Annotated in this window: 186 protein-coding genes and 4 pseudogenes (1 of these 190 running past the window's edge); 113 read left to right on the top strand and 77 right to left on the bottom strand. The window is 70.2% G+C overall.

Going from position 1 to position 218,160, the window contains the following annotated elements; translation table 11 throughout:
* From Aco04nite_RS24420 to Aco04nite_RS24435, 4 genes are all read right to left on the bottom strand, one after another.
* Nucleotides 1-1,232, bottom strand: partial view of a sensor domain-containing phosphodiesterase gene (locus tag Aco04nite_RS24420; protein ID WP_244876253.1) — the 5' portion only. Its footprint begins 7 nt before the window's first position; 1,232 of the gene's 1,239 nt are visible here — the first part of the coding sequence; the start codon lies at nt 1,230-1,232; the stop codon falls past the left edge of the window.
* 122 nt (nt 1,233-1,354) lie between these two features.
* Entirely contained in the window at nt 1,355-1,930 is a 576-nt protein-coding gene (locus Aco04nite_RS24425; RefSeq protein WP_212999589.1) for a DUF305 domain-containing protein, read from the bottom strand.
* 71 nt (nt 1,931-2,001) lie between these two features.
* On the bottom strand, nt 2,002-3,330 hold the full coding sequence (locus Aco04nite_RS24430; protein WP_244876254.1) for a copper amine oxidase: 1,329 nt from the start codon (nt 3,328-3,330) through the stop codon (nt 2,002-2,004).
* 17 nt (nt 3,331-3,347) lie between these two features.
* A complete protein-coding gene (locus tag Aco04nite_RS24435; protein ID WP_438874937.1) occupies nt 3,348-4,061 on the bottom strand; it encodes a hypothetical protein in 714 nt (237 codons plus the stop codon).
* Nucleotides 4,062-4,599: 538 nt separating this feature from the next.
* Between Aco04nite_RS24435 and Aco04nite_RS24440 the strand changes: the two genes are divergently transcribed.
* Nucleotides 4,600-4,836, top strand: a complete 237-nt coding sequence (locus tag Aco04nite_RS24440) for a hypothetical protein (RefSeq protein WP_212999591.1) — start codon at nt 4,600-4,602, stop codon at nt 4,834-4,836.
* 779 nt (nt 4,837-5,615) lie between these two features.
* On the opposite strand, the gene Aco04nite_RS24445 is transcribed toward Aco04nite_RS24440, so the two are convergent.
* The 4 genes from Aco04nite_RS24445 to Aco04nite_RS24460 all read right to left on the bottom strand — a co-directional run bounded on the left by Aco04nite_RS24445 (nt 5,616) and on the right by Aco04nite_RS24460 (nt 7,938).
* A complete protein-coding gene (locus tag Aco04nite_RS24445; RefSeq protein WP_203840069.1) occupies nt 5,616-5,888 on the bottom strand; it encodes a hypothetical protein in 273 nt (90 codons plus the stop codon).
* A 117-nt stretch (nt 5,889-6,005) separates the two neighbouring features.
* The gene (locus tag Aco04nite_RS24450) at nt 6,006-6,746 is read right to left on the bottom strand and encodes a GNAT family N-acetyltransferase (protein WP_212999592.1); all 741 of its coding nucleotides are present in this window, start codon (nt 6,744-6,746) and stop codon (nt 6,006-6,008) included.
* Nucleotides 6,743-7,480, bottom strand: a complete 738-nt coding sequence (locus Aco04nite_RS24455; RefSeq protein WP_244876255.1) for an isocitrate lyase/PEP mutase family protein — start codon at nt 7,478-7,480, stop codon at nt 6,743-6,745. The genes Aco04nite_RS24450 and Aco04nite_RS24455 overlap by 4 nt, the downstream gene beginning before the upstream one ends.
* Complete coding sequence (locus tag Aco04nite_RS24460; RefSeq protein ID WP_212999593.1) at nt 7,477-7,938, bottom strand: carboxymuconolactone decarboxylase family protein; 462 nt, start codon at nt 7,936-7,938, stop codon at nt 7,477-7,479. Before Aco04nite_RS24460 ends, Aco04nite_RS24455 begins: the two co-directional genes overlap by 4 nt.
* A gap of 68 nt (nt 7,939-8,006) precedes the next feature.
* Between Aco04nite_RS24460 and pdxR the strand changes: the two genes are divergently transcribed.
* From pdxR to Aco04nite_RS24475, 3 genes are all read left to right on the top strand, one after another.
* Entirely contained in the window at nt 8,007-9,389 is a 1,383-nt protein-coding gene (gene pdxR, locus Aco04nite_RS24465; protein ID WP_244876256.1) for a MocR-like pyridoxine biosynthesis transcription factor PdxR, read from the top strand.
* Nucleotides 9,390-9,419: 30 nt separating this feature from the next.
* Nucleotides 9,420-9,767 carry a hypothetical protein gene (locus tag Aco04nite_RS24470; RefSeq protein WP_203840073.1) on the top strand — a complete coding sequence of 116 codons (348 nt, stop codon included), beginning with the start codon at nt 9,420-9,422 and terminating at the stop codon, nt 9,765-9,767.
* Between the two features lie 110 nt (nt 9,768-9,877).
* The gene (locus Aco04nite_RS24475) at nt 9,878-10,339 is read left to right on the top strand and encodes a DUF8821 family protein (protein WP_212999595.1); all 462 of its coding nucleotides are present in this window, start codon (nt 9,878-9,880) and stop codon (nt 10,337-10,339) included.
* On the opposite strand, the gene Aco04nite_RS24480 is transcribed toward Aco04nite_RS24475, so the two are convergent.
* Nucleotides 10,323-10,712, bottom strand: a complete 390-nt coding sequence (locus Aco04nite_RS24480; protein ID WP_212999596.1) for an ATP-binding protein — start codon at nt 10,710-10,712, stop codon at nt 10,323-10,325. The two genes, Aco04nite_RS24475 and Aco04nite_RS24480, sit on opposite strands and share 17 nt — an antisense overlap.
* A 102-nt stretch (nt 10,713-10,814) precedes the next feature.
* Here Aco04nite_RS24480 and Aco04nite_RS24485 point away from each other — a divergent pair, with 102 nt between their 5' ends.
* The gene (locus tag Aco04nite_RS24485; RefSeq protein ID WP_212999597.1) at nt 10,815-11,387 is read left to right on the top strand and encodes a DUF4760 domain-containing protein; all 573 of its coding nucleotides are present in this window, start codon (nt 10,815-10,817) and stop codon (nt 11,385-11,387) included.
* A 37-nt stretch (nt 11,388-11,424) separates the two neighbouring features.
* Here the strand turns inward: Aco04nite_RS24485 and Aco04nite_RS24490 are convergent, their stop codons facing one another.
* Genes Aco04nite_RS24490 through Aco04nite_RS24520 form a run of 7 tightly spaced genes read right to left on the bottom strand, consistent with a single transcriptional unit; the run spans nt 11,425 to nt 16,878 of the window.
* Complete coding sequence (locus Aco04nite_RS24490; protein ID WP_212999598.1) at nt 11,425-12,054, bottom strand: hypothetical protein; 630 nt, start codon at nt 12,052-12,054, stop codon at nt 11,425-11,427.
* A gap of 6 nt (nt 12,055-12,060) precedes the next feature.
* A complete protein-coding gene (locus tag Aco04nite_RS24495) occupies nt 12,061-12,873 on the bottom strand; it encodes a hypothetical protein (RefSeq protein WP_212999599.1) in 813 nt (270 codons plus the stop codon).
* Nucleotides 12,870-13,730 carry an ATP-binding cassette domain-containing protein gene (locus tag Aco04nite_RS24500; protein WP_212999600.1) on the bottom strand — a complete coding sequence of 287 codons (861 nt, stop codon included), beginning with the start codon at nt 13,728-13,730 and terminating at the stop codon, nt 12,870-12,872. Before Aco04nite_RS24500 ends, Aco04nite_RS24495 begins: the two co-directional genes overlap by 4 nt.
* Entirely contained in the window at nt 13,727-14,551 is an 825-nt protein-coding gene (locus Aco04nite_RS24505; protein WP_212999601.1) for a zf-HC2 domain-containing protein, read from the bottom strand. Before Aco04nite_RS24505 ends, Aco04nite_RS24500 begins: the two co-directional genes overlap by 4 nt.
* A gap of 17 nt (nt 14,552-14,568) precedes the next feature.
* On the bottom strand, nt 14,569-15,138 hold the full coding sequence (locus Aco04nite_RS24510; RefSeq protein WP_244876257.1) for an RNA polymerase sigma factor: 570 nt from the start codon (nt 15,136-15,138) through the stop codon (nt 14,569-14,571).
* Between the two features lie 46 nt (nt 15,139-15,184).
* A complete protein-coding gene (locus tag Aco04nite_RS24515) occupies nt 15,185-15,883 on the bottom strand; it encodes a response regulator (protein ID WP_212999602.1) in 699 nt (232 codons plus the stop codon).
* Nucleotides 15,880-16,878, bottom strand: coding sequence for a sensor histidine kinase (locus Aco04nite_RS24520; protein ID WP_212999603.1), 999 nt, complete (start codon nt 16,876-16,878; stop codon nt 15,880-15,882). Before Aco04nite_RS24520 ends, Aco04nite_RS24515 begins: the two co-directional genes overlap by 4 nt.
* 188 nt (nt 16,879-17,066) lie before the next feature.
* Here Aco04nite_RS24520 and mptB point away from each other — a divergent pair, with 188 nt between their 5' ends.
* Nucleotides 17,067-18,581, top strand: coding sequence for a polyprenol phosphomannose-dependent alpha 1,6 mannosyltransferase MptB (gene mptB, locus Aco04nite_RS24525; RefSeq protein WP_212999604.1), 1,515 nt, complete (start codon nt 17,067-17,069; stop codon nt 18,579-18,581).
* A complete protein-coding gene (locus Aco04nite_RS24530; RefSeq protein ID WP_212999605.1) occupies nt 18,578-19,219 on the top strand; it encodes a DedA family protein in 642 nt (213 codons plus the stop codon). The genes mptB and Aco04nite_RS24530 overlap by 4 nt, the downstream gene beginning before the upstream one ends.
* A 62-nt stretch (nt 19,220-19,281) precedes the next feature.
* Here the strand turns inward: Aco04nite_RS24530 and Aco04nite_RS24535 are convergent, their stop codons facing one another.
* A complete protein-coding gene (locus Aco04nite_RS24535; protein ID WP_244876258.1) occupies nt 19,282-21,600 on the bottom strand; it encodes a DUF4153 domain-containing protein in 2,319 nt (772 codons plus the stop codon).
* Between the two features lie 141 nt (nt 21,601-21,741).
* Between Aco04nite_RS24535 and Aco04nite_RS24540 the strand changes: the two genes are divergently transcribed.
* A complete protein-coding gene (locus tag Aco04nite_RS24540) occupies nt 21,742-22,722 on the top strand; it encodes an MsnO8 family LLM class oxidoreductase (protein WP_244876259.1) in 981 nt (326 codons plus the stop codon).
* A gap of 9 nt (nt 22,723-22,731) precedes the next feature.
* On the opposite strand, the gene Aco04nite_RS24545 is transcribed toward Aco04nite_RS24540, so the two are convergent.
* Nucleotides 22,732-23,583, bottom strand: coding sequence for a helix-turn-helix transcriptional regulator (locus Aco04nite_RS24545; protein ID WP_212999607.1), 852 nt, complete (start codon nt 23,581-23,583; stop codon nt 22,732-22,734).
* 126 nt (nt 23,584-23,709) lie between these two features.
* On the opposite strand from Aco04nite_RS24545, the gene Aco04nite_RS24550 reads away from it, so the two are divergent.
* Nucleotides 23,710-24,597 (top strand): SDR family NAD(P)-dependent oxidoreductase, encoded by an 888-nt coding sequence (locus tag Aco04nite_RS24550; RefSeq protein ID WP_244876260.1) that lies wholly within the window; start codon nt 23,710-23,712, stop codon nt 24,595-24,597.
* A gap of 674 nt (nt 24,598-25,271) precedes the next feature.
* Nucleotides 25,272-25,424 (top strand): hypothetical protein, encoded by a 153-nt coding sequence (locus tag Aco04nite_RS24555; protein ID WP_212999608.1) that lies wholly within the window; start codon nt 25,272-25,274, stop codon nt 25,422-25,424.
* Nucleotides 25,425-25,726: 302 nt separating this feature from the next.
* On the opposite strand, the gene Aco04nite_RS24560 is transcribed toward Aco04nite_RS24555, so the two are convergent.
* Nucleotides 25,727-26,089, bottom strand: coding sequence for a hypothetical protein (locus Aco04nite_RS24560; RefSeq protein WP_212999609.1), 363 nt, complete (start codon nt 26,087-26,089; stop codon nt 25,727-25,729).
* A 393-nt stretch (nt 26,090-26,482) separates the two neighbouring features.
* Here Aco04nite_RS24560 and Aco04nite_RS50030 point away from each other — a divergent pair.
* Nucleotides 26,483-26,974 (top strand): annotated as a pseudogene (locus tag Aco04nite_RS50030) (transposase); the annotation flags it as partial.
* Nucleotides 26,975-27,242: 268 nt separating this feature from the next.
* Here Aco04nite_RS50030 and Aco04nite_RS24570 read toward each other — a convergent pair.
* Entirely contained in the window at nt 27,243-28,259 is a 1,017-nt protein-coding gene (locus Aco04nite_RS24570) for a LacI family DNA-binding transcriptional regulator (RefSeq protein ID WP_244876261.1), read from the bottom strand.
* A 240-nt stretch (nt 28,260-28,499) separates the two neighbouring features.
* Here Aco04nite_RS24570 and Aco04nite_RS24575 point away from each other — a divergent pair, with 240 nt between their 5' ends.
* From Aco04nite_RS24575 to Aco04nite_RS24595, 5 genes are all read left to right on the top strand, one after another.
* Nucleotides 28,500-30,368, top strand: a complete 1,869-nt coding sequence (locus tag Aco04nite_RS24575; protein ID WP_212999611.1) for a glycoside hydrolase family 127 protein — start codon at nt 28,500-28,502, stop codon at nt 30,366-30,368.
* 29 nt (nt 30,369-30,397) lie between these two features.
* Nucleotides 30,398-31,684 carry an ABC transporter substrate-binding protein gene (locus Aco04nite_RS24580; RefSeq protein ID WP_212999612.1) on the top strand — a complete coding sequence of 429 codons (1,287 nt, stop codon included), beginning with the start codon at nt 30,398-30,400 and terminating at the stop codon, nt 31,682-31,684.
* A 64-nt stretch (nt 31,685-31,748) separates the two neighbouring features.
* Nucleotides 31,749-32,699 carry a carbohydrate ABC transporter permease gene (locus Aco04nite_RS24585; RefSeq protein WP_212999613.1) on the top strand — a complete coding sequence of 317 codons (951 nt, stop codon included), beginning with the start codon at nt 31,749-31,751 and terminating at the stop codon, nt 32,697-32,699.
* A complete protein-coding gene (locus Aco04nite_RS24590) occupies nt 32,699-33,553 on the top strand; it encodes a carbohydrate ABC transporter permease (protein ID WP_203840095.1) in 855 nt (284 codons plus the stop codon). The genes Aco04nite_RS24585 and Aco04nite_RS24590 overlap by 1 nt, the downstream gene beginning before the upstream one ends.
* A gap of 72 nt (nt 33,554-33,625) precedes the next feature.
* Nucleotides 33,626-35,884: a putative bifunctional diguanylate cyclase/phosphodiesterase gene (locus Aco04nite_RS24595; protein ID WP_244876262.1), complete on the top strand. Its 2,259-nt coding sequence runs from the start codon at nt 33,626-33,628 to the stop codon at nt 35,882-35,884.
* Here Aco04nite_RS24595 and Aco04nite_RS24600 read toward each other — a convergent pair.
* From Aco04nite_RS24600 to Aco04nite_RS24635, 8 genes are all read right to left on the bottom strand, one after another.
* Nucleotides 35,865-36,299, bottom strand: coding sequence for a DUF1801 domain-containing protein (locus Aco04nite_RS24600; protein WP_212999614.1), 435 nt, complete (start codon nt 36,297-36,299; stop codon nt 35,865-35,867). The two genes, Aco04nite_RS24595 and Aco04nite_RS24600, sit on opposite strands and share 20 nt — an antisense overlap.
* 463 nt (nt 36,300-36,762) lie before the next feature.
* Nucleotides 36,763-37,011 carry a hypothetical protein gene (locus Aco04nite_RS24605; protein ID WP_212999615.1) on the bottom strand — a complete coding sequence of 83 codons (249 nt, stop codon included), beginning with the start codon at nt 37,009-37,011 and terminating at the stop codon, nt 36,763-36,765.
* A gap of 19 nt (nt 37,012-37,030) precedes the next feature.
* Nucleotides 37,031-37,177 carry a hypothetical protein gene (locus Aco04nite_RS24610; RefSeq protein ID WP_212999761.1) on the bottom strand — a complete coding sequence of 49 codons (147 nt, stop codon included), beginning with the start codon at nt 37,175-37,177 and terminating at the stop codon, nt 37,031-37,033.
* A 312-nt stretch (nt 37,178-37,489) separates the two neighbouring features.
* Nucleotides 37,490-37,906, bottom strand: coding sequence for a RidA family protein (locus Aco04nite_RS24615; RefSeq protein ID WP_212999616.1), 417 nt, complete (start codon nt 37,904-37,906; stop codon nt 37,490-37,492).
* The gene (locus Aco04nite_RS24620) at nt 37,903-38,742 is read right to left on the bottom strand and encodes a fumarylacetoacetate hydrolase family protein (protein ID WP_212999617.1); all 840 of its coding nucleotides are present in this window, start codon (nt 38,740-38,742) and stop codon (nt 37,903-37,905) included. The genes Aco04nite_RS24615 and Aco04nite_RS24620 overlap by 4 nt, the downstream gene beginning before the upstream one ends.
* Nucleotides 38,739-39,161 carry a nuclear transport factor 2 family protein gene (locus tag Aco04nite_RS24625; RefSeq protein WP_212999618.1) on the bottom strand — a complete coding sequence of 141 codons (423 nt, stop codon included), beginning with the start codon at nt 39,159-39,161 and terminating at the stop codon, nt 38,739-38,741. The genes Aco04nite_RS24620 and Aco04nite_RS24625 overlap by 4 nt, the downstream gene beginning before the upstream one ends.
* Nucleotides 39,158-40,360 carry a DUF3500 domain-containing protein gene (locus tag Aco04nite_RS24630; RefSeq protein ID WP_212999619.1) on the bottom strand — a complete coding sequence of 401 codons (1,203 nt, stop codon included), beginning with the start codon at nt 40,358-40,360 and terminating at the stop codon, nt 39,158-39,160. The genes Aco04nite_RS24625 and Aco04nite_RS24630 overlap by 4 nt, the downstream gene beginning before the upstream one ends.
* Nucleotides 40,357-41,613, bottom strand: a complete 1,257-nt coding sequence (locus tag Aco04nite_RS24635) for an FAD-dependent monooxygenase (protein ID WP_212999620.1) — start codon at nt 41,611-41,613, stop codon at nt 40,357-40,359. The genes Aco04nite_RS24630 and Aco04nite_RS24635 overlap by 4 nt, the downstream gene beginning before the upstream one ends.
* 176 nt (nt 41,614-41,789) lie before the next feature.
* Between Aco04nite_RS24635 and Aco04nite_RS24640 the strand changes: the two genes are divergently transcribed.
* From Aco04nite_RS24640 to Aco04nite_RS24680, 9 genes are read left to right on the top strand one after another with little or no spacing between them, the layout of a single operon-like run.
* Nucleotides 41,790-42,773, top strand: coding sequence for an ABC transporter permease (locus Aco04nite_RS24640; RefSeq protein ID WP_212999621.1), 984 nt, complete (start codon nt 41,790-41,792; stop codon nt 42,771-42,773).
* Nucleotides 42,774-42,804: 31 nt separating this feature from the next.
* Nucleotides 42,805-43,965, top strand: coding sequence for a sugar ABC transporter substrate-binding protein (locus Aco04nite_RS24645; protein WP_212999622.1), 1,161 nt, complete (start codon nt 42,805-42,807; stop codon nt 43,963-43,965).
* The gene (locus tag Aco04nite_RS24650) at nt 43,962-45,533 is read left to right on the top strand and encodes a sugar ABC transporter ATP-binding protein (protein ID WP_212999623.1); all 1,572 of its coding nucleotides are present in this window, start codon (nt 43,962-43,964) and stop codon (nt 45,531-45,533) included. Before Aco04nite_RS24645 ends, Aco04nite_RS24650 begins: the two co-directional genes overlap by 4 nt.
* Nucleotides 45,530-46,585 (top strand): amidohydrolase family protein, encoded by a 1,056-nt coding sequence (locus Aco04nite_RS24655; RefSeq protein WP_212999624.1) that lies wholly within the window; start codon nt 45,530-45,532, stop codon nt 46,583-46,585. The genes Aco04nite_RS24650 and Aco04nite_RS24655 overlap by 4 nt, the downstream gene beginning before the upstream one ends.
* Before the next feature lie 11 nt (nt 46,586-46,596).
* Nucleotides 46,597-47,382 (top strand): fumarylacetoacetate hydrolase family protein, encoded by a 786-nt coding sequence (locus Aco04nite_RS24660; RefSeq protein ID WP_212999625.1) that lies wholly within the window; start codon nt 46,597-46,599, stop codon nt 47,380-47,382.
* Nucleotides 47,367-48,143 carry an HpcH/HpaI aldolase family protein gene (locus Aco04nite_RS24665; protein ID WP_212999626.1) on the top strand — a complete coding sequence of 259 codons (777 nt, stop codon included), beginning with the start codon at nt 47,367-47,369 and terminating at the stop codon, nt 48,141-48,143. The genes Aco04nite_RS24660 and Aco04nite_RS24665 overlap by 16 nt, the downstream gene beginning before the upstream one ends.
* Complete coding sequence (locus Aco04nite_RS24670; RefSeq protein ID WP_212999627.1) at nt 48,140-48,823, top strand: RraA family protein; 684 nt, start codon at nt 48,140-48,142, stop codon at nt 48,821-48,823. The genes Aco04nite_RS24665 and Aco04nite_RS24670 overlap by 4 nt, the downstream gene beginning before the upstream one ends.
* Before the next feature lie 52 nt (nt 48,824-48,875).
* Nucleotides 48,876-49,535, top strand: a complete 660-nt coding sequence (locus Aco04nite_RS24675) for a GntR family transcriptional regulator (RefSeq protein ID WP_212999628.1) — start codon at nt 48,876-48,878, stop codon at nt 49,533-49,535.
* An 18-nt stretch (nt 49,536-49,553) separates the two neighbouring features.
* Nucleotides 49,554-50,702 (top strand): DUF3500 domain-containing protein, encoded by a 1,149-nt coding sequence (locus Aco04nite_RS24680; protein ID WP_212999629.1) that lies wholly within the window; start codon nt 49,554-49,556, stop codon nt 50,700-50,702.
* An 11-nt stretch (nt 50,703-50,713) separates the two neighbouring features.
* On the opposite strand, the gene Aco04nite_RS24685 is transcribed toward Aco04nite_RS24680, so the two are convergent.
* On the bottom strand, nt 50,714-52,141 hold the full coding sequence (locus Aco04nite_RS24685) for an NAD-dependent succinate-semialdehyde dehydrogenase (protein ID WP_212999630.1): 1,428 nt from the start codon (nt 52,139-52,141) through the stop codon (nt 50,714-50,716).
* Between the two features lie 77 nt (nt 52,142-52,218).
* Here Aco04nite_RS24685 and Aco04nite_RS24690 point away from each other — a divergent pair, with 77 nt between their 5' ends.
* The 7 genes from Aco04nite_RS24690 (at nt 52,219) to Aco04nite_RS24720 (ending at nt 59,020) form a co-directional block, all read left to right on the top strand.
* Nucleotides 52,219-53,202: a LysR family transcriptional regulator gene (locus Aco04nite_RS24690; protein WP_212999631.1), complete on the top strand. Its 984-nt coding sequence runs from the start codon at nt 52,219-52,221 to the stop codon at nt 53,200-53,202.
* Entirely contained in the window at nt 53,117-54,049 is a 933-nt protein-coding gene (locus tag Aco04nite_RS24695) for a LacI family DNA-binding transcriptional regulator (RefSeq protein ID WP_244876263.1), read from the top strand. The genes Aco04nite_RS24690 and Aco04nite_RS24695 overlap by 86 nt, the downstream gene beginning before the upstream one ends.
* 128 nt (nt 54,050-54,177) lie before the next feature.
* Nucleotides 54,178-55,518 carry an aminomethyltransferase family protein gene (locus Aco04nite_RS24700; RefSeq protein ID WP_212999632.1) on the top strand — a complete coding sequence of 447 codons (1,341 nt, stop codon included), beginning with the start codon at nt 54,178-54,180 and terminating at the stop codon, nt 55,516-55,518.
* Nucleotide 55,519: 1 nt separating this feature from the next.
* Nucleotides 55,520-56,386, top strand: coding sequence for a methylenetetrahydrofolate reductase (locus Aco04nite_RS24705; protein ID WP_212999633.1), 867 nt, complete (start codon nt 55,520-55,522; stop codon nt 56,384-56,386).
* 1 nt (nt 56,387) lies between these two features.
* Nucleotides 56,388-57,299: a formyltetrahydrofolate deformylase gene (gene purU, locus Aco04nite_RS24710; RefSeq protein ID WP_212999634.1), complete on the top strand. Its 912-nt coding sequence runs from the start codon at nt 56,388-56,390 to the stop codon at nt 57,297-57,299.
* Nucleotides 57,296-58,162, top strand: coding sequence for a bifunctional 5,10-methylenetetrahydrofolate dehydrogenase/5,10-methenyltetrahydrofolate cyclohydrolase (locus Aco04nite_RS24715; protein WP_212999635.1), 867 nt, complete (start codon nt 57,296-57,298; stop codon nt 58,160-58,162). The genes purU and Aco04nite_RS24715 overlap by 4 nt, the downstream gene beginning before the upstream one ends.
* Before the next feature lie 402 nt (nt 58,163-58,564).
* Nucleotides 58,565-59,020 carry a hypothetical protein gene (locus Aco04nite_RS24720; RefSeq protein ID WP_212999636.1) on the top strand — a complete coding sequence of 152 codons (456 nt, stop codon included), beginning with the start codon at nt 58,565-58,567 and terminating at the stop codon, nt 59,018-59,020.
* 54 nt (nt 59,021-59,074) lie between these two features.
* On the opposite strand, the gene Aco04nite_RS24725 is transcribed toward Aco04nite_RS24720, so the two are convergent.
* Together Aco04nite_RS24725 and Aco04nite_RS24730 are read right to left on the bottom strand one after the other, a co-directional pair.
* On the bottom strand, nt 59,075-62,293 hold the full coding sequence (locus Aco04nite_RS24725) for a S8 family serine peptidase (RefSeq protein ID WP_212999637.1): 3,219 nt from the start codon (nt 62,291-62,293) through the stop codon (nt 59,075-59,077).
* 101 nt (nt 62,294-62,394) lie between these two features.
* Complete coding sequence (locus Aco04nite_RS24730) at nt 62,395-63,597, bottom strand: pectate lyase (protein WP_212999638.1); 1,203 nt, start codon at nt 63,595-63,597, stop codon at nt 62,395-62,397.
* Nucleotides 63,598-63,802: 205 nt separating this feature from the next.
* Here Aco04nite_RS24730 and Aco04nite_RS24735 point away from each other — a divergent pair, with 205 nt between their 5' ends.
* From Aco04nite_RS24735 to Aco04nite_RS24745, 3 genes are all read left to right on the top strand, one after another.
* Entirely contained in the window at nt 63,803-66,124 is a 2,322-nt protein-coding gene (locus Aco04nite_RS24735; protein WP_212999750.1) for a glycoside hydrolase family 9 protein, read from the top strand.
* 20 nt (nt 66,125-66,144) lie between these two features.
* Nucleotides 66,145-67,758, top strand: coding sequence for a cellulase family glycosylhydrolase (locus tag Aco04nite_RS24740; RefSeq protein ID WP_212999639.1), 1,614 nt, complete (start codon nt 66,145-66,147; stop codon nt 67,756-67,758).
* Between the two features lie 111 nt (nt 67,759-67,869).
* Nucleotides 67,870-68,652: an alpha/beta fold hydrolase gene (locus Aco04nite_RS24745; protein ID WP_212999640.1), complete on the top strand. Its 783-nt coding sequence runs from the start codon at nt 67,870-67,872 to the stop codon at nt 68,650-68,652.
* 27 nt (nt 68,653-68,679) lie between these two features.
* On the opposite strand, the gene Aco04nite_RS24750 is transcribed toward Aco04nite_RS24745, so the two are convergent.
* A complete protein-coding gene (locus tag Aco04nite_RS24750) occupies nt 68,680-69,660 on the bottom strand; it encodes a LacI family DNA-binding transcriptional regulator (RefSeq protein WP_244876264.1) in 981 nt (326 codons plus the stop codon).
* Between the two features lie 181 nt (nt 69,661-69,841).
* Between Aco04nite_RS24750 and arfA the strand changes: the two genes are divergently transcribed.
* From arfA to Aco04nite_RS24780, 6 genes are all read left to right on the top strand, one after another.
* Nucleotides 69,842-71,350 (top strand): arabinosylfuranosidase ArfA, encoded by a 1,509-nt coding sequence (gene arfA / locus Aco04nite_RS24755; RefSeq protein ID WP_212999642.1) that lies wholly within the window; start codon nt 69,842-69,844, stop codon nt 71,348-71,350.
* A 22-nt stretch (nt 71,351-71,372) separates the two neighbouring features.
* Nucleotides 71,373-72,698 carry an ABC transporter substrate-binding protein gene (locus Aco04nite_RS24760; protein WP_212999643.1) on the top strand — a complete coding sequence of 442 codons (1,326 nt, stop codon included), beginning with the start codon at nt 71,373-71,375 and terminating at the stop codon, nt 72,696-72,698.
* 2 nt (nt 72,699-72,700) lie between these two features.
* On the top strand, nt 72,701-73,645 hold the full coding sequence (locus Aco04nite_RS24765) for a carbohydrate ABC transporter permease (protein WP_212999644.1): 945 nt from the start codon (nt 72,701-72,703) through the stop codon (nt 73,643-73,645).
* The gene (locus Aco04nite_RS24770; RefSeq protein ID WP_244876265.1) at nt 73,642-74,502 is read left to right on the top strand and encodes a carbohydrate ABC transporter permease; all 861 of its coding nucleotides are present in this window, start codon (nt 73,642-73,644) and stop codon (nt 74,500-74,502) included. The genes Aco04nite_RS24765 and Aco04nite_RS24770 overlap by 4 nt, the downstream gene beginning before the upstream one ends.
* A 3-nt stretch (nt 74,503-74,505) precedes the next feature.
* Entirely contained in the window at nt 74,506-76,620 is a 2,115-nt protein-coding gene (locus Aco04nite_RS24775; RefSeq protein WP_212999645.1) for a glycoside hydrolase family 43 protein, read from the top strand.
* An 89-nt stretch (nt 76,621-76,709) separates the two neighbouring features.
* Nucleotides 76,710-77,624, top strand: coding sequence for a glycoside hydrolase family 43 protein (locus tag Aco04nite_RS24780; RefSeq protein ID WP_212999646.1), 915 nt, complete (start codon nt 76,710-76,712; stop codon nt 77,622-77,624).
* Here the strand turns inward: Aco04nite_RS24780 and Aco04nite_RS24785 are convergent.
* The 3 genes from Aco04nite_RS24785 to Aco04nite_RS24795 form a co-directional block, all read right to left on the bottom strand.
* On the bottom strand, nt 77,613-79,265 hold the full coding sequence (locus Aco04nite_RS24785) for an ATP-binding protein (protein ID WP_212999647.1): 1,653 nt from the start codon (nt 79,263-79,265) through the stop codon (nt 77,613-77,615). The two genes, Aco04nite_RS24780 and Aco04nite_RS24785, sit on opposite strands and share 12 nt — an antisense overlap.
* A 160-nt stretch (nt 79,266-79,425) precedes the next feature.
* Nucleotides 79,426-80,082 carry a response regulator gene (locus tag Aco04nite_RS24790; protein WP_212999648.1) on the bottom strand — a complete coding sequence of 219 codons (657 nt, stop codon included), beginning with the start codon at nt 80,080-80,082 and terminating at the stop codon, nt 79,426-79,428.
* A complete protein-coding gene (locus tag Aco04nite_RS24795) occupies nt 80,079-81,239 on the bottom strand; it encodes a sensor histidine kinase (protein WP_212999649.1) in 1,161 nt (386 codons plus the stop codon). The genes Aco04nite_RS24790 and Aco04nite_RS24795 overlap by 4 nt, the downstream gene beginning before the upstream one ends.
* 86 nt (nt 81,240-81,325) lie before the next feature.
* Between Aco04nite_RS24795 and Aco04nite_RS24800 the strand changes: the two genes are divergently transcribed.
* Together Aco04nite_RS24800 and Aco04nite_RS24805 are read left to right on the top strand one after the other, a co-directional pair.
* Nucleotides 81,326-83,326: an alpha/beta fold hydrolase gene (locus tag Aco04nite_RS24800; protein ID WP_212999650.1), complete on the top strand. Its 2,001-nt coding sequence runs from the start codon at nt 81,326-81,328 to the stop codon at nt 83,324-83,326.
* Nucleotides 83,327-83,762: 436 nt separating this feature from the next.
* Nucleotides 83,763-86,177 carry a non-reducing end alpha-L-arabinofuranosidase family hydrolase gene (locus tag Aco04nite_RS24805; RefSeq protein WP_212999651.1) on the top strand — a complete coding sequence of 805 codons (2,415 nt, stop codon included), beginning with the start codon at nt 83,763-83,765 and terminating at the stop codon, nt 86,175-86,177.
* 120 nt (nt 86,178-86,297) lie between these two features.
* On the opposite strand, the gene Aco04nite_RS24810 is transcribed toward Aco04nite_RS24805, so the two are convergent.
* Nucleotides 86,298-86,657, bottom strand: coding sequence for a hypothetical protein (locus tag Aco04nite_RS24810; RefSeq protein ID WP_212999652.1), 360 nt, complete (start codon nt 86,655-86,657; stop codon nt 86,298-86,300).
* 307 nt (nt 86,658-86,964) lie between these two features.
* Here Aco04nite_RS24810 and Aco04nite_RS24815 point away from each other — a divergent pair, with 307 nt between their 5' ends.
* Nucleotides 86,965-87,513 (top strand): DM13 domain-containing protein, encoded by a 549-nt coding sequence (locus Aco04nite_RS24815; RefSeq protein WP_212999751.1) that lies wholly within the window; start codon nt 86,965-86,967, stop codon nt 87,511-87,513.
* A gap of 47 nt (nt 87,514-87,560) precedes the next feature.
* Here the strand turns inward: Aco04nite_RS24815 and Aco04nite_RS24820 are convergent.
* Nucleotides 87,561-88,298: pseudogene (locus tag Aco04nite_RS24820) on the bottom strand (GH12 family glycosyl hydrolase domain-containing protein); the annotation flags it as partial.
* 155 nt (nt 88,299-88,453) lie between these two features.
* Entirely contained in the window at nt 88,454-89,845 is a 1,392-nt protein-coding gene (locus Aco04nite_RS24825; RefSeq protein ID WP_212999653.1) for a sugar porter family MFS transporter, read from the bottom strand.
* Nucleotides 89,846-89,869: 24 nt separating this feature from the next.
* On the opposite strand from Aco04nite_RS24825, the pseudogene Aco04nite_RS50035 reads away from it, so the two are divergent.
* The 3 genes and pseudogenes from Aco04nite_RS50035 to Aco04nite_RS24835 all read left to right on the top strand — a co-directional run.
* A pseudogene (locus tag Aco04nite_RS50035) lies at nt 89,870-90,196 on the top strand (DICT sensory domain-containing protein); the annotation flags it as partial.
* 125 nt (nt 90,197-90,321) lie between these two features.
* Nucleotides 90,322-90,519, top strand: coding sequence for a hypothetical protein (locus tag Aco04nite_RS49035; RefSeq protein ID WP_244876267.1), 198 nt, complete (start codon nt 90,322-90,324; stop codon nt 90,517-90,519).
* A complete protein-coding gene (locus Aco04nite_RS24835) occupies nt 90,516-90,818 on the top strand; it encodes a hypothetical protein (RefSeq protein ID WP_212999655.1) in 303 nt (100 codons plus the stop codon). The genes Aco04nite_RS49035 and Aco04nite_RS24835 overlap by 4 nt, the downstream gene beginning before the upstream one ends.
* A 74-nt stretch (nt 90,819-90,892) precedes the next feature.
* On the opposite strand, the gene Aco04nite_RS24840 is transcribed toward Aco04nite_RS24835, so the two are convergent.
* Together Aco04nite_RS24840 and Aco04nite_RS24845 are read right to left on the bottom strand one after the other, a co-directional pair.
* Entirely contained in the window at nt 90,893-91,669 is a 777-nt protein-coding gene (locus Aco04nite_RS24840) for an SAM-dependent methyltransferase (RefSeq protein ID WP_212999656.1), read from the bottom strand.
* 49 nt (nt 91,670-91,718) lie between these two features.
* On the bottom strand, nt 91,719-92,858 hold the full coding sequence (locus Aco04nite_RS24845; protein WP_244876268.1) for a Fic family protein: 1,140 nt from the start codon (nt 92,856-92,858) through the stop codon (nt 91,719-91,721).
* Nucleotides 92,859-93,121: 263 nt separating this feature from the next.
* Here Aco04nite_RS24845 and Aco04nite_RS24850 point away from each other — a divergent pair, with 263 nt between their 5' ends.
* The gene (locus tag Aco04nite_RS24850) at nt 93,122-94,786 is read left to right on the top strand and encodes a ricin-type beta-trefoil lectin domain protein (RefSeq protein ID WP_244876269.1); all 1,665 of its coding nucleotides are present in this window, start codon (nt 93,122-93,124) and stop codon (nt 94,784-94,786) included.
* Nucleotides 94,787-94,931: 145 nt separating this feature from the next.
* Nucleotides 94,932-97,073: a hypothetical protein gene (locus tag Aco04nite_RS24855; protein WP_212999658.1), complete on the top strand. Its 2,142-nt coding sequence runs from the start codon at nt 94,932-94,934 to the stop codon at nt 97,071-97,073.
* Nucleotides 97,074-97,081: 8 nt separating this feature from the next.
* Here the strand turns inward: Aco04nite_RS24855 and Aco04nite_RS24860 are convergent, their stop codons facing one another.
* The 3 genes from Aco04nite_RS24860 to Aco04nite_RS24870 all read right to left on the bottom strand — a co-directional run bounded on the left by Aco04nite_RS24860 (nt 97,082) and on the right by Aco04nite_RS24870 (nt 105,922).
* Entirely contained in the window at nt 97,082-99,895 is a 2,814-nt protein-coding gene (locus Aco04nite_RS24860) for an AfsR/SARP family transcriptional regulator (RefSeq protein ID WP_212999659.1), read from the bottom strand.
* A gap of 51 nt (nt 99,896-99,946) precedes the next feature.
* Nucleotides 99,947-104,977 (bottom strand): fibronectin type III domain-containing protein, encoded by a 5,031-nt coding sequence (locus tag Aco04nite_RS24865; RefSeq protein WP_212999660.1) that lies wholly within the window; start codon nt 104,975-104,977, stop codon nt 99,947-99,949.
* 72 nt (nt 104,978-105,049) lie between these two features.
* On the bottom strand, nt 105,050-105,922 hold the full coding sequence (locus Aco04nite_RS24870) for a hypothetical protein (RefSeq protein WP_212999661.1): 873 nt from the start codon (nt 105,920-105,922) through the stop codon (nt 105,050-105,052).
* A gap of 214 nt (nt 105,923-106,136) precedes the next feature.
* Here Aco04nite_RS24870 and Aco04nite_RS24875 point away from each other — a divergent pair, with 214 nt between their 5' ends.
* The 5 genes from Aco04nite_RS24875 (at nt 106,137) to Aco04nite_RS24895 (ending at nt 112,562) form a co-directional block, all read left to right on the top strand.
* Nucleotides 106,137-107,315 (top strand): DUF3500 domain-containing protein, encoded by a 1,179-nt coding sequence (locus Aco04nite_RS24875; RefSeq protein WP_212999662.1) that lies wholly within the window; start codon nt 106,137-106,139, stop codon nt 107,313-107,315.
* Between the two features lie 4 nt (nt 107,316-107,319).
* The gene (locus Aco04nite_RS24880) at nt 107,320-108,669 is read left to right on the top strand and encodes a HupE/UreJ family protein (protein WP_212999663.1); all 1,350 of its coding nucleotides are present in this window, start codon (nt 107,320-107,322) and stop codon (nt 108,667-108,669) included.
* A gap of 7 nt (nt 108,670-108,676) precedes the next feature.
* A complete protein-coding gene (locus tag Aco04nite_RS24885; protein WP_212999664.1) occupies nt 108,677-109,903 on the top strand; it encodes a DUF3500 domain-containing protein in 1,227 nt (408 codons plus the stop codon).
* The gene (locus tag Aco04nite_RS24890) at nt 109,904-111,154 is read left to right on the top strand and encodes a HupE/UreJ family protein (protein ID WP_212999665.1); all 1,251 of its coding nucleotides are present in this window, start codon (nt 109,904-109,906) and stop codon (nt 111,152-111,154) included. It abuts the gene before it with no gap.
* A gap of 172 nt (nt 111,155-111,326) precedes the next feature.
* The gene (locus tag Aco04nite_RS24895) at nt 111,327-112,562 is read left to right on the top strand and encodes a DUF3500 domain-containing protein (protein ID WP_212999666.1); all 1,236 of its coding nucleotides are present in this window, start codon (nt 111,327-111,329) and stop codon (nt 112,560-112,562) included.
* Nucleotides 112,563-112,659: 97 nt separating this feature from the next.
* On the opposite strand, the gene Aco04nite_RS24900 is transcribed toward Aco04nite_RS24895, so the two are convergent.
* Nucleotides 112,660-113,679, bottom strand: a complete 1,020-nt coding sequence (locus Aco04nite_RS24900) for a glycoside hydrolase family 11 protein (protein WP_212999667.1) — start codon at nt 113,677-113,679, stop codon at nt 112,660-112,662.
* Nucleotides 113,680-113,940: 261 nt separating this feature from the next.
* Between Aco04nite_RS24900 and Aco04nite_RS24905 the strand changes: the two genes are divergently transcribed.
* The 3 genes from Aco04nite_RS24905 to Aco04nite_RS24915 are packed head-to-tail and all read left to right on the top strand — an operon-like array spanning nt 113,941 to nt 117,871.
* A complete protein-coding gene (locus Aco04nite_RS24905; protein WP_212999668.1) occupies nt 113,941-115,779 on the top strand; it encodes a sensor histidine kinase in 1,839 nt (612 codons plus the stop codon).
* A gap of 44 nt (nt 115,780-115,823) precedes the next feature.
* The gene (locus tag Aco04nite_RS24910) at nt 115,824-116,261 is read left to right on the top strand and encodes an ATP-binding protein (RefSeq protein WP_212999669.1); all 438 of its coding nucleotides are present in this window, start codon (nt 115,824-115,826) and stop codon (nt 116,259-116,261) included.
* Nucleotides 116,258-117,871, top strand: a complete 1,614-nt coding sequence (locus Aco04nite_RS24915) for a sensor histidine kinase (RefSeq protein WP_244876270.1) — start codon at nt 116,258-116,260, stop codon at nt 117,869-117,871. Before Aco04nite_RS24910 ends, Aco04nite_RS24915 begins: the two co-directional genes overlap by 4 nt.
* Nucleotides 117,872-117,878: 7 nt before the next feature.
* Here the strand turns inward: Aco04nite_RS24915 and Aco04nite_RS24920 are convergent, their stop codons facing one another.
* A complete protein-coding gene (locus Aco04nite_RS24920) occupies nt 117,879-119,123 on the bottom strand; it encodes a DUF1501 domain-containing protein (RefSeq protein ID WP_212999670.1) in 1,245 nt (414 codons plus the stop codon).
* A gap of 13 nt (nt 119,124-119,136) precedes the next feature.
* Nucleotides 119,137-120,420: a DUF1800 domain-containing protein gene (locus Aco04nite_RS24925; RefSeq protein ID WP_212999671.1), complete on the bottom strand. Its 1,284-nt coding sequence runs from the start codon at nt 120,418-120,420 to the stop codon at nt 119,137-119,139.
* A 208-nt stretch (nt 120,421-120,628) separates the two neighbouring features.
* Between Aco04nite_RS24925 and Aco04nite_RS24930 the strand changes: the two genes are divergently transcribed.
* The 6 genes from Aco04nite_RS24930 (at nt 120,629) to Aco04nite_RS24955 (ending at nt 126,742) form a co-directional block, all read left to right on the top strand.
* The gene (locus Aco04nite_RS24930) at nt 120,629-122,716 is read left to right on the top strand and encodes a glycosyltransferase (RefSeq protein ID WP_212999672.1); all 2,088 of its coding nucleotides are present in this window, start codon (nt 120,629-120,631) and stop codon (nt 122,714-122,716) included.
* Nucleotides 122,713-124,020 (top strand): glycosyltransferase, encoded by a 1,308-nt coding sequence (locus tag Aco04nite_RS24935; protein WP_212999673.1) that lies wholly within the window; start codon nt 122,713-122,715, stop codon nt 124,018-124,020. Before Aco04nite_RS24930 ends, Aco04nite_RS24935 begins: the two co-directional genes overlap by 4 nt.
* Nucleotides 124,021-124,108: 88 nt before the next feature.
* A complete protein-coding gene (locus Aco04nite_RS24940) occupies nt 124,109-124,687 on the top strand; it encodes an RNA polymerase sigma factor (protein WP_212999674.1) in 579 nt (192 codons plus the stop codon).
* Nucleotides 124,641-125,369, top strand: coding sequence for an anti-sigma factor (locus Aco04nite_RS24945; protein ID WP_244876271.1), 729 nt, complete (start codon nt 124,641-124,643; stop codon nt 125,367-125,369). The genes Aco04nite_RS24940 and Aco04nite_RS24945 overlap by 47 nt, the downstream gene beginning before the upstream one ends.
* A 78-nt stretch (nt 125,370-125,447) precedes the next feature.
* Nucleotides 125,448-126,089, top strand: coding sequence for a fasciclin domain-containing protein (locus Aco04nite_RS24950; protein ID WP_212999675.1), 642 nt, complete (start codon nt 125,448-125,450; stop codon nt 126,087-126,089).
* 134 nt (nt 126,090-126,223) lie between these two features.
* Nucleotides 126,224-126,742 carry a peptidase M23 gene (locus Aco04nite_RS24955; RefSeq protein WP_212999676.1) on the top strand — a complete coding sequence of 173 codons (519 nt, stop codon included), beginning with the start codon at nt 126,224-126,226 and terminating at the stop codon, nt 126,740-126,742.
* A gap of 3 nt (nt 126,743-126,745) precedes the next feature.
* Here the strand turns inward: Aco04nite_RS24955 and Aco04nite_RS24960 are convergent, their stop codons facing one another.
* Both Aco04nite_RS24960 and Aco04nite_RS24965 read right to left on the bottom strand, forming a co-directional pair.
* A complete protein-coding gene (locus Aco04nite_RS24960) occupies nt 126,746-128,035 on the bottom strand; it encodes a ferredoxin reductase family protein (protein WP_244876272.1) in 1,290 nt (429 codons plus the stop codon).
* Between the two features lie 80 nt (nt 128,036-128,115).
* A complete protein-coding gene (locus Aco04nite_RS24965; RefSeq protein ID WP_212999678.1) occupies nt 128,116-129,246 on the bottom strand; it encodes a DUF1996 domain-containing protein in 1,131 nt (376 codons plus the stop codon).
* Nucleotides 129,247-129,500: 254 nt separating this feature from the next.
* Here Aco04nite_RS24965 and Aco04nite_RS24970 point away from each other — a divergent pair, with 254 nt between their 5' ends.
* A complete protein-coding gene (locus tag Aco04nite_RS24970) occupies nt 129,501-130,493 on the top strand; it encodes a Dyp-type peroxidase (protein ID WP_280519377.1) in 993 nt (330 codons plus the stop codon).
* On the top strand, nt 130,490-130,993 hold the full coding sequence (locus Aco04nite_RS24975) for a hypothetical protein (protein WP_212999680.1): 504 nt from the start codon (nt 130,490-130,492) through the stop codon (nt 130,991-130,993). The genes Aco04nite_RS24970 and Aco04nite_RS24975 overlap by 4 nt, the downstream gene beginning before the upstream one ends.
* Here Aco04nite_RS24975 and Aco04nite_RS24980 read toward each other — a convergent pair.
* Nucleotides 130,934-131,464: a SigE family RNA polymerase sigma factor gene (locus Aco04nite_RS24980; RefSeq protein ID WP_212999681.1), complete on the bottom strand. Its 531-nt coding sequence runs from the start codon at nt 131,462-131,464 to the stop codon at nt 130,934-130,936. The two genes, Aco04nite_RS24975 and Aco04nite_RS24980, sit on opposite strands and share 60 nt — an antisense overlap.
* A gap of 76 nt (nt 131,465-131,540) precedes the next feature.
* Entirely contained in the window at nt 131,541-131,795 is a 255-nt protein-coding gene (locus Aco04nite_RS24985) for a hypothetical protein (protein WP_212999682.1), read from the bottom strand.
* Between the two features lie 15 nt (nt 131,796-131,810).
* Between Aco04nite_RS24985 and Aco04nite_RS49700 the strand changes: the two genes are divergently transcribed.
* From Aco04nite_RS49700 to Aco04nite_RS49040, 3 genes and pseudogenes are all read left to right on the top strand, one after another.
* Entirely contained in the window at nt 131,811-131,942 is a 132-nt protein-coding gene (locus tag Aco04nite_RS49700) for a hypothetical protein (protein ID WP_280519376.1), read from the top strand.
* A 336-nt stretch (nt 131,943-132,278) separates the two neighbouring features.
* Nucleotides 132,279-132,407, top strand: a pseudogene (locus Aco04nite_RS50040) (helix-turn-helix domain-containing protein); the annotation flags it as partial.
* Between the two features lie 81 nt (nt 132,408-132,488).
* Complete coding sequence (locus tag Aco04nite_RS49040; protein ID WP_244876273.1) at nt 132,489-132,815, top strand: TetR family transcriptional regulator C-terminal domain-containing protein; 327 nt, start codon at nt 132,489-132,491, stop codon at nt 132,813-132,815.
* On the opposite strand, the gene Aco04nite_RS24995 is transcribed toward Aco04nite_RS49040, so the two are convergent.
* Nucleotides 132,790-133,638, bottom strand: coding sequence for an SDR family NAD(P)-dependent oxidoreductase (locus Aco04nite_RS24995; protein WP_212999683.1), 849 nt, complete (start codon nt 133,636-133,638; stop codon nt 132,790-132,792). The two genes, Aco04nite_RS49040 and Aco04nite_RS24995, sit on opposite strands and share 26 nt — an antisense overlap.
* A 116-nt stretch (nt 133,639-133,754) precedes the next feature.
* A complete protein-coding gene (locus Aco04nite_RS25000) occupies nt 133,755-134,456 on the bottom strand; it encodes an SDR family NAD(P)-dependent oxidoreductase (RefSeq protein WP_212999684.1) in 702 nt (233 codons plus the stop codon).
* 102 nt (nt 134,457-134,558) lie between these two features.
* Between Aco04nite_RS25000 and Aco04nite_RS25005 the strand changes: the two genes are divergently transcribed.
* Together Aco04nite_RS25005 and Aco04nite_RS25010 are read left to right on the top strand one after the other, a co-directional pair.
* On the top strand, nt 134,559-135,431 hold the full coding sequence (locus Aco04nite_RS25005; protein WP_212999685.1) for a helix-turn-helix transcriptional regulator: 873 nt from the start codon (nt 134,559-134,561) through the stop codon (nt 135,429-135,431).
* Nucleotides 135,432-135,492: 61 nt separating this feature from the next.
* On the top strand, nt 135,493-135,870 hold the full coding sequence (locus tag Aco04nite_RS25010) for a VOC family protein (RefSeq protein WP_212999686.1): 378 nt from the start codon (nt 135,493-135,495) through the stop codon (nt 135,868-135,870).
* A 79-nt stretch (nt 135,871-135,949) separates the two neighbouring features.
* On the opposite strand, the gene Aco04nite_RS25015 is transcribed toward Aco04nite_RS25010, so the two are convergent.
* Nucleotides 135,950-136,669 carry an SDR family oxidoreductase gene (locus tag Aco04nite_RS25015; RefSeq protein WP_212999687.1) on the bottom strand — a complete coding sequence of 240 codons (720 nt, stop codon included), beginning with the start codon at nt 136,667-136,669 and terminating at the stop codon, nt 135,950-135,952.
* Between the two features lie 80 nt (nt 136,670-136,749).
* Nucleotides 136,750-138,387 carry an FAD-dependent oxidoreductase gene (locus tag Aco04nite_RS25020; protein ID WP_212999688.1) on the bottom strand — a complete coding sequence of 546 codons (1,638 nt, stop codon included), beginning with the start codon at nt 138,385-138,387 and terminating at the stop codon, nt 136,750-136,752.
* Between the two features lie 146 nt (nt 138,388-138,533).
* Here Aco04nite_RS25020 and Aco04nite_RS25025 point away from each other — a divergent pair, with 146 nt between their 5' ends.
* Nucleotides 138,534-138,998 (top strand): winged helix-turn-helix transcriptional regulator, encoded by a 465-nt coding sequence (locus Aco04nite_RS25025; protein ID WP_212999689.1) that lies wholly within the window; start codon nt 138,534-138,536, stop codon nt 138,996-138,998.
* Between the two features lie 3 nt (nt 138,999-139,001).
* Here the strand turns inward: Aco04nite_RS25025 and Aco04nite_RS25030 are convergent, their stop codons facing one another.
* The gene (locus Aco04nite_RS25030; RefSeq protein ID WP_203840176.1) at nt 139,002-139,460 is read right to left on the bottom strand and encodes a winged helix-turn-helix transcriptional regulator; all 459 of its coding nucleotides are present in this window, start codon (nt 139,458-139,460) and stop codon (nt 139,002-139,004) included.
* Nucleotides 139,461-139,601: 141 nt separating this feature from the next.
* Here Aco04nite_RS25030 and Aco04nite_RS25035 point away from each other — a divergent pair, with 141 nt between their 5' ends.
* From Aco04nite_RS25035 to Aco04nite_RS25055, 5 genes are read left to right on the top strand one after another with little or no spacing between them, the layout of a single operon-like run.
* The gene (locus Aco04nite_RS25035) at nt 139,602-140,408 is read left to right on the top strand and encodes an alpha/beta hydrolase (protein WP_212999690.1); all 807 of its coding nucleotides are present in this window, start codon (nt 139,602-139,604) and stop codon (nt 140,406-140,408) included.
* Complete coding sequence (locus tag Aco04nite_RS25040; protein ID WP_212999691.1) at nt 140,405-141,250, top strand: enoyl-CoA hydratase/isomerase family protein; 846 nt, start codon at nt 140,405-140,407, stop codon at nt 141,248-141,250. Before Aco04nite_RS25035 ends, Aco04nite_RS25040 begins: the two co-directional genes overlap by 4 nt.
* Nucleotides 141,251-141,262: 12 nt before the next feature.
* Nucleotides 141,263-141,961, top strand: coding sequence for an alpha/beta fold hydrolase (locus Aco04nite_RS25045; protein WP_212999692.1), 699 nt, complete (start codon nt 141,263-141,265; stop codon nt 141,959-141,961).
* Between the two features lie 19 nt (nt 141,962-141,980).
* Complete coding sequence (locus Aco04nite_RS25050) at nt 141,981-143,165, top strand: MFS transporter (RefSeq protein ID WP_212999693.1); 1,185 nt, start codon at nt 141,981-141,983, stop codon at nt 143,163-143,165.
* The gene (locus Aco04nite_RS25055; protein ID WP_212999694.1) at nt 143,162-144,202 is read left to right on the top strand and encodes an aldo/keto reductase; all 1,041 of its coding nucleotides are present in this window, start codon (nt 143,162-143,164) and stop codon (nt 144,200-144,202) included. Before Aco04nite_RS25050 ends, Aco04nite_RS25055 begins: the two co-directional genes overlap by 4 nt.
* Nucleotides 144,203-144,225: 23 nt before the next feature.
* On the opposite strand, the gene Aco04nite_RS25060 is transcribed toward Aco04nite_RS25055, so the two are convergent.
* On the bottom strand, nt 144,226-145,809 hold the full coding sequence (locus Aco04nite_RS25060) for an amidohydrolase family protein (protein ID WP_212999755.1): 1,584 nt from the start codon (nt 145,807-145,809) through the stop codon (nt 144,226-144,228).
* 158 nt (nt 145,810-145,967) lie between these two features.
* On the opposite strand from Aco04nite_RS25060, the gene Aco04nite_RS25065 reads away from it, so the two are divergent.
* Complete coding sequence (locus tag Aco04nite_RS25065; RefSeq protein ID WP_212999695.1) at nt 145,968-146,615, top strand: TetR/AcrR family transcriptional regulator; 648 nt, start codon at nt 145,968-145,970, stop codon at nt 146,613-146,615.
* A gap of 36 nt (nt 146,616-146,651) precedes the next feature.
* Here the strand turns inward: Aco04nite_RS25065 and Aco04nite_RS25070 are convergent, their stop codons facing one another.
* Entirely contained in the window at nt 146,652-148,220 is a 1,569-nt protein-coding gene (locus Aco04nite_RS25070; protein ID WP_212999696.1) for a cellulase family glycosylhydrolase, read from the bottom strand.
* Nucleotides 148,221-148,425: 205 nt separating this feature from the next.
* On the opposite strand from Aco04nite_RS25070, the gene Aco04nite_RS25075 reads away from it, so the two are divergent.
* Together Aco04nite_RS25075 and Aco04nite_RS25080 are read left to right on the top strand one after the other, a co-directional pair.
* Nucleotides 148,426-149,205, top strand: coding sequence for an RNA polymerase sigma factor SigF (locus tag Aco04nite_RS25075; protein WP_212999697.1), 780 nt, complete (start codon nt 148,426-148,428; stop codon nt 149,203-149,205).
* A 132-nt stretch (nt 149,206-149,337) separates the two neighbouring features.
* Nucleotides 149,338-150,267, top strand: a complete 930-nt coding sequence (locus Aco04nite_RS25080) for a class I SAM-dependent methyltransferase (RefSeq protein ID WP_212999698.1) — start codon at nt 149,338-149,340, stop codon at nt 150,265-150,267.
* A gap of 25 nt (nt 150,268-150,292) precedes the next feature.
* Here the strand turns inward: Aco04nite_RS25080 and Aco04nite_RS25085 are convergent, their stop codons facing one another.
* Entirely contained in the window at nt 150,293-151,219 is a 927-nt protein-coding gene (locus Aco04nite_RS25085; protein ID WP_212999699.1) for a DUF808 domain-containing protein, read from the bottom strand.
* Between the two features lie 112 nt (nt 151,220-151,331).
* On the opposite strand from Aco04nite_RS25085, the gene Aco04nite_RS25090 reads away from it, so the two are divergent.
* Together Aco04nite_RS25090 and Aco04nite_RS25095 are read left to right on the top strand one after the other, a co-directional pair.
* Nucleotides 151,332-153,200 carry an AfsR/SARP family transcriptional regulator gene (locus tag Aco04nite_RS25090; protein ID WP_212999700.1) on the top strand — a complete coding sequence of 623 codons (1,869 nt, stop codon included), beginning with the start codon at nt 151,332-151,334 and terminating at the stop codon, nt 153,198-153,200.
* Nucleotides 153,201-153,300: 100 nt separating this feature from the next.
* Nucleotides 153,301-153,603 carry a 2TM domain-containing protein gene (locus Aco04nite_RS25095; RefSeq protein ID WP_212999701.1) on the top strand — a complete coding sequence of 101 codons (303 nt, stop codon included), beginning with the start codon at nt 153,301-153,303 and terminating at the stop codon, nt 153,601-153,603.
* 14 nt (nt 153,604-153,617) lie between these two features.
* Here the strand turns inward: Aco04nite_RS25095 and Aco04nite_RS25100 are convergent, their stop codons facing one another.
* Nucleotides 153,618-155,237, bottom strand: coding sequence for an FAD-dependent oxidoreductase (locus Aco04nite_RS25100; RefSeq protein WP_244876274.1), 1,620 nt, complete (start codon nt 155,235-155,237; stop codon nt 153,618-153,620).
* A gap of 179 nt (nt 155,238-155,416) precedes the next feature.
* On the opposite strand from Aco04nite_RS25100, the gene Aco04nite_RS25105 reads away from it, so the two are divergent.
* The gene (locus Aco04nite_RS25105; protein ID WP_212999703.1) at nt 155,417-158,095 is read left to right on the top strand and encodes a 2Fe-2S iron-sulfur cluster-binding protein; all 2,679 of its coding nucleotides are present in this window, start codon (nt 155,417-155,419) and stop codon (nt 158,093-158,095) included.
* Here Aco04nite_RS25105 and Aco04nite_RS25110 read toward each other — a convergent pair.
* On the bottom strand, nt 158,006-160,798 hold the full coding sequence (locus Aco04nite_RS25110; RefSeq protein WP_212999704.1) for a helix-turn-helix transcriptional regulator: 2,793 nt from the start codon (nt 160,796-160,798) through the stop codon (nt 158,006-158,008). The two genes, Aco04nite_RS25105 and Aco04nite_RS25110, sit on opposite strands and share 90 nt — an antisense overlap.
* A 159-nt stretch (nt 160,799-160,957) precedes the next feature.
* On the opposite strand from Aco04nite_RS25110, the gene Aco04nite_RS25115 reads away from it, so the two are divergent.
* Genes Aco04nite_RS25115 through Aco04nite_RS25125 form a run of 3 tightly spaced genes read left to right on the top strand, consistent with a single transcriptional unit; the run spans nt 160,958 to nt 164,012 of the window.
* Entirely contained in the window at nt 160,958-162,466 is a 1,509-nt protein-coding gene (locus Aco04nite_RS25115; RefSeq protein ID WP_212999705.1) for an AfsR/SARP family transcriptional regulator, read from the top strand.
* Nucleotides 162,463-162,969 carry a hypothetical protein gene (locus Aco04nite_RS25120; protein ID WP_212999706.1) on the top strand — a complete coding sequence of 169 codons (507 nt, stop codon included), beginning with the start codon at nt 162,463-162,465 and terminating at the stop codon, nt 162,967-162,969. The genes Aco04nite_RS25115 and Aco04nite_RS25120 overlap by 4 nt, the downstream gene beginning before the upstream one ends.
* Complete coding sequence (locus Aco04nite_RS25125; protein ID WP_280519378.1) at nt 162,969-164,012, top strand: NAD-dependent epimerase/dehydratase family protein; 1,044 nt, start codon at nt 162,969-162,971, stop codon at nt 164,010-164,012. The genes Aco04nite_RS25120 and Aco04nite_RS25125 overlap by 1 nt, the downstream gene beginning before the upstream one ends.
* 93 nt (nt 164,013-164,105) lie before the next feature.
* On the opposite strand, the gene Aco04nite_RS25130 is transcribed toward Aco04nite_RS25125, so the two are convergent.
* Complete coding sequence (locus tag Aco04nite_RS25130; RefSeq protein WP_212999708.1) at nt 164,106-164,546, bottom strand: hypothetical protein; 441 nt, start codon at nt 164,544-164,546, stop codon at nt 164,106-164,108.
* Between the two features lie 116 nt (nt 164,547-164,662).
* Between Aco04nite_RS25130 and Aco04nite_RS25135 the strand changes: the two genes are divergently transcribed.
* Together Aco04nite_RS25135 and Aco04nite_RS25140 are read left to right on the top strand one after the other, a co-directional pair.
* Nucleotides 164,663-165,550, top strand: coding sequence for an NADP-dependent oxidoreductase (locus Aco04nite_RS25135; RefSeq protein ID WP_212999709.1), 888 nt, complete (start codon nt 164,663-164,665; stop codon nt 165,548-165,550).
* A gap of 29 nt (nt 165,551-165,579) precedes the next feature.
* On the top strand, nt 165,580-166,080 hold the full coding sequence (locus tag Aco04nite_RS25140; RefSeq protein WP_212999710.1) for a cupin domain-containing protein: 501 nt from the start codon (nt 165,580-165,582) through the stop codon (nt 166,078-166,080).
* 29 nt (nt 166,081-166,109) lie between these two features.
* Here Aco04nite_RS25140 and Aco04nite_RS25145 read toward each other — a convergent pair whose 3' ends face one another.
* From Aco04nite_RS25145 to Aco04nite_RS25155, 3 genes are all read right to left on the bottom strand, one after another.
* Nucleotides 166,110-169,712, bottom strand: a complete 3,603-nt coding sequence (locus tag Aco04nite_RS25145; RefSeq protein WP_212999711.1) for a S8 family peptidase — start codon at nt 169,710-169,712, stop codon at nt 166,110-166,112.
* A gap of 78 nt (nt 169,713-169,790) precedes the next feature.
* Nucleotides 169,791-171,026, bottom strand: a complete 1,236-nt coding sequence (locus tag Aco04nite_RS25150) for an alpha/beta hydrolase (protein ID WP_212999712.1) — start codon at nt 171,024-171,026, stop codon at nt 169,791-169,793.
* Between the two features lie 127 nt (nt 171,027-171,153).
* Nucleotides 171,154-172,026 carry a LysR family transcriptional regulator gene (locus Aco04nite_RS25155; RefSeq protein ID WP_212999713.1) on the bottom strand — a complete coding sequence of 291 codons (873 nt, stop codon included), beginning with the start codon at nt 172,024-172,026 and terminating at the stop codon, nt 171,154-171,156.
* Nucleotides 172,027-172,184: 158 nt separating this feature from the next.
* Here Aco04nite_RS25155 and Aco04nite_RS25160 point away from each other — a divergent pair, with 158 nt between their 5' ends.
* The 8 genes from Aco04nite_RS25160 to Aco04nite_RS25195 all read left to right on the top strand — a co-directional run bounded on the left by Aco04nite_RS25160 (nt 172,185) and on the right by Aco04nite_RS25195 (nt 185,577).
* Complete coding sequence (locus Aco04nite_RS25160) at nt 172,185-173,591, top strand: MFS transporter (protein ID WP_244876276.1); 1,407 nt, start codon at nt 172,185-172,187, stop codon at nt 173,589-173,591.
* Between the two features lie 50 nt (nt 173,592-173,641).
* Nucleotides 173,642-174,763: a flavin-containing monooxygenase gene (locus tag Aco04nite_RS25165; RefSeq protein WP_244876277.1), complete on the top strand. Its 1,122-nt coding sequence runs from the start codon at nt 173,642-173,644 to the stop codon at nt 174,761-174,763.
* A gap of 97 nt (nt 174,764-174,860) precedes the next feature.
* A complete protein-coding gene (locus Aco04nite_RS25170) occupies nt 174,861-175,835 on the top strand; it encodes a hypothetical protein (RefSeq protein ID WP_212999714.1) in 975 nt (324 codons plus the stop codon).
* 105 nt (nt 175,836-175,940) lie between these two features.
* Nucleotides 175,941-178,157 carry a TOMM precursor leader peptide-binding protein gene (locus Aco04nite_RS25175; protein ID WP_212999715.1) on the top strand — a complete coding sequence of 739 codons (2,217 nt, stop codon included), beginning with the start codon at nt 175,941-175,943 and terminating at the stop codon, nt 178,155-178,157.
* 11 nt (nt 178,158-178,168) lie between these two features.
* On the top strand, nt 178,169-179,623 hold the full coding sequence (locus Aco04nite_RS25180; protein WP_212999716.1) for a SagB/ThcOx family dehydrogenase: 1,455 nt from the start codon (nt 178,169-178,171) through the stop codon (nt 179,621-179,623).
* On the top strand, nt 179,620-180,426 hold the full coding sequence (locus tag Aco04nite_RS25185) for an HlyD family efflux transporter periplasmic adaptor subunit (protein ID WP_212999717.1): 807 nt from the start codon (nt 179,620-179,622) through the stop codon (nt 180,424-180,426). The genes Aco04nite_RS25180 and Aco04nite_RS25185 overlap by 4 nt, the downstream gene beginning before the upstream one ends.
* Nucleotides 180,423-182,582 carry an NHLP family bacteriocin export ABC transporter peptidase/permease/ATPase subunit gene (locus Aco04nite_RS25190; RefSeq protein WP_212999718.1) on the top strand — a complete coding sequence of 720 codons (2,160 nt, stop codon included), beginning with the start codon at nt 180,423-180,425 and terminating at the stop codon, nt 182,580-182,582. The genes Aco04nite_RS25185 and Aco04nite_RS25190 overlap by 4 nt, the downstream gene beginning before the upstream one ends.
* A 10-nt stretch (nt 182,583-182,592) precedes the next feature.
* Entirely contained in the window at nt 182,593-185,577 is a 2,985-nt protein-coding gene (locus Aco04nite_RS25195) for an ATP-binding cassette domain-containing protein (protein ID WP_212999719.1), read from the top strand.
* A gap of 4 nt (nt 185,578-185,581) precedes the next feature.
* Here the strand turns inward: Aco04nite_RS25195 and Aco04nite_RS25200 are convergent, their stop codons facing one another.
* Complete coding sequence (locus Aco04nite_RS25200) at nt 185,582-186,304, bottom strand: MerR family transcriptional regulator (protein ID WP_212999720.1); 723 nt, start codon at nt 186,302-186,304, stop codon at nt 185,582-185,584.
* Between the two features lie 279 nt (nt 186,305-186,583).
* On the opposite strand from Aco04nite_RS25200, the gene Aco04nite_RS25205 reads away from it, so the two are divergent.
* From Aco04nite_RS25205 to Aco04nite_RS25225, 5 genes are all read left to right on the top strand, one after another.
* Nucleotides 186,584-186,946, top strand: coding sequence for a hypothetical protein (locus Aco04nite_RS25205; RefSeq protein WP_212999721.1), 363 nt, complete (start codon nt 186,584-186,586; stop codon nt 186,944-186,946).
* A 123-nt stretch (nt 186,947-187,069) separates the two neighbouring features.
* Nucleotides 187,070-187,432 carry a hypothetical protein gene (locus tag Aco04nite_RS25210; protein WP_203840211.1) on the top strand — a complete coding sequence of 121 codons (363 nt, stop codon included), beginning with the start codon at nt 187,070-187,072 and terminating at the stop codon, nt 187,430-187,432.
* Between the two features lie 63 nt (nt 187,433-187,495).
* A complete protein-coding gene (locus Aco04nite_RS25215; protein ID WP_203840212.1) occupies nt 187,496-188,635 on the top strand; it encodes a YcaO-like family protein in 1,140 nt (379 codons plus the stop codon).
* Entirely contained in the window at nt 188,632-189,930 is a 1,299-nt protein-coding gene (locus Aco04nite_RS25220) for a TfuA-like protein (protein ID WP_212999722.1), read from the top strand. Before Aco04nite_RS25215 ends, Aco04nite_RS25220 begins: the two co-directional genes overlap by 4 nt.
* On the top strand, nt 189,930-192,152 hold the full coding sequence (locus Aco04nite_RS25225) for a B12-binding domain-containing radical SAM protein (RefSeq protein ID WP_212999723.1): 2,223 nt from the start codon (nt 189,930-189,932) through the stop codon (nt 192,150-192,152). The genes Aco04nite_RS25220 and Aco04nite_RS25225 overlap by 1 nt, the downstream gene beginning before the upstream one ends.
* Here the strand turns inward: Aco04nite_RS25225 and Aco04nite_RS25230 are convergent.
* From Aco04nite_RS25230 to Aco04nite_RS25270, 9 genes are read right to left on the bottom strand one after another with little or no spacing between them, the layout of a single operon-like run.
* Entirely contained in the window at nt 192,033-192,506 is a 474-nt protein-coding gene (locus Aco04nite_RS25230; protein WP_244876278.1) for a flavin reductase family protein, read from the bottom strand. The genes Aco04nite_RS25225 and Aco04nite_RS25230 overlap by 120 nt on opposite strands.
* On the bottom strand, nt 192,499-192,933 hold the full coding sequence (locus Aco04nite_RS25235) for an organic hydroperoxide resistance protein (protein ID WP_203840215.1): 435 nt from the start codon (nt 192,931-192,933) through the stop codon (nt 192,499-192,501). Before Aco04nite_RS25235 ends, Aco04nite_RS25230 begins: the two co-directional genes overlap by 8 nt.
* A gap of 23 nt (nt 192,934-192,956) precedes the next feature.
* A complete protein-coding gene (locus Aco04nite_RS25240) occupies nt 192,957-194,417 on the bottom strand; it encodes an aldehyde dehydrogenase family protein (protein WP_212999724.1) in 1,461 nt (486 codons plus the stop codon).
* A 9-nt stretch (nt 194,418-194,426) separates the two neighbouring features.
* Nucleotides 194,427-195,848, bottom strand: coding sequence for a GMC family oxidoreductase (locus Aco04nite_RS25245; protein WP_203840217.1), 1,422 nt, complete (start codon nt 195,846-195,848; stop codon nt 194,427-194,429).
* A complete protein-coding gene (locus tag Aco04nite_RS25250) occupies nt 195,841-196,551 on the bottom strand; it encodes an SDR family NAD(P)-dependent oxidoreductase (protein ID WP_212999725.1) in 711 nt (236 codons plus the stop codon). Before Aco04nite_RS25250 ends, Aco04nite_RS25245 begins: the two co-directional genes overlap by 8 nt.
* On the bottom strand, nt 196,548-198,560 hold the full coding sequence (locus tag Aco04nite_RS25255; protein ID WP_244876279.1) for an oxidoreductase: 2,013 nt from the start codon (nt 198,558-198,560) through the stop codon (nt 196,548-196,550). The genes Aco04nite_RS25250 and Aco04nite_RS25255 overlap by 4 nt, the downstream gene beginning before the upstream one ends.
* The gene (locus tag Aco04nite_RS25260) at nt 198,548-199,945 is read right to left on the bottom strand and encodes an aldehyde dehydrogenase family protein (protein ID WP_212999726.1); all 1,398 of its coding nucleotides are present in this window, start codon (nt 199,943-199,945) and stop codon (nt 198,548-198,550) included. The genes Aco04nite_RS25255 and Aco04nite_RS25260 overlap by 13 nt, the downstream gene beginning before the upstream one ends.
* Nucleotides 199,942-200,340, bottom strand: a complete 399-nt coding sequence (locus tag Aco04nite_RS25265; RefSeq protein WP_203840220.1) for a RidA family protein — start codon at nt 200,338-200,340, stop codon at nt 199,942-199,944. The genes Aco04nite_RS25260 and Aco04nite_RS25265 overlap by 4 nt, the downstream gene beginning before the upstream one ends.
* A 7-nt stretch (nt 200,341-200,347) precedes the next feature.
* Nucleotides 200,348-201,547 (bottom strand): LLM class flavin-dependent oxidoreductase, encoded by a 1,200-nt coding sequence (locus Aco04nite_RS25270; RefSeq protein ID WP_203840221.1) that lies wholly within the window; start codon nt 201,545-201,547, stop codon nt 200,348-200,350.
* A 129-nt stretch (nt 201,548-201,676) separates the two neighbouring features.
* On the opposite strand from Aco04nite_RS25270, the gene Aco04nite_RS25275 reads away from it, so the two are divergent.
* The 13 genes from Aco04nite_RS25275 to Aco04nite_RS25335 all read left to right on the top strand — a co-directional run bounded on the left by Aco04nite_RS25275 (nt 201,677) and on the right by Aco04nite_RS25335 (nt 214,911).
* Nucleotides 201,677-202,360: an isochorismatase family protein gene (locus Aco04nite_RS25275; protein ID WP_212999727.1), complete on the top strand. Its 684-nt coding sequence runs from the start codon at nt 201,677-201,679 to the stop codon at nt 202,358-202,360.
* Complete coding sequence (locus tag Aco04nite_RS25280) at nt 202,357-203,196, top strand: amidohydrolase family protein (protein ID WP_203840223.1); 840 nt, start codon at nt 202,357-202,359, stop codon at nt 203,194-203,196. The genes Aco04nite_RS25275 and Aco04nite_RS25280 overlap by 4 nt, the downstream gene beginning before the upstream one ends.
* A gap of 10 nt (nt 203,197-203,206) precedes the next feature.
* The gene (locus tag Aco04nite_RS25285; protein ID WP_203840224.1) at nt 203,207-204,598 is read left to right on the top strand and encodes a dihydroorotase; all 1,392 of its coding nucleotides are present in this window, start codon (nt 203,207-203,209) and stop codon (nt 204,596-204,598) included.
* Nucleotides 204,595-204,975 carry a nuclear transport factor 2 family protein gene (locus Aco04nite_RS25290; protein ID WP_203840225.1) on the top strand — a complete coding sequence of 127 codons (381 nt, stop codon included), beginning with the start codon at nt 204,595-204,597 and terminating at the stop codon, nt 204,973-204,975. Before Aco04nite_RS25285 ends, Aco04nite_RS25290 begins: the two co-directional genes overlap by 4 nt.
* Nucleotides 204,972-206,324 carry an amidohydrolase family protein gene (locus Aco04nite_RS25295; RefSeq protein ID WP_212999728.1) on the top strand — a complete coding sequence of 451 codons (1,353 nt, stop codon included), beginning with the start codon at nt 204,972-204,974 and terminating at the stop codon, nt 206,322-206,324. The genes Aco04nite_RS25290 and Aco04nite_RS25295 overlap by 4 nt, the downstream gene beginning before the upstream one ends.
* Complete coding sequence (locus Aco04nite_RS25300; RefSeq protein WP_203840227.1) at nt 206,321-206,908, top strand: helix-turn-helix domain-containing protein; 588 nt, start codon at nt 206,321-206,323, stop codon at nt 206,906-206,908. Before Aco04nite_RS25295 ends, Aco04nite_RS25300 begins: the two co-directional genes overlap by 4 nt.
* Nucleotides 206,909-207,064: 156 nt before the next feature.
* Entirely contained in the window at nt 207,065-208,117 is a 1,053-nt protein-coding gene (locus Aco04nite_RS25305) for an ABC transporter substrate-binding protein (RefSeq protein WP_212999729.1), read from the top strand.
* A gap of 36 nt (nt 208,118-208,153) precedes the next feature.
* The gene (locus Aco04nite_RS25310) at nt 208,154-208,939 is read left to right on the top strand and encodes an ABC transporter ATP-binding protein (protein ID WP_203840229.1); all 786 of its coding nucleotides are present in this window, start codon (nt 208,154-208,156) and stop codon (nt 208,937-208,939) included.
* Entirely contained in the window at nt 208,936-209,754 is an 819-nt protein-coding gene (locus Aco04nite_RS25315) for an ABC transporter permease (protein ID WP_203840230.1), read from the top strand. The genes Aco04nite_RS25310 and Aco04nite_RS25315 overlap by 4 nt, the downstream gene beginning before the upstream one ends.
* On the top strand, nt 209,751-210,572 hold the full coding sequence (locus Aco04nite_RS25320; protein WP_203840231.1) for an ABC transporter permease: 822 nt from the start codon (nt 209,751-209,753) through the stop codon (nt 210,570-210,572). Before Aco04nite_RS25315 ends, Aco04nite_RS25320 begins: the two co-directional genes overlap by 4 nt.
* Nucleotides 210,569-211,006 carry a hydroxyphenylacetyl-CoA thioesterase PaaI gene (gene paaI / locus Aco04nite_RS25325; protein WP_203840232.1) on the top strand — a complete coding sequence of 146 codons (438 nt, stop codon included), beginning with the start codon at nt 210,569-210,571 and terminating at the stop codon, nt 211,004-211,006. The genes Aco04nite_RS25320 and paaI overlap by 4 nt, the downstream gene beginning before the upstream one ends.
* Nucleotides 211,007-211,153: 147 nt before the next feature.
* A complete protein-coding gene (gene lon / locus Aco04nite_RS25330) occupies nt 211,154-213,406 on the top strand; it encodes an endopeptidase La (protein WP_212999760.1) in 2,253 nt (750 codons plus the stop codon).
* A gap of 266 nt (nt 213,407-213,672) precedes the next feature.
* Nucleotides 213,673-214,911: an ATP-binding protein gene (locus Aco04nite_RS25335; protein WP_212999730.1), complete on the top strand. Its 1,239-nt coding sequence runs from the start codon at nt 213,673-213,675 to the stop codon at nt 214,909-214,911.
* Here the strand turns inward: Aco04nite_RS25335 and Aco04nite_RS25340 are convergent.
* The 3 genes from Aco04nite_RS25340 to Aco04nite_RS25350 all read right to left on the bottom strand — a co-directional run.
* On the bottom strand, nt 214,902-216,770 hold the full coding sequence (locus tag Aco04nite_RS25340; RefSeq protein ID WP_212999731.1) for an anthranilate synthase family protein: 1,869 nt from the start codon (nt 216,768-216,770) through the stop codon (nt 214,902-214,904). The two genes, Aco04nite_RS25335 and Aco04nite_RS25340, sit on opposite strands and share 10 nt — an antisense overlap.
* Nucleotides 216,767-217,402, bottom strand: a complete 636-nt coding sequence (locus tag Aco04nite_RS25345; RefSeq protein ID WP_212999732.1) for an isochorismatase family protein — start codon at nt 217,400-217,402, stop codon at nt 216,767-216,769. Before Aco04nite_RS25345 ends, Aco04nite_RS25340 begins: the two co-directional genes overlap by 4 nt.
* A gap of 542 nt (nt 217,403-217,944) precedes the next feature.
* The coding region (locus tag Aco04nite_RS25350; protein ID WP_212999733.1) for a hypothetical protein at nt 217,945-218,160 on the bottom strand (216 nt) is incomplete at its 5' end.

Here is a 218,160-nt window from a genome sequence, read left to right on the forward strand (position 1 = left end):
GCTGGTCCGGGTGGTTCGGGGCTTGCGAGGATCGGGGTGTGCGACGGGTGGGTGCGGGATCTGCCGGGCTGCGTGGTCACGGCGAAGGGGGCCGGCCTGCCGAGGAGGTAGCCCTGGCCGTAACCGACCTGGAGTTGCCGGAGCATCTCGTGTTCGGCGTGTGTTTCGATGCCCTCCGCGATGAGTGCCGAGCCGATCTCGGCGGCGAACGCCACCAGGGACCGGGCCAGGGCCTGCCGGATCGGGTCGGTGTCGATGCCGCGGACCAGGCCGATGTCGAGTTTGATGACGTCGGGGCGTAGCTGCAGGATGTGGCGGAAGCTGGCGTAGCCCGCCCCCGCGTCGTCGATGACGATCAGCAGGCCGGCCGCGCGCAGCCGTTCGGTGACGGAGATCAGTTCCAGGTAGTCGTTGACCGGGGTGTGCTCGGTCAGCTCCACCGCGATGCGACGGTCGGCGTACGCCAGGAGCAGGTTCTGCACGCGGTCGTCGAGGATGGCCTCGGCGGAGGCGTTGACGTTCATCCTGGTGTTGCCGGGGAGTTCGTCGATCCGGTCCAGGGCCCGGCGGATGGCCAGGTACTCGAGGTCGATGCCGCGCCCGTAGCGCGTGGCTGCGGCGAACGCCTTGTCGGGGGTCGGGAACTGGGCGTGGGTGAAACGGGACAGCGCCTCGAAACCCTCGGAGGAGCCGTCCTGGAGCCGGACGATCGGCTGGAACGCCATGTGCAGGGCGTGCTCGTCGAACAGGGAGTGGACTGCGGTCTCGGTGGGGTCCGCCGGGCGGTGGGGCGTCACTGCCGGGTCGCCGAGGCGGTCGGTGATGAGCCCGGCGATGAACGTGAGGAACCACGTCGAGCGTTCATCGAGCGTCGGTTCGGGATGCCGGCTGACACAGCAGAGCATTCCGGCGACCGCGCCCGTCCGATCGTGCCAGGGCACACCGGTGTAGGCCCCGAGGCGCAGTTCGCCGGTCACCGGTAGCTCGCGGGCCACGAGATGCCGCCTGGTGTCGGTGATGACGGCGGGGACCGTGCCGGCGAGGACCCGTACGCAATAGGAGCCGTTGAGGTCCGTGCCCCGGCCCACCTGAACGTTCATGGCCTCGGTCTCGCCACTGGCGGCGATGATGGTCTGTTCCTCGCCGGTGAAGCGGGACAGCCAGGCGACCTCGGTCCCGAGGTGCTTCCTGGCCTCGGCCAGGAGCTGCTGGATCTCCTCCAAAGCGTCCACCGGCGTCCTCTCGACGTGAATATGAGTGGCAGCCGGCCCGCTCGGATGGCTACGGCCCTGATATTCGGTCGGTCGGGTCGGGTCACCAGGAAAATCGCCTGTCGAAGCCCGGCCGGATCAGTTCAGCGGCGTCCGGTGACAGCCGGCGCGGGCAGGAGCGCGCGCATGGCGTCGATCTCCGCGGTCTGTTCGTTGATGACGTGCTTGGCGAGGCCGTGGATGTAGACGTTGCCGGTGGGGCCGTCGAGCAGGGAGCGGGACATGGTGATCGCGCCCTCGTGGTGTTCGATCATCAGGCGCAGGAAGATGACCGGGGCGTCCGCGGTGCCGGCCCGGTCGAGGCTGGTCAGCTGGGCCTCGGTCAGCATGCCGTGCGCGGGGCCGGGGGCCGGCGGGGGTGCTCCCCAGGCGGTCAGCCAGGCGTTCGTCTCGTCGATCTCGCGTTGCTGGTCGTGGGCGACGAAGTCGGCGATGAGGCGGATGCGCTCGGGGACCTGCGGCTTGGCGATCAGGGTGCGGCTCATCCGTACCGCCTGCTCGTGATGCTCCACCATCATCTGCGCGAAGTGCACGTCGGCGCCGGAGGGCGCCACCACGGACGCCGAGGCCGGCTTGTTCTCAGGGGTGGCGGTGACGACCGACACGGTCAGGCCGGTGAGGGCCAGAACCAGCGCGACGGCGAGGCGGCGGAGAACCACGATCACATTCCTCAATGACGACGGGTACGGGGTGAGCCGGCCCGGTCATCGTCAACCGGGCCGGCGTCACGTCAGTCCTGCGAGGCGGACGGTTCCGCGGAGGGCTCGTTCGGGTACGGGTTGCCGTTCACGTTCTCGCGGCCGTCCGGGGCGATCGGGTTGATCGCCGTGAAGTCGCGGGGGAGGAGGTCGAAACCCTGCCAGTGCATCGGCATCGGGCTCTGGTCCTCGTCGCGGGGGACGTGGTGGAAGCCCACGCGGACCCACATCACCGGGTCGGCGAGCTTCTGCTTGTCGCTCGCGAAGTCGATGAGCGTCTTCTTGTCCAGCGGGCACTCGGGGTCCGAGAGGTTGTCGCTGGCCCACTTCTCACACAGGTCGGCCTGGGTGAACGTCACGTCGGGCTGCGTCTCGGGGTGGCCCTCGTAGGGGTCGTCGGCGCCGAGGCCCAGCTCGTACGAGCGCTGGTGGCCGTCCGCGTTGAGGCTCGTCTTGCTCGCCAGGCGCCACCAGCGGCGGTCCACCTTGGTGAAGTTGCCCTCCTTGGCGATCGTCTTCTTCGTGGTGGTCAGCTTGGCGGCCATGGTGCCCTGTCCGTCGAGCTTCGTGTCGAACTGCTCGACGGTCTCGCCGCCCTTGCCGCCGATGTTGAAGTCGACCCGCCAGAACGCGCTGTGGTAGTGCATGGACGCGTAGTCGCGGGCCTGCTTGCCGATCGGCCAGCCCCGGTCGGCCTCGGAATACTCGCCCGGAGCCAGGTCGCCGGTCGCGCCGAGGCGGGCCGAGATCTGGCCGGTGTCGCCCAGGCGGTACTCGGAGACGTACTCGTACCAGCCGACCTTGCTGATCGTACGCAGCACCAGGTCGTGCCCCTGCTGGGAGTAGACGGTCTCCTTCTCCTCCCCGGTCTCCGGGTCGTAGTCGTAGTCGTGCAGGCGGTTCGCCAGGCCGGCCGGCTCGGCGCTGACACAGAGCAGCCCGCGCTGCTGCGGGTCCTCACCGCCGTCGGAGCCCGTACGCACGGACCCGCCCTTGCAGTCGTCCCCGGTCAGCGTCTCCATGTCGTAGCTGCCGAAGCCGTACGAGGTGAGGTCGTTGTACTCGGTGTCGCCGGTGTCGTACGGCACGTTGAGCTGGGCGAGCCGGATCGAGTTGAGCACCTGCACGGGCTCGGGCTGACGCTTGGTGGAGACGAAGGCGTTCGTCAGGACCAGCCCCGCCCGGTCGTTGACGCGCCAGCAGAGCTGCCAGGTCGTCCCGTTGGGCAGTGTCTCCTTGACCATCGCCGCCGTGCCGCAGGGTGCGGGCTCGGGGGCCGCCAGCGCTGGGGCCGGTGCTGCGAGACCCAGGGCTGCCGCGGCCAGGATCGCGGCGGCGCCGGCACTCTTCCGGTACGTCATGCTGCCGGGGTCCCCGTTCACGTGAGGCGGGCGACCGTGCGCCCGGACAGGTCGATGATCAGGTCGTTCACGCTGATGAAGTGCCCGTCGGCGGTCTCCACGATGAGCTGCACGCACCGCTTGGCCCCGCACTGGCGCGCACTCTTGTCCGCCGGCCGGGCGGTGTAGATGTGAGCGGTGACGGTGAACCCCTCCTTGCCGGCGAGCTCCTTGCCCGCGGCCTTGCGGTAGGCCGCCTTGAAGTCGGCACCCAGCGGATCGGCCAGCAGCAGGTCGAACGCCACGGACGCTTCCTGCTTCGAGGCCGGCGGCTGCATCCCCTTGGCGGAGAAGGACTTGGCGAGCTTGCCCGTCTCGAGGTCGACGACCTGCTTGATCAGCTTGTCGCTCGTGTAGTCGTAGAAGTAGAGCTCGGCCTGCCGGCCGGTGTCCTCGTCGAGATCGGCCATCAGGTACTCCGGGCCCGCCTTGCCGGCCGCGTCGCGAGCACTCGAGGCGAGCTGCGGCGTGACGGCGGCGGCGCGGGCCTTGTCGACCTCGGTGCTGGTCAGCGCGTCGCTCCCGGTCCCGGCGGCCGGCTCGGGCCCGGCACTCGGGTCGGACACCCGCGGCAGCGTCAGCGGCGGACTCGACGGCGTACCCGGCGACGCGTTCGCCTGCCACGACGCCACCCCGAAGGCGGCCACCGCGGTGACGCTCGCGATGCCGAGCCCCCACCCCCACTGTCTCAAATTGCGCACTGTCGACTTTCCTCCCTGCTCGGCGGTCCGCCGTGGACCTTGCCGACCAGGGTGTGAGATAGGCGTAAATTGATGTCTCTCTAGTAACGATGATCGATGCCCCAGATCGGGTTGCCCAGATCGGGTTGCCCAGATCGGGTCGTCCAGATCGGGTCGTCCGGATCGGGTTGCCCGGATCGGGTTGCCCGGATCGGGTTGCCCGGATCGGGTTGCCCGGATCGGGTTGCCCGGATCGGGTTGCCCGGATCGGGTTGCCCGGATCGGGTTGCCCGGATCGGTCGGTCGCAAGTCGGTGTCGTCGGACGCGTTGCGCTCCCGGGCCGGGCCGGGCCGGGCCGGGCCGGGAGCGGCGGCATCCCTGCCGGCTGCGACCACGTCCCGGGGCCGGCAGCACCGAGCAGGTGCTGGGCGAGCCGGTTGGCCTCGGTGAAAGGTCCGCTGCGCATCAACATGACTCCATCTCCCCCCTCTGTGGTGCCATCGGGAAGATCGGAGGCGTGACGCCACCGACACGGGGTACCGGTCAGCGGTGGACGACGGGGCAGAGGTCGGCAGCCGGCAGTGGGAACGGACCGTCGCGGTGATGCGATCGACGGTTGAGCAGCTGCGGCTCGCCGCGCAGATCCTCGGAACCACTGCGGCGGCGTCGCCGAACCCGGACACGGCGGCGCGGCTGCAAGCCCTGGCGGACGACGTATCAGCGCAGGTGGAGGACATCCAGCGGCGCGCGGACCACTTGACGGGCGGCGACTGCGGCGGCTCGTGACCGCCCGCAGGGAAAGGCCCGGCAGGCCCGGCAGGCCCGGCAGGCCCGGCAGGCCCGGCAGGCCCGGCAGGCCCGAGGGCTCGCGGCCCGGCATGTCGTGTCGGCCGGGTGGAATGGCCAGCGAGCATATGGCCGGGAGGCAGAACGAGGGCCCCGGCGCTGTCGAAGCGCCGGGGCCCAAGGGTTACGGGACTAGATACACCATCTACCGACAGAAGCGTCGGATTGTCGTTTCCACACCAGCCCTGTGTAAGGGTTTCGGATGTGAGGACCGCATAAGCGTGACCGGAGACCACCTCTCGTTCGATGGAAACTGCGGTGTCCGCGCCCAACCCCGAAGTGCGGTTGGTGGCGGGCGATCCAACGGTGCAGGCCCCTCCCTTTCCTCTGACTTCCTTTTCCTTCGTGCTGTCCGCCGGTGTCGGAACCCCACGCGACTTCATGGCTCCGGACACGTGCGACGAACTAATCCTGCTTGCGGCGGGGCCCTGAAACACCTTCGGCCACGCCACCTGGGTCATCCGGGGATCGTGAAATCCCGACCCCCGGGGTGTTTCCGAACTTCCTTGCCAACTACCACATCTGGCACGTCAAGCTTCGCCGTGCCTGAGCCGGGGCGTTGTCGGTCCGGCTCCTTCGCCCTGGTGGGCGGTGCTCGTCTGCGTCTTTATTACTTCTTCGTTCGACAGGAAGAACGTTAACCCATGTCCGCCAGAAAATCTAGTCCGCAACGCGGAGATTTTCTGGGTGCCGGATCTGAAGGCCGAGGAACAGGGGCTTCAGGCCGGGGTCTGGCGTCGATGATCGGAAGCGGCCACCTCGTCCGTGCTGCTGACGGCCCAGAGTTCTGTGCGGGGGTCGTAGAGAATGATGCTGCCGTCGTTCAGCACGATCCGGTCGTGGTAACTGTCCGGGTCGGCGGCGGTGGTGGCCTCCTGGTCGAGTTCCGCGAGGGCCGGGATGATGTCCGCGAGAAGGATCGGCATCGTCATGGACGGCTCGGCGAAAGCGCGGTTCAGAGTGTCGGCGACGTCGTGGGCGGTGGCGGTCATCGTGATCCTTCGTTGTTCGCTCATGGGGCGTAGCCGGTCTGCTGGCAACTCTGCCCGCGATGGGTCGCACCCATGCGTGGTGAGAGCCTTCGACCTGTCAACGACGCCACCACGCTGTCAGCGGGAGGACCACCAGGTGGATGAGGTCGTGGCGGTGAAGCCCAGCGACTCGTACAGGGGACGGCCCAGCCGGGAAGCGGTGAGCGTGACCGGCAGGTGTGCCAGTGGGGCCAGGGAGCCGAGCATGATCGCGCGGCCCACGCCACGCGAGCGGTGGGCGGCGGGGGTGGCGACCCAGTAGTGGCTGCCGAAGCCGTCCGCTGTCACGGTGACGCAGGCTCCGGCGGGGGTGCCGTCGAGGTATGCCAGGAACACGTCCACGCCCGGCCGGCCGAGCAGCGGCATCGGGAAGAATTCGCCGGCGCGGTACGGCTCGAATCGCGTCAGGTCGAAACCGTCGAGCACGACACGTTCGGCGGCGTGCAGAGCGGGCTCGTCGCGTACACGGATGATCGGCATTGCTGGGGTGGGGGTGGCGCCGGGGGTGCGCAGCATGATCGGCATCTGCCAGTTGCGCAGGCCGAGGTGGCCGAGATCGGTGGCGCTGAACGGGTCCTCGGCATTGACAGGGCCCGGGGCCTCGCGGGTCAGGGTGGCGATCTCGGCCAGTTCCGGTGCGCCGAGGACCGGTTCCTGGATCAGGATGCGCAGGCCCGCGCGCTGGTCGCCGGCGACGGCGAGGAAGCCCGGGCGATGGATCAGCGGGTGGCCGCGGGCCAGGCCGGTCGCCGTCCAGAACGCGGCGGAGTTGCGGGCCTGGCGCCGTGCGGCCTCGGCGGGGGACAGGGGCATGGTCACCTTTCGATCGCGCCGATCAGCTCGGCGAGGTGCGCGCCGGTGGCGTCGTAGAGGGACGGGCCGAAACTGACGCGGGCGACGCCGAGCCGGGCCAGCTCCGCCACCGTGCGGCTGCGGCCGGCGAGGATGTTGACCGGTACGTCGATGGCCGCGATCAGGTCGGTGATGTCCCGCTCGTCGTTCATCAGGATCGGATACACACAGTCGGCTCCGGCCTCGTGGTAGCGGCGCGCTCGCCGGATGGTCTCGGCCAGGCGGGCCGCGGGCTCACCGGTCCCGGCGAGGTAGGTGTCGATGCGGGCATTGATCACAAGATCGGCACCCGAGGTACGGGCGGCAGCGCGCACATCCGCCAGAAAGCTCGACTGACGGTCCGCGTCGAGCAAGGTGCCCGTACGCGGATCGGAGTCCTCCAGATTGCACCCCGCGGCACCGGTGGCGATGAGACGCTCGACCAGCTCCACGGGGGCCAGCCCGTAGCCGCGCTCCACATCGGCCGTCACAGGCACGTCGACCGCCGCGACGATGCGAGCCGTCGCGGCGAACATCTCGCCGGGCGGGGTGTCCTCCCCGTCCCGGTAGCCGAGGCTGCCGGCCACCGCGGCGCTGCTGGTGGCGACCGCGGGCAACCCGGCCGCCGCGACGAGCCGCGCCGACCGGGCGTCCCAGGCGTTGGGCAGAACCAGCGGAACACCCGGCCGGTGCAGGTCCCGCAGCTCGGCGACCTTCGTCACGAAAGGGGCCAGGGGCGGGCGGTGGCGCCGAGCATGTTCCACGCGTTGATGACGGTGATCGACCAGATGAGCTCGGCCAGTTCCACGTCGGTGAACTGCGCGGCCGCCCGGGCGATCGTGTCGTCGCCGACCGGGGCCTCGCTGAGCCGGGTCATCGCCTCGGTGAGTTCCAGGGCGGCCCGCTCGCGGGCGGTGAAGAACGGTGCCTCCCGCCAGACGGGCAACGCGAACAACCGGCGCGGGTCGTCGCCGCCCCCGGTCGCGTCCCGGGTGTGGGTGTCGACGCAGTAGACGCAGCCGTTGATCTGCGAGGCGCGGGTCCGGACGAGCTCCAGCAGCCCGGCCTCCAGCCGGGTGTCCCGCGCCGCGGCGTCGAGAGCGTTCATGGCTTTGTCGATGTGCGGGGCGAGGTCGCCGACGGCGACGCGGATCGGGATTTCCTTGATCACGAGGGACATGAGACGACCGTAGGGCGCAGATTGGATCCTTGCTAAGGTCCACTCTCGTGTCAGATTATTGGGCCAATTTGGGTGTCGATCTCCACCTCGACCTCGGCGCCGGCGGGAACCGGCGTTCCCGGGTGGAGCAGGCACTGCGCGACGCCATCCGGTCCGGGCGGCTCGCTCCGGGAGCGCGGCTGCCGTCGACCCGGGCGCTGGCCGCCGAGCTGAGCCTCGCCCGCAACACCGTCGCCGCTGCCTACGAGCAGTTGATCGCGGAGGGCTACCTTGCCGCGCGTCCGGGTTCGGGCACCACCGTCGCCGCGCAGGCCGCCCCGCCCGTCCCGGTTGCACGGCCCGCAGCGCTGCCCGCGCCCCGCTTGGACCTGCGGCCCGGCAGCCCCGACGTGACGACGTTCCCGGTCGAGGCGTGGATCCGGGCCACCCGGCGGGCGCTCTCCCGGGCGCCGGCCTCGGTCTACGACTACGGCGACCCGCAGGGCCGCCCCGAGCTGCGCACCGCCCTGGCGACGTACCTCGGGCGCACCCGCGGCGTGCTCGCCGATCCGGACCACATCGTCATCTGCTCCGGCTATGTCCAGGCACTCTCGCTGCTGTCCGGTGTCATCGGCGGCGCGATCGCGATGGAGGATCCCTGCCTGCCGTTCCACCGCGAGATCGTCCGGCATGCCGGCGCCGACGTCGTCGCTCTTCCGGTGGACAGCGACGGCGCCCGCACCGACCTGCTCACCGGCGCCGTCCGGGCCGCGGTCCTGACCCCGGCACACCAGTACCCGATCGGCGTGACACTGCAGCCGGCCCGTCGCCACGCCGCCGTCGCCTGGGCCCGGGACCACGGCGGACTGCTGATCGAGGACGACTACGACGGTGAGTTCCGCTACGACCGGCAGCCGGTCGGCACCCTGCAGGGCATGGCGCCCGGGCAGGTCGCCTACATCGGCACGGCCGCCAAGAGCCTCGGCCCGGGTCTGCGGCTCGCCTGGATGGTGCTGCCCGGCCCTCTCGTCGAACCGGTCAGCCACGCCAAACGGCTCAGCGACCTGCACACCGAGAGCATCGGGCAACTCGCCCTCGCGGACCTGATCACCACCCACACGTACGACCGCCACATCCGCACCCGCCGGCTGGCCTACCGCCGCCGCCGCGACCTGCTCGCCGACCGGATCGGCAGCCGTCACCACCTGCTCGGCATCGCCGCCGGCCTGCACGCCCTGCTCCAACTCCCCGGCGACGGGCCCAGCGAGGACGAGATCGCCACCCGCGCCGCCGCCGACGGGCTCGCCCTCACCACCCTCGGCCCTCATCGGCACACCCCGGCCACCACGGGCATGCAAGGTCTCGTTCTGGGGTACGCCACCCCGCGCCAGGCCGGCTACCTCGCTGCCCTCGACGTGCTGGCCAGGACGCTCGTGGTGGGGGGTGCGGCTCCGGCCGTTCCGCCGATGTGACGGATCTTCGTCCACAGTAGATTTTCCCTGGTGGACGCGGTCTACTTCAAGACCCTGACCACCAAGCCGGACGGTACGCCCCGCACGGAGGCCGCCGCCGGGCCGCTGGTCTACCGGGTCACCAACGTGTCCACCGGCGAGGCGACCAGGGCCGACGCGAGCTCGAGCGGGCTGATCACTCACCACGACGACGGTTCACAGACCTGGCTGCTGAGCGGCCCGCTGCTGGTCCGGTTCCGGGAGGGCAACGGTAACCTGCCCCGCGGGCTCTACGACCTCACCGGCGTCGCCTGGCGGATCGACATCAGCGCCGACGGGCATCTCACCGTCTCCGGCGGCTACCGCATCGCCAAGGACGTCTGCGCCACGTTGAGCTGAGCCCCGTCGGCGCGCCCACGTCCAGGTCGGCGGGGTGGGCGCGCACAATCCGTTGAGCAGGGGTGACTCGTTCCGAGAAGGGGAGCGGACCTGTGGCGGGGGAGTCGGTCATGTCGTATGTCGTGGATTTTGTCACCGTGTCGACCGTGGGGCTGGAGTCGTCGCCGGTGGCGGACGCGCTCGCCGGGCTGCGGGCGAACGAGGCTCGTTACTTCAAGAACAAGTACGGCCACGTGTTCACGGTCGAACCGGCCGAGGACGCCGTGCCGACCGTCGAGTGGGTGACTTCCATCCTCGAGCAGGAGCGCGACATCGAGATCTCGTCGCGGCCGCTGGAGGCGACCGGGTTCGAGGTCGAGAATATCCGGATGGCGTACGTCTTCTACGAGAGCGGCCTGTCGATCAACGTGATGTACGGCCTCGACGACGGCGGGAAGCGGGCTGTCGGGTTCAAGCTGTCCGACGGGATGGACGTCCCGTCGGAGCTTGCGTCGTTCAAGTTCGCCCGGCAGAAGTCGAAACTGGCCGGGACCATCCGCGGTTCCTACTTCGTCATCAAGAACGAGCACTGACAGGTAGCCGCGCCCAGACGACTTTGCCCTCCGGGCAGGTGCGGACACCCCACTGCTGGGAGATCGCATCGACCAGCCGCAGTCCTCGACCGCCGGCCCGGAGCGGGCCGGGGTGTGGGGTGAGCGGGACGGTGGTGCTGCTGTCGCCCACCTCGACCAGGACGGTTCCGGGCTGGATGCTGACGATGAGCTCGCCGTGGCTGCGGGTGTGCTGACTGACGTTCTGGACCAGCTCGCTGATGACGATCATGACGTCGTCGATCCACTCCGCGTCGGGTTCCTGACCTGCGGCGGGTTGCAGAGCGCTCCGGGCACTGTGCCGCAACGGCAGCGCGGGCGCGCCGTGACGGAACTGGTGCCGCAGAAGTTCCACCGTGTTGCCACCCTCCCGCATGCCGGTCTGACTTCCCCCGGGCGTGGCCGCTAAACAGGCGCTCGGTCGGCGGCGGGTCAGATCATCGATTAGCCTGGATGCGTGGATGCCAAGACGGTGATCACCGTCGTCACCATCGCGATCTCCCTCATCTCGCTGACCGTTTCCGGTCTCATGGCTTTCCGGCAGATAAGAACGGCAGTCGACGGGTACGCCCTCCCCGTGGTCCTCGGCGTCTTCAGCCAATTCCGGACGCAGGAGTTCTTCGACGCCCAGCAGTTCCTGTTCGACGACCTGAACCGGGACTTCGACCAGGACACGCCGTACTCCGATCTCCCGCTGGCGGCGCGGTCGCACATCCGGATGGTGGCCGGCCTCTACGACGACTTGGGCAAACTGGTCGCCCACGGGATCGTCCGGGAAGAGCTGGTCATCGGCTCCAACGGCATCCAGGCCCGGCGGATCTGGGAGGCGGTCGAACCCTTCGTGCTGGCCGAACGTCGCAAACGCAGCGGCAACCTGTGGATCTACCTCGAGGATCTGGCCTTCCGCGCCACCCGCACACCACCCCAGGTCATCCACGCGAAGCTGGGCCTGCACCGCTACACCATCACAACCGGCCGAGTCCTCCCGCGGCCGAGACGCAAGCCCCCCGCACCCTCCGACGGTGGATGACCTCGACGCCGCGGACCGTAGACGTGCTGCCGCGCCGTCATGCCGGCCGGTGCTCCAGGTTGGCCAGACTCACGATCAGAAGCGGGATGGGCACTGCGGCAGTCCACCAGGAGTCGATCGCCGCCGGCCCGGCTGCCGCTGGTAGGAGCCAGGGCGAGTGGTCTCCGGACAGGAACAGCGATGCAGCGACGAGGGTGCCCTGTGCTGCGGGGCCGGCCAGGGCGCCGGTCAGCGAGTTGGCTCTTCGCGCTGCCACGGCGGCGCCGGCCACACCGGTCAGCCCGCACACGGAAGCCTCGGCGGCCAGATCCGCGAACGGCAGGCCGTCCGCGGGGAGACTGCAGGCGGCCAGCGAGAACAACACCAGCCACACCGCGATCACTGGTGTGAGGGCGACGACGGTTCTCAGCCACTGCCGCAGCCAGCGAGGTGTCGGTGTCGCCGCCACGGGCGCGAACGGCTCGATGAGCGCGAAGGACGCTCCCGCACCGAGGAGGAACGCGGCAATACGCAACGCCCACACCTGGCTTGCCGGCGCCGCCGCTCCGGCGACGGCGGGAAGGCAGGCCAGCAGTGACAATGCGACGGCTGTTGCTGTGGGAGACCAGGGGACCGTCCGCGTCACCGGAACGGTGAGCAGCGCGACCTGGCGGATTCGCAGATACATGGCGGGTCAGCCCAGGTGTGACATGGCTGCGATCCGGTCGGTGGCGGGTTGCGCCATCTGCTGGCGTCGCACGGCGACCACCGCAACGATGAGGGCAATTGTCACGACGATGGTCGCCCAGAGGCGCCAGTGCCGGGCAAGTGCCGCGCCGATGACAACGGTCAGCAAAGCGACCAGGTAGAGCACGTGCCAGCCGGTGGCGTCCGGGGCCGCCGACCGGTCCATGACGATCGGGAAGAGCAGCCACGGCAGGTCTCCCGGGCCCGATCCGAGGATCGGCAGCGTTGCGAGCACGGCCGCCGCGGCGAAGAGGGTCAGGGGACCGACCGGGGCGGAGGGCCGCCAGAGCCCCGCGGCGATACCCAGGGCGGCACCGGCCATGGGCACCACCACCGGTTCGGCGACGAGCCAGGGGTCGAAGCTGCCGGACAGCCGCGACGGGACCAGGATCAGAAGCTCGACGCCCTCCGCCAGCAGGCCCGCCGCGGCGGCGACGGGAAGGAACGCGAACAGGGCGACCGCCCTGCGCCGGGGCGATGCGGGAAGCGTGCCGGTGAACTCGGCGGCGCCGTTCCGATGGTCGCGCGATGTCGCGAGATGCCCGATGAGAAGGAGAAAGCCGGCCAGGACCAGGGACGCCCTGCCTGAGTTGGCGGCGAAGGTCTCCCAGGTGGGACTCGCACCACCGTTCCAGACAGCGCAGAGTGCCACGGCCAGGACGAACCCCGCCCACAACGCCGGCATGTGAGACAGCAGCCGGGCTTCCGTCGACGCGAGCACGCGCGTCGCCGTCCGGGACGACACGGGAGCGGCAGTCATCGGATCGTCCCTGCCGCCGGCGCCGGCCCGAGCAGCTTGAGGTAGCCGTCCTCGATGGAGGGCGGAACCGCGACACCGTCCGGCGGCTGCGGGCCGAGCGTCCGGTAGTCGCCCTCCGCCGTGCGCCAATACATCGTCCTGCCCTCCGGCGGGCCGGCGGACCTCCACACCTGGCCCTCGGCGAGCTGCGCCAGCGCTCGTGGCGCACCGTCGAAGACAGCGCGACCTTCCCGCAGGACCACCACTCGTTCGCAGAGGGCTCCGGCGTCCTCGGTCTGGTGGGTCGAGAGCAGGACCGTGCGGGTCTCACCCAGCCGCGAGATCAACGTACGGAAGAACATGCGCTGTTCGGGGTCGAGCCCGACCGTCGGCTCGTCCAGGATGATCAGATCGGGGTGCCCGAGCAACGCCTGTGCCACGCCGAGGCGCTGCCGCATGCCGCCGGAGAGTTTGCGAACCTTGACATTCGCGCGATCAGACAGGCCGACCTCCTCCAGCGCCCGGTGGACCTCGGTCCGGCGCTGTCGCGGATCGACGATCTCCTTGAGCACAGCGACGTAGCCGAGCAGTGCTGCCGCGGAGAAGTTCGGATACAGCCCCGGGCTCTGCGGCAGATAGCCGAGCCGGCGGCGCAACGCGGTTCGCTGGCGCGAGTCGGCGGGGTCGAGCCCGTACGCCTCGATCCGGCCGTGGTCCGGTGCCAGCACCGTCGCCAGGCACCGCAGCAGGGTCGTCTTGCCGGCGCCGTTGGGACCGAGCAGGCCGGTGACTCCCACACCGATCTCCAGGTCGAGGCCGTCGAGCGCAACAGTGGCGCCGAAGCGCTTACGTAGCTCGCCCACGCGTACGGTAGTCATCGGCTCTCTCCCGGATTGAGATGGCGACGCCGTAGCGTCAGGACAGCGATGGCCGCGATGACAGCCACCAGGTAGCCGACCTGGGCGGCCGGGCCGAAGAGGACACCCTGAACCAGCGGTGCGGAAGAGCCTGCGGCGAGGGCGACGAGCAACCACGTGCCGCCGAGCAGACCGGCCGCCCTGGCCAGCGGCAGCACGGTCGCCAGGGCCAGCGTGCCGACACAGAGCAGGAACGCCGGCAGGAGCCAGGCGACCGCCCACCAGCCCGGCCCGGGCGACGCCACCGCGGCGATCATCTCCATTCCCATGGCCGGGCCGACGACGGCCGTGGCTCGCCACAGGACCAGCGAGGGACCAGCCATCGGCGTGGCCGACGTGATCTCGTGCATCGAATCGGCGGGCGGGCCGTACGCGGTGGCGACCGCGAGCACGGGCAGCACCGGCGCGAAGACGAGGAACAGCACCAGAGTGGTACGCGCGGCGCTCTGACCGGTGTACGCGGTGGCCACCGCGAGAGCCAGCACCGCCGCCGTCGCCGCGAGGTAGGACCAGCGCAGGGCCGGTGTCGCCGCGAGCAACCGGACACGGTGCTCAGGCAGGCCCACCCGGCGCAGAAGCCACTCCGCACGCCCCGGCCGGCCGGTGACGACCGTGTCGGCGACCGCCAGCCAGGTGCGGTCGAGCCAGGCGGTATCCGCGGGAACGGCCGCCCGGCACGCAGCACACGCCTGCACGTGCGCGTCGACGGCCATCACCCTGCTCGGGGTGAGCGAACCGCGCTCGTACGCCTGCAGCAACTCGGCGTCAACGTGCCAGGTCATGCTCTCTCCTCGCGAAGTCATGCCAGCAGCTCCCGCAGCCGGGCCCGGGCCCTCATCAGCCGGGTCTTCGCCGTGCCCTCGGCGACGCCCAGGAGCAACGCGGCCTCCCGCACCGTCAGGCCGTCCAGTGCTGTGGCCTGGATGATCGCCCGCAGCTCCGGGGACAAGCGGTCGAGGGCAGCGCCGAGATCCCCGTGTTCGATCCGCAGCAGAACGAGATCCTCGGCCGACGGCACGGTTTCGGGGTCCCCTCCGGCGACGCCGCTCACCCAGCGGTGTCCTGGCCTGCGCAGTGTGCTGACCAGGCGCCGGATCGCGATGGTCCACAGCCAGCCGGCCGCCTCACCGCCGCCCTCCCGGTAGTTGCGAGCGTCGTGCCAGACAGCAACGAAGGTGTCCTGCACGGCGGCTTCGACCACATCGGCGTCGGCACACCGGCGCGCCAGCCGCAGCCGTATCCAGGGGGCATGGCGCAGGTACAACAGGCGCAGCGCGCCCATGTCCTCGGCCGCCACCGCGCGCAGCAGCTGAGCATCGCTGGACTGCTCGGTCACCGGAGCGGCCGGTGGCTGTCTTCTCCGCCTCACACAAGGACTATCGCGGTGCGAACCACAAAAGGTTCACGGCCGGGCGTCAGCCGGGCGCGACGAGGCCCATCTCGTAGGCGACGATCACCAGCTGGATGCGGTCGCGGGACTCGAGTTTCGCGAGCAGCCGGGCCACGTGGGCCTTGGCGGTGGCCGGGCTGATGAAGAGGTCGGCGGCGATTTCGGCGTTGGAGCGGCCGCGGCCGACCAGGGTCAGCACCTGCCGTTCCCGGTCGGTGAGGTTGGCGGAGGAGGTGAGGTTGCCGGAGGAGGTGAGGTTGCCGGAGGATCGGCTGGCCGGGGCGGGACCGGGGCTCGAGGAGCGATCGGCGAAGTGATCGATCAGGCGCCGGGTGACGCTGGGAGCGAGCAGTGCGTCTCCCGCGGCGACCACGCGGATGGCGTTGAGGATGTCGTCCAGCGCCATGTCCTTGACCAGGAAACCGCTGGCGCCTGCGCGGAGCGCCGCGTAGACGGACTCGTCGTCGTCGAAGGTGCTGAGGATCAGGACGCGGCTGGGCGCCGAGCCGGTGACGACGTGACGGGTCGCTTCGATGCCGTCCATGACAGGCATGCGGATGTCCATGACGATGACGTCCGGCTGATGTTCCTGCGCGAGCCGGACCGCCTCCGCACCGGTGCCGGCCTCGGCGACGACGCCCATGTCGGCGGCGCTGTCGATGAGGATCCCCAGTCCACTGCGGATCAGCGGCTGGTCGTCGGCCAGTAGCACGCGGATGGTCATGTGATCGGGGGCGCTGACACGGGGAGGGGGAGCCGTGCCAGGATCCGGAAGCCACCACCCGTACGCGGACCGGCCTCGAACTCACCACCGAGCAGGCTGACCCGTTCCCTCATGCCGGACAGGCCATAGCCGAACTGGGGTGGGCCCCCGCGGCCCGCATCGATGATCTCGACCGTCAGTTCGCCGGTGCGGTGCCGGACGACGACGTCGCAGCGGTCGGTGCCGGCGTGCCGGATGACGTTGGTGATCGATTCCTGAATGATCCTGTACGCGGCCAGATCGATGTCGGGTGCGAGCGGCGCGCGGTCGCCGTCCCGGCGCAGGGTGACCTGAACGCCGGCATCCGCGGCCCGAGCCGCCAGTGCGTCGAGGTCAGCCAGGCCCGGGACCGGTTCTCGCAGTTCCGGGCCGGATCCGGTGTCGGAGCTGCGCAGGGTGCCCAGCAGGCGGCGCAGCGCGCCCGCGGTTTCCCGGCTGGTCTCCTCGATGGTCGCCAGAGCGTTGCGGGCCTGGTCGGGCTGGGTGTCGAAAACGCGGCGTCCCATCCCCGCCTGGACCGAGATCACTCCGAAGCTGTGCGCGATCATGTCGTGCAGTTCGCGGGCGATCCGCAGGCGTTCCGCCTGCACCGCTTCGGTTTCAGCCTGCTCGCGTCGAATGGTCGCGTAAATGCGGCGTTGCCGGACGGTATTGCCGATCAACCAGGCAGTGGCGATCGCGAGGATCTCGACAATGGCCACCAGGGAAGCGTCGAGCAACGATCCGTCGGCAGTCGCCAGAGCCTGCACGGCGACGGTCAGGGCCGCGGCCGGTAGAGCCCGGCGCGGCGGCTCGGCGGCAGCGACGAATCCCACCATGACGTCGGTGGCGACCATCAGCGGTATGACGAGGTTCGAAGAGGGCTTGATCAGCATGACGAAGACCAGGCCGACCACCATCACCGCGAGCACGGTCAGCCGCACGCCGGTGCGTCCTCGTACTCGGTCGGTGGGCATGCAGCCGAGTCTATCCGCACTGCTGGAGCCGCACATCAGCTCCTGGGCGTAAGCCCGGAGGCTACCTGCCGACCCCGGTTTTGTGGTCCGCGGGCCAATGCGCGTGATGCCCCTGTCCCGTCAGCCTTGGGTCAGGAAAAACGACGTCGCACGGCCTCTCCGGCGACCCTTGAAAGGAAATCCCCTCCATGGCCACAATTGGCGAAAGGGCCTTCCGCGCCCACGATCGGGTCGCCGGCCGGCGCAATTCGACGGTCACTGGATTCGCGACCACCGGATTCGCGGTGACCGGATTCGCGGCCGCCGCATTGCTCGCGATTGTCACGTCCGGTTTCATCCCGCCGTCCTATGGCGTCGCCCTGAGTCTCATTGCTGTGGGCATGCTGGTCCTGGTGTGGCTGGCTCTGCACCGCCGGGTGCACATCATGAGGGTGCCGGACATGTATCGGCTGGCGGTGATCTGGGCGCTGCCCCTCACCGTGGCGCGCCCGCTGTTCAGCGGCGATCTGTGGAGCTATCTCGCGCAGGGGTTGACGGCGGCGAGAGGACTCGACCCGTACACGCTCGGGCCCGCGCAGGCACTCGGCCCGGACTCGGCGGTGACCCAGCACGTCAGCCACTACTGGGTCGACACACCGGCACCGTACGGACCGGTCTGGCTGACGGTGTCGCGCGCCGTGGCCGAGATCGCCGGGGACAATCTCCTGTGGAGCGTGTTGTTCTATCGCCTGATCGCACTGGCAGGTGTGTTCCTCATCGGCTGGGCGCTGCCACGGCTCGCACGGCGCGGCGGTGTGTCACCGGTGTCCGCCCTGTGGCTCGGGCTGCTCAACCCACTCGTGCTGTGGCATCTGGTAGCGGGTGCGCACAACGACGCCCTGATGATCGGCACGATGCTCGTCGGCATGGAACTGGCGCTCAGCGCCCTGGACCGCGACGGGCGAGGCGGCACCTCCCTCGTGCCGCGCGGTGGATGGAGCCGGTTCGCGGCCGGAATGACGCTGTTGACCATCGCGGCGTGCATCAAGGTGGTGGCGGTCGTGGCGATCTGCTGTGTGGCGGCTGAGCTGGCGCGCCGCCACGGCCGCCCGGTCCGTACGGCCCTGTTCGTATTGCTCGGCGCCGCGGCGGGCATGACCGTGTTCTCCAGCATCGGCGGATTCGGCTGGATCAGCGCCATGCACAGCAGTACGACCGTCTACAGCTGGATGTCGCCCACCACCGGCACCGGTCTGCTGATCGGCCTGGCGTCGGGCGGCGAGGACACGGCGACCGTGGTCACCGTCCTCAACATCGCCGGTCTGGCGGTCTTCCTGCTCCTGGCGCTCCGGCTGCTGCTGAGCGTCTACCGCGGCAGGATCAGCGCCCTGCGGTCGCTGGGCCTCATCTTCGCCGCCATGCTGCTGTGCGCGCCGGTCGTGCAGCCCTGGTACCTGCTCTGGGCACTGCTGCCGCTGGCCGCGACCACGCGCCGGCACCGGGCGCGCGTCGTCATGATCGTCATCAGCGCGGTGGTGGCCCTGGTGACGCCACCTTTGGCGGCAGCGGCGCCGCACCTGGTCGTGGGATACCTCATCGCGATCACGGTGCTGGCAGCGACGGTCGCGATCCCCGCCGTACGCCGGCGTTGTCTCCTCCCCGTGACACGTCGGCCGGCAGAGATTCCGGCGACGGTCGGCTCCACCGTGGTGGCGGCCCGATGAACCTCATGGGTCTCGCGGTCCCGCTGATGACGTCGTCGTTGCTCTACCCGCTGCTGGCGGCGCTGACCAGCCTGGACGGCGTGGTCCCGATGGTCCCGTCCGAGGCGGTGGTGCTGGCGGCCGGCGACTTCGCCCACGCCGGCACGCCGAGTCTGGCGCTGGTCGTCGTGGCCACGGCTCTCGGCGTCTTCCTGGGAGATCACCTCGCGTACGGCCTCAGCCGCAGTGTCCTCGGCGCCCGGCTGATCAACCGCTCCCGGCACGTCAGCCGGGCCGTCGCGTCGGCGCACCGGCAACTCGACCGCCGGCCCGCCCTGCTCATCGTGATGTCACGCTTTCTGCCGGGTGGACGGGTGGCCATGAATCTGGCGTCCGGCACGGCCCGACTGCCGCTGTCGCGGTTCAGCCCCGCCTCGGCGATCGCCGCGCTGGCCTGGGCTGCCTACACCGCGGGGCTGGGGTTCGCGGGCGGCGCGGTGTTCCTCGAGAATCCGCTGGTCGGCCTCGCGGCAGGCCTCGGCCTGTCCTTCGTCCTGGGAGGCGTCATCGAACTGATCCGCCGTCGCACCGCCGCACGGCGCGCTGTGAGCGAGATCAGCTGTGCCACCCGGCCCCGGTCATGCCGCCCAGCATCCTGATCTCGCCGCCGCGGATCGGGGGCGTGCCACGGCAGTGGACACCGCGACACGCCCCCGATCACTCAACGGCGGGTCTTGGGCAGGTCGAACTCATCGGCGGCGCGGCAGTCCTTCTGGCTTCCGATGGCGCCGGGGGGTAGCTGGGCGAGGGCGTCACGGGCCTGTTCGCGGCCGAGGTTCCAGGCGTACCAGGGGTCGGGTTTTTTGAGGTCGTCGGCGATCCAGCTGAGTGTGCAGCGGCGTACCGGGTCGGGAAGCTTTGTCAGGGCGGGGGTCGCGTCGGCGGAAAGGGCCCGCAGGTACCAGGCGTCGATCTTGCCGGAGCCCTCGTAACGGGCGGCGTTACGGCTGGCCACGTAGCCCTCGGGGTCGAGGACGGCGAGGCCGAGCAGCATCAGCACGGCGAGGCCGACGGTGGTGGCGGGGATCCAGCGGCCCTGCCACTTGATGCCGGCGGCGGCGATCATCACGAAGATGATGCCGAGCAGCATCTCGGAGGCCATGACGAAGATGCGCTCGCCGGTGAAGCTGTAGACCCGCTGGTACTCCCACATCCGGGACAGCGCGGACGTCACGATGACGACGCTCAGAGCACAGAGCAGTCCTAGGAGTACGCGTAGCAGCAGCCGTTCCGCGGGTGTGTCCCGTTTCGCCCAGCGGGCCAGGGCGGCGATCAGCGCCAGCGACAGCAGCGTGACCGCGACGAGCTGCCAGAAGCCGCTCCGGGCGTACTGCGAGTAGCTGAGCCCGGCAGTCTTGAGCACGTGCCGGCTGCCTCCGAACAGGACGGTGAACTGCACCGCCACGAAGCCGGCGAACAACAGCACCAGCGCGGCGCCGGCCGGTGCCCATTCGATCAGGCCGAACTTGCCTTTGCCCTCGGTGTCCATGCCGGCCGTCACCGGGGGCCTGGTCAGCGTGTAGATCCCGGAGACGGCGAGCAGGGCACCGGTCACGGCGAGGAAGATCCACTTGAAGATCGCGCCGAGGTGGAAGTCGGGGACGGCGTCATCCAGCAGCTGGGAGAACGCGACGTCGGCGGACGACAGCAGCGCGCCGAAGACGAGCAGCACCACGGCGGTGAGGGCGACCGAGAAGAAGATCCGCCGGGCGATTCCCGGGTTGCGGCCCGCTTTCAGGTGCCTGCGGACCCAGGGGATGCCGGCGAACGCCGCCCACGGCGCGGCGAACAGGCTGAACAGGATCGACCTGACCCGCCGCCCGCCGACGATCGCCAGCGCGGTGCAGCCGATCGCGCCCAGCACACTGAACGTCACCAGCCACCACGCGTTACGGAACGCGGGGATGAGCATCAGGGCCAGCGCCGCCACGGCCCAGCCCGACCGGACCAGCCGCTCGGGAGCCGGCAGATCCTTCGAGCTCCGGACCGCGAACCCGACTCCCAGCGTCAGCGTCAGCCAGGCGAGGAACCAGCCGATGCCCACCCGGTTCAGCGGCAGGAAGATCAGGAAGCCGAGGGTGCCGGCGAGCACCCCGGTCGGGACGGTCCAGCCCTTGGCGGTTCTCGGCCCGGGCCAGCTCTTCTCGCGGAACTTCTGCCAGGGGGTCAGCCTCTGCTCGTACGCGCCGAACGGGCGCGCCGGGTACGGGGTCGGGACCGGCTGCTGCTGCTGGCCCTGGGCGGGGGCAGGCTGGTGCTGCTGGCCCTGGGCGGGGGCAGGCTGGTGCTGCGGGCCCTGGGCGTGGGCAGCCTGGTGCTGCGGCCGCTGGACGGGCGCCGGTTGGTGCTGCGGGCGCTGAGCGGGCGTCGGCTGAGGCTTCGGCGCCTGAGGCTTGCCCGGCTCTGGCTTGCCCGGATCCGGCTTGGCGGCTGGCCCTTGCTCGGCGGCAGGCTCTGGCTTCGGCTGCTCTGGCTCGGCGGCTGGTTCTGGCTTGGCGGGCGCCGGCTCGGCGGCAGGCTCTGGCTTGGGCGGTTCGAGCTTCTGGGGCGCCGGGGTGGCGCTCGCAGCGGGTGCCGGCGTTACCTCGGGCGGCGCGGTGACAGCCGGGGCTGTGACGACGGCTGGGGATGCGACAGCCGAGGCGGCGACGGCGGGGGTGGTGACGGTCGGGGTGGTGACGGCGGGGGTGGTGACAGCCGGGGTGGTGACGGCGGGGGCGGTGACGGCTGGGGTAGTGACCGCTGGGGTTGCCGCCTCGACCGGGACCATCGGGAGGAAAACGGCGTATCCTCGCGTACCCGAAGGGATCTGGACCGGGATCGCCCAGGCCGTCTCCCCGTCGGCACCCGGCCAGACCAGCGACGGGATCGCGTCGGTGGGCTGCATGACCAGCAGCTGGGGTGGTGGTGGCGCCGGAGTGGCGGGGACGTCGTTGGCCTGGTCCGGGGGACCGGGCTGCTTCGGGGGCTGATGCGCCACTGCACCCTCCTGGGTTGCTCAGTTCGGCTCACTCTAGGACGTGTGCGCGGCAATTTCTACGTTGGAACGGGTCCGTATCGCCGCGACGCCTGGAGCGTAGGACACGGGAACAAGGCCCCGCGTCCGGGCGCTGAGATCGTTGTGATCAACGCCGGGGTTCGACTTTCGCTGCTGGACCGGTCACGCACCCGCACGGGTGAGACCGAGGCGGCCGCGCTGCGAGGCACCGTCGCCCGCGCGAACCACGCTGAGCGGCTCGGATATCACCGCTTCTGGGTCGCCGAGCACCACGGCGTACCCGGCATCGCGGGCGCTGCCCCGGCGGTACTGCTGGCCGCCGTCGCCGCCGCCACGACGACGATCCGGCTCGGCTCGGCCGGGGTGATGTTGCCGCACCACCAGCCGCTCGTCGTCGCCGAGCAGTTCGCGACGCTGACGGCTTTCGCGCCGGGCCGCGTCGACCTCGGGCTGGGCCGCTCTCCCGGCTTCACCCCACCGGTGCGCCGGGCGTTGCGCCAGACCGACAGCGATTTCGCCGCCGACCTCACCGAACTGCGTGACTTCCTGACGGGTACGGCGGAGATCACCCTCCATCCCCAGCCGGCCGCCCCCATCCCGTTGTACGTGCTGGCCACCGGAACCGGCCTGCGGATCGCGGCGCGACTCGGTCTCCCCGTGATCGTTGGCGGTCCGTTGCTGGGCGACGACGGTGCCGAGGCCCTGGCCGGCTACCGGCACACCTTCGAACCCTCCGAACAGCAAGCCGAGCCCTGGGTCGCGATCAGCCTCGACGTGCTCGTCGCGGACACCCCGTCGGAAGCCGCCGACCTGCTGCTCCCCGAGGCCTGGGCGATGGCTCAGGGCCGTACGACCGGAGCCTTCCCGCCCCTCGAACCGGTGGCCGCCGTCCGAGCTGCCACCCGTACCCCACGTCAGCAGCACTATCTCGACCGGACCGCCGCCGCGGCAATCACCGGCACCCCCGAGCAGGTCGCGCATCGCCTCACCGACCTGCTCGACCGCACCGGAGCCGCCGAACTCGTCGCCGCCGGCAGCACCTTCGACCGCGATGCCCTGCACGCCTCCGACGCCGCACTGGCCGCGATGTTCGCCCGTCCCTGATCGGCTCGCCTAGAGGTGCTGGGCGCCCCAGAGTCCGAGAAGTCGCAGGTTGTCGTGCGACGGACTCCCGGGGTCGGTGGTGTAGAGGAACAGTGTCTGATCCTCGTCGCCGGGCAGGCTGAAGGCCTCGTACCGCAGCGTGATGGGCCCGACGGCGGGGTGGGTCATGTGTTTGGTGCCATGGGTGCGGCGGTGCACGGTGTGGTCGTTCCACCAGGTGCGGAATTGCGGACTCTTGATGGCGAGCTCGCCGACGAGCTCGGTGAGCTGCGGGTCATCGGGGAACCGGCCGGCGTAGAGCCGCAGGGTGCCGACGACCTCGGCGGCGACGGCCGGCCAGTCGGCGAAGGCGGCCCGGGCGTCGGGATCGAGGAAGATCCAGCGGGTGTAGTTGCGATGCTTCGCCGGCAGCCGGGTCCAGTCGGTCAGCAGCGCGCGTGCCAGGGGGTTCGCGGCCAGGACGTCGGTACGTCGGCCGAGGATGAGCGCCGGGTGCTCCGTCATCGAGGCGATCATCTGCTGCAGCGCCGGGCGTACGCGTTGCGGCGGGGTCTGCCGGTGACGCTGCCGGGCCGGGCGGGCGAGATCGGCGAGGTGCGCGCGGCCGGCCGGCTCGAGTTGGAAAACCCGGGCCAGAGCATCGACGACAGCGTCGGACGGGGTGCTGTGCCGGCCCTGCTCGAGGCGGGTGTAGTAGTCGACGCTGACCCCCGCGAGCTGGGCCACCTCTTCGCGGCGCAGCCCGCGGACGCGCCGGGAGGTGGTGGCCGCCGGATCGGGCCCGGCGACCAACGCGCTCTCCGGCGCCGTGTTGGCCCGGCACGTGCGCAGGAAGGCGCCCAGGTCTGTGTTCACCGCCATGTGATCCATGATCGGGCACGCCGGGGCCCGCGGAAAGGCCCTGGGTGGGCATGGCGTTCCCCGGTAGCGCTGGGCCAGCTGGAGCCTGTCCGCGCCGGGGGTGCCGCTCGCACGATGGGATCCGTCGTGTTGAGCACCACCGAGGAGATCCCGATGCCGTACCCCGCCACCACCCCCGCCACCTGGTTCGTCACCGGTACGTCGCGCGGGCTGGGCCTGGAACTGGTCGCGCAGCTGCTGCGCCGCGGTGACAACGTCGCGGCCACCACCCGTTCCACGGCCCGCCTCGCCGAGGCGCTGGCCGGCGAGGACTGTTCCCGGCTGCTGGCCGTGGAAATCGACCTGGCCGACGAGAGCGCCGTCGTGGCGGCCGTGGCCGCGGCCACCGAGCGCTTCGGTGGCATCGACGTGGCCGTCAACAACGCCGGCTACGGGTTCCTCGGCGCGGTCGAGGAGGTCAGCGACGCCGAGGCCCGGAAGATGTTCGACGTGCAGATCTTCGGCGTCTGGAACGTGCTGCGGGCGGTCCTGCCGGCCATGCGCAGCCGGCACAGCGGCCACATCATCAACATCTCGTCGATCCTGGGACTGACCGCCTTCCCCGGCTGGGGCCTCTACTGCGCCGGCAAGTACGCCCTGGAAGGCCTCACCGAGTCCCTGGCCGCTGAGATGTCGGGTTCCGGGGTCGGCGTCACCCTGGTCGAGCCGGGCTACACCCGCACCGACTTCCTGCGGACGTCCTCGCTGGCGCTGCCGGCCGCCACAGCCGACGGCTACGAGGCGATCCGCGAGATGACCGAGGCACACCTGGCCATGCCGGGCACCCAGCTGGGCGACCCGGTCAAGGTCGCAGCCGCGATCATCACCGTCGCCGCCACCGGCGGGGCCCCGCTGCACCAACTGCTCGGCTCCGACTCGTACGCCCTCGCCAAGGGTCGGATCGAGACCCTCACCGCCGACATCGAGAACGGCCGCGACGTCGCCCTGTCCACCGACGTCACACCCCACGCCTGACGGCGAGATCAGTCCTCGCGGGACGCGCCCTCGGCGGCGTCCCGCGCGGTCTGTTCCTCTCTCGAAGCGGGTCACCCCGATCGTGCTGGTGTCCAGGAGCAGGACCGGGCCGTCCGGGTCGCGGCCCAGCGGCAGCAGCGCCTGCCACGCCGAGTCGATGACCGAACCCGCGAACCCGCCGGTAGCCTGCCGTTTGCCGTCCGGCACGGTCCAGGCCGAGAGGACCGTACGCGCCTGCTCGTGGAGCTGCCAGATATCGCTCGCGCGCACGGTCGGCAGCTCCACCGCCGCGGGGATCAGCAGCACCGCCCCGTCCGCGGTGAGTGCCGGTGAGCCGTGCTGCTCCGGCCCGGTCAGCCCGGTGATCCGGGTGACCGGCCCGTCCGACCAGGCCCGCAGCACCACCGCGTCCACGCTGCTGTTCCCCGCCGGGACCGTGACCGCCGTCGTCGACCGGTCGAGGCTGACCGCGATGCTGTTGACCCGGTCGATCAACTCCCGGCGGGCCGGCTCGGCACCGGTCAGCCCCACCCGGACCAGCGTCCCGTCCGTAGTAGACCTGCCCGGGTCTCGGCAGGAACTCGGTCACCAGCGCCTGACGTCCGCCGGGCCCCAGCCACAGGCCGTAGAGCCAGCTGTGCCACGGCAGGGTGCGTGGCGTCCCCTCGGCGCCGGTGGCCAGGTCCACCGTGTTCACCTCGTTGACCACCGTGTCCGGGCTGGAGAACAGGGTGCCGTTCGTCCGGGTCGAAGCACTACGGTGCGTGCCGTCCAGCGCCCTGGACGCGGGCGGCGATGGGACCGAACGCGCGTTCTCTGCGGTATGAGAGCGTGCGGCCGGAATAGTGGTCGAAGATCGGTTTTTTGCTCGATCGCGGCAGGGTTGCTGCCATTGCCGAGGGGGAGTGCGGCATGGGCGGGCCTCGCGAAGAAGACGCGCAGGATTTCCTTCGTTACGCAGGAATGCCTGCCTGTGTCCGGATCGTAGGCGTAGAGCCACCACGTCGCCTATGTCGCGTCTATTCCCGCCGGGCTCGCCACCGGTTGTGAATTTGGTCGAGTGATTTAAGCGCGCGCGTTGATTGTTGTGTCGAGCCCCGGGTGTGACGCAGAGTTCGGTGTTCGTGGGTTAGTAGGCGGCGGCGTACTTTACAAGCCAGCGGTTGGTGAACCGGCTCCAGTCGAACAGGTCACCGGCGGCGCGTCTGCGGTCACGTTCATGGTCGGCGGCGGCCTGTGCCCGGTGGGAGTTTGCCTCGCGGAACAATGCTCGTGCGGCTTCGATCCAGATCAGTTTGCCGTCCGGTGTCCGGGCTTCGGGGGAGTCGCGCCGTAGTCGGGTGGTGTGGCCGAGAGCTTTTCCGAAAGCTCGCCGGACCTTGTGCTCGCGCCGGAACTCTTCGGTTGCCGGGGAGTAGTTCCGGCGCCGTGTCGGGTCACGCATCCACGCCAGTTCAACGGTCGTGAAGATCTCCAGCTGAGCGTATTTCATGCTTTTATTGTTCTCAGGGATTTTCATGATCGGAAGTACGGGTGTGCCATTGTCGAGTTGAGGGGGATCACACGACTTCGAATGGCAGATAGCGAGTATTCGGATAGCCATGAAGTGGTGGCGGATGGATCCCGGGCGGCGATCCTCATGCTCACCGCGCCACGAGTTCGTCGGCCGTCTTGTTGTCATCGGCAGATCCGTGAACTCGTCGGGGTGGCCTTCGAGCCGCGTGCTGTGACAGAGCGTTATGCGGAGGCTGGGGTTGACGCTTTGGCATGCTGATGCTCGCGGAGCCGTGGCCGCGTCTATCGATGCTCGTTCTGGCGGGTTGTGACGGACAAGGCAGAAGCGATCGATGTTTTGGCGGAGTTCCGTGAGCAGCTCTACCGATGCATGACCCCGCGGGCGGACGCCTTATTCGAGCTGACCGAGGCGCTGCTGTGCACCGACGGACCGGTCAAACGCTGGTCGGGTTGTCACTTGCCCCGGAGCGCCGGCGCGGCCACGGCGCCCATGTATAACGCGCTCAACCACGGCCGTACCGACGTCGAGGTGCTGTGCCGGTGCCTTGCAGGATTGCCGTTGCCGCGGGCGGCGGATGGCCGTCTGGTGCTGGCCGTTGATGTCTCGCCGTGGCTGCGACCGGACGGCAAATGCAGTCCGCAGCGCTCGTTCTGACACACCTACGGGCGTGGCAAGGACTGGCCGTACTCGTTCATCGCCGCGCTGGAGACCGGCCGCACCTCCTGGACCGCCCTGCACGACGCCGTCCGGCTACCGCCGGGCGCGGACGTCACCACGGTCACCTGCGCGCAGATCCGACAGCTCGTCAACCGGCTGACCGACGTGGGTCAGTGGCGACCCGGCAACCGCGACATCCTGATCGTGCTCGACGCCGGCTACGAAGCCCCGCGCATCGCCTGGCTGCTGCGCGACCTACCCGCGGCTGGCTCGCCGTGCCGCCTGGGTAGATCACGGCCAGGCGTTGCCGGTCGTCGAGGGCACGGTCATCCGGCTCACCGTCGAGGAGCTGCCCAGCCGCGCCCAGCCGAAATCTGGACTCCGCCTCGCTCCGACCCCAGTTATGAAGCTCGCTCCGGCCCCAGTTTTGAAGCTCGCTCCGGCCCCAGTCATGAAACGGGCCCTGGCGGGCTCAGGACTCGCGGACCACCAGGTGGCCGTGGACGATGTGGGTGCCCGGGGCGGGGTTGCCGTCGATCGCGGCGAGCAGGAGGTCGCCCGCGCGCCGGCCGATCTCCTCGAGGCCCAGGTCGACTGTGGTCAGTGGGGGGCGGGCGGCCTCGGCCAGGACCGCCCAGTTGTCGGTGCCGACGAGGCCGACCTGCTCGGGCAGGTTGATGCCGGACTCGCGCAGCCCGTCGGCGACGCCGCGGGCCACCACGTCGTTGCCGCAGAACACGCCGTCGATGTCGGGGACGCTGCGCAGCAACTGGGCGGCCGCGAAGCGCCCCCACACCTCGGTCCAGCCGCCGAACAGTGGCTCGCCGGCGAGCTCCAGCCCGAATTCGGCGAGGGCCTCGGCGGCGCCGGCGGCCCGCTCGCGGGCTGAGGCGTGCGACTGCGGACCGGTGATGTGGGCGATGCGCCGCCGGCCGGTCTTGACCAGGTGCTCGATGGCGAGCCGGGCGGCGCCGCGCTCGTCGCTGACGACGCTGCAGTCCTGGGGGTCGCTGCTGCGGGCGAAGGCGTACACGACCGGGACCGGCAGGTCGTCGCTCAGCGGCCGCCGGGCGTCGGTGCGGCGCCCGGCCACGATGATGCCGTCCACCTGGCGGTCGAGGAGTTTGCGCAGGTGGTGACGTTCGCGGATGGGGTCGTCGCGGCTGTCGCAGAGGAAGGCGTCCATCTCGCCGACGCCGAGGGAGTCCTCGACGCCGCGCATGACCGGGATGCTGAAGCGGCCGTAGCTGTCGGTGGTGATGATGCCGACGGTGAAGGTCCGGCCGCTGAGCAGGCTGCGCGCGACGGTGCTGGGGCTGAAGCCGAGCTCGTCGGCGGCGGCGCGGACCCGGGCGCGGGTCTCCTCCCGGAGGCTGCCGCGGCCGTTGAGTGCCTTCGAGACGGTGCCGGGGGAGACCCCGGCGAGAGCGGCGACGTCGGCGATGCCGGCTCGCCGCGTCATCGCCCGGGAGGCGGTGCTGTCGGTCATGGGCAACTCCGGCGGGGGCGGCGGAAACGGTGGACGCGAGCCGAGCATAGGCGGAAAAGGTTTTCCGGACAAAAGTTGGCGCTCACAAGCAAGTGTGATTTAGGTCTTGACCAAGCGGGGTGAACATCCTAACTTGGCGCTAGGCAAACGGTTTCCATCGTGTTTCCGATCGTTTTCTTCCTGCTCTGCCGTGTGCGCGGCCTGACGGACGCGCCCCGTGGACAATCGAGAGGCCAGCTCGTGAGCCTTCGCACCACGCCAACCCCCGCCGGACCGGTCGCACCCCGCCGGACTGCCCGGCTGACCCCGCTGCCGTCCCCGGCCGCCCGCCTCGCCCGCGGCTCCTTCCTCGGCGCCTGGCAGGAGCTCAACGCCGACGCGACCATCGGGCACTGCGTCGACAACCTGGAGACCAGCGGCGTGCTCGCCAACTTCCGGCGGCTCGTCGACGGCGGCCCGCAGGGCGCTTTCCAAGGCTTCTGGTTCGCCGACTCCGACCTCTACAAGACCCTCGAAGCAGTCGGCTGGGAGATCGGCCGCAGCGGCACCGACCGCTGGGCGGAGCTGCTGGACGACGTGGCCGGCCTGCTCGAACGGGTGCAGGAACCGGACGGCTACCTCAACACGTACGTGCAGGGAACGCCGGGCGAGCAGCGGTTCGCCCGGCCGGACTACACCCACGAGCTGTACTGCGCCGGTCATCTCGTGCAGGCGGCCGTGGCCCTGCACCGCGGCAGCGGCGACGAGCGTTTCCTGGCTGTCGCCCGCCGCATCGCCGACCTGATCGTCCGGGAGTTCGGTGACGACGCGAGGGCGCTGATCGACGGGCACCCCGAGGTGGAGACGGCCCTGATCGAGCTCTACCGCGAGACCGGTGACGAGGCCTATCTGCACGCGGCCGAGCTGCAGATCGAGCGGCGCGGCTACGGGCTGCTCGGCCCGGGACACTTCGGCGCCGTGTACTTCCAGGACCACGCGCCGGTGCGCGAGGCGACCGAGGCCGCCGGGCACTCGGTGCGCCAGCTCTACCTGGCCGCCGGGGTCACCGATCTGTACCTGGAGAACGGCGACGAGTCGCTGCTGGTCGCGCAGGAGAAGCTCTGGGAGAGCGCCTTCGGCACGAAGATGTACGTGATCGGCGGGCACGGCTCCCGGCACCGCGACGAGGCGTACGGCGACCCGTACGAACTTCCGCCGGACCGGGCGTACGCCGAGACCTGCGCCTCCATCGCCGCGCTGCAATGGTGCTGGCGGCTGCTGCTGGCCACGGGAAAGCCCCGCTACGCCGAGGAGATGGAACGCGCCCTGGTCAACGCGATCGCCGCGTCGACGTCGGAGACCGGCACCGCGTTCTTCTACTCCAACCCGCTGCAGCTGCGCACCGGCCACGACGGTACGAGCGAGGACGCACCCAGCGAGCGGCTGCCCTGGTACCGCTGCGCCTGCTGCCCGCCCAACCTGGCCCGGCTGCTCGCCTCCGTGCACGCGTACGCCGCGACCGGCGACGACACCGGCCTGCAACTGCACCTGATCACCGCGGGCGAGTTCAGCGCTGCGGGGCTGACCGCGAAGGTCGAGACCGGTTATCCGTACGACGGCGACGTCCTGATCGTCACCCGGGGCACCGGAGAGCTGTCGGTACGCGTCCCGAGCTGGGCCACCGACGCCACGGCGGAGGTGACCGGCGGCAAGATCCTTGCCGAGGCCACGCCCGGCGGCTACCTGCGCGTGGCCTGCACGGGCGAAACCACCGTCCGGATCGCCCTGCCGATGACCCCGCGCCTGGTCCGCGCCGACGAGCGGGTCGACGCCGTCCGCGGCTGCGTGGCCGTGCTGCGGGGCCCGGTCGTCTACTGCGTCGAGCAGGCCGACCTGCCCGACGGCGTACTCGTCGAGCAGTTGCGCCTGGACCCGGCCGCTGCCGTCACCGAGGAAGGCACCCGGTTGCGGCTGTCGGGCTTCGCCCGCAAGGACGACCCGGACCTCTATCCCGCCCACGAACCGGCGCCCGCCGCCGGGGACGAGTCCATCACCTTCACCGCGATTCCCTACCACTCCTGGGCGAACCGGGGGCCGGGCGCCATGCGCGTCTGGCTGCCGCTCGCCTGACCGCTCACATCGCAGAAAGCGACTCCACCATGGTCAGGAGTAACTCCCGGCTCGCGGCGGCCTTCGCCGCCACGGCCGCCCTCACCCTCGTCCTCTCCGGCTGCGGCGGCAGCGACGAGAAGACCTCGAGCGCCACCGACAAGCCGACCGGCACCGCGACGCTGTGGGCGCGGGACAACGAGAAGGCCTTCATCAACCTGCTCGCCGAGCAGTACAACAAGACCCACGACGGCAAGGTCCAGGTCACCATCGTCCCGTCGGCGAACTTCGTGCAGAAGTTCGGTACGGCCGCCGCGCAGGGCTCCGGCCCCGACATCGCCTCGATCGACCTGGTCTACCTGCCGTACTTCGCCTCCAAGGGCGTACTCGACGACCTCAGCCCGGTCCTCGACTCGCTGACCTGGAAGGACGGCCTGAGCCCGGCGCACAAGAAGCTCGCGATCTACGACGGCAAGACGTACGCCCTGCCGTTCACCGCCGAGGCCTCGGTGACGTTCTACAACAAGGACCTGTTCAAAAAGGCGGGCCTGGACCCGGCGAAGCCGCCCGCGAACTACGACGAGATGCTCGCCGACGCCCGCGCGATCCGCAAGCTCGGCGGCGACTACTACGGCTTCACCATGGCCGGGCAGTGCGGTGGCTGCAACGTCTTCGAGTTCGCGCCGCACGTGTGGGCCAGCGGCGGCCAGGTGCTGTCCGACGACGGCAAGACCGCCCACCTGGACAGCCAGGAGGTGACCGACGCGCTGACGTTCTACCGGCAGATGCAGACCGAGGGCCTGATGCCCCCGACGGCGAAGACCGACAACGGCACCGTCCAGTCCACCGCCTTCCAGAGCGGCAAGGTCGGCATGGTCAACCTCGGCGCGTTCTTCGTGGGCAACCTCGTGAAGGACAAGAAGATCGACTTCGGGGTGACTCCGATCGTCGGCAAGACCGGTGGCACGGCGTCGTTCGCCGGCGGCGACGAGATCGCGGTCACCAAGACCGCCAAGAACAAGTCCGTCGCGTACGACTTCGTCAAGTGGTCGACCAGCGAAGAAGCGCAGACGATCCTCGCCAACAACGCGATCGTCCCCGTCCGCACCGACCTCATCGACAAGATCTACGCGCCGCTCGACCCGCGATACAAGGCGCTCGGCGACGCCATGTCGACCGGCCAGACGCCGTACAGCGTGGTCGAGAACGCCATCATCAACGACAACAACGGCTCCTGGGCCACCATGATCAACCAGGGTGTCTTCGGCACCGGCGACATCAAGGGCGTGCAGGCCACCGCGCAGAAAGCCGCCCAGGCCATCATCGACAAAGGCTGAGTTGCTGCGACGGGCCCGCCGCGGGTGGCCGCGGCGGGCCCGATCCTCATAGGAGGAAGGACACATGACGGACACCACCAGCCGGGCGGCGGCATCGACGTCGCGGGCGCCCGCACCGAAGCCCGTACGCGGTCCCTGGCTCACCAACCGGCGGCGCCGGCTGCTGACGGGCCTGGCCCTCGTGACGCCGGCCCTCGCCGTCGTCACCGTCTTCTTCATCGTGCCGCTGATCATGACGTTCTGGATGTCCCTGCACGACTGGCCGCTGCTCGGCGAGCACCGCTTCATCGGCCTGGACAACTACCGCCGGGCGTTCAAGGACAGCGAGTGGCTGCACGCCATCCGCTTCACCCTCGAATACACGCTGATCATCACGCCCGTACTGCTGATCGTCGCCCTCGCCCTCGCCTTCCTCGTGCACCGTGGTGGCCGGGCGGCGCGCGTGTTCCAGTCGGTGTTCTTCCTGCCGGTGGTCATCGGCTTCGCCGCTGCGGCGTACCTGTGGCTCTATCTTGCCCAGCCTGGCCTGGGCCCCCTGTCGGACCTGGCCGCGAAGCTGGGAATCGCCGGCCGCGACACCAACTGGTTCGCCACCGCGACCAGCGGCCTGCTGCTGGTCTGCCTGATGGTGGTCTGGAAGGTCGCCGGCATGCAGATGGTCCTGCTGCTGTCGGGCCTGCAGTCGATCCCCGTCGAGGTCAACGAGGCCGCGCTGATCGACGGCGCGGGCCCGTGGAAGACGTTCCGCTACGTCACCGTGCCGCTGCTGCGCCCGACCCTCGCGCTGGTGCTGGTCTTCTCGGTGGCGGGCTCCCTGCTCGCCTTCGACCAGTTCTACATCATGACCTCGGGCGGGCCGTCCAACGGCACCATCACCGCCGTCTACCAGATCTACCGCACCTCCTTCATCAACTTCGAGCTCGGCTACGGCGCCGCGCTGTCCGCCATGCTGATGGTGGTCCTGGCGGCAGTCAGTGCGCTGCAGATGCTCCTGCTGCGGAAGACGGACAACTGATGGACACCCTCACCGATGTACGTCGGAGCCTGCCACGCGCCGCCTGGTGGGCCGCCTGCCTCTGCGTCTCGGTCCTCGTTCTCTACCCGCTCTACGTCATGCTGTCGCAGTCGCTCAAGAGCGGCGCCGAAGCGGCCGAGAACCCCCCGACGATGTACCCCCACCAGCTCTCCGTCGACAACTACAAGGCGTTGCAGGACACCGGCCAGTACGGCATCTGGCAGCACGTCGGCAACAGTCTCGCCGTCGCCGGGGGCGCCACCCTGCTCACCGTCGCCCTGGCCACGCTCGCCGGGTACGGCTTCGCGAAACTGCGGTTCCGGGGCAGCGGTGTGCTGTTCTTCATCATCCTGGCCACCTTCATGATCCCGTTCCAGGCGATCATCACGCCGCTCTTCTCGATCCTGCACGGCCTCGGCCTGAGCAACACCCTGCTCGGGCTCACGCTGGTCTACACCACGTTCCAGCTGCCGTTCGGCATCTTCCTGATGCGCAACAGCTTCGCCTCGCTCCCCGCCGGCATCGAGGAAGCCGCCTTCATCGACGGCTGCGGCTTCTTCGGCGCGATGACCCGGGTCCTGCTGCCCGTCGCCGTCCCGGGCCTGATCAGCACCGCCCTGTTCACGTTCTTCACCTGCTGGAACGAGTTCTTCGCCGCGCTCATCCTGATCACCGACGAATCCAAGTTCACCCTGCCGGTAACCCTGACCGTCCTCGCCTCCAACCAGCTCGGCACCCTCAACTGGGGCATCATGCAGGCCGGCGTCGCGGTCACCGCGATCCCGTGCATCGTGCTCTACCTGCTCCTCCAGCGCTACTACGTGGCGGGCCTGGTCGCGGGCTCCGTCAAGTGACCGGGGCCGCCCGGCAGGATCGCATCCGGCGATTCGCTGCAACTCGGCGGGCTTCCTGTCGATCGTGTGGGTATGGCAGATCTGCGCGCGGGCTCCTCCCGGCTGCTGACGGCATCCGTGTGGGGGGCGGGTGCGGTGCTCGCGGTGATCGTGGTGCAGATGGTGACCGGGTGGGGCAGTGATCACCAGATACGGGTGCTCAATGACCTGGCGTATGTGCCGGCCACCCTGCTGACCGCGGCGCTGGGGCTCCAGCTGATCACCAGAGGCGGCCTGCACCGGCGGGAGCGCCGTGCCTGGGTCCTGCTGGAGGTGGCGTTCATCGGGCAGGGTGTGGCGCATGTGGTGTCGCTCATCCGGGACTTCCAGCCCGGGTTGCCCCCGTATCCGAACGTCTCCGACTATCTGTACCTGGCGGCGATCCCGTTCGTGGTCGCCGGGCTGTTGCTGCTCCCGGCCGCGCGGCGGGACCGCGGCGATCGGCTCAAGCTGCTGATCGACTCGCTCATCATCGTGGCCGGTGCCTGTATGGCGCTGTGGTACCTGGAGATCGGCCCGATGCTGCAGTATCCGGGTGCGGACCCGGCGGTGATCGCGTTCTCCACCGCGGTGCCGGTCCTCGACCTGCTGCTGGTCTTCGCGCTCATCATCCTGCTGCTGCGCCGTCCGGAGGCGGGTGCCGCGGTGAGCCTGCTGAGCGGCTCAATGGCGTTGAAGGTGGTCGCCGACAGCACGTACACCGTGGCGTACATCCAGTTCGGTATCGCTTACCGGCCGGGCAGCTGGCCCTTCCTGCTGTGGGCGGCGGGATCCTTCCTCACGCTGCTCGCCGTCCATCGCCGGCTGTGCCAGGACGGCTTGACGCAGGCCCGGCGCCGGGGTCGCAAGCGGCTCGGCTGGCTGCCGTACGGTGCGATCGTCCTGGCGTACGGACTGATCGCCTTTGTCGCCCGGCACCAGGCCCTGTATCCGCTCGGCGGAATGATCTTCGGCGGGGTCGCGATCACGTCCCTCGTGATCGCCCGGCAGCTGTTCGCCCAGCGGGAGAACCGCCGGCTCGCCGTCACCGACCCGCTCACCGGGCTGTCCAACCGGGCCCTCATCGCCGAGCGTCTCACCGAGCTGGTCCGCCAGCCGATACGCGAGGGCCGCCACGGTGCCGTCCTGCTCATCGATCTGGACCGGTTCAAGCCCATCAACGACACGTACGGCCACGAGGCCGGGGACGCCGTGCTCAAGGCGGTCGCGACGGCGCTGCGCGCGGTGATCCGGTCCGGTGACACCGCTGGGCGGCTGGGCGGTGACGAGTTCGCCGTGGTGCTGCCGGGGCTACCGAGCCGGGCCGCCGCCGAGGGCATCGCGCAGCGGCTGGTCGACGCGCTGCGTACCCCGGTGATCTTCGGTGACGCGGTTCTCGGCGTCGAGGCGAGCATCGGCGTCGCCTTCCGGGACGAGACCACGGCCGATATCGAGCAGCTGCTCGCGCACGCGGACGCCGCCATGTACGCGGTGAAGCGTTCCGGCCGTGGCCGCTACGGCGTCTACACGCCCGAGCTGGACATTCGCGTACGCGACGCCGAAATGCGGCGCGCCGTGGAGAACGACGAGTTCGTCGTCCATTTCCAGCCCGTGGTCCGGCTGACCGGCGACGGCGGGGGCATGACCGTCGAGGCGCTGGTGCGCTGGAACCACCCGGCCCGCGGGTTGCTGATGCCGGGTGCCTTCATCGAGCTGGCCGAGGAGACCGGCGCGGTGGTCGCCATCGGGGAGTGGGTGCTGCGCGAGGCGTGCCGGCAGGCCGCCGGCTGGCAGACGGTGAATCTGAGCGTCAATCTCTCCGCGCGCCAGGTGACCCGGACCGGGCTGGCCGAGACGATCCGCGACATCCTGGCTGAGACCGGGTTCCCCGCCGACCGGCTGGTACTGGAGCTGACCGAGAGCGTCATCCTGCACCCCGACGAGGCGACCGTGGCACGCCTGGAGGCGTTGCGCGCCATGGGCATCGGCATCTCGGTCGACGATTTCGGCACCGGTTACTCGGCGCTGAGCTATCTGCGTACCCTCCCGGTCAGTGTCCTCAAGATCGACCGTTCGTTCATCACGGGCATCGACACCGACCCCGACACGTACGCCGTGGCCGAGGCACTGGTCCGGCTCGCCAAGGCGTACCGGCTGCAGGTGGTCGCCGAAGGGATCGAGACCGCGGAGCAGGCCCGCTGCGTGACCGAGATGGGCTGCGACTACGGCCAGGGCTACCACTTCGCCCGCCCGATGCCCGGCCCCGCCCTGGCCGAACTCCTCGCCGCACGCCTCAGCCCAGAGCGCTCCTGACCAGCGCCGCGACGGTCGCGGCACCGTCGGCGGTGAGTTCCGTCAGGGCGTACGAGGTCGGCCAGAGCCCGCCCTTGTCGTCGAGGTGCGCCTCGGGGCTGAAGCCCAGCGTCGAATAGCGCGCCTTGTCCATCAGGCCGCTGCGGAAGAACACGACGACCTTGCCGTTCCTGGCCCAGCCCGGCTGTCCATAATAGAGCTTCGGCGACAGGCCGGGGGCGGCCTCCGTGACGACGGCGTGCAGCCGTTCGGCCATGCCGCGGTCGGGCTCGGGCATCTCGGCGATCTTCGCCAGCACCGCGGCCTGCTCGGCGGCGGCCTTGTCCACGGCGGTGGCCCGCCGGGACCCGGCCTTTAGCTCGGCGGCGCGGTCCTTCATGGCGGCGCGTTCCTGCGCGGAGAATGTCGGGCTCATCTCGTCACGTTAGCGGCCGGCACGCCGAGCGCACTTCTCGATTCCTGATCGCCTTGCCGGTGTCCTGAATCGGCAGTTGCTCGTCAGCCTGGGTGGACCAGCGCCTTCCGTAGCGGAGGCCGGTGGCGTACTGGGAGCGGATCGTCTTGCCGTGTGCGGCCGGCTTGTCGACCGGTGGCGTTGCCCGGTTGGTCGGGGATCACGGCCGATGGTCACGAAGCCCGCCCCACCACCCACTGGCCGCGGCCGAGGCGTCGCGTCCCTGCCGCGAGGCAGAATGGTGCGCCGGACGGAGGGATACGCGAACTTTCTGCGGTGTTGCTCCCCCACCCGGCCAATCACATCTGACAGAACTTGGACCTCGCCGCAGACTCGCCGTGATCCATCAGATGCGTCTAGCACTCCAGCAGGAGATCATTCGTGAGCTGGTGCAGCGGTCGAGGTCCTGCGGGCTCCAGCGAGATTAGTGCGGTTCGCGGGGTTGATCGGGTAGTGGCCAGAGGATGTGGTACCAGTCTTCGGTGCCTGGGACGCATCGTCGGCTGATGTCAATGAACACCGGGCCGTAGGGCGATTCGACACGCCAATGTTCGAACTGGTCCAGCTCGTGGGCCGAGTAGCGTGCGAGCAGGCTGGCAAGTTGACGGATCTCCGCGTCCGTCATGCGATCTGGGGTGGCGTCCTCGGCTGCCATGTCGTCATCTTGCTGCATCGGATAACCTGCGACCCCGTCAGGGTTCGGTGAGGTGGAGACCAGCGACGAAATCGTGGACCCGGCGTCGTGGCTCGAGTCGTGCGAAGCGTGCCTCGATCGTGTCCATCAGCTCGCTGGACAGCTCGGACCATCGCTGAGCATCTACTTTGTAGGCGGCAGCCACCGCCGAATCTTGGGTCCACACAACCACGAGACTCAGCGGTGGCTGCTTGCTGTCCACGGACAAAGCCACACGTCACAGCAGGCCAGAACGGATCTCCTGCTGGAGTACTGGGCCCCGGGGCACGATGTTGCGGCGTCGCGGGTTTCGGCGCAACATCGTGCGGCGTCGGTCGGCAAGCATGGGCCAATCACGTCTGGCGAGGGAACACATGTTCTGCATTCGGCCTCGCGGCCTCAAGCGTCGTGAGTAGGTGGCGGGCGGCGGCGCACGCCGAGACGATCCGCGGCCGTTAGGCCAAGGCCAGCGCCGTCGTCAGGAAACGACCGGCTCAGGATGCTGGCCGGCGTTGAGGACGGCGGTGATGTCGCACTGGATGAGGGTGGCGCCGTCGAAGGTGGCGGCGATGGTGTGGCGGGCGGGGCGGCTGGCGGGGTCGGGGAACATGGCGAGCCATTCGCGGTTGAGGGCGTCGCGGTCGCGGTAGTCGCGGAGCCAGACGGTCATTTTGGCGATGTCGTCCGTGGTGCCGCCGGCGGCCTCGACGATCGCGCGGACCTGCTGGAACATGGTGGCGCACTGGGTGTTCAGGTCGGCCGGCATGGTCCTGGTCCGCGGGTCGCGTCCGGTGATGGCGCCGGAGAAGACGAAGGGGCCGATGCGGCACGCGGCCGGGACCGGGTTGTCGTGGGTGATGCCGGGGACGTCGATGCTCTGCCGGTGCGGGTTCATCCGGCGGCCACCCGGTTCTCGAGGGCGCCGAGGCCGTCGATCTCGGCGCGCACCACGTCGCCCGGCCGCAGCCAGTTGCGGGTGGGGGCGCCGATGCCCGCGGGGGTGCCGGTGGCGAGGATGTCGCCGGGCATGAGGGTCATGACCGTGGTGAGCTCGGCGATCTGGTCCCAGATGTTGTGGATCATGTCGCCGGTCGTCCAGTCCTGGCGGGTCTCGCCGTTGACCGTGAGACGCAGGCGCAGGTCGTGCGGGTCGGTGATCTCGTCGTCCGTGGTGAGCCAGGGGCCGATGGGGCCGTGGGTGTCGAAGGACTTCCCGAGGGTGAACGTGGGGGAGCGTGCGGAGAGCCAGTCGCGGACGGACACGTCGTTGGTGACCAGGTAGCCGGCGACGACCGACCGCGCGTCCGCCGCGCTGACGTTGCGGCACCGGGTGCCGATCACCACGCCGAGTTCGATCTCGTAGTCCAGTTGCTCGGAGACGACGGGCCGCACGATGTCATCGTACGGTCCGGTGATGCACGAGACCTGCTTGTTGAACCACATCTGGTTGACGGGGACGGGGATGCCGGCCGCGCGGGCCTCCTCGGCGTGCGCCCTGTAGTTCATGCCGATCGCCAGGTACTTCTGCGGATCGTCGACGGGTGCCTCGAGGGTGACGTCGGCGAGGGCGAAGGAGGGTCCGGTGGCGGTCGTCAGGCCGAGTGACGTGAGCCGGGGCAGGACGGCCCGCAGCGATGTTCCGGCCACGGCGGAGACGTCGATGACCCGGTCGCCGTCGACGCGGCCGAGGTGGACAACCCCGTCGGGGGTGCGGAATCGAGCCAGTTTCACGGTCGCTGCTCCTCGGACGCAAGGGCGGGCCAGGCCTGCTCGCCGTACGGTGTCATCTGAAAGCTGATGAAGCGCCAGCCGCCGCCGGCTGCGCGGTGCAGCACCTGGGTCGCGACGCCGGAGAGCACCCGTTCGCCGCCGTCGGCCGTGCGGAGCCGGTTGGTGATCGCGCCGGTGATGACGGCGACGTCGCCGAAGAGCCGGATGACCAGCTCACCCCGTTCGATGCCGAGATAGGCGCGGCGGGTCGCGGTGTGTTCCAGCAGTTGCGCCTTGGTGTGGGTGACGCCGGGGGCATGGATGTGTACGAGGGACTCGTCGAACAGTTCGTCGAGGGTGGCGAGGTCGACGTCGATGAGGGCGCGTCGGCGGCGTTCCTCCACGGCGAGCAGCTCCGCGTGCTGCTGCGGGTCGCTCATGGATGCTCCCGCGTGTAGTGCTGCCGCAGGAGGTCCTTGCCGTAGTCGTTGCCGTTGGGCGTACGCACGATGGTGTGCACGTGGAAGCGGGCCGGTTCGGTGTTGGTGAGCCAGACGCCGGTGTGGTTGTCGAACTCGACCATGATGACGGGGCTCTGGACGCGGTAGTAGAACGGCGAGACACCGTCGTCGGGCCCGATCCAGCTGAACCAGGTGTCGTCGAGGGCGGCTTCGACCTGGCGCATCCGGGCCTCGAACGGGCGTGGCGGCAACAGGTCGAGGAAGCTCGCCACCACGTCGCGCAGGTGTTGCTGTTGACCACCGGTGAGAGAGCGGGCGTTCACCCCCTCGTACGGGATGATCCGGTTGTCCCGGTACGCGCCGCCGAGCTGGCGTTCGTCGGCGAAATGCCAGCGGTCGGCGGGCATCGCCGGGTCGCGCATCTCGCGGTAGGTCTGCGCCCGGTGCCGCAGCTCCGGCGGCAGCGAGCGCATCAGGTCGATGCCGGTGAGTGCCTCGCGCCGGAAGAGCTCGTAGCGGTTGTCGACCGCGGCGGGTTCGGCGCCGAGGAACGTGGGGGAGACGACGATCTGCCCGCCGAGGATGAGCACGTTGATCGCGAGGTGGTGACCGTAGAGGTTCCAGCCCCACGGCCCGGTCTCGCTGGGCTCGCCGAACAGCAGGAAGTGGTAGCTCCACTCGTTCATGACGGTACGCAGGTCGTAGAGCTCGCCGAGGAACAGGTTGGCGTCGCGTACCCGCTCGGTCCTGAGGTAGCCGTCGTCACTGAAGCAGGTGCGCATGAGGGCGGTGACCGCGTCGCGCACCTCACCATCGGCCTCGTCGAGGCGGATGCCGTGGGAGTTCATCGGCCATTCGGGGTTGTACCAGTCGCGCCACTGCTCGGCGTCGATCGGATAGCGGGCCCGGTCGGGGAGGACCTTCAGCAGGGCGGTGCCGGCGGTGGTCGCCGCGCGGACGTCGAAGCCCTCGTCGGCGATGGCGTACAGGTCGTCGAGCACGGTGCCGTCGGTGGTGATGCCGCGGAACGGCTGCCGATAGAGGTTCTGCCAGAGTGAGATGAGACCCTGGGCCCGGTCGGTGGCGCGGATCGGTGCGGCGTAGGTCCACGGGTCGAGTCCGCGGCCCTGCACCAGCCGGGGCGAGTCCTGCGGGATGAGGAAGTCCTGGTAGTTCACGCGGATCGGAACCCGGTCGCCTGGCCGGCTTCCCAGCCGGGCCGTTCCTGTCCGACGAGCTTGTGGTATTTGCTGAAGATCTCGTCGGCCTCGGCGAGCGGGAGCACCTTCTCGATGTCGTCGAAGCGCCGGCCGTCGGTGCGTTCGGCGACCATCCGGCGGATCACCTCGTAGCCCTCGCCGCGGTGCGACATGACGATGCGGTTGACGGCTTCGCGGCGCTCGTCCTCGTAGGCCTGCAGCGCCGCGACCGGGTCGCCGACGGTGGCGAGCTTCTCGGCGATGACGCGCCCGTCGACCAGGGCCTGGCAGGCGCCGTTGCCGCCGCGTGGATACATGGCATGGGCGGCGTCGCCGAGCAGGGTGACCCGCCCGTCGCACCACGAGTCGAGCGGTTCGTGCCGGATGAGGGGGAAGAGATAGACCTCGCGGGCGTTGCGCAGCATCTCCTGCACGTCCAGGAAGGGGATGTCGGTGTCGTCGTAGTGGCGCAGGATCTCGTCGACGCTGCCCCGCTGGTTCCAGTCCTCGACCGTCTCGTCGCGGGTCGCCTCGACGACCCAGTTGACCAGGGTCAGCCCGGTGCCCTCGACGTTGTCGAGCAACGGGTAGACGATCATGCTCGACACGCGGGGATCGCCGATGTGCAGGATGGTGCCGCCGGTCTTGAACGGCTTCATCAGCGTCGTGCCGCGCCACATGGTGATGCCGGAGTAGGTGGGGTCGGCGCTCCCGGGGTGCATCTGCCGGCGGATGACCGAGTTGATGCCGTCGGCCGCGATGAGCACGTCGTGGGTCGCCCGGCCGGTGGTGCCGTCGGCGTGCCGGAGCTCCAGCGTGACGCCGTCGCCGTCCTGGTCGTAGCCGAGGACGCGGGTGCCGGGCACGATCACGTCGGGCCCGAGGCGCTCCAGGACCTTCTCGTGCAGGAACATCTGGAAGTAGCCGCGGTGCACGAACCGCTGCTCGTAGCGGTAACCCATGTGCACGCCGCACAGCTCGGCGTAGATCTCCTGCCCGAAGCGGTTGAAGAACAACGATTCCTGGGCGTCGATGGAGATAGTGCGGAATTCCTCGAGCAGGCCGAGCTCGTCGAGCTCCTTGGTGGCGTAGACCTTGACGTCGATGCCGACGCCCAGCGGTCTGAGCTCGGGGACGGCTTCGTAGATGCGGGGGCGCAGGCCCTGCTGGTGCAGTCGCAGTGCGGCCATGAGGCCGCCGGGGCCGGCACCGGCAATGGCGATATCGAGCATCGGTGCTCCCTAGAGCTGGCTCAAATCGTATGCGAACTCATGCACGATATGTTTCGGGCCGGTGTCATGCAAGAGCCATTTCGTATACGAAAATGTTGCGGATCCTCGTTGACTGTCGTGTGCGAAGTCGTATACGGTCCCGAAATCGGTCGCTGCCGACCCTGCTAGGGAGCGATATGACCACTCACGACACCCTCGCCGTCCCGGCCCGCTCGCAGTCCCTGGGCCGGTTCGGATCCCGCTTCGCCGCACTCGCGTTCTGGCTGTTGCTGGCCGTGCTCTACGGCGTGCTGCGGCCGGAGACGTTCCTCACCGCCGGCACCTTCCAGACCATCTTCGGCTCGCAGCAGGCGCTGGTCTTCCTGACCGCCGCGCTGCTGTGCACGATCATCGTCGGCGAGTTCGTCGACATGTCCGTGGCGTCGAACTTCGGCTTCGCGGCGGTCCTCGTCGCGGTGCTCACCGTCAACGAGCACTGGAACGTGTGGCTCGCCGCCGTCGCCGCGGTCGCGGTGTCCACGCTCGTCGGGCTCGTCAACGGCTGGCTGACCGTGCTGCTCGGCGTCAACACCATCGTGGTGACCCTGGGCATGGGCACGTTCCTGCTCGGCCTCGGACTCTGGATCACCGATCTGACACCGGTCTCGGGGCTGCCGTACGACTTCGCCCAGATCGCGCTCCACCCGATTGGCTCGCTGCCGGTCGGCTTCTACGAGGGCGTGGCGCTGATGCTCGTCTTCGCGTACGTCATGAGGTTCACGCCGCTCGGGCGCAACATGCGTTTCGTCGGGGCCAACCGTGAGGTCAGCCGGCTCGCCGGTATCCGGGTCAACCGGCTACGGCTCGGCGCCTTCACCGTCGCGGGCCTGATCGCCGGCGTGGGTGGAGTGGTCGCGGCCGCCGCCACCGGCGGCTTCGACGCCACGGTCTCGCAGTCCTACCTGCTGCCGATCTTCGCGGCCACCTTCCTCGGTACGGCGATCCTCGAACCCGGGAAGTTCAATCCCCTCGGCACGCTGCTCGCCGTCTACTTCCTCGCCACCGGGATCCTCGGCCTGCAACTGCTCGGCGCGGCCGGCTGGGTCTCCTCGGTCTTCTACGGCGGTGTTCTCGTGATCGCCGTGACGATCTCCACGCTGCTGCACCGCAGAGTCTTCTGACCTGTTTCCCGACGCCACCAGGGAGCCCCGCATGCCGACCACCCCGTCCCGGGAGAACCGGACAGTCCTGTCCCTCGCCGCCGCGACCCTGCTGCTGCTCGCCGGCTGTTCCAGCGGCTCCGCTGACACCTCATCCTCGACCACCAGCGCGTCCGGCCCGCTCGCCGGCAAGGTCGCCCAACTGGAAAAGGCCGGTGACACGTACGCCGCCCCGAGCGAACCGATCTCCGGGCTCGCCCAGGTCAAGGGCGCCACCGTCTACTACATCCCGATCACCCAGCAGGCACCCCAGTTCGGCGTCACCGAGACAGCGCTCAAGACGGCGTTCGGCAAGGCCGGCGTCACGCTGCAGACCTGCAACGGCAACGGCAACCCGACCGGCATCTCGGCCTGCCTCAACCAGGCGACGTCGGCGAAGGCGGGCGCGATCATCACCGACGCCATCTCGTACGGGCTGGCCGCGAACTCCTTCGACGCCGCGATCGCCGCGGGCATCCCGGTGCTCAACACCAACCAGATCGAGGACGCCGCCCACCCGCGAGCGGCGAAGCTCGGCTACATCTACGCACCCGGCGACAAGATGATGGTCGCCGCCGCCGACTGGATCATCAACGACTCCAACGGCAAGGCCGAGGTCGTCATCAACCAGAGCACCGACGGGCCCGCGCCGGCCGCCTACGTCGACGCCGCCGAGGCGGAGTTCGCCAAGGAGTGCCCCGCCTGCAAGGTGACCATCAACCCGATCTCCACGGCGAACTTCTCGCTGATCCCCGCGTCCACCAGCTCCGCCCTGCTCAAGAACCCGAACGTGAAGTACGTGGTCTCGGAGTTCGACCAGTTCGTGCAGCCGACCCTGGGCGGCGTGCAGCAGGCGGGCCGGATCGCCGCGGTCAAGGGCCTGACCGGCGGCGCCCAGCTGACCGGCCTGCAGATGCTGAAGACCAAGAACTTCATCTACGCCGCCGCCGGGCAGGCCTCGGCGTACCAGGGCTGGGCCGACGCGGACGCGGTGCTGCGCATGATGACCGGGACCGCCGGCGACGAGCTCCCCGAATACACCATCCCGATCCGGCTGTTCACCCGCGACAACATCGGCGACGTCGCGCTCACCCAGGCCGCGGAGGCCTCCGGCGAGTGGTACGGCCCGACCGGCTACCCCGAGGAGTTCCTCAAGCTCTGGGGTCTGAGTTGAGCACGCCCCCTCGCCTGCGCACCGGGGCGGTGTCGGTCACCTTCGGCCGCAACCGGGTCCTGCGCGACGTCGGGTTCGAGGTCGGCGCGGGTGAGATCCACGCGTTGATCGGGCAGAACGGCTCCGGCAAGTCCACGTTGGTGAAGGTGCTGACCGGCCTCTACGTCCCCGAACCCGGCGCAACCGTCGAGGTCGACGGCGTGCCGCTGCGGCTGCCGGTGCGCCCGCTCGAGGCCCGGGCGAGCGGGGTGGCCGTCGTCCACCAGTCCCTCGGCCTGGTCGGCGAGGCGACGGTGCTGGAGAACATGCGCGTCGGCAGGCTGCGCGCCGGACGGCTGTCCCGGCGCATCCACTGGGAGCACGAACGCGCCCAGGCGGCGCGGATGTTCGACCGGCTGGAGCACCACGTGCCGCTCGACACCCCGGTGCACCGGCTCAGCGAGGAGGACCGCGCCACGGTCGCGATCGCCCGGGCCATGCAGGACACCCCGCCCGGCGGCGGGCTCATCATCTTCGACGAGTCGACCCGGGCGCTGAGCCGCCGATCGCTGGAGCACTTCTACGAGATGCTCGACGGCGTGGTCCGGGCCGGGACCTCCGCGCTGCTGATCTCGCACCGGCTGGAAGAGGTCGCGGACGTCGCCGACCGGGTCACCGTGCTGCGGGACGGGGAGCTGGTCGAGGCCGGGCTGCCCGTGACGAGGCGCGGCGAGGGTGAGCTCGCCCGGCTCATGCTCGGGCGCAACCTCGCCGGTCTCAGCTCCGGCGGCGGGCACGCCCGGCCGCAGGACACCCCCGCTGTCGAGCTCACCGGTGTGGCCGGCTCCCGTCTCGACGGCGCCGGTGTGCGGATCGCGCCCGGCGAGATCGTCGGCGTCACCGGACTCGCCGACTCCGGATACCAGGACCTGCCGTACGTGCTCGCCGGGGTCGAGCGGGCCCGGGGCGGCACCCTCGTCGTGGCGGGGAACCCGGTGGACCTCGCCCAGTTCAGCCCGATGGCGGCGATCGACGCCGGTATCGCGCTGGTGCCCGGCGACCGGGAACGCGCAGGCCTGGCGATGGACCAGAGCGTGGCCGAGAACGCGGCGCTGCCCCGCACGGGCGGGCGCGGCTCCCGGCTCGCCCCGATCCGCCGGCGCGCGGAGCTCGCCGGCCTCGCACCCTGGCTCGACCGGCTGGAGCTGAGCCCCCGCGACCCGCACGCCGTCGTGAGCCGGCTCTCCGGCGGCAACCAGCAGAAGGTCGTGCTGGCCAAATGGCTCGCCCGCGCCCCGAAGGTGCTGGCCCTGCACGAACCGACGCAGGCCGTCGACATCGGCGCCCGGGAGACGATCGTCGCCGCGGTCAAGGACGCGGCGGCCGCGGGCTGCGCGGTGCTGGTCGCCAGCGGTGACGAGAACGAGTTGTCGATGCTCTGCGACCGCATCCTCGTCTTCCGCGACGGGCGCGTCTCCGGGGAGCTGACCGGTTCCCCCGGGCCGGACGAGATCGTCGCCGCCGTCTTCTCCTCCACCGACCGCCGGCCGCTGCGCGGGCACAACGAAGAAAGAGGGCTCGTCCCATGACCGTCGTCGACATCAACATCCACCATCTGCCGGAGGACCTGTTCGACAACCCGGCGATCCTCAACGGGTTCCTGAACTCCGCGCCACGCGGCTTCGGGGAGATCGCCCGTGTCGAGACCATGGACAGCGGGAAACGCCACCTGATCCTGGAGAAGCCGAAGGGCTACCAGAACCTCAACTACGTGGAGGGCGACTACTCCGCCGAGTCGAAGCTCGCCGCGATGGACGACGCGGGCGTGGACTACGGCATCATGCGGGTGCCCGTGTGGCAGGAATGGCTCGATCTCGACACGTGCCGGGCGGTCAACGACAACGCCTTCGACATCGTCAAGCGCTCCAACGGGCGCCTGTTCGCCACCGCCTGCGTACCGCCGTGGGGCGGTAAGGAGAACATCTACGAGCTCGAACGGGCCGTGAAGGAGCACGGGGCGGTCGGCGTGCAGCTGGCCTGCCACTACGGGCAGCTCTACCTGGACGACGAGGTGTTCGAGCCGTACCTGAAGGTGCTCAACGAGCTCGACGTGCCGGTGATCGTGCACCACACCCCGCTGCCGGTCGAGTGGCGTTCGGTCATCGACTACACGAACTTCCGCCGTGAGTACGGCCGGATCATGGACCAGGGCATCGCCGTGGGCCGCGAGCTGTTCAGCGGGATGTTCGACAAGTTCCCCCGCCTGCGGTTCATCCACACCATGCTCGGCGGCAACTTCTTCGCCAACACCGCCCTGCTGACCCCGCACGCCTCGAACCGCAAGGAGTCGCTGACCCGGCTCGACCCGACCGGCGGCGACAAGATCAAGGGCTACCTCGAGAACAACATCTTCTTCGACCTGACCCACCCGCACTCGTGGGGCAAGGACCAGGTCGAATGCGCGCTCAAGGTCAACGGCGCCGACCACTACCTGTTCGGCTCGTCGTTCCCGGTCTTCTACGGCTGGATGAGCCAGGGCGTGGAGTTCGTCCGCGACACCCTCGAGATCAGCCAGGCCGACCGCGACGCCGTGCTCGCCGGCAACGCCATCCGGCTGTTCAACCTCCCCATCACGGCCTGAGGCAGGTATTCGTGCTCGACCCCACGGTGCATCAGCAGATCGCCGACGAACTGCAACGAGCGGAGCGGGAGCGCGGCGTGCTGCCGTTGCTCACCGCCCGCTACGCGGACATGACCGTGGACGACTCGTACGCGGTCCAGCGCCTCTGGCACGCCCAGGGTGTCGCCGCCGGCCGCCGCCACGCGGGGCGCAAGATCGGCCTCACCTCCAAGGTGATGCAGGCGGCCACCGGGATCACCGAGCCCGACTACGGTGTCGTGTTCGCCGACCAGATCCACGAGTCCGGGTCGGCGATCGAGTTCGACCGGTTCGCCAACGTCCGGGTCGAGGTCGAGCTCGCCTTCGTCCTGGGCTCGGCGCTGACCGGCCCCGGCGTGACGATCTTCGAGGTGCTGGACGCGACCCGCTACGTGGTCCCGGCCCTGGAGATCCTGTCGTCGCGCATCGAGCTCGCCGGGCGCACCATCGTCGACACGATCAGCGACAACGCGGCGCTCGGCGGGGTGGTCCTCGGCGGCTCACCCGTGGCGCCGTCGGCGGTCGACCTGCGCTGGGTCAGCGCCGTTCTCTACCGCAACGAGACCATCGAGGAGTCCGGTGTCGCCGCCGCCGTCCTCGGTCACCCGGCCATGGGCGTCGCGTGGCTGGCCAACAAGCTGTCCCGGCACGGCGAGAAACTGGAGGCGGGCGAGATCGTGCTGGCGGGCAGCTTCACCCGGCCGCTGTGGATCCAGCGCGGCGACACCGTGCTCGGCGACTACCGGGATCTGGGGGCGGTGTCATGCCGGTTCGTCTGACGCTGCCGCCGTCGTTCGCCGCCGTGCTCGCCGCCGCGGAGCGCGCCCAGGCCGGCATGTGGGTCTGCTCCGGCAGCCCGCTGGTCGCCGAGATCTGCGCGGGCGGCGGGCTCGACTGGCTGCTGATCGACATGGAGCACGCACCCAACGGTCTCGAGTCGGTCGTCGCGCAGCTCCAGGCCGTCGCGGCGTATCCGGTCACGCCGGTGGTCCGGGTGCCCGTCAACGATCCGGTGATCATCAAGCAGGTGCTCGACCTCGGGGCGCAGAACCTGCTGGTGCCGATGGTCGGGTCCGCGGCGGAGGCGGTGGGTGCGCTGCGGGCGGCGAGTTACCCGCCTTTCGGCGTACGTGGAGTGGGCAGTGCCCTGGGTCGTGCGGCGCGCTGGAACCGCGTGCCGGGCTATCTCGACGACGCCGCGCGGACGGTCTCGGTCGTCGTGCAGATCGAGTCGGCCGCCGCCGTCGAGCAGGCCGACGCCATCGCCGCGAGCGGGGTGCACGGGATTCTGGTCGGGCCGAGCGACCTCGCCGCGTCGATGGGCGAGCTGGGCAGGCAGGAGCACCCGGACGTCGTCGCGGCGGTCGAGCACTGCATCGCGGCGGGGCGTCGTCACGGCGTACCCGTCGGCGTGAATGCCTTTGCCCCGGAAACCGCGCAGCGGTACCTCGACGCCGGGGTCTCGTTCATCCTCGTGGGAGCCGACGTCACGTTGCTGGCGCGGGGTTCGGAAGGCCTGGCGGAAAGGTTTGCGGGATGACCATCAGCGATCGGCTCGTGGCGGTGGGGACGGCAGGGCTCTCCACCGCACTGCGCAAACGCGGCTATCACGATGTCTTCGTCGACGGTGTCGGGCCGCTCGCGGCCGGCATGCGGCTCGCCGGTCCGGCGCGGACCCTGCGCCTGGTGCCGTTCCGGCCCGACCTGTTCGCCGAGCGCGGCGGCGGGTTCAACCCCCAGAAACAGGCGTTCGACACGGCCGGCGCCGGTGAGGTGCTGGTGATCGAGGCCCGGGGGCTGGCGGAGACGGGCACGCTCGGGGACATCCTCGCGCTGCGGGCCCGGCACCGGGGCGCCGCCGGGGTGGTGACCGACGGCGCGGTGCGCGACTCGCCGGCCGTCGCCGCGACCGGCCTGGCGGTCTTCGCGAAGGGCGCCCACCCGTCGGTGCTCGGGCGCCGGCACGTGCCGTGGGAGACCGACGTGGTGATCGCGTGCGGTGGTGCCGCGGTGGTGCCCGGCGACTACGTCGTGGGTGACGCCGACGGGGTGCTGGTGATCCCCGCCGCCCTGGTCGGCGAGGTCCTGGCCGAGGCCGAGGACGACGAGCGCCGGGACGCCTGGATCGCGGCCCGCGTCGCCGAGGGGGAGCCGGTCGAGGGGCTGTTCCCGATGAACGCCTCCTGGAAGACGCGCTACGAGGCCGAAACCGGCCGCTGAGCAGGAAATCGCACACGATATGATGTGGCATCGATGAGAAGGCAGGTGGAGCGTGGCTAACCGGACCGATTTCTGCTACGCGCTGCTCAAGGGACGCATCCTTGACGGCACGTATGGTCCCGGTCACCGGCTCGTGCTCGACCAGCTCGGTCGCGAGACCAAGATCAGCACCATTCCCTGGCGTGAGTCCATGCGCCGGCTCGAGGCCGAGGGCTGGGTCGAGATAATTCCCAACGTCGGCGCGCGGGTCGCCACGTTCGACGCCGGCGAATGGGCGCGGACCATGCGGCTGCTGGCACGGCTCGAAGGGCTCGCCACCGCGCTGGCGGCCACCGAGCTCACCGCCGCCGAACTGGCCGACGCACGCCGGATGAACACCGAGATGACCGAGGCGCTCGCCGACTTCGACCCGATGCGGCTGTCGAAGCTCAACCGGCAGTTCCACACCCTGATCTTCCACCGCGCCCCCGACCGGCACCTGATCGATCTGCTCGACAACGAGTGGTCGCGTCTCGACGTCATCCGCCGGTCCGCGTTCACGCACGCCCCCGGCCGCGCGGTCGAGTCGGTCACCGAGCATGCCGCCCTGCTGGACCTGATCGAGGCGGGCGCCGACTTCGACCTGATCGAGACCGCCGCCCGGCGCCACAAACTCAACACCCTCGAAGCGGTCACCCGCCACGCCGAAGCGATGGGGACCGCACTCGCCTGACGCAGTGTGGAGGCCGCCATGATGACCTACCGTGCGCCGGAAGCCATCCGGACCATGCTCTTCACCACCTGGTCGCTGCTCAACGGTTTCACCGCCGACCAGCGCGAGCGGGCCGTCTTCACGTTCGACGATCCGCGCCGCGTCGACTGGGACTTCATCCCGAAACCCGACCGCACCGGCATCGCCCTGTCCGAGCTCGACCGCCATCAGAAGGCGCTCGCGCACACCCTGCTGAAATCCGGTCTCAGCCTGCGCGGCTACAGCCAGGCCCTCGCGGTCATGGCGACGGAGAACATCCTGCGCGAGCTCGAGGTGGTGCGGCGCGGCTTCGGTGTGTACGCCGCGGACTTCCGCGACCCCGAGGCGTACCTGTTCAGCTGGTTCGGCCGGCCCGGTTTCGAGGACACCTGGGGCTGGCGGATCATCGGGCACCACATCGGGTTCAGCTACACCGTCATCGGCCAGGACCAGCTCACCGTGACCCCGTTCGCGCTCGGCGCGCAGCCGCTGCCGGCCGGCGTGCTCAACCCGCTCGGCGAGAGCCAGGCGCTGGCGTTCGCGCTGCTCGACCGGCTCGGCGACGACCAGCGCGGGGCGGCGCACATCCACCCGGTCGCGCCGGCCGACTTCACCACGCGCCAGGTGCCGTACGTCGGCGAGGTCGAGCTTCCCGACCACGTCGACCTCGGCATCGAGACGTACGAGATCGGCGACGACGACCGCTGGGCGTTGCGCTTCGAACGCGCGGCACCCTCCGGGCTCAACGGCGCCGAGCTGAGCGCCGACGACCTCGCCCTGGCCCGCGAGCTGCTGCTGCACTTCGTGGAGGCCGGGCCCGACGAGCTCGCCGCGCAGTACCGCCGGGTGGTGGAGGCCGAGCCCGCGGAGCTGCTCACGTTCGCGTGGGCCGGAGGAGTGCGCCCGGACACGGCGTACTACTTCCGTGTCTCGACCCGGGGGCTGCTCGCCGAGTCGGACAACGCGGTGAACGGCGGCCAGCACGCGCACGTGGTCTGGCGCGACCTCGACAACGATCTCGGCCACGACCTGCTGCTCGACCACTACGCCCGCAACGATCACCGGCGCGGCCCCGCCCATCTGCACCGGCGCGTCACGTCGAGTGTGGAGTCCGACGCCGCGTTCATCGCCGAGCGCCGCCGCGGCTGATCGCCGTGGGGTCAGACGGCCAGCCCCAGGTACTTCGTCTCGAGGTATTCGTCGATGCCCTCGGTGCCACCCTCGCGGCCGAAACCGGAGGCCTTGACCCCGCCGAACGGCGCTGCCGGGTTCGACACGATGCCCTGGTTCACGCCCACCATGCCGAACTCGAGGGCCTCGCCGACGCGTACCGCCCGGGAGAGGTCGCGGGTGTAGACGTACGACGCGAGCCCGTACTCCGTGTCGTTGGCCATCGCCAGGGCCTGCGCGTCATCGGTGAACGTGGCGATCGGCGCGACCGGCCCGAAGATCTCCTGCCGGGTCAGCTCCGCGCCGTCCGGCACGTCGACGAGGACGGTCGGCGCGTAGAAATACCCGGCGTCGCCGACCGCCGTGCCGCCGCACAGCACCCGCGCACCGCGTGCGACGGCGTCGTCCACCAGCGCGGCGACCTTGTCCCGGGCGGCGGCGTCGATGAGGGGCCCCACCTCGGCCCCGACCCGCAGCGCCGCCATCCGCTCCGTGAACCGGCGGGTGAACTCCCCGGCGACCGTCCGGTGCACCAGGAACCGGTTCGCCGCGGTGCAGGCCTGACCCATGTTGCGCATCTTCGCCTGCATCGCGCCGTCGACGGCCGCGTCCAGGTCGGCGTCGGCGAACACCAGGAACGGCGCGTTGCCGCCGAGCTCCATGGAGACCCGCAGCAGCTGCTGCGCGGACTGCTCGATCAGCGTTCGGCCTACGGGTGTGGAGCCGGTGAAACTGAGTTTGCGGGTACGCCCGTCGCGCACCAGCGGTTCCACGACGGCAGCCGTCCGCGTGGTGGTCAGCACGTTGAGCACGCCCGGTGGCAGACCTGCCTCGCGCAGCAGATCCGCCAGCGCCAGCATCGTCAGCGGGGTCTGGGTGGCGGGCTTGACCACCACGGTGCATCCCGCCGCGAGCGCCGCACCGATCTTGCGGGCGCCCATGGCGAGCGGGAAGTTCCACGGCGTGATCAGCAACGCCGGGCCGACGGGCTGCCGCATGGTGAGCAGCCGGGTGCCACCGTCGGGCGACGGCGCCCACCGGCCGGCGACCCGCACCGCCTCCTCGGCGAACCACCGGAAGAACTCCGCGCCATAACCGACCTCGCCGCGCGCCTCGGACAACGGCTTGCCCATCTCCAGGGTCATCAGCGCGGCGAAGTGCTCGTACCGCTCGGTGAGCAGCTCGAACGCGGAGCGCAGCAGCTCGCCGCGCGCCCGCGGTGGCGTCGCCGCCCAGCCCCGTTGCGCCGCACACGCGGCGGTCAGTGCCGCGTCCCCATCGGCCACGGTGGCATCGGCGACCGAGGTCAGCACCCGCCCGGTGGCCGGGTTCTCCACCGCGACGGTCGCGCCGTCGGAGGCGTCCCGCCAGTCCCCGCCGATGAACAGCCGGGTGGGCACCGCGTCGATGAGCGTCATGCCACGAGCCTTCCCGCGGGCCCGGTGCGCTGTCCAATACCGGTGCCCTACCGCAGCCATGCCCGGGAGGCATGATCGTGGAGCTGCGTACCCTGCGGTACTTCGCGGCGATCGCCCACGCAGGTTCGGTGACCGCGGCAGCCACCGTCCTGCACGTCACCCAGCCGTCGTTGTCGCGGCAGATGCGGCTGCTCGAACGGCACCTGGGCATGGACCTGTTCGTCCGCGACGGCGGCGGGTTCCGGCTGAGCGCGGCCGGGGCCGCGTTCCTGCCCGCCGTCGAACGCCTGCTCGCCCAGGCCGAGCGGACACGGACCGAGGCCGCGGCGATCGCCGCCGGGCGCCTGGAGCACCTGACGATCGCCGCACCGGGCACGACACTCACCGATGTCGTCGCACCGTTCCTGGCCACGTTGTCCGCCGGCGACCCGATGCCCGCGGTCCGGGCCACGCTGCCGGCCTCGGCATACTCCGCTCTGGACAGCGGCGCCGACCTGGCCATCGGCACAACACCCTGGCCCGCCGGGTACGCCGGGATGGCGCTGGCCGATCTGCCGGTGTGGGCGTACGTGCCGCAGGACCACCCATGGGCGAACGGGACGTCGGTCTCCCTCGCCGAGCTGGCCGCCGCGACCCTGCTGCTGCAGACGGCCGACTACCACCCACGGCGGGCACTCGACCACGCCGTCGACGAGGCCCGGCTGGTCTACGCGACGGTGCACGAGTTCACCTCGGCCGAGGTGGCCCAGGCGGTGGCGGCATCCGGCCGGGGAATCGCCGTGGTCTCGGACGACACCCGCTTCGGCCTGCGCCCGCTGAACGTGCTCGGGCCGAACGGCACGGTACGGATCAGCCTCTACGCCGCCTGGAGCCGCAACCACTACGGCGCCGATGCCATAGCGGCCCTCACCCGGCGACTGGCAGCCTTCTGCGTCAGCCGCTATGGGGCGCAGGTGGCACCGGTATTGTCTGCCCATGGCCGGGGCGAAGCGAGCGACGCTGAAGGACGTGGCGGCGGCGAGCGGCGTCTCCCGGGCGACCGTCAGCTTCGTGCTCAATGACACGCCGAACCAGAGCATCTCCCAGGCCACCCGGGCGCGGATCCTGGCGGTGGTGCGCGACCTCGGCTACAAGCCCCACGGCATCGCCCGGGCACTGCGGGAGGGCACGTCACGCATCGTCGTGCTCTACATCGACAGCGGCCTGGAGGGCAACTACTCGCGCAGCTATCTGCGCGGGCTCGACGAGGAACTCGCCGCCCACGACCATGTGCTCGTCGTCCGGCACGGCCCGACCGGCGCCGGGGCGGAGCAGCAGCTGCGCGACGCGATCAATCCGCGGGCCGTGGTGCACTTCGCGGAGGCGTACCGCACCGGTCATGAGCTCGAGGACCGTGGCGGTGGCCGGCGTGACGGGCTCGCCGCGCACACCATGCTGCAGATCGGCTGTCTCGCTGCTCATGGGCATACCCGGATCGCTCTCGCCCTGCCGGACGCCCAGGCGCCGCTGCGGGAGATCCGGGAGCTGTTCTCCCGTCAGGCCGCCGGCGAGCTGGGCCTGCCGTCCCCGGTGACCGTGGTCGTGCCCCGGCCCCGGGACGCGGGCACGGCCGCCGTCGCCGAGTTCCGTGGCGGGCATCCCGCGGTGACCGCCTTCGCGGGCTATGACGACGACGTCGCGTTACGCACCCTGACCGCCCTGCACGATCTCGGCGTGGACGTGCCGGGCGAGGCCGCGGTGATGGGCTTCGACGACACCGAGTACGGCGCCCTGTTCACGCCGGCGCTGACGACCGTGCACATCGACGCGGAGGCGCACGGGCGCATCGCCGCGCGCGACGTGCTGGGGTTACCGACCGCTGATCTGCAGGCCGTGCCCGCCCGGGTGATCGAGCGCCACACCGTCTGAGATTTCCCCGGGATTGTGTCTTGCGCCATCTCGTAACAAGCCGGTAGCTTCTGCGACTAGCTCGGTTTAGTACTAGCTCGGTTTAGTGGCTGTGAACAGGCCACATACCCGCCAGCAGGAGGCGAATAATGTCTGCTCCCCACCTTCAGGACGGCATCGACAGGGCCGGCTCAGCCGTGCAGCTGCTGTGGAAACCGGGTGCCGCCCCGTGGACCCCCGAGGCCGTCGACTCCGAGTACGCCGGCTGGCGCGCCGAGCAGCGCGCCTGGCACGAGGGCGTCGCCGTCTCGAACCTGTCCCACCACATGTACGACATGGTCATCGAGGGCCCCGGAGCCACGAAGCTGCTCGCCGCGGTCAGCGCCAACAACTACGAGAAGTTCGCCGTCGGCCAGGCCAAGCAGATCGTCCCGGTCACCGAGCGGGGATTCATCGTCACCGACGGGATCCTCGCCCGCGAGGCCGAGCAGAGGTACACCCTCTCCGGGGTCCCGGCCTCGCAGCACTGGGTGCAGTACCACGGTGAGCAGGGCGGCTACGACGTCTCGTTCACCACCGACCCGTCCACGGCGTACCGCCCGGGCGGCGCGGACCCGAAGCTGTTCCGCTACCAGGTGCAGGGACCACTGGCCCAGCAGCTCGTGGAGAGCGTGTTCGGCGGGCCGTTGCCCCCGACCCGGTTCTTCCACTGGACACCGGTCACGCTCGGCGGGCGTACCTTCAAGGCGCTTCGGCACGGCATGGCCGGACAGGCCGGGTACGAGTTCATCGGCGACTGGGCCGACGGGCAGTACGTCCTCGACGCCCTGCTGGCCGCGGGGGAACCGCTCGGCGTGGTCCGCGTCGGCGCGCTGGCCTACACCACGGCCTCCGTCGAGAGCGGCTGGATCCCGTCACCCACCCCCGCGGTCTACACCGACCCGGCACTGCGGGCCTACCGGGAATGGCTTCCGCTGTACGGCATCGAGGGTCAGCGCCCGCTGCACGGCAGCTTCTACTCCGACGACATCGAGGACTACTACGTCACGCCGTACGAGCTCGGCTACGGCCGCCTGATCAACTTCGACCACGACTTCATCGGCCGCGACGCGCTGCTCGAGGCGAAGGAGAACGTACGCTGGTCCAAGGTGACCCTGGTGCTGAACAACGACGACGTGCGCCGCGTCCTCGGCGACGATCCCGGATTCACGCTCAGCTACTCGAGGCACCGCATCGAGAGCGCCTCCGGGCCGGCCGGCACCACGTACCACATCGCCTCGCTCGACCCTTATCACGCGATACTCGCGCTCTCACTGGTCGCACCCGAGCACGCCGCACCCGGCACCGAGGTGTCCGTCGTCTGGGGAGAACACCCCGGCCCGGGCACCGCCGCGGACGCCGACCTCGGCTTCCCCCGCATCCGCGCCACGGTGCAGCCCGCTCCGTACAACGAGCATGCCCGCACCCGGTACCGTCGCGACGACGCCTGACATGACCGCTGCGACGACCCGGGCGGCAGCCAACCTCGAGCTGCTGCTCAGCGACTTCTCGCTGGAGATGACGGGCAAGGACGTCGAGGAGCTCGACGCCGCCCGGCCCGCCATCCCGGCGGGAACCAGGATCAACGTGACCTTCCTCGGCAACGAGGACCTGACCATGCGCCGGACGGCCGCCCGGATGGTCAGGGCAGCCGGGTTCCGGCCGGTCCCGCACGTGTCCGCCCGCCGGCTGGAATCCCGCGCGGCCCTCGAGGCATTCCTGTCGGCGTTGCGCGTGGACGACGCCGCCGAGCAGATCTTCGCCGTCGGCGGTGACCCCGGCACACCGCACGGACCGTACGCCGACGCGCTGTCGGTGATCGAGTCCGGTGTGCTGGAGGAGTACGGCGTACGGCAGGTCAGCATCGCCGGATATCCCGAGGGCCACCCCGGCATCCCGGACGACGTGCTGTGGCCGGCGCTGGAGGCCAAGCACGCCGCCCTGACCGGGCGGGGCCTGGCCGGCGAGATCATCACCCAGTTCGGTTTCGACGTCGACCCGGTTCTGGACTGGATCGAGCGCGTCCGCGACCGGGGCATCGAGATGCCGGTCCGGGTCGGAGTGCCCGGCCCCGCCGGGGTGCGGCGGCTGCTGCGCTTCGCGGCCAGGTTCGGCGTCGGTACCAGCACCTCGATCGCCCGGAAGTACGGGCTGTCGATCACGAACCTGATGGGCACAGCGGGCCCGGACCGGCTCCTGCACGCCCTCGCCGCCGACTACCACCCGGAGCGGCACGGCGAGGTGAAGCTGCACTTCTACACGTTCGGCGGCCTGCGGGCCACGACCGAATGGATCACCGAATTCCGGAGGAACACCTGACATGACCACGACCCAGCACGCCCGCTCCGCGCAGCCCGTGACGGAGCGCACCGCCGAGCAGGCCGTCCTCATCGTGCACGGCAGCGACCGCACCGGCATCGTCGCGGCGATCAGCACCGTGCTCGCCCGGCACCGGGCCAACATCGTGTCGCTCGACCAGTACTCCGACGACCCGCGGGGCGGCGCCTTCTTCCAGCGTACGGTGTTCAGCCGCCCCGACCTCAAGGCCGCACTCCCACAACTCGAGAAGGACCTGCAGGAACAGCTCGCCACCGGCTTCGGCCTCACCTACGCGCTGCGCGAGGTCGCCACCGCCAAACGCGTCGCGATCTTCGCGTCGAAGGCGGACCACTGCCTGCTCGACCTGCTCTGGCGCCACCAGCGCGGCGAACTGCCGATCACGGTGTCGATGGTGATCTCGAACCACACCGACACCGCCGACGAGGTCCGCTCGTTCGGCATCCCGTTCTTCCACGTGCCCTCGCCCGCCGGGCCCGACAAGTCGGCAGCCGAGGCCGAGCACCTCAAACTGCTCGCCGGCAACGTCGATTTCATCGTTCTGGCCCGCTACATGCAGATCATCTCCGGCGACTTCATCGACCGGGTGGGCGTACCCATCATCAACATCCACCACTCGTTCCTGCCGGCCTTCATCGGCGCCGGACCGTACGCGAAGGCCAAGCAGCGCGGGGTGAAACTCGTCGGCGCGACCGCCCACTACGTGACCGAGGACCTCGACGAGGGCCCGATCATCGAACAGGACGTCGTCCGCGTGAACCACGCCGACACCGTCGCCGAACTCCAGCGCCGCGGCGCCGACGTGGAACGCGACGTGCTCTCCCGCGCCGTACTGTGGCACAGCCAGGACCGGGTCATCCGGCACGGCAACCAGACGATCGTCTTCGCGTCATGACCGTCCACATCGACGGCAGGGCCATCGCGTACGAGGTCCGCGCACGCGTCGCCGCCGAGGTCGCCGCGGCCTTCCCCGACCCCGCCACGGCGCCGGGCCTGGCCACCGTACTCGTGGGGGAGGACCCGGCCAGCGCTGTCTACGTCGCGAACAAACGCCGCGCCGTCCGCGAGGCCGGGATGCGCGACCTGCACCGGGCCCTGCCGGCCGGCACCACCCAGGCCGGCGTCGCCGCGGTCATCGACGAGCTCGCCGCCGACCCCGCCGTCGACGCCATCCTGCTGCAACTGCCGCTGCCGCCCGGCCTCGACGCGGCGGCGCTCATCGACCGGATCCCCGCCGGCAAGGACGTCGACGGCCTCACCACCCACAGTGCGGGGTTGCTGGCCCGCGGGGAGCAGGGCCTGCGCCCGTGCACGCCCAGCGGCGTCATCGAGCTCCTCGAGTCGACGGGAGTCACCATCCGTGGCGCGAACGCCGTCGTGGTCGGACGCTCGGCCCTGGTCGGGCATCCGATGGCCGAACTGCTGCTGCAACGCGACGCCACCGTCACCGTCGTGCACCGGCACACCGCGGACCTGGCCGCGGTGACCCGCACGGCGGACATCCTCGTCGTCGCCGCCGGCGTCCCGGCCATGATCGGCGCCGAGCACGTGAAACCCGGCGCCACGGTCATCGACGTCGGCATCCACCGCACGGACAACGGTCTCACCGGCGACGTCCGCATCGCCGAACTGGACGGCATCGCCACCCGGGTCACCCCGGTCCCCGGCGGCGTCGGCCCGATGACCATCGCCATGCTCATGGTCAACACCCTCCGCGCCGCCGGTCACGGTCAATCAGCGAGGTGCTCGCGGAGCTGAACGTATTCGAATCCAAGAGTAAATGCTGTGCGCTATTTGGAATCCCACTTCGGACTATTACCCCTGTTTATATAATGTGTATTTTTCCGATATCTCTTCGGATTTGGCCGGCGCCTCGAATTCAACTCGAATCCATCGTTTGACCATGAAATCCTTCTAGGTGAATTGAAGCTGTTGATAGCCGCCAGGCGGATGTCCGGCAACCATTTGTCCGCGCCGCGCGCCTGCACCTGAAATCGGGTACGGTGCTCTGGCAGTGAGCAGGCGTAGAGGGTCTCGAAAGTATCCCTCGGGTAGTTGCATATCTCATTCATCCCTACCCGCCTCAGCATGAGCCTCGTACTGTCGGGGGTGTCATCGCCCTGGACCCCGGCGGCTCTTCTGTTACACCAGGGGTAGGTCATGGAAGGTTTTCAGGTTGTGGCGTCGCCCGACGTTGTCGGGGTTCTGCGGCAGGAGCACGAGCGGATTCAGCAGTTGTGCCTTGACGTGCGGAAAGCCGGACAGGGCAGCAAGGAACGCCCTCTCGCTCTGCTGCAGGAGGCCGTCCATCTGCATCTGCTCGGCGAAATCGCTGTTGCTCACCCGGCCGTGCGCAACAGCGGTCCCGCCGGCGACACCGTCGCGGTGGCCTGCCAGGTGGAGGGGGAGCAGCTCGAACGGGCCCTCAACGATCTCGAGGTCAGCAATCCTGACTTCGACGCGAGCTTTGAGGCCCTGTCGGGAGCATTGCTAGATCATGCCTCGGCTCAGCAGAGGGACGAGTTTCCGTTGCTGCGCCGCTACGTGACGACGCAGCGGTTGCACATGATGGCCGGTGCGATGCGCGACGCCCGGATCATGGCCGCGACTGACTGACGGTGACCGGCCGGCAGCGCCCGCCGCAAGAGTGGCGGGCGCTACCGACAGGGTTTACCGGTAGCGGTAGGCGCGGATCACCGTCTGGCTGACGGTGGTGCCCGATTTGTCCCGGCCATGCACGCGTAAGGAAACGTAGCCCTTCCCCCGCGGATAGTGCACCGCCGGCCCGGAGGCACGCCAGGTGGCGCCGTCATCGAACGACACCTCGAGGCCGAGCCAGGCGCCGTGCACCGGAAGTCCTTTCTGGTCGCGGGCGATCAGCGGAACCTGGCCGACGCTCCCGGCACGAACAGCGCCGGACGCATCAAGAGCGGGAGCCACGTTGACGGTGAAGACAGGCACCAGCCCCTGAGCGCCGACGCCGGACGTGAAGGTGAATTCGGTGCTGGTCCGGGTGGAGAGCCCGCCGAAGCCGCCCGTCGTCTCCTGCAGAACCCGATAAACCGCGTCACCGTCAGGCAACCCGGCAGCGTCGACGTACAACCAATCCGACTCGCCCAGCAGCTCCCGACCCCGGTACAGCCGAGTGCTCACGGAGTCCAGAAGCTGGTTGTACCCCGGATGCCCGGCCGCGTCGGTCAACGGAGGAAGCTGGGCGTAGAGGAGATCACCCTCGCGGCCCACCCACTCGTACCGGCTGCTGAACCGCGTCTGCAGAGGCGCCGCGCCCCAGTGCTCGACAGTGGAAGTAGCAGGTCGGTACGAGCCGTTCAAGTCGAGTCCCTGCAGGAACCCGTACTCGTCGAAGCTGACCCCGAGCCGCGTGTCGGTCTGCCACCGCGCACCGTTACCCGTGGCCAGATAGTTGACCCGCGATGCCCCGGGCCGCGCCCGAGCGATGCCCACGCCATATACCTCGCCCTGCGAGTCACTCAGCTGCGCCCACTGCTGGACAACAGAACCGCCGTGGAAGACCTGCTTCTCCGCGGCCAGCTCAGTTCGCCGGTACGCGCGGTCGTACCCGTTCAGCACCTGCGCGACCGGCACCCGCTCGCCCACGAAGTACGCGTACGGGCTGTCGATGCCCCTTTCGCCGGAACCGCGCCGGGCCCACGTGCTCAGCACCGTCGCGGTTCCCGGCAGCCGCGGGCCGAGCTGGCGTACCCGCAGATTCTCGATGCCCGGCTGCAGCGTGCCGAAGATGACCGTGCCCTCGTCGCTCTGCTGCTCGGTGCCGATCCACGACTCGACGGCCGCCGCGGACGCATCCGGCACCGACACCTTCACCGGCGTCGCCTCCCGCGCGTCGAACGTGATCGACGTGTCCCCGGTCAGGTCCAGCACCGGCTGGTAGATCATCGCCTGCTGCGAACCGTCCTGCGCCGCGGACTCGTCCAGGTACGTGCCGACGGTGTAGCGGCCCGGCGCCAGCCGCAGCGTGACCGTGCCGCTCGGGTCCCACGGCAGGGCGAAGTAGTCGCCCGCGACCTGGAAGATCCCCGTCAGGTAGTTGATCACCGGCTTGCCGTCGAGGCCGAGGTGGTGCAGCGTGAGGGCGTAGCGCTCCGGCTCCTTCTGCACGGCGACCGCGGTCAGCACTCGCTGCGTGCCCGCCGTCGCCACGATGTCCGCGGTGTAGTCGCCGACCGGCAACGTCCTCGTGTCAGCGGTGACGGTGACCGCCGCTGTGCCCCCGGCCGGGACGGTGACCGTCTGCCGGTCGAGCGTGAACGCCTGGCCCGAGGTCAGCGCGAGTGCCAGCGTGAGGTCCACGGTCCCGCTGTTGCGGTAGGTAACCTGCTTGCTCACCGCGGCGTCGTCCTCGTGCGGCCACTTCTGCAACCCGAAAGACACCGACACCGGCTCCGCCGTGACCACCTGCGTGAGTGCCCGGGCTACGTCGACCCGTCCGGCTCCCTGCTCGAAAGCTTTGCCATCTCCCGTACGCGCGGACGACGCGATCAGCGTCTCCTTCAACCGGGCGCCGTCCCACTCCGGATGCGCCTGAGCCAGCAGCGCCGCGGCGCCCGCCACGTGCGGTGTGGCCATCGACGTGCCACTGAGCGTCATGTACGTGTCCGGGAAGTCAGCCGCCGGCTCCCCGATCGACGTCCCCGCGGCCCGCGCCGCCACGATGTCCACCCCCGGCGCGGCGATGTCGGGCTTGAGCGCGGCGTCACCGACCCGCGGCCCCCGGCTGGAGAATTCCGCGGTGACGTCGGCCTTGTCGACCGCTGCCACGGTCAGCGCGGCATCCGCGCTGCCCGGGGAGCCGACCGTTGACGCCGACGGCCCTTCGTTGCCCGCGGCGATCACGAACAGCGCCCCGGTCGACGCCGTCAGCGTGTTCACCGCCTCTTCGAGAGGGTCGGCGCCGTCGAAGTCGGGCCCGCCGAGGCTCAGGTTCACGACGCGGGCGTGCTGCTCCACGGCCGCCCACTGCATGCCCGCCAGGATCGCGGAGTCCTCGCAGAACTGGTCACCACAAACCTTGCCCGACAGGATCGTCGCGTCCGGCGCCACACCCCGGTACTTCCCGTTCGAGGCCGCCCCCGAGCCCGCGATGGTCGAGGCGACGTGCGTACCATGCCCCACCTGGTCGCCGCCCGCCGCCGTGGTGAAGTTCTTCTCCACCACCCGCCCGGCGAGATCCGGGTGCGTGGCGTCGACCCCGGAGTCCAGCACCGCGACCTTCATGCCCGTCCCGGTCAGCCCCGCCTGCCAGGCCGCAGGCGCCCCGATCTGCGGCACGCTCACGTCCAGCGACAGCTTCCGCCGCCCGTCCAGCCACACATGATCGCTCTTGGTCACCGCTTGCCACATCGACGACGACTTCGGCGCGCTCACCGCCAACGCCCGCAACGACGTCATCTCCCGCGTCGCATGCGAACCCACTGCCTTCCGCACGGCCGAGAAATTGGTCACGCTCTCCGACCCCAGGATCAGCGGTACGCCTGCGTGAGCCCGATCGTCATAACCCCCCTCGATCAGCCCGGTCACGTCGAACAGCCGCCGGTCGACCCGCTGCGTCTGCACCAGCCGCGCCGCATCCGACGGAATCACCATCAGATGCCCGCCCACCACGGTCTGCGCGAACGACACCTTGTCGCGCCCGGCACCCCGCTCCACGAACGCCCTCGTAGCCGCCCGCGACCCGACCGTCACCCGGTCCCCGGTAACCAGCGTGATCGTGTACCCGCCGACGGGAACCGGGGCCTGCGCCGAGGCCGGGACCGGGGCCGGCGCCGTGGCATCGGCCGGTCCGGCGGGCACCACCAGCGCGGCGGCCAGCGCTGTGACGCCGGCCAGTCCTAAATGGAAGCTCTTCATACCCCTTCGAGCGATCGATCGGCGCCAAAGGTTGCGTCGGGTCGAATTTTGGCCCGAACGGGCCGGCCCGGTGAGGCCGGCCCGCAGCGGATCCCCGGGGCCTATTTGTAGGTGATGTCGCTCTGGGTGACCTTGCAGTTGGTGGTGTTCCAGCCCTCGCCGAGGTAGCTCGGCTCGCTGCCCTTGGGGACGCCCTTGTACATCCCGCAGACCGTGGCGCTGGAGCTGTTGGTCAGGGTGACGCGGGTGATGGTGGCGATGTCGCCCCAGTTGGTGTTGATGCCCGCGACCATGTCGATGTCGTTGAGGAGGACGTTGTCGATCTTGACGTTGCGCTGGTACGAGTTGGTGCAGTTGCCGCAGCCGCGGTAGAGCTTGCCGGAGCCGCTGAGGTAGAAGCCGGAGATGCTGACGGTTCCGTTGCCGTTGTGCTGGAACGTCTTGTCGCTGCCGGCCCGCGCGCCGCCGCCGATGACGTAACTCGTGCCGCCGCTGGTGCCCAGGAAGGTCGCGGCGTCCTCGCCGATGTCGTTCCACCAGACGTTGCGGATGGTGCAGGTGCCCAGGCAGTGCACGCCGTCACCGGCGGGGGAGCCGAGGATGACGTTCTGCAGGGTGCCACCGTTGGCGATCTCGAACATCGGGTCCTGGGACTCGTCCTGCGAGCCGTCGCCGATGCAGCAGTAGGTCTTCATGCCGCCGTCGAAGGTGCCGGAGACGGAGACCGTGCCGGAGATCGACACCGAGCCGGCCGAGCTCGGCCACGCGCCGGTCGGCGTGCCGGTGCTCGGAGGAGTGGTGGTCGGGCTCGCGGTCGGGGTGGTGGTCGGGGTCGTGCTGCCGCCCGCGTACGTTTCGAACTCGGCGATCCGTGGTGCGCTGGACGCGGCGCTGATCTCGAAGGTGATCTTCTTCAGCGAGGTCGAGGTGAAGGTGACGGTGCCCGGGCTGCCGCTGCCGCTCTTCAGGACGGCGCTGGTGTCGGCGTTGAGCAGCCGCCAGGAGCTGATCGTTCCGCCGCCCGATGCCTGCGTGATGACGGCCGAGGACACCGCTGTGGCGCTGCTCCACTTGACGGAGACGTACCCGGTCGTGCTGTTCGGCGACCAGTAGGTGCTGGCGCTGCCGTCTATGACGTTGCCGTAACTGGTGCCGGTGGCCTTGCTGGAGCCGTCGGCGCCGGCACCGATGCTGAGGTTGCCGGCAGCCAGGGCGTACTGCGTCGGCAGCATCATCACGATCGCGGCGCTGGTGACCGCGGTGGCTCCCGCGGCTACCCACCGTAGTGCGACTGATCGTTTCATCCGGTGTCCCACTTTCATCATCGAGTGCGTACGCCGCCATCTACCTGAAGGAAAGCGCTTACCAGCCGACGATAGATATGCATCGATCCAGTGACAAGGAGTTGCAGTGTTTGCAGTCTTCACAAATCTGAAACATGCCGGTTATGGTGTGGGAGCGCTTCCATAGGTGGGCGTCGATCAGATCTCCGAGGAGAAGGCGGCCGTCATGCGGTCAATCCCCTGGTACCGCCGCGCCGCCGTGGCGGCCGTGGCCCTCACGCTCATCGCTGCGGCCGTCGTCGTCGGGAACGGTGCGCGACCGGCTGCGGCGGCACCCGCGTTCGACTACGGCGAGGCCCTGCAGAAGTCGATGTTCTTCTACCAGGCCCAGATCGCCGGCAAGAAGCCGGCATGGAGCCAGGTGTCGTGGCGCGGCGACGCGGCCATGGCCGACGGGTCCGATGTGGGGCTCGATCTCACCGGAGGCTGGTTCGACGCCGGCGACCACGTCAAGTTCGGTTTCCCGATGGCGTTCAGCACCACGATGCTGGCCTGGGGCGCGGTCGAGAACCGGGCCGCGTACGCCGCATCTGGGCAGCTCACCACGTTCCTCAACAACCTGCGGGTGCCGAACGACTACTTCATCAAGGCGCATCCGTCGGCCAACGTGCTGTACGGGCAGGTGGGCCGGGGCGACGACGACCACAAGTGGTGGGGCCCGGCCGAGGTGATGCCGATGGCGCGTCCGGCGTACAAGATCGATGCGACCTGTGGTGGCTCGGACCTCGCCGGGGAGACGGCGGCCGCGATGGCTGCCAGCTCGATGGTCTTCCGGCCCACCGACGCGGCCTACGCCGACAAGCTGCTCACCCACGCCCGGCAGCTCTACACCTTCGCCGACACGGTCCGGAAGGTCTACAGCGACTGCATCACCGACGCCGCCGCCTACTACAAGTCCTGGAGCGGCTACCAGGACGAGCTGGTGTGGGGCGCCATCTGGCTGTACCGGGCGACGGGCGACGCCACGTACCTCGCCAAGGCGGAGAACGGGTACGACGCCCTCGGCACGGAACCGCAGACCACGACCCACTCGTACAAGTGGACGCTGGCCTGGGACAACAAGCAGTTCGCGGCGTACGTGCTGCTGGCCGGCCTGACCGGGAAGCAGAAGTACACCGACGACGCCAACCGCTGGCTCGACTGGTGGACCGTCGGCGTCAACGGCGAGAAGGTGCGCTACTCCCCGGGCGGCGAAGCAGTGCTGGACAGCTGGGGGTCGCTGCGGTACGCCGCCAACACTGCGTTCGCCGCGCTGGTCTACAGCGACATCACCACCGACACGGTCCGTAAGACCCGCTACCACGACTTCGCGGTCCGGCAGATCAACTACGCGCTCGGCGACAACCCGCGCGGGTCCAGCTATCTGATCGGCTTCGGCACCAATTCCCCGAAGAACCCGCATCACCGTACGGCGCACGGGTCCTGGTGGGACAACAGCGGCACCCCGGTGAACACCCGGCACGTGCTGTACGGCGCGCTGGTCGGCGGCCCGTCCGCGCCCGACGACGCCTACCAGGACGTACGCACCGACTACGTGATGAACGAGGTGGCCACCGACTACAACGCCGGGTTCACCTCCGCGCTGGCCCGGCTCTACGGGGAGTACGGCGGCCCGCCCTCGGCGACCTTCCCGGTGGCCGAGCAGCCGGACCTGGACGAGATCACGGTGGAGACCACGGTGATGCAGAACGAGGCCCGCGGTACCGCCCTCAAGGTGATGATCTACAACAAGTCGGCGTTCCCGGCGCGTGCGCTCACCCAGGCGTCGTACCGGTACTACTTCCGTCGCGAAGGCACCGCGGCGCTCCAGGTCACCCCGGGTTACACGCAGGGCTGCCCGGCGCCGGCCACCGCCAAGCAGTATTCCGGCGACATCTGGTACGTCGAGGTGAACTGCGCCGGGTATCCGATCGCCCCGGCGGGCCAGTCGGCGTATCGCATGGAGGTGCAGTTCAAGGTCGGCGTGGCGGACGGTGGGACCTGGGATCCGGCCAACGACCCGTCGTACCTGCCGGGCACCGCGGTGAACCCCAAGGTCCCGCTGTACGAGGCGGGCACCCGGATCTGGGGCCAGGAGCCAGGCACGACAACGCCGGAGCCGACCCCCACGACACCCTCACCCACCCCTACGACGCCGGGGCCGAGCCCCACGCCGTCCGGTTCGCCGACTGCGGGTTGCCGGCTGGCGTACAGCACCGACGACTGGGGTGCCGGGTTCAGCGGCACGGTCGCCATCACCAACACCGGCGGGGCGGCGTGGCCGGGCTGGACCCTCGCCTTCGACTTCCCCGGCAACCAGAAGGTCACCCAGGGCTGGTCCGGCACATGGAGCCAGGCGGGCACCCACGTCACGGTGACCAACGAATCCTGGAACGGGGCCGTGGCCCCCGGCGCGACGGTCAGCCTGGGCTTCACCGGCTCCTACAGCGGCAGCAACCCCCGGCCGGCCTCGTTCACCGTCAACGGTTCCGCCTGTCCGGCGAGCTGAGTCGTACGAGAGGGAGATCGATGATGCTGAGAACAAAGAAGGCGGGGCTCGCGGTCCTGGCCGCCGCCCTCACCCTCGCCGGAACCGTCTACGGCGTGACGAGACCGGTGCCGGCCGAGGCCGCAGCCGCACTCACCGCGTCCCAGCTGGTCGCCGACATGGGTGCCGGCTGGAACCTGGGAAACTCGCTGGAAGCCAACAGCAACGGGGTCCCCAGCGAGACGGCGTGGGGGAATCCGGTCGTGACCCAGGCCCTGATCAACCGGGTGAAGGCGTCGGGTTTCAAGACGATCCGGATCCCGGTGTCCTACCTGGGCAACATCGGGGCCGGCCCGAACTACACGGTCAACGCCGCGTGGCTGACCCGGATCGCCGCGGTCGTCGATTACGCGTACAGCCAGGGCCTGTACGTGGTCGTCAACATGCACGGCGACGGCTACAAGAGCGTCGGCGGGTCCTGGCTGATCTGCGACGCGTCCGACCAGACGACGATCAAGGACAAGTACGCGAAGGTCTGGCAACAGGTCGCGACGAAGTTCCAGAGCTACAACGAGCACCTGATCCTCGAGTCCATGAACGAGGAGTTCGACGGGCAGTACGGCAACCCCACCCAGCCGTGCTACTCGAACATCAACGCCTACAACCAGAGCTTCGTCGACACCGTACGCCGGACGGGTGGCACCAACGCCTCCCGCTGGCTGCTGGTCCCCGGCTGGAACACGAACATCGACTACACCGTGGGCAATTACGGCTTCGCGCTCCCGACCGATCAGTACCGGTCGTCGACCATCCCCGCCGCCGAGCAGCGGATCATGATCTCCGTCCACTACTACGACCCGTGGGACTTCACCGGGCAGGAGGACGGCGTCATCACGCAGTGGGGCCCGAACGCCACCAACCCGGCGAAGACATCGACCTGGGGGCAGGAAGACTATCTGGACGCCCAGTTGAAAAAGACCTACGACACCTTCGTCACGCGGGGCTACCCGGTCTTCGTCGGTGAGTACGGCTCGATCGACAAGACGGCGTACGACTCGGCGAACAACACCTACCGCGCGGACTTCGCGCGCACCCTGGTCGCCGCCGCCAAGAAGTACGGCGCCGCCACGGCCTACTGGGACAACGGCTACAACGGCCAGCACGGCTTCGGCCTGTTCGACCGGAGCTCCGCCACGGTCACCCAGCAGGGCATCATCACCGCCATCATGACCGGCGTCGGCACCACCCCGCCGACCAGCACCCCCACCTCGCCGCCGACGAGCCCCCCGACCAGCACGCCCACGAGCCCGCCGACCAGCACGCCGCCGACCAGTCCCGGCACCAGCACCTGCCGGGTCACCAGCACGGTCAACGCGTGGAACACCGGCCTGACCACCAGCATCACCATCACCAACGCCGGCACCAGCGCCATCAACGGCTGGACCCTGGCCTTCACCCTGGCCACCGGCCAGAGCATCACCTCCGGCTGGAGCGCCACCTATGCCCCGGCCAGCGGCACGGTGACCGCGACCAACGCCAGCTACAACGCGTCGATCCCGGCGGGAGGCTCGGCCAGCATCGGCTTCCAGGCCACCCACACCGGTAACGCCGCCGCCCCCACCGCCTTCAAACTCAACGGCACCACCTGCAGCTGATCCGTCACGGCGAACCGGCCCCCGTGTCCTCGGATGCGGGGGTCTTTACGCAGCATGCCGCCCCGGGCCGCGCGCCGTGCCACCCGGGGCGGTGTGGTGGATGATCGTGCTGTGAATTCCTCTGTGGATGAGTTCGGCCGGGATGACTGCGACGCCGTGGTTCTGCTGCACGTATTAGGGACGAGCAGCTGGATGTGGCATCGGATAGCACCGGTGCTCGCGGAGGACTTCCACGTTCTGGTGCCCGATCTGCCGGGGCACGGGCGAAGTGGCCGGGCCTGGGTGTCGCTGGCCGATACCGTGCAGGTCGTGACAGAGCTCGTACGGTCACGGACGGCGGCGGGGCGTGCCCATGTCGTCGGCCTGTCGCTCGGTGGCTATGTGGCCGCACTGCTCGCGGCGAACGAACCGGCTGTGGTGCGCAGCGTGGTCGTCAGCGGTGTGAACGTGCTGCCGTTCCCTCATCCGGCGATGATGCGGTTGCTCGGCCGGATCATCGGCCCGTTTACTTCGTCCGGGCCCGTGGTGCGCGCGAACGCGAAGGCGCTCAAGGTGCCCGCTGAGGACTTTGCCGGCTACCGCAGCGCTGCCGGGCAGGTGGCGCGCGGGACCTTCGCCCGGGTCGGTGACGAGGTCACGGTGTTCGAGGTCCCTGCCGGGGCAGGATCGTCACCGTGCCGCATGCTGGCCGTCGCGGGTGCCAACGAGAACGAGATGATTCTGCGGTCGTTGCCGATCCTCGCCGAGGGGTTTGGGCACGGCGACGCGCGACTCGTGACCGGGGTCGGTCATGCCTGGAGCAGTGAGGCGCCCAGCCTGTTCACAGCGACGATCCGGGCCCATGTCGCTGGTACGGACCTTCCTGCGGACCTCCGTCGCCTGACCGGGGCCTGATCGCCCGGGTGCGTGCTGTCTTAGGCGTCATCGCCCTGGGCTGTCCGGGTCTATCCGCCGGAGGGTGCTCTGGCGGGGGAGGAGCTCGAAGGGCGCGAACGCCTCCTGCGGTTCGGCTGAGGCGCCGCCGTCGATCCGCTGGCTCAGGAAGTCGAGGGCGAGCCGGGCGATCTGGGTCTTGTCGACGGCGATCGTGCTGAGGGACGGCTGGTAGAAGGCGCCCTCCTCGATGCCGTCGAAGCCGATCACCGCGACGTCCTCCGGGACCCGGTGGCCGCGTTCGTGCAGGGCCCGTAGCGCGCCGATGGCCATCAGGTCGTTGAAGCAGAAGACCGCGTCGGGGGGCTGCGGCAGGTCGAGCAGGGCCGTCATGGCGGCGTACCCGTCGGGGCGGTGGTAGCTCTTGGCTGGGATCACCAGGTCGCCGTCGAAGGGCATTTTCGCCGCGCGCAGTGCTGCCTTGTAGCCGCGGAGGCGTAGGGCCGCGGTGCCGCCGGAGATGTGGGGCTGGCTGCCGATCGCGGCGATGCGGGTGCGGCCGAGCGTGATCAGGTGATCGGTTGCGGCCTTGGCGCCGGCGACGTTGTCGATGGTCACGTGGTCGACCGGGGCGTGGATGAGCCGCTCGCCGAGCAGGACCAGGGGGGTGCGGTCGCGGCGGGCGCTGAGCTCCTGGGCGGTCAGGGCGAGGGGGCTCACGATCAGGCCGTCGACCAGGTGCGATTTGATCCCGTCGAGGACGAGGCGTTCGCCGTCCTTGCCGCCCTGGGTCTCGTCGATCAGCAGCGTCCAGCCGTGTTGCTTGGCCTGCTGGACGAACTGGGCGGCGAGCTCGGCGAAGTAGGGCGAGCTGATCTCGGGGACGGCGAGCGCGACCGTGCCCGTGCGGCCGCCGCGCAACAGCCGGGCGCCGAGATTGGGGCGGTAATCCAATTCGGTCAGGGCCAGCTGGACCTTGGCCCGGGTCGCATCGGAGACAAAAGGGAAACCGTTCACGACGTTGGACACCGTCTTGACGGAAACCCCGGCGCGCTGCGCTACGTCCCTGATGCTGGCGCCCACCGCGCTGCCCCCTCCTGTTGCGATGAAAGTTGCCGAGGTCAGCCTAGTCGATCTCGTTTCCAGGTCTTTACAACGTTGTACACAACGTTGTAAAAAGCAGGTCACCAAGAACAACTTTGGAGGCCTCGTGACCGACGCCCGGATCACCCTCGACCCTGCCTTCCGGCTGGGCACGATCGATCGGCGCCTGTTCGGATCGTTCGTGGAACACATGGGCCGCAGCGTGTACACCGGCGTCTTCGAGCCCGGTCACCCCGACGCCGACGAGCTCGGCCTGCGTACCGATGTGCTCGACCTGGCCCGGGAGATGGGCGTCAGCGTCGTGCGCTACCCGGGTGGCAACTTCGTCTCGAACTACCGCTGGGAGGACGGCGTCGGGCCCCGCGAGTCCCGGCCCACCCGGCTGGACCTGGCCTGGCGCTCGATCGAGACCAACGAGTTCGGCCTGGCGGAGTACATGGCGTGGATCCGCCGGCTCGGCGCCGAGCCGATGATGGCGGTCAACCTCGGCACCCGGGGCATCACCGAGGCCCTCGAGCTGCTCGAATACTGCAACTACCCGGGTGGCACCGAGCTGTCGGACCGCCGGATCAGCAACGGGGATCCGGATCCGTACGCGGTGAAGCTGTGGTGTCTCGGCAACGAGATGGACGGCCCCTGGCAGATGGGCCACCGCACCGCCCACGAGTACGGCCGGATCGCCGCCGAGACCGGCCGGGCCATGCACCGCCTCGACAACGAGATCGAGCTCGTGGCCTGTGGCAGCTCGGGCCGGCACATGCCGACGTTCGGCTCCTGGGAGACCACGGTCCTCGAGCAGTGCTACGACCAGGTCGACTACATCTCGCTGCACGCCTACTACCAGGAGCGCGACGGCGACGTCGCCAGCTTCCTCGGCTCAGCGGTCGACATGGACGCGTTCATCGACGAGGTGGTCTCGACCGCGGACGCCGTGCAGGCCCGCACCCGTAGCCGCAAACGCCTGCGGCTGTCGTTCGACGAGTGGAATGTCTGGAACCAGGACCGCTTCGGCGGCGAGGACTCGCTCGACTGGCGCCAGGCCCCGCGCCTGATCGAGGACGAGTACAACGTGCTCGACGCCGTCGTGGTCGGCAGCTACCTGATCTCGATGCTCGGCCACGCCGACCGGGTCGGCATCGCCTGCCAGGCCCAGCTCGCCAACGTGATCGGCCCGATCCGCACCGAACCGGGCGGCCCGTCGTGGCGGCAGACCATCTTCTACCCGTTCGCGCTCACCGCGCAGCTGGCCCGCGGCGAGGCGCTGCGGGTCGAGCCCGACGCTCCGCTGATCGACACCAAGGCGTACGGCCCGGTGCCCGCGATCGCCGCGGCCGCGAGCTACGACGCGGCGACCGGCCAGGCCGCGCTCTTCGCCGTCAACCGCGACAGCACCAACCCGCTGACCCTCACCGTCGACCTGCGGGCCCTGCCCGGAGCGCAGCTGCGCACCCACAAGGTGCTGGCCGACGACGACCTGCGCGCCACCAACACCCAGTCCCACCCCGACCGGGTCGTCCCCCGCGAGCTGACCGGCCACGTCGACGGCGGCACGCTCACCGTCACCCTCCCGCCCGCCTCCTGGAACGTTCTCGAGCTCTCCACCACCGCTGAGTGATCTGACACAAGGAGCAACCCCCATGAGTTCTGACCTGAGCCGCCGCCGATTCCTCGCGCTGACCGGTAGCGCCGGCGCGGCCGCCGCCCTGGCCGCCTGTGGCGGCACCTCCACCCCGCCCAACACGGCCCCGGTCGGTGGCAACGGCGGCGCCAGCTACAGCGGCCCCGCGGTCACGATCCAGTTCTGGAACGGCTGGACCGGCAGTGACGGCGCCACCGCCCAGAAGATGGTCGACCAGTTCAACAAGGACAACCCGAACGTCCAGGTGAAGATGAGCGTCTTCCAGTGGACCGACTTCTTCCAGAAGCTGCCGGCCGCCGTGCAGAGCGGCAACGGCCCCGACGTCGGTGCCATGCACATCGACGACCTGCCGACCCAGGTCGCACAGGGCGTCATCGTGCCCCTCGACGACGTGGCCTCCGCGCTGTCGCTGAAGGACTCGGACTACGCCCCGGCGGTCTGGAACGGCGGCACCTACCAGGGCAAGCGTTACGGCATCCCGATCGACGTGCACAACCTCGGCCTGTTCTACAACAAGACCGTCATGGAGGCCAACGGGCTCGACCCGGAGAAGCCGCCGACGACCAAGGACGAGTACATGACCGCCCTGGACACGCTCAAGAGCAAGGGCATCCAGGGTACGTGGGTCTCGCCGTTCCAGTTCACGGGCGGCTTCATGTTCGAGTCGCTGCTGTGGCAGTTCGGCGGCGATGTGTTCAGCTCCGACAACGCCAGCGCGACCTGGAACGCCGACCCGGGTGTGCAGGCGCTGACCTGGATGGTCGACCTGGTCAAGAACGGCTACAGCCCGAAGAACGTGGGCCAGGACGCCGACTACATCTCGCTCAAGAACGGCAAGAACGTCTTCAACTGGCAGGGCATCTGGCAGGTCAACGAGGCCACCACGCTGAAGAACTTCGAGATCGGCACCGCCCCGCTGCCCGTCATCGGCTCGACCGGCGGCGTGTGGGGCAACAGCCACCAGTTCGTGCTGCCCAAGAAGACGACCACCGACGCCGACAAGTCCAACGCGAGCCGGTTCTTCATCAACTGGTTCACGCAGCACTCGGCCGACTGGGCGAAGAGCGCCAAGGTGCCGGCCAAGACCTCGCAGGCGCAGAGCGCCGACTTCAAGGCGATCGCGGGCCTCAGCTCGTTCGCGGCCGACGTGCAGTTCACCCACTTCCCGCCGTCGGTGGCGGGCATCGGCGACGCGCTGACCGAGCTCTACACCGGCGTCCAGAACGCGGTGCTGCTCAAGGCGGAGCCGGCTGCGGCGCTGGGCGCGGCCGCCGACAAGGCCAACAAGATCCTGGCGTCCAACAAGAAGAAGTACGGGGCCTGATCATGACAGTCCAGGCCCCTCCGGTACGCCCGGAGAGCCGATCCGACGCCGGAGTGCCGGGGAACTCGAGGACCATTCCCCGGCACGGGCGGCTCACGCCGTACCTCTTCCTGGCGCCCTTCGCGGTGTTGTTCATCGGTTTTGTGCTGGTCCCGGCGATCTTCGGGCTCTGGGTCAGCCTGCACGACTACAACTACCTGCTGCCCGGCCAGCCCTGGGTCGGCCTGCAGAACTACCTCGACCTGTTCACCCCGGGCAGCCGGGACAGCGGCGACTTCTGGCACAGCATGCTCGCCACCGGCATCTTCACCGTGCTCAGCGTGCCGTTCCTGATCGTCTGCCCGCTCGGGGTGGCGCTGCTGCTCAACCGCGCGTTCCGCGGGCGCTCGTTCTTCCGGGCGGTGTTCTTCGCACCGTACGTGCTGGGCGTGTCCGTGGTCGGGCTGCTCTTCCGGTTCCTCCTCGACCCCAACATCGGCCTGGTCAACAGCTACCTCGGCCACGCGATCCCGTGGACGACCGACGTCCCGTGGGCGTGGGTGTCGCTGGTCGCCATGACCGTCTGGTGGACGCTGGGCTTCAACGCGATCATCTACCTGGCCGGCCTGCAGGAGATCTCGCCCGAGCTCTACGAGGCGGCCGAGGTCGACGGGGCGTCGCGGTGGGACCAGTTCCGCAACGTGACGCTGCCCGGGCTGCGGCCGGTGGTGGCGTTCGTGACCACGGTGACGCTGCTCGCCTCGGCGAACATGTTCGGCCAGGCGTTTCTGGTCACCAAGGGCGCGCCGGCCAACGAGACCCGTACCGCGATCATGTACATCGCCTCGACCGGCCTGGGCAGCAACCGCCAGGGCATGGCGGCCGCGATGAGCTACATCCTCGCCATCATCCTGATCGGGATCAGCGCGCTCAACCTGCGTCTGAGCCGGCGCCGGGAGGCTTCGTGAGCACGCTGACCACCACCACCCGCCGCAAACCGTGGACGCCCGGCAGGGTGCTCTTCTGGCTGACCCTGATCGTGCTCACGGTGATCTTCGTGGCGCCGCTGCTGTGGATGGTGTCCACCTCGTTCAAGACCAATGAGGACGCCACGGCGCTGCCGTTGTCGTGGCTGCCGCGCCCGTTCACCACCGACGCGTACAAGACGGTGCTGACCGCCAGCTCCGCGACGCCGGTGCTGCGCTGGTTCCTCAACAGCCTGCTCGTCGCGGTGGCGAACTCGGTACTTGTCGTCACGGTTGACGCGCTGGCCGCGTACGCGCTGGCCCGGTTGCGGTTCCGTGGCCAGAAGTTCGCGTTCGGCACCGTGGTCGCGACGCTGTTCGTGCCGCCGTTCGTCTTCCTCATCCCGAACTTCCTGATCGTCAGCAAGCTGGGCTGGCTCGACTCGCTGTGGGCGCTGATCATCCCGTCCGCGGGCGGCGCGTTCGGGGTGTTCTTCCTGCGCCAGTTCTTCTCCTCGCTGCCGGTCGACCTGGAGGAGGCGGCGCTCATCGAGGGCGCCAACCAGTGGCAGATCTTCACCCGGATCGTGCTGCCACTGGCCCGGCCCGCGCTGGCCACCCTCACCGTCCTGTCGTTCCTGACCAACTGGAACGACTTCCTGTGGCCGGTCTACGTGCTCTTCAGCGCCGAGCATCAGACCCTTCCGGCGGGCCTGTCCACCCTGCAAAGCTCGGCCACGACGAACTATCCGCTGGCCATGGCCGGTGCGGTTGTCGCCAGCGTTCCCGTACTCATCCTGTTCGTGGCCGCTCAGCGCCACGTCATCCAGAGCGTCACGCACAGCGGTCTGAAGGGGTAAAGAATGCTCCGAGCCCTCCTGTTGATGACATCCATGCTGGTCAACCCGGTGAGCCACGGGTTCGCCGACACGTTCGCCGACCCGACCGTGATCCACGGCCAGGACGGTTACTGGTACGCCTACGGCACCTCCGACCCGCTCAAGTCGGGCGAGGGCACCGCGCACCACATCCCGATCGGCCGGTCCACCAACCTGACCGACTGGACGTACGTCGGCGACGCCCTGACCGGGACGGCCGCACCCTACGTCGCACCCGGTGCTTCGTACTGGGCACCGGACGTGCGATACCTCGACGGCCGGTACGTCATGTACTACGGCGTCACCGACACCACGACGTCCACCGACACCAACGACTTCGCGATCGGTGTGGCCACCTCGCCGACCCCGGCCGGCCCGTGGACCCAGCAGAGCGAACCGGTCGTCGCGCCCCGCCCCGGCGGCTCCGGCGGCTGGCTCAACACCATCGACCCCGCCGAGCTGACCGCGGCCGACGGCTCCCGGTACCTGTACTTCGGCAGCTACTACGGCGGCATCTCGGTGGTGCCGCTGAGCGCGGACGGACTGCACCCGGCCGGGTCGGCGACGCAGGTCGCGCTGGACAACAAGTACGAGGGCGCCTACGTGGTACGCCACGACGCCTACTACTACCTCTTCGCGTCGTCGTCGAACTGCTGCTCCGGCCCGGCCACCGGCTACGCGGTCTCGGTCGGGCGCTCGGCGTCACCGCTCGGGCCGTTCACCGACGCGAACGGCGTGTCGATGCTCGCCTCCCGGACCGGTGGCACCCCCGTGCTCACCCAGAACGGCAACAAGTGGGTCGGCACCGGGCACAACGGCATGGTCACCGATCTGTCCGGCCAGGACTACCTCGTCTACCACGGGATCGACCGGAACAATCCGTATCTCGACGCCGCGTACGGGATCAACCGGCGGCCGATGCTGATCGACCGGCTCGACTGGATCGACGGCTGGCCGACCGTGCGGGCCGGCGCCGGTGCGTCCGACACACCCCAGGCGGCGCCGGTCACGGCCGGGTCGCAGAACTTCAGCACGGCGCCCGGCTGGCTGCCACGCGGTTGGAAGACCGTTGACGGGTACGCGACGGGCGGCGGAACGGTCCGGCGACAGTCGGGCGCGGGTGACGTACGCGTCGAAGCTGACCTTCGTGTTCCCGCCGACTCGGCCCTCGGCCTGACAGCGGGCCCGGTCACCGTCACGATCGACCGCAAAGCGGGCCGGCTGATCGCCACCTCCAGTTCCCGGCGTGCGTCGGCGGCCCTGCCGGCCGGTCTCGACTTCGGCACCTGGCACAACCTGGCCGTCTCGATCCGCGGCAGTCAGCTGACCGCCGCGGTCACCGAGGCACGCCAGAGCGGCCCGATCGTCGCGGTGAGCCTCAGGGTCACACCCGGCACGACGGCCGGATTCACCGGGCGCGGCGACGTCGACAACTTCAGCGTCCAGCGGCTCTACCGTCCGGTGACCAGGGCCGTCCCCGCGCCCAAGCTCGGCAAGGTGACCTGGTCGGACGACTTCTCCGGCCCGGCGCTGAAAGCCGGCTGGACCTGGGTACGCCAGAACGACGCGGTCACCGTCGCCGGCGGCACACTGAACTGGCCGGTCGAGGCGGGCGACCTCAGCGGCACCGCCAACACCGCGGGCGTGCTGACCCGTACCGCACCCCGCGGCGACTACACGGTCGAGACCAAGGTGACGCTCGACGTGGGCGTCGACGACGTGCGCAACTACCAGCAGGCCGGTCTCGTGGCCTACGCCGGGGACGACGACTTCGCCCGCCTCGACACGGTGGCGATCTGGAACACCCGGCAGATCGAGTTCGGCCGCGAATTCCCGTTCGCGGGGCAGCTCGCGTACGGCGGGGTCACCGTCGGCACCCCGGCGGTCACCACCTGGCTGCGGCTGGTTCACACGCTCGACCCGCGGACCGGCGAGCACCACTTCAGGTCCGAGTCCAGCACCGACGGGCGTACGTGGACGCTCGGTGGCACCTGGACCTTCCCGGCCGGCACCACCCCGAAGATCGGCCTCGACGCGCACGGCGGCGCCACCCCGGCGGTCACCGCCCGGTTCGACTACGTCCGGATCCACCAACCGTGATCCGCAGGCTCCTGGCGGCGGTGGTCGTCCTCGTGACGGCCGCCGCCTGCTCTTCCTCCCCGCCGACTCCTCCTTCTCAGGGAGAACCCGTGACTTACAGCAATCCGGTCTACACCAAGAACTTCCCCGACCCCGGCGTGCTCCAGGTCGACAACACCTTCTACGCGTACGGCACCAACAGCCCGATCGAGAACATCCCCCTGCTCACCTCGACGGACCTCGTCCACTGGACCGAGAAGGGCGACGTCCTGCCCGAGGTCGGCAAGTGGGCGAAGACCGGCGATACCTGGGCCCCCGAGGTTCTGCGCACCGACGCCGGCAAGTACGTCATGTACTACACCGCGTCCTGGACCGAGGCCTACCGCCAGTGCGTCGGCACCGCCGTCGCCGACACCCCCGACGGCCCGTTCGTACCCACCGACGAACCATTGATCTGCCAGGACGACGAGGGCGGCTCGATCGACGCGAACCCGTTCCGCGACACCGACGGCACGCTCTACCTCTACTGGAAGAACGACGGCAACCGCATCGGCGAACCCACCCACCTGTACGTCCAGAAGCTGTCCGCCGACGGACTGTCGCTGGTCGGCGAGCGGACCATCCTGCTCACCAACGACAAACCGTGGCACGGCGCGGTGATCGAGGCCCCCGAGATGGTCCTGCACGACGGCAGGTACTACCTGTTCTACTCGGCCAACGCCTACGACTCCGACAAGTACGCCGTCGGCTACGCCACCTGCGACTCCGCGACCGGCCCCTGTCACGACGCCCCGGAGAACCCGATCCTCACGTCGTCACCGGGCGCGGCCGGCCCGGGCCACTGTTACCCGGTGACCCTGCCCGACGGCACCACCTGGCTGCTCTACCACGCCTGGCAACCGGCGGCGATCGGCAGCGCCACCCCCGGCCGCCAGCTGTGGCTGGACCGCCTCGACTGGATCGACGGCAAACCGGTCGTCCACGGCCCCACCGCCGACCCCCAGCCCGCCCCGTCAATCGGATGACGTCGGCAGCGTGACGGTGAAGCGGGTGCCACTGTCCGGGCCGGGGCCGGCGGTGATCGTGCCGCCGTGCGCCTCGACGATGGCCTTGGTCACCGCCAGTCCGAGACCGGTCCCTTTGATGCCGAGTGCGGTGGCGGTGCTGGCCCGGAAGAACCGGTCGAACAGCCGCGGGTACTGCTCGGCGGGGATGCCGATCCCGGTGTCGGCGATCGTCAGGACGATCCGGTCGCCCTCATGGCTCGCGGTGACGGTGACGGCGCCGCCCGGCAGGGTGTACTTGACGGCGTTGGACAGCAGGTTGTCCAGGACCTGATGCAGGCGGCGCGCCTCGCCGGGGATGACCGGCAGGGGGCCGATCTCGCAGGTCAGGCTCACTCGCTGAGCGGCGGCGACGGTGCGATGGGTCTGCACGACGTCGTGGATCAGCGGCCCTGGTTCCAGCGGCCCGGGGTTCAGCAAGCGGTGGCCGGCGTCGAGGCGGGCCAGGTCGAGCAGGTCGTCGACCAGGGCGGCCAGCCGGTCGCTGGTGCGTTCGATGACGACGAGGTCCTGGCGCAGCGGCTCGCTCAGCCCGGGATCGGCGCTGATCAGTTCGGCGTATCCGCGGATGACCCCGATGGGATTGCGCAGTTCGTGGCTGACCACGGCGACGAGGTCGTCCTTCATCCGATCCAGCTCGCGCAGCCTGCGTACCTGTATCTGTTCCTGCTCCAGCAGTTGTTCGCGCTGCTCGGTCAGCCGCCGGCGGTCGGTGATGTCGTGCAGGAAGGCATGGAAGACCGGAAGGCCGCGCTCGTGGCACAGCTGCATGGTCATCTCGACGGGGAACTCGTGGCCGTCGCGGTGGACGGCGGTCAGTTCCACCCGGCTGCCGGCCAGGCGGGACAAGCCGCTCCGCCGGACCTTGTCCAGGCCGGCGCGATGCGTGTCGTGGAGACGTTCCGGGATCATCAGTTCGGTGGCGGGCCGGCCGGCAGCCTCGGCAGCCGGCCAGCCGAACAGCCGCTGCGCCGCCTCGTTCCAGGTAGTCACCCGGCCGTCGTGGTCCATCGACACGAACGCGTCCTGGGCGGTCTCCAGCACCGTGCGCATCCGCTCCGACGACACCAGCAGTTCGCCATGGGCCACGTGCAGGGCGATCTCCGACTCGGCATTGGCCGCCAGATCCTCCAGGATCTCCACCTCGTCGTCGGTCCACTGCCGGGGCCGGCCGTCGATCGCGCAGAACGAGCCCAGCACGTGCCCGTCCGGCGAGCGCAGCGGAAAGCCCGCGTAGGCGATCACGTTGAGGTCCGGAATGGCCAGATTCCCGCACAGCCGCCCGTCGGCCTCGGCGTCGGTGATCACCAGCGGGGCCTGATCGGTGACGACGTACTGGCAGAACGAGTGCGACAGCGGTGTCTGTCCCCGCGAGGCCCAGGGCTCGTCCAGCCCGACCGCACTGACGAACACCTGCCGGTCGGCCTCGACCAGCGACACCAGGGCCACCGGCGCCTTGACCAGCCGGGTCGCCAGCCGGGTGAGCCGGTCCAGCGACGTCACCGAGCCGGCGTCGAGCAGTCCCGTCGCCCGCAGTGCCCGCAACCGGGCAGGATCGTCGACCCGGCCCCGATCACGCAGCTGAGGAATGTTGTCAGCCATCGCGAACTTCTGATCGACCGGCCGGCGCCGAAGCTGAGGAAAACGACGACGTCCGGGCGAACCCGCCGGTCAGGGCCCGCGCTGCTGAAGGCACGTCCGGCGGGCCCAGCGCATCCGGGGCGCGGCTGTTTCCGGGCGTATCGCCCTGCGCAAGCACAGGTCAGGGTCGTTCGGCGAATCCGGTCAGGTGGGCATAGGCGACCGCGTGTGTCCGGTCACGTAGCTGCAGCTTGCGCAGGATGTTCGAGACGTGGGTCTTCACCGTCTGCTCGCCGATGTGGAGCTGGCGGGCTATCTCGGCGTTGCTGTGTGCCCGTGACAGCGACTGCAGCACCTGACGTTCACGCCCGGTCAGTTGGTCCAGCTCCGCGGGCAGGGTGACCGGGTCCAGGGCGTCGGCGAACCGGGTGAGGTGGCGGCGCACGATCGACGGATCGATCAGGACGTCGCCGCGGGCGGCGATGCGGACGGCGGCGATGAGTTCCTCCGGCGGCATCGACTTGAGCAGGAAGCCCCGGGCGCCGGCGTGGACGGCCTGGTGGACGTACTCGTCGGTGTCATGGGTTGTCAGGACGACGACCTGCGTGCGGTTGCCGGGCAGCGCCAGGATGGCTCTGGCCGCGCCCAGGCCGTCCCGGCGCGGCATGCGGATGTCGAGGACCGCCACGTCCGGTCGCAGCCGCTGGACCTGCGCGACAGCCTGCTCGCCGTCGCCGGCCTCCGCCACGCAGACGATGTCGTCCTGGGTGTCGAGAATCGCCCGGAACCCGGAGCGGAACCCCTCGTGGTCGTCGGCGATCAGGACCGAGATCGTCATGTCAGCTCCGGCAGGTGGAAGGAGACCGAGGTGCTCCAGGTACGCCCCTGCGCGCTCGGACCGGCGTGCAGCCGGCCCCCGAGCGCGTGGACCCGGTTGCGGATGCCGGCCAGCCCGCGGCCACCGTCGCCCACCGGTCCCGACGCTCGGTACGGGTTGAGCGTCGCGACCTCGACCGCGGCGGCCTCGTAGCGGACGGTGACGGTGATGACGCCGCCGTCGCCGTGCCGCAGAGCGTTGGTCAGCATCTCCTGGACGACGCGGTAGAGCGCGATATCGACGGCCGGCGGCAGCACGAACGGCTCGCCCGTGATGTGCAGCCGGACGGGGATGGACGCGGCGCGGAAGCCGTGCAGCAGGTTGTCGATGTCGGCCAGACCCAGCTGTTCCACGGACCGTACGCCGTGCAGCACATCCAGCATGTTGCGCAGATCCCCGAGTGCGGAGCGGCTGGCCTCCTCCACGGATCTCAGCGACAGCAGCGCGGCCGGGTCGGCGTCCGTCTTCGCCAGTCGCAGCCGGGCGGCACCGGCGTGCACGCTGATCGCACTGACGTGATGGGTGACCACGTCGTGCAGGTCCCGCGCGATCCCGGCGCGGTCGGTGGCGATGGCCCGGCTCACCGCGTCGCGGGCGTCCCGTTCCTCCTGCTCGGCCTGCCGTCGCAGCTCGTCGAGGAATTCCCGCCGGGCTGTCGTGTAGCGGCCCACCACCCAGGGCACGAGGCCGGTCTTGATGGCGGCGATGGCGACGTACCAGTCCAGCGGATATCCGCGGGCGTGGAACGCCGCCACGATGCCGCCGATCACCACCGCCAGGGAGACCACAGCCGGTATGCCCCGCAACCATGCCCCGGCCCGGTACGAGGCGACGAGGACGCCGGCCTCGTTGAGCCGCAGGCTCGGTGGACCGCCCAGCAGCAGGCCGCAGCCCGCGTTGACGGCCACGGCGGCCGCGGTGACCCACCCCGACCACCGGGTCGGGGTGGCCAGGAGCGCGTCGGCGACGATGACAGCGAGCAGCGCCACAACCCAGGCGAAGGTGACGGGCGGAAGGCCCTGGACGACGAAGGCCAGCACATCGACGACCACACACGCACCGGCCACCAGCAGCGACTGACCGGCCAGGAAACGGCGTGCCCGGTCGGAAGGACTCACCCGGTGAGCATGACGGGTTCCCCTGCCGCCCGCCTCCCCCGCGTGAGGGAGGTTACGGACTGCGAGATGATCTAGCTTCTGCTGCCATGGAAGACATCGGCCGCCGTCGCGCTCTGCTCCGGGCAGTCGCCCTGGTGATCACCGCGGGAATCATCATCACGCTGGCTGCTCTGGCCGGCTGGCCGCACAGCACCCTGGCCGTACCGGATGGTGCCCGGTCCGGTGATCTGACAATGAGCAGATGCGACTATCAAACCGAAGCGGGCACCGTACGGGCCGAATGCGGCACCCTGGTCGTGCCGGAGAACCGGCGTGACCCGGCAACCGACCTGATCGCGTTGCCGGTGATCCGGATTCCCGCCACCGCGGCGCAACCCCGCGAACCCGTCTTCCGGCTGGGTGGCGGACCGGGCTCCACGAACATGACCTTCCCCCAGGCGAGCCGGCTCACCGCGGACCGGGATGTGGTCCTCGTCGGCTACCGGGGCGTCGACGGCTCACGGCGCCTCGACTGCCCCGAGGTGACCGGGCTCAGGCAGACCGCGGGCGACCTCACCGGTGCGAAATCCCAGCGGGCCGCCACCCTGGGCTTCACCGCCTGCGCCCGGCGGCTGACGGGTGACGGCGTCGACCTGACCGGGTACTCCGTCGCCCAGCGTGTCGACGACCTCGAAGCCGCCCGCACGGCTCTGGGCTACCAGCGGATCAACCTGTTCAGCACCAGCGCCGGGACCCGTACCGCGATGGTCTACTCCTGGCGTCATCCCACGTCACTGCTGCGCTCGGCGATGGTCGGTGTGAACCCGCCGGGCCACATGGTCTGGGATCCGGTGCTCACCGATGAGCAGATCTCCCGGTACGGCCGGTTGTGCGCCGCCGACAGCGGGTGCTCCGCGCGTACGGACGACCTCGCGGCATCCATGCGCGACGTCACCGCCGACATGCCGGGGCGCTGGGGCCCGTTCGCCATCCATGCGGGCTCCGTGCGCGCCGCCAGCATGTTCGGCATGCACCACAACGGCCGCAGCTCCGCACCGCTGAACGCCCCCACCGTGATCGACGCCTACCTCAGCGGGCCGGGCGCACTGTGGGCCATGTCGGTGCTCGGCGAGCTGCAACTACCCAGCTCGATTGTCTGGGGTGAGTTCGCGTCGTTCGCCATGATCGACGCGCCCGCGGCGGAGAGCTTCTACCGGGCCGGCGGTGATCCCGGCTCAGTCCTGCGCAGCGACGGCACGAACTTCCTCTGGGGCGGGCCGTCCGGCTATGCCACGGTCTGGCCGGACAGCCCGGACAACGCGGAATACCGGACGCCGCGGCCGAGTGACGTCGAGACCCTCCTGATCAGCGGCACTCTCGACTTCTCCACCCCGGCGGAGACGGCGACCGCTGACCTGCTGCCGCTGCTGCCGAAGGGCCACCAGGTCCTCCTGCCGGAACGGGGTCACAGCGCCGACTTCTGGGACGACGCCGACGCCAGCCGGCACCTGCTGAACACGTTCTACGACAGCGGCACGGTCGACGACTCGGCGTTCGGGACCCGCCCGGTCGACTTCGACCCCGGACCGCTGTCCATGCCGGCCATCGCCGCCATCCTGGCCGCTGTCACCGCCGGCGGATCGGTGCTCGCCCTGGCACTGCTGGCGGTGCTGGTCCGCGGGGCACGCCGCGGCGGATTCCGTCCCCGGGCCGGGATGTGGTTCCGGATCCTCACCGCGCTCCCGCTCGGTCTCGGCGGCTGGTTACTCGCCGTCCTGCTCGTTTGGACCCTGGACCTGAATGCGTACATCGCCGGCGCCGCCGTGGTGGTTCCCGCCGTGAGCGCCGCTGTCGGCCTCGGCACCTGGGCGGCCTGGATCCGGCACGACCGCCCCCGCCGCACCGCCCTGACTGTCGCCCTCGGTGCGGCCGTCGCGGGGGCCCTGCTCGGCTACGCCGCCGGCGCGGCACTCACCGCTCCGCTGACCGCGATCGCCGGCGCGACAGCTGCGGCGAACCTCGCCCTGGTGATCCTCGAGCTGCGGCTTCGTCCCCGCGACCGGCAGGCGGCACCGGCTTCGGGCGATCAGGTCCCGGCCGGCATCTGACGGTACGGGCCGGTGCCGCTGTGCCTGCTGGGTGGCACGGTGCCCTTGAAACTTTCACGACGTCGCGATAGTTGCGGGCGTAACACTTTTTTCAATCGCAATGTGTACCTATCTGAAAAACCTAAAACATTGGCGTTGGACGATGCCCTGCCAGGCGCCTGCGAGCCATTTCCGCTGCTAGAACGCCATAGTTAGATCGGGCGATGAGGCAATCCAAGACATTGACCAACCATGTGCCTCCCGGTAGCGTTCGCCGAAAGTTACCGAAAGGTTTCGGTAGGTTGCGGGTTCGTGTCGCGGCATTCCGGATGTGATCGGCTCGCTATTGCGAGGTCTGCATGCTCGCGCGGCCGACGCCGGCGACTGGGCCGCGCCTCGAGAGGGCAGCCGAATCCAAGCTGCGGGCCGCCGTGTGTGAGGTCAAGAGGGAGTGTCCATGACGCAATGGAAGAGATCGAACCGGTACCGGTTGATGCTGGCCGCCGCGACAGGTCTGCTGGTGGCGGCGGGCACGGCGGTTCTCATCCCGCCCGCGGACGCGGCGGCGACCACGCTGGGAGCCGCGGCGACTCAATCGGGGCGCTACTTCGGCACCGCTATCGCTGCGGGCAGGCTGGGCGACTCGGCGTACACCACGATCGCCGGGCGTGAGTTCAACATGATCACGGCCGAGAACGAGATGAAGCCGGACGCGACGGAGCCCCAGCGCGGCCAGTTCAGCTTCACCGCGGGCGATCAGATCTACAACTGGGCGACCCAGCGCGGCATGAGGGTGCGCGGCCACACCCTTGCCTGGCACGCGCAGCAGCCGAGCTGGTGGCAGGGCCTCAGCGGCAGCGGTCTGCGACAGGCGATGATCGATCACATCAACGGGGTGATGGCTCACTACAAGGGCAAACTCGCCGCGTGGGACGTCGTCAACGAGGCGTTCAACGAGGACGGCAGCCGGCGCACCTCCAACCTGCAGAACACCGGTAACGACTGGATCGAGGTGGCGTTCCGCACGGCGCGGGCCGCCGACCCGTCGGTCAAGCTCTGCTACAACGACTACAACATCGAGAACGCGACGTACGCCAAGACTGTTGCCGTCCTCAACATGGTGAAGGATTTCAAGGCGCGGGGCGTACCCATCGACTGCGTGGGGCTGCAGACCCACTTCACCGGGGGGAGTTCGCTGCCCGCCAACTTCCAGACCACGCTGACCAACTTCGCCAACGCCGGTGTGGACGTGGCACTGACCGAGGTCGACGTCACCAACTCCGCCACCTCCCAGTACGCCGGCCTGACCCAGGCGTGCATGAACGTCGCCCACTGCCTGGGCATCACCGTGTGGGGAGTGCGCGACAGCGACTCGTGGCGCTCGGGGGAGAGCCCCTTGCTCTTCGACGGCTCGGGCAACAAGAAGGCCGCCTACTCGTCGGTCCTCAACGCGCTCAATGCCGCCATCCCCACGCCCTCCGGCTCGACACCGGCCCCATCGTCACCCACCCCGTCGTCACCCACCCCGTCATCGCCGGCGACGGGTGCCGGTGAGATCAGGGGAACGCAGTCGGGCCGGTGCGTCGACGTGCCGAACGCCTCCCACGACAACGGCACACGGGTGACTCTGTACGACTGCAACGGCCAGTCCAACCAGCAGTGGACCTACACCGCCGGGAAGCAGCTGACCGTCTACGGCAGCATGTGCCTGGACGCCGCCGGCTCCGGCAACTCCGCGGCGATTCAGATCTACAGCTGCAACGGTCAGGCGAACCAGCAGTGGAACGTCAACACCAACGGCACCATCACCGGCGTGCAGTCCGGGCGTTGCCTGGACGTCTGGGGGACCGGCAACGGTCAGCAGGTCCAGTTGTACGACTGCAGCGGGCAGGCCAATCAGCAATTCCAGCTCGCCTCCACCGGCGGCGGTACCTCGCCGACATCCCCGCCGACGTCTCCACCCGCCACCTGCGCTCTCCCGTCGACGTACCGCTGGAGCTCGACCGGCTCACTGACCAGTCCGAAGAACGGCTGGACCTCGTTGAAGGACTTCACCAACGTGGTCTACAACGGCAAGCATCTGGTGTACGCGTCGAACGTCTCCGGTGGCTCGTACGGCTCGATGAACTTCGGCCTGTTCTCCAACTGGTCCGATATGGCCTCGGCGAGTCAGAACGGGATGAGCCAGGGCACGGTGGCGCCGACGCTGTTCTACTTCGCGCCGAGAAGCATCTGGGTGCTGGCCTATCAGTGGGGCCCGACCGCGTTCAGCTACAAGACGTCCACCGACCCGACCAACCCCAACGGCTGGTCTTCTGCGCAGACGCTGTTCACCGGGAGTATCACTGGTTCCAGTACCGGGGTGATCGATCAGACGCTGATCGGTGACGACACGAACATGTATCTGTTCTTTGCCGGGGACAACGGGAAGATCTATCGGGCGAGTATGCCGATCGGGAACTTCCCGGGTAGCTTCGGTTCGTCGTACACGACGATCATGAGTGACTCGACGAACAATCTGTTCGAGGCGGTCGAGGTCTACAGGGTTCAGGGTCAGAACCAGTATTTGATGATCGTCGAGGCGATCGGGAGCCAGGGCCGCTACTTCCGGTCGTTCACGTCCTCCAGCCTGGCCGGCACATGGACCCCGCAGGCCGCCACGGAGAGCAATCCGTTCGCGGGTAAGGCCAACAGCGGTGCGACCTGGACCAACGACATCAGCCACGGTGACCTGGTCCGGACCAATCCCGATCAGACCAAGACCGTCGATCCCTGCAACCTGCAGCTGCTGTATCAGGGCAAGGACCCCAGCGCCGGCGGTGACTACAACAGCCTGCCGTGGCGGCCGGGCCTGCTCACCCTGCAACGCTGACGGCACCCTGCACTGACGGCGCGGGCCGTTGTCGCCAGCCTGAGTTCGGCTGGTGCGGCGGCCCGCGCCGACGGCTTCGAAGCCATGGCCCCGGTGCGCAAGGCGCATGTCTGAACCGGTTCAGGCCGCGTTTTCACTCTGCCACGGGCGGTTGGTGGATGAATGCCTGCCGGAGTGCCCGGCAAAGAGGGTGCATTCCGTGTTGTCGCGGTCCAGCTCGACACGCTCCTGTTTGGCCGGACACCAGGTGTACGGATTGATCTCGGACGCGCTCAAGGTCCATTGCACCCACCACATGGTCGTGTCGACCTGCTGCCCGAGGGCGGCGTGCGATCCCTCGTGACCTTGCTCGAGTTCGCAGCCGAGCTCGGCCTGCACGCTCGGCGCGTCCGCCGGGAGTTCACCGAAGAACGCCAGTTGTGCCGCGTCGAGCGTGATGCGGGCCGGACAGCCGATCAGATCCTCGTTATCAATTGCCATGCATCTATGTTCTCCTCTTCCGCGAATCCCACACCTTTCTACTGAACCGGTTTTGTCCGAGCCGGAAACCGGGTGGTCGCGGGCCGTGATCGGGCTGCTCGGCTGCCCACCCCGCGGCGCTGCCCACCCCGTGACGCTGTCCGGCGCCGTGACGCGGCGGTCGCGGACGCACCTTCGAGTGCCGGGCTGCGGATCCCGGCGGCAAGACCATCGCCGAGGACGCCGTAAGAGAATCGAAATACCGCGCGGGCACGCCTGGCTGCCGCGGCTCCGTAGCGTGGGAACGGTGAGATCCCGCCGTCGTTCCATGCTGGTCGCGCTGACCGCAGTCGTCCTTGTCGCCGCCGCCGGTCTGTACTGGTTCCAGCCGTGGCGGCTGGTCACCGACCACGAAGTACAGGATTCCCTGCCGGCGGTGTCCGCACGGTCGATCGACCAGTCCGAGCCGGCCGCCGTTACGCAGTCCGGGCCGGCCGCCGTTACGCAGTCGGCGTCTGCCCCGGCAGGCCCTCGGGTCCTCGCCGCGGGGAACTTCGTGTCGCACGAACATGACACCCGCGGCACCGCCCAGCTGGTCCGCCTCGCCGACGGCCGGCACCAGCTCGTACTGCGCGATCTCGAGACGTCCGACGGACCCGATCTACGGGTCTGGCTGACCGACCGGGAGGTGCTCACGGGCCGCGCGGGGTGGCAGATCTTCGACGACGGCCGCAGCGTGGAGATCGCCGAGCTGAAGGGCAACAGCGGCAATCAGGTGTACGACATCCCCGCGGGCACCGACCTGGCCGGTCTGCGCAGCGTGTCGATCTGGTGCAAACGCTTCTCGGTCTCCTTCGGCGCCGCGGCTCTGCGGTAGGGCAAAGCCGCGGCTCTGCAGCAGGGCACGGCGCACCGTCAGGCGGTGACCGAGGCCGAGAACGACGACACCGCCAGGCCGGTTCCGCCGACCCAGGGCTCGAAGCCAGCCTGAATGCTGGTCAGGTACCACGAATTCGTGATGGCGCCGCGGTTGCGTACGTCGTTGATGAAGTCCAGGACGGAGAAGCTCCAGCTCGTGATGGCCGACGGTGCCACATAGGAGATGACCGCGTTGGATCCGTTGCTGCCCTGCCAGACCTGCCAGCTCCGGCCGCCGATGGTGGTCGTGCCGACGACCGAGCCGATCGGCTGGATGCTGCCCTGGCGGTTGAACCAGATCATGATCTCCTGCTGGTTGACGCCGTTGGTCCGCGGTGTCGGGTCCAGCCAGATGTCGTACGCGGCGTCATAGGTGGCTCCGGAGACGTACGTGTAGTTGATGCTGCTGGTGGCGCTTCTGATCGCGCTCACCTGGCGCGGCAGGACCGACCCGGGCGAGCAGTTGGTGTAGTGGCAGCCGTAGTAGACGGCCGGGTACGACACGGGTGCGCCGCTCGTGTTCCCGGTGCCCCGCTGGCTGGCGATGCTGAAACCGCTGCCGGTGACGTTGATGCACTGCTCGGCGGTGGTGCCCCAGCGGTTGTTCATCACGACGTAGCGGCCACCGATGGTCGTGCTGCCGTACTGATCGCAGATGCGGGTGTCCGCCTGGGCGGCGCCCGTGGGGGTGACGACGCTGAGGGCACCGGCGGCGAGGACGCAGGCGAGGAACAGTTTCTTCATGGAGTCTCCTGGGGATTTGGGAACGCTCCCATCACTCTGCACCCCTTTCGTTGACGACTGAAGACGCGCTGCCTGAATTTTACGCCGATAGGATTAACCAATCGAGGTGCGACTATGTGTAGGCATTCTGGGTAAGGGCCCGCGCCGGTTTCGGCTCAGCGGGAGGCGAAATCCGCCGGCTTGAACTTCCGGTCCTCCAGGTGGCTCTCGATCTCCTCCAGGCTGCGCCCCGTCAGCTCCGGCATCCTGCGGTAGAGGAAGACGAAGGCGATCACGTTGAACAGCGCGTAGAGCCAGAACGTCTGACCGGTGCCGATCGCGCGCATGATGCTGAGCAGCGAGAGGGTGATCAGCACGTTGGTTCCCCACAACGACGCGGACTGCGCGGCGGCGCCCGCCGCCCGGGTGGCGAGTGGGTAGATCTCGGAGCCGGTCAGCCAGCCCATGAGCTGGATCCCGCCGGCGGTGAACGCCATGAAGGCGACGAGCGTCGCGACGATCCACGGGACCATCGACTTTCCGTCGTTGCCGGTGACGAAGAACGACCCGAGGACCACGAGTGCCAGCGCCGCCAGCGGCAGGGTCACGAGGGTCAGGCGACGCCGGCCGACCCGATCGATGATCGCCAGACCGATGAGCTGCGCGATCAGATAGGTCAGGCCGAGCGCCACGGAGACGCGCAGCGCGGCCGTGTCGGAGAAGCCGTTGTCGGTGAGGATGGTGGGCGAGTAGTACACGATCATCTCGATGCCGGAGAGCTGGGTGAACACCGCCAGCCCGCACCCGACGACGAGTGCCGGGCGCACCCACGCCGCCTTCAGCCCGGCCCATCCGCGGGTGCTCGCCTGCTTCTCCTCCCGGACGTTGTCCTGGATCTCCTCCAGCTCCGCGGTGAGGTCGCTGCCGGAGTGCCGCACCCGGGACAGCGCGTCGCGCGCGCGGTCGGCGTGCCCCTCCCTGGCCAGCCACCGGGGGCTCTCGGGCAGTCGCAGCATCAGGGCGAACATGATGGCCGCAGGCACCGCGGCCAGGCCGATCGCGACCCGCCAGTCGACGGCCTCGGACGCGCCCACGACGGTCGCGATGACGATGCCGACACCGATCGCGATCTGGAAGAAGAGCACCAGCCGCCCGCGGTGCGCGGTCGGTGCGAGCTCGGCGACGTAGACGGGAGCGGTCTGGGTGGCGCCGCCGACGGCGAACCCCAGCACGAGACGGCTCAGTGACAGGGTGACGGGGTCCGGCGAGCACGCGGCGGCGATCGTCCCGACGACGAAGACGATGCCGATGAGCAGCAGCGTCCCGTGCCGGCCCCGGCGTTCCGCCAGCCGGCTGCAGGTGAGCGCACCGATGACGGCGCCCACGAGGATCGACGCCGTGATCACCTGTTCCCACAGGTGACCGATGTCGAAGTCGTCACCGATCTGCAGCAGGGCACCGGAGATGATCCCGGTGTCGTACCCGTAGAGCAGCCCCGACACGGCGGAGACCAGGGCGACCACGATGATCGATCCGGTGAGACGGTCGTCCTGTCCAGCCTGGCTCATGAGACCTCCCGCGCTGTGTTTCGCATGGACAGCCATCTACCCGGCGATCACCGGCGCACACCCACGAAGCTGAGACGGCGTGCTTCAGCGGATGCGGGGCCGGGCCGGCGTACCCATGGTGGGGCCGTGCCCGAGAATTCGGCCGTGCGACGGCTGACCAAGCGAACCCTGGTGACCGTCTCCCATGCCCTGGAACAGGCCGCACTCGCGGCTGCCGAGGACGGTCCCCTGGTGGTCTTCGCGCTGTTCCAGCGGCTGCCGTATTTCGAGCGGGAACGCCAGGTCTACGAACGCATCGCGAGCCTGGGCGCGGCGACGGTCGTCGGCCTGGTCGACGCGCAGACACCCGAGATGCCGGCCGGGGTGCACGCGGTCCTGCTCGACGAGAAGGAGGACCTGGCCCGGGAATGGACAGAAAAGCGGGCGGGTCTTCGAGGGGCGGTTCAGCTTCCGCCGCGACGAGGCCGCTGCACGAGGTGCTCCGACTGCGTCACCGGGTGGGTGACCGGTTACCGTCGGCGGCGCTGTCCGTCGTGGACGACGCCATCGAGCGGGTGCGCGAGCTTCCGGCGATCCCGGGGGAGAGCCGGGCCGACGCGGCCCTGCAGCTCTTCACCGACCGCGCCGAGCGTGATCACACCCGGCTCCGGGCGGGGCCGCGGGGCCGGCGGTGACCGGCGACACCGGCCCGGCCGGTGATCCGGGCGTGCAGCGGTGGTCCGGAGCGGCCGGCGTGACGGCATCGGGTGTGCTGCCGGTCGCGGTCCTCGCTGTCCGGGTCAGGCACGCCGCGGACGGTGAGCAGGGCCCGGTGGGGCGGACCGCCACCCGGCAGCATCAGGCCGTGATCGAGTTGCTCGTCGCCCGGTTGCGGCCCGGGGACCGGGCGAGCAAGATCGGTGAGGACGACCTGCGGCGGGCGCTGGAATGGGCGATCACCCGGAACGCCCCCGTGGTGACCATCGACGGCTGACGCCCGGCCGCCGCCAGGGTTGTCACGTGGTGAAGCTGCGACCCCGGCGAGTACGGTCGTGTGCGGAGCTCCCGTCACCTCCCCGGCCGGACGGCGACGCCGGCGAGCATAGGCATGATGGTGGGGTCGATCGGGCCGGGGTCACGGTCGGGGCGCCAGAGGGGGACCCAGACCAGGCCGGGCTCCAGTAGCTCGAAACCCGAGAACAGCGCGGCGATCTCGGCGCGGCTGCGGGGCGTGGTGGTGGGGGCGTTCGTGGTGCGGTAGACGGTGTCGACCGTGTCGCGGGGGCCCTGGGTGAGGGCGTCGGTGGCGGGGTGGGTGAGGGCGAGGAAGCTGCCGGGTGGCAGGGCGTCACGCAGCTTGCGTACGGCCGGAAGTGCGGTCGTGTCCGGCAGGAACTGCAGCACCGACAGCATCAGCAGCGCAATCGGCCGGTCGAAGTCCAGCAGCCGCTCGACCTCGGGGTGCTCGAGGATGCTCGCCGGGTCACCCAGATCGGCCTGCACCGCCGCCGCGCCATGGTTGCCGTTGAGCAGCTCGTTGCTATGCGCGACCGCTTCAGGGTCGATGTCGACGTAGACGACGTGGCTGTCCGGGGCGTGCTGCTGGGCGATCTCGTGGACGTTCCCGGCAGTGGGAATGCCGGAGCCGATGTCGAGGAACTGCCGGACGCCGGCCGCGGTCAGCTCGGTGACGGCGCGGCGCAGGAACGCGCGGTTCGCCCGGGCGATCTCCTTCAACGTGGGCACGGCGACGAGCACCCGCTCGGCCGCGGCGACGTCCGCCGGGGTGTGATGATTGCCGCCGAGATAGTAGTCGTACATGCGGGCCATGCTCGGCTTGTCCATCCCGGCAGCGTAGAAGCGCATCCACAGCCCGGTCCACCGTGGAATCCGGTCAGTCGCTCGGGTACGGCGAGGTGAGGGAGAACGGGGTGCGGGCCAGCTCCAGTGTTGCCTCGGGGAAGCGTGGGCCCTCGGTGTAGTAGCGGGCGCGGGTGCGGCCGACCGGTGCAAGGAGTCCGGCGCTCGCCAGATCCCGCAGATCGCGCTGGGCCTGCTGCAGGGTGAGCCCCTCGGCCTGTTCGTATCGTGCACGGCGGACCCGGCCGTCGATCGCGACGTCGTGCAACGCTGAGACGACACGCTCGTCCCACCCGGCGGCGCCGGCGAACGTCGCGAGCTGATCCCACACCGCCGCGGACTGGTTCATGCGATGCAGAACCGTCTGTGCCTGCTGGTGGTAGGCGGTCAGGTTGAACCTGATCCAGCCGGAAACCTCCCGGTCGGGCTGGTACGTAGCGCCGCGGCGCTGCAACTCGCGGTAGTACTCCCACGTGTTGCCCGGCATGCCGAGCCATGCCTCGATCGAGGAGAATTCCGGGGCGAGGACACCCTCGCGGGCGATCAGGAGTGTCTGCAGTGACCGGGACATGCGGCCGTTGCCGTCGGCCCACGGGTGGATGGACACCAGGTGCAGGTGGGCCATGGCCGCCCGGATCAGCGGGTGGGCTTCGTCGTCGGCGTTGAGCCAGGCGACCAGTTCGCCCATCAACTCGGGGACGTCACCGGCATCGGGCGCGGTGTAGGCCGCGACCCGGGGATTGCGAGGGTCGGTGACGTAGACCGGTCCGCGGCGCCATTGCCCGGCTGGTTTGCGCTGAGTGTGGTGATGACCTTGCAGCATCCAGTGCAGAGCGTTCAACAGGCCCTTGCTGTATTGGAAGTCGGGGGCATCGTGCAGGGACTGCACGTAGGTCATCATGCGCTGGTACGCCAGGGTCTCTTCGCGGTTCTCGTCGGACACATCGACGTCCCGCTCGCCATCCATCAGATCCTGGGCGTCCTGCGTGGAAACGCGGAAGCCTTCGATGGAGTTCGATGCGGCGACGGCGTCCGCGGTCAGGAATTTGCGGAGCCCGGATGTCCATTTGCCAGATCGTCCTTGCATCTGGTGGCGGACCTTCTCGCGCATCTCTTCGACGTCGGTCAGGACCACTTGGTCAGCCGCGGTCAGGGGCGGGGTAGGGAACAGCACAAGTAAACTTTAGAATGACGTAATCATTACGTCAAGCGCACGACAGCAACGATCGCGTCGTCCGGCCTCCCTGCCTTTGGATCTATCCAAACGCATGGATCGGTGGTGATACTGGGGATCCGCCGGCCGGATGGCGTTCCCCCGATGTCCTGACGGGCATCGTCGCTCACGCGGCTCGACGGACCCCCGTAGCGCTCTGTCATCCCCGGAGGTCTGGACGCATGCCCTCGACATCGGTTTCACCCCGCAGGAGAGCGCTCTCTGTGCTCGCAGCCGTACTCCTGCCGACAGCTCTAGCCACCGCCGTGCCGCAGGTGGCGCACGCGGCCGTTCCCGCCCCGCCGGCCGGTTTCACGCTGACGTGGAGCGACGACTTCAACGGTGCGGCCGGCACCGGCATCGATCAGAGCCTGTGGAAGTACGACACCGGGCCGGGCAGCAGCTTCGGGACCGGCGAGATCGAGACGATGACCAGCAGTACCTCGAACGTCTACTACGACGGCGGGGGACACCTGGTGCTGCAGGCGTTGCACTCCGGCTCCGACCCGAGGAGCGGATGGACCTCCGGGCGGGTGGAGACCCAGGCGGCGACGTTCGGTGCCGCAGCAGGCGGAGTCGTACGCATGGAGTCCGTCCTGCAGCAGCCCAACGTCACCACCGCGAACGGGGCGGGGTACTGGCCCGCGTTCTGGATGCTCGGCGCGCCGCTGCGGTCCGGGGTCACCTGGCCGAAGTCGGGCGAGGTGGACATCATGGAGGACATCAACGGCCGCAGCTCGGTCTTCAGCACCATCCACTGCGGCGTGAACCCCGGCGGGCCCTGCAACGAGTCGACCGGGATCGGCTCCGGGGAGCGGGCCTGTTCCGGCTGCCAGACCGGGTTCCACGACTATGCCGTGGAGATCGACCGCTCCACGTCGCCGGAGGAGATCCGGTTCTACCTCGACGGCGCGAACTTCTACACCGTCAAGGCGACCGCCGTCGACGCCACCACGTGGGCCGACGCGATCGATCACCCGTTCTTCATCATCTACGACCTGGCGATCGGCGGCGGCTTCCCCGACGCGTTCGGCGGCGGCCCGACCGCCGCCACGGTCTCCGGCGGCAAACTCATCATCGACTCGGTGGCCGTCTACAACAAAGGAGGGGGAGGCGGCGGCTCGGTGACCGGGCAGACCCTGACCGGCCCGGGCGGCAAGTGCGTGGACGTGGCCGGCGACGACACCGGCAGTGACGGCACCGCGGTCCAGCTCTGGGACTGCCAGTCCGGCGCGAAGGACCAGCACTGGACCTGGAACGGCCAGAGCCTGCAGACCCTCGGCAAGTGCCTGGACATCGCCGGCGGTGCCAGCGCGGCGGGCACCAAACTCCAGCTCGCGACGTGCAACAGCGGCGGCTACCAGAACTGGGTGGTCAACGCCGACGGCTCCCTGTCCAACCCGGCCAGCGGCCGCTGCGTCGACTCTCCGTCCGGTGCCACCGCGAACGGCACCCGGCTGCAGATCTGGGACTGCAACGGTGCCGCCGCGCAGAAGTTCGCCATCGGCACCCCGATCTACGGCCCCGGCGGCAAGTGTGTGGATGTCGCCGGCGACGACACGGGCGGCGACGGCACCGCGGTCCAGCTCTGGGACTGCCAGCAGGCCACGGCGGCAGATCAGAAATGGACCTTCAACGGCCAGACTCTGCGTACGCTCGGCAAGTGCCTCGACATCGCCGGCGGCACCAGCACCGCGGGCACCAAGCTCCAGCTCGCGACGTGCAACAGCGGCGGCTACCAGAACTGGGTGGTCAACGCCGACGGCTCCCTGTCCAACCCGGCCAGCGGCCGCTGCGTCGACTCCCCGTCCGGTGCCACCGCGAACGGCACCCGCCTGCAGATCTGGGACTGCAACGGTGCCGCGGCCCAGAAGTTCGCCCTCGCCTGACCCGTACACAGCGTGTGGGCATCAGAACTTGGAAGCGCCTGGTGCCCACACACTGTCTCAGCCCTGTTGCGGCGGGGAATGTATGGCGGCTGTATCGCTGGTCTCTAGCCTCCTGAGGTCAAATTCGGTCCTAACGGGAGCCTTCGTGCGTAGACCACGTGCTGTACCCCTTCTCGCTGCCCTGACCCTGGTGCTGTCGTTTGCCGTCGCGGGTGGGGGATCGCCCGCCGAGGCGGCCGCCGCGACGCCCGTGGCCGGGCAGTACGTGCCGCTCACCCCGGCACGTATCGTCAACCTCCAGCCCGTGGCGGGGGCGGCGACGTACTCGTTCTCGCCTCTCGGCAAGGGCGGGGTCCCGGCCAGCGGCGTTTCGGCCATCGCCTACCAGTTGCACGCGCTGAGCGCCACTGGTAACGGCACGGTGACCGCGTTTCCCGCGGTTGCCGGTAGCAGTCCGCCCGGCACGTCCAACCTGAACTTCGTCAAGGATGTGTGGGCTGACAACGCTGTCGTGACGAAGCTCGGCACCGGCGGCCAGATCTCGCTCTACAACGGTTCCACCACGGCGGCGGAGGCCGACGTGAACGTCGACGTCGTCGGCTACTACACGGCTGCCGGTTCCTCCACGGTCGGCTCGACCTATGTGCCGCTCAAGCCGGTCCGGATCGTCAGCGAAAAGCCCAACGCGGCCGCCGCCTACTACGACGTGACGCCGCTCGGTCAGGGCGGGGTGCCGCACAGCGGGGTCACCGCCGTCGTGGCGCACGTGACGACGACGGCCAGCACGGCGGGGACGCTGCTCGCCTTCCCGCTGGGTGCGACCCACCCGACCGCCTCGGACAACCACTACGCCACCGGCGGGCGCTTCACGGCCCAGACCACGGTCAAGCTCGGCACCAACGGGACGTTCCGGATCTACACGACCACGGCGGTGACGCTGTGGGTGGAGATCGTCGGCTACTTCCAGGACTCCACCGGCTCGGCCACCGGGTCCGTGTTCACCGCGGTCACGCCCGCCCGGGTCCTCGGCCGGCCGGTCATCACGGCGGACACCACCAGCACGTTCGCGCTTGCCGGGCTCGGTGGGGTGCCCGCGACCGGGTCGTCCGCCGTCGCGTTCAACCTGACCGCCTACTCGGAGAGCGGCACCCTGGCGGGTGGGATCAGCGTCTACGCGGCCGACGAGGCGCAGCCGGTCGCGCGGCAGCTGTCCTATCAGGCCAGTACCCGTCGCTGGCCGACCCAACAGGTGTCGCACCTGAGCCAGGACGGCAAGGTCGCGATCCACAACACCGCCGCGGGCAGCGTCGTGCTGCTCATCGACGTGCTCGGTTACTACACGCCGACCGGGCTGCGGGCGAGCGGCCTGCCGTGGAGCTCTGGCGTCAACCCGCAGAGCCAGACGACCGAGCGGGCTGACGACTTCGCCGACTTCCGCGGCGCGAAGGTCGACAACGTCACCCTCTTCCCGCGCCGTGACAACTGGGACACCGTCGACGACGCCCAGTGGATCGAGGACGGTCTGCCGTCCGGGTTCACCCCCGCCCGTGACGACCTGATCATGACCATCCCGCTGTGGCCCGGCGGCGGCGTGAACAACGCCAAGTTCACCGGCACGCAGACCCAGTGGCAGGACCTGGCCAGGACCATCGCGCACGCCGACCCCGACGCGTACGTGCGGCTCGGCTGGGAGATGAACCTCCCGAACTGGTACTGGAAGCTCACCAAGGACAACCAGGCGGACTGGCAGGCCTCCTTCATCCAGGCCGTGCAGTGGATGAAGGCCGCCGCCCCCGGGCTGCGGATCGTCTACAACCCCAACAAGGGCGCCGACCAGACCTGCGACAACGAGTGCAGCGTGCAGGTCTTCGAGGCAGTGCGGGACTACGTCGACGTGTATGCGATCGACTCGTACGACTCCTGGAACCCGGACACCGGCACCGCCGGCACCGACGAGCACTTCAACGGCTACCGCCGGCTGAACGAGTCGCTCGCCCTCGCCACGGCCAACGGCACGAAGTTCGCGGTCGCGGAGTGGGGCGTCGCCTGCAACATCTACAACGCCGATCCCAACCTCAACTGCCAGTGGTACGGCCATGCCGGTGGCGACAACCCGCAGTACATCCACGACTACATGGGCTGGTTCGCCGACAATGCCGGTGACCTCGCCTACGAGTCCTACTTCGACGAGCCCGGCGCGTACATCCGCTCCTCGCTGAGCGACACCCCGATCGGGCCGCTCGCGCCCGCGGCCTACAAGGCGGAGATCGCGGCCAACAAGATGTGACCGCCGGCTCAGCGTAAAGCCTGCAAGAGCAGTGAATGTGTCTGCTCAGCGGGCCGGATGAGCCCCATCTCGCGGAAGCCGGCCTCGGCGGCGGTCAGCAACTCGGCCGCCGCCGCGGGCCGGCCTTCGAGCAACTCGATCCGCCCGGCGGCCCGCCGGGCGGACGCGATGCCCCAGCGGTGCCCGATCCGGGTGGCACGGGCGAAACACTGCCCGGCGAGGACCCGGGCCTGGTCGATCGAGCCCAGCTCCAGATAGGCATCGGTGAGGACGATCTCGGCGACGGTCAGCTGCATCTGGTCGCGCAGATCGGTGTACGCGAGCACGGCCTCCCGCGCATGCCGGGCGGCGACCGCGGGCTGGTTGCGGCGCCGATGGCCCGCGGCGAGGAACGTGTGTGCCTCGGCGGCGCCCCAGAGGTCGCCGGCGGCCTCGAAGATCGTCAGAGCCCGGCCGAGTGCGGCGTTCTCCTCCTCGGGCGAGGAACTGAACGGCTGCCGGAACGTGAGCTGGATGTAGCCGGCCGCGGGAGTCCCGTCCAGCACGGGCAGTAACGCCACGGCTCGCTCGAAAGCGGCGACGGCCTCCCCGACGTGGCCCAGCTGCTGCTCGGCCACGGCCCAGCCGAGCGCGGCCCCGGCCATCCCCGCGGCGTCATCCAGCCCGCGATACAGCTCGTACGACCGGCGCAGATGCGGCAACGCCCCCTGGTTGTCGTCGCGGAACCGGAAGAGGCTTCCCACACTCAGCGCCAGCAACGCGGCGGTGGCAGCCGGCAACGGCGTCCCGGCGGGGATCACGTCGTGCGTCGCGGCCCAGTCGTCGATCCGTCCGCGTAGGACACAGAAGTTGACGGTGGCGGTCGCGAGCCGTGCGGCGAGCTCTACCTGCCCGGCCCCGGCCAGCAACGGCACGAGCGCGCGCAGGCCGTCCAGCTCGTCCTCGAACCACTCCACCGGCGTGGCGCCGGCCTCCGGGACGGGCGCCGAGGGCGCGGGCAGTGCCATCGGCCGGCCCGGTAGCCGCCGGTTCGCCGTCAGCGCAGCGGCCAGGTACGCCCGTCCCGCGGCGGCGATCAGTTCTCCGGCCGGCGGCCCCGGCTGCTCACTCGCCGAGAGGCGGACCAGATCGTGCAGCCCGTACCGCTCGCCACCGGCCCGGGTGAGGACCTGCGCGTCGCACAGCTCCTCGGCCAGCGAATACGCCTCCGGCTCGCGGACGTCGAGCAGTGCCGCGGGCAGCCAGGCCGCGAACGTACGCATCGGCAGGATGCTGACCACCCGCAGCAGGTCGAGGGCACCCGGCGAGAGCCTTCGGTAGCTGAGCGCGAGACTGGCCCGGATGTCGATGTCGCCGACGGTCAGCCGGTCGAGGCGCTGATGCTCGTCGGAGAGCCGCGCGACGATGCGTCCGAGCGCCGGGCCCGGCAGCGACGCCGACCGCATGCCGGCCGCGCGGATCCCCAGTGGCAGGCCGCCGCACAGGTCGGCGAGCGCGGCGGCGGCCTCGGGCTCGGCGGCGACAGCGGCCCGTCCCGCGATCCGGGCCAGCAGCGCGACGCCGGCCCCGGTGCTCAGCGGGCGCAGCTCGAGCAGGTGCGCACCCGGCACGGTCAGCAGCGCCCGGCTCGTCACCAGCAGCGCCCCGCCCGGCCCCGGCATGAGCCGGCGCACCTGGGCGGCCTCGGTGGCGTTGTCGGCGACGATCAGGATCCGTCGCCCGGCCAGCAGTGACCGGAGCTGATCGGCGCGTTCCTGCGGGTCGCCGGGCAGCGCCTCGCCGGGTACGCCCAGCGCCCGCAGGAACCGTCCGAGAACCCGTTCCGGCGGCACCGCGCTGCCATCGGTCTGCTGCAGATCGGCGTAGAGGCACCCGTCCGGGAACAGGTCCGCCACCTCATGTGCGACGCGAACCGCCAGGGTGCTCTTGCCGATGCCCGCCATGCCGCCGATCACGACCGTGACCCCCGCACCGGGTACGGGGTCCGAGCGGCGCAGCAGCTCCGTCAGCCGGGTGATCTCGTCCTCGCGTCCCACGAAGTCGGCCACCGCGGGCGGCAACTGGAACGGCGTCGCGAGCCGGTCGGCGCTGTCCTCGGCGGCGGGCAGCAGGCGGGGATCCCGGCGCAGCACCGCTTGGTGGATCGCCGTCAGCTCGGGGCCGGGATCGATGCCGAGACTCGCCGCCAGCACCGACCGGGCGTCCTGGAACGCCAGCAACGCCCCGGCCGGATCCCCGCCCTGGTAGTGCGCGAGGACGAGCAGGCTGCGCAGATGTTCGCGCAGGGGATGCTCGCTCACCGTGGCGCGCAGCAGTGCCTGGGCCGCTGCCGGCTCACCGCCGCGCAGCAGCAACTCGCTGTACAACTCGACTGCGGCGAGATAGTCATCCTGCGCGGCGGCCGCCCGTGCCCGCAGCACCGGCCCGACCGGCTCACCCGCGAACGGCTGCCCGCGCCACAGCTCCAGCGCCGCCCGCAGGCCGGCCCGCGCCGCCTCCGGCCGATCGACGGCGGCCTTGCGCCCGGCGGTGAGCAGCGCGCCGAACTCGGCGAGGTCAAGCTCACCCTCGGCTACCTCGAACCGGTAACCCCCGCTGTCGGAGCTGATCCTCCCAGGGAACAGCTTGCGCAGCTGGGAGAGGTAGGTGCGGATGTTGGCCACCGCGGAGGCGGGCGGATGCCGCGGCCAGACCTCGTCGACCAGGAGATCGAGCGACACCGGTCGTCGTCCCCCGGTCAGCAGCAGCAGGGCGACGAGCCGGGGTTTGGCAGCGAGGGTCTGTCCCGGGAGCTCGGTCGGCCCCAGCACCCGGTACAGCACGATCCATGCTAACCCCGGCCGTCATCCATGATCACTTCCGTGGGGCGAGGTTCAGCTCACACGCCGCATCCACACTCCCGGCTGGTCCTCGCGCAGCACGGCCACCACGCGGCCGTCGCCGCTCAGCGCACCCCATTGGGCCGGAACCCCGACGGTGACGGTCTGCTCGGCACTGACCACAGTGAACCCGTCGTTGCCGTCGGCCACGGCGGACTCGTGGTAGACGAGTGCCGTGGAACCGTCATCGCTGAGCTGCGGCACCGTCCAGGTCACGGGTTGCCCGCCCGGGACCGGGAGCACGATGTCGGCCGCCGCCGGGGTGCCCGCCCGGCCGGTCCGCACGTAGGCACCCATGGTGTACGTACCCGTGGCGGTGTTGTAGCTGCCGTAGAAGCCCGCTGTCCGCGACGCGTCGGCGGAGATCGCGCTCACCTCGTACGCGAGGGTGTCCGTGGTCTGCGGGGTCATCTCCTTCCACGCGCCGGTGGTGGCGTCGTAGAGGTAGTTTGTCAGACCGCCGTTCTCGGCCTGCTCGGCGTAGACGATGTAGCGGCCGTTGCCGGAGACGGCGAACCGCTTGCCGTCGGCGACGTACGGTCCGGATGTGCAGCTGTATTCCACCCAGCAGCGGCTCACCTGGGTCGCCGTGCCGGAACCGATCACCGAGCGCCACACCGAGCCGCGCAGGGTGGAGGTCGCCTGGGCCCAGACGAGCAGCGTGGTGCCGTCCGCGCTGAGTTCCTGGTGCTGGGGGATCGCGGGCATGTTGCCCGGTCTGGCCTCGGTGACCGTGCCGCGGGCGAGGTCGTGGACCAGGATCCGGCGGGTGCTGCCGGCGCCCACGAGGTAGGAGACGAGGTTGCCGGAGCCGTCGATCGCCGGGTCGCCCGCCGTGACCGGGGTGACGCCGTCCGGGCCGCGGCTGACCAGCACGATGTCGCCGGTGACGAGGTCGTGGCGTACCAGGTAACCCCCGGCACTCGCACCCGCGAGGTCGGCCGGGGCGAGCGGGCTGTCCGGGCTCAGCGAGTAGACGACGTAGCGGCCGGTACGCGACAGCACGGGGTCACCCCAGTGCAGGGTGCTCATGGCCGGGTCGGCGGCCGTGATGTTGACGGGTTGCGTCCCGATCGGCAGGAAGCTGTCGTCGGCGGGCGAGACCGACTGCGCGGGGGAGCCGGCCGGTCCGGTGCCCTTCGCGTTCGTCGCCCATACGTAGACCAGGTAGTCGGTTCCGGGGTTCAGATGCTCGAGCCGTGCGGTGGTCGCCCCGGCCGGCGCGAGCACCGACACCGTCGGCGGCAGCGTGGTCAGCGTGTAACCGGTGACCGGAGAACCGTTGTCGGCCGGGGCTTTCCAGGTGACCTTCGCGGAGAAGGAACCCGCGACCGCGGTGACGTCCCGCGGGGCGTCCGGAGCCCGGGCGCCGATGCTGACCACGGTCGTGGCCGACATCGCCGGCCGTAGCCTGGCGGGGTCACCCGGGCTGGTGGCGGTGATCTCGGCGGTGCCCTCCTGAGGCGAGGTGAACACGCCGTTCTGCTCGATGCGCCCGGGACCGTCGGTGACTGCCCACTCGATCGGGATGTCGGCCGGCCAGCCGACCACGGTGACCCCGAAGTCGACGGGCGTGTTCACCGATGTGCTCGGTGCCTTCGGGGTGACGGTGATGCCCGAGTACGCCCCGGCGGCCTGCGCCACGGTGAGGAACAGGTTGACGATGTTAGGGCTGGAGAACTCCAGCGTGACGCCGAGGATCTTCCGCGACTTGAGCTCCGCGTTGACGCGCAACCCCACCCGCGCCTCCCACCACGGGTTCTGCGTCGTGTCGGCGAAGAACCGTACGTAGGGCATGAAGAGCACGCTCGGCCCCGCGGCACCGTAGAAGTACAGCGTCATCGAGACCGGGGTGTCCAGTTCGGCGTTGGCGTCACCGAACGCGTTGATGGTGGCCGACGGCGAGCCGTCCGACCAGTTCGCCGTGGTCGGGGTCACCTTGGTGCCGTCGATGTTCATACTGACGGAGAAGGACCGGTCGAAGGAGAAGGAGAAGCTGTACCCGCCCCCGGCGGTGATCGTGGCGGCGACGTCGACCCCGAATTCGGGGCACATCACCACCGGGACGAAGCCGATGGGGACGGTGACGCAGGAGCCCCGGACCGTTCCGAGCCTGCGGTGCCAGTCGAGCAGGTCCTTCGAGAAGCCGACCTTCGCCTGGACCTGGCTCTCGGTCTTCGCACCGAGCGTGAACTTGCCCTCGGGTCCGATCGGGAACGCGTAGGTCAGCCGGCCGTCGTACGTGGGAGTGATCTTGGTCTGCATCTCGGTGCGGGCGCCGCGCCCGGCCTCGTTCTGCTGCGGTGCGAAGGCGTACTCCAGCACGAGCGCGCCGTCGCGGATGCCGATGTCCGGCGTCCCGATCGCCACCGCCGGGGCGCCCTCGGCGAGGGTGCGGCCCTTGATCGTGGGTTCGGCGAGCCGGACGCCGGGCACCAGCGGTGTGAACGACGCGACGTCCTGAGTGGTGAGCCGGCCGTCCACCGACAGGCCACCCGCGGTGAACACCTCGTCCAGCCCGGCCTCGGCCGTGGCGACCACGAACAGCCCGGAGCGGGTGACCGCACTGGTGACGCGTCCGTAGAAACCCTTCGGCGTGACCGTGTTCGGCGTCAGGACGAGCAGGGCGCCGGCCTTCAGCGCCGCGACCTGCGCCGTGGGCTGCTCGAAGGTGAGGGTGCCGTCCTGCTGCGCGGTGCGCAGCGTCGCCATCGACGCGCTCGTGAGGACCACCGGCGTCGCTGCCATCGTCACCTTCGGCGTGACGGGGTCGGAGGCCGGGCTCGCCGCACCGGTTCCGGCCGCGTTCGTGGCCTTGACCGTCACCGTGTACGCCGTCGCCTGACTCAATCCACTCAGGAGCGCGGTCGTGGTGGCGGCGCCGACCGTGACCGTGGCTCCGCCCGGTGACGCTGTCACGGTGTAGCCCGTCACGGCGCTCGTGCCGACATCGGCGGGCGCGCTCCAGGCGGCGGTGAGCTGACCGGCGCCGGTCGCCGAGACGTGCAGGTCGGCAGGCGCGGCCGGGGCGCGGGAGGCGGCGGGGGTGGCGGTCACCTGCGTGGCAGGACCCGCGCCGGCGCTGTTCGTCGCGGTGACGGCGAGGGTGACGGGCGTACCGTTGGCCAGGCCGGTGACCGATGCGACCGTCGTGCCAGCCGGTACCTCGACCACCTTGGCGCCGGGGCTGGTCGTGACCGTGTAGCCCGTGATCGTCCCGCCGCCGTCCGGTGGTGCGACCCACTGCAGGTCGACCCGCTGGTTCAGGGCGACGACCGAGGTGACGGCGGGCCGTAGCGGCGGCTGGGCGGGTCCGGGCGTGACCGTGGCGGAGGGCGCCGAGGGCGTACCGGTGCCGTTGCCGTTGGTGGCGGTGACCGTGATGCGGTAGGCCGTACCGTTGGTGAGTCCCGGCAGGATCGCCTCGGTGAGGTCGCCCGCGGCCTCGGCGGACACCCCGCCCGGCGTCGCCACGAGCCGGTAGCTCGTGACCGTCGCGGCGCCCGCGGGCGGCGGGCTCCAGGTCACTGCCACCGCACCGTCGCGGGCCAGCACATCGGTCACGAACGGCTGTCCCGGCGATACGGGCGCTTCCGGCGTCACCGCGGCCGAGCGTGCGGAGGCCGCTGAGGTTCCGGCCGCGTTGGTGGCGGTGACCGAGAACGTGTACGCCACCCCGTTGCTCAACCCCGGGACCTGCACGCTCGTCGTGTCGTCCGGGGTGGACGCCGTGGCACCACCGGGGGAGGCGGTCACGGTGTACCGGGTGATCGCGGCGCCGCCGTCGGTGGCCGGCGGATCCCAGGAGACCGTCGCCGTGCCGCTGCCGGCCGCCGTCGCGCGGACCCCGCTCGGCACGCCGGGAGCGCTCGCCGCACGGTAGTAGCCGACGATGTCACCCAGGATCCGGACGGCGTCGCCCGCGTTGTAGAGGGAGATCTTGCCGCCCGTGCCGACCTTGCTGATCTGCAGCGTGGGCCAGCTCCCGCCGACGCGATAGGTGAGCTGCCGCGCGACCGGCTTGTCCGTCCCGGTGGCCCAGGTGCTGAGCGCACCCGCCTTGGTGGCCTTGTTCGCGGTCAGGTTGAACACCACTGCCGCGACACCACTGGTGGGTACGCCGCCGACGCCGGCGACGGGGTAGTCCACCTGGGTGTTGGCAGCCACCGTCTCCCCGGCGATGAAACGGGCGGGGGTGAGGGCGACATAGCTCGATCCGGCGGCGGTGCCGGCGGGCTTCTGGTAGTAGCCGACGACGTCGACGGTCAGCTTGGCGAGCTGGGTGCTGTAGACGAGGAACCTGCCGTCGCTGCCGAGCGGCGCGTGGACCAGGTTGGTGTAGTTCGGGTCGCTGCCGTAGGTCACGTCCACGGTGGCCGGCTGCTTCGCGTCGCTCGCGTAGACCGTGGCCTGCCCGGCGACCGTCGAGCTCAGCGTGAGGTGCGCGACGATCCCGGTGACGTTCGTGGCAGGGACACCGCCCAGCCCGAGCGGCGCGACGGGTAGGGCGGTCTTGGCCTTGACCTCCAGCGCGCTCGCGATCCGTGCCGGGGCCACGGGCACGAACGTCGACCCCGCGGCCTGCCCCGTACCGGTGGTGAAGTAGCCGATGACGTCGACGAAGAGCGATGCCTGCGCCGCGCCGCCGTTGTAGATCTTCGCCTTGCCATCCGTGCCGAGCCCGGTGACGACCTGGTTCGTGGCGGTCACCCCGGCCTGGTAGTTCAGGTTCGAGGCGCCCGGGCGGGCCACATCACTCGCATGGACCACGAGCCAGCCGTCGTCCGTGCTCAGCGCCGAGAACTGGAAGGCCACGGCCGAGACGCCGGCGGCGGGGATCCCGCCCTGCCCGAGCGGGCCGAGGGAGTAGCTCTCCGCGGGCGCGACCTTGCCCCCGTTGACGATCCGCACCGGCGTGACCGGCACGAACTGCCCCGCGGCAGGGCGGACGTCCGCCCGCGCCGGAGCGGCGGACGGGAGCACGGTCAGCGAGACGCAAGCAACACTGGCGACGAGTATGGACATGAACGCGGAACACCATCTGCGGATCACGGCGCGACGCTAGAGAGACGGCGTACATTCCCGGCACATTCCGGCTCAGGCGGTGCTGAGCAGGGCGAGGAGGGCGTCGGTATCCGCGCCGGAGTGGGTCGGGAAGTCGAGGGCCGCGTCCGCGCTGCAGATGGTGACGATGGTGACCTGGGGGTGGGTGTCGTGGGGCCGCACCCGGAACCCCGCGATGCCGGCGCGGGGAACGACGGTGCGGGCGATGGAGTGCGGCTTGTCGCGGCCCTGGACGAGGCGGTCGCGGCGGTGGAGCAGCTGGATCTCGCGGTCGTCGGCCAGCAGGATCGAGGCGTGCAGGGTCACCGGGCGCAGCAGGCGGGACACGCGGTTCCCCCGGCCGACGGCCGCGCGCCGGGCGGCGCTGATCAGGCGCATGCCGGGTTCGGCGGCCAGGACCTGCCGGTACGCCGTGACCAGCCCCATGTCGCCACCACCGAGGTCGAGCGGCGCGGGCGTTACCGGGGCGGCGGGGATTCCCGCGCGCCACGGCAGGTACAGCTTGCGCAGCAACCTCGTCAACATGGTGATCGGGGCCGGGTCGAGGGCGTTGTAGGAGATGAGGGTGGCCGCGCCGTCGGCGGTGTGCACGGTCAGCCGGCCGTCGAGCAGGCTGACGCTGTCCTCGATGGCGGTGATCTGTGCGAACGGAAGGCGCGCCCGCTCGTACCAGTCGTCCCGGCGGCGCAGGACGGTGAGTTCGGAGGCGCCAACCGCGATCAGGAAGTCGTACAGGTGCATGTCGGGGTTGGCGTCACGCCGCTCGATGGCGCGGGGAACCTTGAGCACCAGCCGCGACGCCGCGGGGTCGACGCCGGCGTCGCGGTACAGCCGTGGCAGCTCGGACGTGGTGTGAACCTCGTCGATCCAGGGTCCGAAGGCATCAAACTCCGCGGTACGTCGCACTGCCGCACTCCCCAAGGCCGGAAGAATCCCCACAGTACGCGGACCACCGCCATGATCAGCGTCGGCTGATGTCGCTGAATGTGGTGAGATATGACCGGTTTTGCGCGTCTTATCTGATTCATAGGAACGTCTGAGCGTTTATTGAGGCGGGACGGGTAGGCCTTACCAGGCACAAAGCCTCACCTGCGACGTTCAGAGGAGACACCGGAACACTATGCGTGAACATCTCAAGGTCACCTCCGGCGCACTGTTGTCAACGGTTCTGGTCCTCGCCGCCGGCTGCAGCTCCGATGACGCGGCGAGTCCCTCACCTTCCGCCGGCGCCTCATCGGGATCCGCCCGTGGTCCCGGCGGTGGAGGACCGGGCGGTCAGGGCGGGCCTGGTGGGGGAGGGCAGCAGATCACCGCGGTGAACCTCAACACCGACGGGGTCAGCCCGGGCGGCGCCAACACCGCCGCGGTGGTCCAGGCGACGAACGCCTTCCTGGCCACCCTGGACGCGACCGAGCGTGACAAGGTCGAGTACGCGTTCACCGAGAACAAGGCCCGCCAGACCTGGTCGAACTTCCCCGCGACCGCCGTGGCCCGCGAGGGCATCGCCATGGCTGATCTTACCGCCGATCAGCAGAAGGCCGCCGACGCCGTCCTCGCGGCAGGGCTGAGCACGGCCGGTGCGCAGCAGGACGCGAACATTCGCAGTTCCGACGACGAGCTGAGCCGGATCAGTCAGGAGGGCGCGAGCGGTTTCGGTGCGCTCAAGGACTACTTCATCGCCGTCTACGGCACGCCGTCGACGACCGAGCCGTTCATGGTCCAGTTCGGTGGCCACCACCTGGCCCGCGCGCTTACCTACAACGGTGACAAGGTCAGCCAGACCCCGCAGTTCGTCGGCACCGAACCTACCTCCTTCCAGAAGGACGGGGTGACGGTCGAGCCGCTCAAGGCCGAATCCACAGCCATGTTCGCCATGATCGCCGCCCTCAGCGCAGAGCAGAAGACGACCGCGAAGTTCACCTCCGGGACGTTCGACGATCTGCTGATGGGACCGGGCAAGGACACCGGCGTGTTCCCTGCCTCGGAAGGACTTCAGGTCTCGCAGCTGACCGCCGAACAAAAGAAACTGGTCACCGCGGCGATCCAGACGTACACCGGCGACCTTGCCGACGCCGCCGCTGCGAAACTCCTCGCCAAGTACACCTCCGAACTCGACCAGACCCGGATCGGGTGGTCCAACAACACCGGCCCGACCGACGAGAACAGCTACATCCGCATCGACGGCCCCAGTGTGTGGATCGAGTTCATCAACACCCGCAGCATGAGCACCCCCAATATTCACTACCACTCGGTCTACCGGGACAAGACCAACGACTACGGCAGCACCAAGCCCAGCTGATCGGATGCGGATCACGCTTTCCGTCCGCGTAGGGGCACTGCTGGCATGCCTCGCGATCGTGTATACCGCGTTGGCGGTGTTGGCGCCGCGGCCCGCCGCGGCTCATCCGCTGAGCACCACCGCGGTCCTGCTCACCGCCGAGGCAGGCCGGGTGACCGGACGGGTGCAGCTGCCCATCGACCGGCTCGCCATCGCCCTGGACCAGCCGCTCACCACTGCCGCCGTCAAGCAACCGGGAAAGATCGAGGAACTCCGCGGCTACCTGCTCAGCCACATGTCGGCGGCCGATCAGGCCGGGCCGTGGGTGGTGACCGCGGGTGGCGGCGCCGTCGAGAGCATCGATGGCGTCGACCACCTCGTGTTCGACATCGTGCTGCAACCACCGGACCACCGGGTGGGCGACTTCCAGCTCACCTACGACGCGATCCTGCACCGGCTCGTGTCGCACAAGGTCTTCGTGTCGTTGCGAACCGGCGGCGAGAAGGAGTACACCACCGTGGGAGTGCTCGACTGGCAGCAGCACACCCTCGCCGTGCCGGCCGCCGGGGCCGCCACCCAGGACGGTTTCGCCGCCGCGATCCATCTCGGGATCAGGCACATCGCCGAGGGCGCCGACCACCTGCTGTTCCTGATCATGTTGTTGCTTCCCGCCCCCCTGATCGCCCGCGGACGGCGGTGGAAACGCTCCGATGACCTGCGCCGAAACTCGTGGCGTGTGGTGCACGTCGTCACCGCGTTCGCGATCGGGCACTCCGTCACGCTGGCCCTCGGCGCACTCGGCTACATCAGCGTGCCGACCCGGGTGGTCGAGAGCCTCATCGCGCTGTCGATCCTGGTGTCCGGCATCCACGCGATCAAACCGCTGGTGCCCGGTGGCGAGGCCTGGATCGCCGCCGGTTTCGGGCTGATGCACGGGCTCGCGTTCGCGGCGCTGCTCGGTGACCTCGGGCTCGGCCGCGGGTCGCTGGTCGCTGATCTGCTCGGCTTCAACCTCGGCATCGAACTCACCCAGCTGATCGTGGTCGCGCTGCTCATGCCATCGCTGCTGGTCCTGAGTCGGACCACCGTCTATCCCGGCGTACGCGTGACCGCCGCGGGGATCGGCGTTGTCCTGGCCGCTGCCTGGCTCGCCGAACGCACCGCCCTGATCGCGGTGAACCCGTTCAACCGCATCACCGACGCGCTCATCGATCACCCCTTCACCATCGCCGCCTCGATCGCCGTCATCGCGGCGATCAGCTGGGCCGTACCACGACTACGAACCACGACGGTTCGGACACCGGCACCAGCCGGCCACGACCTCCGGACGCCCGCGACAGCCGTGGACCACTCCGGGTCCGTCACTCACCCATAGGAATCCAATGCCTGATTTCCTGTCCCGCCCGCTCGGGCAAGTCACCGTCGTCCGCCGTCGTCGGCGATTGACCGCGGCTCTGCTGAGCGCCGGCCTGCTGACGTTCGCCGCCGGGTGCGGCAGCGGCTCCGACACGGCGACCTCCTCGAGTGCCGGCCCGTCGGCGAGTCAGAACGGGCGCGGTCCCGGCGGCGGTCCGGGTGGTGGCGGTCCCGGCGGCGGCAACGGCGGGGACACACCCCCGGCCTGTACGCCGTCGTCAGCGGCACCGACCGCGGCCCCGGCCGCCGCGGTTCCGGCCTTCAACGACACCACCGTGGTCTCCGGCGCGGTGACCACCGCACAGGCATTCCTGGCCACGCTGACCGCCGAGCAGAAGAAGGCCGTCCTCTACTCCTTCTCCGATCTGGGCAAGAAGCAGTGCAGCTGGTCCAACTACCCCGACGACAACTTCAAGGGCCGGCTCGGGGTGAGACTCGGTGATCTCAGCGCCGCCCAGAAGACAGCTGCACTGGCCGCGCTGCAGAGCGTCCTGTCTCCCGCCGGCTACGCCCAGGTGCTCAACGAGATGCACGCCGACGACGTCCTCGGACAGAACGAGACCCAGTACGGCGAAGCCAACTACCACATCGTGTTGTACGGCAACCCGTCCGCCGACAAGCCGTGGACACTGCAGTTCGGCGGCCACCACGTCGCCGTGCACGTCTCCCTGGGCGGCGATGTGATCAGCGTGTCGCCGCACTTCAGCGGCACTCAACCGGTCAGCTTCGACCTCGACGGCAAAACTGTCCGGCCCCTGGGCGAGGAGAGCGACACGGTCTTCCCGCTGGTCAAGTCCCTGACCGCAGACCAGCAGACCGCGGCGCAGCTGTCCGGCAAGTTCAACGATCTCGTCATGGGGCCCAGTACCGACACCGGCTACCCGAAACAGGAAGGCCTCTCCTACACCAAGCTGACCGCCGCCCAGCAGACCCAGGTCAAGAATCTGATCAAGGACTATGTCAGCGATGCCGCCACGGCCATCTCCGACCCGATCCTGAACCTCTACACCTCGCAGCTCGACCAGACCACGATCAGCTACTCCGGCACCGTCACCGCCGACAGCGACAACGGCTACTTCCGGATCGACGGGCCCCGCGTCTGGATCGAATGGCTCAACACCGGCGCCTCCGGGCTGCACTACCACACGCTGTACCGCGACAAGCAGCTCGACTACGGCACCGGCCTCAGCTGAGTGGCACGAAACCTGTGGCTGGCCGGCGCGGTGCTGGTGGCGTTCTTCGTCCTGGCACCCGCGCCGGCCCAGGCCCACGACGTCGGCGCGACTCTGCTCGTCGTGTCGGCTACTGACACGACGGTGCTCATCGACGCGCAGATTCCGCTGACCGGCATCGACTTCGCCTACGACACCGCACTGGATCGCGACCCGGCCTCCGCGATCGCCGAGCGCGGCTCCTGGCTGCGATCCCTGATCGGAGCCGGAGCAGTGCTCACCGCCCCCGGCGGGGCGAGCTGGACGGTCCGGGTGGACGGTCTGACGGCCGATCGGGTGCAGGGCCGCAACACGGTGCACGCTGCGCTCACCGCGACGCCGCCGCCCGGAACGGGCATCTCGCTCGTTCAACTGCGCTGGGGCGCCGTCACCGACATCGACTATTCCCACAAGGTCTACGTCTCGGAGAACGACAACGGCACGATCCGCCTGGCCGGAACCATCACTCACTATCAACCGCAGCTGCCCCTGCAACGGCACACGCCGCTCGCCCATCGGGTCTCGTTCGCCACGATGCCGGCCACCGGCTTCCAGCACTTCCGCGACGGCACCGACCACCAATTGTTTCTCTGCCTGGTCGCGCTCGGCGTCGCGCGGCGCAAGCAGCGGCCGGCTGCGACCGTCCGCCGGCTCGGCCTGCTCACCCTGGGCTTCACGATCGGCCACTCGGTCAGCCTCGCACTCGCCACCCTCGGCTGGGTGACGTTGCCGTCGAGATGGGTGGAGACCGCGATCGCGGCGACCATCGCGATCAGTGCTGTGCACGCCGCCCGCCCCGCCCTGCCGGCCCGGACCGAACTGGCCGTGACGGCCTGCTTCGGACTCGTGCACGGCTTCGGTTTCGCCGGCACCCTCGAAGGCCTGTCACTGCATGGCACCGCCCTGGTCGCACCGCTGCTCGGGTTCAACCTCGGCCTCGAAGCCGCACAACTCGCCGCTCTCGCCCTCGTCGCGATTCCGTTGTGGCTCATTGCCCGTTCAGCCGCCGCGACGGTGGTGCTGGCAGCGGCGATCGCTGCCATTGCCATCTCCTGGGTCCTGCAGCGGGCACTCGGCACCGGCAACCCGATCGACGGGTTCGTCAGCACCGTGCTGGGCACTCCCGAACGACTCGCTCTGATCCTTCTCGCCGGTGCCCTGTTCGTTCTCGCCGTTTCGGCGACAGGCAGGCCGAAGACATCGGACGAGCTGCCCGCAGCCCGTCCCCGATGAACATTGCCGGTGTACTGCGGTGACAGTCCGATCCCCTTTCGAACGACCATCACCACCGATTCCTGCGTTGCCACCCGGGCCCACTCAGCTCGTGCATACGCTCTGAACTGCGTGTATGGACCATCTACGCGGCCGTGTGGAGGCACACCCGCTTCTCAAGGAGTACGTACTCATGCGCAGGTATGTCGCAAGCGCTTCCGGTGTTGCCCTGGCCGGCGTGCTGCTCGTCGGCGCTGCCCGGTTGGACGGCGCCTTCGCCGCGCCGGGGGCCATCGATCCGTCCGGGCAGCCGAGTGCCGGCAGCAGTCCCGTGGTCTCACCCGGGCCCGGCACGTCCGGCCGCCCGGGTGGCCCGCCGAGCGGGTCCCCCGGACCAGGTGGGCCCGGCGGTCCTAGCGGTGGGCCGGGTGGCGGTATCACCGAGGTCAATCTGAACACCGGCGGCTCCAGCCCGGGCGGCGCCAACACCAAAGCCGTGGCCACGGCCACCAGCGCGTTCCTGGCCACCCTGGGGGCGGCCGAACGCGACAAGGTCGAATACGACTTCACTGACCACAAAGCTCGCCAGACCTGGTCCAATTTCCCCGCAACCGTCGTACCCCGCCCCGGCATCGAGCTGTCCGACCTGAGCTCGGGGCAACGCATCGCGCTGTCCAAGGTCCTCAGGGTGGCGCTGAGCCCGGCAGGGGACCGCCAGAACACCGACATCCGGACCGCCGACGACTACCTCAGGAGCATCAGCAGTCAAGGCGGTGAGGAGTTCGGCTCCCTGAAGGACTACTACATCGCTGTGTACGGAGCGCCGTCCTACGTGGAGCCGTTCGCCGTGCAGTTCGGCGGTCACCACCTGTCGCGCAACCTCACCTACTACGGCAACAAGGTGAGCCAGACTCCGCAGTTCGTCGGCACCGAGCCCAAGTCGTTCACCTATGACGGCAGGACGGTCGAGCCGCTCGCCAAGGAGTCGACGACCCTGTTCGGACTGGTGGCGTCGCTGACCGCCAAGCAGCGCAGCGCCGCTCAGATCACCTCCGGGACCTTTGACGACCTGCTCATGGGTCCCGGCAAGGACAGCGGCGTCTTCCCCGCGGCCGAAGGCATGCCCGTCACCCGGCTCAAGAGCTACCAGCGCACCCTGCTGACAGCCGCGATCAAGGCGTACGCCGGGGATCTGGCCCCCGCAGCCGCCGCCAAGCTGATGGCCAAGTACAACGCGGAGCTGGACCGGACCCGAATCGGCTGGAGCAACAACACCGGCACGAACGACGAGCACAGCTACATCCGCGTCGACGGCCCGAGCCTGTGGATCGAAATCATCAACACCCGCAGCATGAGCACCCCGGACGTGCATTACCACTCGGTGTACCGGGACAAGACGAACGACTACGGAAGCAGCAGACCCAGCTGATCACCCGGACCGCGGTGGAGACCTCCGCCGCGATCCGAGGCCGGGCTGCCACCCGGAAGCGAACGGCGCGGCGGCCCCGGCCGCCGCGCCCGTCCGGTCAGCCGGCGCTGCAGGAGACCGTCGGCCAGGTGGTGCTGCCGTTCTTCATGATGGTCACGCCGAACGTGTTGCCGTTGCCGTTGGGTTTGGCGGTCATGACCTGGCCGCTGGAGTCCCAGGTGGCGGTGGTGTTCCAGGTGGAGCTGATCTTCTCGGGTGCCGGGACGTTCATCGTGACGGTCCAGGCGCTGGAGCCGGTGACGGCGACGTTCAGGTTGTACCGGTCGCTCCAGCTCTCCCCGGCCGAGAGCGCCGCGGTGCAGCCGCCGCCGGGGTTGCCGGCCGTCGGGCTGGTCGTGGGGGTGCCGCCGGAACCCTCGCTGACGTTCATCGTGGAGGTGGCGTTGCTCTGGTAGCCCTCGGTGGCCAGGATCTGGTAGTCGTGGGTGCCGAGGGTCAGGCCGAGCCGGGACCAGGCGTTGAAGTGGTTGGCGGTGGTGATTGTCCCGCTGGTGCGATGCTGCTGGCGGACGCTCCAGTACTGGTAGAACGTCGCGTTGCCGATGATCGAGGGCTGGTTGACCCGCTGGGTGCGGTAGATGTCGTAGGTGCTGCCGTCGGTGGTGACCGAGCCCAGCCGCGTGGTGCCGGTGCTGGGGTTGTAGCTGCCGAAGTCCTCGACGATGTAGTACTCGATCAGCGGGTTGGTCGTCCAGCCGTAGAGCGCGAGGTAGCCGTTGCCGTTCGGGTTGAAACTGCCCGAGTAGTTGACGGTGTGGCTGGAGCCGGGTTTCCAGCCCTTCCCGACGACGGAGTTGTTGATGCCGCTCATCTGGACGCGGTAGCTACCCCCGGAGCCGAGCGTCATGGAGACGTTGCCGGAGTCCTTCCAGTACGAGAAGAAATAGCCGTTGTGGTAGCCGGTCAGGTTCGATGTGATGGTCCGGTCGGCCTCGGCGTGCGCGACACCTGCCACGGTGAGCGAGACGGCCGCCAGCACCGCGGCGCAGGCAGCGCTGATGAGCAGCCGCAGACGGCCGCGTCCGCTGAGCCTCGGACGGGCTTGACTTCGATGCATCGCTGTCCTCCTTGCGGGACCGGACCCCGGGCCCACGGGTTGATGTGCGTCGATGTAACGAGTATTAAAACCCGCCGATCGTGTTGTCAATGATTTCCGGAAACTTCCGGAAGTTCCGAAGGGCCTGGGTGACTGCTCAACACGCAAAATGGTCATGATCGGCGTAGTCTCATTGATCAAATTGACCCGATCTGAAACCCGAAACTTCCGGAAACCTGATCTCGGGTACGTCGCCGGGCCGTGCCGCGTACCGTCGGCAGGGTGACCGGTCTTCGGGCAGCGGGGTCGGCGTTACGCGCCGCCGCGAGCCTCCGCCGCCGGTCGATGGTGCTGGTGCTCGTCGTGGTGACACTGGGGCTGCTGGGCACGGGCCTCGCCGTCGCCGCGTTACGCCGCGCCGATGAGAACAGGGCAGTGCAGGCGCTCGAGGAACAGACGCACGTCGTCGCGAAGACGGTGACGGCGGAGATCCGCAGGTACGCCAGCACGCTCGACGACCTGGCCGCCGCGGCCGGTGCGCAGGCCCGGCTCGAGGCGTCGGAGTTCGCGGCGATCACGGCGAAGGTCGACCGGGAACGGTTCCCCGGGGCGACCGGTGTCTCGCTGATCATCCCGGCGACCACCGCGCAGATCCCGCGGCTGCAGGCGTACTGGCGGGCCCGAGGTGCTTCCGGTCTCGTCCTGAACCCGGCCCCCGGCACCGACTCGCACCTGTTCGTCGTCCTGCTCCGGTCTCTGGACGGCGCGACCGTGTCCATCGGCCGTGATCTCGCCCCGGCCGGGGCCGCCGTCGAGGCGCTCGACCTGTCGAGGCGCACCGGCAGGACCACGGTGAGCCGGGCCTATGTCTTTCTACGCGACGAGGTCCTGCCCCCGGAGCAGCGGCAGCTGTCGATCATCGTCGCCACCCCCGTCTACTCATCGTCGTCGGCGGCTGCGGACCGTGACCTGTTCCGGGGCTGGATGGTGCTCGGGGTGCGCGGCGGGGACTTCCTGCGGGAGAGCATCGGGGTGGTCGCCAGGAACGCCGTCGCCGTCACGCTGCACGACACGTCCCGGGCCGGGGAGCAGACGGTCCTGGCGAGGTGGGAACCCCCGGACGCGGTCGTCGGTGACATCGGCACGCGTACCGTGGCAATCGACGCCCCGCAGCGGGTCTGGCAGCTCAGCGTGTCCGCGACGAACCATCTGCTGCCCGGTCCCAGTCTGCACCTGGAAGCCCTCACCTGGCTTGCCGGCGGCGTCATCACCGTGCTGCTCGCCGTGCTGACCGCCGCCGTGACATCGTCGCGCGACCGGGCGTTGCTGCGCGTCGACGAGGCGACAGCCGCCCTGCGCGACGACATCAGCCGCCGCAAACAGGTCGAGGAGCGGCTACGCATGCGTGAGGAGGAGCTCGTCGGCTTCGCCGGGGTGATCGCCCACGACCTGCGTGGCCCGCTCGCCCGGATCAGCGCCTACACCGATTTCCTGCGCGAGGAGGCCGCGCCGCGCCTGGACTCCGAGCACCGCGAGTTTCTCGAACGCGTGCGGGGCGGCACGACGCGGATGCAACTCCTGCTCGACGACCTGCTCGACTATGCGACCGCGGACAACGGGTCGCTGCGGATCTCCCGGGTCGACCTCGCCGCCGTCGTGGCCGACATCATCGCGGAGCGTACGGGCGCTCCCGCGGAACAGGTCCCGCACATCGCCGTCGGGCCGCTGCCCGTCGTCGACGGCGACCCGACCCTGCTGCGGCAGGTCCTCGACAACATGATCGGCAACGCGCTGAAGTACACCGGGCCCGGGCAGATCCCCCACCTCGAGATCACCGCCCAGGAGCGGGGGGAGAGCTGGCGGGTGGAGGTCTCCGACCGGGGCATCGGCATCCCCGCCGGGGAGCGCGACAAGATCTTCGCCGCCTTCACCCGGGCCGGGACCAGCCTGGGTTACGAGGGCACCGGTCTCGGCCTCGCGATCGTGCAGCGCATCGTCGAGCGCCACGGCGGGCACGTCGGGGTGGACGGGAACGAGCACGGTGGCAGCGTTTTCTGGATCACCCTGCCGGCGGTCGGCTCGACCCCGGGTGCCCGCAGTCCGGCGGCCTCGGCCGTTTGAGGTCCTGGACGTCGCAGGAGGGCTACGTTCTGAGGGTGCCTGTCATGGGATCGGTCCGGCCTCCGCCGGGCATCGAGGAACTTCAGGCCTGGACATTGCAGGACGCCGCGCAGTTACGGGTGATGCGTGGGTCGCTGTTCGCGACGGTGACCGGTCAGGACCTGGTGGCTCAGTTCACCCTCGGCGGGGTCGCGGACCGGATGGTGCTGGTCGCCACGGAACTGGCCACCAACGCGCTGGTGACCGGTCTCCCGCCCACCACGGTGCGGCTGTGCCGCTGCGGCGCGGATTTCGTCCTGGATGTGGTCGACGGGGACCTCCGAACGCTGCCCGGGTCCGCCGCGGTGGAGGAATCCGGTAACACCCCGTTGTGGTTGCGGATGGCGCAACGGTTCTCGTCGGAGGTCGGCTGGTACGTGACCGGCTCCGGCAGGCACGTCTGGGCGCGGTTCCACGACGACGAACACCAGGAGGACCGTTGAGTCCTGCCGGTGCCGATCGCACCGACGGCTTCCTGGACGCGCTCCTGGACAGCCTCGCCGTCGGCGTCATCGCGTGCGACGACGCCGGGCGGATCGTGCTGATGAACCGGGCGTTGCGGGAGGTGCACGAGATCCCCGAGGGCGCCCAGCCGGCCGACTACGTGCCGGCCCTCGCCGGTGTGGTGCTCGACGTGCACGGGCGGCCACTCGTCCCGGCCGAGATGCCCCTCAACCGGGCCCGGTCGGGGGAGTACGTCGACGACACCGAGATCGTCATCGCCGTTCCCGGCCGGCGCAGGCGCACCTTCGCCGCCACGGCCCGTCCCATCACCGGCGCCGACGGCCACCAGCGGGGTGCGGTGGCGGTGACGCACGAGGTGACCGCGCTGCGCAGAGCCGAGCAGTTCCGCGAATGCCATCGCCGGGTGGGACGGGCACTCCGGACAGCCGACACGCTGCCGGCTGCCGCGCCGCCGGTGCTGGAAGCGGTCGGTACGACGCTGGGCTGGCCCGCCGCGGAACTGTTCCTGGTCGACGCCACCACCGGTGAGCTGCGAGCGGTGGGGCACTGGAGCGAATGGCGCGACGAGCCCGTGGACTTCTTCGACCACGTGCCAGTCAAGGGCCTCGGCGTCACCGGCCGGGTGTGGCAGGAAGGATCGCCGGTATGGATCCCGCAGCTGGCGGAGATCGCGGAGCGCGGGACGACGTTCGAGCGGGCCCGGGCGACCGTCTGCGTCAACCACGGGATCAACACCGTCCTGGCGGTCCCCGTGCAGGACGGCAACGAGGTGCTCGGGGTGCTGACCTGTTACGCCGGAGCGGCCGAGCTGGACGAGGACCTGCTGACGGTGCTGCTCGAAGGGATCGCCGCCCAGATCGGCGCCTTCGTCGCCCTGCGCCGGGCCGAGAGCCTCACCCGGGAGCTCGCCCGCATGCAGGACGACTTCGTCTCCCTGGTCGGCCACGAACTGCGCACCCCGCTGGCCTCCATCTCGGCCCACATCGGCATGCTCGGCGAGGACAGCGACCTGTACGACGCCGACAGCCGCACGATGATCGACTCCATGACCCGCAACGTCACCGAGCTGCACGGCATCGTCGGAAGCCTGCTCGACCTCGCGGGTCTCGAATCGGGGCACCTGCCGCTGTCCGTGCACGACGTCGACCTCTCCGCCCTGGTCACCGATTCCGCAGAGGCCGCCCGTGCCGAGGCGGCGCGGCGTGGTCTCGAGCTGGACGTCGAGGCCACCGGGGAGATCGTGATCGCCGGCGACCAGCGCCGGCTGCGACAGGTCACCAACCATCTGCTCGCCAACGCCATCAAGTACAGCGAGCCCGGCGGCGTCGTCCGGGTGGCGCTGACCCGTGCCGGGGACGTGGTGGAACTGTGCGTCAGCGATGCCGGTATCGGCCTGCCCGCCGGGGAGCACGAGCGGGTGTTCGACCGGTTCTTCCGGGGCAGCAACGTACGCCACCACGGCGTACCCGGCTCCGGGCTAGGGCTCAGTGTCGTGCGGACGATCGTGCGGCTCCACGGCGGCAGCATCAACCTGAGCAGCAACCGGCCCAGGGGCACGACGGTGGTGGTCCGGATCCCGCGCGGGTGACCTCGCCTCATTTCCAGACGTCGTCCAGTTCGCCCTTCCACCCGGCGAGTACCCGGTCCGGTTCTCCGTCCAGCACGGTGCGCAGCAGGCTCGCGTACACGTCCCGGAAGTCGGTGGTGTACCGGAGATCGCCGTTGTCGAGGTCGGTCAGGCTCGGGGCCTCGCCGTAGAGGCCGCCTCTGATCCGATTGCCGATCAGGAAGACCGATGACGCCGTGCCGTGGTCGGTTCCGTCGGAGGCGTTGGCTGCCACCCGGCGCCCGAACTCGGAGTAGATCGCCACCACGACGTCCTTGCCCTTTTCCGACCTGGTCATCCGGTCCATGAACGCGGCGAGCGGTTTGTCGAGGCGTTCGAGCTGTCCCTGCTGGGCGCCTTTCTCGTCGGCGTGCAGGTCGAACCCGCCGAGCGACACCGAGTAGACGCGGGTCACGGCGCCCGCCTCCACACATCGGGCTACCTGATCGAGCTGCTGCTGCAGCGGCCCGGCGGCCCCGCCCGTCGCGGTGGCGCCGGGCTCCTCGGCGTTGTCGTCGGGTGTCTCGTCCGGCGCCGACTCGGCGACATCGTCCATCAGGTCCTGGACGCGGCTCAGGTCGGTGAAGCAGCCCGCAGCCCGGGCCAGCGCCGCGGTGTCCTGCGCCGACGCGGTGCCGAAGGCCTTCAGCAGCTGGGGGGTCACGGATTTCGGCAGCTTCAGCGCCCCGCCGGGCACGGTTGCCCCGGCGCTGGTCGCACCGGCGAGCAGCGGTGGCAGTACGGGTTCGAACGAGATCGCCAGGCGCGGATCGCCGCCGGCCGTGTCGAGCCAGCGCCCGATCCAGCCGGTCGGCTGGGGCCGGACCGGGTCCGCGGTCTGCCAGATGTCCATCGATCGGAAGTGGCTGTGGTCGGGCTTGGGATAGCCGACGCCGCGGACCACCGCCACCCTGTCCGCGCCGTAGAGCTTGTGCAGCCCGGCCAGACCGGGGTTGAGCCCGAATCCGTCGTCCAGCCGCAGCACCTGGTCGGGCGGATAGGCCAGGGTGGGGCGGGCCTTGGCGTAGGCGTCGTCGCCGTACGGGATGACGGTGTTCAGGCCGTCGTTGCCACCGTAGAGGGTGATCAGGACGAGAGTTCCGGCCCCTTCCGGGCGGTCGTCGCCGGAGCCGAGGATGTCGGCCAGGCCGTACGCGGTGCCGCCGGCGACGAGGGCCGCAGCCCCGGTCACGCCGCTGGCGAGCAGGAACTTGCGGCGGGTCAGCAGGTCCATGACGGTTCCTCTCTCAGTGCACGGCGTATTCGGGAGTGGCCAGCCCGAGCGTGATCAGTTTCTTCGGGTCCTGCGCCGCGGGGGCGAGCACGGCGGCGGTGCGGTCGGTCCACCGGTCGATCACGAGCAGCCGGGCCAGGGCGTCCAGACGGTCCGGCCGGGCAGCCTGTTCCAGCGTCGCGACGGCCCCCGGGGCCAGCGTCACCAGGTTCGGTGCGCTACGGAGCCGGACCTGGGCCGATGCGGTGGTCAGCCATGCGGCACCGGCGGGCCAGCCCCCGACGGACGGCGGCCGGAACGGCACCTGACCGAGCGCCCGCATCATGGCCGACAGCTGCTTGAGCTGCTTGTCGTCGAGCTTGCCGGCATCGATGCCGAGCTGGCGGACCGCGCTGACGACCCACTCGACGGGTTGCTTGACGAGCTGCCCGTTGGTCGCCGGGAACTCCGGGTCGAGAACCAGGGCGTGCAGCATCGCGGTCACATCACGTCCCGGCCCGAACGCCGTGACCAGCCGCTCGACCACCGCCGCCGATGGTGGTGCACCGGAGCCGTAGCGCAGCCAGAGACGTGCGGCGAGGAACGGGGCGTGCGCCCGATGACGGACCAGCAGGTCGGCGTACCCGTCGAGATCGATGACGCCAGTCGTGCCGAGCAGCGTCACCGGGCTCTGATCGTGCCTTTTCGGCATCAGCCTCGAGGTGCCCGCGCCGCGGTCGACCGTCCAGCCGGTCAGCACCCGGGCGCCGGCCCTTACATCCTCCTCGGTGTAGTGCCCGACACCGAGGGTGAACAGTTCCATCAATTCGCGCGCGAGGTTCTCGTTGGGTGCCCTGGCGGTGTTCTGCTGCCCGTCGAGCCAGAGGATCAGCGCCGGGTCACGCAGCATGGCCCGGATGAAAGGCCCGGTGTCGCCGGTGCCGTAGCGCCTGAACGTCTGCTGCTGGCGGTACATCAGCGCCGCCGACTTGACCTTTTGGATGCTGGTTGCCCAGTGGCCGTGCCAGAAGAAGGTCAGCTTCTCGCCGGCGGTGCCGTCCGCCGCCATCTGCCGCAGCCACCAGCGATCGAGTTCGGCATTCTGCTGGGCCCGCGCCTCGCGCCGGGCATCGCGGTCCGCGTCCTGAGCGAGCGGTGGGCCGGTGCTCAGGTCGGGGCCCGGTGGCGCGGTCCGGTGTGCGAGAGCGGCCGAGATCGTGGCGGCGGCGCCGGTCTCCCCGGCCTTGTCCACCTCGGTCGCGGTAGGCCCGAACGTGAGGCGGCGAAGCACGTGGGAGACGGTCTGACGGTCGGTCATGCCCCGAACGTAGGGCGGTAATGTACGAGGACGGTAAGGGCGATGTCAGCGCGCGGCCAGGGTTCTCGTATCTCAGGGGTTCGGCGACCGTGACGCCGTGGCGTATCCCGATTCCGGCGTGGCAAACGTGTCGTGGAGCACTCTTTTGGCGGCGTCCGCCCGCATCCACGGACGGCTACGGCGCCGAATGCTGGGTATGGCGTCAACTGTGGGTTCCGTACTGCACGAGGTGAGCCGGGCCGCGTCCGTGCTCGATGTGCTCCGTGCCGACCGGGGCGCCGCCGTGCGGCCGTACCCGGCGATGAAGCAGCTGGCGGCGGCGGTCGACGGGGCCGACGAGCTCGCGGCGGTGGCAGCGGTGCACGGCATCGGTGCGGTCGATGACGACGAGGCGGATGCCGTGCTCTCGCGGCTGCTGTCACATCCGAGGACCTTCCTGCGCGAGCACGCGGCCTGGGTCCTGCAGTCCAGGCTGCCGCGGCTCGACGCGATCGACCGTCTTGCCGGTGTCACCGCCGGGGGTGGCTTCTCCGGCATGCTCGCCCAGCGGACCCTGGAGAGCTGGGGCGGCCCGGCGGGTGACCACATCGCCGCCGCACTCCTGCGGCTGCTGGCCGGGGCCCACGATCCGCAGGTCCGCGCGCGCCTGGCCGAGACGCTCGGCCTGGTCTCCGGCGACAGGGCGGCGGAGACCGTCCGCTGGATCGCGCTCGACCCGGACGAGAGCCCCGCCGCCCGGGCCCGGGCCGTTGCCGCACTCGGCGACCGGTACGGCGACCCGGCCGCGATGACGGCGATCGGTTCCCTCCTGGCGGCGGACGGTGAACCCGGGGCGGCGGCCCGGCTGGCCGCCGTCGACCTCGGCATGGTGGCCGGTGCCGCCCCGTTCGGTGCCGCCCCGGACGGCGCCGGACAGGGCTTCCGGATCGCTCAGCTGTTCCTGCACGCGGACATCGACCGGGAGCTGAGCCGCGCCGGTGCGGGCGACAACGGCGGTGTCGCCACCCTGCTGGTCCGGCTCGGGGACGCGCTTGCCGCCCGGCCCGGCGTGGGGCGGGTGCTGACCCTCTCGCGGGGCACCGCGGAGCATGCGCTCACCACCCTCACGAGCGGCGAGAAACACGTGCTCGCGGCCCTGCCCATGCCGGGACCGGCGGTGAACGCGGTGAACGCCTGGCCGGCCCGGGTCGCCGTGCGGCGCGGCATCCGCCGCCTGCTGCGCGCCTACCGGGTGGACGCGATCCACCTGCGGATGGCGGAGGTGGGCAGCCTGGCCGCGGCCGAGGTGGCAGCGGAGCTGAACATCCCCGTCGTGTTCACCCTGGCGCCCGACCCCCACACCACCATCGACGCTCTGGAACGTACGGGTGGCCTGCGCCGCGACAATTTCGGCGTGATCGACGAACGCGAGCACTACTGGTTCCGGGCGCGGCTGGTGCAGCGGCTCGCGGCCTCGGCTGCTCACGTCGTCCTCTTCCCCCGCCCGGAGGTGGCCCGGGACATCGAGGCGCTCACCGGGATCGACGTCGACGGCGGGGCCGGCCGGTTCAGCGTCGTCGCGGAGGGTATCGACCTGCAGGTCAGCCTCGCGGCGGCCGCAGAGGGGGCGGACCCTGGCGGCGCAGCCGGGCTCGAGGCTCTCGTGGCGGCACTGCCACCGCGGCGGCACGGCCTGCCGCTGGCCGTGAGCGTCGGCCGGCTGCACCGCGTGAAAGGTATGGCCACGCTGGTGCAGGCCTGGGCCCGGGACCCGGCGCTGCGCGAGCGGTGCAACCTGCTGATCGTCGGCGGTGACCTGAGCGATCCGTCGCCGGACGAGCGCGAGCAGCTCGACCTCATCGCGCTGGTGCTGAAGGAGCACCCGGAGGCCGCCGACGGGCTGATCATGCCCGGTCACCGCCCCCACGGCGTGGTCGCCCGCTGGCTCGCCGCCGCCTGTGCGGGCCGCGAATCGCTGATCGGTTCCGGCAGTGTCTACGTGTGTGGCAGCCTGAAGGAGGAGTTCGGTCTCGCCCTGCTGGAAGCGCTCGCGGCCGGGTTGGTCGTGGTCGGTCCGGACGCCGGGGGACCGGCGACCTACATCGAGCACGGCGTCACCGGCGTGCTCGTCCGGCCCGGGGACCCGGCCGAGCTGGCGGTCGCCTTCCTCGCCGCGCTGGAGCTGGCCGCACAGCCCGCGGCTCCGCGGATCGAACGGGCGCGCGACCGGATCAGTGACGGATTGACCGTAGAGTCCATGGCAGCTGCCCTGACCTCAATCTATGCCTCGGTGACCGCCCAGGAGCCCCGCTCATGACCTTGCTGGTGATCAGCCCGGACTACGCCTCCCACCTGCTGCCGCTGGCGGCCCTCGCCACCGCGTGGCAGCGGGCCGGTGACCGGGTCGTGGTGGCGACCGGCCCGGCGACCGCGGCGCTGGCCGGTTCGTTCGGTTTCGAGCACACCGAGCTCTCGCTCGGCCGCGGCTCCAATCCGGGCGTGATCCGGGCCGAGCAGCAGCCGGCGGGTGAGGACGACGCGCTGCGCGGGTTCTTCGCGGCGACCTACCGCGGGATGGCCGAGACGTTGCGCTTCCAGGCCGAGGCACGCCGCAACGACCTGCTCTGGGAGCCGGTCGACCGGGCGCACGCGGTGCTGAAGGTGATCGAGCAGGTCCGGCCGGACCGGATCATCGTCGACCATCTCGCCTTCAGCGCGCGGCTCGCCCTTCAGTCGGCTGCCATCGCGTACGTCGACGTCGTGCTCGGTCATCCGTCGGCGCTGCCCGTCGGTGCCGAGGTCTACGGCTATCCGATAGCGTGGCCGGCCGCCTTCCACCCCGGGGAGGCCGAGCTCGCCGAGCTGCACCGGATCTGTGAAACCGTGCGTGACGGGTTCACCGACGAATGGAACGCCGCCCTGCACACCCTCGCGCCCGGTGCCACGCCCGTGACGGACGCGTTCACCGGACATGGCGACCTGGTGCTCTACAACTACCCGGCGGCGCTGCACGACACGGCCCGTACGCAGCAGCTGCCGGTGCCGCACGCCTTTCTCGGGTCCGCGGCCCGCACGGAGACGCCCACGGCGGACATACGCGCGTGGATGGACGCAGGCGACCGGCCGTACGTCTATGTCAGCTTCGGCAGTTTCCTGTCGGCCCGGGCGGACGTGCTGAGCACGGTCATCACCGCGCTGGGCCGCACGGGCCTGCGGGTGGCGCTGGCGACCGGGTCGGCCCAGGGCCTGCCGCCCACCCCGGCCGACTGGCTCGTCGCCACCTACCTGCCGCAGACCGCGCTGCTGGCCGGGGCGGCGCTGGCCATCACCCACGCGGGCAACAACAGCGTCACCGAGGCCCTCACCGCGGGAGTGCCCATGCTCGCGCTCCCGTTCTCCACCGATCAGTTCGCGGGCGCGGCAGCTGTCGAGGCCGCCGGGGTCGGCATCGCCCTGGACCCGAACGCCGCGACGGCACCCGAGATCGCCGGCGCGGTGGAGCAGGCGCTCGGCTGTGCACCGGCAGCCCGCGCGATCGGTGAGCGGCTGCGGGGTGACCCCGGGCCCGGCGTCGCGTACACCCTGGCTCAGAATCACCTGCCCGGCCACCCGCCGCGATGAGATCTGCCGACACGTAATCCGGCTCTCCTGCATCCAGCGGGCCCCCGGGGAACGAACAACGGAGGAACCAGGTGCGGAAGGGAGGTCGATGAACTCCGACGACGAGCTGGCCGGGCAACTGCGGGACGGGGACGAGAAGGCACTGCGTGCTGCGTACGACCTGTACGGCGCCGCGGTGCTCTACCTCGCACAGCGGCTGCTGGGCAACCGGGCCGACGCCGAGGACGTCACGCAGCTGACGTTCGTCGCGGCCTGGACCGGGCGGGACACGTTCGACCCCGAGCGGGGGAGCATGCTCGGTTGGTTGCTCGGGATCGCCCGGCGCAAGGCCGTCGACCGGATGCGCTCGGCCGCACGCAGTGACCGGATCACGGAGACGGTTCGGGCCCAGCTGCCCCTGGCGGAGCCGCCCGAGACGCCCGACCGTATCGTCGACCGGCTGATCGTGGCGGACGAGCTAGGCCGGCTGCCGGAGGATCAGCGCCGCACCCTGCAACTGGCGTTCTTCGACGATCTGACCCATCCCCAGATAGCCGCTGTCACGGGGTTGCCCCTCGGGACGGTCAAGAGCCATATCCGGCGCGGAATGGCCAACCTGCGACGACGGTGGGAGGTGGACGGTGGAACATCTGGATCCCGATCGGCTGGTCCTTCTCGCGCTCTCTGAGGACAGCACCGAGCCGGACGAATCGATGCATCTCGCCGTGTGCCCTGGCTGCCGCAGCGACTTCGAGAGCCTGCACCATGTCGCGACCCTCGCCGCCGAGGGCCCGTCCCTGGGGGAGCAGTCCGCTGCGCCGGATCGGATATGGCAGGCGATCGAGTCCGAGATCGCGCAGCTGAACCGGCCCGTACGGGTGCCCGACCAGCCCGGCGACAACCGCGCGTTCCCGCCGGCGACCCGGCGACGGCCGCGACGACTGCTCGCGCCGGTGCTCGCGGCGGCCGCGGCGGCCGTGCTGGCGGTGGCGGGCACGCTGGCGGTGACCCGGACAGCGGATCGGCAACCACCCGACCACGTGGCCGCCCATGCCACGCTGAGCCCGCTGCCGGAGGTTCCACCCGCCGCGCACGGCTCCGCCACCGTGCTGACCGACGGCACCATCGAGATCGACACCCGCGATCTGCCGCTGACCACCGGCTTTCACGAGGTGTGGCTGATCGACCCGGCCGACACCACCAGGATGGTGGCGCTCGGCAATCTCTCCCAGGACCAGGACGCGCTGCTGCCGGTGCCGCCCGGCGTGGACCTGAACCGCTACCGGCTGGTCGACGTCTCCGACGAACCGCACGACGGCGACGCGGCCCACTCCGGGCACAGCCTGCTCCGCGGAACTCTGACGTCCTGAGTGCATCCGCAGGGCCGGTCCCCGGCGAAGTACGGGGTGGTGGGGCTCCCTCCACCCCGTACCCGAGAGGAACGTCCTATGAGGTTCACTCGCGCTGCCGCTGTTGTGGCCGCCGTCGTCGTCGCGGTGCCCCTGGCAGCCGGCCCGGCCGCCGCGACCGGTAAGTCCAAGCCGCTCGGCACCAGGTCGCTGGCCGCGGTGCTGACCGCCGACAAGAGCGGATTCGACCACAACGGCCGCGACTACGACATCCTGACAGCGGCGGTGCTCGCCGTGCTCAAGGCGAAGCCGGGCAGTCCCGTCGGCGTCCTGACCGACGGCACGACCGCGCTGACCGCCTTCCTGCCCAGCGACACGGCGTTCGAGCGGCTCGTCGCCGACATCCAGCACACCAAGCGCCTGCCGAGCGAGAAGGCCGCCTTCACCGCGGTGGCGGGCCTCGGCATCGACACCGTCGAGTCGGTGCTGCTCTACCACGTCGTCCCGGGCGCCACGATCAACCGCAAGGCGGCGCTCAAGGCCGACGGAGCCCGCCTGACCACCGCCGCCGGTTCCACCGTCAAGGTGGACGTCTACGGATACTGGCGCAAGAGCGTCAAGCTGATCGACGCCGACCGCAGCGATCGCGATCCCCGCGTCATCCGGTTCGACCTCAACAAGGGCAACCGGCAGATCGCTCACGGCATCGACCGGGTGCTGCGCCCGATCGACCTGCCCTGATGTAGCGGGCACCGCTGCGACGCGACGGCCGCCACCGCCGGCGCGTCGCAGCGGCCGGGATCGATGGTGACGGAATCGGGGGGACACCTGTACCCTTCGCCGGGCTCCCGCAAACCCGGAAGGTTCCTCACGTCGTGCGCGCGTTGTTCGTGATCGCTGTAGCTGTGCTCGCAGGTTTCGTCCTCAGTCCCCTGATGCGCGCCGACGCCGGCTGCACGCCGGCACCCGCCGCATCGGCCTCATCCTCCGCTCTGGACGGCTGGAGCAAGGAGCAGATCGCCAACGCGCGGCTCATCGTCACCATCGGAGACGAGCGCGGTGTCCCCGTCGAGGGGCAGGTCATCGCGGTCGCCACCGCCCTGCAGGAGTCGAGCCTGCGCAATCTGCGCGGCGGTGACCGGGACTCCGTGGGGCTGTTCCAGCAGCGGGCCAGCCAGGGCTGGGGGACACCCCGGCAACTCGCCGACCCGGCGTACCAGACCCGGAAGTTCTACAACAAACTGCTCACTGTCGACGGATGGCAGGACATGCGGCTCACCGACGCCGCCCAGGCGGTCCAGATCTCCGGGCGCCCCGAGGCGTACGCGAAGCACGCCCCCGCCGCCACCCGGCTGGTCGAAGCACTGACCGTCCGGGCCGCCTGCGCGCACTGACCTTCACCACGCGAAGCGTTCCCGGTGCAGCCTGCCGGGCGCGACCCCGGCCCGGCGGGTGGAGCGGACCACGGCGGCGGTCCAGGCGTCCGGGCCGCAGACGTAGACGTCGTGGCGGGTGATGTCCGGGGCCAGCTCGCGCAGGGCCTCGGTGCCGGTGTAGTCGGCGTATTCGAGGGGCAGCCAGGATCCGGGTGCGGCGCGGGGGCCGACGAGCGGGACCAGGCGTACGCCCCGGTGCTGGGCGAGCCACTCCAGCTCGTCGAGGAAGGCGACGTCGTGGGCGTACCGGGTGCGGTAGACCAGGGTGGCCGCTCCGTGGGCGTACGGCAGATCCCAGAGCAGGGCCAGCAGGGGAGTGACGCCGACCCCACAGCCGAGCATGGTCACCGGTCCGCCGCGATAGGTGGCGGCGGTCATCCGCCCGTACGCTCCCTCGATCAGCACCAGGGTGCCGGGTCGCAGCGCGGCTACCCGGGCGCTGCCGCTGCCGACGGTTTTCACGGTGATGCGCAGGCCCTCGCGCCGTGGCGGGCCGGACAGCGAGAACGGGTTGCCGCGCAGCACACCTTTGCCGTCCAGGAAACGCCAGACGAAGAAGTGCCCGGCCCGCGCCGGCAGTTGCTCCAGACGTCTGCCCCGCAGGTAGACCGAGACCAGGCCCGGGGCCTCCGGAGCGACGCGGTCGACCACCAGTTGGTGCCGCAGCGTCCGCCAGACGGGCACTCCCAGCCGGAAGGTGAGCATCGCGCCGGCCACCACGACGTAGACCGACCAGCCGGCGAACCGCGCCACCGGGTGCCGGAAGTCGCTGCCGAGCGCGATCTCGTGCGGCACGGCGAGACCGACGCCGAGGTAGGCGTACAGATGCAGCAGGTGCCAGGCCTCATAACTCGTCCGCCGGCGCACCCACCGCACCGAGGTCACCACCACCAGGATCAGGGCGGCCAGGGCCGCAACGGCCAGGACCATGCTCGGGTACGCCAGGAGCGCCCACAACCGCACGAACGGGCGGCCGCCGAGTGCCAGGACCACATGCGCGAGGAGCAGTGCGAACGAGGTGACGCCGGTCCAGCGGTGCCAGCGGGTGAGCGTGTCCTGTCCGTACGCCCGCTCGACCCAGGGGATACGGGCCATCAGCAGCACCTGCAACAGCAGCAGGTCGGTGCCGGTGAGCCCGGCCAGCCGGCCCCACGCCGCACTCCCCGTGGGCGCGCCCTCCCGTCCGGCCAGCCAGAGCAGGACGACGGTGAGCAGGCTGAGAGCCGCCACCGATTTCGTGGTGATGCGCAAGCGGATCCCTGCTTGTCGGGTCTTGTCGAGGGAGCCGCAGGGCCTGCACAGCGAGCAGGCCCTGCGGCGGGTGGGACGGTCTAGCCGCAGTGCCACAGCCATAGGCAGTGCCACGCCCGGGGCTTGGCGTGGTGCCGGACGGGCGGATTCGCGTTACCGGCCGGGGCCGGGGCCGGGGCTGTGGTCGTCGTCGTGGTCGCAGCGGGGGTCGTTGCCGCCGGTACCGTCGCCGGCTTAGCCGTGGTTGCGGTTGCTCCCGGAGTCACCGCCGAGCTGGTCACCGTGGTCGCGGGGGAGGCTGCGGGAGTCGTCGGGACCGGTTTGCCCGGGCTTCCCCCGGAACCGGTGTTCTTCGCGGTGAAGTGACCGCACTTGCTGGTGTCCTTGGCGTTGAGGCAGTTGTCGGTGAGGGTCTGCAGCGTCTTCTGGTCCCAGGTGTTCCAGAAGTCGACGTGTACGGAGTAGACGTTGCCCGACGAGAAGGTGATGTCGCCGGTGTCGGGGCTGTCGAAGTCGTACGTGGCGTGGAACCCGATGTGTGGCAGGGCGTGCGGGAACCCCTTGGGGCAGTCGCCGCCGCTGGGGAACCGCATGTGCTCGATCGCGTTACCGGCCACCGTGATCCCGTCCCAGCAGGACGGGAAGTCCACCCGGAGCTGGATGCCGACGGAACCGGTGCAGTCCGTCGGAGGTTCGCGGCGGCTGTAGTCGATCTGGGAGTTGTTGTGGCACCCCCAGTAGATCTTCCCGGGACCCTTGCGGGCCTCGTCAGCGGTGGTCGCGTTCTTGTCGCCCACGATCATCTTGAAGTCCGCCGGGAACGGCTCGACGGTGGCGGCGTTGTACGCGGTGGCGGTGTAGTAGACGACGGCGCCGTCCGGGTGCACCGCCTTGCCGTCGCGGTACAACGTCGGCGCCCAGTAGGCGCCGCGGTCGTTGTTCACGCAGGTACTCGTCACACCGTCCATCGACTCGTACATCGAGTAGGCGTTCGTGGAGGCGTTCCCGAGGAAGTCGTGCAGATGAGAAGCCCCCGGCTGGCCGGGAAACACGATGGGGTCGTCCGGCGCCGAATGGCTGTAGGCACAGTCGATCTTCCAGAGCGAGCGGCCCTCCACGGCCTGAGCCGCGGTTCCGGTGACGCTGAACAGCGTGCCGGCGGCCACGGCACACGCCGCGAACCAGGCCAGCACCCGGGTTGTTCTCCGCATGAAAAGAAACCCTCCTGGAAATTGCGCACACCGGTTGAGGGGTGGTGTTCCCCGGCCCCGGTGCCTGTCAGCATCAGGTCCGGGACCGAGCCGATCCGGTTGCCGCTGGGACGCGGATTTAATGGCGGCCATCGAAACCGGCTGCCATCGCGCCTGGTAGGCGCCACATATCAATTTTCGGGGAGGGTGTGAATCACATCTATCCGGATGGATCGGCGGGTAGCCTGCCCCGTGTGAACGACTGGTCCCGAGTGATGAATACGGCCCGGCCCCTCGGCCGCCGGGCTCTCCTGGCAGCGGTAACCGCCGCGACACTCCCCGTGTCTTTATCTTCTCGTGACGACCGTGGCATTCATCAGCCGGGAATCGTCAGTCCGCCGATGCCTTTTCTGGCCCTGGCCGGATTCGACCTGCGAAGCACCTCTGCTCAGGAGGCCCGGCGGTTGCTTCAGGGCTGGACGGCGAGCATCGGCAGGCTCGGCGACTCCCGGCGTACGGTCACCATCGGTTTCGGTCCCTCGATGTTCGACCGCGTGGCGGAGCTGGCCGATCGGCGTCCCGGGCCACTGCAACCCCTTCCGCCGTTCCCGGGTGAGGCGATCGACGACCGCGCCAGCCATGGCGACATCTGTGTGCAGGTGTGCGCCACCACTCCGGCGGCAGCGGCCGACGGTCTGCGTACCCTGCTGAACATCGCCCGCCCGCAGGCCGGATTACGCTGGCGCCAGTTTGGATACCGCGATCAGGACGGCACCGCCGATCCGCGTAACCCGTTCGGATTCCGCGACGGCACCGCCAATCTCGACCTCGCCGGGCGCGACCTGTGGGTGTCGGACGGGAACGGCTGGATGAACGGGGGCACCTATCTCGTCATGCGCCGGATCAGGCTGCTCCTGGACACCTGGGACCGCACGGCCCTGGCCGACCAGGAGGCGATGATCGGCCGGGCCAAGGGAAGCGGCGATCGCATCGGTGCGGGCCACGCCGGGTTGGCGGCGCCGGGCGGCAACAACGGGGCGACCATGCTGCGCCGCTCGTACTCCTATGACGGTGGGGTCGACGTCAACGGCCTGCAGGACTCCGGGCTGATCTTCCTGGCGTACCAGCGGGATCCGGGCCGGCAGTTCGTCCCCGTCCAGAGAAGACTGGCCGCCGGCGACCCGCTCAACGCCTTCAGCCAGCACGTCGCCAGTGGCGTATTCGCGTGTCCACCCGCCTCTTTCCTGGGCGAGGGGCTGCTGCTGTGACCGGGCGGGTACTGGTTGCGGGGCTTGCCCTGGTCCTGAGCGGATGCGGAAGTCCCGCGCCGGAGGATCCTCCCCATGCCTCGGAGTGGGACATCAACGCCATGGCCACCCCCTGCCGGCTCGTCACGCAGGATGAGGTCAGCCAGGTGACGGGGCGGACGGCCGCAGCGGGGGTCAGGCTGGCGACCTGGCCACCGCTGTGCCAGTTCGTGCTCCAGCCGGGCGGGACGCTGGTGTATGTCGGCGACAACCCGCAGGCGACCGGCCGGCAGGAGTTCGACCAGCTTCGCAACAGCGGGCAGGCGACCGAACCGGTGACCGGCCTCGGCGACCGGGCGTACTGGGTCCCCGAGCTGACCACGCTGCACGTCATGATCGGCACGGCGCATCTGAAAGTGGTGTTCGCCGGTCCCGGCGTTCCCGCCGCCGGCGCCGCCCGCTCAGCCGCGGAAAAGCTGGCCGCGCCCGCCATCAGCCGGCTCGGTCAGCAGGGCGCGTAACTGGGCCAGGCCCTTCGAGGTCTGGCTCTTCACGGTCCCCGGACTGATCCCCAGCGCCCGCGCCGTGTCCTCGGGGGTGAGGCCGGCGAGGTGGCGGAGAACGACGCAGGCGCGCTGCCCGGCCGGCAAGAGGAGTAGGGCAGCGCGCAGATCGACCACCGCTGCGACGTCGGGCCCATGATGGAACCAGGCCACCATCGGGCCCAGCAGATTCTTGCGCTGCCGTTCCCGGGCGGTCCGATGGACCTGATCGGCGGCCATGTTGACGACTATCCTGCGGACATAGGCGAACGGGTGGGCGGCAGTCCGCACCCGCTCCCAATTCTCCCAGGCGGCACTCAGCGCCGCACCGGCAATGTCGTCTGCGTCGGCGCTGCTCCCGGTCAGCGAATGGGCGAGCCGCACTAGATCGCGATGCCAGCGACGGTAAAACGCGTCGAACGACAGGCAGTCGGGCCGCCCGTCGCTCATTCATTCTCCCGGCATCACCTGTTTCCCGTCGCCGCCCGACGGATGCGCAAAAGGCTAAATAGCGGTGATCGGGGTGTCAAATATTTGCCAGAAAAAATGCGAGAGCGGCAGTCGCTCCGAAATATCTATTATTGGGTGAGACGTGGATCACGTCCTTATGAAATGCGCGCGATACAGCTTTCGGCAACCCGGCTGCGAGAGCCGGGTTGCCGGTGATCAGGGTCAGGATCAAGGTCTCCAGGGTGGGCGCGAAGCGGATGCGCAATGCCTTGAGGACCGCGGACTTGGCGAGGTGGCCGCGGCGGCGCAGCACCTGCCCCGCGAGGACCATTCACGGCACCTGCTGATGGCGAACCGGTACAACGCCGACCTGCTGCGGGACGGCGAGCTCTGGGTCATGCGGCATCTGGTGGTCGGCAACGTGTGGATCTCCGGAGATCCGGCCGTACTCAGCGGTGTCGGAGGAAGTTTTACTTGATCTCGTTGTTCCACATGCGCAGGACCGCGCATCGGCCCTCGTCGTCGAGGGTGACCACCCACAGGTCGTCGAAGGTGCCGAGCTCGCGGTAGGCGCCGACACCCTTCACGGCGAACGTGTCGCCGTTGATGGCGAGCAGCTCCCAGTCAAAGGTCCAGCCGCCCTGCTGCCCAGTCCGCTGCCTGCTTCTCGGTGATCTTCATGCGATCAGCCTCGCGCTGATGCGGTGAACGGAGAAAGGTTGCCTCCTCCTGGGTGTGCGACGCCCAGGAAGAGGTCGGCCGAGGGGTTATGCGACGGGGACGACCGGGTTGACGAACCGGCTCGCGGGAGCGGATCCTCGAGGCCGCAGCCGACCTCTTCTACGGCAACGGCGTCAACGCGACCGGGCTCGCCGAGCTCGCCGAGGCGGCCCACGTCTCCAAGCGCACGCTCTACCAGCACTTCCGCACCAAGGACGAGCTGGTCGAGGCCTGCCTGCGGCGTTTCCAGGACGACCAGGTCCTCGGCAACGAGCTGGCCCTCGAGCGCACCGACCTGCCCCCGGTGGAACGGCTGCTGGCGCTGTTCGTGCCGCCGAACGGCGATCTCCCGCTGCGCGGCTGCCTGTTCAGCAACACCGCCGTCGAGATCGCGGACACCGAGCACCCGGTCCGGGTCTTCGTCGCGGACCACAAACGGGACTTCGCGGCCCGCGCCGCTGCGATCGCAGGCGACGCCGGCGCGGCCGACCCCACGGCCCTGGCCGATCAGTTGGCCATCCTGTTCGACGGCGCGAGCGCCCGGGCGGCCGCTCTCAACGACATCGCACCGTACGCCCAGGCGCGCACCGCCGCGGCCACACTGATCACCCACGCGATCCCAAAGCCGTAGCCAGCCGTACGCGTTCCGCCCGTGAGACCGAGACGGGCCGGCCCGCACCGACCCCACCGTCGACAGCGAGGTTGACGCCGGTGACGATGCCCGCCGCGTCCCCGGCCAGCCACAGCGCGGTCTGCGCGACGTCCTCGGCGCTGACCGGGCGCCGAACGGCCTGGTAATCGCCCATCATCAGGGGGAAGGCGCCGGCGAGCTGATCGGCGGTCCGGTCGGCGACGGCGGGGTCGAGCCCGGCGCCCTTGCCGAAGATGCCGGTCAGGACGACGCTCGGCGCGATGCTGTTCACGCGTACGCCACTCTCGCCCAGTTCGACCGCGGCGCACCGGGTCAGATGGATGATCGCCGCCTTGGCCGCCGAGTAGTCGAGCCCCGACCAGCCCGCCTCGGTGCCACTGACACTGGCCATGTTGATGATGCTGCCCGAGCCCTGCGGAACCATGACCCGGGCGGCGTACTTCATGCCCAGCAGCACGCCGTACAGATGAACGTCCATCACCTCCCGGAAAGCCGCGAGGTCGACATCGGCGACGTCGACCCAGTGCCCCGGGCCGCCGGCGTTGCTGACCATGACGTCGAGCCGGCCGTGCCGCTCGGTGGCGTACTCCACGAGGGCCCGGACATCCTCCTCGGCGGAGACATCGGCTCGCCGGAACGTGGCGGCGTCGCCGAGCTCGGCGGCAACCCGCATACCCTCGGCCTCCCGCCGCCCGGCGAGCACCACCTGCGCCCCCTCGCCGACGAAGAGCCGGGCAATACGCGCCCCGATACCGCTGGTGGCACCCGTGACGACAGCCACCTTGCCGGTCAATGAACCCACAGTGCTCCTCATGATCGACAGTGATCCGCAACGACGACTCTCGTGCCGGGCGGGAGGGCGAGCAAGGGTGTGTGGTCCTGGGTGTGGCGCACCCAGGACCAATCGGGATCGGGGACCTACCAGGGGATGTCTCCCGTACGTCCGGAGAACGTCCCGGTCGGCGCGCCGGCACCCAGAGCGGCGAGTCGTACGATCGGCTCGGCGCCCTCCTGGACCGTCTGGGCGGCCTGGTTGTTCGTCAGGTCGGTCGCCGTGGGGCCGGGGTCGGCGGCGTTGACGCGGATGCCGGGCAGGCCCTTCGCGTACTGCACGGTCAGCATGGCGACCGCGGCCTTGGACGAGGCGTAGACGGGTACGGCCCACCGGTGCTCGAAGCGTTCCGGGTCGGTGACGATGCCGAACGAGCCGAGCCCGCTGCTGACGTTCACGATCGCGGCGCCGTCCGAGGCCCGCAGCAGAGGCAGGAACGCACTGGTCACGCGGACGATGCCGAAGACGTTGACGTCGTACACCCGACGCGTGTCCTCACCGGTCGCGTCCTGGGCGCCGGCCCATCCGTCGGTGACGCCGGCGTTGTTGATCAGAACGTCGAGCCGGTCCTCGTGCTTGGCGAGCAGGGCGGCGGCGTCGGCGACGGAGGCGTCGTCGGTGACGTCCATGACGAGCAGGTGTGCGCCTTCGCCGAGCCGGTCGGCGGCCGCGCGGCCCAGCTTCTCGTCGCGGGCGGTGATGTAGACCTTGTGACCCAGCTCGACGAGCTGGCGTGCCGTTTCGTAGCCGAGGCCTTTGTTGCCGCCGGTGATCAAGGTGACTGTCATGGGATCGACTCTCGGGGCGCGCCGCTGACGGAAGGTAAGCCCTGCTCATCCTGGGTGCGCCAGGGACAGCTTCAGCGACGGGGACGCCTCTACGCTGGGTGGATGGAGACAGCCAACGCGCTCGGGGAGTTTCTGCGAGCCCGGCGGGCCGCGGTCACGCCCGAGGACGTGGGGCTGGCGCCCGGCATCCGCCGCAGAGTCCCGGGCCTGCGCCGCGAGGAACTGGCGCTGCTGGCCGGCATCAGCCCGGACTACTACCTGCGCCTCGAGCAGGGGCGGGACCGGCATCCGTCGCATCAGGTCGTGGCGGCGCTGGCCGTGGCGCTGCGGCTCGACGAGATCGCGACGGCGCACCTCCACGGGCTCTCGTCGCCGCCTCCGCGTCGTTCCGTGCGCCGCCGGGCGGAGAAGGTCCCGGCGGGGACCAGCCGGTTGGTTGCCGAGTTGCCGCTGCCGGCGTACGTGGTGGGTAGGTATTTTGATGTTCTGGCGGCCAACCCGATCGCGGGAGTGCTGTCGACCAGCTTCATGGTGGGCCGCAACATCGCGCGTCAGCTCTTCCTGGACCCGGCCGACCGCGCGCTCTACGTCGACTGGGAGCGCATCACCGCGGGAATGGTGGGTGGGCTGCGCTCCAGGACCGCCATGGATTCCGGCGATCCCCGCCTCGCCGAGCTGGTCGGTGAACTGTCGATCCGCAGCGAACGGTTCCGGTCGCTCTGGGCCCGCGCCGAGGTCTCCGACGGCCGCAACGGCATCAGCCACCTCGACCATCCCCAGGTCGGCGAGCTGCATCTGCTGCACGAGAAGCTCGACGTCGACACGAGCGGCACCATGCAACTCGTCATCCACCACGCCGCGCCGGACGCCGGTTCCGCCGAGGCGCTGGCCCTGCTCGGCACCCTCGCCGCCACCGCCGAGTCACCCGCGGCAGGATCGACCCGGGGACGCCGGGGTGCCGAGGGTCGCCAGTAGCGCCAGCGCGTCGGCACTCACCGATCTTTGACCCGACCCGTCCTGACGGAGAATCATGGACATGACCACTCAGCACATCACCCTCGGTGCGATCAACATGGAAGCCGAGAACCCCGTCGAACTCGCCGCGTTCTGGGGGACCGTCACCTCCGCCGTTCCCTCGGTCGGCGGGGGTACGGTCTACCTGCCGCCGGCGGGCCCGGGAGGGTTCGCGATGTTCTTCCGGCCGATGGCAGGTCCCCGCCTCGAACGCCAGGCAGCGCACCTGGACCTGACGGTCCCCTGGGGTTCGCGGCAGGCCGAGGTCGACCGGCTCCTCAGCCTCGGCGCCACCTACAAGTGGGACGTGCTCGACGAGGTGCCGCACGTGCAGTGGACGACCCTGGCCGATCCCGAGGGCAACCTGTTCTGCGTGGCCGAGCACCCTCCGGCGTCCTGAGTGGAGTCGTCCGGCCGCAGATCGCATGAGCGTGCGGCCCGCACGGCTCAGGCCGCGATGACCTGAGCCGTGCGGGTGCTCATGCGGTGAGGGGTGGCACGCCGGGCAGGGCGTAGAGGTCGGCGATGCTGCCGGAGAGGGCGGCCTTGACGGCGACGGCGCGGTCGTCGGCGAGGACCTCGTGCTCGTTGTTCTCGAGGCCGTCGTAGCCGGCGCGGACGATGTCGGCCGGGTCGTTCTTGGCGTCGTCGACCATGGCGATCATCGGGGTGTCGGTGTAGCCGAGGTGCAGGCCGACGACCTGGGTGTGCTGGGCGGCGAGTTCGACGCGGAACGAGTTGGTGGCCGACCAGAACGCCGCCTTGGCCGCGCTGTAGGCGCCGGCGACGCCGAGCCAGCTGAGTACGGAGTGCACGTCGAGGAACGCGCCCCCGCCGTTCGCGCCGAGGATCGGGGCGAACGCGCGGTTGACGAGTACGGCGCCGAAGAAGTTGGTCTCGAAGATCTCGCGGAGGTGCGCGAACGACGTGCCGGTGATGGTGTCGCCGTGGGTGTAGATGCCGGCGTTGTTGACCACGACGGTCGTGTCACCGGCTGCCGCGGCCGCGGCGATGACGGAGGCCTCGTCGGTGACGTCGAGCCGCAGGGGGACCACGCGGTCGTCGTTCCAGTCACGCGGGGTGCGGGCGGTGGCGTACACCTTGGCCGCGCCGCGTTCCAGGGCCTGCTTGACGAATTCCTGCCCGAGGCCGCCGTTGGCTCCGGTCACGAGGACCACCGCGTTCTTGATGCTGGTCATGAGCTGTCTTCCTTCTGGATTGGAAATACCAACTTAGCAACGTACGAAGCGGCGCGGCCATCTGCAGTGGAAAAAACCACTCAGCTCACGCGGAGGGCTGCGTGCACCGAGCTGACCGCGCTCGCACCCTCGCCGACCGCGGCGGCGACACGTTTCATCGAGCCGGACCGGACGTCTCCGGCGGCGAAGATGCGCGGACGGCTGGTTTCGAACGGCAGGGGACGCCGGCCCAGCTCGGTCCACTGCTCACCGAGGTCGTCGTTGTCGAGCTGGGCATCCGTACGCAGAAAGCCGTGCCCGTCCCCGGCGATCCCGTCGAGCCAGGCCGTCGCCGGGGTGGCACCGATGAAGCAGAACAGTCCCACGCACTCCTGCGCCGGTGACCCGGTGAGCGTGATCTCCTCCAGCGAGGTCCCGCCGTGCAGCGCGGTGACCTGCGTGCCGGTCCGCACGGTGATGTGCGGATCGGCGTCGATCCGGTCGGCGAGGTACGACGACATCCCCGCCCGTAGGTCGGCTCCGCGCACGACGAGCGTGACCGCGCTGCCCCGGGCGGCCAGGTAGAGCGCCGCCTGCCCCGCCGAGTTCGCGCCGCCGACGACCGCGACCGGTTTCGCTCCGCACGCGCGGGCCTCGATCTCGGTCGCCGCGTAGTAGATCCCGGCGCCCTCGAATTCCGCCCACCGCTCCAGGGGGAGCGCCCGGTACCTCGCCCCGGTGGCGATCACCGCTGCCCCGGCTCCGATCGTGGTGCCGTCGGTCAGGACGACGCGTACGCGGTCCGGCTCGGAATGCAGCTCCGCGACCTCGCACGGGCTGGCGATCCGGGCGCCGAACTTCTGTGCCTGCACCGCGGCGGCCGCGGTCAGCTCGGTGCCGCTGATGCCGGACGTGAACCCGAGATAGTTCTCGATCCGCGAGCTGGCGGCCGCCTGCCCGCCCGCCGCCACCGAGTCCAGCACGAGCGTGCGCAGGCCCTCCGACGCGCCGTACACCCCGGCGGCGAGCCCGGCGGGTCCGGCGCCGATGACCACGAGGTCCACGTGCTCGCCGGCGGTAGGTGTGTAGGACAGGCCGAGGTGCTGGGCGAGCAGGCCGGTGGTCGCGCGGCGCAGGACCGCCCCGGGCGTGATCACAACCGGGAGGTCGTCGGCGGTCGCGGACACCGCGCGGGCCAGCGCCGCCCCGGCCGGGGAGCCGATCTCGTTCCAGGTGTGGGGGAGTTGCAGGCGGGCGGCGTACGTCCGGAGTGCCAGTGCCGCCGCGGAGGCCTCCGTGCCGACGATCTCCAGGCTGCGTGCTGCCTGCCCGTCGCGCAGATCGCGGCGCCGGGCGATCAGCGCGCGCAGCACGATGTCGGAAAGCTCCGGGTCGCTGTCCATGAGCGTACGGAACGCCTCCGGCCCGATCCGGCGGATCTCCGACGCCTCGGCGGCGCATGCGCTGAGATATGCCGACTGCCGGGTGAGCAGGTTGAGCTCCCCGCTGAATTCGCAGGCGCCGTAACTGGCCACGGTGACCTCGTCATCGTCGCTCGTGGACGGGCGCACGATGTCCACCCGGCCGGACTCGACCAGGATCATGTCGCTGACCTCGTCACCGGCCTGGAAGATCCAGGCGCCGGCCGGCAGCTGGGAGGGCGTGCCGTAGGCGCGAAGGCGCGCCCACTGCTCGCCGGTGAGAACGGGGCGTGCTTCGGAAGCGGGTCGGTTATCCATGGGGGCCACCGTACCGACTGAATTGGAAATTACAATCTAGATGGCTCAGCTAGGTTGTTTTTTGCAACCCAAGTACGTTACGGTCCTGACGAACGCAGCGGCGCCGAATTGTTCGCCGGAAACCGCCGAGGTGTGAGGGAGCTGCCGTGACCATCGCCAAGCTCGCCAGGACCAGTTGTTCGGTGTCGCGCAGTCTTTCCGTCCTCGGGGAACGTTGGACGCTGCTGATCATTCGCGACGCGCTGAGCGGGATGACGAAGTTCGAGGCCTTCCGGGAGTCCCTGGGTCTCGGCGCGGACGTGCTCGCCGATCGGCTGGCGACACTCGTCGATTTCGGCATCCTGGAGAAGCGCAGCTACCAGGAGCCCGGGTCGCGGGCCCGGTGCGAATACCACCTGACCGATGCCGGCCGGCAGCTGCACGTCGTCATCGGGGGTCTGCAGCTGTGGGGCGACGCGAACCTGCCGTGGCCGTCCGGGCCGTCGACGGAGCGGCTCGATCGGCGCACCGGGAAGCCGGTCCGGGTCGCGTTCGTCGATGAGGGCGGGCGGCAGCTACCGGAGGAGAAAATCGACGTGGTCCACCACAGTGGTTACCCGAACCGTACGTAAGGACTAGCGCGGATAGGCGGCGGTGCGCACCGCGTCGACGTCGTCGAGGGGGACCTCGCAACCGCTGTCGTCGATGAAGGCGACCCGGACCCGGGCGGCCGTCTCGTGGGCCTGGCGGATCACCGTCGGGCCTTCCTTCCAGGGCAGGTGGTCGTCGGCCCACTGCTGCAGGCCGGCGACGACGACGTGCAGCTCCCTGCCGGCCGGCGTCAGGTGGTATTCGTAGCGCGCACGGCTGCCGGGTTCCTGGTAGGCCTGCTTGGTCATCACGCCGTTCTCGACGAGGGTGTTGAGCCGGTCGCTGAGCACGTCGGCCGCCATGCCGAGGTTGGTGCGGAACCCCTCGAAGCGGGTCTCGCCCTCGAACGCGAGCCGCAGGACGAGCAGCGTCCAGCGCTCGCCCAGGACCGACAGGCTGCGGGAGACCGAGCAGGGGCTGTCTTGCAGCTTGGTGATGGGCATGGGGTTTCGCCTCCGAGGGTGCCGGGTCCAGCTCCCTCCAGCGTACAACTTTTCCAATCCAGCTGTGACGACGTACACATCTAAGTTGTTTTTTCCAAGTCAGCGAGTCATGCTCGAACTCCGCAGAAGCAAGGAGTCCCCATGTCCACCCCTGTCGTCTTCATCCACGGCCTCTGGATCCACAGCGCCGCCTGGCAACCCTGGCAGGACCTGTTCGCCGAGGCCGGCTACGAGACCCACGCCCCGGGCTGGACCGGTGACAGCGCTACGCCGGCCGCCACCCGCAGCCGGCCCGAGGCCATTGCCGGTCTCGGTGTCGCCGAGCTCACCGAGGGTTACGCCCGCTACCTCGCGAAGCTCCCGGTCCGGCCGATCGTCGTCGGGCACTCCTTCGGCGGCCTGATCGCGCAGAAGCTGCTGGCCACCGGTGCCGCGGAGGCCGCCGTCGCGATCAGCCCGGCGCCGATCAAGGGTGCCACCAAGCTGCCGCTCGCCCAGATCCGCTCCGCCCTGCCGGTGCTGAGCAACCCCAGGAACAAGACCCGGGCGGTCGCCCTCAGCGAACGGCAGTTCCGCTACGGGTTCGGCAACGCCATCAGCAAGGAGGAGTCGCGGCGGCTGTTCGACGCGTACGCCATCCCGGGCCCCGGCCGTCCGATCTTCGAGCTCACCGCGGCGAAGAAAGACCCGAGCTCGCCCACTGAGGTCGATGTGACCGCCGCCCGGGGACCGCTGCTGATCACCGGCGCCGCTGACGACCACACCGTGCCGGAGGTCGTGAGCCGGCAGGCGTACGGCCTGTATGCGAACTCACCCTCCGTCACCGAGTACCACGCATTCGCGGGCCGCGGCCATTCCCTGGTCTTCGACAGCGGCTGGCGCGACGTCGCCCAGTACGCCCTCGGCTGGATCGCCAGCCTCTCCCAGAAGGAGCTCTCCGACCGATGACTTTCCTCGACGACTTCAAGCCCGCCCACCTGACCCTCACCGCCGAGTCGCCGGCGTTCTGGCGCGTGACGTTCGACAACCCGCCGGTCAACGTCATCGGTCCCGCGCTGATGAGCGATCTCAAGACGCTCCTCACCGAGCTGGAGAGCAACGACACCGTCAACGTCGTGCTCTTCGACAGCGCCGACCCCGACTTCTTCCTGGCTCACTACGACCTGGCTGCAGACCCCGCGCTGGCGGAGGCTCTGCCGAGCGCTACCGGGTACGCGGCCTGGGTGGACATCACCGTACGCATCAGCAAGCTCGCCGCCGTCACCATCAGCGCGATCCGCGGCATCGCCCGCGGCGCCGGCAGCGAGTTCGCGCTCGCCACCGACATGCGCTTCGCCAGCCTCGAGAAGGCGGTCCTCGGCCAGATGGAGGTCGGCTTCGCCGCGGTCGCCGGTGGCGGTGCCGGTGGGCGGCTGCCCGCGCTGGTCGGCCGTGGCCGCGCGTTCGAGATCCTGTTGGGCGGCAACGACTACGACGGCGCCCTGGCCGAGAAGTACGGCTACGTCAACCGTGCCATCCCCGATGAGCAGTTCGAGGCGTTCGTCACCGACTACGCCCGGCGCGTGTCCGGCTGGAACCACCAGGCACTCGGCGAGATCAAGTCCTTCATCAACAAGTACACCCGGCTGCCCGACGCCGAGTTCCCGCTGCACTCCGACGCGTTCTGGGGTGCCGCCGGACGCCCCGAGTTCCGGACCACCGCGTCGCGCCTGTTCGACAAGGGACTGCAGCAGCGTGGACCACTCGAATACCACCTCGGCGACGACATCGCCGGCATCGCCCAGGCCTGAGGAGCAAACCCCATGACCGCCACCGTCCTGCTCGTCCACGGCGCCTTCGCCGACGGATCGTCCTGGAACAACGTCATCACCCGGCTGCGGCAGCAGGGCATCACGGCGCGGGCCGTGGCCAATCCGCTGCGCGGGCTCACCGCCGACGGCGACTACGTCGCGAGCGTCGTCGCGCAAACCGAAGGCGACGTCGTTCTGGTCGGCCACAGCTATGGCGGGGCCGTCATAACGTACGCGGGAAGCACCGCCAAAGCCCTCGTCTTCGTCGGCGCTTTCGGGCTCGACCAGGGTGAGGCGGCGCAGACCGCCACCGCCGGCTACCCGGAACCGGACCTCATCGCGGCCCTGCGCCCCCGGACCTACCCCGGCAGCGACCTGCCCGAGCTCAGCATCGACGTCGACCGGTACCACCGCGTCTTCGCCGCCGACCTGTCCACCGAGGACGCCGCCCTGGGCGCCGCGACCCAGCGCCCCATCGCCGCAGCCGGTCTCGGCGAACCCCTCGGCGTCGAACCGGCCTGGCGCCGCGTACCCAGCTGGTGGGTCTTCGGCGCCGCCGACAACGCCATCAACCCCGACTACCAGCGCGACACCGCCAAGAAGATCGGCGCCACGACAACAGAACTGGACGGCGGCTCGCACAGCATCGCCATCTCCCGCCCCGACGAGGTCGCCACCGTCATCGCAAACGCCGTCCGTGCCGTCTCCTGACACGCTGACCCGTCGCCACGTGAGTCCCGGCCCACGTGGCGACGCTCGCGGATTCTGGCCGTTCGCGGGTCTGCTGGCGCTGTTCTACGTCGCGGCCAGCGCCCCGAGCCCGCTCTACGGCGACTACGCCGTCCGCTGGCACTTCACCGACAGCACCCTGACCGTTGTTTTCGCCGTGTACGCCGTACCCCTGCTGATCTCTCTGCTCGTCTTCGGTGGCATCTCCGACGAGATCGGCCGCAAGCCGGTCGCCCTCACCGCGAGTTTCCTGCTCGCGGTCAGCCTGGTCCTGTTCGTGGTCGCGGACGGCCTTACCCTCCTGATCGCCGCCCGGGCACTGCAGGGCTTCGCCACCGGGCTGCTCACCGCGGTCGCCTCAGCCGCGCTGCTGGACCTCCAGCCACGCCACCGCCCCGGCCTCGCGTCACTGCTCGGCGCGAGCCTCTCGACGGGCGGCCTGGCTGCGGGTGCGTTGCTGTCCGGCCTGCTCGTTCAGTACGCGTGGAGCCCCGCGCGCCTTACCTACGTCGTCATCCTCGTGGCGCTGATCGTGCTCGCGCTGACGGTCACGGTCCGAGCCGGCGAAACGGTCACCGGCACAGTCACGCCCCGCATCCGGATCCGGGTTGCCGTACCGGCCGAGGCCCGCACCGCCTTCGCCGCGGCCATCCCGTCATTGCTGGCGACCTGGGCGCTGAACAGCTTCTACCTCTCCCTCGGCCCGTCGCTCGCGAAGACCCTCAGCCACAGCACCAGCCACCTGCCCGGCGCGATCCCGGTCGTGCTGCTCACCGGCTGCGCGTGCCTGAGCACCATCACCACCCGCACCTGGGCGTCCCGGACCTGCATGCTGAGCGGCTGCGCGGTCCTCGCCGCAGGATCGGGCCTGACCGTCGTCGCGACGGCCCTCACGAGCGCAAACCTCTTCTACGCCAGCGCCGTCATCTCCGGCATCGGCTTCGGTATGGCCTTCTCCGGCACCTTCCGCAGCCTGGTCGCGCTCGCCCGGCCGGCGGAGCGCGGCGCGCTCATCGCCGCCACCTACGTCATCGGGTACGCGACCTTCGCCGTACCGGCCATCATCGCCGGGATCGTCAGCACCCATTTCGGCCTGACCCACACCGCCCTCGGCTACAGCGCCGTGGTCGCCGCCCTGGCGCTCATCGCCGTCGCCACCACGTCCCGCACCCTGGAGAAGCCTTGAAATACACGACCTTCGGCCGCCGCACGGGACTCCGCGTCTCCGAGATCGCGCTCGGCACCTCGAACTTCGGCACGAGCTGGCCGACCGGTGCCGATGAGGCAACGTCGGCGCGCATCTTCACGGCGTTCGCCGATGCCGGCGGGACCTTCATCGACACCGCGGACACCTACCAGCAGGGTGACTCCGAGACGTACCTCGCGAAGCTGCTCGCTTCAGACCGAGAGCACTTCACCCTCGCCAGCAAGTTCACGTTCGGGACCGCCGGGCAGGCCGGCGTCAGCAAGACCGGCAACAGTCGCAAGACGATGCGCCACGCGCTCGAGTCCAGCTTGAAGCGCCTGAACACCGACTACCTCGACCTCTACTGGGTCCACGCGCCGGACACGGTGACGCCGCTCGACGAGGTGGTCGACGCGCTCGATGATCTCGTGCGGGCCGGGAAGATCCTGCACGGCGGCCTGTCGAACTTCCCCGCCTGGCAGGTCTCCGCGGCCGTCGCCGGGCGTCACCGTACGCCGATCATCGCGACCCAGTTCGAATACAGCCTGGCCGCCCGGGACGGCGAACGCGATCTGCTGCCCATGGCGGACAGCCTCGGTCTTGGCACCGCCGTCTACTCACCCCTCGGTGGCGGGCTGCTCACCGGCAAGTACCGCACGAGCTCCGAGGGCCGCCTCACCACCATGAACTCGATCATCCAGCGTGAGAACAACGCCCAGAAGACCGCCACGGTCGACGAACTCCTCGCGATCAGCGACGAGACCGGCACCGAACCCGCCGTGCTCGCGATCGCCTGGCTGCTCGAACGCGCTCGCAGGTCAACCACCGCGATCATTCCGATCATCGGCCCGCGTACCCCGGCTCAGCTCGACGCGTACCTGAAGGCTCTCGATGTGACCCTGGCTGCCACGCACTACGCGCGACTGGACACGGTCAGCGCTCCCACCCTCGGCATTCCCCACGACGGGCTGCCCGCCATCCTCGACACCGTCCTCGGCGGGCAGCGGGACAACTTCCGCATCTTCCGAGGGCGGTAAGGCGCCTGCCCGGTGACGGGGGATCAGTCCTGCGCCGTCATGAGCCGTTCGATGCGTGCTGCGAGATCGGCGGACGTGTAGTCGTGTCCGTCGCGCATGACGAGGGAGATGGAGCTCAGGTTCTCGATCGAGGCCAGTGGGTCGGCGTCGAGAAGGAGCAGGTCGGCGTCCATCCCCGCCGCGATCCGGCCCATCCGGTCGGTGCGGCCGAGGTAGCTTGCCGGTTGGCTGGTCGTGGCCCGCAGCACCTGGAGCGGGGTGAGACCTGCGCGTCCCAGTTCGCGGAACTCGATCGCGAAGCTGTTGCCGACCCCGCGACCGTTGCCGTCGGTTCCCGTCATGATCGGCGCTCCTTCCCTCGCCCAGATGCCCACGGTCTGCAGGGTGCGTTCGTAGTACTCGTGGAAGATGTCGAGGTCGGCCGGCGGGATGGAGCGGAACGATGCGACGGTGGCGAGGTGTTCCTCCTGGTCCTTGGCGGGGAGCCGCTGGAGCCAGGGGTCGTCACGGAACTCCGCATCGTCGAGAACGTACTTGCTCCTGATGTTCGCCATGGTCGGGATGTTCCAGGTCCGCTTCTCGATGAAGGATCCGGCGAGCTGGGCCGCGCGGTCCTCCGAGTAGGTGGCGAAGGCCTGTTTCAGGAGGGCGAGCTGGGCGGCGTCGGTGGTGCTGGTGGCCGGGCCCAGGAAGTTCTTCTTCAGGAACTTGTCGAAGGCCCAGCCGGCGAAGGGGATCCTCGCCGCCCACGTGGGGAACGGCAGCGTGGACGGGGTCTGTGCCCAGAGCTCGTCGGCCTGCGTGGAGAGCGTTAGGAAGACGCTCGAACCGGTCCCGAGATGCTCGATGGAGTCGAAGCCCTTCTCGGCCGCGGCGTCGATGTGCACCGGCGGAGGCAGGTGACCCGCGATGCGCAGGCCCTTCTCGTGAGCGGCTTCGACAGCGGCGAAAAAGACGTCCTGGCCGGTGAGGACCATCTTGATGAAGTCGGCACCCTGATCCCACTGGCGGGCGATCTCGGTTCGCGCGTCGTCGGCGGTGTTCGCGTTGAACGGCAGGAGCAGTGCGCCCGGCAGATGCAGGAGCCGAGGGGCTGTCTCGTTCAGCCCGAGCCGGTTCTCGGCGCGTCGGATCAGGAGCTCCTCGGAACCCTCCATCTGACGGATCCCGGTGATGCCCTGGGCCAGCATCAGCGCGAAGCCGAGCTCGGTGTCGGGTGACTGAAGCACGTGGGTGTGCATGTCGTTGTAGCCGGGAACGGCGAAGCGCCCCGCGCCGTCGATGACCCGCAGAGAAGACTCGACCGGCGCCGACGCGGTCGGCATGACGTCGGCGATGCGCCCGTCGCGTACGAAGATCGTGTGACGGGCGCGTCTGCTGCCGTCGGCCGGGTCTATGACGGTCACGTCGTCGATCCGCACGCCGTCCGCAGCGGTGACGGTGGTTCGTGGCGGCACCGCCGGCGCTGTCGCGCTCCCGATCGCCTCGTCGGCGGCCACCCCGAGCCCCACAAGGGCAGTACCCAGTCCCGCGCGCTTCAGGAAGGTCCGCCGAGAGCTCCCACGCTTTACCTGCTCAGTGCCCGGGCCGTCGTTGTTCTCAGGCATCTCGTCATCCTTCGCTCGATCGCCTGGTTGTCTCAGGCCTGGGTGCAGGAACCGCCGCTGTCAGGGGCATGTGCAAAAGTTTGATGAGATCATCAAACTTTGTCAAGGTGGTCGCCACGTGCGGGATCGCGCCTGCCCGTCGGGTAGGGTCGCGGCTTGTGGCAGAGCAGACCAGGGCGTCCGTCAGCGGGCATGCGCGGCGCAGATCCCGGACCCGGGCCGCCTTGATCCAGGCCGCTCAGGAGATCCTGGCCGGGGGTGGCGACACCGGGGTGAGCATCCAGGCGATCGCGGACCTCGCCGGTGTCGGCTTCGGGTCGTTCTCCAACCACTTCACGAGCAAGGAAGCGCTCTTCGACGCGGCGTTCCAGGATGCCTTCGATCAGTACGCCGCCTGGCGTGACGCTCAGCTGCCCGAGGGCGTCGACCCGGTGCGCAGATTCGTGTTGAACGTCCGGCTCACCGGCAGGCTCACCGCCCTGCAGCCGAGCCTGTCCCGGATCCTGACCCACCGCCTCGCGGAGTCCGCGACCCACAGCCCGGCTGCGGCGCCCGGCCTGGCACACGACATAGCAGCCGCGGTACGCGAACTGCGCCCGGCTCCTTCCACGCCCGGCGCCGACCCGGAGGTCACGGTGATCGCCGCAGCCGGTGCCATCGCGGCGATCCGCCGGGCCATGGCTGAGCGTGACCCGGCGGAGCAGGCCCGCATGGCGGACGCGCTGGCCGGCGATCTACTGCGGATGTTCGGGGCCGAGGAGTTCCTCATCACCGAGCTGATGACCACTCCGTACCCATCGATGTAAAGAGCCGCCCCGGTGAGATGCCGGGGCGGCTCAGCGTTATGAGCAGGTGGCGCTGCCCAGCTTCACCGTGGCCGGGGCCGTGGCCGGTCCGTTGGCGGTGAATCCAATGGTGACCGCGGAGCTGGGTGCCAGTGATGGACCGGTCGCGGTGACCGTGGTGCCGGACTGGGTGACGGTGGCGTTCCAGCCGCTGCCCAGGGTCACTCCGGCAGGCCAGCTCCAGGTGACCGTCGACGGGTTGACGGTGGCGCTGCCCGTGTTGCGTACGGTCAAAGTGGCCTGGAAGCCGCCCTGCCAGACGCTGTCCTGGTGGTAGGTCGCGGTGCAGGCGGCAGTGGGTGTGGGGTTGCCGGGGTCGGTGGTGGCGACCGGGGCGATCAGGTACGGCTGGATGATCGCCTGCTTCGCCGTGTTGATCGTGGTCCAGTCGTCGTTCGCGATGCCGCCCGTGTCCCCGGAGTTGGGGTTCCACGACCAGTACGTGAACGACATGCCGGTCGCGCCGGCGCCGGTGTAGGCGAGCAGGCTCCGCAGCCACACCTTGTCGATGTCGCTCTGCAGCGTGGTCCCGAACTCACCCATCATGATCGGGGCGATGTTCTGCTTGTAGAGGTAACCCCAGTAGTGGTCCCAGATGGCCGGCATGTTCGCGGGGTAGCTCGGGTCGTCGAACCACGCCTGGTGGTAGACCGAGGTGGCGTACTCGTGGGGGGAGTAGACGAGCCGGTTCGCCACGTTCAGGCGTACCGGGAACTGGCCCGCTTTGGAAAGATTGCCACCCCACCACCCGCAGTCCTCGTCATTGCTGGGATCGTTGTCCCAGACGTTGGAAAGACCACCACTCGGGCAGCTCACACCCTCCACAAAGATCAACCAATTGGGTTGTACGCCCAGAATGGCGTTACCCGCGCGTTCGGCGGCCAATCGCCAGTCACGAGCCGTGTCACCGCAGCCCCAGCAGGAACCCGTCGCGGCGGGGTTCGTGCCCTCCGCGTGCGGCTCGTTGTGCAGATCGGCGCCGATCACCGTGGTGTTGCCGGCGTAACGCCTCGCGAGGGCTTGCCAGTTCGCGATCCAGGTCGATTCGGGTACGCCGGCCGTGTACCAGAGCGCGGTCTGCCCCGCGGCCGTCGGGCGGTGGCGGTCGAGGATGATCCGCATACCTTTGCTGCCCGCGTACGCGATGACCTTGTCCAGAATCTGCAACGGCGACTGTCCCACCAGGTCGGGATTGACATAGTCGTTGATGCCGGTGGCGACCGCGCCGGAGGTGAGCGCATCGTCGGAGAACGGCACCCGCAGCGTGTTGTAACCGAGCCGGGCCATCGTGTCGAGCTGGGACCGCCACGGATTGCTGGACCACAGCCCGTGGAACGTCTTGTTGTCGGTCTCCATCCCGAACCAGTTGATGCCGGTCAGCCGGACGGTGGCGCCCGTGCTGTCGAGGATCTGGTTGCCGGAGGTGTGCAGGTAACCGGTCCCGGTGCCGGCGGCAGCCGCGGCGGAGGCCGGGGCGGCGGTGCTGATGAGCAGGGAGGCTGCAGCCGTGAGGACGGCGGCTGCCGCAGCGAGGACGGATCGTGGTCGTAGTCGTGCTGAGGACATGGCCCGACTCCATTCGGTGGCGAAGCGGATCGGCCGTATTGAAGCTCATCGTTACATGGGAGCGCTTCCACGGCAATCGCCCCGGTCCGACGGCTGACGAGGTTGACCTGCGACACCTCATACTTTCGGTTGGCAGTTGATGGCTGGTTAGCTATCGTTGCTGGTGAACAATCATCTCGTTGGGGCACCTTGAGGAGGAACATCGATGACGGTCCTCACCGCGCCTGCCGTGGGCAGCGCCACCACCGACTCGGCCGATGAGCTGATCAAGACTCTCGCCGCCACCGCTGTCGACGACCCGCGCCGCGCTCGGTTGCGGGATGAGGCGATCGAGGCCTGGCTGCCGCTCGCGCAGCACCTGGCCCGTCGTTATGCCGGCCGGGGCGAGCCCGCTGACGATCTGGTGCAGGTCGCCTATGTCGGATTGATCAAGTCGGTTGACCGGTACGAGGCGGACCGTGGTGTCGAGTTCGCCGGGTTCGCGATCCCGACGATCGTGGGTGAGATCAAGCGCCATTTCCGGGACAAGACGTGGGCCATCCGGGTGCCGCGCCGGCTCCAGGAGCTGCGCCTGGCGATCACGGGCGCGAACAACGCCCTCGCGCACACGCTCGGTCGCTCCCCGACGGTGGCGGACATCGCCGCCCACCTCGACGTCACCGAGGACGAGGTTCTCGAGGGCCTGGAGGGCGCCCGCGCCTACAGCGCGACCAGCCTGTCCACCCCGATCGCCGGCAGCGACAGCACCGAGCTCGGTGAAACCCTCGGCGGTGAGGACCACGCCTTCGAGCTGGCGGAGCTCCGGATCGCCCTCGGCCCCGCTCTGGCGGAGCTGGACGAGCGCGAGCAGAAGATCCTCTCGCTGCGGTTCTACGGCAACCTGACCCAGTCCGAGATCGCCGAGCAGATCGGCGTTTCGCAGATGCACGTCTCCCGGCTGCTGACCCGCGCGCTCGCCAAGCTCCGCGAGAAGCTCGACGCCTGACTTCATCAGGATGTCGAGGACGGTGACGTCGTCTCGCGGATTCATGCCACGGTCGGTGCGATGAGGGTTCTCGATGTGTGGTGGCCGTTAGAAATAGGCCATCGGAGCCGCCGCACGGTTGAGGAGATCGACATGAGCGCAGTCATCACCGACTACGACCGCAACAACTACGACTACCGTTCCTACTGGGACGGCCGGGACTACGAGGCGTGGGCCGAGGATCGGGCGCTGGAGAGCATGGTGCCGTTGCTGGGCAGTCCGGACTGGATGGTGGACTTCGGTGCCGGCTTCGGCCGTAACGCGAAGCACTACCGGGACCAGGCCCGCCGTTATGTGCTCGTCGACTACTCGGCCACCAACCTGCGGAACGCCGCGCGGGAGCTCGCCGGCGACGTCGGCACCGGGCGGGCGTTCCTGATCCGTGCCGATCTGAACAGGTTGCCGTTCGTCGATGCGGCCTTCGACTCGGCCATGGTTGTCCGGGTGCTGCATCACCTGCCCGAGATGGCGGCGGCGCTGGTCGAGATGGGCCGGACGGTCCGGGACCGCTGGCTGCTGGACATCCCGATCAAGCATCACGCACTCGGCCTGGCTCGGGCGGCGGTCCGTGGGGAGCTGCCCGCGGTCCGGGGGCCGCAGCCGTTGAAGACCGGGCACTCCGAGACGCCGTTCTGGAACTTCAAGCTGTCCACCGTGCGCGAGCAGCTCTACGCCGCGGGCTGGGACACCCGGCTGACCGGCAGCGTCAACAACCTGCGCCGCTGGGACCGCGCGTTGCCGTCGGCGGTGGTGCGCACGCTGCGCCCGGTCGCGCAGGCCGTGGAGACCGCGGCCCGGCACGGCGGTCGCGGCTGGTGGGGTCCGAGTCAGTTTGTGTACGCGCAGCGCGGCAGCATCCTGCCCCAGCTCGCGGACGCCGAGTCGATGCCGGCCCGGATGCGCTGCCCGGCGTGCCGGGGTTCACTGTTCTGGACCTCGGACACCGCGACCTGCCACGGCTGCGCGAACGCCTACCACCACGTCGACGGCTACTGGGACTTCACCGTGCCGTCCGCGGCTTGAGCGGGAGGCAGTGGCCACCGTGAGCTCAGTGGGCGGCCCGCCGGCGGTGCAGCGTGAACGTCATGACCGTGACGATCAGCGCGCCGATGATCAGGCCGAGAACGGCGCTGGCCGCGGTGTTGACGAGCCAGCCGATGAGGCCCCCGAGGGCACCCGTGGCGTCGTGGGCGGCTTCCTCCCAGTGGTGCACGGTTTCGTAGAGGACGTGCAGGCCCAGCTCGTCGGTGCCGACGAGCAGGATGTGCCCGCCGACCCAGAGCATCGCGGCCGTGCCGACCACCGTCAGCACGGTGAGCACCACCGGCATCGCCTTGACCAGGCCGCGGCCGAAGCCGGCGATGGCGCCGGGCAGCTGGGACAGGCGCAGGCCGGCGTCGTCCATCTTCACGATGAGGGCGACGGCGCCGTACACCAGGACCGTCATGACGAGCGCGACGACGGCGAGGATCGCCAGGCGGGACCAGAACGGCTCGTCGATCACCTCGTTCAGGGTGATGACCATGATCTCCGCCGAGAGGATCAGGTCGGTGCGCACCGCCCCGGACACCAGGGACTTCTCGTCCTGCACCGCGTCGTCAGCACCGTGCGACTCATGGTGGGCGAGCTTCGCCCACACCTTCTCCGCGCCCTCGTAACACAGATAGGCGCCGCCGAGCATGAGGATCGGGGTGAGCAGCCAGGGCACGAACTGACTCAGCAGCAGCACCACGGGCAGAATGATCAGGAACTTGTTGCGCAGCGAGCCCAGGGCGATGCGCTTGATGATCGGCAGCTCCCGCTCGGCGGCCAGGCCCCGCACGTACTGCGGGGTGACGGCAGCGTCGTCGACGACGACACCCGCGGCCTTCACGCCCGCCTTCGCGGCAGCGGCGCCGACATCGTCGAGAGACGCGGTGGCGGCCCGGGCCAGCACCGCGACGTCATCCAGCAGGGCTACGAGTCCGCCGGCCAAGGGGAGTCCTTCCAAGGTCGAGTAACGCGGGCCTGTTCATTTTCGCTGAGTTTGCTGAAAGGTCACTGAGAGCCCGGTTGGTCCCCTCGGGTTCATGCGCCAGAGTGGGTGCGTGAAGGCGACACCACCCGGGTTACGTTTCGAGGTCCTGGGTCCGTTGCGGGTCTGGCGGGGCGACGTCGAGCTGGATCCCGGCCCACGTCAGCAGCAGCGGTTGCTGGCAATCATGCTGACGGCGGCGCCCCGGCCGGTCGGGACGGCCGATCTGGTCGAGCTGGTCTGGGGCACGGAGCCGCCGGGGAGCGCGGTGAATGTCATCCACAAATATGTCGGCAGACTGCGCAGGCTGTTCGAATCCGATCTACCGCCCCGTGCGCCCGGGAGGTACCTGTTGCGGCAGGGCACCGCGTACCGGTTCCGGGCCGGACCGGAGACCCTCGACCTCGCGGCCTTCCGCCGGCATGTCGCTGCCGGGCGGGAGAGCGGCGGCCAGGCCCGGCTCTCCGAGGCGCTCGAGCACTACGGCACGGCACTGCGGATCTGGCGGGGCCCGGCCGGTGGCGTCCTGGCTGACAACCCCGGCACCGTGGCTGTCTTCGCAGGCCTCGACGCCGAATTCCGCGCCGCCGCCGTCACGGCAACGGAGATCGCCCTCCGCATCGGCCGGCCTGATCTGATGGTGCCCGCCCTCCGGCTCGCCGCCGGGATGAGCCCGCTCGACGAGGTGGTGCACGCGAATCTGATCACGGTACTTGCCGCAGCCGGCCGGCAGGCCGAGGCGCTGGAGCTCTACCGGGCGCTCCACGAGCGCCTGGTGGACGACCTGGGCATCGAGCCGGGGACCGCCCTGCGGGAGGCACAGCGCCGGGTGCTGACCCAGACCACAGCATCGTCCGGCCCGCCGCCTGAGCCCCTCCACCCCGCGCAGCTGCCGCCGGCCCTGCCGCTGTTCGCCGGGCGCTCGGCGGAGCTCGCGGTCCTGACCCGGCTGGCCGCCGGGATGCACGAGGGCGGGCGGAGCAGCCCGCTGGTGGTGGCGATGGACGGCATGGGCGGGGTCGGCACATCGACGCTCGCGACGTGCTTCGCCCACCTGGTCGCCGACCGGTTCGATGCCGGGCAGCTCTACCTCGACCTGTCGGGGGACCAGGACGAACCGCTGCTGGTGGGGGAGGCGCTGCGCTCCCTGTTGTACGCCCTCGGCGTGCCGCCCGCTGACGTCCCGGACCCGATCGACGCGCGTGTGGGCATGTACCGCAGCCTGACCGCGGGCAAACGGTTCCTGCTGCTGCTGGACAACGCGCACGATCCGGCTCGGGTCCGCCCGTTGCTGCCGAACTCCCCGCAGAGCCTGGTCCTGATCACGAGCCGGCGTCCGCTGATCGAGCTGGCGGCCCACGACGGGGCGGCCCTGCTGCGGATCGGGCTGCCCCGCCGGACGGCGGCCCGGGAGGTGCTGGACGCGCGGCTGGCAGGCCTGCCCAACCGGGCCACCGGCAGCACGGCGGACGAGATCGTCGAGCTCTGCGGCCGGCTGCCGCTCGCGCTGGCGATCCTGGGCGCCAGGCTGGCCTCGAGCCCGCAGCTGTCCCCGGCGGCCGTGGTGGCCGAGCTGCGGGACCCTGCGCGGCGGCTGGACGCGTTCACCGCCGGTGGCGGGGTCGATGGACCCCGTGCTGTTTTCTCCCGGTCCTACCGCAGACTCAGCCCCGGTTCGGCGCGGCTCTTCCGGTTGCTCGCGGTGGCGTCGGCTCCGGGCATCACCACTGCCTCGTGCGCCGGTCTGGCCGGCCAGGGCCTGGACAGCACGCGGGCCCAGCTCGGCGAACTCATCGAGGCGGCCCTGCTCACCGACGATGCCGAGGGCCGTTACACCGCCCATGTGCTCGTCCGGGCGTACGCGGAAGAGCTGTTGTCAGCCGTGGAGTCGCCGGCCGAGCGGACGGCGGCGACGAGCCGGCTTCGCGCGCTGCTCAGTTGACGGCGGCGGAGCCAGGTCCAGAAGTAATCCATTGTTTCTCCCTACCTTCAGCGGAACCGGCGGATGCGCCGGTCACCATCTCGTGAAGGGGAGTGTTGCGATGAGGACCTACCATCCTGCAGGCGTTCCGGCCGATCCGGATCCGGTACGCAGCCGGGCGATCCGCCAACTGCACCAGAAGCGTGGTGTGCAGGCCCACGTCCTGGTCTTCGTGCTGTCCAATGTGGCCCAGGTGGTCGTGTGGTGGGCGTACACCCCGGATCAGTTCTTCTGGCCTTTGTGGTCGATCCTCGGCTGGGGTGTCGGACTGGTGTTCCACATCTGGGCGGTGTATTCGGGTGCCCAGCTCGACGAGGCGCGGATCGAGCGGGAAATGCGCCGGATGGAGCGCACCGGCGACTGAACTCCCGCCTGTGGTCAGCCGGTGGCGAGCACCGCGTGGACCGAGGAGACCGAGCTCGCACCCTCACCGACCGCGGTGGCGACCCGCTTCGTCGAACCCGAGCGCAGATCGCCGACGGCGAAGACCCGCGGCGCGCTCGTCTGGAACGGCAGGGGTGAGCCGGCGGGACCGACGGGTAGCCGGCTGTCCGTCAGGACGAAGCCCTTGTCGTCCAGGGTTATGCCCGCCAGCCACTGCGACACCGGGTCCGCGCCGATGAAGCAGAACAGCGCCCGGCAGCCGAGCCGCTCGCGTCGGCCGCCGCGCTCGATGACGATCGACTCGAGGGTGCCCTCGCCGGACAGCTCGCGGACGTCGGCGCCGGTGTGGATCCGGATCCGGGGATGCACCCGGATCCGGTCGGCGAGGTAGGACGACATCCGCGCCCCGAGGTCACCGCCACGCAGGATCAGGTCCACTGCGGCGCCCCTGCCGGCGAGTGACAACGCTGCCTGGCCGGCCGAGTTGGCGCCGCCGACGACCGCCACCGGCTCGTTCTCATGCCCCCTGACGTCCAGTTCCGTTGCCGCGTAACGGATGCAGCCGCCTGTTTCGTGCTGGGCCCACCCGGGGACGCCGAGGCGGCGGTAGTGCGCCCCGGTAGCGGCGATCACCGCGCGGGTCTCGATACGGGTGCCGTCGGCCAGCAGCACCATGGGGCGGTGCTCCTGCGACAGATCGAGGCCCGTGACGGCGCTGGGGGAGTGGATCCTGACGCCGAACTTGAGCGCCTGCATCATCGCCAGCCGGGTCAGACCCTCGCCGCTGATCCCCTCGGGGAAGCCGAGATAGTTCTCGATGCGGGCGCTCGTGGCTGCCTGGCCGCCGAGCCCGGAGCGGTCCAGGAGCACGGTGACGAGACCCTCGGACGCTCCGTACACGGCGGCGGCCAGCCCCGCCGGTCCGGCACCCACCACGACGAGATCCACCGGGCTCCCGCCCGCCCGGTACGTGAGCCCGAGCGCCGCCGCGACCCCGCCCGGCGTCGCATGCCGCAGCACCGAGCCGTTGACCAGCGCGGCAGGAAGATCATCCGCGTCGAGCCCCGAGGCACTCATCAGCGCGAGCCCGGACATCGACGCGGCGTCGAGCCACGACATGGGCAGGAGCAGCTGGGTGACGTACGTGCGCAGCCTGATCGCCGCGGCGTCGTCCGCCCGGCCGATGATCTCCAGTGCGCTCCCGGCCGCCGACCGGATCACCTCGCGGCGGGTCCGGAACGCCTGCAGCAGCACATCGGCTATGTCACCCTGCTCGGCGAGGATCCGGCGCAGGGTCGGCGCCACGATCCGCACGACCGTGCCGGCAACCGCCACCCGGGCGGTCAGATAGACGTTCTGGCCGGTCAGCAGGTTGAGTTCGCCGAGGAAGTCGCCGGGTCCGCCCCGGAAGATCAGCCGTTCCGGCCCGCTCGCCGTCGGGTCCCGGACGAGGTCCACGGTCGCCGTCCGGAGCAGGAGGAGGTCATAGGCGGTGTCGCCCGTCGCGTAGAGGACATGCCCGGCTTCCGCGTGCTCCTCCACACCGTATCGGGCGAGCCGGCGGAACTGTTCGTCGTCGAGCCCCGCTCCACTGGCCGTCGCCTCGTCGTTCAAGCCGGACCTCCGCGCTGTCGGCGTACCTGCATGGCATGTCGGGTGAAGCTGGAAGGAGTAAGTCATGGCGGGGTGGACGGGTTGTGGATCGGGCGGCGCGTGAGTCCATTTCCGGTCCAGTGGAGCTTCCTACCTTGAGCGCGAAGGGTCCGGGAACGGACGGCCGTCAACACACTGGGGTGACCTTGATCGCGCAGGAAGATGCCGATGTCGTCGTGATCGGATCCGGCATGGGCGGCCTGGCGGCGGCGCGTGCGCTCGCGCAGTTCGGTGGCAAGCGGGTGCTCGTGCTGGAGCAGCACTACACCCTCGGCGGGATGACGCACGAGTTCTCCCGCGAGGGGCGGTACAGGTTCGGGACCGGCCTGCACTACATGAGCGCGGACGCCGGTCCGTTCCTCGGTTTCATGACCGACGGCCGGGTGCAGCTCCAGCCGTTGCCCGACGACTACGACGTCCTGCACTTCCCCGATTTCGACTTCGCCGTGCCCGCCTCGGGAGAGCTGTTCCGGGACCGCCTCAAAGACCGGTTCCCCGGTGAGGCCCGGGCCATCGACCGCTATTTCCGGACGGTACGGCGGGCGATGACCGGTCTCGCGGCCCGCAACGTCCTCGCGTCGCTTCCCGCACCGGTGCGCCGGCTCGGGTTCCCGGTTGTCGAGCGGCTCTTCCCGGCGACGTACCGTTCGCTGAGCGATCAGGTCTCCCGCAGCTTCCGCGACCCGGACCTGCGGGCGGTGCTGGCGGCGCGGTGGGGGTTGTACGGCACGCCGCCGGCATCGAGCGCGTTCGGTTACCACGCCGCGGTCCCGACGACGTTCTTCCTGGACGGCACCGCCCATCCCGTGGGCGGCCCGAAAGCGATCAGCGAGATCGTCCTGGAGATCCTCGGCCGCTACGACGTCGAGCTGCGCGCGCGTCAGCGGATCGAGCGGATCACCGTCGAGCGGGGCCGGGTGACCGGCGTCGACGTCGAGGATTCCGGAACGGGGCGCCGGTACCACGTCCGGGCCGCGTCGGTGGTCTCGGCGGCAGGGGTCCGCAACACCTATGACCTGCTCGGTACGGCGGTCGAGCCCCGCTGGGAGCACGCGCTGGCGAAGCTGCCCGCGGAGCCGTCGGCGATCATGCTGTTCCTCGGACTGCGCCAGTCGCCGGCACGGTCCGACCTGCACGGCGAGAACCACTGGTTCATGCCGGACCTCGACGGTTCCCACCAGGCGCTGGGCGACGGCACGCTGTACGTCTCCTTCTCCTCGCTGAACAACCCGGCCGCGCGCTTCCACACCGTCGAGGTCGTGGAGCTGATCGACCCGGCGGCCTTCGACCGGTGGCAGGACAGCGACGCGGAGAAACGGCCGGACGACTACCGCAGGCTCAAGGACGACCTGACCCGGCGGCTGCTCGACCGCCTGGAGCAGCGGTGGCCCGGATTCCGGGAGAACATCGCGTTCGCCGAGCTGGCGACGCCGCTGTCGTTCGAGACCTACCAGCGCAGTGTCCGGGGATCGTTCTACGGTCTCGCCGCCACGCCCGCGCGGCTGCGGTCGTCGCTCGCGGGGACGCGTACGCCGGTCAAGGGTCTGGTGGTGGCCGGCCAGGACGCCTGGGGGCCTGGTGTGGTCGGCGCGCTCGCGGGCGGCCTCCTGGCTGCCAACGCTGTCCTGCCGGGCCGGCAGCTGGGCACGATGTGGCGCACGATCCGGGCCCGCACCCCGGCCCGCGAGCCGGCCACCGCCTGGCGGGGTTACCTGCGCGTGGCCGCGATCGAGGAGCTGACCCCGGCGATCCGCAAGGTACGCCTGGAACCGCTGGACGGTGGCGCGCTGCCGTTCTCGTTCGCCGCGGGACAGTATCTGAAGATCGACCTGCCCGTGGCGGTCGAGCCGATCGAGCGGTCCTATTCGATCTCGAGCGGGCCGGGCACGACGGGCTACGCCGAGTTCGCGGTGAAGCGGGAGACGGACGGCCTCGGCTCCACCTTCCTGCACGACGATCTGGAACCGGGCCAGGCCCTGCGGGTGGCCGGGCCGTTCGGCGACTTCACGTACGACCCCGCCGGCGACGACGGCACCGGCACACTGCTGCTGATCGCCGGGGGCGTCGGGATCACGCCGCTGATCAGTGTTCTGGCTGCGGTGGAGCAGGCCGGTCGCAGCGGCCGGGTGGTCCTGCTGGCAGGCTGCCGGAGCGAGGACGAGATCCCGTTCCGGACGGAGCTCGACGGTCTGCGGGCACGGATGCCGGGGCTCGAGGTGACCGTCTTCGTCAGCCGGCCGGGCGGCGGCTGGCCGGGCCGGCGCGGCCGGATCGACCTCGACGCGCTGCGCCCTTACGCCGCGGACGTCACGCGCGTCCACCTCTGCGGCCCGGCGCCGATGATGCAGGACGTGCTCGGCCACCTGACGGAGCTCCGGGTGCCCCGCGACATCGTGCACACCGAGGCTTTCGTATCGGGTCGCAGCATGCAGACCCGCCGGGAGAAGGCCCACGGGATCGCCCTCGCCGCGGCCCAGGCGGGGATCGCCGGGTTCACCATCGGCGTCCGTGACGAGGATGCGGCCTCCTTCGCCTGCCCGCCCGGGCAGACGGTCCTCGACGCCGCCAACGCGGCCCGCGTCCCGTTCCCGCAGTCGTGCGGGGAGGGAGCCTGCGGCACCTGCCGGGTCCGGGTGCTGACCGGGGAGTACGAGACGGACACCCGCGGGATGTTCTCGGCCCAGGAGCTCGACGCGGGCTGGCGCCTGGCCTGCCAGACGCTGCCCACGTCAGACCTCGTGGTCAGCCGTCAGGACCAGCCGGGCCAGCTCGACCCGGGAGCGGACGCCCAGCTTGCCGAAGGCGTGCCGCAGGTGTGAGCTCACGGTGTGCGGCGACAGGAAGAGCTCGTCGGCGACCTGGCGGTTCGTCCAGCCCCGAGCCACCATCCTTGCCACCTTGGTCTCCGACTCGGTCAGCCCCGCCCAGCCGTTCCGGGGCCGGTACGGGGTTCGCCGGCGCACCCCGTACCGGCGCAGCAGCTGCCGCACCCGGGCCGCGTCGCGGTCGGCGCCGACCGCCTCCCACTGTTCGATGGCCGAGCCCAGCAGGGACAGGCCGTGCGAGCGGTCGGTGGCGACCACCACCGTGCCGGCGTCCTCGCTCACCCGGGCCCGCACCAGTGGCCGCTCGTCGCCGGCGTGCAGGTCGACCGCGCGCAGCAGCAGGCCCGGGTCGGCGGTCAGCAGCCCGCGGGCGTGGTGCAGCGCCGCCTCGACGACCGGTTCACCCGCGTGGCGGTGTGACTCGTCGGTGAGCCGGGCCACGGCTGTTTCCGCCAGGTCACGCCGGCCGGCGCGCAGGAGCAGCCGGACGAGGACACCCACCTCGGCGTGCTCGGTCAGGGTGACGACGCGGACGCATCCCGAGAACAGCGTCGCCATCTCGTCGCCGGACCCCTCGCCGGCCGGGAGGCCGCGGGCCTCGTCCAGCAGGGCGCGCAGCCACTGCCCCCGGCCACGCCAGTCCGGATTGCCGCTGCCGCCCATGTGGGCCGCCATGGCGTCGGCGACCCTCATCCCGGCCTGGTCGCCACGATGGATCGCCACCGTGGCGAGGGTGAGAGCGGCGACATAGAGGTAGCTGACGGAGCCGAGCTCATAGGACATGGCCTGGATCGCCTCGGCCTCGGCCCGGGCCTCGTCCAGCCGGCCCGAACGCAGGGTGATCCGGGCGCGGATCATCGCCCACACCCGCGCGTTGGCGAGCTGGCCGTCCAGCTGTGCGAGCCGGGCGCCCTCCTCGGCCAGCCGCCAGGCCTCACCCATCCGGCCTGCCGCGTCGAGCATCATCGCCTTCCACCCGTCGGGCAGCGACAGGGCGTGCGCGCCGGAGGTCTCGATGCGGAGCCGGATCGCGTCGTCGGCCGAACGCAGCCCGTCGGACCAGTCGCAGAGCTGGAAGTCGGCGACGGCCTTCGCGACCAGAACGGCGGAGACCGACCGCGCGTCGATACCGGCACGGCTCGCGGCCACTGCGGCGTCGGCCGCCTGCCTCGCCTCGGTGGGACGCCCGATGATGCCCAGCGCACCGGAGAGCACGGCGTACAACCGGGCCCTCAGCTCGGCCGGCAGGTTCCCGTGCGTCAGAGCCTCGCGGCAGAGCTGCGCCGCCCGCCCGGCGTCGGCCGGGAGGATGGCCTCGGCGATCAGGCGCTGGATCTGCGCCGCCACCATCGGGGCCAGGGCCGGGCCCCTGCCGCGCTCGAACAGCTCGGCGGCGTCCAGGGCGCGGTCGGCCAGGACGAGGTGGGTGACGGCCTCGGTGAGCATCGTCCCGCGGCCGGGGTCGTCCCACCGGACGAGCGCGAAAGCCTGGGAACTCAGCTCGGCGGCGATCGCCGAGGACCGCACGAGGCTCTCGGCCGCGGCCCGGCGCAGCAGCCCGATCGCCTCCGCGTCGCCGTGGGTGGCGATCTGCAGCACGAGCGCCGCGATCTCGGCCACGGGGGTCCCGCCCGCCAGGCCGGCCTCGATGGCCTGCCGGCGCAGGGCACGGCGCAACGGCTCGGGCAGGCCGGCGTCGATGGCCTCGCGGACCAGGTCGTGTCGGAATGCGAACGTGTCGCCGCGCTCGATGATCAGCTCGGCGTCCAGCGCCTCGCGCAGCGGTGCGAGAAGGGCGGAGGGGCGGCGGTCGAGCATCCCGGCGAGCTGTTCCGCGGTGAACGTCCGGCCGAGGATCGACGCCATCTCCACGGTCAGCCGGCCGTCGTCGGACAACAGCCGCACCTGCTCGCGGATCGAGTCCCGGAAGCGCCGGGGCAGGCTGCCGCCGCGCAGGGCGGCGACCCCGCCGCGAAGCTCGACCGTGTGCTCGTCGCGCAGCCCGTGCAGGAGGTCGAGCAGCAGCAACGGACGGCCCTGGGCGCCGGCCAGGGCCTCGCGCAGCCCGGGGTCCGGCGTGCCGCCCAGGACGTCGCGGGTCACCTGCGCGATGGCATCGGCGTCGAGAGCACCGAGCCGGAGGACCTCGGCACCCTGACCGGACATCTGGTCGATCACGGCGCGCACGGGTGCCGGCGGGTCGGGCCGCAACGCGATCACCCAGAGCACGGGGTCGGCGGACAACCGCCGGGTGAGCGTCCGTACCGCGGCGGCAGTGGCCAGATCGGCCCACTGGAAGTCGTCGATGACGATCATGACGGGCGTGTGGAGGGTCGCCTTCTCCAGGCCGTCGTGCACTTCTTGGACGAGCCAGAAGCCGCCTTCCGTTCGCTCGGCGGCGCGTCGCAGCGCGTCCAGGTCGACGGGCGGCTCATCGGTGCTGGTGAGAGTGTCGAGCAGCAGCCAGGCCGGCACCCCCAGCGACGCGATCTGACCCGCGCCGGTCAGGACCTGGGCGTCGCGTTCCCGCCCGGTGTCGCCCGCGTCGGCGATCAGGCTGGACTTGCCGCTGCCGGGCACACCCTCGACGATGACGACGCCACCGGTGCCGGCGATCAGCTGATGGACCCGCCCGCGCAGGACGGCCCGTTCGGCATCCCGGCCGCGCAGGGGCGGCGAGGTGGACCGTGTGGTCATCAGATCTCCCGGCCGCCTGGGACTGAGCGGTCCACAGTAGCCGATCTTCGCCGGCGGACGCGGCGCGTGCGATACCGGGTGCGCCCGCCCGGGCAGGGACCGCTAAAGAGCACAAGAACGTGTGATGTCTCGCCCGGTGGCCCCGGACATCATCGGTGCATGCGGAACGCGAAGGCGGTGACGCCCCTGTACGTGCAGGTCATGGGCCCGCTGCGGGTCTGGCGCGATGAGGTCGGACGAGACGCCGGGCCTCGCCAGCAGCAGTGCCTGCTGGCGTTGCTGGCGGTCCTCCACGGCCGGCCGGTCAGCATGGGCGACCTGGTCGACCGGCTCTGGGGCACCGAACCGCCGGCCAGTGCGGTCAACACCGTCCACAAGTACGTCGGCGGGATCCGCCGGCTGCTCGAGCCCGGCCTGCCGCGGCGGGCGTCCGGGGCGTACCTGACCCGGGACGGCACCGGATACCGGTTCATCGGCGCGCCCGAGACGCTCGACCTGGTCAGGTTCCGGAGACTCGTAGCCGAGGGGAAGGCGGCCGCGGTGCGCGGACACGCCGATGGGGCACTCGACTCCTACCTGCCCGCGCTGCGGCTCTGTCAAGGAGCCGCCGGTGTCGCGCTGGCCGGCACCGAAGGGGCTCTGGCGACGTTCGCCGCCGTCGACAGCGAGTTCTTCGACGCGGCCGTTGACGCGGCGTCGATGGCCGTCCGGGCCGGACGGGCTACGGCCGCACTGCCGGCGCTGCGGCTGGCGGCGGAGATGGGCCGGCTCCACGAACCCGTGCACGCGAGTCTGGTGACAACGCTCGCCGCCGCGGGCCACCGGACCGAAGCGCTGGCCCGGTACCGGAAGATCCGCGACCGGCTCGCCGACGAACTGGGCATCGACCCGGGCCACGAACTGCGTGAGGTCCGGCAGTCCACGCTCCTGCGGACAGCGCCCATGGCCGTACGTCCCGCGCAGCTGCCGCCTGACCAGCCGCTCTTCAGCGGGCGTGCCGGCGAACTGCGGCTGCTCCGCGACCTGACCCGCGATCTGCGCACCGGTGGCCGGGCAGGCCCGATGATCGTCGCGGTGGACGGGTTGGGCGGGGTGGGCAAGTCGGCGCTCGTGACGCGGTTCGCGCACCTGGTCGCGGAGGAGTTCGCGGACGGTCAGCTCTTCCTCGATCTCCGGGGACGCGATGGTGTCCCGGCCGCCGAGGGGCTGCGCTGCCTGCTGTACGCGCTCGGCGTACGCGCGTCGGACTTCCCGGACACCGCCGCCGCGCTGGTGGGCATGTACCGCAGCCTCACCGCCGGCCGAAATCTCCTCCTCGTGCTGGACGACGCCCACGACGCGTCACAGGTCCGTCCCCTGCTGCCGAACTCCGGGGCCGGCCTGGTCCTCGTCACCAGCCGCAGACCACTCATCGGCCTCGCCGCGTCCGACGGCGCACGCCTGATCCGCATCCACCCTCCCGACCTGCCGGAGGCCCGGGAACTGCTGCGCCGCAGACTCTCCGCGCTGCAGGGCCCCGGTGCCGGTGACACCGGCACGCAGACCCTCGACGAGATCGCCGAACGGTGTGGCCGGATGCCGCTGGCACTCGCCCTGCTCGCCGCCCGCCTCGGCGCCCGCCCGCACCTGCCCGACCCACGCCCATCCAGGAGCGGAGCCCCTTCATGAAGACCAGCCAGATCGCGCCACTGCACGTGCCGCACGACAGAGTCGACCTCGAGGAATGGATCTTCTCCCTCAGCGACGAGGACTACCGGGCGGCGTCACCGCAGCATCGTGCCGCCGGTGTGACCTGCACGAACGGGGTTCGCGGAACCGTCAACGTCGAGTCGATCGGCGGGACGCTCATCATCCAGCACTACCGGGAGGTCACCGCCGACGCCGGGGGCTTCGAGCTGCTGTCGGAACGCAGCAGGGCATACCTCTTCCACCTCTTCCCGGCCCGCGCCGAGGTGCGGTGGACGATGGCCGTCGAGCCGGGCAGCAGCGGCGCCTCACACCTGCGCTGCACGGTCGAACTCACCCTGTCGCCGCTGCTGAACCTCCTGGCGGCGACGATCGCGACACCGTTCTTCGTGCGCCGCCACGTGCGGAACGAGATCGCCGGGTTCGCCCGCGACATCGAAGCCAAGTACGCCCACCAGAACGTCGCCGGCGACGGGGGTCGATGATGGTCGTTCTCGTGACCGGCGGTTCCGGGTATGTGGGCGCCCATTGCATACGGGCTCTGGTGAGCCAGGGCTACAAGGTCCGCACCACCGTACGCAGTCCCGGGCGGGCGCAGTCGGTGCGGGCGTTGCTGGAACCCGGTACGGACGTGTCGTTCGCGGTGGCCGACCTGACCTCCGACGCCGGCTGGGCTGCGGCGGCGGCCGGCTGTGACGCCGTTCTGCACGTGGCCTCACCGTTTCCTGGCAAGTCCCCGAGACGGCCCGATGACCTGATCGTGCCGGCGCGGGAGGGCACACTGCGGGTGCTCCGCGCGGCCCGTGACGCGGGTGTCCGGCGTACCGTGCTGACGTCTTCGTTCGCCGCCGTCGGGTACGGCCACCGTGACTACTCCCGGGTCTTCACCGAGGCGGACTGGAGTGACCCGGACGGCCCTGACCTGATCGCCTACTCGCGCTCGAAGCTGGTCGCCGAGCGGGCGGCCTGGGACTTCGCCGAGAGGTCGGGCGGCGGGATGGAGCTCGCCGTGATCAACCCCGTCGGTATCCTCGGCCCGCCGCTCGGCCGGGAACTGTCCGTCTACGTCGCGGTGATCGGGCAGCTGCTCAACGGCGAGCTTCCGGCCCTTCCCCGGCTGAACTGGGGCGTGGTCGACGTCCGCGATGTCGCCGATCTGCACGTGCGCGCGATGGTCGCGCCGGGCGCCGCGGGGGAGCGGTTCGTGGCCACCGCCGGAACGACGTCGCTGCCGCAGATCGCGGGTCTGCTGCGGGCGCGGCTCGGCCCAGCGGCCCACCGGGTGCCGGACCGTACGGTGCCGGACTGGGTGGTCCGCCTCAGCGCGCGGGTGAGCGCGCGGTTCGCGACGGTCGTCCCGGACCTCGGCGTGGTGCGCGAGGCATCCAGCGTGAAGGCGCACGAGCTCCTGGGCTGGCAGGCCCGGCCGATCGAGGAGACGGTCCTGGACACCGCGAGCGGCCTGGCGGCGCTGGGCCTGCTCCGGGACGCCGGCGCGAGCGGATCGGACCGGAGGTTGCGGAGTTGATCCGGGTATCGTGCCGGCTGCAGCTGCTCCATCGGGGCCGATCGACCACTTCCGGCGGCGACTACGGCCAGCAGCCGTAACGGCCGGGGCTGCTCACGCCGCAGTGCTGGGTGAGCCCGCGGCGCTGGGCGCGGCCGCGCGGTCGGGGGCCAGGAGCAGGAGGGACAGCAGCAGTGGAACGCCGAGTCCCACCAGGTTCCCGATCGCGTGCCACGTCGAGAACGCGCTCAGGTGCAGGGCGTGCCAGAGGAAGTGCTCGGCGTTGAAGATGAGCCAGGCGCCGCCGGCGACCCGCAGCAGCGGGAACGCCGGCCGGCGCCACGTCCAGACGCTGAGGACGGCGAGGGCCAGGTAGAGGCCGCCGACGTCGCGGACCAAATGCTCGTTGTACGGGCCCAGCGCGGACACCCAGCCCCAGCCGGGCGACGGGAAATCGCGGTAGAACGACGCCGGGAACGCCGCCGCCCAGGTGCCGACCACGGTGGCCAGCACGGCCAGCAGAAGCACGCACACGCGTTTGCTGCGGAGAGTCATACGCCCAGGACGATCACACCCGGCCGGACGTGACAAGGCCCACTTGCTTTGAATTCGAAGCATGCTACTGTTCGGAGGTGCTTCGAACTCGAAGCAAAGTGAAAAGGGAGCTTGTCATGAAGGCAGTTCGATTCCACGAGTACGGCGGCCCGGACGTCCTGCGCTACGAGGACGTCGAGGTGCCCGTGCCGGGTGCCGGGCAGGTGCGGCTGCGGGTGGCCGCGACCACGTTCAACGGCGTCGACGCGAACATCCGCGGCGGTTTCATGCAGGGCCCGATCCCCGTCGAGCTGCCGCACACCCCGGGCATCGACGTCGCCGGGACCGTCGAGACGCTCGGTGACGGCGTCGACGGCCTCGCCGTCGGCGACCGGGTCATCGGGTTCCTGCCCATGGCGGGGGTCGGCGCTGCCGCTGAGTACGTGATCGCACCTGCCGAGGTCCTGACCGCGGCGCCCACCACGATTCCGCTCGCCGACGCAGCCGCGCTTCCGGCGGTCGGGCTCACCGCCCGGCAGGCGCTGTTCGAGCACGCCAAGCTCACCGCCGGGCAGCGCATCCTGATCAACGGGGCCGGTGGGGCAGTCGGCCGCTACGCCGTCCAGATGGCCGGGAGCGCCGGCGCGCACGTCATCGCCAAGGGCAGCCCGCGGAGCACCGCCGCCACCGAGGAGCCGATCGAGCCGGTCGATGTGGTGCTCAACCTCGCCCCCGTCGAGCCCGCGCAGCTCGCCGCGCTCGTCACGCTCATCCGTGACGGCGGCACCCTGGTGAACACGACCGTGTGGATGCCCGCGCCCTCCGACGACAAGCGCGGCGTCACGGGAATCAACATGTTCGTCCGCAGCGACGCCCGTGAGCTCGCGCAACTGGTCGCCCAGGTCGACGCCGGTCAGCTGCGCGTCGACATCGCCGAGCGGGTCCCGCTGGCCGAGCTCCCCGCCCTGCACGCCCGAGCCGCTGCGGGCGAACTGCCCAGCGGCAAGATCATCTTCACCCTCTGAGCCGTCACCCTCTGAGCAAGGAGAAAACCATGATTCCCGACGACGACCCCGACCGTACGCTGACCGTGGCCGACCCCGCCGATCCCGCGACGACGTTCGTGTCCCTGGTGGGCAACACGTACGCCATGCTGGTCACCGGCGAGCAGACCAACGGCCGGTACTGCCTCATCGAGATGCGCGTCCCCGACGGAGGTGGCCCGCCGCCGCACCGCCACGACTTCGAGGAGATGTTCACCATCCTCGAAGGGGAGATCGAGTTCACCTTCCGCGGCGAGAAGCACGTCGTGGCAGCCGGGTCCACGGTCAACATCCCGGCCAACGCACCGCACAACTTCCGTAACGTCTCCGGCGCCCCGGCCCGCATGCTCTGCATGTGCACCCCCGCCGGCCAGGACGAGTATTTCCTGCGCATCGGTGACGTCGTCGACGGCTGGGACGCTCAGCCCCCGCAGAAGTCGGCCGAGGAGCAGGCCGACCAGCGCCGCCGGGCAGCGGAACTCGCCGCGACGTATCGCAGCGAGTTCCTCTGAGCCGGTTGTGGCCCGTGATGCTGAGCCGGTTACCGCAGGCCGAAGGCCCGGGTGATGCGCTGATCCACGCTGTTGCCGGCGGTGTCGCGGGCCGTGGTGCGCAGGGTGACGAACCGGGCGGCGCGAGGTGCGGAGATCCGGGTGCTCCAGCCGCCGGCCCGGGTCCTGAGCGTCGTCCGGTGCCAGGAGGCGCCGTCGTCGTACGAGACGTCGACCGTCACCGCCTTGATCGTCCCGGGCCCGGTTGCGGACACCAGGGTGGAGGCGCCGACTCCCAGCTCGAAGGTGCGCTGCACCTTGCCGTCGCGGTCGGTGTCGACGGCGTAGTCGAGCTGGATCAACGGCGGCGAGACGACCGTGCCCGCGGCCACGTCACCGGAGGTGAACGCCCACTCGGTGCGGGTGCTCGTGGAGTACGGCCCGGCCCACGAGCCCCGGTCGTTCTCCGACACCAGCCGGTAGGGGAGCCGTTCGGCGGTCAGCGGGCCCGCCACCAGCAGCGGGCTGTACCGGTCCGCCGAGCTGACCAGCTTGTCCCCCTGATAGAGCGCCATCCGGTTGTCCACAGCGGGGTTGTCGTTGGTGCGTCCCGCGTGCGCGGTGCCGGAGTCGCCCCAGCCGGAGATGTTCGCGAACAGCCAGCCGCCCTCCTGCCGGAACACGCTGAGCCCGGTCGGCTCGTCGACCAGCCGCGGCCGCTGCACCGGCCCGAACCAGCGCTCCGGGTGGGCCGACCCGGCCTGGTACGCGACCGGTGCGGAGTGCTGTGACTGCTCACCGGGGATCAGCACGTCCGCGACCCACTTCTCACCCGCGGTGACCCAGTCGGTGCGGTCGCCGCGAGCCGGGGCCTCGGCGTATTCCAGGGAGGCGGTGGAACCCAGCGGGTCGGTGTCGGAGCGCTGTTCGAGGGCACGACCCGGCTGCCAGTTGCGGAACGACACGTCGGCCCGCGCCAGGTTGCGGGACGTCGCGCGGTAGGTGAGGTCCGCGGGAATCGTGCCGCTGTAGTCGGTGACGAGGTCGTACGCGTACTCGGTGGTCGGGTGTGAGGTGACGTCCAGCCGTACGTTCCGGCGGGTCATCAGTTTTTCGCCCTCGTCCCTGGTGAGCGTGGCGACGGTGAGCGGTGGCGGGCCGGCCGGCGCCCACACCGATCCCGGCCAGGGCGCGAGCCGTCCCGTGCCGTTGTTGACGACGAGCAGGAGCCGGGCCCCGGCCGCCGAAGCAGCAGCAGCCCGGTCCTGGATGGTGACGGTGTCGCTGTTCCGGACGATCAGCGCCTTCCCGCGTACGTTACCGCCGGTGACGACCTCGAGGCTGCGCACGCTTGCCGGCAGCGGTGTCGCGCCGCGCTGGACCCGCAGGTCGTCGTACCCGGCGACGGTCAGCGCGGGCTGGGTGAGGCGCCAGCGCGCGGCCAGCGTGAACCGGCCCTGCGCGGCCTTGCCGGTCGGAAGCACCCAGACACTGTCGTAGTCCTGGCCCGGGTACCACGCGTCCAGCCATGGGCTCCCGGCGACGTCGCGGATCAGCTCGAACCGCGAGGAGGTCACGGTCGACTGCTGCGGTGTGGTCGCGGTGGATCGGCGGGCTCTGGTCGCATCGAAGACGACCGTACGGTCCTGGTTGAGCTCGATGTTGGTGATCGGGAGCACCGCGAGGCCCTTCGAGCCCGGCCCGTGGGTGCCCTCGACGTCGGTGCTCAGCCATGCCGTGTACGTGTCCGCGGGCAGGCGCAGGTCGAGCGTACCCGTGGCATCGATCTGGTGGGTCGACGTGCTGTCCTTGCCCAGCAGCACGAGCTGGCCGGCGACGGGCTCACCCGCACGGTCAAGAGCCTTGAGAACCAGATGATGGCGTACGCCCTCCTGGCCCACGGCCACCGAGGTACGCAGCCCGCCCCCGTCCCCGGTCGCCGTCACGAAGCCGGAGAACGCCTGATCGGCGGGAACCTTGGCGAACGACGTCGTCGCGGTCACCGAGGCCGTGCCGTGCGCCGGAACCGTGATCTGCCCGGCCGACAACGTGATCAGGTCCAGTGAGGACGACAGCGCGAGCGTCACCGGCACCGCGCCGACGTTCGTGTAGGTGATCGTCCGGTCGACCGGTCCCGTGGGGGCCGTCGGGTAGTCCGGGTAGCCGAAGTTGACCGAGCCGGTGGCGAACACCGGCGCGCTCGCGGCGGCGGCCGCGTCCAACCGGCCGGAACCGCCCTGGTACGCCGTGACGTCCGGCGTCGCCTTCGTCGTGCTGACCAGCGCGTCCTTGACCTGCTGCCCGGTGAGCCCGGGGTGCTCGGCGAGCAGCAGTGCCGCGGTGCCGGTGACGTGCGGCGCGGCCATCGACGTGCCGCTCATCGACAGGTACGAGCCCTCGCCCTCCTCGATGTAGTGCGACCGGGCGGCCAGGATGTTGGCCCCGGGCGCGGTGAGGTCGGGCTTGAGCGCCCGGTCGCCGAGCCGCGGCCCCTGGCTGGAGAAGAACGTCACCAGATCCTGGTTGTCGACCGCGCCGACGGTCAGCGCCGCGTCGGCCGCGCCGGGCGTCCCCACCGTGTACGCACCCGGCCCGGAGTTCCCCGCCGAGATCACGAACAGCGCACCGGTCTCCGCGCTGAGCTCGTTGACGGCCACACTCATCGGATCGGTGCCGTCGGTCGGATCCGCGCCGAGGCTCAGGTTGACGACGCGGGCGTGCTGCTCGCGCACCGCCCACTCCATCCCGCTGATGATCCACGAGTCCTGGCCGAAACCGTCGTCGCCGAGCACCTTGCCGATGTGCAGCCGGGCCCCGGGTGCGACACCCTGCTCCCTGCCCGCCGAGGCCGCGCCGGTGCCGGCGATCGTGGACGCCACGTGCGTACCGTGACCCTTGCCGTCCTCGATCGACTCACCGGGCACGAAGGACGCAGTGGCAGCCACCTGGCCCGCCAGATCCGGGTGCGCGGTGTCGATGCCGGTGTCCAGCACGGCCACGTCGATGCCGGTGCCGACGTTGCCTTTCTGCCACACCTCGGGGGCGCCGATCTGCGCGGTGCTCTCCGCCAGGGCCGCCTCGGCCTTGCCGTCGAGCCAGACCTTCTTGACGGTGCCGCTCTGCAGGCTCGCCTTCGCCTTCGTCCCGCCGGCGATCGAGGAGAAGAACGCTCCGGACCGGTCTGCCGTCAGTGCCGCGCCGCCGATACTTTCGAGCGGGCGTACGTCGCTCGTGCCGCTCAGCGCTGCCCGGGACTTCGCCGCCGTGCCGTTGTAGGTGACGATCAGCGGGATGCCAGTGCTGTGCGCGTCGTCGTAGCCGTCCGCCACCAGCTCGGTGACGTTGAACAGGTGCTCGTCGAGCAGCCCCGAGGCCAGGTGGGGCAGGACGTCGTGCGGGTAGACGTACGTGTCACCGCCCTGACGCCCGGTGAGGAACCCGGTCAGCCGACCCTGAGGATCTCGCACCTGCACCCCGCCGTCGGCGGCCGTGGTGACCTTGTCACCGGTGATCAGGGTGACGGTGCTGGCCGGCTTGCTCGACGGCGGTGGCGCGGCGGGCGCCCCGGCAGCGGACGCGGCGGCCGGGGCGATGGTGAGCGGCGTGGTGACGAGAACGGCCAGCCCGATTCCACGCAGGCGTGACAGTGACAACGGAACCTCACGATGATCGATGGGGTGTCACCGCACACTATGGGGACCGTTTATTTCGGACTGATCTCGTAACTTTCGTCAGCGGTGGGACTTGAGCCAGCCCCGGATCTCGGTGATGACCTGCTGGTCGGGCCCGGCGAACTCCGGTGTGAACTTCGGGGTGATGTTCATGGTGTGCGCCATGCCCGGGTAGATGACGATCGTGTGGTCCTTGTTGCCGGCCGCGGCGACGGCGGCGTCGGCGACGAGCGCGGCGCGGGCCGGGGTCTGGATGTCGTTCTCGCCGTTGAGGAGCAGCGTCGGGCCGGAGAACTTCGGCAGCGCCTGCGACACCGTCGGGAAGCGGGCGATGTCCTTCGCGTAGCTGATCGTGTAGGCGTCCAGGTCAGGCAGGTTCGGGTAGAGATCGATGTGGGTGATCTCGCGCAGCACCACGCCCGCCTCGGCGTCGATCGCGATCCGGCCGTCGTGGTTGCTGTCCGTCGCGGCGGCGACCTTCCGGCCGTCGAGCAGGACCGGGCGGAACTGGTCGGCGACCTGCGCCGGCTGCCCGATCAGGCCGTCGGCCGCCTCGGCCGCGGTCAGCTGACCGTCGCCGTCGACGTCGAACTCGTCGTGCAGCTGGGCGAGCAGCCGGCCGTAGATCTGGAACGTCAGCAGCTGCTTGATCGGCAGGCCGACGACACCCATCTCGACCACCCCGGCCGGCTTCGGGATCCCGAACTTCGTGGGCTCGGCGGCGAGGTTGGCGGCCACGTTGGTGCCCTCACTGTGCCCGAGCAGGAAGATCTTCGACGGGTCGACCCGCGGCGACCGGGCGGCGAACCGCACCACCGCTGCGGCGTCCTTCTGGATCTGCTCGTACGGGTTCTTCGGCTGCAACTGGGCCGGATCGGTGCTCTCGACGGGGCCGATATCGCTCACCCCGCGCTTGTTGAACCGCAGGGTCGCGTACCCCTCCCGGCTCGCTGCCTGCGCGAGCGGCACGAAGGTCGAGCCGTTGCCGCCGGGCAGCGTCTGGTTCATGTCGTTGTGCCCGCTGCCGTGCAGGAGGACGACCACCGGCAGTCGGCCCTTCGCGTTGCTGGGGTAGGTGAGCTCAGCCTTGGTGACCCAGCCCTTGCCGAAGTCGATGCTCACCTGCTCGCGGGTGATGCCCTCCCACCCGGACCGCCCGGCTGCCGCGGGGGCCTGGGCACCGCCGGTGGTCGTGCCGGTGACGGAGTCGGCGTGGGCGACTCCGACGCCCGCGAAGAGGATGGCGGCGGTCGTCACGCCGATCGCCGCGTTGCGGTATTTCGTCGTCTTGGTCATGCCGGAAACGCTATTCAGCACAGCGGCGCCGATCGATCCCGGTAACGGGCCTCCTGAGGTACAGCTGGCTGTACCAGATCCCGGGCGTACTGCCTCACCACCTCCGGGGCGTGGGCGGCGCCGGCGTTCAACCGGCTAGGTGCTCGCGCAGCACGTCCTGGAACCCGGCCATGGTGGGGTTGGCGGTGTTGCGGTCCAGCCAGGTCATGGTCAGATTGGTACGCAGGTCGGTGTCCTCGCTGTGCACCACCGCCACCTCGCCCCGGGCGACCTGGTGGCGCACCGACAGCAGGGGCAGCAACGCGAGCCCCATGCCGGCCGCCACGCACGCGCCGAGCGTGCCGATGCTGGACACCTCCGCGACGGGCTCCTTGGCGCCCGGCCCGAAGACCTCGTCGAACATCTCCCGGAAGCCGCAACCCTGCTCGGTGGCCAGGAACGGCTCCGCGCTGAGCTCGGCCAGCCCGGCCCGGCCCCGCTCGGCCAGCGGGTGCTTCGGCGGCACGATGACCACGAGCGGCTCCTCGGCCAGCGTCTCCGACCGCAGCGACGGGTCCGGCGGGGGAGTGCCGAACGTCAGGCAGAGGTCCAGATCGCCGCGGCGGACGGCACCGTACAGCTCGCCACGGTTGTGGTGGCCCAGCCGCACCCGCATGGCGGGATGGCGTTCACGGTACTCGGCGAGCACCGGCGGCAGCAGATGCACGCCGACCGTTTCCAGGGCGCCGATCGCGAGCCCCGTGCCGGGCCGGGAGACCGCGAACCGGGCCTCCTCGAGCAGGGTGAGGATGCGGCCGGTGTACTCCGAGAGCACCACGCCCTGCGCGGTCAGCCGGAGCTGCCGCTGGGAGCGGTCGAGCAGGTCGACGCCGAGCTCCCGCTCCAGGACCTGGATCTGGTCACTGATGCTCGACTGCGCGTAGTGCAGCTCCTTGGCCGCCTGCGTGATGCTCAGCGTCCGGGCGACGGTCTCGAACGCCCGAAGATTCCTCAGCTCCACGCGCCCGGCCCCCTGTCCATCGGCTCAGCCGATGATACCCAGCGGTCCTTCCGGGCTTCAGCGACGGCGGATCGGGCGCGCGCTCCGGTTGAATCAGGAGCAGCTGTTCCTGGCGCGGGTGCGCTGAACACCCGCGATTTCAATGGTGGGAGAAACACATGGCAACGCAGGCGGGGCCGCAGCCCGTGGTGGCGGCGGAACGGTCGCAAAAGCCGTCGGGTTCGTTGCTGATCGGTCTTTCCCTCGGCTACTTCATGGTGTTGCTGGACCTGACGATCGTCGCGGTGGCGTTGCCCGCGATCTCCCAGAGCCTCAACGTCGGGCTGAGCGCCCTGGAATGGGTCACCAACGGTTACACCGTCACGTTCGCGGCCCTGCTGCTCACCGCGGGATGGCTGTCGGACCGGTTCGGTGGCAAACGGATCTTCCTCATCGGACTGGTCGCGTTCGGGGTGCTGTCCGGTGCCTCCGCCGCGGTGAACAGCCTCGGCGCCCTGGTGGGGCTGCGCCTGGCCCTCGGCGTCGCCGGCGCGCTGCTGCTGCCGGCCTCGCTGGCGATCATCACCAACGCGTACACCGTCCCGGCGGAACGGGCCCGCGCGGTCGGCTCGTGGGCGGCCATCACGGGTGCGGCGCTCGCAGCCGGCCCGGTTGTCGGTGGCCTGCTGACCGAGTCGGTCGGCTGGCGCGCGATCTTCCTGGTCAACGTGCCGCTCGCGCTGATCAGCCTGGTGATCACCGTGCGGCTGGCCTCGGAGACCGCCCGCAAGTCGCGCAGCGGGCTCGACCTGACCGGGCAGCTCAGCGCGGTCGTCGCGCTGGCCGCGCTGGTCTACGCGCTGATCGAGGGCCCGGCCAAGGGCTGGACGGACACCGCCGTGGTGGTGGCCTTCGCCATCGCGGTCCTCGCGGCGGCGATCTTCGTCGGCGCCGAGATCCGGGCCGGGGACGCGGCTATGCTGCCGCCGCGGATGTTCCAGCGGGGTGGCTTCACAGCCGCGCTGGTGGCCGGGCTCCTCGCCAACTTCGGGCTGTCCGGTCTGCTGTTCGTGCTGTCGCTGTTCTTCCAGGACAGCCGCGGATACTCCGCGTCGGTCGCCGGTCTGGCGTTCCTGCCGCTGACCATCCCGACCGCCATCAACCCGATCTTCACCGGCCGGCTGGTCGGCCGGATCGGCCCGCGCGTCCCGGCCACGATCGGTTTTGCCCTCATGGGAGTCGGCGCGCTGATCCAGGCGCCGTTCACCGGTGATTCCGGGCTCGCCCTGGCAGCCACGGTGGTGGGTCTGCTGGTGTTCGGGTTCGGCATCTCCTTCGCGCTGCCCGCCCTGGTCGCGGGGGTGGCGAGCACCGTTTCGACCGAGTTCGCCGGCATCGGCGCCGGCACGCTCAACTCGGCCCGCCAGGTCGGCGCCTCCCTCGGGGTGGCCGTCCTCGGTGTGGTCCTCAGCCAGGCCTCGTCCAACGCCTCCGGCACCCGTCTCGCGCTGATCGTCGGCGGGGTGGTGCTGCTGGCCGGTGCCCTGATCGCGGGCACCGGGCTGCGCGGGCGCACCCCCGCATAGCGGCGGCGGGCGCGTTGTGGGAGCGGCCGGAGATCGACATACTGCCTCGCATGGCAGATGTGGTGGTGCTAGGGGCAGGGGCCGCGGGGCTGGCCGTGGCGGCCCAGCTCAAGGCGCGTGGGGTGGAGGCCGTGGTGCTCGAGCGGGGGCCGGGGGTGGCCACCAGCTGGCGGGGACGCTACGACCGGCTGAAGCTGCACACCGTGCGGCAGCTGTCCGGCCTCCCAGGTTTTGCCATTCCGCGGGGATACGGGCGATGGGTGCGCCGGGACGACCTGGTGCGTTACCTGGAGGCGTACGCGCAGCGGTTCAAGCTCGACGTGCGGACCGGGACGACCGTCGAGCGGATCAAACCGGGCGCCGCCGGATGGTCGCTGCGGCTCGCGGACGGGTCCGAGGAGTCGGCGCGGACCGTGATCGTCGCGACGGGTTACCTGCACACGCCGCAAGTGCCGCCGTGGCCCGGGCTGGAGACGTGGCCGGGCGAGCTGATTCACTCGGCGGCGTACCGCAACGCCGAGCCGTTCCGCGGTAAGGACGTGCTGGTCGTCGGGCCGGGCAACAGCGGCGCCGAGATCGCCACGGACCTGGCCGAGGGCGGTGCCACCACGGTGCGGCTCGCGATCCGCACGCCGCCGCACATCGTGCGCCGGACGACCGCGGGCTGGCCGGCGCAGCTGAACGGGGTGCTTCTGGGCTGGCTGCCCGAACGGATCTTCAACGCGGTGGCCGCCGCGACGGCGCGGATGGAGCTCCCGGACCTGCGGAAGTACGGTATCGGGCGCCCGGCCGTAGGCCTCAAGACCCGGCTGCGCACCGGGCGTTACGTGCCGTTGCAGGACGTCGGCATCGTCCGTGACGTCGTGGCGGGCCGGGTGCTCCCGGTCGCCGCCGTGCAGGGCTTCGACACGATCTCGGTGCTGCTGGCGGACGGCACGAGCGTGCAGCCGGACGTGGTCGTCGCCGCCACCGGCTACGGCACCGGGCTTCGCGAGCTGTTCGAGGACCCGTCGCTGGTCGACGAGACCGGCGTGCCGCTCGTGCACGGCGGCGCGCCCGCGCGGCCGGGGCTGTTCTTCATCGGCTATGACGTGACCCTCGGCGGCATGCTCCGCCAGGCCGCGATCGAGTCCCGCCGCGTCGCCCGTACCGTGAGCCGGCTGGAGAAATAGCGCACCGTTGCATCGACTCGTGTCAGGGCCGGAGCCCGGGTGACAGCATCGGCGGCCATCGTCCCGGCCGGGGCTGGTGGCGCCACATACTTCGGTCATGAAGATCGTGGCAGCGGGTGTGGTGGCGGTCCTGGCAGTGGGGGTCGCCGGGTGCGCGAACGGCAGCCCGGCAGCCCCTGATCCGGCTGTGGCCGCCGCCCCCGGGTTTCCGGCGCAGGCCGCACTCGCGGTGCTCGCCGCCTTCGATCAGGCGGACTCGGTGGCATCGGCGGCGGCTGATCCGGCCGGGTTGAAGGCGCAGGAGGTCCCGCCCTCGCTGGACGTCAGTCTCGCCGCTGCTCACCGGGCCACCCTCGCGAAGCGCACCCCACCCTCCTTCGTGCACACCCAGCCCGGGTTCGCCGTGCCCGCGGGGGACGCGTCCTGTTTCCTTGTCGTGGCGTCGCTGAAGGTGACCGGCACCGAACTGCCGCTCTCCGACGTCACCCAGTTCGTCCGGCAGGAGGGCGGCGGCTGGAAGGCGAGCCACAACGTGGGCGTCGGCCAGAGCGGGGTCGCCCAGGCCCGGACGCTCGCCGGGAGCACGGCGTTGCCGAGCACCACCGCCCTCGACGACGTGCGGCGCAAGGATCTCGAGACGGAGGTCTTCGCCCGTACCACCGCAGCGGACAGCCCGAACCTCTCGGTGCTGGCGACCAGCAACCTGCTCGACCGCCAGTTCGCCGCGGGGTGGGAGGTGTACCAGCAGCAGCTCGGCGGTGCCGGGATGACCGCCGCGCGGGAGTTGCGCGAGGCACAGTGGTCGCAGTGCGCAGCGCGTACCGATGCGGGGGTCTTCGCGTTTCTCACTCTCCGCGCCGCGGACACCGTCTCCGGGAGCAAGGGTAAGCCGGCCGTGCTGGCGCCGCCGAGTCCCGACCTTGCCGGGCTGGGCCGGACCGGGCCGGTCAGCGCTTCCCGCATCGTCATCTCGCGGGTGCAGGTGTTCCTGCTCTTCGTACCCGCCGCCGCTGGGCAGCCGGCCACGTTGCTGGGCCTGACCGACGCGCCCACCGCCCTCAGCACGAGTTGACGGACGCTCTGCCGCGGGGCCGAGGACGGCTGAATGTCATGCCATTCACGGATCGCGGCCCGAGGTCTGTCCACAATGAACACCCCGGGGAGAGGGAGAGAGCCGATGCGGCTTCCAAGGGTCCGAGCGGATCATCTGCCGGTCCGGCTGACCGGCCCGGCGGGTGACTACCTCGTCGTGGTGGGAGAGACGCGGCATCTGCTGGTGGAGGACCCGATCGCGGCCGAACTGGCCGGCCTGCTCGACGGTGCGACGGAGACCGCGCAGCTCGTCGAGGCACTGGCCGGCCGATATCCGAGACGTGACGTGGCGGCGGCGCTGCGCAGGCTGATCCGGCTCGGCGTGGTTGCCGACGGCCCCACCACCGCACCGGTCGAGGTCGCAGCCGCGTGGGATGCCCGGGGTGTCGACCCGGACGTGGCCCAGCAGTCCTGGGACGTCTCCCTCGTGGATGCCGGGGCCCCTGATTTCGCGCTGCTCGAGAGCAACCTGCTGGGTCTCGGCGTGAAGGTCACGCAGGCGGCCGGACCGATCGTGGTCGTCGCCGCCGGTCTCACCGATGGGCGCCTCGACGCCTTCAACCGGGCCCGGCTCGCCGACGGGCAGGGCTGGACGCTGATGCGCCCGCACGGGTCCACCCTGCTGCTCGGCCCGCACTTCCTTCCCGGGGAGACGGGCTGCTGGGACTGCCTGCGGGTGCGGTGGACGGAGAACACGCCCGTCATCGCGTACCTGGACAGCCTGCGCCCGCTGGAGCCCCCGGCCGACCCGGCCAGGGCGAGCATCCCGGCGACCGTGGCGATCGCGGCCGGGATGCTCGCCGCCGAGCTGCCGGTCCTGGCGATGACCGGGCGGTCGCCGCGGCTGACCGGGCGGCTCGTCACCTTCGACACCGTCACGCTCACCGGGGAGGGCCATGATCTGGTCCGGCAGCCGCACTGCCCCTCCTGCGGCAGCCCGCCGGAGCCGGGTGGCCGGATCGCCCTGGAACCCACCCCGGTAGCGGTGTCGGCGGACGGCGGCTCCCGGTCGACCGGCGCCGAGGAGATGTATCGGCGCCTTGCCCACCATGTGGACCGCTGTCTGGGGGTGGTGACCCGGCTCGAACCGATGGAGGACTACCGCAACGGGCTCACCTACAGCTTCGGGGCCGGGCACAACTTCGCGCTGCCCCGGGGGCCGGCGATGCTGCGGACCAACCTGCGCGGACTCTCCGGGGGCAAGGGACGCACCGAGGTGCAGGCGAAGGTGTCCGCCATCGGGGAAGCGGTCGAGCGCTACTGCGGGGTCTGGCGCGGTGATCGTACGACGGAGAACGCCGCCTGGCCGGACCTGCCCGGTGCCGTGCCCCCGCGCGACCTGCTGCTCTTCTCCGATGCCCAGTACGCCGCCCGCGAACAGCGGGGCCACTTCCATCGAGTACCCCGGCAGCTCGCCGATGACCAGCCGATCGAGTGGACCCCGGCCTGGTCGCTCACCCACGACGAACCGCGGCACCTGCCCGCCGCCTACTGCTGGTACGGCCACCCGGACCTGACCCGCCTCGACGTCTGCGGCGCCGACTCCAACGGGTGTGCGGCCGGTGCGACGCTGCCCGAGGCGATCTCGCAGGGCTTCTGCGAGCTCGTCGAGCGCGACAGCGTGGCACTGTGGTGGTATCACCGGTCCCGGATGCCCGGGGTGGATTTAGCCTCGTTCGAGGATCCGTGGATCGACGGGCTCACCGGGTTCTACCGGCGCGAGCTGGGGCGGGCGCTGTGGGCGCTCGACCTGACCGCGGATCTGGGCATCCCGGCCTTCGCCGCGATCTCCCCGCGGCTGGACCGGGCGGTGGAGGACGTCCTGGTCGGGTTCGGGGCTCACCCGGACCCCGCCGTCGCGCTCGGCCGGGCGCTCGCCGAGGTCAACCAGTTCCTGCCGATGGTGGCCCGCTCGTCCGGCGGGCGGACCCGCTACGCCGTCCAGGACCGGGAGACCCTCGACTGGTTCACCACCGTACGCGTCGCCGACCAGCCCTGGCTGCGGCCGTCGGACGCCCCGATGACCACCGCCACCACCCATGCCGACCTGTCCAGCGGTGACGCCGCCGCGGACGTGAAGCGCTTCGTCGATCTCGCCGCAGGTGCCGGGCTCGACGTCATCGTGCTCGACCAGTCCCGGCCCGACCTGGAACTCAGCGTTGCCCGCGTGGTCGTGCCCGGGTTGCGGCACTTCTGGCGGCGGCTGGGGCCGGGGCGGCTGTGGGACGTCCCCGTCCGGCTCGGGCGTACGGGGACGGCCGGCGACGAGACGGCGATGAATCCGCTCAGCGTGTTCTTCTGAAAGGAACGGCGATGGTCCTTGCCCAGGTACCCGTGAACCGCCAGACAACCGTGGTCGAGGCACTTCGCCTGCGCAGGGACGCGACCCTGGCCGCCTCCGACGGGGGCGTGCTGACGTTGCGGCAGAGCCGGTTCGAGCTGATGATGACCCGGCCGGGCGTCGGGCGCAGAGCTCTGCTGCTACGCCTCGCCGACCACTGGGTCAGCCACCTCGACGCCACCCGGCTGGTGGCGGAGATCGAGGGCGAGGCCCAGATCATGCCGGCCCAGGTGCTGCTGCGCCGCCTCGTGCTGAACTGCTGGCTCGACCGCCGCCTGCTGTTGCCCGACCGGCCGTTGCTGGAGGTCATGCCCAAGGGGCTCGGCCGGTGGGGAGCGGAGACGCAGCGCCGCCATCAGCCCGGGGAGGCGTACAAGGTGTCGCGGTTCGTGTCGTTGCGCGGCGAGGACGGGAGGATGGTCGCGCAGTCACCGCTGTCCACCATCGCGATCGGGCTGCCCGACCGGCGGGTCCTCGGCGCGTTGAACGACGCGGTGGGGCAGGACGGCTGTGACAGCGCCACGTTCGGCGCCGCGGCGGGTCTCGACGAGACGACCGCGGGCCGGCTGCTCGACGAGCTGCTCACCGCCGGGGTGATCGTCGCCATCGCCGATCAGCGGGCCGAGAGCACGCAGCCACCGCAGGCACTCTGGTCGGCTGAGGACCTCGGCCTGCACGGCCGGTCCCGGCCCGGGCGCCATGCCCTGCCCATCGGCGGGACGTACCGCTTCGCCGGCAGCTTCCCGGCCGAGCCGTTACGCGCCACGTTCCCCGGCCGGCCGGTGGTGCCGCTACCGGTGCCCGATCCGGTCCGGATCTCCGGCTCGGATCCGTCGTTCTCGGCGGTGCTCGACGCGCGCCGCACGATCCGCGATCACGACGCGGAGCACCCGATCACCCTGGACCAGCTCGCCGAGTTCCTGTTCCGGGTGCAGCACACCACCGACATCCGGGAGCTGGACGGGTACGAGGTGGGCCGGCGCCCGTACCCCACCGGCGGCGGCATGTGCGAGCTGGAGCTGTACCCGATGGTCACCCGGTGCGAGGGCCTGGCGGGCGGGCTCTACCACTACGACAGTGTCGAGCATCGCCTCGAACTGGTCGCCGAGCACGACGCGAATGCCGACCGCCTGCTGGACTACGCCAGCGCCGCCGCCGCCATCCGGCAGCCGCCGCAGGTGCAGCTGGTGGTCACCGCCCGGATCCGTCGTCTCATGTGGAAGTACGAGGGACTCGGGTACGCGCTGATCCTCAAGAACGCCGGCCTGCTCACCGAGCTGATGTACCTGGTCGCCGCGGCGATGGGCCTCGCACCCTGCGCTCTGGGCGCGGGTGACTCGGCCGCGTTCGCGACCCTCGCCGGCCTGGACCCGCTGGTCGAGCCGAGCGTCGCCGACTTCCTGCTGGGCTCGAGGGCCGCCGCATGATGTTCCGGCGGCAGGCGCTGCGCCGGCTGGAGGCGCCGGAGGAGCTCGACGAGGTGGTCCGGCTGGCGACCGTGCCGGGGTGGCTGCTCACCATCGCGCTGCTGATCACCACGGGTACGGCCGGCGCGTGGGCGGTTCTCGGCACCGTCGAGCGTACGGTCCGGGCCGTCGGGGTGCTGGTGCACTCCAACGGCGTCTCAGGGCTCGACGCCACGTCCAGCGGGCAGATCGTCAAGGTGTGGACCGCGGCCAACGTACGGATCACGAAGGGCACACCCATCTACAGCGCCCAGCGCTCCGACGGGACCGTGCAGACCGTCGCGGCGCCGTGGGACGCGTACGTGGTCAGCCTCGCCATCAACGAGGGTCAGCTCGTACAGCCCGGCACCCGGGTCGCCGAGATGGAACGGCTCGACACCCCCGGCGACGCGTTGCAGGCGGTGGTCTTCGTCCCGGCCCGCTCGGCGCCGTTGCTGCGGATCGGGAACACGGTCGCCGTCGCCGCGGCCGCCGCACCGTCGCCGGTCTTCGGCACGATGGTCGGCATCGTCACGTCGGTCGGTGCCTTCCCGGAGACCCCGGAGTCGCTGCGGGCCTTCCTCGGCGGCGGACCCGACGTGCAGTCCCTGCTCGGTGGCGGCAGCGTGGTGCGGGTCGTGGTCCCGCTCACCACCGATACCGCGTCGCCGAGCGGGCTGGCGTGGACGAAGGCGTCACCACCCTTCCAGCTCAACTCGACCAGCGAGATCTCGGCCGTGTTCACCATCGCCCGGGAGCACCCGATCTCCTGGCTGCTCGGATGAGCGCCCCGGCGGCTGCGGCACGCCCGTCCACCCGGCGCGTCCGCACGCCCACGGTGATCCAGATGGAGGCCGTCGAGTGCGGTGCGGCGTCGCTCGGCATCGTGCTCGCCCACTTCGGCCGGCATGTTCCGCTCGAGGAGTTACGCCAGACCTGCGGGGTCAGCCGGGACGGGTCGACGGCGGTGAGCGTGCTCAAGGCCGCGCGGACGTACGGGCTGGAGGCCAAGGGTTTCCAGATGGACGTCGGCGCGCTGGCCAAGACCGACCTGCCCGTGATCCTGTTCTGGCGGTTCGCCCATTTCCTGGTGCTGGAGGGGTTCGGGCGCCGGGTGCACCTCAACGACCCGGCCACCGGGCCACGCACCACCAGCTGGGAGGACTTCGACGGCTCGTACACCGGCGTGGCCCTGACCCTGCGCCCGGGCCCGGACTTCCGGCGCGGCGGTTCCCGGTACAGCGTCTTCCGGGCGCTCGGCGCGCGGTGGCGCAACCTCGGCTCGATCCTGCCGCAGGTTCTGCTGCTCGGCATCGTGATCGCGCTCGTCGGCCTCACCATGCCCGCGATGACCACGGTTTTCGTCGACCGGGTGCTGCTCGGGGACGGTCACGGAGCGCTGACCGGTCTGGTCCTGGCCATGGCCGTCGCGGTCGTGCTGACCCTGCTCGCCGGGCTGCTGCAACAGCGGTTACTGGTACGGGCGGAGGCCGCCGTCGCGCTGGGCAGCGCGGCCCGCTTCATGCGCCACCTGCTCAGGATGCCGCTGTCGTTCTTCGATCAGCGCCAAGCTGCCGATCTGACCAACCGGGTCCGCAGCAACGACACCGTCGCCGCGCTGTTCACCCGCCGGGTCGCGGTCACCGTCGTGGACCTGCTGCTGATCATCACGTACGGGCTCCTGCTCTGCCGCTACGACGTCGTGCTCGGGCTCTGCGCGGTCGCGTTCTCGGGCGTCAACGTGGCGGTGCTGCGCTACGTCTCGGCACAGCGCACCAGCGCCGTCGCCGGGATGGCCGCCGACCGGGGCAAACTGTTCGGCACTGTCTACACGACCATTCAGATGATCGAGTCGATCAAGGCGGCGGGGGAGGAGCAGAAGGGGTTCCAGCGCTTCGCCTCCCGGGGCGCGGCCGTCATCGCCGGTCAGCAGAAGCTCGGCGTGCCGACCGCCGCTCTCGCCGTCGTCCCGGCGGTGATCGCGTCGCTCAACACCGCGGTGCTGCTCAGCGTCGGTAGTTACCGCGTGCTGGCCGGCAGCCTCTCCGTCGGGATCCTGCTCGCCATGCAGGGGCTCACCGCGATGATGAACCGGCCGGTTGCGGGCCTCACCGCGCTGGGTTCGCAGTTGCAGGACATGAGCGCCGACCTGAGCCGGCTGCGGGACGTGGAGAACTACCCCCTGCCCCCACCGGCCGCGCCGCGCGGCGAGTTCGCGCCGATGGAGGGTCACCTGCGCCTGCGCGGGGTGACGTTCGGGTACAACCCGCTGGCCGCACCGCTCGTGGAACGTTTCGATCTGGACGTGGCGCCCGGTGCCCGGGTCGCACTCGTCGGTGGCTCGGGCAGCGGCAAGTCGACGGTGGGGCGGCTCGTGGCCGGGTTGTACGAGCCGTGGTCCGGTGAGATCACGGTCGACGGCCGGCGGCGCGACGACATCGACCCGGACCTGTGGGCTGCCACCGTCGCGCTGGTGGACCAGGATCAGTTGCTGTTCGAGGGCACGGTCCGGGACAACATCACGCTGTGGGACCCGACCGTCCCCGACGAGGTGGTCATCGAGGCGCTCACCGACGCCGGTCTGTACGCCGAGGTGGCCTGCCGTCCGGGCGGCCTGGCCAGCCGGGTGACGGAAGGTGCCAAGAACTTCTCCGGCGGTCAGCGCCAGCGTCTGGAGATCGCGCGGGCCCTGGTGCGCCAGCCGAGCGTCCTCATCCTGGACGAGGCGACCAGCGCGCTGGACGCGGAGACCGAACGGCTGATCGACCACAACCTGCGCCGGCGCGGAGCCACCTGCCTCGTGGTGGCGCACCGGCTCTCGACCATCCGCGACGCCGATCTGATCGTGGTGCTCGACCGCGGCGGCGAGGCAGAGCGTGGCAGCCACGAGGAACTGATGGCAGCCGACGGGATCTACGCGGGCCTGGTCCGCGACCAGTAAGGGGTTCGCCATGTTGGAGCGTGACTGGGACCGGCTGTTCGGCCACGGCGAAGCGGAGCAGGGCCGCTCCGTGGCGCTCGGCGGCGTGCATCCCGCTTTTCTGGTCGACGGCCCCGCCGACCTCTTCGCCGTCCGGGAGAGCGAGGCGGGTACACCGTCGCGCCGCCACTTCGTCGCCCGGCTACCCCGTTACAGTCTGGTGCCGAGCGGCGAGCCGGCCGGTCCGTGGCGGCTGATCCTGGTTCCGCTGCCGGGAACCTCCGTGCGCCACCTCACCCGGGAACGGCTCGAACTGGCCGAACGCTCGGCCGCCGCCCCGGAGACGGTGACGGCCGCCCGTGCGCTGGCGGCGGCCGTCGATCTGATGCTGCTCACCGTCGCCGACGCCGTCCGTGACGGCAGCAACCCCCGGGGTGCGAAGACCCTCGTCCCGGGCGGCTCGGTCACCCTTGCCGCCGGTGAGGCCCTGACGACGAACAACGAGATCCGATGGGTACGCCCGGACGGCGGCCGCCTGGTCCACAACGGCGGAACCGCGGGCACGATCGGCGACGGTGAACTGGTCCCGCTCGCCGGCCGGGACTGGGTCGTCGCGCAGAGCCCGTGCACGGTCCTGGACCGCTCGACGTGGCAACTGCTCGTCGCGGGGGATCTGCTCCCCGCCCTCGACGCCCACGTGCGCCGGCTGCTCGGCGTCGTCGAGGACCGGGTGGAGCGGCTGGCGATCCGGTTCGTCGGCGGTATCGGTGAACGTAAGCGGGAGAATGCCGCCTCGCTGCGGGGCGCCGCCCGTACGGCTCTGCGGGTCGTCGGTGGAGGCGCGGACGTGCCCGACGACGACCATGAGTACCGCTTCGCGCGTTACCGCAGGGTCGCCGACATCCTGGAGATCGTGACCGGTGCCGACGACCCCGACGACGACAGCGCGGTCACCGTGGTCGAGCCGGCAGACCGGCGGCACCCGCCCACCGACGACCGGCAGGCGCTCGAAGCGGTCGCACGCAGCTCCGCGCTGCACGTACGCCCCGTGAAACTGCCGGGCCAATGGTGGCGGCACGACCTCGGGCCCCTCGTCGGCTGGCGCGACGGAACAGCGGTTGCGCTCCGGTTCCGCAGCGGTCGCTACCACGAGATCGACTCCCGGATGAGGACCGCGGCCCCGATCACCGCGGCGGCCGCCGCGGCGTTCGAGCCGTCGGCCGGACAGGTCCAGGCGCCACTGCCGAGACGGGCCTCCATGCGTGACGCACTACGCCTCGGGCTGGGCGGCGGTGCCCGCGACCTGCGGGCGCTGCTCGCCGTCGGGCTGGTCGCGGCCACACTCGGCCTGGCCACCCCGATCGTGGTCGGGCGGGTGCTGGCGTCGGTGAGCGAGGCGGGCACCGGTACGGGCTTTCTCGGCCTGGCCGCCCTGCTGGTCTCCGCGGCGGTGGTGGCCGGGCTCGTCGGGATCACCCAGGGGTTGCGGCTGCTGCGCCTGGAGGGCCGCGCCGAGATCGGCACCCAGCTCGTGCTCTGGGACCGGCTGATGCGGCTCCCGGTGCGGTTCTTCCGCTCGACCAGCAGCGGCGAGCTCGCCAACGCGGTGCTCGGCATCTCGTTCGTCCGGCAGTCGCTGTCCGGTCTGCTCGCCCAGGCGGTCACCGCCTCGCTGACCGTGGTCGCCGAGCTGTCGTACATCTTCTGGGTCAGCGCCCCGCTCGGCCTCGGCTGCCTCACCGTCCTGGTCGTGGCGGTGCTGCTGGTATGGGTGTTCGGCGGGCTCGTCGTGCGCCGGCAGCGCCGTGCCCTGCCCGCGGAGCACCGCTCGGCGGCGCTGACCAACCAGCTGCTCGCCGGGATCACGAAGATCAAGCTGGCCCGTGCCGAGGACCGGGCGTTCAGCCGATGGGCGCAGAGCCACGCCCTGGCTCGCGCCGATCTCAATCGCGTCCGCAATGTGCAGAGCATCCTGATAGCGGTGGCGACGGTACTCCCGCTCGCCGGTCAGCTCGCTTTGTTCGCCATGCTCGAAGGCCCACTAGCCGGTCAGATCACGCCGGAACGGTTCTACTCGGTCAATGTGGCCTACACGCTGCTGCTCGGTGCGGTCCTCGTCGTCGTCGCCGGCAGCGTCGAGGTGCTCGCCGCCGTGCCGCGCCTGGAGGTGCTCGCGCCCGTGCTGGAGGCCGACCCGGAGCGGTTGCCGGACCGGGTCGACCCGGGCGACCTGCGCGGGGAGATCCACATCAACGACGTCACCTTCTCCTACCAGCCGGACGACCCGCCCGTGCTCAACGGTGTCTCGCTGCTGGTACGCCCCGGCGAGTTCGTCGCCGTGGTGGGGCCCAGCGGCTGCGGCAAGTCCACGATGCTGCGTCTGCTGCTGGGCTTCGAACAGCCGACCAGCGGTGCCGTGCTCTACGACGGTCAGGACCTCGCGGAGCTCGACGTGCAGGCCGTGCGGCGCCAGTGCGGGGTGGTGCTGCAGGACGGCATGCTCTTCGCCGGCAGCCTGCGGGAGAACATCGCGGGTGCGGGCAACTACCCGCTGGAACGGCTCTGGGAAGCGGCCCGGATGGCCGGGCTCGACGGTGACATCGCCGGCTTCCCGATGGGCATGGGCACCAACGTGCCGTTCGGCGGCGGGACACTGTCGGTGGGCCAGCGGCAGCGGGTACTCATCGCGCGGGCGCTGGTCGACCGGCCCCGGATGTTGTTCTTCGACGAGGCCACCAGCGCCCTCGACAACCGTACGCAGGAGATAGTCACCAGAAGCACCCGGGCGCTGGCGGCCTCCCGCATCGTCATCGCGCACCGCCTCTCGACGGTGATGAACGCGGACCGCATCGTCGTGATGGACCGGGGCGTCGTGGTGCAGGACGGCACCTACCCGGAGCTGATGGCCGACCGGGACGGGCTGTTCCACCGCCTCGCCCGGCGGCAGCTCCTGGTCGCCCCGGAGCACACGCCGGACGGTGCGGAGCTGCCGCGCCCCGCCGAGCACGGCGTCTGAGCGTTCAGCCGATGTCGATCGTGGGGCTGCCGTGGGGGTGCAACGGGCTCTCACCGCCCCACTCCGCGAGCAGGTCCGGCATCGCGGTCGGGCCGAAATTCTCCAGCGCCACCCGGAAGGCCTCGGTGAGCAGCCCGATCATGCTGTTGGTCAGCAGGTCGGTCCTGGTGTCCAGCTCGTCCCAGGTGGACATGGCGCCGGCGCGCAGGGTGGGCGTGGCGCTGACGATCCGCTGACCGGTGGAGCGGACCAGGTCCTCGGCGATCAGCCGCAGCCGGTCGAGGACCTCGGAGAGCATCTGCAACGATGGCACGGTGTGCACGCCGGCCCGGTTGAGGCCGACCACCGAGCGCATGAGCCGGCTCCGGACCATCTCCACGCTGCCGTTCTCGCCCCTGACGAGGACACCGTGCCGGGCCAGGGCGTGCACCAGGCCGGGCTGCTCGCGCCCGAGGCGCTGCAGCAGCAGTTCCAGCGCCTCACCGGCCGGCTCCGGGCTGCGTACGCCGAGGATCGCCTCGATCGCGACCAGGTTGTAGCCCTGCCGTTGCAGCGACTTGATGGCCTCGAGCCGCCGGACGTGGCTCTCGTCGTAGTACGCGGTCCGGCCCCGGCGGATCGGCGCGCTGAGCAGCGACCGGGTCTGATGGGCGCGGATGTTGCGTGGCGACATGCCGACCTTCGAGGCCAGCTCCTCCACGGTGTAACGGGAACCTTCGGCCGCCATGGACCCTCCGAATCGTGTTCGCTTGCTTGCGCAGCGTAAGTTCCGGAGTGGGGGAGGGGCATCCCTCAAATCGTCCACTAAAAGTCTGACAGGGTCGGCTATGGCGAAATCCATTCGCCTTCGCTAATGTCATGGGCTTCAATGTGCGATGCGGCCGGCAACCATTGCACCGATCCGCCCGTAACGGTTCGTACGGCCTGCGCAGCTCCGTAGAACCCGGCTTTGCGCGCCGTCGCGCGGCGCACGATATGGCTTCCATCATCCCTTGAGGAGGAAGCCATGGATCCCGGAGACCGTGCGGTGTTCATCGCCGCGTACGGGCGGCTCGTGGTCGAGGTGTGGTCCGACCCGGCCCGCGAGGAGTTGCTCGAACGCGACCCCCGGCAGTTGCTCACCGAGTACGGCATCGCCGTGCCCGACGACGTTCCCGTCACCGTGCGCCGCGACGCAGGCGACGCCGAACCCGATCTGGAAACCCAGGTGGAGGCGTGGAAGCACGCGTCCGACCTCGGGGAACTCGTGCTGTTCGTGCCCGCTTTGGAGTCCGGCGGCGAGATCGAGATCGACGAACGCGAGCTGGAGAACGTCGTGGCCGGCCTCGAGCCCGGCACCGCCTGCTGCTGCCCCTGCTGTTGCACCTGAACGTGTAATCCGCGGGGCGCCGCAAACCGATGACGGCAGCGCCTTCTGCCGTTCCGGTTCGACACCCGCCAATTCTCGTAACGTCTGCAACCACCAAGCCACCGCATTCGAAAGAGGGTTCCGATGTCCGACGCCGAGCACACCGAGTTCACCCGCAAATACGTCGACCTGCTGGTGAAGGTCTGGCGCGACGACGCCGAGCAGGCGCAGCTTCTCGCCGATCCGACCGCCTACGCCATCGCCGCCGGCCTGCCCGTCGCCCCGGGGGACACGGTCGCGCTGGACCGCTCCGAGCTCGAGCACCTGCCGACCCGTGCCGACGTTCTGAGCCAGTGGAACGAGAGCGCCTCCACGCACATCCTGATCGTCCCGGCGACGCCGCTCATCGACACCGCCGAGCTCAGCGAGGCCGAGCTCGACCTGGCGGCGGCGGTGGCGGACAACAACGTCAACGTCTCGCTCTGCATCTTCGCCGAGACCGCCTGACATCGCACGCGGCGGGCCGCCCCCGGGCGGCCCGCCGGGCACCCCGGAAGGAGGACCGGCGCCATGACCATCGTCCGTGGCATCAACACCTACCGCAGCACCACCGCCGAGCAGACCTGGGAACGGATCCGGCCCCTGCTGCCCGCGATCGGCATCACCCGCGTCGCGGACCTCACCGGGCTCGACGACATCGGCCTGCCGTCGCACGCCGCCTACCGGCCCGTCAGCCGCACGCTGACGGTCAGCCTCGGCATCGGGCTGACGGCGACACCCTCGAAGGTCAGCGCCGCGATGGAGGGCGCGGAGGCATGGCACGCGGAGAACCCCGTGCTGCCGATCGTCGCACGATGCCCGGCCGACGAGCTCGAGCTGCCCTATCGCGTACGCGACCTGCAACTGGCCCTGCGGTCCCCGCTCACCGGCGGCACCGTCCTGGACTGGGTGGCCGGCCGGGGGCTGCTCACCGGCCGGACGGTCCCGGTGCCGCTGGAGACCGTGCGGCTCGACTTCACCGCCCGCCGTGACTGGGCCCGGGTCCTGTTCCGCCCGACCAGCAACGGTCTCGCCGCCGGCAACACCCTCGCTGAGGCGACCCTGCACGGCCTGCAGGAGCTCATCGAACGCGAATGCGTCACCGAGTACACCGAGGCCCCGGTCGCCCAGCGGCGATACGTGGACCCGGACGAGGTCACCATGCCCGGCACCCGGGCCATCGTGGCGGCGCTGCGCGCGGCGGACTGCTGGACCGAGGTCTGCGACATCACCGACGATCTCGGCGTCGCCTGCTACGGCGCCACGATCTGGTCGCCGAGCCTGCCGCTGGTCTTCGGCGGCTTCGGCTGCCACGTCGAGCCGGGCATCGCCGTCGGTCGCGCCCTCGCCGAGGCCGTCCAGTCCCGGATGGCCGCGGTCTCCGGCGTCCGCGACGACATCCACCCCCGCGTGTACGAGCTGGCCGATCCCCTCGCCCGCCCGCCCGTCGACCTCGACCGCACGATCCGGCCGCTGCGCCCGTCCCCCGAGCTGCCGGACAGCATCGACGAGGTCATCACCGACTACGCCACCCGGGTGTACGCCCGCACCGGCGTCGAGCCCTTCGTCGTCGACCTCACCCATGAGGAGCTCGGGTTGCCGGTCTGCAAGGTGTACGCCCCGGGGCTGCGGATGTTCCAGGACTCCAAGGTGAGCAGGCCGGGCCGATGACCGACTACGTCTTCGTCGGGCCCTCGCTCGACCGCGGCTCCGTGACCGGGCTGCTGCCCGGTGCGGTGGTCCGCCCACCCGTCGCACACGGCGACCTGCAGGCACTCCCGCTGACCGCCGGCGATCGGGTCCTGCTCATCGACGGCCTGTTCATGCAGACCGCCCCGGTCCGGCACCGCGAGATCCTGGCGCTGCTCGAACGGGGCATCACCGTTGCCGGCAGCAGCAGCATGGGTGCCCTGCGCGCCGCCGAACTGTGGCGCTTCGGGATGCGCGGCGTCGGTGAGATCTTCCGTCTGTACGCGGAGGGCGTCATCGACGGTGACGACGAGGTGGCGATGGCCTACGCCCCCGCGGATGAGGGATACCGGGCGCTGAGCCAGCCGCTCGTGACCATCCGGCTGGCCCTGCGTGACGCCTGCTCGGCCGGTGTGATCACCCCTGACGAGGAAACCGCTCTGCTGGAACGTGCCCGCGCCGTGCCGTTCCGGGCGCGGGGATACCGGGTCTTCCGTCCCGGCCGCTCCTCCGGCGAGCAGCGGTTCCTCGGCTGGCTCGCGGACAACCCGCACGACGCCAAGGCCGCCGATGCCCGGCTCCTGCTGCGCAGTGCCGCCACGCTGACCCCGCCCGGCCCGGCCGACGCACCCGTCGCCCACGTCGACTCGAGCTTCTACAAGGCCTGGCAGGTCCGCAACACCAGCCGCAGCTACGACGGCACCACCGTCACCGACCACGACCTCATCACCGTGATCATGCTGCTGCATCCCGAATACCCGGCGCTGCACCGGCGGGACACCCTCGCGAACGTCGCCGGCGTGGCCCCGGAGAACCCGGACGTCGAGCGCCTCGCCCTTGCCGCAGCCCGGCAACGGGGCGGCCTCGGCCACGACTGGGCACCCGAACCCGGCCTCGACGACGCCGAACGGACCCTGCGGACGCTCGCCCGTGGCTTCGGAACCTTCGGCGACCAGGCCATCGCCGCGCAGATGCTGCCCGCCGTCCTCGGCGACGAGCGCACCCTGCGGGCCGCCGCCGCGTTCGTCGCCGAAGCCGAGCTGGTCAACGCCGGGCTGCCGCGGCCCGACCCGCACCTGCCGGAACGCAACCGGTTCAGCGACCGGCGCATCGACGAGACGTACGCCCGGATCTGGGGCATCGCCCCCGCCGATCTGGAACCGGTCGTCTGGGACCGGGGGCTGCGCAGCCTCGAAGAATTTCGCACCGTCGCCGAACCGCTCGTCGCGGGCCTGCGGCTGTTCGGTGCACCCCGCTTTCCGAGGACGGAGTCCTGATGGCCAAGGTCGCCCTGCTCTACCCGCCGATCACCGATCCCACATCCGGCTACCACAGCCTGAGTTACATCGACTCGTACGCCCGGGCGCAGGGCCATCCGGCCGCGGACCTCATCGACGTCAACATCGAGGCGTTCCACCACTCGTACTCCCCGGCCGGGCTCGCCTGGCTGGACCAGGAGCTCGCCGGGCCGCACGAATACCTGGACCACGGCGGGTACCGGCTCGACAAGGACCTCGTCTCCGCGCACCTGCTGCGCATCGGCGAGCCCGATCCGGAACGGGTCCGCGCCGCGGTCGCCACGTTGCAGGACCCGGTCCGCTTCTACGACTACAACCAGTACCAGGACGCGGTCGAAGGCATCGTCGGGTGGATGAACACGCTGTCCACCACCGGTTTCCCCGGCCAGTTCCGGGAAGGCTTCCACCTGGAGGCGCCGCCGCCGATCGGGATCGGCTCGGTACGCGCGCTCACCAGCCACACTCTGCTAGAGCGGCTCAGCCGGCCGTACCAGTCGTACTACGAGAACGTTCTTCTGCCACGCCTGACGCGCGGCGGGTACGACATCATCGGGATCAACATCACGTACCAGTGGCAACTGCCGTTCTCCTTGTGGCTCGCGCACCTCGTGCGTACGGCCATGCCCGATGTCTTTGTCGTCGCCGGCGGGACCGAGGTCTCCGACGTCTGGAAGAACGCCGCCGAACGGGACATGGTCTTCCGGGTCTTCAACGACATCGACGCGATCGTGGTCGGCGAGGGCGAGACCGCCTATGTGGAACTGCTCGAAGCGCTCGACGCGGGCCGGCTGCCGGTGACCCACCCCAACATCCGGCTGCACCCCAAATACGGTGCGATCCGCCCGCTGCCGATGCTGCACTACGAAAAGCTCGCTACCGTACCCACCCCCGACTTCAGCCGGCTCCCGTGGGATCAGTATCTGAGCCCGGAACGGTTCGTCTACTACTCGCCGAGCCGCGGCTGCTACTGGAACAAGTGCACGTTCTGCGACTACGGGCTGAACACCGACGGCCCGACCAGCCCGTGGCGCCAGGACACCGTCGACACGATGATCAGGGACGTCACCGAACTGTCGAAGTTCGCCAAGTTCATCTACTTCTCCGTCGACGTGCTCGCTCCCGCCACCATCCTGCGCTTCGCCGAACAGGTCGTCGACCGCGGCATCGACCTGCGCTGGGGAGCCGAGATCAGGCTCGAGAAATACTGGTCCGCCGAACGTTGCGCACTGCTCAAACGCAGCGGGTGCACGGCGATCTCGGTCGGCTTCGAATCGGCCAACCAGCGCATCCTCGACCTCATCGACAAGGGCACCAAGCCGGCACAGGTAAAGCAGACGATCGCCGCGATGACCGGGGCCGGCATCGGCGTCCAGATGATGGGCTTCACCGGGTTCCCCACGGAGACCCGCGAGGAAGCCCTCGACAGCATCAACTTCCTGGTCGACAACCGCGACCTGTGGACCTTCGGCGGCCTCGGCGACTTCGTGCTCACCCCCGGAGCCATCGTCGCCAAACAGCCGGACCGCTTCGGCATCAGCAACCTGCGCCGCCCCACCGGTGGGGACGTGGCCCCGGTGCTGCTCTACGACGAGCCCATCACCGAAGCGGTGCACGACGAGATCATCGAGGCCAAGAAGCAACTGAACCAGGGCCACTACGACCGGCCCTGGCTCGGCTCGGTCGACACACCGCACTCGTTCTTCTACCACGACCGCTTCGGCACCGGGGTACGCCGGCACCTCGACGAGGAGAGCGCCCTGAAGCCGGCTGACGAGGACCGTGCGTTCGTCCTCAACGGCGAGTTCATCCCCGAACCCGACCCGGCTGTGCTCGGCAGGTACTGCGAGTTGTACGGCGTACCCCGCCAGGCCCTTCCCGCGGGCCGCCTCACCTTCCGCCGTACGGACGGGCGCATCTTCCTGCTCCCGCCCGCCACCCGGCTGTTCCTGAAGCTCTTCGCCGAGCCGTCGACGCTGGCGGACGCCCGAGCGCGGGCCTGGATCCTGGCCTCCTCGGACACCGGCAAGACGTGGCAGACGCTCGTGAACCTCCGCCTGATCCGCCGGGACGCGGACCCGGCGTCAGAGGAGGGACGTCACCGCCGCGAACTGCGAGTCGTGCCAGACGAGGGGCCTGCGGCTGGGGTCGGCGTCCATCGAGACCACCTTGAGCAGGACGATCAGGTGGTCGCCGCCGGGTGAGACGCTTTCCGTCTCGCATTCGAAGCGGGCTGCCGCGTCGGTGAGGAGCAGCGCGCCCCGGGCCGTCTCGTCGAATTTGGCGTCGGCGAAGCGGTCGCGGGTGCGGCTGGCCAGTTGGCGGCCGAGCCAGGCGTGCTCCTCGGTGAGGACGCTGACGCCGATCGTGTCGGCGGTGCTCAGCACGGGCCAGGTGCGGGACCCGGCGTCGATGCAGAGCGCGAGCAGCGGCGGGTCGAGCGACACCGACACGAACGCGCTGACGGCGAGGCCGACCGGTGCGCCGTCGATCTGTGCGGCCACCGCCATCACGCCCCGGGGGTACAGGGTGAAGGCCTTGCGGAGCTCGTCAGTCACGGGGACCCGCCACCCATTGCCCGTTGGCGGTGATCGTCACGTCGACGTTGCCGCGCAGGGCGTTGGAGTACGGGCAGACCCGGTCGGCCTCGGTGGCCAGCTCGACGGCCTGCGCGGGGTCGGTGACGCCGGGGATGGTCACGGCCAGCGTCGCGCCGATGCGGAAGCTGCCGTCGTCGACGGACGAGAGCGAGACCTCGGAGTCGACGCTGGTCGCGCCGAGGTCGACGCGGGCCCGGCGGGCGACGGTGGCCAGGGCGCCCTCGAAACAGGCGGCGTAGGCCACGGCGAACAGCTGCTCGGGGTTGGTGCCCGGGCCGTTGGTCGCCGGGCGGGACAGGTCGACGTCGAGATGGCCGTCGTCGCTGCGGCCGTGGCCGTTGCGCCCTCCCTCGACGTGGGCCTTCGCGGTGTAGATGTGCGGCATGGTCTCTCCTGGAACGATGGGGATCAGAACGGGTAGCGGGCGATCTCGGGCTGGCTGGTGAGCCATTGCTGCTCGGTGAAGGCCTCGGCGTTGTAGCGGCTGGAGCCCACGCGGCTGCCGTTGCCGGAGGCGCGGACGCCGCCGAACGGCTGCAGGACGTCGTCGACCAGGGTCTGGTCGTTGACGTGGACGTTGCCGCTGACGATGCGGTCGGCGAACGCCAGCCCGCGGCCGACGTCACCGGTCAGGACGCCCGCCGACAGGCCGTACTCGGTGCCGTTGGTGAGCTCGACCGCCTCGTCGACGTCGGCGAACGTCGTGACCGGGGCGACCGGTCCGAAGATCTCCAGGTCGTAGGCGCTCATGCCGGGCCGGACCCCGGAGAGCACGGTGGGGGAGTAGAACAGGCCGTCGTAGGTGCCGCCGGTGACGACGGTCGCGCCCGCTGCCTGCGTGTCGGTGACGATTTTGTGTACGGAGTCACGTTGCCGCACGTCGATGATGGGTCCGATCGCGACGGACGGGTCCAGCGCGGCGTTGCCGATCCGCAGGGCGCTCGCGCGGGCGGCGAGGCGGGCGACGTACTCGTCGGCGATGGACTCGTGGACGAGGTGCCGGCTGGACGACATGCAGATCTGTCCCGCGTGCATGAACGATCCCCACGCCCCGGCACCGGCCGCGGCGTCGAGGTCGGCATCGTCGAGGACGACGAGCGCGGAGTTCCCGCCGAGTTCGAGATGGACCCGCTTGAGGTGCTTCGCGGCCTGGACGGCGATCGAGCGCCCGGCGGCGGTCGAGCCGGTGAAAGCGATGATGGGTACGTCCGGATGGTCGACGATGGCGGCACCCAGCGCGCCGTCGCCGGGGAGCACGGCGAGCACGTCCTGCGGTAGTCCCGCCTGGAACAGGGCCTCGGCGATGATCGTGCCGCCGCTGACCGCCGTGCGGGGATCGGGCTTGACCACGACGCTGTTGCCGACGGCGAGGGCCGGGGCGATGCTGCGCAGGGCGAGGTACAGCGGCGAGTTGAACGGCGCGATCACGCCGACGAGGCCGGCCGGGATGCGCCGGGAGATGCTGAGCCGGCCCCGCGGCGACGGGTACGTCTCGCCGGTCGGTTCCAGCGCCAGCCCGGCGGCGGCGTGCAGGGCCTGCGCGCTGATCGTCAGCTCGAACATCGCCTTGCCGACGGTGGCGCCACCCTCGCGGACGAGCCAGCCGGCCAGCTCCGGCAGGTTGGTCTCGATGAGGCGGCCGGCCTCGTGCAGGACGGCCGCGCGGTCGAAGGCGGGGCGGGCGGCCCACGCGCGCTGACCGGGGATGAGCCGGGCCACCGCCGCGGACAGGTCGCCGGCGGAGGCGGTGGCGATCCGGCCGAGGACGGCGCCGGTGGCGGGCTCGGTGATGTCGGCGGTGGACGTGGCCGGTTGCGCGGCGCCGGCGTACAGCACCTGGGGCATCCGGCCCGGGTCGAGAAGCGGCATCGCTGTCCTCTATTCGCTGAGGTGGTCGGCGACCAGCGCGGCGCCGCGCAGGCCGATCATCATCGAGGTGAGCATCGTGTTGGCCCGGGGGCTGGCCGGCATGATCGAGGCGTCGGCGATCGACACCCCGGTGACTCCGGCGACGGTGAGGGTGGGGTCGACGACCGCGCCGGGGTCGGTGCCCATGCGGCAGGTGCCGACGAGGTGCCCGTACGACTCGAGGTGGTCCGGCAGTTGGTTTCTGTCCTGCCACCACGGGTTGTCCGGCGGGACCAGGACGTCGCCGAGTGCGTCGAGGGCTGCCTGCGCGTCGTCGAGCAGCAGGTCGAAGGCCTTGGCGTCCTGCGGGTCGCCGAGGTGGTTCAGATGCACCTCGGTCGTGCCGTCCGGGGCGAGCCGGACCGAGCCGCGGCTGATCGCCCGCATCAGGCCGAGGCCGAGGAAGACGTCGGCGGCGTCGGCGTCCGGCAGGTACGGCTGGGCCTGGTGCGGATAGAGGTGCACCTCCACCCGGTCGTCGCCGAGGATCTCGTAGCGCAGGAGCACGCCGTTGACCGGGCGCAGCGCGGGTGCGGCCGGGTCGGTGGCGCGGATCTGCAGCACGGTCCACGGGTGGTCCTGCAGGTTGGCGCCGACCTCGGGGGCGTCGTGCACGAGTGGGATGCCCGCCTCGGCGAGGTCGGCTGCCGGGCCGATGCCGGAGCGCAGCAGCAGCGCCGGGGACTCGACCGAACCCGCGCACACGATCACGTGGTCGGCGCTGATCGTTCCCGTGTCGGTCTCCACGCCGACGCAGCGGGTGCCGTCGAACAGGAGCCGTTTCGCGGTCGTGTTCGCGCGCAGGTGCGGGCGGAGCCGGGGGAGCAGGGCCTCGTGGACGCCGTACCGCACAGCGCCGGGTCTGGTGTTGGTCGGCCAGTGCCCGACACCGAGCATGCCGGGTGCGTTCTGGTCCTCGACCCACTCATGCCCCCGCTCGCCGGCCCACTGCGCGAACGCGGTGTCGACCGGGCCGAAACTGAGCCGGGTGATCGGGATCGGTCCGGTACTGCCGTGCCCGGGCCGGTCGCCGAACTGCAGATCGGTCTCCAGCGCGGCGAAGGCCGGGGCGACATCGTCCCAGCGCCAGCCGTCGATGTCCCATTCGTCGAAGCACCAGGGCTGACCGCGCAGCGCCGCCGCGGAGTTCGTCGACGTGCAGCCGCCGGTGATCCGCCCGCGCAGCAGCGGCCGGCCGGTGTCGGCGTCGACGAGTCCCCAGTCGGCATCGTCCGGGGTGGCGAGGTCGCGGCGCAGCCAGTCCGGTGGGGGAGTGCCGGCGTCGGCGCCCGCTTCGAGCAGGATGACGTCGACGTCGCCACGCGTGACGAGACCGTCCGCGCAGAACAGGCCGGCCGCTCCGCTGCCGATGATCACGACGGTCCTACGCAAGGCTCTCACCACCATCGAGGACGAGGATCTGACCGGTGGTCGACGCGGCTGCGGATGAGGCCAGGTACGCCACAGCCGCGGCGACGTGTTCGGTGGCGATCGGTGCGCCGAGCGGGATCGCGGCCATCTTCCGGCTGACGTAGGCGGGGTCGGCGAGGACGTCCTCGGTCATCGCGCTGGGCACCACGGTCGGGGCGACAGCGTTGACGCGGATGCCGTCCGCGGCCCATTCCAGGGCGAGCAGCCGGGTCAGGTGGCTGAGCCCGGCCTTGCTGACGCCGTACGCGAGGGAGTTCTTCGCGGCGAGGAAGGCGTGGGTCGACGAGATCGACACGATGGAACCCCGGGAGTCGGCGAGAGCGGCGTGGGCGGCTTTCGCCATCCGGTACGCGCCGGTGAGGTTGACGTCGAGCACGTGCTGGAATGTCGCGACGTCGGTCTCCAGGGCGGTGCGGCGGACCATGATCCCGGCGGCGTTGACGAGCAGCGACAGCTCGCCGTGCGCTTGTGCGGCAGCCGAGACGACCGCGTTGCAGGAGTCGTCGTCGGTGACGTCGAGCCGGTGCGTGGTGATGCCTTCGCCGGCGTCGAGCCCTGCCAGGGAGCTGTCTGCCAGGGCCAGGCGCATCCCGGCGGCGCCGAGCGCGGCGGCGATCGCCTGTCCGATGGCCCCGGCGGCGCCGGTGATGAGTGCGGTCGTCATGCGGTGACCAGGTCGTAGGGAGGGCGCATGGAGAGTCCTTCGGTGCTTGCGGGGGAGCCGATCGCCAGTCCGGTGGCCCGCCCCTCGTAGACGGCTTCCTGCACGGTGCGCGGGGCGAACGCGTCGCCGACCAGGTGCACCTGACCGGTCCAGCCGGCCGCCGCGAGGTCGTCCAGCAGGGCGGCGCGGGCGCGGGCGGGCCGGACGTGGACGATCGTGTCGACCCCGGTCAGGGTCTGCTCCGACCCGTCGACGGTGTGGGTGAGGGTCACGGTGGTGCCGTCCGCGTGGGCGGCCCGGTGCATCGTGAAGATGCGTACGCCGCCCGCCCGGAGCCGTTCGGCGAGCCCGAGCCGGGAGTAGACGGTGATCCGCGGGGCCATGCTGCCCAGCGGGGTCACCAGCCGGACGGCGGTGCCGCGGGCGGCGAGCTGCTCGGCGAGCGCGAAGGCCTCCCACGATCCCAGTTCGTCGAGGACGAGCGTGGTCGCGCCCGCGGATTCCGGCCGGCGGACGACGTCGGTGAGTTCCAGGACCGGCGGGCCGCCGGGCAGCGTCAGCGCGTCGCCGGGACGGGTGGCCGATCCGGTGGCGAGGACGACGACGTCGGGCGCGAGCTCGGCGACGGTGGCGGCGGTGACCTCGGTGCCGAAACGTCGCACCACCGTGCCGGCGTCGAGCTCGGTCAGCAGGTCGCTCAGCAGCAGGCCGAATCCACTGCGGATCAAGGTGACGTCGGGCAGCGCGCCACCGGGCTCGGCGCGGGAGTCGGCGAGGACGACGCGGTGCCCGCGGCGGGCGGCGGTGGTCGCCGCTTCCAGCCCGGCGGGTCCGGCGCCGACGACGAGCACGGAACGCGGCTCGGGCCGCTCGGCCTCGGCCGCCAGCCAGGTGCGCTCCTGGCCGACGGCGGGGTTGACCGTGCAGGTGATCGGCGTGATCGCTTCCAGGTTGGCGTTGCACCCCTGGTTACACGCGATGCAGTGCCGCGGGGACGTGCTCAGGGTCAGTGCCGGTTCGGCGATGTGCGCCCGGGCGTACCCGACGAGGTCCGCCTCTCCCGCCTCGATCATGGACGCGCCCGTTTCGAGATTGTCGATCCGGCAGATCGCGAGCACGGGAACGTCCGGGAACTCCCGCTTGAAGCGGGCGGGCAGATGCCGGAACGGGGCGCGGCCGTAGCTCATGTCGGCCATCTGCGTGCTCAGCGACGCCGCCCCGATGTACGCGGAATGGCTGACATGCAGGAAGTTGATGGGGGCGGCGTCGCGCAGGTGCTCGACGATCCGGACGACGTCGTCGGGGCCGAGCCCGCCGGGCTGGAACTCGTCGGCGGACAGCCGCAACCCGACCGCCGCACGCCCGGCCACGGCGTCGACGACGGCGATCAGTGCCTCGCGGGCGAGCCGGGTACGGCGCTCGAACGACCCGCCGTACCCGTCGGAGCGGTCGTTGGTGAGCGGCGACAGGAACTGCTGGAGCAGGTGCCCGTGCCCGATGTGCAGCTCGAGCCCGTCGAAGCCGGCCTCGACGACGCGCGCCGCGGCCGCCGCGAACCCGGCGATCACGGTGTCGAGGTCGAACGCGTTCATGACGTGCGGCGAGTGCGCACCGGTGCTCCAGGGCGCCGGGCCGGCACCCCAGCTGCCGGCGTGGTCGTCGCCGGAGTGCCGCCCGGTGTGCAGGATCTGTGCGAACAGGGCGGTGTCCTCGGCGTGCACGACGTCGGCGAGCGCGGACAGCCCGGCGAGCGCCTCGTCGTCGTACGCGTGGATGCCCAGCCGCCGCAGGCTGGTCGGATGCACCCGGATGCCCTCGGTGATGATCAGCCCGGCGCCACCGCGCGCCCGTTCCCGGTGATAGTCGAGGTGGCGCCGGGTCACCAGATTGCGCCCGGCGTCGCCGAAGTTGGTCGTGTGCGGCGCGACGAAGACGCGGTTCTTTATCCGGGCCGGGCCGAGGCTGATGGACGACCGCAGCGCCGTCAGGTCGGTGCTCAGCCCACCCACCTCGCCGACACCGACTTGATATCGGTGAAGAAGTCGACGGCGGTGCGGCCCTGGGAGTGGATCGTGCCGAGGAACGAGCGGCGGCGCCCGCCAAAGCCCACCTGCGCGGTCGGGGCGGCGACGCCCACGTTGACGCCGATGTTGCCGACGTCGGCGCGGCTGGTGAAACTGCGGGCGGCAGCGCCGTCGGCGGTGTAGATGGATGCCGCGTTGCCGAACGGGCCGGCGTTGACGAACGCGATCGCCGCGTCGAGCGTCGGGACGCTCACGAGGAACAGGACGGGGCCGAAGATCTCGTCGGTCAGCAGCGGGCTGTCGACGGTGGCGCGTACGACCGACGGGCCGACGAGATAGCCCTCGCCGGGCGTGAGGGCGTCGCGGCCGTCGACGAGGATGTCGTCGCCGGCGCGGGCCAGCACGTCGACGACGGCGTCGACCGCGGCGCGGGAGATCATCGGCGGCAGGCCGGTCGTGTCGCGGGCGACCTGGACGACGGCGTCGACCAGCTCGGGCTGTTCGCCCACGGTGACGAGGATGCTGCTGGACAGGCAGCGCTGACCGGACATGCCGAACGCGGAGGTGGTGACCGCCGCGGCGACGACGGCCGGGTCGGCGTCACCGACGGCGACCAGCGGGTTCCGGGCACCGCCGGCGGCCTGGGCGCGTTTGCCGGCCGCGGAGGCCCGGGCGTACACCGCTGCGGCGGTCGCCGAGGAGCCGACCAGCGACACGCTCGCGACGTCCGGGTGGTCGCAGAGCGCCTCGACGACGGCCCGGCCGCCCTGGACGACGTTCACGACGCCGTCCGGGAAACCCGCCTCGGCGAACAGTTCCGCGAGCGCGGATCCGCCGTACGGCGCTTGCTCCGAGGGTTTGATCACCACGGTGTTGCCGCAGGCCAGGGCCCAGGACCAGTAGATCAGGCCCGTCATGATCGGGAAGTTGAACGGCGCCACGATCGCGGCCACGCCGATCGGCTCGCGGACCAGCGTGGCGTCGATGCCGGAGACCACGTCGACCACGTGCTCCCCGGCGAGCAGGGCCGGGGCGGTGGCGGCGGCTTCGAGGTGCTCGCGGGCCCGGTCCAGCTCGCCGCGGGCGTCGGCCAGGGTCTTGCCGTTGTCCCGGGAGATGGTCGCGGCCAGGTCCTCGGCGTTCGCTTCGATCAGACCCGCGAGGCGTACGAGCACCCGCGCCCGCCGCGTCGACGGTGTCGCGGCCCACCCGGGCAGGGCAGCGCGCGCGGCGGCCACCGCCCGGTCGACGATCGCGGCGTCCCCGGCGCCGACCGACCCGATCGGCTCCCCGGTCCACGGCGACGTCACCGGGATCTCCTCGCCGCCCGAGGGTTCGAGGACTCCGCCGATCAGGTTCGGGGCGCTCACGGGCGTACCTTCTTGACGGCGATCACGTCGATCTCCACGCGGCACTCACTTCCGATTCCGACATAGACGGTGGCGCGGGTCGGGAAGTCGCCCGGCGCCCAGTACGTGCGGTAGATGCTGTTCATCTCGTCGTAGAACGAGCGCTCGGACAGGTAGACCGTCGTCTTCACGACGTCCTCCAGCGAGGCACCGGCGTCGGCGAGGATGGCCGTCAGCGCGTCGAGCACGATGCGTGTCTCGTCGGCGATCGTCACGGCCGCCGCCATGCGGGTGCGGGTGTCGTTGTCGAACGCCATACCGTTCGCGAACACCATCGTCTCGGTCTCGACACCTTGCGAGAGCGGGTACGAGTCGTCGTACTGGGGTCCCTGGGGCACCCGGATGATCCGGCGCACGGCGGCCTCAGTCCCCGGTCAGCGGGCCGAAACCGGCCGGCATCTCGGGCCGGACGGGCTCGGGGGCCGCCTCCGGGAAGTGCGGCATGACCTCGTCGACGAAGAGCCGGTTGGAGCGCATGACCTGGTCCTGGTCGAGGCCGGGGATCCAGGACCAGAGCACGACGCGCTGGACGCCGTACTCGTCCTGCAGGTTCTTGAGCTGGGCGCGTACGGTCTCGGGCGAACCGATGAACAGGTGCTCGCGGGAGTAGAGGAACGGCCACCACTCGCCGGTCTGCTCCTCGTCGGTGAGCTCCTCGCCCGGGTTGGCGAACATGCCCCTGGGCCGGACGCCGCCGACGTACGAGTACAGCGAGTTGATCAGTTCCCGGGTGTCGGCCTCGGCCTGCGCGTCGGTCTCGGCGACGTAGACCATGCGCATCAGCGAGACACCCTCGCCGCGCTCGGCGGGCCGGCCCAGCGTCTCGGACAGGGCGTCCTGGTACGTGGTCATGACCTCACGCAGCCCCTCGCGGGACCGCAGCCAGGTGATGACGTTCATCCGCTCACGGGCGGAAGTGACGAACCCGGGCGTTTTGTCCAGCAGGTTCCACAACGAGGGGTAAGGCTTCTGGTACGGCTTCGGGATGATCGACATCGCGATGTACTCGCCGTCCTCGGCCCGCCAGAGTGGGTTGCGCGGGTACCAGGTCGCGGAGTCCGGGATCCCCGGGTGCGGGAACGTCCAGAACTCGCCCTTGTGCGAGAAGGCCTCCTGGGTCCATGCCTTCTTCAGGATCTCCATCTGCTCCAGGAAGAAGCGCCAGTTGCGCTGCTCGTCCGCGCCGCGGTCGCCGGCCAGATGGAAGTTCGTGGCCTCGCGCCGCTGGATGCCGCGGGCGACGCCGACGTCCAGCCGGCCCTTGCTCAGCTGATCGAGCAGGGCGAGGTCCTCGGCCAGGCGCAGCGGGTGCCAGAACGGCGGCGTGACGGCGCCGGTGCCGATCCGAAGTCGCGACGTAATACCGGCGACATAAGCCCCGGCGAGGATCGGGTTCGGATTGATCTCGAAGCCCTCGCCGCCGAAGTGGTGCTCTCCCTGCCACAACGTGCCGAAACCGGACTCGTCGAGATGCACGATCTGTTCGGTCGCCATGTCGAGGAGCTCGCCGTACGACCGCGCGTTACCGGGGTTGTCCATCGTGAACAAGTAATCGAACTGCATAGCGTTCTCCCACCAGCTGTGAACCTATGCCGGACAGAGTTACATCCCGGCGGGACGGCTGTCCAGTACTGATTTATTAATTCCGGTATTGGTTGACAGGCTCCCAGCAGGCAACTTAGCTTTGGCGCCATGTCCAGTTCCTGGTGGCCGACCGCGATCGCAGCGGCGGACGAAACGCTTTATGCCCGGGCGGGCTTCGGCCGGGCGTCCGGTCTGGGTGTACGCCCGGCCGTGCTGGTGATCGACGTGCAGTACCGCACGGTCGGCCACGAGCGGGTGCCGATCACCGAGGCCATGGACGAGTTCCCGACCGCCACGGGCACCCGCGGCTGGGACGCCGTCGGCAACATCGCGCGGGTTCTCTCGTCGGCGCGCGAAGCCGGAGTGCCGGTCTTCCACCCGCACGTCGCCCCGAAGACGAAACTCACCGCCGGGGGCTACGCCGGCAAGACACCGACGCTGGCCTCGACCGGTGCCGGCGCGTACGACTTCGTCGCCGAGGCGGCCCCGCGCGACGACGAGCCGTTGATCGCCAAGGACCACCCGAGCGCGTTCTTCGCGACCGGCCTGCTCACGCATCTCGTGCAGCGCGGCGTCGACACCGTGCTGCTGACCGGCGCGACGACCAGCGGCTGCGTCCGCGCCAGCGCCGTCGACGCGTTCTCCTACGGCTTCCGCGTCGGGATCGTCGGCGACGCCGTCTTCGACCGCCTCGACGTGGTGCACGAGGTCGCGCTCTTCGACCTGGCGTCCAAGTACGCCGACATCCTCACGGCGGACGCCACCGAGGCTTTTTTGAAGGGCCTCGCATGAGGGTCGACTGGCACAGCCACACCTGGCTGCCCGAGCACCTCGGCCCGCACTGGGGCCCGGAGCTGGACGCGAACGTGTCCGCCCACCCCAGCGCGGACGGCGACTGGGACGCCCATCAGGCGGCGATGACCGAGGCCGGCATCGACGCCGCGGTCATCCTCGGCCTGGTCGCGTGCGAGATCGACCTCGACATCCCGAACGAGTACATCGCCGGGCTCGTGGAGCGCGCACCCGACCGGCTCGTAGGCTTCGGCAGCGTCGACCCGTCCGACAAGCACGCCGTGGACAAGGTCCGCTACGCGGCGACCGACCTCGGGCTCAAGGGGCTCAAGCTGTCCCCGCCGTACCAGGGCTTCCACCCGCACAGCGACGAGGCGTTCGCGGTCTACACCGCCGCCGCGGACCACGGCCTCGCGCTCACGTTCCATCAGGGCGGGGTGTTCCTGCGCAGCGGCGCCCTCGAGTACGCCCAGCCGATGCTGCTCGACAGGGTGGCGCGTACGTTCCGCGACACCCCGATCATCATCGCGCACGCCGGACAGCCGTGGGCGAACGAGACCACCGCCGTGATGTTCAAGAACCCGAACGTCTACACCGACCTCTCCGCCCGCTACGGTCGCCCGTCGCAGCTCGCCCAGATCCTGCGCGGCCTGCTCGACTACGGCGTCCAGGACCGCGTGCTGTTCGGCTCGGACTTCCCCATCTACCGGCCGGCGGACTGCCTGGAGCAGTTCCGGTCCCTGGTCACCGATCCGGTGCCCGGATTCCCGCCGTTCGCCCCGGACCTCATCGAGTCGATCATCGACGACCGCCCGCTCAGCCTGCTCGGCCTCTAGGAGAATCCCCATGACAACCGATCCCCCATTCGACCTCGTGCTCACCGGCGGCACGGTCGTCCGCCCCCGCGACGTACCCCGGCTCGCCGATGTCGGCGTTCGCGACGGCAAGATCGCGGCGGTCCTGTCGCCCGGCACGGCCGTCGACGCCACCGAGAGCGTCGACGTCACCGGTCTGCACCTGTTCCCCGGCGGTGTCGACCCGCACAACCACATCGCACTGTCGACCTCGGGTCTCGAGGAGTACCGCACCGACACCGCCGCCGCGGCCAAGGGCGGCGTGACCACGATGATGTACATGCTCTCCAACGGCGGGTCGTACCTGCCGATGCTGGAGGAGCACACGACGACGGCGGCCGCGAAGGCGTACATCGACTTCGGCTACCACTGCACGCTGATGACCGACGAGCACGTCGCCGAGATCGACCAGATCCGCAGCCGGTACGGCCTGCGCTCGTTCAAGTACTTCATGCACTTCCGTGGCGACGAGGGCCAGTACCTCAACGTCGAGGGCACGCACGACGGCCGCTTCTTCGGCATCGCCAAGGCCGTCGCCGAGCGCGGCGACCTGCTGCTCGTGCACGCGGAGAACCCCGAGGTGGTCTGGGTGCTGCGCGACGAGCTGATCGCCGCCGGCCGCGACGACCTGGCCGCGTGGGACGAGTCGCGCCCGCCGTTCGTCGAGGCCGAGGCGATCCGCAAGGCGACGTTCTTCGCCCAGCGCACCGGCTGCCGGATGTACTTCGTGCACGTCAGCACCGCCGACTCGCTCGACCAGCTGCGCAAGGCCCGGGTCGAGTTCGCCAGCGACGCGCTGTCCGCCGAGACGTGCCCGCACTACCTGACCCACACCTCGGACTGGGCGGGCGGCGTCGTGGGCAAGGTCAACCCGCCGTTGCGTACGGCCGGGCACCCCGAGGCGCTCTGGGCCGCGCTCGCCGACGGCACCGTGGACACCCTCGGCTCCGACCACGTCGGCCGGCAGCGGGTGGCCAAGGAAGGCGGCATCTGGAAGGCCAGCGCCGGCTTCCCGGGCGCGCCGACGACGCTGCCGGTGCTGCTCTCCGAGGGCTACCACCGCCGGGGCCTGCCGCTGCAGCGCATCGCCGAGCTCACCGCCAAGCGCCCCGCCGAGCTCATCAAGGCCGATCACCGCAAGGGTGACATCGCGGTGGGCCTTGACGCGGACCTCGCGATCGTCGACCTGGACAGGACCCGCACCCCCGACCCGCAGTGGCTGGGTACGTTCTCCGACTACTCGCTCTACGAGGACATGCCGCTGCGCGGATGGCCCCGGCACACCCTGGTCCGCGGCCGGTTCGTGGTTCGCGACGAGGAGCTCGTCGGGGAGTCCGGTCACGGCTCCTACATCCGCTCCTCGACCGGTGCGGAGGCCAAGTGAGCGCGGCGAACCTGAGCGTCCTGCGGGGATACTTCGACGCCATGGCCGCCGGTGGCCCGCCCGCCGCGATGCCGTTCTACGCCGACGACGTCGTGCTGGAGGTGCCCGGCTCGCACCCCGCGTCGGGGACCTACCACGGGCACGCCGGTGTGGGGGAGTTCGGCGCGACGATGGCCCGGCTGTCCGGTGGCACGTTCCGGCTCGTGCCGGACGAGCTGCTGGCGGGCGACGACCACGTCGTCACGGTCGCCACGGCCTCGGCGAACGGCGCGAGCTGGCGGCGGCTGATCCTGTCGACCGTACGCGACGGCAAACTCGCGACCGTCCGCTTCTTCGAGGGTGACCAGGGGCTCGTCGACAAGGCCCTGACGCCGTGACCCGGCTGATCACCGCACCCCTCGGCTTCGTCGGGGACGAGTGGGCCGCCGACGTCGCGATCGCGGTCGACGGTGACGTCATCGTGGCGGCCGGGCCCGCCGCCGCGGTCGCCGCCGACCATCCGGGCGCCGAGGTCGAGCACTGGGCCGAACGGGCGATCGTGCCCGGCGGCGTGAACGGGCACGGGCACACGTTCCAGGCGCTGATCCGTGGCTTCGGCGACGACCTGCGGTTCGGCGACTGGATGGGCAGGCTCGTGCACCCGACCGCGGCCGGGCTCGACCGGGACGCGATCAAGCTGGCAGCCCGCTACGACTTCGCCGAGATGCTGCGGATGGGAATCACGACCGCCGTCGAGTTCTTCTACCTGCACGACGGCGGCAACGACAACGCCCACGCGATCATCGAGGCGGCGCGGGAGGTCGGGCTGCGGGCCGTCCTCGCGCGGTGCATGTTCGACGCCGATCCGGGGCCGGTGCGCTACCGCGAGTCCCCGGCGCTGTTCGAGAAGAACTTCCGGGAGCTGCGGACGGCCGTCGCCGGCGACCCGCTGATCGACGTCCACCCGGCGCCGCACTCGGTGCTCGGTGCCGGGCCCGGGATGCTGGAACTCGGCGCGGCCCTCGGCGCGGAGTTCGACGTACCCGTGCACGTCCACCTGGCCGACAGCCAGGGCGAGGTGGACGTCTCCCGGACCCGGTTCGGCGTGAGCCCGATCGGCCGGATGGCCGCGCTGGGCGTGCTCGACGAGCGCACGCTCGCGGTGCACGCCGTACGGGTCGACGACGCGGACCTCGATCTGCTGGCCGCGCACGGCAGCACGGTCGTGCACAACCCGTCGGCCAACGCGTTCCTCGGCGGCGGCATCGCGCCGGTGCGCCGCATGCTCGACCGCGGCATCCCGGTCTGCCTCGGCACCGACGCCGGGGGAGCGAACAGCCGGCAGTCGCTGTTCGAGGAGATGCGGATGGCCGCGCTGCTGGCCAAGGCACTCGACCGCGACGGGACGGCGCTGACCGCGACCGACGCGCTGCGGATGGGCACGTCCGCGGGCGGGCGCGCACTGCGCCTGCCGGTCGGCCTGATCGCCCCCGGCTACCGCGCGGACCTGGTCGGTCTCGACCTGACCGCATCCTCGCTGCGGCCCCGGCGGACCGCGACGCAGAACGTCGTCTACTCGATGCTGCCGGAGGCCGTGGAGCGGGTCGTCGTCGGCGGCCGGACCGTCGTCCGGGACGGCCGGGTCCTCACCGTCGATCTGGGCGAGATCGGCGCCGCGGTGGATGCCCTGACCGCGGGGTGGACACCGCTGACCGGCACCCACCCGGCCGATAGTGTGCTCACGTGACGACGCCCGAGAACCTGACCACGGATACCGCCGGCTTCGAGCGCAAGCTTGGCACGTACATCCGGGAACTGCGTCTCGAGCGCAAGGTGTCGCTGCGGTCGCTGGCGGCCGAGTCGGGCGTCTCGGTCAGCTTCCTGTCGCAGGTAGAGCGGGGCGAGGCCAGCCCGTCGATCGCCACGCTGATGAAGATCGCGAAGGCGCTCGGCCAGACCATCAGCAGCATGTTCGAGAGCCCCGCGGCCAACTCCCGGCTGGTGCGCTCCGGGCAGGGCCCACGGCTGGTCCATCCGCACGGGGACTGGGCCGAGGAGCTGCTGACGCCCCGGGCGTTCACGAAGCTCCAGGTGATCCGTTCGACGCTGGCGCCGCGCGGCACCACCGGCGAGGGGATGCTGTCCTACGGCACGTCCGAGACGGCGATCTTCGTCGAGAGCGGGCGGGTCGACTTCTGGCTCGGCGCCGAGCGGTTCGATCTGCGGCAGGGCGACTGCCTGTCGTACGACCCGAGCGCACCGCACCGCCTCGAGAACCCGACCGACGAGCCCGTCGTGCTGCTGTTCTCGAGCGCCCCGCCCTCGTACTAACAGCTCGTTTCTGCAGGTCGGGCCAGCTGTTACGGCCCGGAAACACTGGCGACCCGCGTGGTAACTTGCGGTCCCTAGTGTCTTGTATAGGTGAACAAAATTCCAATCCTACTGGAATTAAGCCCCCCTTTTGACTGAAGTCTAGGAGCCGCCGCTATGACGGTGCTGTCATTCTCAAAGTCTCGACGAAGCCACCTGGTCATCGGTGTCCTCACCGCCGCCGCTCTCGCGCTGTCCGCCTGCGGCGGCGGCGACTCCTCCGGGTCATCCGACGACGGCGACCACGGAGCACTCACCATCCAGCTGTCCTGGGTCAAGAACGTGGAGTTCGCCGGTGAGTACTTCGCCGACTCCAAGGGCTACTACAAGGAAGCCGGCTTCAGCTCGGTGAACCTCGTGGCCGGCCCGGGCGCCACCGAGACCCTGGTCGCCTCCGGCAAGTCCCTGGTCGGCGTCAGCGACCCGATCACGGTCGCCGACGCGATCAACAACCAGCAGGCCCCGCTGAAGATCATCGCCACCACCTACCAGAAGAACCCCTTCACCATCCTCTCTCTGGCGGACAAGGCGAACATCGCCACGCCGCAGGAGATGATCGGTAAGAAGATCGGCGTCCAGGCCGGCAACGAGTCCTTGTTCAAGGCCTTGCTGGCCGTGAACAACATCAAGGACTCGCAGGTGACGATCGTCCCCGTCCAGTACGACCCGTCGGTGCTCACCAACGGCGAGGTCGACGGCTACCTGGGCTACGTCACCGACGAGTCGCTCACCCTGCAGGCGCGCGGCTTCAAGGTGCAGAACCTCCCGTTCGCCGACAACGGGCTGACGTTCATGACCGACAGCTACGAGGTCAGCCAGGACTCGATCGACAACAACCGGGCGGCGCTGAAGGACTTCCTCTACGCGACGATCCGCGGCTGGAAGGACATGGCCGCCGACCCCGACGCCGGTGTCGCGCTCGCCGTCGACAACTACGGCAAGGCCCTGTCCCTGGACGCCGCCGCCCAGAAGCTGCAGGCGGCGCAGGCGCAGAAGCTGATCGAGAGCGACGAGACCGCGGCCAACGGCCTGCTCACGATCTCCGACCAGGCGGTCACCGAGAACCTAGCCACGCTCAAGACGGCCGGCATCGACATCACCGCCGACAAGCTGTTCGACACCTCGATCATCGCCGAGGTCTACAAGGACCACCCGGACCTGCTCAAGTGACAAGCGTTCTTAGTTGCCGATCGGAGAACCCACGCCATGCCTGACACCGGCATCGCCATCCGCGGTCTGAGCAAGAGCTTCACCCTCCGCGGTTCGGTCGTCTCGGCGTTGCAGGACGTGTCCCTCTCGACCGAGCAGGGGGAGTTCCTCTCCCTGCTCGGCCCGAGCGGATGCGGCAAGTCGACGATCCTGCGGATCCTCGCCGGGCTCGAGACCGCATCGCAGGGGACCGTCACCGTCGACGGGAAGACCCCCCACGAGCTGCGCGACTCGCACGCCCTCGGCATCGCGTTCCAGGACGCGGCGCTGCTCAACTGGCGCTCGGTGGAGAACAACATCCGGCTGCCGCTCGAGGTGGCCGGTCTCAAGGCCGAGCCGGGCCTGATCGCCGGGCTGATCGAGCTCGTCGGTCTGCAGGGCTTCGAGAAGGCCAAGCCCGCCCAGCTCTCCGGCGGCATGCGCCAGCGCGTCGCCATCGCGCGGTCGCTGGTGCTGAAGCCCTCGGTGCTGCTGCTCGACGAGCCGTTCGGCGCTCTCGACGACATGACCCGCCAGCGGCTCAACAGCGAGCTGCTGAACATCCTCGCGGCCAAGCCGGCGACGACCGTGATGGTCACCCACGGCATCAGCGAGGCGATCTTCCTCTCCGACCGCGTCGCGGTGATGAGCGCGCGACCCGGGCGGGTCGTCGAGGTGATCGACGTCGACCTGCCCCGGCCGCGTACCACGGAGATGCTGCGCTCCCCGGAGTTCCACGCGTTGCAGGACCGCGCGTCGGCGCTGCTGTTCGAGGGTGCGACTCCCGCGGTGGGCACCGCGTGAACGTGTGGCAGCGGGCCGGCGCCGGCGGGCGGATCCTCGCCGGGGCGGCCGGCGTCCTGGCGATCTGGTGGCTGCTGGCCGACACCGTGCTGAAGAACGTCGGGGCGGCGTCGGCCGGTGGCGGCGGATCGATCCCCAGCCCGGGCCGGGTCGTCTCCACCGCGGTCCACGACGGCTTCTCGTTCTACGGCCCCAACGTCTCCCTGACGCTGCGTGAGGCGCTGATCGGCTATGTCGGCGGCAACCTCATCGCGATCGTCCTGGCCGCGCTCGTCATGGTCGTCCGGCAGCTCGAGGGGCTCGTCTCGCAGCTCGCGGTCATCTCGTACTGCATCCCCGTCGTGGCGATCGGCCCGATCCTGCGCATCATCATCGACCCGCCGCAGAGCGGTGAGGTCGCGGGTACCGCGGTGTTCCTCGCCGGGCTGCTGGTCTTCTTCACGACGGTCGTCGGCTCGCTGCTCGGGCTCAAGGCCGCCGACAAGGCCACGCTGGAGCTCGTCGCCGCCTACGGCGGATCCCGCTGGCAACAGCTGACGAAGGTACGCCTCATCGCGGCGATCCCCAGCCTCCTCACCGCCCTCAAGGTCGCGGCTCCCTCCGCGTTCCTCGGCGCGGTGCTCGGCGAGTACCTGGGCGGCGTCGACGTCGGCGTCGGCCCGGCCCTGATCAACGCGCAGCAGACCCTGCAGATCCCGCGTACGTGGGGCCTCGCCCTCGTCGCCGGGATCGTCTCACTCGCCGGCTACCTGATCGTGGCCCTGATCGGCCGGTTCGCCGCGCCGTGGGCGACCGGCACCAAGGAGGGCCGATGAGCGACATCACCGCACCGCGCGGCACCGGGCGGCGCGTCGCGGGTGCCGTCGGCCGGGGCCTCGGCCGGGCAGCCGTCTCGATCGTCGCGATCCTGGTGCTCTGGATCGCCGGCCTGCGCGCGTTCGACATCCCCGCGTTCGTCGGCAAGACCCCGCTGGACGTCGTCGACTATTTCTTCACCCTGCCGAAAGCGGCGGAGAACCGGTCGGAGGCGCTGCACCTGCTCGGTGCCACGCTCGCCGACTCGGTGATCGGGTTCGTCGCCGGTCTCGGCGTCGCGCTGCTCGTCGCGGCCCTGTTCCTGCTGTTCCGGCCGCTGGAGAGCACGCTGCTGCCGATCGTGCTGCTGCTGCAGTCGGTCCCGCTGATCGCGATCGCCCCGATCCTGGTGCTGATCTTCGGCCGGAGCACGGCGACCGTGGCCGTGATGGGCGGGCTCGTGGTGCTCTTCCCCGCGCTGGTGAACATCACGTTCGGGCTGCGCAGCGCTCCGCGTACGGCGATCGACCTGGTCACCGTCTACGGCGCCACCCGCTGGCAGAGCCTGCGCAAGGTCGCGCTCCCGTCCGCCCTGCCCGCTCTGTTCGCCGCGATCCGCATCTCCGCACCCGGCGCGATCACCGGCGCGCTGATCGCCGAGTGGCTGGCGACGGGCAAGGGCATCGGCTACGCCATCGTCGCCGCCGTGGGCTCCTCGCAGATCGCCGCCGTGTGGGCGCTCGCGGTGCTGATCACGCTCGCGACGCTGCTCATCTATCAGGTCCTCGGCATCGTCGAGTCCGCGGTGCTCGCCCGGATGGGGTTCAATCAAGCATGAGTCCGCAGGAAACCGCCCGGCGCTGCGCCGAGACCATGCTCGCCGCCGACCGCGCCGGCACGATGCTGGGCATCGAGCTCCGCAGCGTCGCACCCGGCGCCGGCGAGGTCACGATGACCGTCCGGCCCGACATGGTCAACGGCTGGGACATCTGCCACGGCGGGCTCATCGCGACCCTCGCCGACACCGCGTTCGCCGTCGCCTGCAACTCCTACGGCACCGTGGCCCTCGCCGCCGGGTTCGACATCACCTTCCTCGAGCCCGGCCACGTCGGCGACCGGCTGCTGGCCCGGGCGCAGGAACGCGCGCTGAAGGGCCGCACCGGCGTCTACGACGTCACCGTGTCCCGGCTGCTGCCCGACGGCACTCCCGGCGACCCGATAGCGGAGTTCCGCGGGCGCAGCCGGGACATCGGCCGGCCCATCCTGGAATAGAGCGTCGTTGTTCGCTGGGAGTGAACGCCGGAAGACATCGGGAACGGCCGAAGTTGAGCAGCATGTACTCAACTTTTCGGAGGTACCCCGGTGACCAGCAAACGACTCCCCGTACTCTTCCTCGACGACATCGTCCTGCTCCCGGGCATGGTCGTGCAGGTCGAGATGGACGAGGCGGCGCAGGCAGCAGTCGACGCGGCCCGCACCTCGTCCGGTTCCGAGCTGCTGATCGCCCCGCGGCTCGAGGACCGTTACGCCTCCCACGGCGTCGTCGCCACCGTGCGGCAGGTCGGTAAGTCCCGTGGCGGGTCGCCCGCCGCGATGCTGCGGACGGGTGTCCGTGCCCGCATCGGCAGCGGCGTGACCGGCCCGGGCGCGGCGCTGTGGGTCGAGGCCGAACCCGTCGCGGCCGGTACGCCGAACGAGCACGCCCGTGAGCTCGCCGCCGAATACAAGCAGCTGGTGGTCTCCGTGCTGCAGCGCCGCGAGGCGTGGCAGGTCATCGACTCGGTAAGCGCCATCGACGACCCGGGTGACCTGGCGGACACCGCGGGCTGGGCGCCGTACCTGTCGAACGACCGCAAGCGTGAGTTGCTGGAGACGCCGGACGTCGAAGCCCGGCTGAAGCTGCTCATCACCTGGACCCGCGACTTCCTGGCCGAGTCCGAGGTCAGCGACAAGATCGACACCGACGTCCGCGAGTCGGTCGAGAAGCGCAACCGCGAATACCTGCTGCGTGAGCAGCTCAAGGCCATCCGCAAGGAGCTCGGCGAAGGCGATGCCGAGGGCACCGACGACTACCGCACGCGCGTCGAGGCGGCAGATCTGCCCGATTCCGTACGCGAGGCAGCGCTGCGCGAGGTCGACAAGCTGGAGCGTGCCGGCGACCAGAACCCCGAGGCGGGCTACCTCCGCACCTGGCTGGACACCGTGCTCGCCCTGCCCTGGAGCGAACGCACCACCGACAACACCGACCTGGCCGCCGCCCGGGCGGTGCTCGACGCCGACCACCACGGCCTCGACGAGGTCAAGGACCGCATCGTCGAATACCTGGGCGTCCGTGCCCGCCGCGAGTCCCGGGGCCTGACCAGCGTCGGCGGCCGCGGCTCCGGCGCCGTGATCCTGCTCGCCGGCCCGCCCGGGGTCGGCAAGACCTCCCTCGGCGAGTCGGTCGCGCGCACGCTGGGCCGCAAGTTCGTCCGGGTCGCGCTCGGCGGCGTACGCGACGAGGCGGAGATCCGCGGCCACCGGCGTACCTATGTCGGTGCCCTCCCCGGCCGCATCGTGCGGGCCATCCGCGAAGCAGGCTCGATGAACCCGGTCGTCCTTCTCGACGAGGTCGACAAGGTCGGCAGCGACTACCGCGGCGACCCGGCCGCGGCGCTGCTGGAGGTGCTGGACCCGGCGCAGAACCACACGTTCCGCGACCACTACCTCGACCTGGACCTCGACCTGTCCGACGTGCTGTTCATCGCGACGGCGAACGTTCTCGACTCCATCCCGCAGGCGCTGTTCGACCGGATGGAGCTCATCTCCATCGACGGCTACACCGAGAACGACAAGGTCGCCATCGCCCGCGACTTCCTGCTGCCCCGCCAGCTCGAACGGGCCGCCCTGTCCGCCGACGAGGTCACCGTCACCGACGACGCGCTGCGCGAGATCGCCGCTAACTACACCCGCGAGGCCGGCGTCCGGTCGTTCGAGCGGTTGCTGGCCAAGGCATTCCGTAAGGTCGCGCTGCGGGACCTGCCCGTCACGGTCGGGGCCGCTGACCTCAAGGACCTGATCGGCCGGCCCCGCTTCACCCCCGAGTCATCGGAGCGTACGGCCGTCCCCGGCGTGGCCACCGGCCTGGCCGTCACCGGCATGGGCGGCGACGTCCTCTACATCGAGGCATCGCTGCTGCCCGGCGACAAGGGCGGCCTGTCGGTCACCGGCCAGCTCGGCGACGTGATGAAAGAGTCAGCGCAGATTGCGCTCTCCTACGTCCGGGCCCACGCCGACGAACTCGGCGTCTCGCCGGAACAGCTCGACCACCCGATCCACCTGCACGTCCCGGCGGGCGCGGTGCCCAAGGACGGCCCCTCAGCGGGCGTCACGATGACAACCGCCCTGGTCTCCCTCCTGCTCGGCCGCAACGTCCGCGCCGAGGTCGGCATGACCGGCGAGGTCTCCCTCACCGGCCGCGTCCTCCCGATCGGCGGCGTCAAGCAGAAGCTCCTCGCCGCCCAGCGAGCCGGCCTCACCGAGATCTACATCCCCCACCGCAACGCCCCCGACCTCGACGACGTCCCCGCCGACGTCCTCGCCGCCCTCACCGTCCACCCCGTCGCCGACGTCCGCGAAATCCTGGCCACCGCCCTGGAGCCGGTCTCGGCCGGCGTCGTCACCGCCGCCTGATCCTGCTGGCACGCCGGCCCTTGCCGCCACCTCAACAGTGGCAGCAGGGGCCGGTGTCGTCTCGGCCGAGCGTTCCTGAACAGCCTAGATGCGGAGGTCGCGGCCGCGAAACGCGGAAGAAAGATCCCTGAAAACGCGGAATACGGAGGCCGCAAACGCGGAAGATACGGCATGCAGATGCGGAAAAGAAAGTCTGCAGATACGGAAAAACTGATAGGCTCAGTGCCGTGGAAGGATCACTGTCCGGGATTGCACATCGCCAGCTCATGACCGTTCTGGATCAGAGGTTGTCCGAGGAACCAGCGGTCGTTCTCAACGGTCCCCGGACAGTCGGCAAGAGCACCCTGTTGCACAGGCTCGCTGACCGGCTGGGAAGGTCGGTGATCGACTGCGATGATCCGGCGACCAGGGCGGCGGTCCGCAGCGACCCCGGACGGTTCGCCGGTGGCCCGAGCCCCGTTCTGATCGATGAATATCAGCACGTTCCCGAGCTTCTGGACGCCATCAAGGCCGAGCTGAACCGCGACCTCAGCCCCGGGCGTTATGTGCTGGCCGGGTCGACCCGATATGCGACGGTGCCGCAGGCCGGTCAAGCTCTGACCGGCAGAGTCGACCTCATGGACGTGCTGCCGCTGTCGCAGGCGGAGATCGACGGCCAGGCGGGTGACTTTCTGGTCCATCGGCTTCTCGGCGACGAAGGTATGCCCAGCGGATCTACCCCGTCGGTGACCTCACGCGACGAGTACGCCCGGCGGATCACCTCGGGCGGGATGCCGGTCGCGTTGCGCAGACCACCGGGGAAGTCCCGGTCGAGATGGTTCGCCAACTATGTGGAGCTCGTCATCGACCGCGATGTGGTCGAGTTGTCGCGCGTGCGGCAGCGGGAAATGCTCCCGCGGCTTCTGTCCGTGCTCGCCGCGCGCTCCGGTCAGGTGCTCAACGTCGCCGCGACGGCTGAGGCGGTCGGGATGGAGAAGACCAGCGCGGAGAACTACATCCGCCTCCTCGAAGCGGTCTTCCTGGTCCAGCGGCTGCCGGCCTGGGGGACGACCCTGGGTTCCCGGGTGACTCGTCAGCCCAAGTCCCACCTTGTCGATGCCGGTGTCATGGCGTGGCTCACGGGTCTGACGCCCGAGAAGATCGCCAAGAACGATCCGTCGACGCTCACCGAGTACGGGCACCTGGTGGAGACGTTCGCCGTGGGCGAGATCCTGAAGCAGGTGAGCTGGTGGGACGGTCCGGTGTCGGTCGGCCACTTCCGGACCGCCGCGGCGGAGGAGGTCGATCTGGTGCTGGAACGCGACGACGGTGCTGTCATCGCCTTCGAGATCAAGGCCGGCACCCGGGTCGCGCGATCCGACCTGGCGGGCATTCGAGCGCTGCGCGAGCGTATCGGCGATCGCCTCATCGCATCCGTCGTTCTCTACACCGGCGCCCTGACATTCACCTATGAGGACGGCACCGTGGTGATGCCGCTCGACGCCCTGTGGACGAATCAACCTTGATGCACGCGAGCGGGTAGCAGGCGCAGGACGGCCTCGGCGAGGATGGCGGGGCCGTGCTCGGTGAGGATCGATTCGGCGTGGAACTGCAGGGACGAGAACGTGGCTCCGCGCAGGGCGTGCACCTCACCCGTCGCGCGGTCCCGGCTGACCTGGACCGGCCCGGCGAGCGGGTGGAGGAATTCGTCGGTGTCGCAGTGGGCGGCGTACGTGTTGTAGAAGCCGACCCGTTCGCTGTGGCCGAAGAGGGTGATCTCGCGTTGCACTCCCTGGTTGGGGCGGGCGCGGCGGAGCAGGGGCAGGTCGAGCAGGGTGCACAGGACCTGGTGGCTGAGGCAGACGGCGACGAACGGGAGCCGGTGTTCGAGGCGGTCGGCGGTCAGTTGCCGCAGCCGGACGATCTTGGGGTGGTGTCGTTGCCGGGGGTCGCCGGGGCCCGGTCCCAGCACGACGAGGTCGGGGGCGGGGCCGGGTTCGTCGTAGCGGCGGACCGTCACCGACATGCCCAGGGCGGAGAGTTGCTGCGCGATCATCGCCGTGAACGTGTCCTCGGCGTCGATCACCAGGACCCGGCGGCCGGTCAGTGCTTCGACGGGGCCGGCGCGGTCGGTGGCCGGTCGCAGCCAGAAGCCGGAGAGCGTACGGTTGCGCCGCGCCAGCCGTTCGCGTACTTGTGGATCGGAGCCCAGCCGGTCCGGTCCGGTGTCGAGTGCGCTGAGCAGGCCGGCCGCCTTGGCCCTGGTTTCGGCGGCTTCAGCGCGCGGGTCCGAATGGCGGACCACTGTGGAGCCGACGCCGATGCGCAGCCGTCCGGTGGCGTTGATGTCGGCGGTCCTGATCAGGATGGCCGAGTCGAGGCTCTGCCGGCCCCGGGCATCGTGGCCGATGAGGGCCAGGATTCCACCGTAGTAGCCGCGAGGGTGGGGCTCGTAGCGGCGGATGACGTCGCAGGCGTTCTCCAGGGGGCTGCCGGTGACGGTCGGGGCGAACATCGTCTCGCGCAGGATGTCGCGTACGTCGCGGGTCGTCTCGCCCTCGATCAGGTATTCGGTGTGGGCGAGCCGGGCCATCTGTTTGAGGTACGGCCCGCGCACCCGGCCGCCCGTCGTGCAGATCCGGGCCATCATCTTGAGTTCCTCGTCGACGACCATGTGGAGCTCGTCGGTCTCCTTGGGGTCGTCGAGGAAACTCAGCAGGCCGGGCAGATCGGCGCCGCCCGAGGGGTAGCGGTAGGTGCCGCTGATCGGGTTCATGACGGCTACGCCGCTGCGGAGACTGACATGCCGTTCGGGGGTCGCGCCCACGAACGTACGGTCACCGATGTGGATCAAAAACGTCCAGTAGGCACCGGTCTCGCGGCGCAGCAGCCTGCGGAAGAACGACAGCGCGCTGAACGGTGAGAACCCGGTGATGTCCGCGATCAGGTCGCGTCTGATGACGAAGTTGGCGCCGGCACCCCGGCCGATCTCATCAGTGATGACGTTCGCGACGATCGTGGCGTACGTTTCGTCGTCGAGGTCGAAATGGGTGCCGCGCAGGACCACCGGCTCATCCGGCAACCGCCGGTGCACCGCCGTGAGCGGCAGGTCCTGCCGTTCGTCGATGCTCAGCACGAGCAGCTTGTCATCGTCGGCGTTGACGGCGTAGCCCCGCTCGGCGATCTGCGCGAACGGAATCAGCACCACGGCATCCGCCCGTGCCTCGCCCGTCGGTGCGGGCAGGCGGATGGACGCGAGGTCCGGCACCGGCGTGACCGTCCCTGCCAGCACCTGCACGGCGTCAGGGTCCGTCTCGGGACGGTGCAGCAGCGCGTACGCGGGGATCTCGCCGGACAGGATCCGGGTCAGCAGGTCGACGCTCACCCGGTCACCTCGACGAGCAGATCGCCGGTGGTCAGGACCCGCGCGCAGCGTTCGGCGGCCAGATCCAGTGCGAGCCGGTGGTGCGCCTCGTCGAAATCGGCCACCGCGTCGGCGACGAGGAACACCTGGATATCGTGGGCGAACGCATCCAGCGCCGTGGCGAGGATGCCGGTGCTGGCATAGACACCGGCGACGACCAACTGGTCACGGCCGGCCCGGCGCATCCGGTCCAGCAGATCCGAGCGGTGGAACGCGCTGTAACGCCATTTCGTGAACGTCCAGTCGCCGGGTGCGGGCGCGAGTTCACCGGCGACTTCCCGGTCGGCCGGGCCCGCGGTCATGCCCACGCCCCAGAAGTCCTTGAGCAGACCCCGGTCCTCATCGCTCATGTCGCCGGGCTGGGCGGTGTAGGCCACCGGGATGCCGCGCGCAGCGCAGCGGTCGCGCAGGGTCACGCAGTTGCGCATCAGGGCAGCGCCGGGTGCGCTCGTCGGGGAAAAGGGCCTGAGGAAGTAGTGCTGCATGTCGTGCAGCAGGAGCACGGCGCGTTCCGGGCGAAGTCGCCACGGTACGCGGGCGGGCGGGAGGGTGTCGGGCATCGGGTAGGCCGTTGTGGAGGGAATGCCGGTCATCGTTGCCTCGCTTCCTGGCGACGACTTCAGGCTAGTGATCGAAAAAGGTCACCACCCCTACTCACTCGGGTAGGCAGCGGCTCGCTCGAGTGGATCCGGTGGCCTCAAACAACAGGGGCGAATTCTGGCGGTCGTCGCAACACTCCAAGGTGAGCAACTACGAGTCTGAGCTTGGTGACGCGGCCGCATCACCTTGAGCAGGGGACCGCCGCCGGCTCTGCCAGAAGCGCGGATCGCGGTATGCGAGCGTGTCGCCGGAATAGTCGGTTTGTTGCTCGATCGCGGCAGGGTTGCTGCCATTGCCGAGGCGAAGTACGGCATGGGCGGGCCTCGTGAAGAAGACGCGCAGGATTTCCTCCGTTACGCAGGAATGCCTGCCTGCCTGTGTCCGGCTCGTACGCGTAGAGCCACCACGTCGCCCATGTCGGGTCCGTTCCCGCCGGATTCGCCACCGGTTGTGGACTTTGGTTGAGTGGTTTCACGTGCGCGTGTTGATTGTCGTGTCGAGCCCCGGGTGTGAGGCAGAGTTCGGTGTTCGTGGGTTAGTAGGCGGCGGCGTACTTTACAAGCCAGCGGTTGGTGAACCGGCTCCAGTCGAACAGGTCACCGGCGGCGCGTCTGCGGTCACGTTCATGGTCAGCGGTGGCCTGTGCCCGGTGGGTGTTCGCCTCGCGGAACAGTGCTCGTGCGGCCTCGATCCAGATCAGTTTGCCGTCCGGTGTCCGGGCTTCGGGGGAGTCGCGCCGCAAGCGGGTGGT

Source organism: Winogradskya consettensis, assembly GCF_018332715.1.
In the GTDB taxonomy this organism is placed as follows: Bacteria; Actinomycetota; Actinomycetes; order Mycobacteriales; family Micromonosporaceae; genus Actinoplanes; species Actinoplanes consettensis.

Bases quoted from the DNA above. Each gene is read 5' to 3' on its own strand.
- Aco04nite_RS24430 (WP_244876254.1), bottom strand. From the start codon at position 3,330: ATGACGTACCGGAAGAGTGCCGGCGCCGCCGCGATCCTGGCCGCGGCA.
- Aco04nite_RS24445 (WP_203840069.1), bottom strand. From the start codon at position 5,888: ATGACCGCCACCGCCCACGACGTCGCCGACACTCTGAACCGCGCTTTC.
- Aco04nite_RS24460 (WP_212999593.1), bottom strand. From the start codon at position 7,938: ATGTCCCTCGTGATCAAGGAAATCCCGATCCGCGTCGCCGTCGGCGAC.
- Aco04nite_RS24475 (WP_212999595.1), top strand. From the start codon at position 9,878: ATGTCGTATGTCGTGGATTTTGTCACCGTGTCGACCGTGGGGCTGGAG.
- Aco04nite_RS24490 (WP_212999598.1), bottom strand. From the start codon at position 12,054: ATGTATCTGCGAATCCGCCAGGTCGCGCTGCTCACCGTTCCGGTGACG.
- Aco04nite_RS24495 (WP_212999599.1), bottom strand. From the start codon at position 12,873: ATGACTGCCGCTCCCGTGTCGTCCCGGACGGCGACGCGCGTGCTCGCG.
- Aco04nite_RS24500 (WP_212999600.1), bottom strand. From the start codon at position 13,730: ATGACTACCGTACGCGTGGGCGAGCTACGTAAGCGCTTCGGCGCCACT.
- Aco04nite_RS24505 (WP_212999601.1), bottom strand. From the start codon at position 14,551: ATGACCTGGCACGTTGACGCCGAGTTGCTGCAGGCGTACGAGCGCGGT.
- Aco04nite_RS24515 (WP_212999602.1), bottom strand. From the start codon at position 15,883: ATGACCATCCGCGTGCTACTGGCCGACGACCAGCCGCTGATCCGCAGT.
- Aco04nite_RS24520 (WP_212999603.1), bottom strand. From the start codon at position 16,878: ATGCCCACCGACCGAGTACGAGGACGCACCGGCGTGCGGCTGACCGTG.
- mptB (WP_212999604.1), top strand. From the start codon at position 17,067: ATGGCCACAATTGGCGAAAGGGCCTTCCGCGCCCACGATCGGGTCGCC.
- Aco04nite_RS24530 (WP_212999605.1), top strand. From the start codon at position 18,578: ATGAACCTCATGGGTCTCGCGGTCCCGCTGATGACGTCGTCGTTGCTC.
- Aco04nite_RS24545 (WP_212999607.1), bottom strand. From the start codon at position 23,583: ATGGCGGTGAACACAGACCTGGGCGCCTTCCTGCGCACGTGCCGGGCC.
- Aco04nite_RS24560 (WP_212999609.1), bottom strand. From the start codon at position 26,089: ATGAAATACGCTCAGCTGGAGATCTTCACGACCGTTGAACTGGCGTGG.
- Aco04nite_RS24570 (WP_244876261.1), bottom strand. From the start codon at position 28,259: ATGACCGACAGCACCGCCTCCCGGGCGATGACGCGGCGAGCCGGCATC.
- Aco04nite_RS24580 (WP_212999612.1), top strand. From the start codon at position 30,398: ATGGTCAGGAGTAACTCCCGGCTCGCGGCGGCCTTCGCCGCCACGGCC.
- Aco04nite_RS24585 (WP_212999613.1), top strand. From the start codon at position 31,749: ATGACGGACACCACCAGCCGGGCGGCGGCATCGACGTCGCGGGCGCCC.
- Aco04nite_RS24590 (WP_203840095.1), top strand. From the start codon at position 32,699: ATGGACACCCTCACCGATGTACGTCGGAGCCTGCCACGCGCCGCCTGG.
- Aco04nite_RS24595 (WP_244876262.1), top strand. From the start codon at position 33,626: ATGGCAGATCTGCGCGCGGGCTCCTCCCGGCTGCTGACGGCATCCGTG.
- Aco04nite_RS24600 (WP_212999614.1), bottom strand. From the start codon at position 36,299: ATGAGCCCGACATTCTCCGCGCAGGAACGCGCCGCCATGAAGGACCGC.
- Aco04nite_RS24605 (WP_212999615.1), bottom strand. From the start codon at position 37,011: ATGCAGCAAGATGACGACATGGCAGCCGAGGACGCCACCCCAGATCGC.
- Aco04nite_RS24615 (WP_212999616.1), bottom strand. From the start codon at position 37,906: ATGAACCCGCACCGGCAGAGCATCGACGTCCCCGGCATCACCCACGAC.
- Aco04nite_RS24625 (WP_212999618.1), bottom strand. From the start codon at position 39,161: ATGAGCGACCCGCAGCAGCACGCGGAGCTGCTCGCCGTGGAGGAACGC.
- Aco04nite_RS24635 (WP_212999620.1), bottom strand. From the start codon at position 41,613: ATGCTCGATATCGCCATTGCCGGTGCCGGCCCCGGCGGCCTCATGGCC.
- Aco04nite_RS24640 (WP_212999621.1), top strand. From the start codon at position 41,790: ATGACCACTCACGACACCCTCGCCGTCCCGGCCCGCTCGCAGTCCCTG.
- Aco04nite_RS24645 (WP_212999622.1), top strand. From the start codon at position 42,805: ATGCCGACCACCCCGTCCCGGGAGAACCGGACAGTCCTGTCCCTCGCC.
- Aco04nite_RS24655 (WP_212999624.1), top strand. From the start codon at position 45,530: ATGACCGTCGTCGACATCAACATCCACCATCTGCCGGAGGACCTGTTC.
- Aco04nite_RS24665 (WP_212999626.1), top strand. From the start codon at position 47,367: ATGCCGGTTCGTCTGACGCTGCCGCCGTCGTTCGCCGCCGTGCTCGCC.
- Aco04nite_RS24670 (WP_212999627.1), top strand. From the start codon at position 48,140: ATGACCATCAGCGATCGGCTCGTGGCGGTGGGGACGGCAGGGCTCTCC.
- Aco04nite_RS24680 (WP_212999629.1), top strand. From the start codon at position 49,554: ATGATGACCTACCGTGCGCCGGAAGCCATCCGGACCATGCTCTTCACC.
- Aco04nite_RS24685 (WP_212999630.1), bottom strand. From the start codon at position 52,141: ATGACGCTCATCGACGCGGTGCCCACCCGGCTGTTCATCGGCGGGGAC.
- Aco04nite_RS24695 (WP_244876263.1), top strand. From the start codon at position 53,117: ATGGCCGGGGCGAAGCGAGCGACGCTGAAGGACGTGGCGGCGGCGAGC.
- Aco04nite_RS24700 (WP_212999632.1), top strand. From the start codon at position 54,178: ATGTCTGCTCCCCACCTTCAGGACGGCATCGACAGGGCCGGCTCAGCC.
- Aco04nite_RS24705 (WP_212999633.1), top strand. From the start codon at position 55,520: ATGACCGCTGCGACGACCCGGGCGGCAGCCAACCTCGAGCTGCTGCTC.
- purU (WP_212999634.1), top strand. From the start codon at position 56,388: ATGACCACGACCCAGCACGCCCGCTCCGCGCAGCCCGTGACGGAGCGC.
- Aco04nite_RS24715 (WP_212999635.1), top strand. From the start codon at position 57,296: ATGACCGTCCACATCGACGGCAGGGCCATCGCGTACGAGGTCCGCGCA.
- Aco04nite_RS24720 (WP_212999636.1), top strand. From the start codon at position 58,565: ATGGAAGGTTTTCAGGTTGTGGCGTCGCCCGACGTTGTCGGGGTTCTG.
- Aco04nite_RS24725 (WP_212999637.1), bottom strand. From the start codon at position 62,293: ATGAAGAGCTTCCATTTAGGACTGGCCGGCGTCACAGCGCTGGCCGCC.
- Aco04nite_RS24730 (WP_212999638.1), bottom strand. From the start codon at position 63,597: ATGAAACGATCAGTCGCACTACGGTGGGTAGCCGCGGGAGCCACCGCG.
- Aco04nite_RS24735 (WP_212999750.1), top strand. From the start codon at position 63,803: ATGCGGTCAATCCCCTGGTACCGCCGCGCCGCCGTGGCGGCCGTGGCC.
- Aco04nite_RS24740 (WP_212999639.1), top strand. From the start codon at position 66,145: ATGATGCTGAGAACAAAGAAGGCGGGGCTCGCGGTCCTGGCCGCCGCC.
- Aco04nite_RS24760 (WP_212999643.1), top strand. From the start codon at position 71,373: ATGAGTTCTGACCTGAGCCGCCGCCGATTCCTCGCGCTGACCGGTAGC.
- Aco04nite_RS24765 (WP_212999644.1), top strand. From the start codon at position 72,701: ATGACAGTCCAGGCCCCTCCGGTACGCCCGGAGAGCCGATCCGACGCC.
- Aco04nite_RS24775 (WP_212999645.1), top strand. From the start codon at position 74,506: ATGCTCCGAGCCCTCCTGTTGATGACATCCATGCTGGTCAACCCGGTG.
- Aco04nite_RS24785 (WP_212999647.1), bottom strand. From the start codon at position 79,265: ATGGCTGACAACATTCCTCAGCTGCGTGATCGGGGCCGGGTCGACGAT.
- Aco04nite_RS24790 (WP_212999648.1), bottom strand. From the start codon at position 80,082: ATGACGATCTCGGTCCTGATCGCCGACGACCACGAGGGGTTCCGCTCC.
- Aco04nite_RS24800 (WP_212999650.1), top strand. From the start codon at position 81,326: ATGGAAGACATCGGCCGCCGTCGCGCTCTGCTCCGGGCAGTCGCCCTG.
- Aco04nite_RS24805 (WP_212999651.1), top strand. From the start codon at position 83,763: ATGACGCAATGGAAGAGATCGAACCGGTACCGGTTGATGCTGGCCGCC.
- Aco04nite_RS24810 (WP_212999652.1), bottom strand. From the start codon at position 86,657: ATGGCAATTGATAACGAGGATCTGATCGGCTGTCCGGCCCGCATCACG.
- Aco04nite_RS24815 (WP_212999751.1), top strand. From the start codon at position 86,965: ATGCTGGTCGCGCTGACCGCAGTCGTCCTTGTCGCCGCCGCCGGTCTG.
- Aco04nite_RS24825 (WP_212999653.1), bottom strand. From the start codon at position 89,845: ATGAGCCAGGCTGGACAGGACGACCGTCTCACCGGATCGATCATCGTG.
- Aco04nite_RS24840 (WP_212999656.1), bottom strand. From the start codon at position 91,669: ATGGACAAGCCGAGCATGGCCCGCATGTACGACTACTATCTCGGCGGC.
- Aco04nite_RS24865 (WP_212999660.1), bottom strand. From the start codon at position 104,977: ATGTCCATACTCGTCGCCAGTGTTGCTTGCGTCTCGCTGACCGTGCTC.
- Aco04nite_RS24875 (WP_212999662.1), top strand. From the start codon at position 106,137: ATGCGTGAACATCTCAAGGTCACCTCCGGCGCACTGTTGTCAACGGTT.
- Aco04nite_RS24880 (WP_212999663.1), top strand. From the start codon at position 107,320: ATGCGGATCACGCTTTCCGTCCGCGTAGGGGCACTGCTGGCATGCCTC.
- Aco04nite_RS24885 (WP_212999664.1), top strand. From the start codon at position 108,677: ATGCCTGATTTCCTGTCCCGCCCGCTCGGGCAAGTCACCGTCGTCCGC.
- Aco04nite_RS24895 (WP_212999666.1), top strand. From the start codon at position 111,327: ATGCGCAGGTATGTCGCAAGCGCTTCCGGTGTTGCCCTGGCCGGCGTG.
- Aco04nite_RS24900 (WP_212999667.1), bottom strand. From the start codon at position 113,679: ATGCATCGAAGTCAAGCCCGTCCGAGGCTCAGCGGACGCGGCCGTCTG.
- Aco04nite_RS24910 (WP_212999669.1), top strand. From the start codon at position 115,824: ATGGGATCGGTCCGGCCTCCGCCGGGCATCGAGGAACTTCAGGCCTGG.
- Aco04nite_RS24920 (WP_212999670.1), bottom strand. From the start codon at position 119,123: ATGGACCTGCTGACCCGCCGCAAGTTCCTGCTCGCCAGCGGCGTGACC.
- Aco04nite_RS24925 (WP_212999671.1), bottom strand. From the start codon at position 120,420: ATGACCGACCGTCAGACCGTCTCCCACGTGCTTCGCCGCCTCACGTTC.
- Aco04nite_RS24935 (WP_212999673.1), top strand. From the start codon at position 122,713: ATGACCTTGCTGGTGATCAGCCCGGACTACGCCTCCCACCTGCTGCCG.
- Aco04nite_RS24940 (WP_212999674.1), top strand. From the start codon at position 124,109: ATGAACTCCGACGACGAGCTGGCCGGGCAACTGCGGGACGGGGACGAG.
- Aco04nite_RS24950 (WP_212999675.1), top strand. From the start codon at position 125,448: ATGAGGTTCACTCGCGCTGCCGCTGTTGTGGCCGCCGTCGTCGTCGCG.
- Aco04nite_RS24965 (WP_212999678.1), bottom strand. From the start codon at position 129,246: ATGCGGAGAACAACCCGGGTGCTGGCCTGGTTCGCGGCGTGTGCCGTG.
- Aco04nite_RS24970 (WP_280519377.1), top strand. From the start codon at position 129,501: ATGAATACGGCCCGGCCCCTCGGCCGCCGGGCTCTCCTGGCAGCGGTA.
- Aco04nite_RS24980 (WP_212999681.1), bottom strand. From the start codon at position 131,464: ATGAGCGACGGGCGGCCCGACTGCCTGTCGTTCGACGCGTTTTACCGT.
- Aco04nite_RS24985 (WP_212999682.1), bottom strand. From the start codon at position 131,795: ATGGTCCTCGCGGGGCAGGTGCTGCGCCGCCGCGGCCACCTCGCCAAG.
- Aco04nite_RS49700 (WP_280519376.1), top strand. From the start codon at position 131,811: ATGGCGAACCGGTACAACGCCGACCTGCTGCGGGACGGCGAGCTCTGG.
- Aco04nite_RS25000 (WP_212999684.1), bottom strand. From the start codon at position 134,456: ATGACAGTCACCTTGATCACCGGCGGCAACAAAGGCCTCGGCTACGAA.
- Aco04nite_RS25005 (WP_212999685.1), top strand. From the start codon at position 134,559: ATGGAGACAGCCAACGCGCTCGGGGAGTTTCTGCGAGCCCGGCGGGCC.
- Aco04nite_RS25010 (WP_212999686.1), top strand. From the start codon at position 135,493: ATGACCACTCAGCACATCACCCTCGGTGCGATCAACATGGAAGCCGAG.
- Aco04nite_RS25015 (WP_212999687.1), bottom strand. From the start codon at position 136,669: ATGACCAGCATCAAGAACGCGGTGGTCCTCGTGACCGGAGCCAACGGC.
- Aco04nite_RS25020 (WP_212999688.1), bottom strand. From the start codon at position 138,387: ATGGATAACCGACCCGCTTCCGAAGCACGCCCCGTTCTCACCGGCGAG.
- Aco04nite_RS25030 (WP_203840176.1), bottom strand. From the start codon at position 139,460: ATGCCCATCACCAAGCTGCAAGACAGCCCCTGCTCGGTCTCCCGCAGC.
- Aco04nite_RS25035 (WP_212999690.1), top strand. From the start codon at position 139,602: ATGTCCACCCCTGTCGTCTTCATCCACGGCCTCTGGATCCACAGCGCC.
- Aco04nite_RS25040 (WP_212999691.1), top strand. From the start codon at position 140,405: ATGACTTTCCTCGACGACTTCAAGCCCGCCCACCTGACCCTCACCGCC.
- Aco04nite_RS25045 (WP_212999692.1), top strand. From the start codon at position 141,263: ATGACCGCCACCGTCCTGCTCGTCCACGGCGCCTTCGCCGACGGATCG.
- Aco04nite_RS25060 (WP_212999755.1), bottom strand. From the start codon at position 145,809: ATGCCTGAGAACAACGACGGCCCGGGCACTGAGCAGGTAAAGCGTGGG.
- Aco04nite_RS25070 (WP_212999696.1), bottom strand. From the start codon at position 148,220: ATGTCCTCAGCACGACTACGACCACGATCCGTCCTCGCTGCGGCAGCC.
- Aco04nite_RS25075 (WP_212999697.1), top strand. From the start codon at position 148,426: ATGACGGTCCTCACCGCGCCTGCCGTGGGCAGCGCCACCACCGACTCG.
- Aco04nite_RS25080 (WP_212999698.1), top strand. From the start codon at position 149,338: ATGAGCGCAGTCATCACCGACTACGACCGCAACAACTACGACTACCGT.
- Aco04nite_RS25095 (WP_212999701.1), top strand. From the start codon at position 153,301: ATGAGGACCTACCATCCTGCAGGCGTTCCGGCCGATCCGGATCCGGTA.
- Aco04nite_RS25110 (WP_212999704.1), bottom strand. From the start codon at position 160,798: ATGACCACACGGTCCACCTCGCCGCCCCTGCGCGGCCGGGATGCCGAA.
- Aco04nite_RS25115 (WP_212999705.1), top strand. From the start codon at position 160,958: ATGCGGAACGCGAAGGCGGTGACGCCCCTGTACGTGCAGGTCATGGGC.
- Aco04nite_RS25120 (WP_212999706.1), top strand. From the start codon at position 162,463: ATGAAGACCAGCCAGATCGCGCCACTGCACGTGCCGCACGACAGAGTC.
- Aco04nite_RS25125 (WP_280519378.1), top strand. From the start codon at position 162,969: ATGGTCGTTCTCGTGACCGGCGGTTCCGGGTATGTGGGCGCCCATTGC.
- Aco04nite_RS25130 (WP_212999708.1), bottom strand. From the start codon at position 164,546: ATGACTCTCCGCAGCAAACGCGTGTGCGTGCTTCTGCTGGCCGTGCTG.
- Aco04nite_RS25135 (WP_212999709.1), top strand. From the start codon at position 164,663: ATGAAGGCAGTTCGATTCCACGAGTACGGCGGCCCGGACGTCCTGCGC.
- Aco04nite_RS25140 (WP_212999710.1), top strand. From the start codon at position 165,580: ATGATTCCCGACGACGACCCCGACCGTACGCTGACCGTGGCCGACCCC.
- Aco04nite_RS25150 (WP_212999712.1), bottom strand. From the start codon at position 171,026: ATGACCAAGACGACGAAATACCGCAACGCGGCGATCGGCGTGACGACC.
- Aco04nite_RS25160 (WP_244876276.1), top strand. From the start codon at position 172,185: ATGGCAACGCAGGCGGGGCCGCAGCCCGTGGTGGCGGCGGAACGGTCG.
- Aco04nite_RS25165 (WP_244876277.1), top strand. From the start codon at position 173,642: ATGGCAGATGTGGTGGTGCTAGGGGCAGGGGCCGCGGGGCTGGCCGTG.
- Aco04nite_RS25170 (WP_212999714.1), top strand. From the start codon at position 174,861: ATGAAGATCGTGGCAGCGGGTGTGGTGGCGGTCCTGGCAGTGGGGGTC.
- Aco04nite_RS25175 (WP_212999715.1), top strand. From the start codon at position 175,941: ATGCGGCTTCCAAGGGTCCGAGCGGATCATCTGCCGGTCCGGCTGACC.
- Aco04nite_RS25180 (WP_212999716.1), top strand. From the start codon at position 178,169: ATGGTCCTTGCCCAGGTACCCGTGAACCGCCAGACAACCGTGGTCGAG.
- Aco04nite_RS25185 (WP_212999717.1), top strand. From the start codon at position 179,620: ATGATGTTCCGGCGGCAGGCGCTGCGCCGGCTGGAGGCGCCGGAGGAG.
- Aco04nite_RS25190 (WP_212999718.1), top strand. From the start codon at position 180,423: ATGAGCGCCCCGGCGGCTGCGGCACGCCCGTCCACCCGGCGCGTCCGC.
- Aco04nite_RS25195 (WP_212999719.1), top strand. From the start codon at position 182,593: ATGTTGGAGCGTGACTGGGACCGGCTGTTCGGCCACGGCGAAGCGGAG.
- Aco04nite_RS25200 (WP_212999720.1), bottom strand. From the start codon at position 186,304: ATGGCGGCCGAAGGTTCCCGTTACACCGTGGAGGAGCTGGCCTCGAAG.
- Aco04nite_RS25205 (WP_212999721.1), top strand. From the start codon at position 186,584: ATGGATCCCGGAGACCGTGCGGTGTTCATCGCCGCGTACGGGCGGCTC.
- Aco04nite_RS25210 (WP_203840211.1), top strand. From the start codon at position 187,070: ATGTCCGACGCCGAGCACACCGAGTTCACCCGCAAATACGTCGACCTG.
- Aco04nite_RS25215 (WP_203840212.1), top strand. From the start codon at position 187,496: ATGACCATCGTCCGTGGCATCAACACCTACCGCAGCACCACCGCCGAG.
- Aco04nite_RS25220 (WP_212999722.1), top strand. From the start codon at position 188,632: ATGACCGACTACGTCTTCGTCGGGCCCTCGCTCGACCGCGGCTCCGTG.
- Aco04nite_RS25225 (WP_212999723.1), top strand. From the start codon at position 189,930: ATGGCCAAGGTCGCCCTGCTCTACCCGCCGATCACCGATCCCACATCC.
- Aco04nite_RS25235 (WP_203840215.1), bottom strand. From the start codon at position 192,933: ATGCCGCACATCTACACCGCGAAGGCCCACGTCGAGGGAGGGCGCAAC.
- Aco04nite_RS25240 (WP_212999724.1), bottom strand. From the start codon at position 194,417: ATGCCGCTTCTCGACCCGGGCCGGATGCCCCAGGTGCTGTACGCCGGC.
- Aco04nite_RS25250 (WP_212999725.1), bottom strand. From the start codon at position 196,551: ATGACGACCGCACTCATCACCGGCGCCGCCGGGGCCATCGGACAGGCG.
- Aco04nite_RS25270 (WP_203840221.1), bottom strand. From the start codon at position 201,547: ATGCAGTTCGATTACTTGTTCACGATGGACAACCCCGGTAACGCGCGG.
- Aco04nite_RS25275 (WP_212999727.1), top strand. From the start codon at position 201,677: ATGTCCAGTTCCTGGTGGCCGACCGCGATCGCAGCGGCGGACGAAACG.
- Aco04nite_RS25280 (WP_203840223.1), top strand. From the start codon at position 202,357: ATGAGGGTCGACTGGCACAGCCACACCTGGCTGCCCGAGCACCTCGGC.
- Aco04nite_RS25285 (WP_203840224.1), top strand. From the start codon at position 203,207: ATGACAACCGATCCCCCATTCGACCTCGTGCTCACCGGCGGCACGGTC.
- Aco04nite_RS25305 (WP_212999729.1), top strand. From the start codon at position 207,065: ATGACGGTGCTGTCATTCTCAAAGTCTCGACGAAGCCACCTGGTCATC.
- Aco04nite_RS25310 (WP_203840229.1), top strand. From the start codon at position 208,154: ATGCCTGACACCGGCATCGCCATCCGCGGTCTGAGCAAGAGCTTCACC.
- Aco04nite_RS25320 (WP_203840231.1), top strand. From the start codon at position 209,751: ATGAGCGACATCACCGCACCGCGCGGCACCGGGCGGCGCGTCGCGGGT.
- paaI (WP_203840232.1), top strand. From the start codon at position 210,569: ATGAGTCCGCAGGAAACCGCCCGGCGCTGCGCCGAGACCATGCTCGCC.
- lon (WP_212999760.1), top strand. From the start codon at position 211,154: ATGGTCGTGCAGGTCGAGATGGACGAGGCGGCGCAGGCAGCAGTCGAC.
- Aco04nite_RS25335 (WP_212999730.1), top strand. From the start codon at position 213,673: ATGACCGTTCTGGATCAGAGGTTGTCCGAGGAACCAGCGGTCGTTCTC.
- Aco04nite_RS25345 (WP_212999732.1), bottom strand. From the start codon at position 217,402: ATGACCGGCATTCCCTCCACAACGGCCTACCCGATGCCCGACACCCTC.